This window comes from Nocardia sp. NPDC102475 (genome assembly GCF_055584605.1).
Genome location: NZ_JBVJLS010000008.1, coordinates 157,849 through 367,811 on the forward strand (window position 1 = coordinate 157,849; position 209,963 = coordinate 367,811).

A 209,963-nucleotide genomic window follows, 5' to 3' on the forward strand; every position below is an offset into this window, starting at 1 on the left:
AACCCCGCAGGGGCACCGCGAGCGCGAGACCCGGCGCAGTCAACGGCGCCGACAGTTCCTTGCCCTGTATCGCGACAGGCACGGCACACGAAGGAGCAACCTCAATCGTGGAAATCAATGGAAGTGCCGAACGCTCGATATTCAAAAACGCGAGGGGCGCGGTGAACTTCGCCCCTGGAATCGTCGGTGGAATCGAAAGTTCATTACTCGGAACCCCGAGGGGCACCTCGAGTTCCGCACCGGGAACCGCCGAAAATTCCTTCCCCGGAACTTCAGCTGGCGCGATTTCCGAAGGTGCGACGGAATCCGCTACCGCGGGAATCGGAGTGGGCAATGTCGGCCCATCCGCCGGAACCTCGATGCCCGGAATCGAAATCTGGTTCGGGACTTCAAATGTCCCGATACCCGGAATGGTCAGCGGTTGCGCTGACGCCTGACCTCCTGCGAGCAGTGTCGCGACGATGGCCGCGCCTGCGACGACTCCCGCGCCGACGGCCCATGGGAGCGCGCGCCGCAGGAAACGAGAATATCGACCCTCCGTAGTTGATGCCATGATCCGGTCCTCCGATGCTCGTATCGAAGTTCCTGGCTGTCCGTCGACGCCGAACTGCATTGGCGTTCAGGACTTCACCAAGACCTCGAATGAATTCGAAAACCATCACGGTGATCTTTAGTCCAGCGGATCCGTGCGCCATGTTTCGCGCAACCCGCGCCAATTATGCGACACGACACGCGCATTGACGATAACAAAAGCATAACTAAAATGAAATGCCCCGCAGCAGAATCTCTTCCGCAGCGGGACATTCCGGCATCGAAATGGCTCAGGCGATGATCTGTTCTTCGATCTGTTCGGCGAGAGTTCGCAGTTTCGCGGCGAATTCGCGCGCCGCCGCCGGATCATTGTTCGAGCCCTTGACAACTCGTCGCGTCAGCGCCGCGAACCGCGATTCCACCGCGGCGAACAGATCGACGGCCCGCTCACTCGATCGGTCCCGCAACTCCCCGCGCAGCCAGGCCTGCAGCAATTCGACCACCTCGGCCTTGTCGAACCGCTCGGGCAGCAGCGCGACGGCCTCGCGGAGTTTGCCCGCGGTGACCTTCACATCGTCGACACCGGCGATCGTGGTGTACACGGTGACCGCCGCATCTTCGCCGTGCTGGGCGGCGACCGGCAGCAGTTCGCGAACCTGTCCCTCGTTGATTGCGGGGGCGACCGGATGCAATTTGGCGGCGAGCGGCCAGGCCCGAATCAACTTGTGCGCGTACGACCGCTGCATATCCCAGCGCTGCTCCACGTAATCGTCGAAGCTCGCGTGCCGATCCCGGTAGAGCCGACCGTCGCGCACGATCTGCAGCGCGCGCCCGGCCGACCAGAAGGCGACCCGCAGGCCGTCGATCGAGGATTCGCAGGCCGTCAACTGGGCCTGTTCACGATCGTCGAGCGGCCCGTCCAATGCGGTTTCGTTCGGCGTGGGCAGCGGCATCGTCAATACATTCGCCTCGACTGCCGGCGCGATCACCTCCAGCGACGCCGCGCTCAGCGGACCCGTTCGCCACTCGGCATCCCGCAGCGGGGATACCGGCGGCGTGTGCTCGGCACTATCCGCCAACGGGTTCGCGCCGCCGATCGAGCCCTTACCGATGGAACCCTTTCTACGCTGCGGAGGCATCAGGCGGGCACCTCCACCGCGACCCGGTACGGACTCACCAACTCCTCGCCGACCTGCCGGTACTCACCGAGATCCATGATCGGATTCTCGGCGCCCTCCCCGACCTCCCCGTCGGCCGCCTCCCGGTACCACTTCCACGCGCTCAAATAGGATTCGAATACGTCGTAGCCGGCATCCTCCAGATTTCCGCGCTGCGTGCGGTATTCGGTCGAGACGTTCACGCCGTTCTTCATCGTCACCGGCACCTTGGTCATCAATACCCGCACCCGGATCTCGCGGCCGCTATCCACCGCGGCCTCCTCGGCGGCCTTATAGGTACTCGGCACCCGCTTGACCTCCGATGGGCTGACGCTGGTCAACAGAATCAGCTCATCGCTCTGCGGTATCGCGGCCTTGAATATCTCGGCCGACTCGCCACCGGCATCGACGATGATCACATCGAATTTCCCGGCATTGTCGGTAATGCAGTCGTCGACGTGCCGGGACGGGAAGGCGATCAGCTTGAACGGCACCTCGATCCCACCCCTGAGCAGCCGCCGATACCAGGAATATCCGGTCTGACTGAGCGGGTCGGCGTCGATGACGAGCACACGCAATTCGTGGACCTGCGCGAAATATGAAGCCAAGAAAAACGCTGATGTCGTCTTGCCGACGCCGCCTTTGAGATTTCCGAGCGTTATAACCAGCGGTTCGGGTATTTCCAGTGGCGCAACAGAATTCTTCATGGACAGTCCTCCGAGGGTGAGGATGGTCAGCTGTGGCGGGGCCAAGTTTCGCACAGCGGAGTTCAATTTCCACTGATTGCGGACCTGCCATTTCCTCGCGCGCGAGCGCTGTGCCCGATTTGGGCGGCAAAGCTGTGTCCAATTGGACACACCCGACCACCCTGTCGCCAACCGGGCGCATAGGTGAAATGTCGACCCGATGCCCCCATGCCGGGGCCTGCGACCTGAGCGAGCTCACTCGCGATATCGCCGACAAGGCGCTCGAGCCATGCGTGGTCGAATCCGAGAAGACCGGAACCTTTCCGCACGACGCGGATCGGGCGAAACCATCGGCGCATACAACATTTCCCGAAGCGAGTGCCGGATCCGATGCGGCCGCGCGGCGCTGTCGGGCCACCGGGGTCCTCAGGAAATATGATAGGCGTTGCGGGACAAGGACTTTCGATCGCATCCAGCGCTCCGAGCTCGCCAGGCGAGTATCGCGAAACTGATCGCTACCGATGCCGCTATGAAGGTCGCCACCGATGCGGTGCCGGTGTTCGGCGGCTACGGCTACACCCAGGACTTCCCGGTGGAGCGCCCGAGGTCGAAATCGTGCAGATCTTCGAGGGCACCAACCAGATCCGACGTCTGGTCATCGCCCGGCAGTCGCCGGACAATGGACACGGCGGGTCTCGGCCCGCCGCGAAGCTCAGCCGAGTCTCAGCAAGCCCCCAGTAAACTCGGGGCGACCTGGAACGATGACGAAAGGGGCGCGAGCGATGCTGTGGGTACTGATCGGCGTTGTCATCCTGCTCGCGGCGGCCTACGTCATCTATCAGACGCAACAGAGCAAACAGCGCGCGGCACGGGAGTTCGACGACGCGGCCGCCGACGCCAGGCAGATGATCGAGCGACTCGCAGGTCAGGTCTACAACCTCACCGGCAGCAACGAGGCGGCTGAGCAGGCACTCGCCGACGCCTCGGAGCGGCATATCGCGGCAGGCTCCCAGATCGAGCAAGCCCGCACGCCCGCCCAAGCACGGCTGGCGAAGCAGACCGCGGTCGAGGGCATGTACTACATCCGCGCGGCGCGCATCGCGATGTTGATGGATCCGGGCCCGGTGATTCCGGCGCTGGACGGTCAGGACACCGCCGGGCGGGTCACCGAGAAGCGGGTCGTCGAATACGAGGGCCGCAACGTCGCCGCTTCGCCGAATCCCTCCGCGGAAACGCCGAATTATTATCCGGGCGGACGCGTCGCCGGGCGGCCGGTACCCGCGGGCTGGTACTCCGAGCCGTGGTGGCGGCCCGCATTGATCGGCGGCGCTTGGGGTTTGGGGTCGGCGCTGCTGTTCTCCTCGCTGTTCTCCGGAATGTCCGGCGTCGGGTATGACGTGCAGGGGTTCGAAAGTGGTTACGGCGAGGGGTATCAGGACGCGCTCGATACGGCGGGTGGGGATCAGGGCTACGACTCGGGCGATCAGGGCGGGTACTCCGACGATCAAGGCGGGTACGACTCGGGTGGCGGTTTCGACGGTGGGGGGTTCGATGGGGGCGGGTTCGATGGGGGCGGGTTCGACGGCGGGTTCTGACGGCCCGGCCTGTGCGGCGGGGTCGGGTTCCGACGGTCTGCCTGAGCTGCGGGCCGATACGAGTGGAGTTGCCCACGTGAGCACAGGCCGATGCGGCTCAGCGCCCAGAGCGCACGTTGTTGCGACTGGGATAGCCCGTCCCGAGCACAGCCCTTGACCGCCAATTTCATTGCCTGAGACAGTCGAGGTTCTTGGCCCGGGTTTCTGGCACGGCAATGAGGCCTCGGTCGATGGATTGGAGCATGTTGGGGGCAATGACGATGACCACCGCGGATATCCCGGTCGAGAGCTTCCTGCATCGAACCCGGCGCACCCTGCACGAGCGGGAAACCCGACGGGTGGCAGAAGCCGACCTCACGCCAGGGGCCGACGCCTGGCGGAGGTCGGCTCCGCACCAGAGGCGACCGCGGGGTCGACATCTCCGGAGTCGAACGCTCAGCGCACTTCCCGAGCCGCGTCAGATCGACGGGGCCTCAGGAGCAGCTTGCGTCATTGCATGCCTGCCAACCCGACAGGACAGGACCGAGCGCAACAACAGTCTCAGACAGCTGTCCGGCCGTGGTCAACCCCCGAACCGATCTCGACCTATCACGCCCCCGACCAAATCAATGCAACCCACCCGCCCTCGACCCGGTAGACTCCCCTCGTCCCACCCGGTGCCCCCAGCACCACCAGTTCAGCCCTCGTAGCTCAGGGGATAGAGCACCGCTCTCCTAAAGCGGGTGTCGCAGGTTCGAATCCTGCCGAGGGCACAAGAAATCTCGAGGCCAGGGTGTGAGGACGAGTTTGCCTCGGATGCGGCCCGATTCGGCTAGTCGATGGGCGACGGCGACGTCGGCCAGCGACATGACGCGATCGACGTGCACGCGAATCCGGCCGTCGGCAGCAAACCGGGCGATCGCGGCCAGGTCAGTGGGCGATGGGCGTCCGGTTACCTGTCGGCTGCGGGGATCGCCTGTGGCGTCGGAGTCCTGGGCGGCGATGTATCGACCGCGGGGTCCGAGCACCTGCAGCGAGCGTGTGCCGTAATCGCCGCCGACCAAATCGAGCACAACGTCCACATCACGCATGGCGGTAGTGAAATCGACTGTCGTGTAATCGATTACCGCGTCTGCGCCGAGCGCGGCCACGAAGTCATGGTTGACGACACGAGCGGTGCCGATCACTCGGGCGCCACGCAACGCGGCGAACTGCACGGCCAGATGCCCGACTCCGCCAGCTGCGGCGTGGATCAGGATTCGCTCACCAGCGTGCAGTTCGGCCAATTCCAGTGCCTGCCAAGCAGTCAGCCCGGCGGTCGGTAAGGCAGCCGCCTGCACGACGTCGAGGCCGGATGGCAGCGGCGCCAGCGAGTCGGCGCGGGCAACGACGTATTCGCTATAGGCGCCGGTGCGGCTGAAGATCATGCCGAAAACCTCGTCGCCAGGCCGGAATCCGGTGACATCCGGGCCGATCTCGGTCACTGTGCCGGACACGTCGAATCCGAGCGTGAACGGCGGCGGACCCAAATGGGTCACCTGCCCGGACCGCAACTTCCAGTCCACTGGATTGACCGCGGTCGCCCGTAGGCGCACCACCACCTCCCCCGGCCGCGGCGACGGACGCGGCACCTCGATGGTTCGCAGCACCTCCGGACCACCCAGGCTGCGCTGAGCGATGGCCTTCATGAGCGTCACGGCTGCTCCGATCCGTTTTCTGGTGCGGTGCGGGGTTCGACTTCGTCGAGGAATCTCTCGACCAGCGCGATCGATTCGGCATGACCGGTGTAGGTGCCGAAGGTCTCCTCGAGATGCGCCATCCGCGGGATCGCGGACATCAGGAACAGCAGCGCCGCGGGTGGGATCTCGGTGCCGGACAGGCGATATCGCCACACCGTCCGCTCGAGGATCGCGAGCAGAGTCTGCCGGACGCGCTCACCACCCGCACCGATCACCGGACCGATGCCCTTGCGATGGTTGGCCAGCGCCATGAATTCCAGCAGCATTGCCGTGCCGCCCTTATCGTTCGCGTACTCCCAGATCTCCCGCAGGGGCCGGCCGGATTCGCCGACCGCGGCCAGACGATCCACCGTGTGGTCTGTCCACCGAGTCAGGACCGCGATGAACAACTCCTCCGGCGTCGGGAAGTAGTACTGCACCAGCCCCGGCGCCACAGTGGCCCGGCTCGCGACGCCCCGATAGGTCACGGCCACATAGCCGTGGTCGAGCATGAGCTCGCCGGCCGCCCGCACGATCTCCGTACGGGTCTGCGAGCTCCGCGAGCCCACTCCCCGCTGCGTAGCCATCACACCTCCACCGGCACCGAGCATCTCTACGAGAGAATCTACCTCTCATTTGTGAAATATTCTATTCTTGTACGACTGAACAACAAGGAAGGACCATCGTGACTGCCACCATCCACGCAGCGAAACCGTGCGGCGCCGAGATCATCGGAGGCGGATTGCCGCACCACGCCGTCACGATCGAGCCGACCTCGCGGCGACTCGTGCACCGCACCCTCGCCCGCATCGAAGCGGTCGTCTGACATGGGAGCGGAATCCGAGATCGCGGACCTGCGGCGGCGCATCCGCTACCTCGAAGACCGGACGGAAATCCTCGACTGCATCGCCCGCCACGCCCGCGGCTGCGATCGACACGACGCCGAGCTACTCGGCAGCACCTACCACCCCGACGCCATCGACGAACACGGCAACACCACCAACACCGGCATCGACTACGCGGGCTGGGCCAACGCCGTCCACGCCGCCACCTCACAGACGCACACCCACAACATCACCACCCACACCTGCGACATCGACGGCGACGTCGCACACTGCGAAAGTTATTCCGTCGTCGTCTTACTCGGCGTCGACGGCCGCACCGCGCAACTCGTCAGCGGCCGCTACCTCGACCGGCTAGAACGCCGAAACGGTCACTGGCGCATCGCATTACGACGCTCCACCGTCGAGGTCATGTGCACCGCCGACGCCAGGGTGCTGCAATCACCGTTCTTCACCGATCAGGGCTACCTCCAGGGCACCCGCGACACCACCGACCCCTCCTACCGAACCGTGTCTTGACAGCACGCAAACGGCGGCGGAGCATGGAAACTATGGAAACCGAAGTAGTTTCCTCAGTTTCCGACAGACGCCGTGCCGAGGCGATCGTCGACGCGGCCAGTCGACTGTTCCTCGCGCCGGGCACCGGGCGGGTGAGCATGGACGAGCTCGCCCGTGAGCTCGGGATGAGCAAGAAGACGATCTATCGCCACTTCCCGGACAAGCACAGCCTGATGACCGCGGTGCTGGACCGGCAGTTCGCGGCAGTGGAGCGCACGCTCGTAACGGCGGCCGAGGATACCGAAGGCAAGCCGTTCGGCGCGCAAGTGCAGCGGTTCCTGCTCGCGGCTTGCAGCGAGCTCGGGCGGATCGGCGCCTCCCAACTGGCCACCGGAAGGGGCGATGCGGTGCTGCGCCGACACGTGGAACAGCGGATCGACGCGGTGGTCTACCAGCGGCTCGACGAGCTGTTCCGGGATGGGCACCGGCGGGGACTGCTGTCGGCGCCGCCGGAACTGCTGGGCGAGATCACCCGCGGCGCGGTGGAGCGGCTGCTGAACTCGCAGTTACCACGCGAACTCGACTGCAGTGCGGCCGATCTGCTGCGGACGACCGTCGACACAGTGCTCTACGGGGCTATCCGCCCCGGGATCGAACAGGCGAAAGACTCGTGACAGAGGCCGACTTCTACTGGAAGGACATCTCATGAAAATCGCAGTCATCGGCACCGGACTCATCGGCTCCCAGGTGGTACAGAAGCTCACCGCGGCCGGACACGACGCAACCGGACACTCGCGCTCGACCGGGATCGACCTCCTCACCGGCGACGGACTCGATGAAGCGCTGCGCGGCGCCGAGGTCGTCGTCGACGTGGCCAATTCGCCGACCTTCGACGAGGCCTCCCTCGACTTCTTCCGCACCACGGTGCCCCATCTCTTGGCCGCCGCGCAGGCCGCAGGTGTCCGGCACATCGTGACGCTGTCGATCGTCGGCGTCGACCAGGTGCCCGACCTCGTCTACTACCGGGCCAAGACCCTGCAGGAGGACCTGGTCGAGGCCGGCCCGATCCCGTACTCGATCGTGCGCGCGACGCAGTTCATGGAATTCGTGGTGGCGTCGCTGGACTGGACCACCGACGGTGATATCGTGCGCCTGCCTGCCACTCCGATTCAGCCCATCAGCTCCGCCGAGGTCGCGGCCGCTGTCGCCGAGGTCGCCGCAGGTGCTCCGCTGCGGGGCACACGCAATATCGGCGGCCCCGAAGTCTTCCCGCTCGACGAACTGGGCCGCATCACACTGGAGGTGACCGGCGACGACCGCCGCGTCGTCACCGACGAGACGGCCGGCCTGTTCGCCGCGGTCAAAGGCGATGTGCTCACCGCACCCGAAGGTGCCCACCTCGCCCCCACGCACTTCCGGGACTGGCTGCGGTCACGCTGACCCGACGAACTCTTCGGAGGCAGACATGACGAACGTTCGCCGCATCGAACCAGCCGAGCAGTCCGCAGCGTAGCCGTCGGAGGGGCTGGCGAGGCACGAGCTCCGAATTGTCCTGCTCAACCCTGACCGATGTCGCGGGGGCTGGCGTCGAAGCGCTGACGGAAGGCTGTGCTGAAGGCGGTTCGACCGGTCGGCGTGCCATGTGAAGACCGGAATTCGTCCCCACCGGAAAACGGGTACCGGGCGCGCGCCCGGTACCCGTTATTTGTTCATCGGTTCAGTTGAAACGCGCCGAGAGGATCGGCACGTCGGCATTGCGGAGGTCGCCCGCGAGGCACGCCCCCGCCATTGCCATGGCATTGCCGATCGGACCTTGTTCGACCACCAGATGGCCACCCGCGCCGGGGCCATCGGTAATGGTCACCGTGTTGGACATCGACCTGGCGACACCGCCCGGCACATGCCACGGCCCGCTGATCCGGCTGACCGCGCCGTTGGACCAGTTGACCTTGCCGTCGACCTGACCGTCGGCACCGTTGCAGCTACCGGTTCCACTGAAGGTGCCGCTGACCGTCGCCTCGGACGCGGGTGCGCCCGTGCAACCGGTGAGATTGCCGTTCCAGGTGGCCGTGGTCGGCGCGACCGACATCCCGAGCGGGCTTGTGTTGTAACTGAATTGGCCGCCGGAGCAGCCGCCGGTAATCGGATCGGCCGCGGCCTGCTGGGCGCCGACCAATGCGGCGGCGAGTGCGGCGACTGCGATCGAAGCTGTGGCGATCTTCCGGGAAATTGCCATGACGAATACCTTCTCCTTTTGATCGAACTGATCTGATGGAGCAGCTGACGACAAGCAAACGCGAAGATAGTAGACGGCGCGTGCGACGCAGGCTAATCAGCCCACACGCATTCCCCGGGATATGCACGTCGGGCATAGGTATTGTTCGGGTTGACGGTGATAACGTCACACGCCCGCACAAGTTCTTCCGGTCGATCGTCCAAATGCGCGAGATTCGGCATGATCACCGCTTCCGCGTCCGTCTTGCGGATGACCTCGCGCAATGCCGCGAGAATATGCGTACCCGCGCCCTCCAGCCGCACGATCTCGGCGAGGTCATATCCGTATCGCGTTGCCAGCTTGCGGATCTGGGCAATGTCCCAGTCCATCGCATCGCCCGACACGTCTTGACGAAGGTATCCGATCGCGGTCGGCGTCGGCCTCATCGACTTGCCTCGTTCCGTCGTGTACCAGATCTTCTGATGCTCGATCCATACAGGTCGGGTGCAGCTACCGTCGTTGGCGCCCCGCCACCGCGCACTGTCGCAGCAAATACAACGCAACCGTAGCAATTTCCCCCGCCGAATACAACAGGAACGTATGTTCTCGACGCCGAAAGTCGTGCGGTCGAACCGATTCCACATAAGTTACAAGATCTGCCACTATGAACCGGTGGAGGTGAGGCGGTAGTGGCGACATCGCGAACCGCGTCGAACCGACCGAAGCGGCGCTATGCACCGCGCCTACCGCCCGAACAACGGCGCGTCCAGGTGCTCGATGCCGCCTTCGCAGTGCTGCACCACACCGAATTGCCGGAACTGAGCATGGAGGCGGTGGCCCAGGAGGCCGGCGTCGGAAAGCCAGTTCTATACACCGTTTTCCGCACGCGCGCGGAGTTGGTCGCCGCGCTGCTGGAACGCGAGCGCGAGCGCGGATTGGACCAGGTCGTCGCGGCCATGCCGACCGATCTGATCGGCTCCGATCCCGTCGTGGCCGCCTCGGCGACCGTGGAGGCATTCGTCGGTATGACCCTGGAGAATCCCACCCGGTGGCGGCTGATTCTCGCCACCCCGGGCGGGGCTCCCAGGGAATACCGTGAGGCACTACGCAATTCGCGCGCCATCATTCTCGACCACGCCGAGGCATTGGTGCGCATGGGCTTGGCGCTCGAACCCCGCTGGGCGGGTGTGGATGCCGCGCTGCTCGCCAATTCGCTGCTGACCGTTGCCAAGATGCTCGGCAGACTGGCGGTCAGCGATCCCGTGCACTATCCACCGGAACGCCTGCAGGGGCTTTCCGCGCACCCTCGTCCGTTTGGTGATGGGCTTGCCTCCCGAATAGTTCAGCGACCGGCGACCTTGGCCAGGTGTTCCGGATAGCGCGCACCGGCGAACGCGGTGGCGGGGGCAGCGGCATCGATGCGGGCGAGATCGTCTGCGGTCAGCGTGATCTCGGCGGCGGCGACATTCTCCTCGAGGTAGGCCCGACGCTTGGTGCCCGGAATCGGAACCACATCGTCGCCGCGGCTCTGCACCCAGGCGAGCGCCAATTGTCCTGCGGTAATGCCCTTTTCGGCGGCCAGCTCGCGCAGCGCCGCGACGATGGCGAGATTGCTGTCGAGGTTGTCCCCGGCGAATCGCGGTAGACGGCGGCGCAAATCGTCAGCGGGCAGATCGGCGGTGGAGGTGATCGCGCCGGTCAGGAAACCGCGGCCCAGCGGCGAGAAAGGCACGATGCCGATGCCGAGCTCACGACAGGTCGGCAGCACCTCGGCCTCGATATCCCTTGTCCACAGCGACCATTCACTCTGCAGGGCGGTCACCGGATGGACCGCGTGCGCGCCGCGGATGGTCGCCGCCGACGCCTCCGAAATGCCGAGGTAGCGCACCTTGCCTGCCTGCACCAGCTCGGACAGCGCGCCCCAGGTCTCCTCGATGGGGACATTCGGATCGACGCGATGCTGGTAGTAGAGGTCGATGTGGTCGACACCGAGCCGGGCCAGCGAAGCGTCACAGCTCTGCTTGACGTATGCGGCGTCGCCACGGGCGCCCATGCTCCCGTCCTCGCCCCACACGATGCCGAATTTGGTCGCCAGCACCACCCGATCGCGGCGGTCGGCGATGGCTTTGCCGACCAGGCGCTCGTTGGTCTCCGGGCCGTAAACATTTGCGGTGTCGAGCAGCGTCACGCCCAGATCCAGCGCACGGTGGATGGTGGCGATGGATTCGTCGTCGTTATCGCGCACGCCGTAGGCCTGGCTCATACCCATGCAGCCCAGACCCTGTGCACCAACGGTCAACTGGCCGAGTTTCCTGGTCGGAATCATGCGGGGCTCTCCTCCTTGGTCGACGATCTCGTCATCGACGCTACGACCTGGAGAGCGCTCCAAGTCAAGAGGTTCGGTCAGTTCGCGAATGCGCCCATGACGACCGGCGCGACGAACTGCTCCAGCATGACCCGCTCATCGGCCTCGTCACGACCGGGCGCGGTGAGCAGCGACATGATGATACGAGCCAACCAGCCGGCCAGCCGGGAGCGGTCCGGATCGGCCGTCGACGGCAGCAGCCCGGCCGCTATGGCCTCGATGACCTCGGAGGATTGACCGATTTCATTGGCAATGCCCGCGTCGCCCGCGGTGAACCACGCGATCAGAGTCGGGTCGGCACGGACCTCGCGCAGCGATGCGAGCATGACCGCGACGATGCGCTCACCCGGATCGGTGATCTCGCGAGTTCGCTCGGCGACCGCCGCGCCGACCCGACGAGCTTCGCGGTGCACGAACGCGATTCGCAACGCTTGGCGGTTCGGGAAATATCGATACAAGGTGGCGCGCGAGCAACCCGCAGCCTTCGCGACATCGCCCATCCCGGTATTCGTGACCCCGCGCTCGACGAACAACTGCGCGGCCGCATCGAGAATTTGCTCGGCCGCGATATCGGCGCGCTTGGGGCGCAACCAATCTCCGGTCATGCGGTCACCCGGAACGGCACACGATCCGGCCAGCGCACATAACTGCCGGGGGCATAACGCACACGGTCGATGTCCACGACGAAATCCGGGCAGCGCGCAAGCAGTTCCTCCAGCGCGACGCACGCGACCATGCGTGCCGCGGCCGCGCCGAGACAATGATGGTTGCCGTGGCTGAAGGTCAGGATCTGTTTGGGCCGCCGTCGTACATCGAGTTCGCTTGCATTGGATCCGAATTCGCGTTCGTCCCGGTTCGCCGAGGCATACAGCAGCAGCACGCGACGTCCGGCCGGGATGGTGGTGCCGTGAATCGCTACGTCGCGCAGCATGGTTCGCGCCAAACCCTGCACCGGCGAGGTGAGCCGCAAGAACTCCTCGACCGCATCCGGGATGAGCGCCGGATTCTCGATCAGCAGCCGCCGCTGATCCGGACGCTCGGTCAGCAATTGCACAGCACCGCCGAGATTGCCTGTGGTGGTGTCGTTTCCGCCGGTGATCATGGTGAAGGCGAAGCCGAGAATCGAGATTATGCCCGCATAGTCGCCATCAGCGCCGAGGCCGGAAGCCACCAGATGCGAGATCGTATCGTCGGCGGGTTCGGCGCGGCGGCGTTCGATCAAATGGGTGAAGTACTGCATCAATTCGCCGATGGCCTCCTGGGCATCGAGCGGACTGCCGCCCGCTGAGGCGGTCATGATGAGATCGGTCCACTCGTCGAATTTCGGCCGATCCGGTTCCGGCACACCGAGATAATGCGCGACCACCATGCTCGGCAGCGGCTTGAAGAGTTCGACGACGATATCGCCCTCCCCCGCCGCCCGCAGCCGCTCCAACCGCTCGACGACGAACGCGCGCACCTGCGGTTCGACCGAACGCACCTGCCGCGGTGTGAAGCCTTTCATGACCTGTCTGCGGAAGGTGGTGTGATCCGGCGGATCGGTGAAGACGAACGGTCGCGGTTCGGGCAGCCCGATCTCGCCGAGGTCGTGGTAGTCGACGGTCAGACCGCCCGCCGACGAGAAGGTCGCGACGTCCCGCGCCGCCGCATACACATCCGAATAGCGGGACAGGACGTAGTAGTCGGTCGCCGGATCATCCTGGGGCACAACGTGATGCACGGGGTCGTGCGCGCGCAGTTCGGCATACATCGGCCACGGGTCGCGCCAGGTCTCCGCGGATCTCAATTCGAAATGCGGTCGGTGAGACAACTCTGTCGTCATGATCCGAGCGTAAGACAAATTGCTACAACTGTCTAGAACGCGTTCTACATCGGATCAGCGGGAATCCTGCGCCACTTCGAACCACTTATAGGTCATCGTTCACTCGAAGATTGCCAGACTTCGGGGCAGTTCCCGGGCCGTTGCCCGGCGGTACCGTAGAAGCTGGGCCGAAACGCGGGGAGGCAACGATGGTGCAGTGGGACCGGCCGCCCAGGATGAAGACACCGGATGCGCAAGCGCCGTGGAACGAGATCGTGCCACAGCTGTGGATGGGTGGGCATCATTACGGAAACGTCGAAGGTGCGCGGGTGCCCGCGATCGTCGGGATCGAATTCGATGTGGTGATCAGCCTGTTCCAGGCCGAGGGGCACGGGCCGGGACCCGATGTCGAACACCATCACCTCGCGATTCCGGACGCAGAGTTGCACGCCGAGCAGTTGGCGGCGGCGCGCGAATTGGCCAGGATCGCCGCAGCGGCGGTTCGTGCCGAACGCAGCGTCATGGTGCGCTGCCAGTACGGATACAACCGTTCGGGTTTGGTTGTCGCGCAGACGCTGCTGGATCTCGGGTATTCGGTCGATGACGCCATCGACCTGATTCGGCAGCGGCGTTCCCGCTACGCGCTGAACAACGAGTTCTTCGTGAAGTATCTGATGATCGGCCTAGACCGAACCTGAAATACCAAGTGCCCCAACCTAACGGTCGGGGCACTGCGGTTTCCGCAACAGATGCGCATCAACGCGGCGCGTTGACCGGATCGGCAACGGTCGGGTGCATGCCTTCGCGATGCGCGCGGCGCGCATCCTCGAAGAACTCCCGCGAGAACATTGCCGACAGCACGGCGATACCCGCACGGTGCACCCGGAATTCGCTGCGGTTGCTGGTGCCGGTGAGCCGGATGACGCGACCCGCGGCATCCTGCGGCCGTGCGAAATCCTTCACCCGGCCGCGGCCGGTCCAGTGCAGTTCGGTCTGGTCGATGACGGCGTCGTCCGGGACGAGCAGTTTCACCATGGCGTGGTCGAGATCAGCGTGGACAACGATCTCCCCGCTGATCTGCGGCGAACGCAGGTCGATCACCACGCTGCCGTAGCGGGCGGTGATTTCGAAGGTGCTGGCATCGGTCCAGTTGCCGAGGCGCTTGGTGGTCTCGTGGTCGACATGAATGCGGGCGGCGGTCTTGGCGGTCATTTTTCGATCCTTTCGGGCGGCTTCTGCTGGTGAATCAATAGTGGCACACAAACTAGTTTCTTTGCAACTAGTTTGTGAGAACCTAGTTGTCGGGACACCACTAGAATGGTCGACATGACGGCATCGACGCAGTTCAAGCGCTCTCCCCTGGCGATGGCGCTGCTCGGCATCCTGCATCTGGAACCGATGCACCCCTATGCGATCCAGCGGCGGATCAAGGAGTGGGGCAAGGACAAGGTCGTCAATGTCGCCCAGCGCGCCGCGCTGTACAAGACGATCGGCAGGCTGCAGGAGGCCGGACTGGTCACGGTCCGCGAAACCGGCCGCGATCAGCAATATCCGGAGCGAACCGTCTACGAGATCACCGATGCGGGCCGCGCTGCCTGCGCGACTTGGCTCGCGGAGATGATCGGCGAACCTCGCAACGAATACCCGGAATTCCCTGCGGCGCTCTCGTTCCTGATGCTGCTCGGACCCGAAGGTGCTCGCACGGAATTGGAGCGGCGGGCAAAGTCGGTGCGCGCCAAGCTCGCCGAGATGGATGCCGATGCGAACCAGGCCGCCGCGATGCAGCTGCCCAGGGTGGTGATGCTGGAGGACGAGTACCAGCGCACGGTCACCGAGGCCGAATTGCGTTGGCTCGACGCCGTTATCGCCGATCTGGCCGCGGGCACCCTCACCTGGTCCAGGGAATCCCTTCTGCCGCACCAGTAGCCGTAACCCACATCATCGGACAACTTCGGCATATGACGCGCGAGATGGCGCGTTCGGGGCGACGATGTATTGCGTGGCAGGACAATTCGTTCCGGTCCCCGACTGGTTCGCATGGCAGAACCAGGATTGCGGGATCGCGATCGCGGATATCGATGGTGACGGCGCCCTGGATGTCGTCGCACTCATGGTGGACAATCCGGCTGGTCAGAACACCGCGTCATATCGGGTGGGCATGGGGCTGCCCCCGACGGCTCGGCGAAGAGTTGGGGACCGTGGCTGCCGGTGCCGGATTGGTACGGCTGGGAGAACCAAGGCGCGGGCATCGCGATCGGCGATCTGAGCGGCAACGGCCGACCCGATCTCGTGGTGTTCGTCGTGGACAATCCACCCGGCCAGAACCAGGGCTGCTACCGGATCGGGCGCGATCTGGCCGAGGACGGCACGGTGACCGGCGGCTGGACGCCATGGATCACAGTGCCGGATTGGTACGGCTGGGAGAACCAGGGTGCCGATATCTGCCTCACGTCCGTCGATGGGCAGCTCACCCTGGTCGTTTTGGCGGTCGACAATCCGCCGGGCCAGAACAGCGGACAGTTCCGGTTGGCCAAGGGACTGACCGCGGACGGCACGGTCGGCGAATGGACGCCATGGGTGGCGGTGCCCGACTGGTACGGCTGGGAGAACCAGGGCGCGGGCATCACGGCCGCGGATCTGGACGGCGACGGCAGGCCGGAACTGATCGTCTTCGCGGTGGACAACCCCGAAGGTGTGAATGCCGGTGTGTACACCATCGGCTGGGGCCTGGAAGGTTCCGGGCACGCGGTCGACGGCTGGAGCGGGTGGACCGAGACCGACTGGGGATTCGCCGAAAACCAAGGCGCGGCACTGGCTTTACTGCCGCACGACGGCACACCTCCGGAACTGGTGGTCTTCACCATCGACGCACCGGATGGCGTCAATGTCGGTTATGTGCGCGTGCTCGAACTGGAGACAGATCTGACGCACGCACCGCATATGGGCTTGTGGCGCATTCTCGATTTCGGCACCGAGATCAACCCCGTACATGCCGCCTTACTGCACACCGGTGACGTGCTGTTCTTCGCCGGTTCCGGTAACGATCCGGACCGCCACGACGCCCACGAATTCCGCACGCGCGTCTGGCATTACCCGCGCCCCGGTCTGAGCGCACCCGGAACCCCGATCGATATGTTCTGCGTCGGACACGCGGTCCTGCCGGACGGCAGGCTGCTCGCGGCGGGCGGCACCGAACGCTACGACCCGTTCTACGGACTGAAGGACGCACTGATCTTCGATCCGGCGACGCTGACCTGGAATACCAAGCCGAATATGGCTTTCGGCCGCTGGTACCCGTCGCTGGCACCGCTGCCGAACGGCAATATCGTCGCGGTGTCGGGTCTGGGTGCCGATAACTTCCTATCCGTTATTCCGGAACTATTCGACGCGGGCACCGAAACCTGGTCCCAGCTGCCATCTCCCGGTCCGATCCCGATGTACGGGCATCTCGTGCTACTCGCCGACGGCAGGTTGTTCTACACCGGCGGCCAGTACGGTGCGAACAACGGCATGCGGCCGTCGATTTGGGATCCAGCGACCGGCACAACTGTCGAGGTGCCCGGTCTCACCGATCCGGGTTCACGCAATCAGTCGGCGAGCGTGCTGCTGCCGCCCGCGCAGCAGCAGCGGGTCATGATTCTCGGCGGCGGCGGATACGATATGCACAGTCCCGCACCGGCTTTGGCCGATACCAGGATCGTCGAACTGACCTCGGCGACACCGGAATACCAACCGGCCCCGCCGATGGATCATGCCAGGATGCATCTGAGCGCGGTCCTGCTCCCGGATCGAACCGTGCTGGCCACCGGTGGTTCCGGTATGGAGGAGATGGCGCACGACGCGCCGCCGCACGCCGAGATCTTCGATCCGGCGATGGGCACCTGGATGCACACCGCGCCCTGCCGGGTGCCGCGGCTGTACCACTCCGTCGCACTGCTCACCCCCGACGGCAAGGTGATCACCGCCGGCTCGAATCCGGCGCGCAAGACCGAGGAATTGCGCATCGAAACCTATTGGCCGCCTTATCTTTTCCAAGGCGAGCGCCCGCAGCTCACGCTCACGACGGACACTGTCGCCCACGGCGCGACCGTTACCGCGACTACCACTGCGGCCGTGCGCGAGGTGAATCTCGTCCGACCAGGGGCGTGCACCCACTCCTCCGATAACGAGCAACGCCTGATCGATCTCGAATTCACCAGCGCCGCAGCAGATTCCGTGACGATCACACTGCCGTCGAATCCGGCACTCGCGCCGCCGGGCTGGTATCTGGTGTTCGTCGTGAACGACCAGGGCGTGCCGTCGATCGGACAGTGGCTGCACCTGGGCTGATTGTGACCGATCACAGTCCCGGACCGCCTGCCCGGCCCGTAAGGTACCGATCATGGTTCCCACCGAGATATCCGAGCTGGTCGAGTCGGTCGTGGAGTCGTATCTGCTCGACGGACGGCGCCGCTATAACCGGACCCAGGTCGCCGAAGAATCCGGGACGACCACCGACCTGACCAAGCGACTGTGGATGGCACTCGGCTTCCCGGCCGGTCTCGACGATGCCGCCGTCGACTACGCCGACGCCGATATCGCAGCGGTGCGCAATTTCCGCGCGCTCAATGTGCTCGCCTCGGCGGACTCCCGTCAGCAAGCCGCGTCCGCACGCACCCTCGGTCAGGGCATGGCACGACTGGCCGAATGGCAGGTCGATGTGGTGCTCGCCGAAATCAGCGCTCGGATGGCGGCGGCCGCGCCCGGCACCGATCCGGCCGAAATCGCGCGCGACGCCACCGAGGCGGCCATCTCCACGCTCGAACAGCTCAATACCTACGCGTGGCGCCGCCACCTCGCCGCAGCCCTGGCCCGTTCCCTCGATCCGGGCACCACGGCGGGCGAGTCGGTGCGCGAGCTGGCGGTCGGCTTCGCCGATATGGTCGGCTACACCCGGCTCACCAGGCATCTGCACCCCGACGAACTCTCCATGCTGCTGGAGGCATTCGAATCCACCACCACCGCCGCGATCACCGAGAACGGCGGCTGGGTGATCAAGAATGTCGGCGACGAGGTTATGTTCGCGGCCGAGGATCCAACGGATGCGGCCCGCATCGCGCTGGCCATCCAGGAGAGCACGATGATGGTCGGCGGCACGCCGGAACTGCGGGTCGCCGTGGCATACGGGCCGGTGCTGCAACGCTTCGGCGACCTGTACGGCTCGGTGGTCAATATCGCCTCCCGGCTCACCGGCGTCGCCCGCCCCGGCACCGTTCTCGTCGATGACGATGCCGCCGCGGCCCTGGACGGCAATCCGGAGTTCGATATCCGCAATCTGCGCAGCGTGCGCGTCCGTGGCTTCAACCGCCTGCGGCCCCACACCCTGCGGCGCAACGGCAAGTACAGATAGCGCACGCGACCTGAGCTCGCCGCCTGCGTCTCCGCCCGCTGCCCCGCAACGGCAAACACCGGTGGCGCACGACCTAGGCTCGCCGCCTGCGTCCCCACACGGCGCCAAAGGCGAATACCGGTAGCGCACGACCCGAACTCGCCACCTACGCCTCCACACGCTGCCCCGCAAAGGCAAACACCGGTAGCGCACGACCCGAGCTCACCACCTACGCCTCCACACGCTGCCCCGCAAAGGCAAACACCAGTAGCGCACGACCCGAGCTCACCACCTACGCCTCCACACGCTGCCCCGCAACGGCAAACACCAGTAGCGCACGACCTAAGCTCGCCACCTGCGCCTCCGCACGCTGCCCCGCAACGGCAAACACCGGTAGCGCACGACCTAGGCTCGCCACCTACGCCTCCGCCCGCTGCGCCGCAAAGGCAAACACCGGTGGCGAACGACCTAAGCTCGTCCGGTGGAGTTCGAGTGGGCCGAGTTGCGGAAGAGCTGCGTTATCGAGGAGGACGCGGCGGTGCTGGCGCTGAACAAGCCCGCCGGGATTTCGGTAACCGGGGAGCGGCACGACAGCGATATTGTCGAGGCGGCGGCCGCGGTGGGGGAAACGCTGTATCCGGTGCATCGGATCGACAAGGTGACCTCCGGGCTCGTGCTGCTGGCCAAGGAGCTGGGCGCGCACGGGCAGCTGACCAGGCAGTTCAACAAACAGACGGCCGAGAAGGCGTATCTGGCGATCGTCGAATCGACCGGCCTGCCCGATCACGGCGTCATCGAACTGCCGCTCAGTGTCGGCCGCAAGAACCGGGTGCGAATCGCCGCGCCCCGCGAATCCATTCGCGCGCAGGCCGGTCGCTGGTTCGTCGATGACGCGGATCTCTTGGCCACCAAGAACTATCCGTCGACAACCCAGTTCACCACGGTCCTGCGCACGGACACCCACACGGTGCTCGCAGTGCGCCCGATCACCGGCCGCCGCCACCAGATCCGCGTACACCTGGCCTGGATCGGACACCCCATCGTCGGCGACCCCCTATTCGACAGATCCGCCCGTTACGACCGCACCTACCTCCACTCCTGGCAACTCGCCCTCGCCGCCCCCTGGCGCACACCCCCAACCCTCACCCTCCAAGCAACCCCAACCCTCGACTTCTGGCACCCCCTCCACCCCACCCCCGACCCCGCCGCCCTCCTCCAACACGCCGACAACCTCCTGCGCACCGCCCAATCACCGCTCCCCCCAACCGATTAGCCCTCACCCGACCCAAACGCCGCACATGGAATGACCAGGCGATGCTGATGCAGCACCCCAAAATCGCGCGCGGCGACAACCAGAGCCGATGTGGCACAGCAGCCACGCGGACCAGCTCTCTCCGGGCCACCCCAACCCTGCTCACTTTCTCGCGCGCCGCGCACGGAATGACTGGCAATCCCAGGTACGGCACCAAAATCGCGCAAATTTCGGCGCTCGTCGACGGGGATACCGCACTCGAGATCGGGCACGCCTTGTGCCCGATGCGGATCGGGCCGTCGGCGAGGTCTCCGGCGTGGGCAAGGGCAAACACACCCGATTCCCGTGCGTGATTCAGCCTGCCGCGCATGGAATATTCCGTGCGCGTCGGGCTGGAACGTGCGCGGCGGTGTGGCCGCGTGGGTGGCGTCTTCTGCGCGCACTTCCCTCGGCATTTCCGCTCTGGGCGCCGCCGATGTGTCGCGGCTGTCGTGAGAAGGGATCTACGCGTGGCGGCATCACCAGGGCGGGCAGAGGAGACGTTGCCCACGGGCTCACCGCCGCACACTCCACGCACGGAATGACCAGAGAACTCCATGCGCGGCAAGATGATTAGTGCGCGGTGATCACGCTCGAGCGACACTACTCGGGCCAGCTCGGGGATCGCCCGAGGATGGCGACGATCTCGTCGAGCACGGAGCCACCGGCCCAGTTGATGACCGGTCCGAAGGCGGAGCCAGGGGCCAGCCGGGCCGGGCCGCCGGGGACGACTTCGGCCACCGATAGTGCAACGGCAAGCAGGTCGTCGTCGAAATGCACTGTGCGGCCGAGGGTTCGGGCGACGTCCCAGGAGTGCACGACGTAGTCGATGAAGTGGAAGCTGACCGCCTCGGCTCCGGAGAATTCGAAGGCGCTGGTGATCTCCGGCAGCGGGAAAGTCCGGTCGAGCACGCCATCCTCGGCGAAGGACGCCAGTACATGTTCGGCGGCGGCACGGTAGTCCGCGACCGGGTCATCGCCCAGCGGACGCAGCCGCCACAGCGACAAGTCGCCCTCGCCGCGGGAGGCGGCCGCGAAACCGTAGTGCTGGGTGATCATGTGCGCCAGCAACCCGTGCAGCGTCCAGCCCGCGCACGGCGTCGGCTTGGCCAGATCTGCGGCGGTCAGCTGGGAAACAACTTCGATGCTGGTGCGCACGGCCTGGGCATTGAGAGCAATCAAATCGACCTGCGTCCCCAGTGATTTGAGGGCCTGCAGCCCGGGGGCGGTGTCGGAATCGGTGGTCATCGCTGTCCTCTCGTCATAACCAAATTGATAAGCATTTGCTTATCGTAAGCTCATGCTTACCATAAGCCAAGCGGTATTTTCTACCCATGCCGGAGAAGCGCCCCGACCTCGCCGCGATGATCGCGCCGCTCGGCCGCGCCCTCGCCATGGCGGAACTGCCCATACTCGAGCGGCACGGCCTGACCATGTGGGGCTATGTGGTCCTGCTCGGACTCGGCGACGAACCCGTCTACACCCAGGCCGCGCTGGCCAAGAAGATCCGCGCGGACAAGACGCGCATCATCGGCACACTCGACGAACTCCAGCAGCGCGGCCTCATCCGGCGCGACCTCGATCCGGCCGACCGGCGCGCACGCCTGATTTCGCTCACCCCGGCCGGTCGGGCCACCCGCGACCAGGCACAACGCGATATCCAGGAGCAGGAGAACCGCCTGCTGGCCCAGCTCCCCGCCGCCGATCGCAAATCGTTCCTGCGGTCACTGCAGACACTGTGGGCATCGGTCGTCGACCCGTCGAGCTGACCCGGTGTGCGCGCGACCACTTCCGACCTCGCGGCCTTCTACCGGTGGTCAGCCTCATGGCGACGCGTAACTCGCAGGTCATCTAGCCTGTAGACGTGCCGGGACACGATGCCGGCACCCTCTGACGCAATGGAGCGATCCCCCAGAGAAAGCGAACGCCGATGATCCTGGTGGCTCAGGTCAGCGATACCCATTTCGATCTCGGCACCCGCAATGCCGAACGCGTCGAGCGGGTGATGGCCTATCTCGCCGAGCTGCGACGCAGGCCCGATGCCATTCTGGTGACCGGCGATATCACCGATTCGGGTCAGCCCGAGCAATACGCCGAGGCGCGCGTCGCACTCGATGCCGATATCCCCGTCTACGCCCTGCCCGGTAATCACGACGACCGCGCCGCCTTCCGCACGATCCTGCTCGGCGAATCCGCGTCGACCGCGCCGATCAACCACGCACACCGAATCGGCGAGTCAACCGTGGTCCTGCTGGATTCGAGCGTCCCCGGCGAATCCGGCGGCCAGCTCACCGAGGAAACCTACGACTGGCTGCGCGGCACACTCGCCGCCGCACCCGCCGACGCGCCCATTCTCCTTGCGCTGCACCATCCGCCCGCACATCTGTTCAGTCCGGTCATCGATGAGATCTCGCTGGCCGAGCCCGAGAAACTGGCCGAGGTGGTCGCCGCCGACGCACGCATTGTCGGCGTGATCACCGGACATGCGCATTCCGCCGCGACGACCACCTTCGCGGGCCGCCCGCTACTGATCTCCCCGAGCACCGCCTCTGTCCTCGGCGGGGAGTGGGAACTCGAACTCCCCCATCACGTGATGGACTACGCGCCGGATCCGGCTATCGCCCTGCACGTGATCGATGAAAATCAACGCATCACAACGCATTTCCGCAGCATTGCGATGGGCGGCCGGATCGGCGTGCAGCCGAATTAGCGGCGCACCGCCCGTTCGCGGCGGTAGGCCGCCGGTGTCGCGCCGGTCCAGCGCTTGAAGGCGTAGATGAAGGTGGAGGATTCGGCGTAGCCGAGCCGGATGGCCACATCGCTCACCGAAAGCGGTGTGGCGGTGAGCATTTCCTCGGCAAGTGCGCGGCGCACCTCGTCCAGCAGTGCACGGTAGCTGGTACCCGCGGCATCGAGGTGACGACGCAGGGTGCGAGTGCTCATATTGAGATCGCTTGCGACGGAGTCGATTCCGCGCGGGGCGGCGAATCCGTCGGCACCGCCGGGCACCAGGAGTTCGCGTACCTCGGCCGCGATACCGGTGCGGGCTCGGCGTCGATCCACCAGATCCCGGCATTGCGCGAGGCACATGGCCCAGGTGTGCTCATTCGCCTGCGGCAGTGGCTGCTCCAGCATTGCCGGATCGATAGTGAACAGATTGTGCGGCCGTCCGAAACGCGGCTGCACATGAGTGACCTCCATAATCCGATCGACGTATGTCGGCTCAGGAAAACGGAATTCGGCCCTGGTCAGCGGCAGCTGTTTACCGATCAGATCGCTCATGACCTGATGCATGGCGGTCACATCGCGCTCGACCAGGAACTGGCGCACATCGGCCGGAATCGATTCGTCGTGCACCCAGGCGATGAATTCGCCCTTTCCCCATTCCGCGACGGGCAGGCAGAAGGTGAAACTCAGCTCCAGATAGCGCAGCGCGAACGAGATCGCCTCACCGAGCGTCGGACTGCTGACGCAGGCGAAGCCGAAAATGCCGAAGGTGGTGATCCGATACCGGCGACCGATCTCGACACCGAGCGCGGGCGTATCGGCGAGTTCGCGGACGAGGTTGCGGATGACGGCGAGTTCGGTGCGCGCGTCGATCTGCGCGTCCGGATCGTGCAACACGGCCTCGGTCAGCCCGGTTCCGGCGAGCATGCGCGCGACGGGCACGCCCTGCTCACCGGCATAGCCGACCATGAGTGCCACGCTGGCGATGCCGCGCGGAAAGTTCCAGTCGCGGATGCCCGGATCCTGTACCCGCTCCACAGCGGACATTATGGCCGAAAATCTCGATAGGCCCACCCCGTACGCGACCTGCGGTCTTAGAGTGGAACTCATCTACAGCGCTGTGAGGAGTGCCACAAATGACAGCTGGCGAACGGCCCTCGGTCATCATCATCGGCGCCGGTTTCGGCGGCGTCGGGATGGCAATCGAATTGCGGCGCAACGGTTTCGACGATATCGCCATCCTGGAGCGCGGCACCGACATCGGCGGGGTCTGGCGGGAGAACACCTACCCCGGCGCAGCTTGTGATGTGCCGTCGCCGCTGTACTCGTTCTCCTACGAGCCCAAGCCGGACTGGCCGCAGCGGTATTCCGGACAGGCCGCGATCCACGACTACCTGCGCGGTGTCGCCCAGCGGCACGGCCTGCTGGAGGCGATCCATTTCGGCGCCGAGGTGACCGACGCCGAATTCGACGACGGCTCCGGCCGCTGGACCGTACGGACCAAGGACGGCACGGCCCGCACCGCCGACGTGCTCATCTCCGCGGTCGGTCAACTGTCTCGGCCCGCCCTCCCGAACATTCCCGGTATCGACACCTTCACCGGTCAGGCCTTCCACTCCGCCGAGTGGGATCACGGCGTCGAACTGGCCGGTAAACGCGTCGCCTGCATCGGCACCGGCGCCAGCGCCATCCAGTACATTCCGGAGATCCAGCCGCGGGTCGAACACCTCACCCTGTTCCAGCGCACAGCGGCCTGGGTGCTGCCTAAATTCGATACCGACTACACCCCGGTCCAGCACAAACTCTTCGCGCGGCTGCCCGGCGCCCTGCTCGTCGAACGCTTCGGCTGGTGGGCCATCGCCGAATTCATCGCCCTCGGCCTGGTCGAATTCCCGTGGATCGTGCGAATGGTCGCGAAAATCGCGTCGAAACATCTGGAAGTGCAGGTCCCGGATCCGGAACTGCGCGCCAAACTCACCCCCGACTATCCGATCGGCTGTAAGCGCGGCCTGTTCTCCAACGACTACTACCCGGCGCTGCTCGAACCGAACGTGCAGGTCGAGACCACCGCCATCACCGAAATCGTGCCGAACGGCGTGCGCACCGCCGACGGCAAGGTGCACGAGGCGGAGGTAATCGTCTACGGCACCGGGTTCAAGGGCACCGAATTCCTCTGGCCCATGAATATCTACGGCCGCGCAGGCCGCAAGCTCGCCGACGCCTGGCAGGGCGGCGCGCACGCCTACTGCGGCATTACCGTGCCCGACTTCCCGAATATGTTCCTGGTCTACGGACCGAATACCAATCTCGGCGTCGGCTCGATTATCTACATGATCGAATCGCAGGCCCGCTATATCCGCCAGGCCGTCCAACTGCTCGCCGAACGTCCCGGCCACGTGCTCGAGGTGCGTCCCGAGGCGGAGGCGCAATTCAATACCGCGGTTCAGCAGCGCCTCGCGCGCACACCGTGGAACTTCTGCTCCAGCTGGTATCGCACCGCTTCGGGCCGGATCACGAACAACTGGCCGGGTCCACAGCTCGCCTACCGCCGTCGCGTCCGCAAGTTGAAGGCCGCCGATTACGAGCTGACCCGGGTGGCCTGAAGCTCAAGGTCTCCACAGAAAGACCACACGAACTGTCCACAGGATCCTGGCAGACTTGACCCGTGAGTGATCTGCCAGCCCGCCCCACCGAGCGCGGCCCGCTGCGCCCGATCGAATTGGCGGTGGGGGCGGTACTCGGCGGCGCTACCGTCGGCCTGGTCACCGTCGGGGCGCTGATTCCGTTCGCCGCGGCGCTGCAACTGGTCGCGGCGGTGCCGCTGGCCATGATCGCGCACCGCTATCGGCTGCGCGCCCTGATCACCGCGACCGGTTCGGCCGTGCTGGTCTGCTTCGTCGCGGCGGGCATCGTGCCCGCATTCGGCATTCTCAGCTCGGCCACCATCGCGGGCATCATCGGCATCGTCAAACGCCGACGCGGCGGCTTGCCCGCGGTGCTCGGATTGTCGGTAATCGCCGGTCTCGGCTTCGCGGCCTTCGCCGTCGGATCACTGTTCGTATTGTCCCGGTCCCGGGATCTACTGTTCGACACCATCCGCAGCACCGCGGAGGGCCTGGAGCGGACGGCGGCGCGGCAGCCCCAGCTGGAACCCCTCGGACGCGGAGTCGCCGACGCCGCGGACGCCGCGATCCGCTGGTGGTGGGTCCTGATCGGCGGTGGTGTGCTGGCGGGCATCGTCGCGACGGCGGTGTTCTCCTGGTTCGTCCTCGGCTCGGTACTCGACCGGCTGTCCTGGCTGCCCAGCCGGGACCGGCTCGACGCACCACCCGACGACCGGCCCATCGTGCCGCTCCCGGTGCGACTGCGCGAGGTCGGCTTCCGCTATCCGGGCGCGCCGGTGGATGCGCTGTCCGGCATCGATCTCACGGTCGATATCGGCGAATTCGTGGCCATTGTCGGCCACAACGGATCGGGCAAATCGACACTGACCCGGCTGCTGGCCGGACATCCGCCCACCACCGGCGGCGTGGACCGTCCGGGCGCCGCAGGCCTCGGCCATCTGGGTGGCACCGCGCTGGTGCTGCAGCGGCCGGAGAGTCAAACGCTCGGTGTGCTCGTCGCCGACGATGTGGTGTGGGGTCTGTCCACCGAACTCGCCGCCGCGGTCGATATCGATGGCCTGCTGCGCGAGGTCGGCCTGGACGGTATGGGCAATCGCGAGACCGCGACGCTTTCGGGCGGTCAGCAGCAGCGGCTCGCGGTGGCCGCGGCATTGGCTCGCCGCCCCGCGCTGCTCATTGCCGACGAGGCCACCTCGATGATCGATCCGGACGGTCGTCGCGATCTCGTCGCACTCCTGGCCGAGCTGCCCAAACGCCATCCGATGGCGGTGGTGCTGGTGACCCATCACGAGGCCGATGCGGCCGCCGCCGACCGGGTCGTACACCTGGCCGGTGGCCGGACCGTCGAGCGACTGCCCGCATGGCCGCAACCGGGCGGCGAGATCCGCCGCCGCCCGATGGGCGAAACCATCCTGCAGCTGAGCCAGGTCCGCCACACCTATAACCACGGAACACCGTGGGCAGCACCGGCTTTGCACGGCGTCGACCTGACTGTGCGACGCGGCGAGGCGCTACTCGTGGTGGGCGGCAATGGCTCCGGCAAGTCGACGCTGGCCTGGATCATGGCGGGATTGATCGAACCCAGTTCCGGCCGTTGCGAATTGGGCGGTAAGCCGATCGCGAAGCAGATCGGCCGGGTGGAATTGGCCTTCCAGCACTCCCGGCTGCAGCTGCAGAAGCAGACGGTCGGCGACGAAATAGCGGACTGGGGCGGACGGGCCACCGGATCCGGTGCGGTCGGACGCGCACTGGATGCGGTCGGTTTGGATCGCGGACTGGCCGCACGCTCCATCGAAGAACTCAGCGGCGGCCAAGCCAAGCGCGTGGTGCTCGCGGCCATTGTGGCCAGCCACGCGCCGGTCGTCGTGCTCGACGAGCCGCTGGCCGGATTGGACCCGCACGGTCGCGCCGAAATCGTGGAACTGCTTGCCCGCCTGCGCGATTCCGGGCTCACCCTGATCGTCATCTCGCATGACGTGCACGATATGGCCGCGGTCTGCGACCGGGCCGTACACCTCGAGGCCGGACGCATTCTGGAGACCGATCCGATTCGCGATACCGCGAATGTGCCCGCGCACCAGCTGGATTCCCGCACGACAATGCCGGGAACACGCCAAGGCGACCCGGCCTGGCGACTCGGGAACGGAGGTCGGTAATGAGTGCGGTGCTGTTCCGCGAAGTGCCGGTTTCCAGCCCGGTGCACAGCCTCTGGGCCGGAACCAAGATCATCGGGGCGTTCCTGATCAGCGTGGTGCTGATGTTCCTGCCGTCCTGGCCGGTACTCGGCTTGATGGTCGTATTCCTGATCGCGATCGGGTTGGTGGCCCGACTGCCGCTGAGCACACTGCCGCGCCTGCCGTGGTGGTTCTGGGCGGCGATCGGCATCGGTGCCCTGCTCAATGTGCCGGTGGGCCGCGACGCCGTGCTGCGCTACACCAATGTCACCGTCTTCGGTCTTATCCTGCTGGCCTCCTCGTTCCTGATCGCCTGGACCACCCCGATGGGCGATATCGCCCCCGCGCTGGCCAAACTCGGCTCCCCACTGCGCAGATTCCGCGTGCCCGTGGACGAATGGGCCGTGGTCATCGCGCTCACATTGCGCGGATTGCCGCTGCTGATGGACGAGATCCGGGTGCTGCGAGCGGCGCGCCGACTGCGCCCGAAGGATGGCCTGCTCACTCGCGCCGCCGATAATCCGCTCGTCGATATCCTCACCGCCGCCATGGCGGTATCCAGCCGCCGGGCAACCGAACTGGGCGAGGCCATCACCGCGCGCGGCGGCACCGGCCAGCTCACCGCCCGCCCGAGCGCCCCCGGACGCAATGACGCGATCGCACTGACGATTGTCATCGCGGTCTGCCTCGGCGCGGTCGTCCTCGATCTGCTCACCTGATCGGCGATACTGGCCCCTGTGCCGGACCAAGACGACGATGTACCTGCCTGGCAACGTAAGACGGAGGGTGAATCGCGGTGGGCCGCGACGCTCGCCGTACTGGTGATCGTGGTGTTGCAGGTCGCGCCGCCGGAACTTCGGAAGCAGCCTGCCTGGTTTGTGCTACCCGTACTCGAGGTCCTGTTGCTCGGTGTGCTGGTGGTGGCGAATCCGTTCCGGCTCAACCGGGAAGAGCGTTGGCTGCGCAACGGCGGCCTCCTGTTGACCGGGCTGTTGAGTCTGGCCACAGCGGTTTCGGCGGGTTGGCTGGTGGTCCGGCTGATCGATCGTGCCCTCACCGATCCCGTGGAAATTCTGCTCTCGGGCGGTGCGGTCTGGTTGACCAATGTGGTGGTATTCGGGCTCTGGTACTGGGAGTTCGACCGCGGCGGCGCCGCCGCACGCGCGCATGCGCGAAAGCCGTTGCCGGACTTCCTGTTCGTGCAGATGCAGAGTCCGGAGCTGGCCGAACCCGAGTGGGAGCCACAGTTCCTGGACTATATGTATCTGGCGTTCACCAATGCGACGGCGTTCAGCCCGACCGATGTGATGCCGATGTCGCGGTGGGCGAAGGCGACGATGATGCTGGAATCGGCGATCTCTCTGGTGCTGGTGATCTTGGTGATCGCGCGCGCCATCAATGCCATGTAGCGGCGGAATAGCGGAGAGCTATAACAAGATTCATCATGTGAGCAAAATCGAATACCCCGAAAAGCATTCCTCTAAACCTTTTGTGCGCGGTAGATTGTCCTCGGAGTGCGTTCTTTAGATCACATCGTGGCTCTGCACGGCGTCGGGGGGAGGATTTTTCCTGTGCGGAGCGTTGCTACGGCTCGCAAGTACTGATGAAGATTGGACCACCGGAATGATTCTCCGCAAGATCACCGCGGCAGCCGTGCCGATCGTCGCCGCTGTCGCGGTCGGCGCGGGCACCTCCTATGCACAGGCGGATGCCGCGCCCGTACCCGACGTCGGGTACGAGGCAAAACTGGTGGGCGACAAGATCGTCACCACGCTGACCGACGGGTCCTTCCAGTTGTCCGCGAACACGGTGGACATCAAGGACATCGCGGGCAATACGGTGGTCACGCTGCCGTTGACGTTCCGGCAGGACGGGCTGGAGTTCGCCATGCCGCATGAGATCCGCGACGCGGGCCGGGTGCTGGAGTTGACCGCGGTCAAGGACTACACGCAGGCGCGGCAGGCGGCCACGCCGATCGCGTCGGCGCGGGAGAATCTGCGCGCACAGGACAACTTCCTGTCCCAGTTCGGCATTGCCACCGCCATCGGCGGCTTTCTCGGCACGGTGATCGGCGCGCTGGTCGGGCTCACCGGCATCATCGGCGGACCGACCGTCATCGCCAGCGTCATCGCGGGCGCGGGTATCGGCGGGATTATCGGCACACTCGTGGTCGGCGGTCCGGCACTGATCATCGCGGGCATCGATCTGCTCGACACGCTGTCCGCCCCGCCCGGCACCACCAAATGGCAGGACGGTCCGGTCAAGTAAGACCGCGCACTTCCATCGGCGACGCGGCGCGCAACGAATCATCTCAGCGCGCCGCATCTTTCGTTTATCGTCCGTGGCAACCGGGCGCTATCGGAACACCCGCGAAACGATCGGCGAGGAAGCCCATCGCACCGGCCGCCTCACCGATCGCGGTCGCATTGTGTCCGGGCAGCGCCGAATGCACCAAGGTGAGATCGGCACCCTGTGCGCAGTAGCGCCCGACCAGATCGGTGAAACCGGCGACTGGGATCACATCGTCAGTTGCACTGTGGTACAGGTACATCGGCATGATCGGAGCACTGCCGCCGAGCTCCTGCCGGTCGGTCGCCGCCCGCAATACCGGATGAGACAACACATCCGGCACCGCCGCGAAATCATCCACATGCGCGTTGAAGTACTTCGAAAGGAGATCCGGACCACAGGCCGAGGCGTCCTCGGCGAGGGCGATCCGACCGCGTTCGTTGAGTAGTTCCGCCACACCGGAATTCGGCTCGTTCTTCGCGATAGCGATCAATACCAGCATTGCCAGTCCCGCTTGCACGCCACCATCGACACCATGCGCCACGCCTGTCCAATCGGCGGGCACCCCGCCCGAGGTGATACCGGCGAATTGGATATCGGGCGCGTACTCCGGTTGTATCTGCGCCGCCCACAGCGTCGCGAAGGCACCGCCCGAATAACCCCACGCCCCAATGGGGCTCGCCGGACCGACGCCGTCCGGTGCGAACGCCCGAGCGGCCCGGATGCCGTCGAGCACCGCGCGGCCAGCGTTGACGCCGTCCAGGAATCTGGAGTCCGGCCCCTCGTAATCGCTTGTCACCACCGCCCATCCGCGGCGCAACGCCTCGGCGATGAACAGTGTGTCGATATAGGTGTTGGCGCCGCCGAGATCCCAGCCGCCTCGCAGCGCGTACGACGGCGCACACCGGGTATCGAGACTGTCCTCGGCAATCTGATACGACAGCAGCGGCCGCTGGCCGGGACCGAACCACGGCCAATTCGGCACCAGCATGGTGGCCATACCGGCGATCGGCGAGCCATTCCTATCGTTGGTCCGGTATTGCACCTGCCAGGCCGAAACCGGAAGCGGCAGACCGTATAGAGCGATCGAGCGGGTCCGCAGCACAGCACCATCGGGCTGCGAAGCCGGATCGACCGCTGCCACGTAGAAGAGGTCCTGATCCGGCGGCGGCACCGCCCTTGCAACCGGCACGCATGCGAACGCCGCGACGGCGAGAAGGGTAAAGGTCGATATCGCACCGAATCTCCGGTTACCGCCGACGAATGGTGCAGCCGAAATGTTCATCGCGGCCTCCAGTCTTCCGACGCGGCGCGACGCGGAGTGCGCCGGGAACACGTCGGCGCCGACTTCGCCCGGCCTCTTATGAAACCACCGTACTGCCTGATCAGAGGGCCCAGCAACGGTCATCGGCGGGCATCGGCAACGCCGTGCGTGTCCGATTTCCGACATGGTTACAGTTGGGGCGGGGCACGCCGCGGCGCGCTTCGAAAGTGGCTATCGCGCAACCGAATCACCGTCGGGCCGTACCCCGAATGTGATCGGTATCGAACAGGAGTGAGCTGACCATGCGGCATGGCAACGGACTGGACATTCCCGAAGGACTCGCCGATGTGTGTGCGCCGCACCGCATGGCGGTCATCGTGTACGACATGCAGGTCGGTGTGCTGTCCCAACTGCCGGACGGTCCGGAGATCATCGCGCGGGTGGCGCGCGTGGTCGAAGCCGCACGGCGCGGCGGTTATCCGATCATCTTCCTGCGGCATTTCTTCCTGCCGCGCCGCCTGAGTGGCACCTTCGCGCTGCGAATGGCCATGAGCTGGCAGCAAGTCGACAATGTCGACGACGTGAAGTTCATCCTGCAGCGCGACACCCCGGCCTTCGAACTGGTTCCGGAGCTGCGGCCGACGGCGGACGAGGTGATCTTCGACAAGACCTCGATGTCGGCATTCGAGGGCACGCCATTGGCCGCGGTGCTGCGCGATCTCGGCATCGGCGCATACGCGATCGCGGGTGTCGCGCTGGAGATCGGCATCGCGCCGACGGTCACCCATTCGACCGACCTCGGCTTCGTGCCGGTGATCATCAGCGATGCCGTCGGCGGCCGCGATAAGGAGGCAATGGCGCGCGCCTACGACGATTTCGAATTCCAAGGGCACGCGATGGTCACCGACAGCGCGACCATCATTCCGCTGCTCGCCCGCGAACAGAACTGACCGCGGGAATGGCGGATCGGTACGCCCGGTCCGCCATCGGCGACTCAGCTGTCCTTGCGGACGGCCTTCTTGGCGGCATCCTGCGCGGCGTCGACCTGGCTCGCGAATTTGCCGTCGGTCTGCTTGTCGACGAGATCGCCCACCTTATCGATGGCCGTATCCACCTTGTCCGCATTCTGCTGGGCCAGGTCCAGCGCCTTGTTCGCCAGGTTCTTGAAATCCACCGCGCACTCCTCGTTTTCGAGCCGACACAACCGCACACAAACGATACCGAGCGAACTCCCCGATGATCCGGCAAACCATCAGCGACCGCCGTCACATCTCGCCGAGCCAGGCCGGATGCCAGAGGCGGCCGGTCTCGGTCCAGTTCATGAAGCGGACGGTTCCGCTGAGCTTCGGGGTCACCCACACCGCGGCCTCGCGTTCCTCGGCGGTGAGGTCGTTGTCGAACGGGGTGGTCTTGCGCTCCAACTTGCCGAGCCTTTTTGCCAGATCCCGCATGACCGGCTCGCTGAACCCCGTGCCGACCCGCCCCACGTAATACAGCCTGCCCTCGTGCGGAATGCCGACCAGCAGCGATTTGAAGTTGCGGGCGTCACTGCGCCGCCAGCCGCCGATCAGGACACGCTGGGTGCGCCAGTTGCGCTGCTTGACCCACGAATGTCCGCGCTTACCGGGCAGATACACCGAATCCTTGCGCTTGGCGACCACACCCTCCAGGCCGTGTTCCTGGCTGTAGCGCAGCGCTTCGGCGCCGGAGCCGTCCAGCCGCGGCGGCACCCGCAGTGACGGCGCGTTGGCGGCGATCGCTTCCAGTACCCGACGCCGATCCGAATATCGTTTGCGGATAAGGGAAGTCCCGTCCAGATACAGCACATCGAAGGCGACGAAGACCGCGCGCGCCGCATCGGCCTGCAGCAGACCGACATTCGCGACGCCGTGATCGTCGAACACCACGGCCTCACCGTCGAGCACCACATTGTGCCCGGCCAGCTCCTCGGCCAGCACCGCCATACCCGGATAGCGTTTGGTCACCACATTGCCCGCGCGGCTGCGCAGAGTCAGTGTTCCGGAATCGATTTCGGCGATCAGCCGGAAGCCGTCCCATTTGGTTTCGAAGCACCACTCGACGTCATCGAGATCGGCGACCTCACCGTGGGTGGCGAGCATCGGTTGCAGGCCACGTGGGAAGGGCGCCGGCCCAGCCGGTCTCGGCACGATGAACGCAGCCTCGGGGCCGACCGGACCACTGGACACCCGGTCCGCCTCTTCCTCGGCCGGATTCTGATCGCGCATGAGATGCATCAGCCACTGGGTGCCATTGGTTCGGATCATCGCGTGCCGGCCGCGCAGTCGCTTGCCATGAAAGGTGACGATGACCTCGTCCTCGCGCCACTTCTCGGTGTCGTAGGTGCCGGAATCCCAGATCGTCATCTCCCCCGCGCCGTACTGCCCCTTCGGGATGGCACCGTGGAAGTCCAAGTACTCCAACGGATGATCCTCGGTATGCACGGCGAGCCGGTTCTGATCCGACGAGGTCGGCGGCCCCTTCGGCACGGCCCATGACACCAGTACGCCGTCGCGTTCGAGCCGCACGTCCCAATGCAGCCGCCGCGCGTGGTGTTCCTGGACGACGAACCGATCATTCGCCCCGGGCGTCGGCGTTTCGGACGGCACCGGTTCCGGGGTCGCCGAGGCATCGCGCATCGATCGATATTTCATCAGCGCATCGCTGTTCGAACCGGGCGGATCCAATTCGGCGAGCAGATCGCCGTCATCGCGCCAGCGCGCGAGCACCTCGTCGAAGCGCAAGTGCCGCAGCTTCTTCCGGCTCTCCAGCTCGGCCCAGGTGCGCGGTGCGGCCGCATTCGGCTCGGTGCGGCCACGCAGCGAATACGGTGCGATGGTGGTCTTGGCGGGATTGTTCTGGCTCCAGTCCAGGAAGACCTTTCCGCCGCGCGCCGATTTCGCCATCGTCGCGGTGACCAGATCCGGGTGCAGCTTTTCGAGATTCGTCGCCACCTGCTTGGCCACGGTGGACGCACCGCCCGGACTCAACTCCCGATCCAGCGGCACATAGATGTGAATTCCCTTGCTACCACTGGTAACAGGGAAGGCGTGCAGCCCGATCCCCTCGACCATCTCGCGCACCGCCAGCGCGACCCGCGCGCATTCGGCCAGTCCCGCACCAGGCCCCGGATCCAGATCGAAGACCAACCGAGTAGCGTAGCCGACCTTGTCACCGTCGAAACGCCATTGCGGCACATGGACTTCCAGCGCCGCCTGCTGTCCGATCCAGGCCAATCCGGCCTCGGAATCGATGACCGGATAGACGACCTTGCGGCCGGAATGTTCGATGGTGTGGCGCTCCAGCCACGACGGTGCGTGCTCGGCGAGATTCTTTTCGAAGAAGGACGATTCGTCGACGCCGTTGGGCCAGCGCTTCCGGGTGACCGGTCGCCCGGCGATATGCGGGAGCATTGCGGGCGCGATGGCCGAGTAGTAGGCGATGACCTCACCCTTGGTGGTTCCAGTCGCCGGATACAGCACCTTGTCGAGGTTGCTCAGCTCAACCTCGATGCCCGGCCGGCCCGGGCTGCCACCGAATTCCCGGCGGGTCACCATAAATGAAGTTTAGGGGCGGGGACCGACAGATATCGGTCCCCGCCACGGATCAGGCCTGCGGCTGTCCCGGCTCTTCGGGCTCGGGAGCCGGCTTGGGGGCCGGTGGCACGGGCGGCTCCTCAGCCGCGGCCGCGGGCGGCTTCGGTGCGGGCGGCTCCGATGCGGAGTGGTCCGTTGGGACCGCCTTCTTGGCGGCCTCCTGCACCTTGCCGATCTTGTCGGAATATTTGTGGCCGGTCTTCTCGTCGATGAACCCACCGGCCTTGTCGACCGCATCGTAAATTTTGTCGGCGTTCTCGGCTGCCGCGTCCCTACCCTTGCCGACCAGGCCTTTCAGGGTGTCCACGAGACTCATGCCTACATTCCTTCCTGTCGACGAACCTAGGTACTCACCCAATATCCTCCCACCAGGAATCCCGGCTCGGCAGGTCATTGGGGTCGATGCGCTGCCCGGGCATCGGCACCGCCACCGAGGTACCGGCCGCCCGTGCCGCCGCGACCATCCGGCGCACCGGCTCCGACCACCCATGGAAGGCCAGATTGAAGGTCGCCCAGTGGATGGGCACCAGCAGTCCGTGTCCCGGATCGCCGACGCCGAGGTCGGCATGTGCGCGAACCGCCTCCTCCGGGTTCATGTGGATGTCCGGCCAGGCCTCGTCGTAGGCGCCGATCGGCAGCAGCGTCAGATCGAACGGTCCGAGCGCGGCCCCTGCCTCCGCGAAAGCCTTTGTGTATCCGGTATCACCGCCGAAGTAGACCCGCCGCGTCGGACCGATGATGGACCAGGACGCCCACAGTGTGGTGTTGCGCATCAGGCCGCGTCCGGAGAAGTGCCGCGCCTCGGTGCAGGTGAGCACCAGATCCGTACCGTCGCGCTCACGCCCCAGCGAGGCGAGGGAAACCGAACCGCCCCAATCCAATTCGATGATCCGATGTTCGGGCACGCCCCAGTGCCGCAGATGGGCGCCGATGCCGATAGGCACCAGGAAGGGTGCGGCCTGCCCGGCCACCAGCTGACGGATCGTCGCCTTGTCCAGATGGTCGTAGTGATCGTGCGAGATCAGCACCGCGTCCACCTGCGGCAGTTCCGACAGCGGCGTCGGCACCGGATGCAGCCGGGCCGGACCGACCAGCGCGGACGGCGAAACCCGTTCGCTCCAAACCGGATCGGTGAGAATCCGGTAGCCGTCGACCTCGATGAGCGCCGATGCGTGCCCGTACCAGGTGACCGCGAGATCGGCGGCCTCGGTCGGCACGTCGGGGGTGGCGAGCGGAACCGCATTGCGCGGACGACCGGCATTACGCCGGGTCAGCGCCGAAATCAGCAGGGACGGAGCGGCTCCCGAGACGAACTGGGTGCTCGGCTCGGTGTTGTGGAACTGCCGATTGCGATAGCTCACCGCGCCGGTGGCGTAGGGCGCAATGGCATTGATGGAGGCGCCGATCGCCGACGGGATGTCCCAGACCGCGCGCACCACCCAGGTGACGCCGAGTGCACCGGCGGCAATGCCCACTATCTTCTTCGGATTCATTTATCGCCCCACGAATTTCGCCGCACGCTTCTCTGCCCTGGCCAGCCGCCCCTCCTGGGCATCCTGACTGGTCCACGCCGCCTCCAGCGCCGCACGCTGCTGTGTGCTCTCCGGATCTCGGGTGCCGTCATCGTTGAGCTCCAACTTCATATGCCGCAGCGACAGCGGAGCCAGCTGGGCGATCGATTTGGCCCAGGCCTGTGCGTCGGCCAGCGTGCCGAGCCGGTTGGCGAAGCCGAAGGAGTAGGCATCGGCGGCCGATACCGATTCCGCGCCGAGCAGAATGGTCCGGGCCGGGCCACCGCCGATCAGCGACGCCAGCCGCCGCACGGTCCAGCGGTCGACGGTGATGCCGAGCTTGGCGGCCGGAATGGCGATATAGGCGTCGGGTTCCATGACCCGCAGATCCGAGGCCAGCGCGATCTGCACGCCCGCGCCGAGCGCACCGCCGTTGATCGCCGCGATCACCGGGACCGGCACGGATTCGATGGTGTGCAGCATGTCGGGCAGGGCCGTCAGGAATTCCTCCGCGTAGACCCCGGACAGGTCCGCGCCCGCGCTGAAGAGCGATCCCCGACCGGTGATCACAATCACCCTGGCGTCGTCGGCCGCGGTCAACACTGCTTCGCGGAGCCGAGTGACGAGTTCGAAGTTAAGCGCGTTACGCCGCTCCTCGCGCTGTAGTTCGATAGTGACGACATCGCCATCGCGGCTAACGTCGAGCATGCATCCTCCCCAACTGACCGGTTCGAGTGGTTACATCAACTCTGCCACAGGTGGCGGAACATACCGACCAAGCCGATACGATCTCGGTTTGTGCCGACAGACTTCCCCATCCTGGTGATCGGTGCTGGTCAGGCCGGGCTGTCGGCCGGTTACCACCTGCAGCGCCTCGGATTGCGCCCGGAACGGGACTTCCTCATCCTCGATCACGCACCGGGACCCGGCGGGGCCTGGCAGTTTCGGTGGCCATCGCTCACCCTGACCACGGTCAATCGCGTACACGACCTCCCGGGCATGGCCTTCGCCGAGACATTGCCCCCCGATTCCGACGCCGTGCCCGCGGCCACCGCGGTGCCGCGCTATTACGAGCTGTACGAGAAGCGATTTGATCTGCGGGTGCGCAGACCGCTCTCGGTGACCGTGGTCTGCGATCGCAATACCGACGGAAGCCCTTGTGCCGCAGGGCCGGATCTCGCGGCGGGTCGGGGCACGACACTGAATGTCGAGACCGATACCGCGGGCACGATCCGGGTGCGCGGCCTGATCAATGGCACCGGCACCTGGGAACATCCCTTCATTCCGCACTATCCGGGTGCGGAGACCTTCGCCGGACGCCAGCTGCACACCCGCGACTACCGCAGCGCCGACGAGTTGGCGGGCAAGCATGTCGTGGTGGTCGGCGGCGGGGTGTCGGCCGTTCAGTTGTTGGACGAGATCTCGCAGGTCACGACCACCACCTGGGTGACTCGACGCGAGCCGGTATTCCGTGACGCACCGTTCGCCGAGGAGGACGGCCGCAACGCCGTCGCCATCGTGGAGGATCGGGTGCGGCATGGTTTGCCGCCGGGTTCTGTGGTTTCGGTCACCGGATTGCGGCTCGACGATCGATTGCGCGCCGCACAAGCTCGTGGGGCACTGCAGCGGCATCCGATATTCGCGAGCATCGAACCGGATGGGGTGCGCTGGCCCGACGGTTCGTTCCAGCATGCCGACGTGATCCTGTGGGCGACCGGATTCCGCAGTGCCCTGGACCATTTGGCCCCGCTACGCCTGCGCGGTCCAGGCGGCGGCATCACCATGACCGGCCGCCTCGCCACCCAGGTAGCCGTCGACCCGCGCATCCACTTGATCGGCTACGGCCCATCCGCGAGCACCATCGGCGCCAACCGAGCCGGGCGCGCCGCCGCCCAAGAGTTGACGGCGCACCTCGGCCTGCGCTGAAAGTTCTAGAGGAGTCCGGCTGTGAAGCTGGTCGGATCGGGGCCGATCCGGGCGCCCTTGTCGAGTGTGTTGATGGCGTTCATCTGGTCGCGGGTGAGTTCGAAACCGAAGACGTCGAAGTTGGCGGCGATGCGGGACGGGGTGACCGACTTCGGGATGACGACGATGCCCTGCTGGAGGTGCCAGCGGATGAGCACCTGGGCCGGGGTGCCGCCGACCTCTTCGGCGATGGCGACGATGGTGTGATCATCGAGCAGCGTGCCCTGTCCGAGCGGACTCCACGCCTCGGTGGCAATGGCGTTCGCATCGTGGAACGCGCGTAGCTCGCGCTGCGCGAGCCGGGGATGCAGTTCGACCTGGTTGACGGCCGGAATCTCGCCGGTCTCGCCGATGACCCGCTCCAGATCGGCGACGGTGAAGTTCGACACACCGATCGAACGCACCCGGCCCTGCGCCTTCAGTGTCTGCAAGGCCTTGAAGGTCTCGATGAAGCGATCGGCCTGCGCCACCGGCCAGTGGATGAGATAGAGATCGAGGTAGTCCAGGCCGAGCCGAGCCATGCTGGCGTCGAAGGCGCGCAGCGTGGAGTCGTAGCCCTGGTCGGAATTCCACAGCTTGGTGGTGACATAGACCTCGTCGCGCGGCAGCCCGAATTCCCGGACGGCGCGGCCGGTGCCCTCCTCGTTGCCGTAGATCGCGGCGGTATCGATGCTGCGATAGCCCGCCTCCAGCGCGGCGGTGACGACCGGCTGGACGTCCTCCGGCGGTACTTGGAACACACCGAAGCCGAGCTGCGGGATAACGTTCCCGTCGTTCAGCACGATCGAGGGAATGGCGCTGGTCTCGCTTCTGAAGGTCACATTCCGACCGTAGAAGTGCCGCGCCGCGTCGTCAACGAGAACCCCTGGCGTGTTGACCACCGGTTTTCCCAACGGGATCGCGTTTGTGCTGGATACCGGGGTCGTCATGGCCGCCCGAGGCGGCGATAGCGGGTATGGCGGGAGGCGCGAATCTCGTCGAGCGGACGGGCGCGCAGCCCGGTGAGCTCGTCGGCGATGGCGGTGACCATGCGGCGGGCGAAGTCGACCGGTTCGTCGGCGGCGTCGGGAAATTCCGGGACGATGCGGTCGACGACACCGTCGGCGAGCAGGTCGGTGGCGCGGATGCCCTGTGCGTCGGCCAGCTCTGGGGCGTGGTCGGTATCGCGGTAGACGATGGCGCTCGCCCCTTCCGGCGGCAGTGGCGCGAGCCAGCCGTGGGTGGCGGCCAGGACGCGGTCGGCGGGGAGCAGCGCCAATGCGCCGCCACCGGTGCCCTGACCGAGCAGGACCGAGACCGTCGGGGTGTCGAGCGTCACCAGATCGGCTATGCAGCGAGCGATTTCGGGGGCGAGCCCACGCTCCTCGGCCTCCTTCGACAGGGCCGCACCGACCGTGTCGATCACCAGCACCAGCGGCAGCCGCAATTCCTCGGCCAGCGCCATACTGCGCCGGGCCTCGCGCAATGCGGCGGGGCCCATGGTGTGTTCACCCTGCTGACCCGCACGATCGTGGCCGAACACAACGCACGGCTGGCCGCGAAAGCGGGCCAGGGCATGCACGATCGTGCGATCGGATTCGCCCTGGCCCGTGCCGCTGAGCGGAACCCGTTGCGTCACATGGCGCAATAGGTCACGGATACCGGGCCGACCTGGGTGGCGCGAGATCTGAACCGATTCCCAGGCCGGAACATCCGCATTCGCGGACTTACGCATCGGTGCGGCCCAGCCAGGTTCCGCCGCAACAGGATCCGGCACACCGCTGAGCACGCTCAACGCACGATGCGCGATCCGGCGGAACACCGAAACCGGCAGCACGCCGTCGATCACGCCGCTGCGGTACAGATTCTCCGCGACCTGCACGCCCTCCGGAAAAGCCCGGCCGTACAACGCTTTATACACGCGCGGACCGAGAAAGCCGATGAGTGCGCCGGGTTCGGCGAAGGTGATATGCCCCAGCGAACCCCAGGACGCGAAGACGCCGCCCATCGTGGGATTGCGCAGATAGACCAGATACGGATGCCCGGCCGCCTTGTGCGCCGCGACCGCACCCGCGATCTTCACCATCTGCACGAAAGCGACTGTGCCCTCCTGCATTCTGGTACCGCCGGAGGTCGGCGAAGCGATCAGGGGCAGGCCGAGTTCGGTGGCGCGCTCGACCGCCGAGACGATGCGCTCGGCCGCGGCGACCCCGATCGAACCCGCCAGAAATCCGAACTCGCAGGCGATTACGGCCACGCGTCGACCACGCAGCAGACCTTCGCCGGTCAGCACCGCCTCATCTGTGCCGGCCGCCAGCTCGGCCTTGCGCAGATCCTCGCGGTATCGCGGGGATGCGGCCACCGTCACCGGTGGCCGATCCCAGCTGATAAACGAGTCCGAGTCGAGCAGTTGCCCGAGCAACTCCCGCGCCGAAATCCTCATCGAGCGAGCTTAACCACTCGATTCGGGGCCGACGCGACAGGCGCGAACGCTCAGTAGCCCTGCATGACCTTGCGTAGGGCGTACTCGGTGAGCGAGACCAGCGCCTGCTTGGCGGGTTCGCGCCGGCGAGCGTCGATGGACAGGATCGGCACATCCGCAGGCACCGCGAGGGCCTGACGGATGTCCTCGATCGGATACCGCGGTGCGTCGTCGAATTCGTTGAGCGCAACCAGGAACGGTAGATTGCGCGCTTCGAAGTAGTCGACGGCCGCGAAGCTGTCCTCGAGCCTGCGGGTGTCGACCAGCACCACGGCGCCGATGGCGCCGCGGATCAGGTCGTCCCACATGAACCAGAAGCGGTACTGGCCGGGCGTACCGAACAGGTACAGAACCAGATCGTCGGCGAGGCTGATCCGGCCGAAGTCCATCGCCACCGTGGTGGTCGACTTCATCGGAATACCGGTCAGATTGTCGATTCCGGTACTGGCATTGGTCACCAATGCCTCGGTGCGCAGCGGAACGATCTCCGAGACGGCACCCACCAACGTGGTCTTACCGACACCGAAGCCGCCAGCGACCACGATCTTTGCCGAAGTCGGTTTGCTGGTGCGGGTATCGACCTGTGCCGTCGAATCAAATACGCCGGAGTCCACTGAGAACCCTTTCGATCAGCTCGCGACGTTCATCGTCGCTGGAATCGTCTTTCAAAGTCGCCGAAACTCGCACATGCCCGGCCTCGATGAGGTCGGCCACGAGCACGCGGGCCACCCCGATGGGTATACCCAAACGCGCTGCCACTTCAGCAACGGACGGCGATTCTCTGCACAACTCCACGATGGACGTCTCGATGTTGGTCAGTTCGAACTGCCGCTCCAGGGCGACCGGATGCGATGCGACAAGTGCCTCCAACGCCAACTCGACCGCGGGCCTGGTTCGGCCCGCAGTCAAGGAGTATGGGCGAACGAGACTCGGCTCGGCGCTCCCCATGCGGTGATCGTCTATGTCCATCCCACCATCAGGAACCCATCGTGACGCGTGGCGTGGCCTGCACCGTCTGGCCCACACGCTCGACCAACAGGGCCATTTCGTAGCCCACCTGGCCGATATCGCAGGAAGTATTCGTCAGCACCGCAAGATACGAGCCGTCGCCGACTGCCATGAGTAGCAGGTAGCCGTGCTCCATCTCGACCACCGACTGCAGCACGGTGCCGCCCTCGAATAGATTCGAGACGCCTACCGAGAGGCTGGCCAGTCCGGCGGTAACGGCCGAGAGCTGTTCGGCACGGTCCACCGGCAGCTGCGCGCTCGCCGCCATGAGTAGGCCGTCAGCCGAGACCAGGACGGCATGAGCTACGCCAGGAACCTCGTTGGCGAAGTTCGAAACCAGCCAATCCAGCTGACGATTCGTACCACCTAGATCGGGGTTCATCGGTCTCCTTTATCTCCGGTTAGGTTCATTGCCTTCATTGCGCGGCCATCCCGGACGCCCTGCTGGTGACGACTCAAGCTGGACCTGATCGTTTCTGGATCGCGACGCGGCGCGCGATCGGCGTTGCCGGTGACACCGCCGGGGACCAGCCTCCCGCCCGGATTGCGTTGAGGCAACCCGGCGGCCGTCTTTGTTTCGGCCTGGGCCTCGCTCGCGCGGCGGGCGGCCTGCCAACCCTCGTCGCCCGGTGCTTCGAAGGAGGCGGCTGTCTGGGACCGGTCCTGGTTGGGATCCGATAGCCACGCCGACATCATTTCGGCGAAGATCGGTGTCCCGCCCATCACCGAATCAGAGTCGACCGCGGGCTGCAACCTGGTCTGGAAGAACGACGCCGCCTTCTCCGGATCGGGCTTGAAGCTGTGCCGGCCCGGATCGCGCGGTGCGGTCGTCGCCCCGCTCTCGGACATCGCAGGTGCCTCACCGCTGGCCGCGGGCTGGGCCGCACCGCGATCCCGTCGCGGCAGACCGACGCCCGGCGGAACTTCCTTGCGCGGCAGCACGGTCGCTCCCGGATCGCGCTGCGGCAGACCGGTAGCAGCCGACTCCCGCTGCGGCAGGCTGTCGCGGGAAGGTAGCAGACCGTCGCGCTGGGGCAGGCCGCTCGGTGTCCCGCCCGACTGACGCTGCGGCAGGCCGTTCGGGGCCTCACGCTGCGGCAAACCGTTCGCGGGCGACTGACGCTGCGGCAGACCGGTGGCACCGGACTCCCGCTGTGGCAGACCGCCAGAAGCGGAATCCCGCTGCGGCAAGCCCGAACCGGTGTCCCGCTGCGGCAGGCCATTCGAGGCCGAATCGCGCTGCGGTAGACCGCCCGTGGTTTCCCGCTGCGGCAGACTGCTCAACGGATCACGCAACGGATCACGCTTCGGCAGACCACCGGTGCTCTCACGCTGCGGCAAACCGCCCGTGCTCTCACGCTGCGGCAAACCACCCAGAGCATCACGCTGCGGCAGACCACCGGAAGCGGAATCCCGTTGCGGCAAGCCCGAACCAGTGTCCCGCGGCGGGATACCAGTCACGCCGGACTCACGCTGCGGCAGACCATTCGATGCGGAATCCCGTTGCGGCAGACCGCCGGTGCTCTCACGCTGCGGCAGCCCACTGGCGCTTTCACGCTGCGGCAAACCGCCAGAGCTCTCACGCTGCGGTAGACCGCCCGTGCTTTCCCGCTGCGGCAGACTGCTCAACGGATCACGCAACGGATCACGCTTCGGCGGACCACCGGCGCTCTCACGCTGCGGCAAACCGGTCGCACCGGGTTCGCGCTGCGGCAATCCACCCGACGCATCACGCTGCGGCAGACCACTAGCGCTCTCACGCTGCGGCAAACCACCCGTGCTCTCACGCTGCGGCAAACCATTCGGCGTTTCCCGCTGCGGCAGACCGCTCGCAGGCGACTGACGCTGCGGCAGACCGGTCGCACCCGGCTCACGCCGCGGCAGCCCTCCGGCGGCCGAATCCCGCTGCGGCAGGCCACCGGCGGCCGAATCCCGCTGCGGCAGTCCGGTCGAACCAGGCTCACGCTGCGGCAGACCACCCGACGCATCACGCTGCGGCAGACCCGAACCGGTATCGCGCGGCGGCACACCACCGGCACCCGGTTCGCGCGGCGGCAGACCGTTCAGCCCCGACGCACGCTGCGGCAGACCGCCCGCGCCCTCGCGCGTCGGCGCACCGTTGCTGCCCGGCTGACGCTGCGGCAGACCACCACTCGGCTGACCGCCCTCCGGCACGCCATTCGTGCCCGGCTGACGCTGCGGCAGCCCACCCGAATTCAGATTCCGCGGCGGCAGACCACCACCGGAAACCGTCGGTTCGGCGCCCGGCCGACTCGGCGGCGGACCGCCCGGAGTGACATTGCGTCTCGGCAGATTCGCCGCGGCGAGCTTGCCGCGTTGCGGACCGCTCGGCGCCTGGCCGGCCGATGGGCGCAGGGTCGGATTCTGTTGCGCCGGTTCCTGACGCAGCCCCGAGGCGCCCGAGGACATGGTCGAGCCGGGCGAGCGCTGCGGTAGCCCGCCCGCCGTCGGGATCGGACCACTGCCCGCGGCCGGTGCCGGACTGCTCGTCGGAATCGGTCCGCTTACACCGGGATCGACGGTGACCATGACATTGCCACCCGGCGTCCTGGTGATCGCGCGCATCTGCATCGATGCGGCGGCGGACTGCCGTTGCGGACCGGCCGCGGCGACCTGCGGTGTCGCCTGCGGCATCGCCGTGGTCTGGCCCTGTCCGAGCACGATCAGACCGGCCGGGACCTGCACGGTGACCGTGACGCCAGGATCGCGTGCGGTATCGAAGGTCGGGCGCAGGCGCACGGTGAGTCCGTGGCGCTCGGCCAATCGGCCGACCACGAAAAGACCCATGTGGCGCGCGGTGTCCGGACCCGGTTCGGCGGTCTGCTCGAGCCGCCGGTTGATATCGGCCATTTCGCTGGGCGGCATACCGATGCCGCGGTCCGCGACCTCGATGAGCATGCCCTGGTCGTGTCCCTGCGCGAAGGTGAACTTCACGTCGGTCTCCGGCGGCGACGCGCGTAGCGCGTTGTCCAATAGCTCGGCGAACAGGTGCGCCATATCGGAGGCGGCGGGCTCGACCAGCGATCCACGCGGTGTCGCACCGAGCTTCACCCGTTCGTAGTCCTCGACCTCGGAGATCGCCGCACGCAGCACGTCCGCGATCTCGACCGGCGCGGACTTGCTGCGCCGCTGCCGGGTACCGGCGAGGATCAGCAGGTTGTCACCGTTACGGCGCATACGAGCCGCGAGATGGTCCAGCCGGAACAGGTTTTCCAGCAGGCGCGGATCCTTCTCGTCGTACTCCATCGCCTCGATCAAACTGAGCTGATGGTCGACGAGCGACTTGGAGCGCCGCGCCAGGGTTTCGAACATGTCGTTGACCTGGGCACGCATCTGCGCCTGGTCACTGGCCAAACGCAGCGCCTGGCCGTGGATATCGTCGACGGCGCGGGCCAGCTGACCGATTTCCTCGTGGCTGCGGATCGGCATCGGCTCCAGCGGCACATCCTCGGGGGACGCGCCGTTACGCAGCTGGGCGACCTCGTGCGGCAGATCGCTCTCGGCCACGCGCAGCGCGGCCAGACGCAGCCGGTGCAACGGCACGATCATCGAGCGCGCGACGAACACCGCGAGCAACAGCGCGGCGAGAATCGTCGCGATGACGACCGCGGTATAGGTCCACGCGCCGGTGTTGGCGTTGGACACCAGCGAACTCATCGCCGAGTCGATGTCCTTGGTGGACTTGGTGACCACGCGCTCGTAGACATCGAGGCTGCCGGTGAGCGAGTTCTTCAGATCACCGACCGGGATCTTGCCGGCCTGCGCCTCCGGGCTGGTCAGCAGTGAGATCCGGTTATCGATACCGGCCCGCAGATCGGCGATCGAGGTATCGCCATCGGAAAAGCGGTGGGCAAGCACGTTGAGCATCGCCCGCTCGGTATTGGCCGCGGTGATCGCGCTCTGCACGCCCGCCGCCGAACCGCGCAGCACCTCGGGGAATGCGGCGACCTCGGCGACCAGCGCGTAACGGGTGTTCAACGAGTCGACCAGCCGCAGCTTCGCCTGTTCGATGGCCTGATCACTGACCTGGCCGACCGTGGCTTCTACGATGTGCACACTGTCGTTGCGGACCCTGTCGATCGTCCCGATGACTTCGGCCGGGGTCTGCGTCGAGACGTTCTTGCCCTGGGCGCGCACCGCCTTGGCCTGGGTGATCATGTCTTCCAGCGCCGCGCGCGCGCCGGCAACACCGTCGACCTTGCCGACCGACTGCTCGGCATCGGCGATGACCTTGTCGAGGTCGGCCAGGTTCTTGTCCGACACGATCGACACGTTCGGCATGATCGAAATCATCTGCGAACCGGCGGTCGTCGCCGTCTGCGCACTCAGCGCGGTGACGGCAGGAATCGCCTCGATGTTCTTCGCGGCGGCGTCCAGTCGGTTCGCCTCGGCGAACTCGGTGGTAATCCTGGACACGCCGAGCCCAACCGCGACTGCCAGCGGAACGGCCAGGACCGCCGTAACCTTCCAGCGCAGGTCCCAGTTGCCGAGCGCCCAGCGTTTGCTGCCGGACCTTGCGGCGTCACGCATCTCCCACTCACTTTCCAAACTGGCCCCAACCACGTGCCATCAGCGAACCTAGACAATCGCATGCTGGCTCGACAGGCAGAGCTGGCCGAGGAACTGCGGCTGGCCGAGAAATTGCGTCTACGACGGCCCAAATAAGTGACATCAGATTCTAACGGATCAATAACAGCTTGGGTGACGTTGAGTATAGCTACAGGCCTTGACCTGCCGATAGCTGGCAAAACCAAAGGTCGCGGCACCCACCCGGGCGTCGCGTGAAGTCTGCCACAATCGTGCTGATCTATCGAGGCGGGCATCGAGGCGAGGCTAGGGAGTCACGGGATTGAGTGAGAACCAGGCGTACCGGCCGGTCTATCAGACCAGCTTGGTCGATCCCGCTGAGTTCTGGGCCGAGGCGGCCGAGGCGATCGATTGGGTGACCCCGCCGACCCACATCGTCGACACCACGGCTCGCTCGATGGCCAGGTGGTTTCCGGACGCTCGCCTCAACACCTCCTTCAACGCCCTCGATCGGCATGTGCACGGCGGCGACACTCCGGACGAGGCAAGCCGGGCCGATCAGCCCGCCCTAATATACGACTCGGCTATGACCGGCGCCAGAGGCGTTTTCACCTACGCCGAACTACTCGCCGAGGTCGCCGAGTTCGCCGGTGCGATGGCACGTTTGGGTGTTGCCGCGGGTGACCGCGTGGTCATCTACCTGCCGATGATCCCCGAGGCGGTGATCGCCATGCTGGCCTGCGCCCGCATCGGCGCGGTGCATTCGGTGGTCTTCGGCGGCTTCGCCGCACCCGAGCTGGCCGCCCGCATCGATGATGCCGAGCCTGTGTTGATCATCACTGCCTCGGGCGGGCTGGAGCCGGGCCGAACGATCGATTACCCGCCGATTGTGTTGCAGGCCCTCGACCTCGCCGAGACGAGCGCGCCGCGCCACGTGATCGTCAAGCAGCGACCGCAATTTCCGACCATCCACTTCCCCGCGCCGCAGCCCGCCACCGAATCACTGCCGAGTTCCACCCAGACCGTCGCGGCGCAGTGGCTCGATTGGGCAGACGCGGTGCGCGATGCGCAACCCGCCGATCCGGTTCCGGTCGCGGCGACCGATCCGCTCTACATCCTCTACACCTCCGGCACCACCGGGAAGCCCAAGGGCGTGGTCCGCGACAACGGCGGACATGCGGTCGCCCTGTCCTGGTCCATGCGCAATATCTACGACGTCGGGCCGGGCCAGGTGATGTGGGCCGCCTCGGATGTCGGCTGGGTCGTCGGACATTCGTACATCGTCTACGCGCCGCTGCTCGTCGGCGCGACAACGCTGCTCTACGAAGGCAAACCGGTCGGGACACCGGATGCGGGCGCGTTCTGGCGGGTGGTCGCCGAGCACAACGTGCGGGTGCTGTTCACCGCGCCGACCGCGCTGCGCGCCATCCGCAAGGCCGATCCGGACGCCGCACTCGCCCACCGCCACGACCTGTCCTCGCTGCGCGCATTGTTCTGCGCCGGTGAGCGTTTGGATCCGGCCACCTACCAGTGGGCCAGCGAAACACTGCTCGCCGATCGGCCCGACTGCCCGGTGGTCGACCACTGGTGGCAGACCGAGACCGGCTGGCCGATCTGCGCGAATCTGCTCGGCCTGCAGCAACTTCCGATCAAGGCGGGTTCGGCGTCGGTGCCGGTGCCGGGCTTCCGGCTGCGGGTGCTCGATGCCGAGGGCAATCCGGTCGCACCTGGCACCGAGGGCAATATCGTCATCGGCCTGCCACTACCGCCAGGGACACTAACCGGACTATGGCGCGACGAAGATCGCTTCCAACGCTCCTATATGTCGGCGTTTCCGGGCCACTACCTCACCGGCGACTCCGGATACTTCGATGACGACGGGTACCTCTACGTGCTCGGCCGCAGCGACGATGTGATCAATATGGCCGGACATCGGCTGTCGGCGGGCAGCATCGAGGCCGCCATCGCCGGACACGAAGCCGTCGCCGAATGCGCGGTTATCGGCCTACCCGACGAACTCAAGGGCCAGCGGCCGATCGCCTACGTGGTGCTCAAATCCGGCGTCGAGATCGATCCGGACCGCCTGCGCGACGAACTGATCGCCCGGGTGCGCGAGCAGATCGGCGCGATCGCCACACTGCACGACGCCGTCGTCGTCACCGCACTGCCCAAAACCAGGTCGGGCAAGATTCTGCGCAAGACGATCCGGCAGATCACCGCGGGCGATACCTACGAGGTGCCGTCCACCATCGAAGATGCCTCGGTACTCGCCGCACTGGAAGTCCAGATCCGGGCCAGCCGCCCGCAGGAGCCCGGCCCGGAAGTCGTTGCACCCAACGGCGATCCGATTGTGCCGTCATAACTTTGCGATTGCATTGCGTTTCACCCCTTAGAGATTCCTCAGGGATATTTCACACATGCGCCAGTACGGGGCAATAGCGTCTAGGGCGCTGGATCCACAGCACCCCCGAAGCAGCATGACCCCCGAAAATCTGGAGGCACTCCCCATGAAGCTCTTCCACAGCCGCCCGGCCGTCGCCGCTCTCGCCGCGGGCGGCATCGCCAGTGTGGCCGTGTTGCTTTCCCCGGCCATCGCGGCCGCGGATCCGATGACACTGGCCGGGCCGCTGCTGACCTCCGACTGCTCCTTCGCCCAGGTCGACGCGGCGCTGCACGCCAAGGCCCCGCAGCTGGCGGCGATGCTCGACTCGAACCCGACCCAGAAGGCCGAACTGCAGCGCAAGTTCGATCAGCCGGTCGAACAGCGTCGCGCCGAACTCCAGGCCGCGATCGACGAGAACCCCGGCGCCGCGCAGGACGCCGAGAACGACCCGCGTGCGTCCGGCCTGGCCGAGACCATCCGCACCGTGGCCGAAACCTGCCACAGCTACTGAGCTCCCCCGCCTCTTTTGCCGGTCGTCGGGCACCTGCCCAGCTTTCGTCGCGGGCCGACGGTTGTGGGCTTGGCAAAGTTCTGGGCGTGCCCGGCGAGTTACCCATGTTCTTACGAAATCAGTAGGCCCGTCGTCATCCGGGATGATCGGCAACACCTGGCGGTATGGACGGAAGATCTGGGAGTCCGGCGAGCACAATGAGTGATGTGACTGAGCGGAGCGCGAACCCGACCGTCCTCGTCGTCGACGATGACGAGGACGTGCTCGCGTCGGTCGAGCGGGGCCTGCGCCTGTCCGGCTTCCAGGTGCGGGTCGCCCGCGACGGCGGCGAGGCGCTGCGCAGCGTGACCGAGCAGGCGCCCGACGCGGTGGTGCTCGATATGAATATGCCGGTGCTCGACGGTGCGGGCGTGGTGACGGCACTTCGGGCCCTGGGCAATGAAGTCCCGATCTGTGTGCTCAGCGCCCGCGCCTCCGTCGACGACCGGATCTCCGGACTGGAGTCCGGCGCCGACGACTATCTGACCAAACCGTTCGTGCTCGCCGAATTGGTGGCGCGGATCAAGGCGCTGCTACGTCGCCGCTCGGACGTTCCGGCCCCCGCCACACCGGGCGCGATCACAGTCGGCCCGCTGGAGGTCGATGTCGCCGGATACCGCGCATTGCTGAACGGCCGCGAAATCGAGCTCACCAAGCGCGAATTCGAGCTGCTGTCCACCCTGGCCCGCAATGCGGGCGTGGTGCTGAGCCGCGAACGGCTACTGGAATTGGTGTGGGGCTACGACTTCGCCGCCGACACCAATGTGGTCGATGTCTTCGTCGGATACCTGCGGCGCAAGCTGGAGGTCGAGGGCACGCCACGGCTGCTGCACACGGTCCGCGGCGTCGGATTCGTGCTGCGAGCGCCCAAGTGAGTTGGCGATGACGCCGCAGCTCGCGGCGCCCCGGAAACGGCGGCAGCGCACGTTCTCCCTTCGCACCCGGGTGGCCGGTGCGGCCGCGGTCGGCGCGATCATCATCGTCACCATCATCGGCGTGCTCTCCTCACGGGCCATCGAGCGCAACAACGTGGCCCAGACCGACCAGCAATTGGCGATCGCGTCGCGACTGGTGCTCATCGACTCGGTCTTGGCCGTCGGCGTGCTCGGACTGGTCGGTCCGAGCTACGACATGGCGGTGACGGTCCGCGACAACAACACGATCGTGGCGAGCACACCCATCCGCCTGCCCGAACAGCCGATCGGATCGCATACCGTCACCGTGAACGGCACCCCGTTCCGCGTGCTCACCACCACCGAGAACCAACCTGCGGGACGCGTTGTCTCTCTGGGCATTCCATCCACCGCAGCGGCACGCACGACCGCGGAGCAACAACGGTGGGTGCTCGCCGGAGCCGGATTGGCGATCGCCACCGCCGCCGCACTCGGCTGGTTGCTCGCGGGCCGCGCCGTCCGCCCGATCGTCGATCTCACCCGGCAGGTCGGCGCACGCAGCGGCTACCGCGATCCGGACAATCCACAGCCACCGGTCGACGGCTCCGGAGTCCGGGAGGCAGAAAAACTCGCCGAGGCGGTGAACACCCTGCTGCAACGGGTGGATCAGGCACAGACCGAAACCGCCGCCGCACTGGAGACCGCGCGCGATTTCGCCGCCGTCTCCGCCCACGAACTGCGCACCCCGCTCACCGCCATGCGCACCGATCTCGAGGTGCTGCGCACCCTCGACCTGGACGAGGCCCAGCGCGCCGAAATCCTCGGCGATCTGCAACGCAGCCAGGGCCGCGTCGAAACCACCTTGGCCGCACTGGAACGTCTCGCCTCGGGCGACCTCACCCACGAGCGCGATCACGTCGACACCGACGTCGGCGACCTGTGCGACCAAGCCGCCCACGACGCCATGCGACACTTCCCCGGCGTGACCGTCCGCATCGATACCGACGCCGAACTGATCACCCGTGGCCTCCCCGCCGGACTGCGCCTCGCGGTCGACAACGCCTTGACCAACTCCGTCAAACACGGCCGCGCCACCGAGGCCGTGGTCTCCGCCCACCGAATCCCCAATGGACACATACTGATAACCGTCGACGACAACGGCCGCGGCATCCCCGTCGAAGAACGCGCCGCCGTCTTCGAACGCTTCTTCCGCGGCAGCGAAGCCAGCAAAGGCGGCTCCGGACTAGGCCTCGCCCTGGTCGCCCAACAGGCCCAATTACACGGTGGCCGAGCCTATTTCGATGACAGTCCGCTCGGTGGTGTGCGCCTGGTACTCGACCTTCCGGAGCGCCGGACTACCACCTGAAAGACCGCCCGGCCGACACAGCGGCCGGTTCCTCGTACAGGTACGGGCCGATATTGCGCATCGCGCGGGCCACATAGTCATCCTTCTCGCCGACCGGAGCGACGTAGTGCAGAGCACTTTCGGCCGCTTCGATACTTTCCAGGCGGGCGATCATCCAGGCCGCGAGGTAGTGCGACGCGAGGCAGCCACCCGCGGTCGCGAGATTCCCCTTGGCGAAGAAAGGCTGCTCGAGCACATCGACCCCGGCTGCCTGCACCCACGGTTTGGTCGTCAGATCGGTGCAGGCGGGAACACCGTCGAGCAGTCCGAGCTTGGCCAAAACCAATGTCCCTGAGCATTGTCCGGCCAGCAGTTGTCGCGACGGGTCGAGTCGCAACCGCGCCATCAGCTCCCGGTCGGCGACGACTTCGCGGGTCTGCGCACCGCTACCGACAATGACCGCGTCCGCGCTACCGGCTTCTTCCAGCGTCGCCATCGACTCGATGACCACACCGTTCATCGAACGGACTCGCGCCGTAGGACTGGCGATCGATACCCGCCAGTCGGTCTTCCGGACCCGGTTGAGAACGCCGAGCGCGATGAGGGAATCGAGTTCGTTGTAGCCCTCGAAGGTGAGGATGGCGATGTGCATAACGGTTGCCTTTCCCGGTCGTTACCAGGCACCGTATGACCGCGACCCAATACAATCAAGAAATTGTCATGCATACAATCTGAGCGTGGCCGTCTCTAGATACAAAGGCGTCGTGGACGCGCTGGCGTCCGACATCCGAGCGGGGCGGTTGCCCTCGGGGACTCGGCTGCCGACCCATCGCCAACTCGCGGCCGGCGAAGGGCTGGCGTTGGTGACCGCGTCGCGGGTCTATGCCGAGCTCGAAGCCATGGGTCTGGTGAGTGGGGAACCCGGCCGAGGCACCTTTGTTCGCGAAATCGCGCTGCCGCCCAGCCACGGCATCGACCTGCAGGCGGCCGCGTCGGACGTGGTGGATCTCAACTTCAACTACCCGGCACTACCTGGCCAGGCCGATATGCTGCGGCAGGCATTGCGTCAGCTGGCGTCCCGGGGTGACCTGGAGGCCCTGCTGCGCTACCAGCCGCACGGCGGACGACCTGATGAGCGGGCCACAGTCGCCCGCCATCTGCGGCGTAATGGTTTGCCGGTCGGCGCGGATCAGGTGCTGATCGTCAGTGGCGCTCAGCACGGATTGGCCACCACCGCCATGGCGACGCTGCGGCCGGGAGACGTCGTGGCGGCCGATGCCCTGACCTATCCGGGCTTCAAGGTGCTCGCCCGTGCGCTGCACCTGGAACTGGCACCGCTTCCCGCTGCGGGTGACGCACCGGATCTCGATGCCCTCGAACAGCTCTGCGCGACGCGGCGGGTCCGTGCCGTGTACACGATGCCGACACTGCACAACCCGTTGGGCTGGGTCACCGGGGAGCACCACCGTGAGCAGTTGGTCGAGATCGCGCGCCGATACGAACTGCTCATCATCGAGGACGCCGCGTACGCCTTCCTGGCCGAGCAGCCGCCACCCCCACTGTCGGCGCTCGCACCGGAACGGACCGTCTATGTCTCCGGGCTCTCCAAGAACGTAGCGACCGGTCTGCGATTCGGATTCGTGACTGCCCCAACCACATTGGTGCCCGCCATCGAACGCGCGATCCGCACCACCACCTGGAATACCCCCGCGGTGATGACAGCGATCGCGTGCCGGTGGCTCGACGACGGCACCGTCACCAGGCTGGAAGCGCAAAAGCGCGATGATGCGAGGATCAGGCAGTCGATCGCCCGTGCGGTTCTGGCGGGGCTCCCTCAGGTCAGCCATCCGTCGTCGTATTTCCTCTGGCTCCCCCTGCCCGAGGAGGTGCGGGCCGACCAGATAGCGGCCGCGCTGCTGCGCGAACAGGTACTGGTGTCCACGGCGGAACCGTTCGCCACGTCCGCGCATGTGCCACACGCGCTCCGGTTGGCTCTCGGCTCGACAAATACCGACACCCTGCGCGAAGCGCTGAACAAGGTGAAACGGGTTGTCGACGCATACACCTACCGCTGATGAAACGTGAAAACCGGTCCGGGAGTGCGGATGACGGCTGCTGCCACCGTCACGTACTCCCGGACCGGTTCGCGGTATCCGTGTCCTACTTCGGCGGTGCGGTGACCTTGACCGGCTTACCCCACGCCGACAGCGTCACCTTGATGGTGCCCGGATCCCGTTTGACCACAGCCTGAACCAGGTTCGGGCCGTTGCCCGGCGAGGCGGCGGTCGACGGAAGGGCCGATGCCGAACCCGACGGCGGCGCGACATCCGCGATCCACAGGGTGATCGGGAACGTGCCTGCCGGGTCACCCGACTTGGGCACGATGGGGTCGATGACCGTGGAGTCGATGGTTCCGGTCAACTTCACGGTGTCGGTGCCGTCGATCTTCTCGCGGCCCTCCACCTTCGGGTTCTTCACCTGGGCGATGAGGTTGGCCAGACCCTTGTCCTTGTCGAGGATGACGCCCGGGTCGTAGATCTGTTCCGCCGGACCGATTTTGGCGTAGGCGGCGGAGCTACCGGTCTGCGCGTACATCTCCTTGTCGACGACCAGGAACTTGGCCTGGATGAAGTCGGCCTCGGGCTTGGTACGGACCTTCGCCTCGCCGATCGCCTGACCGGCGCCCTGCGGCTGGTTGGTCACATCGGCCGAGACGCTCTCGACCGGAAGGTTGGTGAGGTTGTCCACCTTCAGATTCAGGTGCACGGCCTGCAGGGTCTGGGTGGTCCTGGCGGACTCCTGCACGATCTGCGCCGCATCGGGCAGCTGACCCGAGGGCGGCGCGGACGAGGTTGTCTTGGAGTCGGAGCTGGAGTCGCAGCCTGTCACCAGTGCAGCGAACATCGACGCCGCGACCACGGCGGGCACGAGACCCGGTCGGCGAAGACGGATTCGGTGCGAGGTGCGTGCTCGCGCTGTCAGATCACTCAATGTTCTGCCCCCAGAAGAGTGCGAGGTCGGGTACGACCCGGGTGGTTTGACGAGGACAGCTGGTGCTGCCGCCCGGTGTAGTGCAGCATTTCGCCCGTCAGATTAGCCTGTCGCGCAGAGTAACTCGACCCCGTTCGCAAGGCGAAGTCCGAGGCGAGCCGCGCATGCTGCGGGTGCCGACGTTACCCTTGGTTCGGTCTTCTCGCAGAGATCGGGGGGAATCCGACGCGAAAGTTACCGGGTTAAGGGATTGTTTAGTGAGATGTAAGGCGCTGCAAGCACGATGCTGTCACGAAGGCTCAGGCAGTATGTGTGACTTTGGGGGGACATCCGGTTCGCCGGATGAAGCGCCCCCGCGCCTGTCCGCGATACACGCCATAACCCCGGGGCCGACAACGGCCACCGAACCGCGGATCAGACACGGAGGAATGCGATGACGAACAGCCGATCGGAAGCGGAGGAGCGGGACTTCCGTAGACCGCCCGGCCCGCCTCCTGGTGGTGGCCCGCAACTCTCGAATGTGTGGGTTTACAACGGAAAAACCTACGATCTGAGCGACTGGATCTCCAAACACCCCGGCGGCGAGTTCTTCATCGGGCGAACGAAAAATCGCGATATCACCTCCATCATCGGGTCCTACCACCGCGATCCCGAGCGAATCGGACGAATGCTGGAGAGATATGCGTTGGGGCGCAACGCATTACCCGAGGACATCCATCCGAAGGCCAACGCACCCGACTTCCTCTTCAAAGAGGGCTTCGACAGTTGGCAGGACACTCCGAAGTACCGATTCGACAATAAAGACGATCTGCTGCACAAGGTCAAGGCGCGGCTGAAAGAGCCGGAGCTGGCCGCGCGATTGCGGCGCATGGACACGATCTTCAACATCGTGGTCGCCGTGCTGGCCGTCGCATACTTCGCGGTGCAGGGTCTGCGTCTGTTCGAGCGCAGCTGGATGCCGCTGCCCGTCTTCGTCATCCTGATGGTGCTGCTGCGCAGCTCGCTGGCCGGATTCGGCCACTACGCGATCCATCGCGCGCAAAAGGGCCTCAACAAGATCTATACGAATACCTTCGATTTCAATTACGTCGCACTGGCTTTCGTCACCGCGGACGGCCATGCGCTGCTGCACCACCCGCATACCCAGAGTGAAGTCGATATCAAGAAGAACGTCTTCACCATGATGATGCGGGTGCCACGGTTGTATCGGGTGCCGATTCACACCCTCCACAAATTCGGGCACACGGTGACCGGCATGACCATTCGACTCCTCGATGTCTGCCGCCTCACCCGCAAAGTCGGCATCAAAGATATGTACGGAACCTGGGGTGGTGCGCTGCCGCACTTCATCGGTTCGTTCGGCGTGCGCGCGCTATTGCTCGGCGAGTTGGTGGTATTCACGCTGGCGGGCGACTTCTGGGCCTGGGCACTGCAATTCGTGGTGACGCTGTGGATCAGTACCTTCCTGGTCGTCGCGAGCCATGATTTCGAGGTGGAGGCCGAGGAACTCCCGGCCGCCGATACCGAGGACTGGGCCGTCAATCAGGTTGAGCAGGCCTACGACCTGAAGGTGATCGGAAATCGTTATATCGACTGCTTTCTCGCGGCCGGTTTGAGTTCGCACCGCGTCCATCACGTACTGCCGTTCCAGCGCAGTGGTTTCGCGAATATCGCCACCGAGGACGTATTGCGTGAGGAGTCGGCGAAATTCGGCATCGAGTGGCTGCCGGCGAAGAGCTTCTTCACCGACCGTTTCCCGAAACTCTGCCGCACCTACCTCTTGTCGCCCTCGCGCGAAGCCGAGGAGCGGAATTGGGGCTTCATCCGCGAGCATTGCTCGCCCGGGGCGCTGAAAACCTGTGCGGTCTACACGGTGCAGGGATTCACCGGAATCGGCACGGTCTGAGCCGATTCCGGAGGTCGACCGATCGAACCGCTGGTCAACGGCGGCGCCGATCACCATTTTTCACAAGAACGGGGAGAATTTCGTGTCAATCACTATCGATGAGGGAACGTCGGCGGCTCGTCAGGGGGACGAGCGCGGCCACGGCCTCGTGCAGCACGGGCTGCCACCCGCGCCGCCGACCACGGTCGGGGTGATCGAGAGCATCGCGACCGGTGCGCCGAGTCAACTCGTCGACCAGGCCGGCGCCGCCGATCGGGTGGCCGAGCTGTTCACCGATCCGCAACAGCGGGCGCGGATTTCGCGGATCTACCAGAAGACGAAGATCGACAGCCGCCGACTCGTCGTCGATCCGCTCGATCCCGAATTCCTGCAATTCGGCCGGGAGCGCGGCACGATCCGGGACCGGATGAATCTGTTCTACCGCCACGCGGTGCCGCTGGCCGTCGATGTCGCTGGTCGTGCCCTCGCCGGTATCGACGATGCGGCGGCGGAGATCGGTTTGCTGGTCTTCGTGACCAGCACCGGTTTCATCGCGCCCGGCGTGGATGTCGCGGTGGTGAAGCAGCTCGGGCTTTCGCCGTCGGTCGGGCGGGTCGTGGTGAACTTCATGGGCTGCGCGGCCGCGATGAACGGCATTCGGACAGCCGTGGATTATGTTCGGGCGCATCCGGATAAGAAGGCGATGGTCGTCTGCATCGAGCTGAGCTCGGTGAACGCCGTCTTCGACGACAACATCAACGATGTGATCATCCACAGCCTGTTCGGCGACGGCTGCGGTGCGGTGGTCATCGGTGCCGGCCAGGTCCAGCAGCCGCTGGCGCCGGGCCGGGTGGTGATCCGGGACAGCTTCAGCCGGCTCTTCGACGGTGCCGAGGACGGCATCGTGCTCGGGGTCAATCAGAACGGCATCACCTGCGAGCTGTCGGAGAATCTGCCCCAGTACATCTACACCGGGGTCGATCCCGTGATCACCGAGGTCTTGGGCCGCAATGGATTACAGAAATCCGATGTCGATCTGTGGGCGATCCACCCGGGCGGGCCGAAGATCATCGAGGAGTCCGTGCATTCGCTCGGTATCGCTCCGGAGCGGGCGACGCTGAGCTGGGATGTGCTGGCCAGATTCGGCAATATGCTGAGCGTGTCGCTGATTTTCGTGCTGGAACAAATGATTCGGCAGGAGGCGGCGAAGCCGATCTCGACCGGAGTGGCGTTCTCCTTCGCGCCGGGGGTCACCCTCGAAGGCATGATCTTCGACATCATTCGCCGGTAGTAAGCACCGGTCTCAGGGAGCGCAGCAACCATGCAACTCATCCGATTCCTCATCTCGATCTCCTGGATGCGGATCGCGGCCGTCATTGCCGCGGGCCTCATCTGCGGTGCGGCCAATACCTATCTGGTGACCCTCATCAGGGGTGTGGTGTCGCCGGAACCGCATCCGCACGTCAATATCCAGAGCTTCGTCCTCACCGGGCTGGTCATCCTGATCAGTGGTGTGGTGTCGCAGGTGCTACTGATTCGCCTTGCCCAAGAGGCGATCTACCGGCTGCGCGCGGATCTGAGCTCCGGGATCGTCTCGGCGCCGCTCGAGCACCTGGAACGGCTCGGCATGCACCGTCTGATGGCGACGCTGACCGAGGATGTGCGTTCGCTGTCGCAGGCAGTGACCGCCATTCCCAGCATCTGCATCGATGTGGCCACCATCGTCGGCTGCTTCGTCTTCCTGCTCGTGGTGTCGGGTCCGCTGTTCGCGGTGACCGTTGCGGGCACACTGCTCGGAATCGCCTGTGTCGAGCTGATTCTCGAGCGGGTGCGCAATATCTATCGCGAGGCGCGGGAGAACGAGGACGCGCTGTTGCGGTCGTACCAGGCTGTGACGCTGGGCATCAAAGAATTGAAGCTGCATCGGGGGCGGCGCCGCGATTTCATGGAGCGGCATCTGCTCGGTTCAGCCGCGACGCTGCGGGCGCAGAATGTCGATGCCGGATCCAAATTCTCGCTGGCACAGGGCTTCGGGCAGGCGCTGCAGCTCGGCACCATGGCGCTGATCCTGTTCGTGCTGGTCGCACCGCTCGACCTGTCGCGCGATGTGATGGTGGGGTATGTCCTGGTGACGACGTTCCTGGCGATGCCGATGCAGAACTTCATGCACCGCATCCCGGATCTGCTGCGCGGTGATGTGGCGCTGGCGAAGATCCGCGCGATGAATCTGTCCATGGAGACCATGCACGACGAGGAGCGGTTGCCGTTCACGGACCGTCCCGCCGTCGATTCGGCGCGGCTGGAGCTGACGAATGTCACCTACAGCTACCGGATGGAGCCGCCACCACCGTTCCCCCCGGGTCCCGGCGGGCCGCCGCCTGGGCCGCGAGGCGGCGCGCATCCGCCCGGGCGGGGGCCCCGCCCCGGCGGGCCGCGACCGGACGTCAACGGCCATCGGTTCGTCGACCACAGCGGACACGACAACCGGCCGATGCCGCTCGGCCCGCCACTCGAGCAGAGCAACGACGAGTCCGGATTCCGGCTCGGCCCACTCGATCTGGTCTTCGAACCCGGGCAGATCACCTTCATCGTCGGCGGCAACGGCAGCGGCAAATCCACGCTGGCCAAACTGATCACGGGACTGTATGTGCCACAGACCGGCGCGCTGTCGCTCAATGGCGAGCCGATCGACCACGAGAATATCGAGTGGTACCGGCAGAACTCCTCGGCGATCTTCACCGACTTCCACCTGTTCGAGGAGTACCTGGGCTTCGATCGGCCCGGACTCGACGGTGAAGTGCGCCGCTATCTCGAGCAGTTGCAGATCGCGCACAAAGTGACGGTGCAGGACGGACGGCTGTCGACCATCGATCTGTCGCAGGGGCAACGCAAACGGCTCGCGCTGTTGACCGCGCTGCTCGAGGACCGGCAGATCTATGTCTTCGACGAGTGGGCCGCCGACCAGGAACCCAAATTCCGCGACATCTTCTATCAGGAGATCCTCACCGAGCTCAAACAGCGCGGGAAGACCGTCATCGTGATCACCCACGACGATCGCTACTTCCACCACGCGGACCAGCTGGTCAAACTCGATTTCGGCCGGGTGGTCGCGGCGACGCGAACCGAGGAGCCCACCGGCGCCGAACGCTCCTGATCAACTGCGGCCCTTACGGAATTCTCAGAGTTCGGCCAATTCGGAGTTCTAGGGTCGGCAGATGTGGCTGGAAATCGCGCCCGCTGGGCCCTGCTCGCCGTTGCCGTTGTCATCGCCGGGGCGCTCGGTGGCGCCGTCACCGCTTGCTCGAGATCATCCGGTTCACCCGGCGGTATCGCATTGGTGAATGCCGATGCCGGGCCGACGGGTGCGCGCATCGCGCAGGGACTGCAGCAGGACGGCGGTGGTTACGAGTGGACCGTCGGCAAGCCGGGTGAACTCGACGCCGATGACTACGCGGCCGTGATCACCCTGCCCGCCGATCTCACCGAATCCATGGGCACGCTGGCGAGCGCGCAGCCGAAACGAGCCAAGGTCACGGTGGATACGCATAAGGGCGCGGACGCGGATGTGGTGAACGGCGCGGTGAATACGGTGACGCACCGGATCGGCGCATCCGGTGTCGATGCCGCCCTGGCCGCCGTCGCGCAGGCGCGCACCCAGCTGACCTCGGTGCAGTTCACCACCCAACTGCTCAATGCCGGAGTGAATGCCGCGGCCGCTGGTGCCGATCAGTTCAGCTCGGGCGCGGATCAGCTGCTCGGCTTCTTGGCCTACGCCAAAGAGGGCTCGGCACAGCTGACTTCGGCCATCGCACTGCTGAACTCGACCGTATCCGGCGCGGCCGCGCAGGCGAATCAACTTGCCTCGGCGCTGGATTCGACCGGCATCACGATCGGACAGGTACAGCAGACCGCTGATACGGTGAGCGGCGGTCTGGATCAGATCCTGCCACTGATGCGCGCGCTGCCCTTCGCGGGTGATCCGCAGGTCGCCGATATCATCGCGAAACTCGAAGGGCTACGAAATGTTTCCGGGCAGGCCGGATCCCAGCTGACCGATCTCGGCGATCTGGTCGGCAGCGCGGTCGATCCGAGCACCGACCTGGGCACGCTCCTGCGCACAGTTGTGGACCGATTGACCGGCGCCAGTGCGCAATTGGCCGAGGGCGCGAAACTCGCCGCGGGCCTGCCGCAGCTCGCCGATCAGGGCGGTGCCCAATTGGTCAGCGCCATAAGTCAACTCACCGGCGGCGTTACCCAACTCCAGCAGATCGCGACCAACCTCAGCACCCAAACCGACAAGGCCGTCGCAGCGCTACCCCAGCGGAGCAGCGCCCAGCAGTCCGCACTGGCGCTCGCGTTGACGGACCCCGTCGAGGTGGTCCGCAACTGACTGAGCCGTCGATACGTGTTGCCACGCCTGGCATTGTTCGTGCTGGCCCGGGTGGAACGCACTGGGCATCCTCGCCGTCGCCCACGAGGCCCGGCGCGTGGAGTTCGGCCGCCGAGCCATCCTGGGACGACTGCGGCCCGTGCTCTACGAGAGCACGGGCCGCAGTTGGGTTTTCAGCTCAGCTGGCGTTGAGCAGGTCGATCACGAAGACCAGCGTCTTGCCGGAGAGTTGGTGGCCGGAGCCGGCGGGGCCGTAGGCGAGATGCGGCGGGATGGTCAGTTGGCGGCGGCCGCCGACCTTCATGCCGGGGATGCCGTCCTGCCAGCCCTGGATCAGGCCGCGCAGCGGGAAACTGATCGATTCGCCACGCTTCCAGGAGGAGTCGAACTCCTCGCCGGACTCGAATTCCACGCCGACATAGTGCACCTCGACGGTGCCGCCGGGCACGGCCTCGGCGCCCTCGCCCTCGACGATGTCCTTGATAACCAGCTCGGTGGGCGCTGGGCCCGCCTGGAATTCGATCTCCGGCTTGGTCATTCGGCTATCCCCTCTGATAGGTGATGGTGGATTCGGTTGAAATTAGCGGCCGTTGATTTCGTGGTACTCGCGGTGACCGTACCCGGTGTAGATCTGGCGCGGACGGCCGATCTTCAAAGGCTCGCTGTGCATTTCCCGCCAGTGTGCGATCCAGCCCGGCAGCCGGCCCATCGCGAACAGCACGGTGAACATGCGGGTCGGGAAGCCCATGGCCTTGTAGATGACACCGGTGTAGAAGTCGACGTTCGGGTACAGCTGGCGCGAGATGAAGTACTCGTCGGTGAGCGCGGCCTCTTCGAGAGACTTTGCGATATCGAACAATTCGTCGTCGCCGCCGAGCTTGGACAGGATCGCGTCGGCATGCTTCTTGGCGATCGAGGCGCGCGGGTCGTAGTTGCGGTAGACGCGGTGCCCGAAGCCCATGAGCTTCACGCCGTCTTCCTTGTTCTTGACCTTGCGGATGAAGTCCTTGACGTTGCCGCCCTCGGCCTTGATGCCGTCCAGCATCTCCAGCACGGCCTGGTTCGCGCCGCCGTGCAGCGGGCCCCACAGCGCGTTGATGCCACCGGAGACGGAGGTGAACAGGTTGGCGTCGGAGGAGCCGACGAGGCGCACGGTCGAGGTGGAGCAGTTCTGCTCGTGGTCGGCGTGCAGAATCAGCAGCATGTCGAGTGCGGCGGCGATCTCCGGATCGACCTCGTAGGGTTCGGCCGGGAAGCCGAAGGTCATCCGCAGGAAGTTCTCCACCAGGCTCAGCGAGTTGTCCGGGTAGAGGAAGGGCTGGCCGACCGACTTCTTGTACGAGTAGGCCGCGATGGTGGGCAGCTTCGCCAGTAGTCGGATGGTCGACAGCTCGACCTGTTCGGGATCCTTCGGGTCCAGCGAGTCCTGGTAGTACGCCGAAAGCGCGTTCACCGCGGAGGACAGCACCGGCATCGGGTGCGCGTTGCGCGGGAAGCCGTCGAAGAACCGCTTGAGGTCCTCGTGCAGCAGGGTGTGGCGGCGGATCCGGTCGGTGAACTCGTCCAGCTGCGCCTGGGTCGGCAGCTCGCCGTAGATCAGCAGGTAGCTGACCTCGATGAAGTTCGAGGACTCCGCGAGCTGGTCGATCGGGTAGCCGCGGTAACGAAGGATGCCCGCTTCGCCGTCGATGTAGGTGATCGCCGACTTGGTCGGCGCGGTGTTCATGAATCCGGGGTCGTAGGTCACATACCCGGTGCTGGCCAGCATTTTGCCGAGGTCGACGCCGTCGTTGCCTTCTTTGGCTTCGGCGATCGTCATGGCATATTCGCCGCCGGGGTAGCTCAAAATCGGCTTGGCGTCGTTGATGTGGTCTTTTTCGGGCACGGAAGGATCCCTCTCAGGCTAGGACCGTCGGCATCGGGGTGCGGTCGGCACGGCGGTGCACTCACCTAGACGCTAGTCGCTGCTCGCACGGCCCGAGAACGAGGGTGCCCACCGGTCGACCTCACAAACAACTTCGCCTCAGGTGAGGTTTGTCGCGCTGTCGGACACCGGCACCGAGTGCGACCTGGCGACGCGATAGCGCACGAAGGCCGGGAACACGAGCGCAGCCAGCGACACCCCGATAACGACCAGCACACCGCCGCCCGCCGCGGCAACCGCGGTACCCAGGGCCGCTGCGGCAAAACCGTGGGCAACATCACCGATGCGCGGGCCACCCGCGACGATCACTATGAACACCCCTTGCAGGCGGCCGCGCATCTCGTCGGTGGTGACCGCCTGCAGCATGGCGATGCGCAGCGCGGCCGAAACCATATCGACCGCGCCGCCGAAGGCCGAGCAGGCCAACGCGATCCACAATCCCGGCCCGATGCCCAGGCCGTGACCGGTCCAGCCGACGGCGACGCCGAAGCCGACCATGGCCACCCCCCAGAGCGCGATGCAGACCACCACCGCGAGACCCTGGCGTCGCACATGCGAGATCCAGCCGGAGAACACGCCGCCGAGCACCGCGCCGATCGAAATGGAAGCGAACAGCAGACCGAGCGCGACGCCGCCGCCGGCCGGATCACCGAAGGTCTCGTGCGCGATCTGCGGGTAGAGGGCGCGCGGCATGCCGAAGACCATGGCGATCACGTCGACAACGAAGGACGCGAGCAGGATGCGCTGCGTCGCCAGATAGGCGAAACCGTCCAGGACAGTGCGGAATCCGGCCTTGCGCGCGGTTCCGGTCGGCGGGATGGCGGGCAGCCGCCACACCGCCCAGATGGTCGCGAGCAGCGCGATCGCGTCGATCAGATACAGGGTGGACAGACCGACGACGGGGATCAGCACACCCGCGAGCACCGGCCCGGCAATGGCCCCGGTCTGCTGCACGGTCATGCTGAGCGCACTGGCCGCGGCCAGATGTTCGGTGGGCAGCAACCGCGGGATGGCCGCACTGCGGGTCGGCTGATTTACCGCGAAGAGCGCCTGCTGCACGGCGAAAAGTCCGAGCACGATCCAGACGTTGTCGAGTCCGGCCGCGGCCTGCACCCAGAAGGCGAGTGCGGTCACACCGGTACCGCAGTTGGTGATGAGCATGAGCTTGCGCCGGTCCATCACATCGGCCAGCGCACCGCCCCACAGACCGAACACGATCAGTGGGACCAGGCCGAACAGACCGGCCAGGCCGACATAGCCGGAGCTGCCGGTGATCTCGAATATCTGCTGCGGCACGGCCACCACGGCCAACTGCGAACCGATGACGGTGACGATGTTGCTGGTCCACAACCGTCGGAAATCGGGATAGCGCAGCGGGGTGGTGTCGGCGAGCAGTTTCACCGACCGCAGCGTAATCAGTCGGTCAGTAGCTCAACAATGTTGGGGTTTGACGATTCAGCATCGCGGAGCGATTCGATGAGGGGTGACGGGTGGGCTTTCTAGGGTTGTAGTCGGTCGACCGTCATGACATCGCCGCTGATCCGCACCCGGATCCGGTTGTGCAGCCGACCTCTGCGCCCCTGCCAGAACTCCACCTCGTCGGGTCGGATCAGGTAGCCGCCCCAGTGCGGCGGCACCGGGATCTCGTCGATGTCGGCGAAGCGGGCAGTGGTCTCGGCCAGCGTGCGATCGAGTTCGGCGCGTGAGGCGATCGGCCGGGACTGCCGCGAAGCCCAGGCGCCCAGCTGCGAATCGCGTGGCCGGGAGCGCCAGTAGACGGCGGTCGTCTCCGCGGAGACCAACTCGACCGGCCCACGCACGTGCACCTGTCGACCAAGCGCGGGCCAGACGAAGGTCGCGGCTGCGAATGGAACGCCAGCCAATTGGTTGCCCTTGGCCGAGTCGTAATTCGTGTAAAAAGTCACACCTTCCGGCGAGAGGCCTTTACACAGCACCGTCCGTGCGACCGGACGCGGCCCGACATCGGTGAGCGCGACGGTGGCGACCACCATTGCATTGGGCTCGGGAATGCCGACCGCGGTGGCCTGTTCGATCCAGTGCCGCAGCAGCGGCTCCCAGCCGCCTGCCAGCCAGGTTTCGTCCAGATCGGTGTCCTCACCGCTGCCGAATGGCATGCCGCCGTAGTCGACTCGCATGGCGGCCAAATCGCTCGCCGGGAAAAGAACCCGATCATTTGCGGCCATTTCCTGACCGAGAGATGAATTGTCCAGGTCACGCATGGGCCAGACGTTACTCCGCGGTAGCAGGGAGCTAAGGTTTTGTTGATCGGCATGTGCTCGGCGAGCCACACCCCTCATCGACGAGAACAGGCCTTTTCCAGCGACCTGCAAGCAGTCGCCAAGGAACGAACCGAAGTGCAAGGAGAGTCACAGAATGACTACCAGCCATGCGGTGCCCAGTGGGCAGACCGCCGTACCCCCTGATTTCGTCAGCGGCTTGGAAGGCGTGGTGGCATTCACCACAGATATCGCCGAACCCGATAAGGACGGCGGCGCGCTGCGCTACCGCGGCGTCGATATCCAGGACCTGGTCGGCTCGCGGGTGACCTTCGGCGATGTGTGGGCACTGCTGGTGGACGGTGAATTCGGCCGCGGCCTGCCGCCCGCGGAGCCGTTCCCGCTGCCGGTGCACACCGGTGACGTGCGCGTCGACGTGCAGGCCGGACTGGCCATGCTCGCCCCGATCTGGGGCTACCAGCCGCTGCTGGATATCGACGACGAGACCGCGCGGGAGAATCTGGCGCGCGCCTCGGTCATGGCGCTGTCCTATGTCGCGCAGTCCGCGCGCGGCATCTACCAGCCCGCGGTGCCGCAGAAGAAGATCGACGAGTGCACCACGGTGACCGAACGGTTCATGACCCGCTGGAAGGGCGACCCGGATCCGCGGCACACCGAGGCCATCGACGCCTACTGGGTTTCCGCGGCCGAGCACGGCATGAACGCCTCCACCTTCACCGCACGGGTCATCGCCTCGACCGGCGCCGATGTCGCGGCGGCGCTGTCCGGCGCGATCGGCGCGATGTCGGGTCCGCTGCACGGCGGCGCACCCGCGCGCGTGCTGCCGATGATCGAGGCCGTCGAAAAGTCAGGTGACGCACGCGCTTTGGTCAAGGGCATCCTGGACCGCAAGGAAAAGCTGATGGGCTTCGGCCACCGGGTGTACCGGGCCGAGGATCCGCGTGCCCGCGTACTGCGCGCCACCGCACAGCGCCTGAATGCCCCGCGTTTCGAGGTCGCCGCCGCGCTGGAGCAGGCCGCGCTCGCCGAACTGCGCGAGCGTCGTCCGGACCGCGCCATCGAGACCAATGTGGAATTCTGGGCGGCGGTCATCCTGGACTTCGCCGAGGTCCCCGCGCACATGATGCCCGCGATGTTCACCTGTGGCCGCACCGCCGGTTGGTGTGCCCATATCCTGGAGCAGAAGCAGCTGGGCAAGCTGGTCCGCCCGGCCGCCATCTACACCGGCCCCGGCCCGCGCCAGCCGCAGGACGTCGCAGGCTGGTCCGCCATCGCGCACGTGTAGCTGTGTTATTGGCCGCGTGGCCGCGGCGTGTTCGCGGCCCCCTGGTGTCTCGCGTCCGAGCCGTCGAGACTCGCGCCTTCGGCGCATGCGCTTCGACGACTCGGACGCGAGACGGGCCGCGAACGGTCGCTCGTAAGACTCGCTCCGTGGTGGTCGCATATGGCGGATCGTTCAGCACATGACGCACACACACCGGACAGTCGAGTCCTTGTGCCTACGGCGCATACGCTTCGACCACTCCAACGCGAGACAGGCCGCGAACGGATCGCCCGTAAGACTCGCTCCGTCGGGGTGGGGTGAGCGAGCAATCTCGCTGCCGACATTCCGCGTAGCATCTCGGGGGACGCTGTGAGAGAGAGTTAACGGGGAATGCTGGATAGGAACGTGTCGCGGCGGCGGCTGATCGGATTCGGTGCCGCGGCTGCGGCTTTCGTCGCTGGTTGCAGTACCGACAAGGGCAGAACGACTACCGCGCAATCGAGAACGACCACCGCCGCGAACGCCGTTGATGTGCAGGCCATTCCGAGATCCCCGTTGCAGCAGATGCCCGCGGCCACCTCCCCCGCGGCGGTGGCCGCCCGGCACGCGGGTGCGCAGCCGACGCGGTGGGGCATGGAGATGGACGGCATCACAAGCACTTTCGCGGCGACCGGTAAACAGATGGCGGTCACCTTCGACGCGTGCGGCGGGCCCGGAAATAATGATATCGATGAGACATTGCTGAATCTGCTCATCTCCCAGCAGATTCCGGCCACGCTCTTCCTCAACAAACGCTGGATCGACGCGAATCCCGGTCGCGCCGCGCAATTGGCCGCCAATCCGCTGTTCGAGCTGGCCAATCACGGTGTGGCACACAAGCCGCTCTCGGTGACCGGCCGGGCCGCCTACGAAATCCCGGGCACCGGCTCGCCACGGGAGGCCGCCGACGAAGTCTGGGCCAATCACGAACGGCTCACCACCCTGCTCGGCAAACCGCCGCGGTTCTTCCGCGCGGGTACCGCGCACTATGACGACGTCGCGGTCGCGATCGTCAACGAATTAGGTGAGCGGCCGGTCGGTTTCAGCATCAATGCCGACTACGGCGCCACCGCGAGCGCGGCGCACGTGCAGAATGCGATGAAAGCCGCCGCGCCCGGCGCGATCTCGCTGGCGCATATGCACCGGCCGAATTCCGGAACGGCCGCAGGCATGACGGCGGCGCTGCCCGCACTGCGATCAGCGGGGTTCACCTTTGTCCATCTCTGAGCACCGTTGCCGCCCGTAGCCGGGCTCGGTACGCCATCGTGCCGGTGAGCCGCGGGGTGCAATTATTACGGTATGGAGTGCACGCACCCGGGATCGCGCCAATAACGCGCAACCTCCGGCGGCGAGCCAGTATGGTACCGATGCTGACCGGTGTCCCGATGTCAGCCGACCGCCTGCCGGTCGCTCGAAAAAACAAAGGTGAGACGGATTGCGGCCGTGCACCGGGCATTTCGCCAGCGCGAAGTGACCGGATCGGCCCGATCCGAGCGGAAGGCGGTATGTAGGGTGGCGCAGGGAATCTTCGCGCACACTCGGTGGCGGAATCTCGAGCAATGGCGAGTCCGCTGGAAAGTCGGCGCGGCCGTTGCACTTCCGCTGGCCGCGGCCATTCTGCTCGGCGGTCTGCGCCTGACGGTCTTCTTCCGCGATTACTCCGAATACGACAGTGCGGCCGATCGCATCTCCGATATTCCGGCGATCACCGCACTCGAATCGGCGGCCTCGACCGTCGCCGGCGGGCAGGTCTACGGCACCACCACCGACCAGGACCTGGTCGAATTGTCAACGGCTATTACCGATGCCACGTTGCGCGCGAAACGCAAAGGCATCGACGCGACGGTCGCCAGGGCGCTGAAGCAGATGACCGCGACCAGCGAGGTCATCCGCTCGGGCGGTAAGGGCGGCAGCGATCCGGTCAAGGCCATCGAGCTCAACAACGCGATCGTCGTCGATGCCGTCGGCACCGTGGACAAATTGCTCACCCCGATCGGCGTCGGCTCGGTCGTGGCCGCGAAGGCGCAGCTCTCCGATGTGCTCGTCGGCAAGGTCGAGGGCTTCAACTGGCTGATGGCGGCCATGACGGCGATCCAACAGCCGACCCAGGCCGAGAATTTCCATATTGCGCAGGGACGCATCCTGGCCGCGGCCGATGCGATCGAACGGGTGTTGCCTGCGGCCAAGCCACAACTCGATCAGGTGGTGAGTCCCAATACCGCCGTGCTCAAGGACATGATCGAGGTCGCGATGCGCACGCACGTCGTCGACCTGGTCGAGTTGCGGCGGCTGGCCCTCGAATCCCGCGATGTCTTCACCGGATTGACGCGCGAGATCGTGCAAGGCGTCATCCGCGATGTCGACGACAAGGTCGCCGAGGCCCGATCCGCGGCCGTGCAGGCCTCCCTGGTCGTGCTCGGGACCGTGATCGCGGCGCTCGCACTCGCGCTGTGGGTCGCGCACTCGCTGCTGCAGCCGCTACGCAGGCTGCGGGCGGGTGCCAGCGAACTCGCCGAAAAGGACCTCCCGAGCGAGGTCGAACGGATCATGCGCGGCGCCCAACTCGAGGACATCGAGGTGAAACCGGTGCCGGTGCACACCGGTGAGGAAATCGGCGAAATCGCCCGCACCGTGGACGGTTTGCACACCCAGGCACTCAAACTCGCCGCACAGCAGCAACTGCTGCGCGACCAGGTCAACGACATGTTCGAGACCATGGCGCGGCGCAGCCAGACACTGGTCGATCGCCAGCTCAGCATGATCGAGGCGCTCGAATTCGAGGAGAAGGATCCCGAGCGGCTCGGCCAGCTCTTCCGGCTCGACCACCTGGCCGCGCGCATGCGGCGCAACAGCGCGAATCTGCTGGTGCTGGCCGGAACGCGGTCGCGCCACGATCGGTCCGGACCGGTCGAGGTGCGCGATATCCTGCGCGCCGCGGTCTCCGAGGTCGAGGACTATCAGCGGGTCAAATCCGGTGCCACACCGGACGGTTGGGTCGCGGGCATCGCGGCCACCGATGTGGTGCATCTGATCGCGGAGATGCTGGAGAACGCGCTGCGTGCCTCACCGCCCGACAGCGATGTCACCTTCGCATACAGCCGGACCTCCGAGGGCGGCTTGCTCATCGAGGTCATCGATGAGGGCATCGGCATCACGGCGAGCGAACTGAACGAGATCAACGAGCGGTTGGCGACGCCGACCGTGGTCACCGTCGCGACGACCCGGCAGATGGGCATGTTCGTGGTCGGCAAACTCGCCGAGCGGCACGGCATCACGGTTCGACTGCGCCGGACGCACGATCGCGCGCTCAGTCCGGGAATCACCGCGAGCCTGCACATTCCGCCCGCGCTGATCGAGGTGCCGTCGCAGGATGCGGAGAATCCGTCGACGCTGAAGCCGGTGATTCCGGTGCATCGGGACACGCTCGGTACCAAGGCGACGGCAGAGGCGGGCGCGGGTGTTGCCGAACCCGCGGCCAAGGCGGTCATACCTGTTGCCAAGGCAGAACCCCCGGCACGTCGGATCGGTGCGCCGCCGTCGGCCGCACCCAAGCCGGCCGAACCTGCGGCGGATGCGCCCGCCGCACCGCCGGTGATCACCAGTTATGGTCTCCCGAAACGGGTTCCGGGAGTCAACCGCAAGGGTCGGCGCAAAGCGGGCGGGGCTGCTGCGAAGCCGTCGAGCACCACCGCGGCGGCGGGCGCGCCACCGCAGTCCGCTAGCGTGGCCGATTCGGGTCCCCCGACCGGGCCGCAGGAGCGGGTGGCGAAGACGACCTCGTTCTTCCAATCCGAAGAGGGGGATTCGGCGGAGACCGTCGAATCCGCTTCGAACGGGTCTGCTTCGAACGGATCGACGCAGCCCACCGAGGGGGAAGCGGCAACGCCGATTTTCGCCGGCATGATGTCGGCGTGGTTGGCGGATCCGACTACGGGGGAGCTACCGATTTTGACGAATTGGCATTCGGCGGCGGATGAAGGCTGGTCGGCGGCAGAGCGGGCAGCGGATCCGACAATCACGGAAAGGACAACGTCCGGGCTACCGAAACGAGATCCAGGGAATCAGTTGGTGCCGGGTGGGGCCGAATCGGGGTCGGCGGCAACGGAATCTGCGGCGAGCACGCGCCGCGACCCGGAAACGATCCGCACAGGATTGAACCGGTATCAGCGGGGGGTACGTGACGGAAGAGCCACTGGTAAGTTGAAACCCCTTGCAGCCGAGGATGTTCGATGACCGCACCTGAACAAGCACCACCCGAGACCGCGTCCCGCGCGGTCTCGGCGAAAATCGTGATAGCCGGCGAGATGGGGGTCGGCAAAACTACGCTGGTCGGCGCGGTTTCGGATATCGTTCCGCTGAAAACCGAAGCGCTGATGACCGACCTGAGTTCCGAAATCGACGACACCTCGGCGGTCCCGGATAAGACGACCACCACGGTCGCCATGGATTTCGGCCGGATCACCCTGTCCGACGATCTGGTGCTGTACCTGTTCGGCACGCCCGGGCAGCACCGGTTCTGGTTCATGTGGGACGACCTCAGCCTCGGCGCGATCGGCGCGATCCTGCTGGTCGACACCCGTCGAGTGGACGAAAGTTTCGCCGCGGTCGACTATTTCGAAGAACTCGGACTACCGTTCCTGGTCGCGGTCAACGAATTCGAAGGCGCCCCCAAGTTTCCCGAGGAGGCCATCCGCGATGCCCTCTCGCTATCCGCCGATGTTCCGGTGATGATGATCGACGCCAGGGACCGGGAATCCGCCAAGACCGCGCTCATCGCACTGACCGGACATGCGCTGGCGCGGGTGAAAGCCAAGAGTTAGCGAAGCGGCGGCTCGATGCCGAGCCGCCGCCCTAATCCTCATCGAGGGAGGCAAGCCAGTCGACCGCGACGGATTCGCCGCGGTCGACGGTGAAGAAGGCGACCTCCAGATGTTGGCCCAGATCGACGAGGCCGATCGCGGCCAGCGGTACCGGTTGGATCAGACGCACGCGCCACGGTTTCGCCTCGTCCCAAGCGCGCAGTTCGAGGTCCAGGCGCAGCACCGGGTCGTCGCGACCGGCGTAGTCGGCGGCGACCGGCGCGGCGGCGAGCACGGTGGCATCGGCGCGGCGGCCGTCGGACAGGATCTTCGAAATGCTCGCCCGGCCGGTCTCGGCGATATCGGGCACATAGAGCACCAGTCGGTCGCGATCGCCCGGATCGACCCGGCAGCCGACCACATCTCCGGGCTGCATCCACTCCAGGTCGTCCTCGCGCATCCGCTGCCGCACCCGGGTTTCGTATGGCAGCGCGCCTTCTACCTGCACTCGAACCCAGAAAACGTGTCCGGGTTCACTGCGCTGCGGCCGCACGCCGAGAATGGTCGCCGAGCCGATCGCGCCGTGAATGAGCAACTCGCGCCGCTGCGCATCCGATAGCGCACCCGTGCGCAATCCGAAGTTTCGCGGCCCCCTGCTGCGCTCTCGCCACCCCGTGCTAGCCGACGCAAGGTTCATGGGCGATAACGTTAGCCGGAGTGTGGTCAGAGTCACAGCATTACCACCGTCTACCCTGTTGGCCATGACCGCTGAGTTCCCGATCATTCCCGACGATCTCAAGCCCGCCGACGGACGGTTCGGCTGTGGCCCCTCCAAGGTGCGCCCGGAGCAGTTGCAGTCTCTGGTATCCGTCGGCGCCTCGGTGTTCGGAACCAGTCACCGGCAGAAGCCGGTCAAGGATGTGGTCGCACGCGTGCGCAGCGGCCTGCGCGAACTGTTCGCGCTGCCCGACGGCTACGAGGTGGTGCTGGGTAACGGTGGCACCACGGCGTTCTGGGATGCCGCCGCCTTCGGTCTGATCCGCGAGCGCTCGCTGCACCTGACCAACGGTGAGTTCAGCTCGAAGTTCGCCGCGGTGGCCAAGGGCAACCCGTTCATCGGCGATCCGATCGTGGTCTCGGCGGAGCCGGGCAGTGCGCCCGAGCCGGTTTCGGACCCGTCGGCCGACCTCATCGGCTGGGCGCACAACGAAACCTCCACCGGTGTTTCGATCCCGGTGCAGCGTCCGGCGGGTTCGGAGAACGCGCTGATCGCCATCGACGCCACCTCCGGTGCAGGCGGTCTGCCGGTCAACATCACCGACGCCGATGTCTACTACTTCGCACCGCAGAAGTGCTTCGCCTCCGACGGTGGTCTGTGGGTCGCGCTGATGAGCCCGGCCGCACTGGCCCGGGTCGAGGAGATCAAGGCCTCGGGTCGCTGGACCCCGGAATTCCTTTCGCTGCCGATCGCGATCGACAACAGCAGCAAGGATCAGACCTACAACACCCCCGCACTCGGCACCCTGCTGCTGTTCGCCGACCAGATCGAGTGGATCAACGGCAACGGCGGGCTGGACTGGGCGGTCAAGCGGACGCTGGATTCGTCGTCGCGGCTGTATTCCTGGGCCGAGTCGAGCTCCTTCGCCACCCCGTACGTCACGGATCCGGCGCACCGCTCACAGGTCGTCGGCACCATCGACTTCGCCGACTCGGTCGACGCGGCCGCCGTCGCCAAGGTGCTGCGCGCCAACGGAATCGTGGACACCGAGCCCTACCGCAAGCTCGGCCGCAACCAGTTGCGCGTCGGCATGTTCCCCGCCATCGACCCCGAGGATGTTTCGCAGCTGACGCGTAGCATCGACTGGGTTGTCGAAAAGCTGGGGTAAATCGAGCTCGGTCATAGCGACACGCCCACTTTCGACACGCTATAACTTGTAGCGCAGCGAGTTGAATAGAGCAGATTAGCGGGGCGCGGAGGGTCTTTCGCAGATTTCCGCCCCGCGTGTCTTGCCTCGAGATCATCAGTAGTGCACTACTGTTTCGGAAAGTGGGCGGTGTCGCGAGCCGACGCGATAAGGAGGTAACGGTGCGTGAACTTCGAGTGATCGGGGTGACGCCCGACTCCACGCACATCGTGTGCATCGACACCGAGACCGGCACCAAGTACCGGCTGCCCGCCGACGACAAGCTTCGAGCCGCAGCACGCGGAGACCTTGCCCGATTCGGCCAGATTGAGATCGAGATGGAAGCAACTATGCGTCCCCGCGATATTCAAGCTCGTATCCGTGCCGGGGCATCCGTTGAACAGGTCACCGAAGAATCCGGTATGCCGCTGAGTCGCGTGGAGCGATTCGCCTATCCGGTGCTGCTGGAGCGGGCCCGCGCCGCCGAACTCGCGCAGAAGGCGCATCCGGTGCGCGCCGACGGTCCGGCCGTGGAAATCCTCATCGATATCGTCACCGCCGCGTTCACCGAGCGCGGGCACACACTCGATAATGCCGAGTGGGATGCCTGGAAGGACGAAAAGGGCTTCTGGGTCGCGCAATTGCAGTGGCAGAACGGCCGTTCCGAGATCGCCGCGCATTGGCGCTACCAGCCCGACGCGCACGGCGGCTCGGTTTCCCCGCTCGACGATCCGGCCTCGGACCTGATCGATCCAGACTTCGGCCGTGCCCTACGCGGGCTCGCCACCATCCTGCCGCCGCAGGCGGAAATCGAGGCGCCGCCGGCGCCCGAACCGCCGGTAGAGACCCGGCCGGTGGAACCGCGTCCGGCCGAGTCGCGTCCGGCGCGCGAGGCCGCGGCGGCACCGGCGCGTCCGGCGGCCCGGACCCAGCCGACGTTGGACGAGTACTACGAGCAGCGATCCGTCGCGGCCGGTGGTAGCAGTACGCCGGTCAGCGCGGGTGGTGCGGCAGCCGCGATTCCGGCCGCCGCGAGCACGAATGCCATTCCGGCCGCGAGCGGTTCCGCTGCGGTCACCGCCGGGACGAATACGGCTCCGGCCGCCGGTGGTGCTCCGGCTGGTGCGGGCACCGCCCCGGCCGCGCCCGCTGCTGCCCCGGCCAAGACCGCGAAGCCTGCCGCCAAGCCCGCTGCTTCGGAGGAAGCTGCGAAGAAGGCGCCTGCTAAGGCAGCTCGGAGCAAGCGGGGAAAGGCTCCGATGCCGTCCTGGGAGGACGTGTTGCTCGGGGTGCGCAGCTCGGGGCACTGAGTTTCGTTCCTGCGTAAGGGGTTTCGGACGCAGGCAGCGCCCCTCCGGGGAGCGATGCATTTCTCTCTCGCGTGCGGACAGCCGTGGCGTCCGGACGCGCTTCGGACACAGCCTGACTTTCGACCCAGTGGCGGGCGCTCACCCCCCCCGACCAAGATCAGGTGGACATGGTGGCGGGGACTTCTCGGGCGATGCCGCCATAGTTTCCACCTGATCTTGATTTGCTGCGAATTTCTGAGGCCTGTTGGCGTGTTCGAGTACGGAAGGGCCGACGTTGGCGCGGGAGTGCGGGTAGATTTTTCGGGGTGTCGTCGACTTGATAAGTCGACGTCGGGCGGTTCACGGTAGCGGGAGTTGCTAGAGGGCGCCGTGGGTTGCTCAAAGTTTGCGGAGCTGTTTGGTGCAACCATCGGGAGGTGCCGGAAATGCTGTCCAAGGCTTCGTCTCTCTGGTACGTCGACGCACAGGATCCGTTGGCGGTACTCCGCGCGAACCACGATCCGGACCCCGAAGCCGCGCTCGCGCTGGCGAAACAGCTGCACACGGACCACGATGTCATGCCGATCATGGTCGGCACGCTGGGCGGTTGCGCCGGACCGGATGCCGACGAGGTGTACATCGGCTGCTATCCCGGGGTCACGGTGGTGTGCTCGGCACAGGCCGCGCGTGCGCATCCGACGGCGCTGGCGGAATTGCTGGTTCGCCCGCTCGCCTCGGAGCACACCTATCTGATCTCGTTCGACGCGCATCGCGGCTGGGGCGCGTTCGCGCATTGGGAGCGTGGCGAATTCCGGCGCTCGTTCAGCTCGACGCGGGTGAACATCCTGGAGGACGAGGGCCTCCCGCTGGTGTGGGAGCGTTCGTATTGGGCCGGTGATCATCCGGTGCGGTGGCAGGCCGGGGAACTGCCCGACCCGCAAACCCTCCCCTTCGACCCGCCCGATTTCGCCGACGCCGCCAATAACGAATGGCTCGGCTTCCACTACCGCGCCCCGGCCCCCGCAGGCGCACTGGTACCAGGCGATATCGCGGTCTGCGGATTCACCCTCTACCCCAAGGGCCAAGCACCCGACCCCGCCGACCTGATCCCACTGGGAGAGCACAACGGCGACACGAAACCGAGACGAGGTCTGCTCGACTGGCTGCGCGGCAAGGATCGCGTCTCGTAAGGGGGCTACTAACCCGACAGGCCGCCGATGATCAGGACCAACCAGCCGAGCAACACACCGGCGGTGCCGCCACCGATGACCCACCGGGTCACCGGTGCCAGGCGCCAGCGCCAGGCGGTGGGTGCGGCGCCGCCGACCGCGACCAGATTGACCAGGATCGCGAGCAGCGGATGGACGTCCGCCAGCGCCGAGCCGAATGCGTACACCGCGACGGCCGTCAGCAGTGCGACCATGGTCGCGACGGTGAGTCCGGCGGCCCACGGTGTCGGATCCTGGTACGGCTGGTAGGGCCGGTACGCCCCGTTCGGGAAGTAACTCACGACGTCCTCACCCGTTCATAGAACGCCATGGCGGCCGCGGTCGCCACATTGAGCGAATCCGTGCCGGGTGACATCGGGATGCGGGCTCGAATGTCGGTGGCGCACATGGCTTCCTCGGTCAATCCGGGGCCCTCCGCGCCGAGCAGCAGCGCCACGCGCTCCCCCGTCATCGCCGTCGCCAAATTCACCGCGGCCGGGTTCGGGGTGAGCGCGATGATCTGGAATCCCTTGCTCCGCAACACATTCAGCCCCTCCGGCCACTTCGGCAGTTGCGCGAACGGCACCCGCAGCACATGCCCCATCGACACCCGCACCGCACGCCGATACAGCGGATCGGCGCACCGATCGCCGAACAGAATCGCCTCGACGCCCAGTCCGGCCGCATTCCGGAACATCGAGCCGAGATTCTCGTGATCGTTCACGCCCTCCAACACCGCGACCGTGCGGGCCCGCTCGATGACGTCGTCCACGGTCAACTCCGCGGGCCTGCGCGCCACCGCGAGCACCCCGCGATTGAGATGGAACCCGACCACCTCCGCCATCACCTCGGCACTCGCCCGGTAATACGGCACATCGATCCGCGACAGATCCTGCGCGAGTTCCACCCGCCGCTTCTCCACTCCGAGCAGCGCACTCGGCCGAAACCGCGAATCCAACATCCGCTGGACGACCACCACCCCCTCCGCGATCACCAACCCTTTGCGCCCCGGCAGATCCGGCCGCCGATCCGCCGACTTCAGATCGCGAAAGTCATCGACCCGCGGATCAGCGGGATCGTCGATATCGATCACATCAGCCACGACATCATCCTGCCGCGCCAACCCCGCCCGGCCACAATCGGATCCATCATCGGCCGACACCCGTCGCCGAGATCTCCGAGACCAGAATGACCTCCAGTGTCGACATCTCCGGCTGCGGGCGCGTGGTCAGAGCATGAACTGAAAGCGAGCCCCGGGTCGACTAGAGCTAGATCGGCTGATTTGCGAGTCCGGTCCGGACAGTGATGACCGCGCCGCGCGGAAAGCGTCGACGAAAGCCCCGGAAAACCAGGCGTCGCGGCTCCCCGGCGCATTCCGCGTGAATGTGCAGGTGGAAGCGCCGCGGCGATCCACGGTCCCGGTTCCAGGAATCCACCGGTTACGCGGGGAACCCGCACCACGGCCACCACCGACACGGCGAACGCGAGCAACTCGAGGTGCAAGGCGGGAAAGGGCGCGCTCCGCAAGCTCGGCGCGAGAAATTCGTCCTTCCGCGGTGATAGTCACGGTCGGTGGACCAGTGAATCGGCTCCGATCATGCAGCCCACTCAGACGATCGGGCCGGCTCGAGCAGCGGTCCACCACTTTTGTTCGGGTGCGGGTTTTGGGCGTCGATCCGAGCGAAGTGGCGGTAATTCGGGTGCGGGCGGGTCGGGGGGCGTGCGATGGTCGAGGGATGACGCTGATACCCGGCATCACCATTCGGTCGGCCACCGAGGATGACGTGGCGGCCATTCAGTTGCTCGGCGACACCTCGTTCGGGATGCGCAGCGAACCGGAGTATGCGGAATTGCGGGCGCAGGTCTTTCCGACCGAGGAAGCGATCGTCGCGATCGAAAACGGGCGCGTCGTCGGACATGCCAGGTCCACTCGGATGACGCTGACAGTGCCCGGGGAGCGCACGGTCGAGGCCTGTGGAATCGCCGGGGTCGGGGTCGCGCCGACACACCGGCGGCGCGGGATTCTGCGGGCCATCTACACCGAGCAGCATCAGCGCACCGAGGCGGCCGGGCTCCCGCTGACCATCTTCACCGCGAGTCAGGGCGCCATCTACGGCCGGTTCGGGTACGGGCCGACGATTCGGCAGAACGCGGTCTCGATCGACCGGCGGTTCGTCGACTTCCTGCCGTCCGCACCCGATCCGGGCGGCGTGGTGCTCAGCACCATGGCCGATGCGGGCGAGCAGCTCCGCGCGATCTACGACCGCTGGCGGCGTCTGGTTCCCGGTGCGCAGGCGCGTCCCGAGGCCCGCTGGCAGATGGACCTCTCCGATTCGCCCGCGTTCCGCGACGGCGGCACCGAGCTCTTCGCATTCCTGCACCCGGACGGTTATGTGCTGTATCGCTACCACCGTCGCGAACAAGGCAAGTCCGCGGTGGTAGAGGAGATGCGCGCGGTAACCCCGGAAGCGCAAATCGCGTTGTGGCGGGCACTATTCGGGCTGGAGCTGTGCACTCACGTCGAGGCGGCGATCACCGACAACGATCCGCTGCCGTATCTGCTCACCGATCTCCGACTGGTGCGCACGAAGGCGCGCTTCGACGATTTGTGGTTGCGGCTCATGGATGTTCCCGCGGCGCTGGCCGCTCGCTCATACCTGCTCGACCTCGATATCGTTCTCGCAGTGCAGGATCCGTTCCGCAACGCGGGCGGCACCTTCGCGCTCACGGTGCGCGACGGCATCGCCGAATGCACACCCACCACCCGCCCACCCGACTTCGAACTCGGCATCGACGTCCTGGCCTCCATGTACCTCGGCGCCTACCCGGCCCGCGTCTTCGCAGCCGCCAACCGCCTGCAGGCCAAGGACGCCGCACAGCTACGCGCCCTCGACGAAGCATTCGGCGCGGAACGAGACGCGGTACTCGGCTGGTTCTTCTGAGCTGGGCTGTCTCTGTCGGGCCAGCCCGGTCCCCGCTGGATCGGGTTGGTCGCGCAGCCGGTCTGCAGCCGCGGAGCTGGGTCGTCTTCGCCCGCACGACTGGCTCTCGGGTCGAGCTGAATCTGTGAGCCGGGCTCGGGTCCACCAGCCGCGATTTCGGGGCTTTTCTACGAGCCGGACTGCCTCGAGGCCTGAGACGGCCTGCGTTTGCCGAACCGAGCAATTCTGAGCGGCAGTGACCCGCGGTGCTGCGCCGAGGCGACCGGTCAGGGCGCTGGTTCCGCTGATCGGGGATATCCCTGAGCCGACCTCGTACTCCGGAGTGATGTCGGAGGCGAGGTGGGCTGGCATGCTGGATTTATGAAGCCGATTCAGCTGGTACTCAATATCCTGTGGCTCGTTATCGTGGGGTTCTGGATGGCGCTCGGCTACATTGTCGCGGGCGTCATCTGCTGCGTTCTGATCATCACGATCCCGTGGGGTATCGCTTCATTCCGGATCGCGACCTATGTGCTCTGGCCGTTCGGACGCACCACGGTCGAAAAGCCCTCCGCGGGTGTCGGATCGATGATCGGCAACATCATCTGGATCATCGTCGCCGGTTGGTGGCTGGCGCTCGGCCACCTGCTCACCAGCATCCCGCTGTTCATCTCGATCATCGGCATCCCCTTCGGCTGGGCGAACCTCAAACTGATCCCGATCTCCCTGTTCCCCCTCGGCCGCGAAATCGTGGACAGCGACCAGCCATTCGGTGCCCAATACGCCCGGGGTGGTTACGTACCTCGTTAGCAACCAGGACCTGGGATGGGTTCGGTTACTCCGACTCGTCGACGAGTTGCTTCATGATGCCGACGGCGCGCGTCAGCACGACCAGTTGTTCGTCGGTGAGGGTTGAGAGCTGTTCGGTCATCCAGGCCTCGCGGGCGCTGGTTTCGTCGGCGATCAGTGCGCGACCCGCATCCGAGAGCGACACGATGATCTGGCGGCCATCGGTCGGATGCGGCTTGCGCTCCACCAATTCCAGATCGGAGAGCGAGGCGATCACGCGCGTCATCGAAGGCGGCTGTACGCGCTCCTTGGCGGCCAACGCGCCCGGCGTCATCGCCCCTTCTCGATGCAGGGTGGCGAGTGCGGAGAGCTGCGTCAGCGAAATCTGCGCGTCGGCGCGCCGCCCCCGCAGATGTCGCGTCAAGCGCACCACCGCGAGCGACAGCTCGCCGGCGAGAGCTCGAACATCCGATGGCGTGGTCACAGTGCAGAACGATACGGGACACGCTGGCCGGTGACCGCCTCTTCCCGCAGCTACGCTGTGACTGTGCCTCAGAATGTCCCGCAGATCCCGCCGCGCTTCACCGATCCACGGCCGGTCCTCGCGGTCGGCAGCGCCCTCTGGCTGATCGCCACCGTCGTCGTGTGGACCAGCGACCGCTGGGAATCCGCCCGCCCGGTGTGTCTGATGGGTATGGCCGTCGGCCTGCTCGGCTACACGATCTTCGCGATCCAGCGCCGGGGCGCCCGCCGCGGCGACAAAGGCGCGCAAACCGGACTTTGACCGCCGGCCTCAGCTCACTTCGAACTCGTTGGTGATACCGGTGAAGGGGTGCAGGGTGCCGTCGGGGCTCAGACTGTCCGCGAAGTGTTGCATGCGGTAGGTGCCTGGGGTCGCGTCCGTCGGGATGTCCCAGGTGAAGCGGGCTACGGATGCGGCTGGTCCTCGCTTGCTCCAATAGAAGCGGACGGCCCATTCGCCCTCGTTGGCGACGCGGACCCAGTCGCCGGATGCGTTGCGGCGCTGCACTTCCAGGAAGGTGCCGTTGCGGCGGGGGTTGTGTTTCGGGTGGGCGGAAACGAATTCGGCGGCGGCCTGGGTACCGGACGCGTACGAGGCGGCGGGCTGGGTCAGGACATCACCGAATCCACGACCCGACGGTGTGGTGTCCGGGCCGGGTGCGGGTTGGAAGTTCGGCTGCAGGTTGGAAATGTCGTGCGGCGCCGGTCCGCGCGGGACCTGCCGACGGGCGACGAAAGCCGTTGCCAGACGGGTGAACTCCTGCTGGTAGGCGGGCAATGTATAGCGTCCGAACAGGGTTGAGCCGCCCTCGTACTGCTGGGAGTCGTATTCCTCCGGAGTGGTGACGTATTCGTGGTACGCGTTCGCGTAGCCCTGCATCAGCACCTGCTCCAGCGGAACGCCGAGCGCGGCGGCAACAGCTCGGCGGATGCGCAGTCCGGCGACGATGGTGAATTCCCCACCGCCGCAGGCCAAGTAGAGCTCACCGATCCGAACAATCTGGATCGGCACCACATTCGGCACCCACGGCACCGGCGGCAACAGTCCGAGCGGCACGATGATCGCCTTGGGCGCCTGCGCATCCGCCAGCCAGGACGGTGCGGGCTGACGCGGATCGCCGAGCGCATCGATGAACGGATTGCGCACACCCTCGGGGATCGGGATACCCGGCAGGCCGGGACCATCCTCGACGCTGCCCGCGATGAGCGAGACGCCCGCGGCGGCGGGCGCGGTGTGGCGCGGTTGGCCGTCGGGTGTGAATCTGCCGTCGACGGCGGTATCGGCCAGGTCGATATAACAGAGCATCGAATCGACCGGACCGCTGATGGACTGTGCGCCCGACAACGCGGTTTTCGACGCACGGTACTGACGCTCGCCGATGATGCGGGTGTTGTCGAACTCGTTCTCGGTCGGTCCCGAGCCGGGTTGCAGATCGAGATTCGGGGACATATCCCCCGCGTTGGTCTGCGCGAATGCGGCGACGAAATCGGCCGGGCCATCGAGATAGCGAACGCCGTGCTCGGTGTGTTCATACGAGAACGAGGCGTAACCCTTGTTATCCGCGCTGATCAGTCGGTTCTGGTTGGTCATCGACGTGTTGTGCGTGGCGAACCAGGTGATTGCGCCGACTTGTTTGCCACCCTTGACGAAAGACAGTGCGGTGACCGCCGGGTCGATGGCATTCGAGAAGTGCTGTTTATCCGCATCCGGATTGCGTTCGAAGGCAACTCGTGATCGGTTGACGCTCGCGTCGTGCAGTTCGGCGCGACCCAGCGAAAGTGTGCCCGGTCCGAGATCGGCGTGCGCGGCGGCGATCGCCTCCACAATGCCGTTCACCTCGGCGTCGTATACCTGTTGTTGAAAACCCAGAATCGACAGGTTGTACGCGTAATCGTTGCTGGAGCCGCCACAGGTCGCATGCGAATGCGTCGAGGTGAGCGTGACGTTCTGTTCGGTGTACAGATCACCGAAGCGGCGGGCGAGTTCGAGCATGACGCCGCGATGCACGGACTGGAAAATCATGCCGTTCTCCGCTACTGCGAACACGATTCGACGCGCACCACTGTCGATGATGAATGCGCGAGCGCGCGGGCGCAGATGGATGCCCGCCGTCTGCTGCTCGAACTGTGAATAGCCCATCATTCCGCATTCGGCCGCCGGGCCGGTGATATCGGAAAGCCCGAGTCCGATGAGGTAGCCGGCCGATTCGGGACTTGGTGCGCCGAGCGCCGCGGTCACACCTGGCACCGTGGCCGCCGCCAACGCGGCCGAACCCGCCGCGGTTCGGGCCAGCACCGTTCTGCGTGACACCGGCATACGCGTCTCCCTTCGATCCCGTGCTGAAGCGAACCACACAACTGGACAATCGTCCAGTCGAGATTTTCGGCCCTGCGAATTGACTGTGGCGGAGTTGCGGACTTAACTCCCTTGGGTGTCCTCCCGATTGAGCGTCGAAGAACGACGGGCCCACCTTATCGAGGCAGCCATCGGCCTTGCCGAGAAAAAGGGCGTCGCGGGCGTGACCACGCGCGATGTCGCTCAGGCAGCTGGTGTTTCGCTCGGTGTGGTGCATTACTGTTTCGAAAACAAGGACGCGCTGATGACCGAGCTGGTCAAGGCGTTGTCGATGGAATTACGCGATTCCGTCGATGCCAACGAAACAGTTTGGCAAGACGTCGGAAGTGGAAAAGAAGCGCTTCAAAAATTGGTGCGCGCCGGACTCGAACTGATGTGGCTCAACATTGAAGCCACACCGGAACGACAACTGCTCACATACGAAACCACGACATATGCGCTACGCGAAGGGGAATCGACTCCCGCGAAACTCGCGATAGCGCGCGAACAGTACGCATTCAACGACACCACGGTCGCCGACATCCTCGACCATGCCCGCGATGCCACCGGTTGCCGGTGGTCCGTGCCGGTGCCGACGCTGAGCCGCTTCACCTTGAATGTGATCGACGGTGTCGTGCTGCGCTGGTTGGTCGACAACGACAGCGAAAGTGTGCGCGGGCAACTGGATCTGCTCAGCGAGATGGTTACGAACTACGCGGTGTAAGTCGGCTGCGTAGCCGCAGTCAGGCCGGGTGGTGCGGGGTTCGGATGTGAGTGGTTGTGCCGTCGCGCCACCAGGGGACGCAGACGGTGGCTTCCAGGGCACCGCGTAGGCGGATCTGGAGATCGTCGTGGAGCACCAGGTCGCCTTGTTCATCGGGCAGGGTGAACAGTTGGCGGAGAACGATTCCCAGCGGTTCGGCGGACCAGGTGGTGTGGCGGCCCTGGCTCGTCACCTCGGCGGTGATCACATCGGAGACCATGGGGAGATCGAGCAAGGTCGCGAGGGCGGGTGCCGTGCCGGTATCGCCTGCTACCAGGTGATCCGCGGGAACGGCGAGGCCGAACCACGGCTGGTCGAGCACCCAGGCGTCGTTGGGGTCGACGACTGCCGAGGACAGGGCGCGCACGCGCTCGGGGAGCTCGAGTTCGGTCAGGTCGAGATGATCCACGTTGGCGGCGAGGCGGGCGTGGGTTCGGGAAACCACCTCGGGTGTAGGGGTTTTCGATGGGTCGGCGAGTGCGTCGAGCAGCGCGTCGGCCAGTTCTTGGGTGATGGCATTCGGGTTCGCCAAGACCGCGCGCACGGCGTCGGGGTCCAGGTCGGAAAGTTCGAATTCAGGGAGTAGACCGGCGAATTCGGTATCGGCCCGGTGGCGGAGCAAGCCGAGCGCAATGCCATTGATGTGCGCGTGTCTGCGTAACCACCAGGCCGTGTAGCCATCGGGATCGGTGAGCAGTTCGCGGGTGCGCGGAGTGGATGCCAACTGCCGCAACGCCTCTGGCCAGCAGGACTCGTCGACGAGGTCCAGGTCGCGCACGGCGGCCAGTTCCGGCGGATCCTCGGGCAGGCCCGACCACCAGCGCTCCTCATCGTCCAGGTGGTGGTCCGGGCCGGTGGGATCGGTTTCGACGACAATGCTGAAATCCCAGCCGACGCCCACCGCACGTAGCGCCTCGGCACCGTAGCGGTCCACCAGATCCGTTGCGACAGTGCCGAACGGCGAATCCGGCACCAGCAATGTGCTCAGCGGTGCGTCGGGTAGCAGCAATTCGTCGGCGGGGAGCAATTCCCCAGTAGTGTCGGGTAATTCGAGGAGGCCGAGCCAAGACGGGAGTCCCGACGGATCGGCATGTGCGGCGAGCCGCAGCACGGCATCGGCGGTGTCGGGATCGCCCGGCTGGTCCTCCAGTTCCGCGCGTAATCCGGGATCGCTCAACAGATCCTCGGCAGTGGCCGAACGTGCGCCGAGTCGCGCGAGTAGTGGATGTACTGCCTCGGGATGCACCAGACGCGCCCAGTGCACCGGTATGGCGACCTCGAGCTGGTCATCCAGAACTACTGTGCGCGGACCGGTTACCAGTCTGCCGTCCGCCAGCGGTACCGCGAGCGCGCCGAGCTCTTCAGCGGCCAACGGATCGACAACGTATGGCTCCAACGCGACGTACAACGAATGCCACCACTTCGGGGACCGCTCGAGCCCGGCCGAAAGTTCCGCCAGCCGAGCAAGTCCCAGTCTGTGCACATCCAGCACACCCAGAGCCTCGCTATGAGCGCGCCCTGACAACTCGGGTACTACCAGTGGTCCGACGATGTCATCGAGCAGGTCGGCCAATTCCGAACTCAGGCCGGTGAATACGCTCGCTCGCGTGGGTACTGCATGTCTTGTCCGGGGCGCGGACGATCGCGAGTCGCCGGGAAGGTCTGCAACGGTCCAGTCGTCAGTGCCGAGCGGACCATTGTGCTCGGCATCGCTCTCAACGGCCGTACGTACCGAAAAGGCTTGGTCCGCAACGGCTGATCGGGTACCGGCCGAGGCCGACTGCACGGTTGTTTCGCCAGAGGCTTCCGAACGGGTTGCGACGACCGGGAGCCAGGGGTGGGACTGCAGTTCGCGGATCAGGGCCTCGCGCAGGATGCCGTCGACCTCGCTGCGCGCGAAGCCCGGGGCGGGAACCAGGACGAGGCGATCGCGCGGCGGGAGTGCGCGGGCGAAATCGGCATAACCCTGCGCGAATTCGGCAAGGCGAGCACCCGGGAGAACGCGGCGGCGGTCCGGCTGCATCGGTACGTCGGCTATCAGGAGAGCTGGTAGCGACAGCTCCTCGTCGGATCGCGTGGGTGCGCGCAGCACGTCATGCGCAGCGGACACCGGCCTGCCATCCCGCAGCGGCAGCAACCAGCGCGCCCGGGCAGTCCGGTACTCCCACCAAACCCGTCGTTCCGATCCCGGGCCATCGATGCGCAGTTCCCTGAGCCCGAGCCCTGCGGATCGGCCGGTGCTCAGATCTACATCGGTGCCGCCGAATTCGGCGTCGTGGGTGTCGTGCGGCCCGATCAGGCCCGCGTGCGCGAGGTGGGAATCTTCGTGCTCGCGGTGCTGGTTGGGCAGATCGGTGACCGTGCTGGTGATCTCGTCGTCGCCGATTCCGATGCTCTGTAGGGCGGGCAGTTCCAGGAGGAGGTCGACGGCTTCGGCGCGCATTGCGGCGAGTAGGGATTGTGGGTCGATATCGGGGCGCAGGCGCAGAACGATCTCGGTGTCTGCGTCTGGTGGCGGGGTGGCGTCGGTCGGCCAGGCCAGGCGGAGGACGGGTGGGGTGAAGGTTTCGGCCGGGTCGGGGACGGTGATCGCGCTGTCGCGCAGGGCTTTCCAGGTGAGTTCGTGGGAGAACCGTATGGAGCCGGTGGTCGATCGGACCTCGATCTCTTCGCTTACCGTGCGTACGGCGGTGAAGCCGACACCGAAGCGGCCGACGCTCGCGGCCGGATCCGCCTTGCCGGATGCACGCAGCGCGGTCAGCGCGTGCACGCCCGAAAGATCCAGCGGTGCACCGGTATTCGAAATGTGCACGGCGCCGTCAACGAGACGCACCACCACCCGGCCCGCGACACCGGCCTTGGCCGCCGCATCCGCGGCATTCTGCGCCAATTCGGTCAGCAGCCGATCCCGATACCCCGCCCGCACCAGGTCCGCCTCGGTTGCCGCATCCTCCCGCAGCCGAGTAGGCGAATCACGCCAAGCCGCAAGAACCCCCGCCCGCAGCCCCGACGTCCCGAACGGATCCGCCGCCGATACCGCGCTCACCCCTGCAGCGATGACCCGAACTCCGGCCGAGCCGCAGCCCCGGGCCCACTCCCACCCTCACTGTCAGCAGCCTCGTCATCGGCACCCGCGACCCCGCCGTCAGCATCTGCGCGCCCACCGTCATCGTCGGCCACAGCGCCGTCAGCATCGGCCGCCTCGCCACCAACAGCAGAGGCCCCGCCATCAGTTCCGGTAGCCCCGCCATCGGAGTCTGCACTCGCACTGTCAGCGCCGGTGCCCTCGCGCTCAGCGCCGGCAGTCTCGCTGTCAGCGTGGGTAACGCCGCCGTCGATGTCCGCATCCCCACCGACAGAGTCGACAGCCGTGCCACCCGCAGACTCTCCGTCAGCGTGAGCAACGCCACCGCCGATGTCCGCACTCGCACTGCCAACATCGGCGTCCTCGTCATCAACGCCCCTGGTCTCACTGCGAGCGTCAGCAGCGCTGCCGTCGATGTCCGCATCCCCACCGACAGAGTCGACAGCCGTGCCATCAGCACCCGCAGACTCTCCGTCAGCGTGAGCAACGCCGCCATCGACGTCCGCACTCGCACTGCCTGCGCTGGCCGCCTCGTTGTCAGCGCCCGCTGCACCGGCGTCCGACTCGACCGCGCTGGGCGACTGGCTGCCGAAACGCGACGCAGCAGCGCCGTGCTCCAAGGAGATCGGCTCAGCAATCGCAGCAGTCCGAGTTGCGGCAGCCGCATCACCTGCCTCGGTGCCGACACTCGGTGCCGCAGCATCCTCGACGACCGCCGAATCGGACTCAGTCAGCGAGTCAGCTGTCAGATCTACAGCAGCGTCACTGGGCTCGCTGACCCCGCTCGGCGCGGAGGCATCGTGTGCGGCGGCCGTATTCGGCTCAACCGCAACATCATCCGACGCGGCGACAGCACTCGATTCGACAGCGCTGGGCGACTCGGCCGCAACATCACTCGACGCACCAACGCCTGGCTCGACGGTCGACTCAACGACATCGCCCGTCAGACTTTCAGCAGCCTCCGTACTGGGCTCGCTGTCCACACCACCCGCGGAGAAATCGACCGCAGCATTCGGCTCAGCCGCAACATCATCCGACGGGAGAGCAGTCGGCTCCGCCGCGCTGGGCGGCTCCGCCGCGACATCACTCGACGTACCAACGCCGGGCTCGGCCGAAGTCGGCTCAGCGGCCTCACTTGTCAGATCTTCGGCGGCCTCAGCATCGGCCTCGCTGTCCGCGCCAGGCATCGAGACATCGTGCGCAACCGACGCATTCGGCTCAGCCGCAACATCATCCGACGAGATGGCAGCCGACTCCACTGAGCTGGTCGCAACATCGCCGGCCCCCGCCTCGCTCGGCTGGGTCGCAGTATCGGATGCGGCACGATCGCTCGGCTCGACCGTGGCCGGTTCGGCCGCAATCCCAGCATCACTGATGCCCGGCGCGGTGGAAGACTCACCCTCGGTGGTCACCGCATCCGGAGCGGCTTCGGTCGCGGGCTTGCGCAACGCCTCCACCGGGATCACATCGAACGCCGCGTCGTCATACGCCTCGTACAGCGGCGATCCGCCGCCGGTAGGGCCTTCCACGTCGGAGTGCGCGCCGCAGCCGTATTCGGCGTGGACTACGTGGCCGTCGGCGCCCATGGCGTTGCCGCAGACGCCGAAGGCGGAGCGGAGGGCGCCGGCCAGGGGGAGGTAGAAGCCGCAGCGGCCGCAGGTGGAGGGGGCGGCCTTGGCCATATCGGTTTCGGGGCCGAATTCGGAGTACCAGCGTTCGGCGGCTTCTTCGCGGCCCTCCCGGCTGAGCACCTTGGTGCGGCCCAGGCCGATTTCCAGCGCGACTTCGTCGACGGCCGGATCGCCGCTCGCGACGTAGCCGGGCACCAGCCGGGGATCACCAGCGGGCGGGGCGAGCAAGTCGCCGGGCGCCAGATCGCCGGGGCGGATGCGCTGCTCCCACGGGACGAAATCGGGTGCGACCAGCGCGTCCGGACCGGGCAGCAGCGCCGATTCGCTCACCGTCGCGTACTGCGCGTCCGGCGGGGCCGCCACCACGACCGCCCACTGCCAGCCGCGGTAACCGGGCAGGGTGGCCTCGAACCGGTGCGTTGCCGCGGCCTCGTCCTCGCCGGTGACACCGATATGCGCGCCGACACCGGTCGGCTCCAGCTCCAGGAGCGCACGACGGGCCACGTCGACGGCACCGGCAAGGATCGGCCGCACGCCGGACTGCGAAACAGATACTGCGCTCACGGCCTACATTTTGCCGTATGGAACGCAATCGGCGTTCGTTGGCCGTCGTTGTCCTGGTCAGCCTGCTCGGAATCACCGGGTGTGGCGGCTCAGACGACGATCCGCCGCGACTGCATATCGAGGTGGTCGGCACCCGTCCGCACGATCCACGCGCGTTTACCGAGGGTCTGGAGGTCGACGGCACCGTGCTCTACGAAGCCACCGGCATGCCGGGCGCGTCGGGCGTGCGCACCACCGATCTGACGACCGGCGACGAACTGACCAGAGTCGAACTGCCCGTGCCCTACTTCGGCGAGGGTGTCACCAAAGCCGGTGACACCCTCTGGCAGCTCACCTGGAAGGACCGGGTCGCGATCGCCCGAGATCCGGCGACATTGGCCGAACGTGCCAGGGCGTCCTACGACGGCGAGGGCTGGGGGCTGTGCACCCGCGCGGGCAAATTGGTGATGAGCAACGGCACCGACACCCTCACCTTCCGCGATCCGCTCACCTTCGCCGCGACCGGCACGGTAACCCTCACCACCCGAAACCGTGCCCACCTCAACGAACTCGATTGCGCCGCCGACGGTTCCGTATACGCCAATTCCTATCCAACCGACGAGATCCTGCACATCGATCCCGAAACCGGGCGTGTCCTCGCGGTCATCGAGGCGAACGGACTGCTGCCCGCGACCGTGCGCGCGCGCACCGATGTGCTCAACGGCATCGCGCAACTGCCTGGCACGGACCGCTTTCTGATCACCGGCAAATACTGGCCGACCATCTTCGAGGTCCGATTCGTACCGGACTGAGCTCACTTTTCCGGACGGCTTGGAGCGGCAATTGAACCCAAGTCGCCGATGTACGACAGAATTGAGGTTGTGACTACTCCCCGCGATCCCTCCGGTTCCGACCGTGGTCCGTGGGATGGCGAGGAGTCCCCACCGATCCAGCGTCACCCCGGTTACGACCGCTACCCGCCACCCCACACCCCGCTCCGTCGGTCCCCGCTTCCGCCGCTGCCACCTGAACCACCACCGCAACGCCGCGAACCACCGCCGACCAAGCCGCTGCCCGGCGGATCCACGAAACCGGCAGATCCGCCGCCGGAACCCGAAATTCCGGCCGAGCCGCAGCGCGTTCCACGCAAGCTGACGGTCACCCGGGTCGCCGCAATGCGCGGCCGTGAGCTCACCTCCCGCGGCGTCGCCACCTTCCAGCGCGCCGCCAAAGCCGACGGCGCCGACAAATCCGGCCTCACCGCGCTGACCTACGCCACCATGGCGAACTTCGCCTTGGACGCCGCGATCGCGGTGGCCCTGGCCAACACACTGTTCTTCGCCAGCGCGACCGCGGAGAGCAAAACCAAAGTCGCGCTGTATCTATTGATCACCATTGCCCCGTTCGCGGTGATCGCCCCGCTCGTCGGACCGATGCTGGACCGACTACAGCGCGGCCGCCGCCTCGCACTCGCCACCTCCTTCGCCCTGCGCGTAGTGGTCGCGGTGGTGCTGATCATCGCCTTCGACAGCTGGGCGCTGTATCCACTCGCCCTGTGCATGATGATCGGCAGTAAATCGTTCTCGGTGCTCAAGAGCGCGGTGACGCCGCGCGTGCTGCCACCCGAAATCGACTTGGTGCGCACCAACTCTCGGCTCACCGTGTTCGGTCTGGTCGGCGGCACCATCGGCGCGGGCGCGGTCGCCGCACTCGCCGCCGCGATCGCCGGCTCCAATGGCGCACTGGTGCTGGCCACCGCGATCGCGATCGCCGGAACTTTTCTGAGCCTGCGCATCCCGCGTTGGGTCGAGGTTACCGAGGGCGAGGTTCCGGCGACCCTCAGTTATCACGCGAAAACCGAAGTGTTCAGTCCGGCAACCGAAGCCACGGTTCCGCCGCGCAAGCGCAGGCAGCCGCTGGGCCGCGCGGTCGTGACCGGACTGTGGGGCAATGGCGCCATTCGCATCTTGACCGGCTTCCTGACATTCTATGTGGCCTTCGTCGCCAAGGCGACCGAACACGGCGGCTGGCAGCAGGCCGCCATGCTCGGCGTGGTCGGCGTGGCCGCGGCGATCGGCAATTTCGTCGGCAACGCGACCGGCGCCCGGATCAAACTCGGCAAGCCGTCACTGATCGTGCTGGGCTGCACCGCGGCCTGCTGCGTGGTCGCCCTGCTCGCGGTCTTCCTCGACAATCTGCTCGGCGCCGCATTGGCCACCCTGGTCGCGGCAGGTGCGAGCGCGCTGGCGAAGGTATCGCTGGACGCCTCCATCCAGGACGATCTGCCGCCGGAATCGATCGCGTCCGGCTTCGGCCGGTCCGAGACCGTACTGCAGCTCAGCTGGGTCCTCGGCGGCGCGGCGGGCGTGCTGATGCCGACCACCTATTGGCAGGGTTTCGCGTTCATCTCCGCGGTCCTGCTGTTCGGGCTGCTGCAGACCTTCATCAGCGACCGCGGCCACTCCCTGCTGCCCGGCCTCGGTGGCCACCGCCCCGAACATGCCGAGCAGGCGGTCGCGACAAACCGACACGCCGACGCCGACCGAGCCGCTCAACGCGGCAAGGAGCGCGGTAGCGACACTAAGCACATGCAACGAGGCACAGGAGACCCGATCTGTGAGTGAGCGCAGCGAACGAACCAAAGACACAGCAGCTTTGCTCGCGATGGAGCCGAGCGCCAGCGAGGCGCAGTCGTGAGCAAGCTCAGTACCCGCACCGTCGTCGCGCTATGCGTGGCGGCCCTACTGGTGTTCACCGTCGCGTTCGTCGGCGTGTTGACGGTGTTCGTCCGCAACGCGGACCACCCCGACCCGACCGTCACCGCATACGCCCACGGCAAGACCGTCACGGTGTCCCCATTCCTGTACTGCACAGTGAAAATGGAGGACTGCAAGTACGGCGAGACCGTCACCCTGGACGTCCCCGCCGGATACCCGCTGCAGCTGTCACTGCCGAAGAAGATCGCCGACGCGCCCTGGCTGGCGCAGCTGGTCTACGCCATGCCCACCGGCGAGAAGGTGGACCGGGTGGTGAGTCGCAACGACTATCCCGAGGGCGCACTCGCCGTCACCATCGATTCGAAGCCGGAGCCCGAATTGCGGCTCGTCGGTATCGAATTGCAGCTGCCGATCCTCGCGCGCGATGAGACGGGCCGCGAGTTCTACGTCCCGCATGCGGCCTGGTCGATCAGCACCTCGTCGTAGCGACTGCTTGCAGGTCGCTCGAAAGGGTCGGCCTGAAAACGATTCGCGCGCTGCCCGGTAAGCCGGGCAGCGCGCGTAATTCGTTATCCGCGAACGTCAGTGATCGAGTTCGCGCGCGACCGCCCGCACCACTTCCGAAATGCGCTGCGCGGTCTTGCGATCCGGGTACCTACCTTTGCGCAGGTCCGGCTGCACCTTGGCCTCGAGCAAGGTGATCATGTCCTCGACCATCCCGTGCAGCTCGTCTGGGGTGTGCTTGCGCGCGACCGGTTCCTTGTGCGCACCGCGATCACGCTCGTGGCCCTGACGGACCGAGGGCGGCGATTCGAGCACCTTCAGACTCAGCGCCTGTGGGCCACGGCGACCGGCGGCCATGCCGAATTCGACACGCTGACCGGGCTTGAGCCCGTCGACGCCTTCGGGCAGCGCGGACGAACGGACATAGACATCCTCACCCTCGTCCTGGGAAAGGAAGCCGAAGCCCTTTTCGACGTCGTACCACTTCACCCTGCCGGTCGGCACTGCACTCACCCGTTCATCATCGAAACTCGGGCCCCACTGGCCCGAGCACATCCGTCTGCCCAGGTGCTCGTCCGGCATACCGCCTCGGACGGCTCCTGTCAGTTTGCGAAAAGAACGCGCCCCACAGCTGTGCAGGACGCGATTGACACAGAGTCTACCCCGGTGCGAATAACGCAAGCACATCAGTTTTACGGTCGAGCAGTGACGAATCCATCCGCGCCACCGCCTCCGAGCCGCTCACCGCGCCCCGCGGGCGACCGGTTGCTGTACGTGGCACTCGGTCTGTTCGCGATCGGCTTGCTTGCGATCGTCGCCATATTTCTGACGCCGGTCCTCAGTGATTCCGACCCGGGCCTGTGGCTGTATCTGCTGGCGATGTTGGCGCCGCTCGGCTTCCTCTGCGCGATCGTTTTCGCATTGTGGTCCGGCCGACGATCGCGGTAAACCGGTTACCCCTGCTGATCGTTACCGAACCGCCGGTGTGATCCTCGTCACATAACGGCGCGATAACGGAGCGGCAGCGGCCCGTGACCGGCCCGTCCGCACCATGTCTCAGCTGCGCGGAAGCTTGTCCGCCGCAACCGATACCGGTCCGAGATCCGCGCGGACCCGCCGGTTACCAAATAGTGATTTTTCGCGCCGATCGTCGTACGGTCTTACCCAGCCGGGACAACCGGCAACCACCGGCCCGCCGCATCAAACCTCACCCCGCGGGTACCGGACCCCGACGGAAGCAGGGGTGGGGGCGGGACGGACGACCTCTCAGTCCGGACCACGTGCAGATGCGTACGAGAGGCAGAAGAACCCGATATGAGTGGACGCCATCGCAAGCCAACCTCCACCGGGCGCACCGTAGCCAAGGTCGCCGTCACCGGCGCGATCATCGGCACCGCAGGTGTGGCTCTCGCTGGAAACGCCAGCGCGGCACCCGACCAGGATTGGGATCGCCTCGCGCAGTGCGAGGCCGGAGGCAACTGGGGCATCAACACCGGCAACGGTTTCCAGGGCGGACTGCAGTTCTCCCCCTCCACCTGGAATGCTCACGGCGGCGGCGAATACGCCGCGACCGCCAACCAGGCCACCCGCGAACAGCAGATCGCGGTCGCCGAGAAGGTCCTCGCCAGCCAGGGCTGGGGCGCTTGGCCCTCGTGCTCGTCCTCGCTCGGCTTGAGCAGCGGATCCTCTCCGCGCACCGCCCCCTCCTCCACCGAGACCCCGCGCTGGAACCCGGCCCCGGCAGCTCCGGAGCAGGCCGCCGCCGACCCCAGCCAGCAGGTGTACAACGCGATCGACCGCGCCGTCGCCGTCGTGCAGGGCCAGGGTGTGCAGATCCCGCAGGAAGCCCTCGATTTCTTCAATGCCGCCAAGGGCACTCAGCTCGACCCGGCAGTCGTGAGCTTCTACGAGGCGAACAAGGGCATGCTGCCCTCCTGAGTCGTCACAACGCAGACCATACGAAGAAGGTCCCCGCATCATTGATGCGGGGACCTTCTTCGTATCCGCGGGTTTTCCGTCCGGGTACCGAGCGGTGTGCCGCTCAGCGGTTGATCACCGTATTCGGGTGCATATACGGCAGCTGATCGGCCGGAACCGGAAACTCGGTGTCCTCACCGAACGGCGAGAGCCCACCGGAACGAGTCGACGACAGTTCGGTGACCGCATGGCCACCGTCCTCCACCGAGGGCCAGCCATGGTCGACATAGGGTTTCTTCGATTTGTTCACCACGTCCACATGCTAACGCGCTGCATACCGGCGCTCCTGCCCCGGCAGACAAATCCGCTGCATCGTAGGCTGGATGGGATGACTGCGACCGAATCCCTGGCCGGGTGGCTCGCGGCCCGCAGCGATGCGCAGCTGGTGGCCCTGCTCGAACTCCGGCCCGATCTGGCCGTGCCACTGCCCTCCTCCATGGCGGTGCTCGCGGCCCGCGCCGAGCAGCGCGCGTCGGTCCTGCGTGCCACCGATGACCTGGACACACTCGAGTTCGCGATCGTGGAAACCCTTGCGGTGCATCGGGCGACGGGTTCGGGCGGAACGCCGATGAGTCGCAAGGCATTGCGCGTGCAGTTGAAAGATCGGGTGAAGGTCGCGGCGATCGATGCCGCGCTGGCCCGCCTATCCGATCGCGCGCTGGTCTGGAACGTCGGTGACGACCTACATCTGATCCCGGCCACCGCCGAGGCGCTGCCGTGGCCGATCGGCAGCACCACCGAAATTCCGGACGCGCTGACCGAGCCCGAGGTGTTGGCGGCCCTGGCGGCCGTCTCTCCCGCCGAACGTGCGCTGCTGGACAAGCTGGCCACCACGGGCCCGCGCGGACGCACCAGGGACGCGGCTGCGGGCACACCGGCCGACCGCCCGATCCAGCAACTGCTCGGCCGCCGATTACTGCACTGGATCGACGAGGAGACGGTCGAACTCCCGGTCACCGTCGGCCAGCTGCTGCGCCGGGAGCCGGTGACCCATCCGCACGCGCTGAAACCGCCGGAGCCGACGCCGACGAAGCACAGCCCCACCGAAGTGAATGCGGTCGCGGCGGGCGAAGTGGGCGAGCTACTGCGGCACTGCGCCGACATTCTGGAGGCGCTCGGCCAGGCGCCCGCGCCCGCACTGCGCGCGGGTGGTCTGGGCGTGCGGGAGTTGCGCCGCATCGCCAAACAGACCGGTATCGACGAACCGCGCGCCGGACTGCTTGTCGAACTGCTCGCCGCGGCCAAACTCGTCGAAAAGGGTATGCCCGACCCGCCACCGGAATTCGACTCCACCGACGACTTCTGGGCCCCCACACCGGCCGCCGACGGCTGGCGCGACGCTCCGCCCGCGCGACGCTGGGTGGCGCTGGCACAGGCCTGGCTCGACCTGGACCGCATGCCATGGATGATCGGCATGCGCGACGCCAATGACAAACCGCTGGCGGCATTGGCGATCGAGCTGCGCACCCCGCACGCGCCGCGCGACCGTCACACCATGCTGAATCTGCTCGCCGAATATCCGACCGGCACCGCACTGGACCCCACCGATATCGGCCGACTGCTGGCTTGGCGGCAACCGCGATGGCGCAGGCACTTTCGCGCCGAGGCGGTCGAGCACACGCTGGATGAGGCCGCGACGCTCGGTTTCATCGGACGCGGTGCGCTCGCCTCACCGGCGCGAGCATTGCTGCACGGCTCGCCGACCAGTGCGTCCGATGCCGAAGCCGAGATGGAATCGGCGCTGCCCGAGCCCATCGATCATGTGCTGGTCCAGGCGGATCTGACCGTCATCGCGCCCGGTCCGCTGAAACCGGAGCTACAGAGCCGGGTGGCACTCGTGGCCGATATCGAATCCGCGGGTGCGGCAACGGTTTACCGGATCAGCGACACATCGGTGCGACGTGCGCTCGATGCCGGGATGACCGCGGCCGAATTGCATACGCTGTTCACCACGCATTCCCGCACACCGATCCCGCAGTCGCTGACCTATCTGATCGATGACGTCGCGCGCAGGCACGGCCAGTTGCGGGCCGGCATGGCGCAGTCGTTCGTCCGCAGTGACGATCCGGCACTGCTGGCTCAGGTGCTGAGCTCGCCGGTGGCGGGCGAACTCGCGCTGCGGGCCATCGCACCCACCGTCGCCATTGCCCAGGCCCCGCTCGGCGAATTGCTCGAACGGTTGCGCGCGGCCGGATTCGCCCCGGCCGGTGAGGATTCCGCCGGCACCATTGTCGATCTGCGCCCGCGCGGCGCCCGGATCGCGGTGCGTCCGCATGCCAGGCAGCCGTATCGCCCGACGCCGCCGAGCACCGAACAGCTGACACTGCTCGTCGCGGAGCTGCGTGCGGGTGATCGAGCCGCCAGCGCCCGCAACGGCCAGGCTGTGCGCCCGGACGGCACCAGAACGAGTACCGCCGCAACCCTGGCGCTGCTGCAATTGGCGGCGCGGGTGCGGCGGTCGGTCAATATCGGTTATGTCGACGCCCAGGGCGTCGCGTCACAGCGCGTGGTCGAACCGTTGAAGGTCGGCAACGGCCAGCTCGACGCACTGGACCCGGTGACCGGCGCGATCCGGCATTTCACCTTGCACCGGATCGCGTCGGTCGCACTACTCGAGTAATCAGCCCTTGGCTGCGCCGAGGCAGAAGGTGACTTTCGGGTCCGGGACGGTCACGAAGCTGGTCGCGTCGGCGCCACACTGCAATTCGTCGGCCTGACCGTCGATGCGCTGCACCACCTTGAAGGTGGCTTCGGAGGAGGAGCAGTCCACGTACTTGTACGGGTTGGTGCCGACGTCGGCGTAGCAGCTGCCCTGCTTGAAGTTCGGCGCGAGGCACATGTAGGCCTGGCCGCCACTGACCAGATCCTCGGTGTAGGTGGTGTATTCGGCCGCGCATTCGACCTTCTTGTCCGCGGTCTGGAATACCTTGTAAACCGCCTTCGGCGACGAGCAGTCGACCGGCTCGGACTTGGTGGCCGATGACGAACTGTCGGTGACATTGATGCAATCACCGACCTTCGCCTTGGCGGTGTCGGACTTGCTTGCATTGTCGAGCGCCGAACAACCGGTCACCACGGCCACCAATGCGCCCACCGCCAGGAGGGCGAGCACAATACGTGCCAGCAGCCTCATTCCTGGGAACTTCAACGTGAAACCCTCTCTCACCGAACGTGTTCACGACAGATGTGAACGCGGTGAGGATACCGTCACGGTCGTCCGAACCGCATCAGCAGTTCGGACAACCGACCAACACCGAGGCGCGGCTCAGTACTGCCCGTAGAGTCCGGTCAGCCCCATCAGCGCGAGGCCGACGAATTTCGGGATCAGGTTGACCAGGACCGTGATTCCTAAACTGTTCACTATCAATGCCTTTCGCATTACGAACACATGGACGTTTGTCCAGCATGTGCACTCTGTCGCTTCCGAAGACCCGGTCGTTACGCTTGGCAAGTATGAGGCTCGAAGAGGTCGCCGTCGACTTGTACGGATTAGACCCTGGTGAGTTCATCGCAGCCAGGGCGGCACGCGTCGCCGAGGCCAGGGATGCGGGCGATAAGGCGCTCGCGACCGCCGTCGGCAAACTGCGTAAGCCGACGGTGGTCGCCTGGACGGTGAACCTGCTGGCCCGCGCCGCACCCGACGATGTCGATGCGCTGCTGCAACTGGGGAACGCGCTGCGCACGGCGCAGCGGGAATTGTCCGGCGATCAGTTGCGCACACTGACCACGCAGCGGCAGCAAGTGGTCAATGCCCTTGCCAAGCGGGCCGGCGCACTGGCCGCAGATCGCGGGCATCCGGTCACCGAGGGGGTGCTGCGTGAAGTGGGACAGACGCTTACCGCGGCGCTGGCCGACGACGCGGTCGCCGAGCAGGTGCGCAGCGGGACACTGGTGACGTCGGCGAGTTATTCGGGTTTCGGACCGGGCGGTGCGGCACTCACCTCGGTAAGCGGCACGGGCACAAAGAAATCCGCCGAACCCGTCGCAGCAGACAATGCGGTACAGGAACTCGATGAGGCACTCGAAGCCTTCGAATCTGCGTGTGCAGCAAGGGATTCGGCACAGGAAGAAGTCGAAGAGGCGGCAAAACGATTGGCCGAGTGCGAATCCCGCATCGAGGCACTGCGCGAAGAGCTCGCACACGCCGAACAGCAGAAGCAATTCGCCCGCACCGCCGATCGCGGTGCGCAGGACCAACTACGCGCGGCCCAGAAACAACTCGATCGGGCAGAGGGCTGGGTGGAAAAAGCCCGCGAACGCGTCGACTGAACGTCAGCCGCGCAATGCGCCAGGGAAGAGGTACTCGTCCGGGGGCATTGTGGTGCGGTTCAGCCAGGCATCGAAGAAGCCGGTCAGATCGGTCGGGGATTTCGACTGCATGAAGGTACGAAACTCCGGCATCGAAGCATTCCCGTAAGCGTGGGCGGCGTTGAATTCCCGGACGGCCGCGAAGAATGCGTCGTCGCCGAGTTGTTTGCGCAGGGCGTGCAAGAACAGCGGGCCGCGATAGTAGACGGAGGTGAATTCATTTCCGACGCCCGGATTTTCCAGCGGGATATTCCAGAATTTCGGGTCGGAACGGTTCTTCTGAATGGTCCCGCGGTAGGCCGCGTCGACATCCTTTCCCTCCATCCGTTCCGGCCACAGGTAATCGGCGGTGTAGCTGGCGAAGCATTCGTTCAGGCATACATCGGACCATTGCCGCACCGACACCGAATTACCCCACCATTGGTGCGCGATTTCGTGCACCGCGGTCGGCAGGTCGGTCCACGGTGCGTAGATCGGACGGGTCTGGGTCTCCAGCGAGAACTCCAGATCCGCGTCGACGTAGATGCCACCCGCGGTATCGAACGGATAGGGACCGTAGAGCGCCTCTTCGAAGTCGATGATTTCGGGCAGGCGCTGCTCGGTTTCCCGATTGCGCTCCGCATTCTGGGCGAAGGCGCTGATCAGCGGGGTTCCGTTGGCACGGCGCTGTTCGAGGTAGCTGTAGTGATCGATCGCGACCGTGGTCAGGTAGCCGAGCACCGGTTGATGCGATTCCCAGGTGACGTTGCGCTGCGTACCGGCGACCGCGTTCTCGGTCCGCACACCGTTGGAAATCACCTCCCATTCCGCTGGAACCGATGCGTGCAGGGTGAAGGTGGCCTTGTCCAACGGGGTGTCGTTGAGCGGATACCAGGTGGTGGCCGAATGCGGTTCGCCCGCGACGAAGGCGCCGCCGCTGGGCGCGTAGGTCCAGCCCTCACCTTCGGTGTTCCTGGCTTGCCCTGCGTAGTCGACGGTCACCGTGAAGGGCAGGCCGGGCAACAGCGGCAGCAGTGGGGTCACGGTCAGTTCGTGGTCGCCATTGCGGTCGAAAGCGGCCGGCAGGTTGTTCACCGAGACCATGCGCACGTCCGGGCCGTTGAAGTCCAGATTGAACATCCGCAGGGGCTGGGTGGCGGTGGCGTCGATCGTGGTCGTGCCGGTGAGCTGATGGCTCGGCGGGTCATAGCCGATGGTGACCTCGTAGTGGCCGACGTCGTAGCCGCCATTGCCGTCCAGCGGGTAGTACGGATCGTCCAGACCCGGCGCGCCGACGAGCGGATCGGCGTTCGCCGGAACCGGGGCGGCGACCAGTGCGCCGACCACGGCCGCACACAACCAGCCGGACCACCTCATACGACCACCACCCCTTTCATGGCCCACCTGACCTCGGTGGATGGTAGTCGCTTCAGTCGGCGCTACCGCTGAGTGCCACCGACGCGCCGAGGCCGAAGATCATCGCACCACCCGCACCGCCGACCGCCTCCAGTCGTTGCGGCGAGCGCGCGAACCAGGTGCGGGCCGATGCGGCCAGCAGGCCCCAAGCGCTATCGGAGATCAATGCGATCGCCAGGAAGATGGAGCCGAGGATCAGGAATTGCAACTGCAGCGAACCCGCCGACGGTTCGGCGAAATGCGGCAGTACCGCCGAGAAGAAGACGATCGCCTTGGGATTGGTCAGCCCGACGAAGACGCTCTGCCGGAAGACCTTGGCATCGGCGGGGTCGAGCTGCGCGTTCAGCGCCGCCCGCAACGCCTTGCGCTCGCGGATCGCCTGGATGCCGAGGTACATCAGATAGAGCGCACCGGCGAACTTGACCACGGTGAGCGCGAGCGCCGAGGCCGCGAGCAGGGTGCCCAGGCCCACCGAGACCAGCAGTAGCGCGATGAAAACACCCGCGGAATGACCGAATACCGAGACCAAGGCGGCGCGGCGGCCGAGTGCGAGGGCCCGGCCGATGGTGAAGAGCACACCCGGTCCGGGGATGACGATGATGACAATCGATGCGGCGATGAAAGCCAGCAGGTTGGACGCCGGAACCATTTACCGAGTCTATTCTGCGGCGCAAGCGAATTCGGCTGATCAGGAACCCAGGTCACCGGGCAGCTGGTGCGGGTCGAGCAGCAACCGTTTGGCAGAGGTGCGCCGCACCTTGTCGGCGAGTTCCAGATTGTCGGTGAGCAATCGCCATTCGACCTCGCTGATGGCAGCCCGCGCCCGATCGATGACGGTGCCGTCACGGGTGCCCCAGGCGATCGGCATGGCGCTGACCGACTGCCAGCGCTCGCCGACCTGACGCGGCGCCCGATCGGTGCGCACCGCGACCGATGGCACCCGCTCACCCGCGCGCTTCTCGTGTCCCGGCAGATCCCTGACCTTCCTGATCACCAAGGCATAGCGCGGGTCGTGGGTCTCCGGTTTCGAGACATCGACCAGTGCGAGCAGCACCACCCCGCCCGGATGCGTTTCGGAGACGACCGCGGGGACCAGTTCACCGTCGGCATAGAGCTTGTCGATGCTGGAGCGGTGCGGTGTCCAGAACGCCACCCACAGCGCGACGACCGCGCCGAGTGCGAATGCGATCGCGAGCAGATAGGCCCACGGATGGTTGAGCCAGATCAGGAAAGCGGTGCCGAGTCCCAGCAGGACTGCGGCACCGATCGCCGCCGCTCGTTGTCGGCGCAAACCTGCGACGACTTCGTTGACCGCGCGGGCGTGCTTGCGGTCAACTATGAAATCGAAGCGTCGCACGTCACCATTCCTACAGCGTGTTGTACAGGTCGTCCAACACCACCCTTCTCGGGTGTTCCTACACCGTCGCCGATGCAGGTTCCTGTTTCACCGAGTCCGGTTTCGCCGTCCAACAGTGGTCGGCCAGAGCCAAACTCTCCACAGGCTTTGATAACCCGGCATCCCGCTTGGAGGTCCGGGGTGTCGTTGCGGACACGGGCGCTACTCTACCGAAGGGCACCGACAGGTTCCTCCGCTTATCCGATGGCCGGTCCCAGCAAGTCATCGGCATCCGTAATGCGATACGCGTAACCCTGTTCGGCGAGGAAACGCTGCCGGTGCGCGGCATATTCGGCGTCCAGGGTGTCACGTGCGACGACCGAATAGAAGTGGGCTTGGCCACCATCGTGTTTCGGCCGCAACAGTCGACCGAGCCGTTGCGCTTCTTCCTGACGCGAACCGAATGTTCCCGAAACCTGCACCGCGACAGATGCTTCGGGCAAATCGATGGAGAAGTTCGCGACCTTGCTCACCACCAGCACCGGAATCTCACCGCGCCGGAAGGCATCGAAAAGTTCTTCGCGCTCTTTGGTTTTCGTCGAACCTTGAATTACCGGCGCATTGAGATCCGCGCCGAGTTCGTCGAGTTGGTCCAGATACGCGCCGATCACCAAGGTCTGCGCATTCTTGTGCTGAGCCAGAATCGATTCCACCACAGGGATTTTCGTGCGCGCGGTCGAACAGAGCTTGTAGCGCTCCTCGGGCTCGGCGGTGGCGTAGGCCATCCGCTCGGCATCGGTGAGGGTGACCCGGACCTCGATGCAGTCGGCGGGCGCGATCCAGCCCTGCGCCTCGATGTCCTTCCACGGCGCGTCGTAGCGCTTGGGCCCGATCAGCGAGAACACATCGCCCTCGCGGCCGTCCTCGCGGACGAGGGTCGCGGTCAGACCGAGCCTGCGCCGCGATTGCAGATCGGCGGTCATCCGGAAGACCGGCGCGGGCAGCAGGTGCACCTCGTCGTAGATGACCAGGCCCCAATCGCGGCTGTCGAAGAGTTCGAGGTGCTTGTACTCGCCCTTGGTGCGGCGGGTGATCACCTGATAGGTGGCGATGGTGACCGGACGGATTTCCTTGCGCTCGCCGGAGTATTCGCCGATTTCTTCCTCGGTCAACGAGGTTCGGGCAAGCAGCTCACGCCGCCACTGCCGTCCGGCCACCGTATTGGTGACCAGGATCAGCGTCGTGGCCTGCGCCTTGGCCATCGCGGCCGCGCCGACCATCGTCTTGCCCGCACCACACGGCAGCACCACGACACCCGAACCACCGGCCCAGAACGAATCTGCCGCCATCTCCTGGTAATCGCGCAGATGCCACTTCCCGCCGGTGTAATCCAGCTCGATCGGATGTGCCTCGCCGTCGACGTAGCCCGCCAGATCCTCGGCCGGCCAGCCGATCTTCAGCAGCATCTGTTTGATCCGGCCGCGCTCGGACGGATGCACGACCACGGTGTCCTCATCGACGCGGGCGCCGAGCATCGGGGCGATCTTCTTGTGCCGCAGCACTTCCTCGAGCACCGCGCGATCCAGACTGACCAGCATCAACCCGTGCGCTGGATTCTTCACCAGCTGCAACCGGCCGTACCTGGCCATGGTGTCCACGATGTCGACCAGCAGCGGCTGCGGCACCGCATACCGCGAGTAGCTGACCAGGGCATCCACCACCTGCTCGGCATCATGACCCGCCGCCCGCGCATTCCACAGCGCCAGTGGCGTCACCCGATAGGTGTGCACATGCTCCGGCGCCCGCTCCAATTCCGCGAACGGCGCAATGGCCTGCCGCGCCACCCCGGCCAACTCGTGGTCGACCTCCAAGAGCAGCGTCTTGTCACTCTGAACGATCAGCGGACCGTCGGTCACAGTCTCTCCTCGTATACGGCGCGTCCGGCATTGTCGGATCGCTCGTGCGACTCCGGCCCATTCTCCCCGACACCACCGACAACCCATCGGATGCGGCATCGATCCTGCCTCCGACGGGCCTAGCTCGCGTCGGCTTCGCACATACAGCGTGCGAGCGGCCTGTTTTGTTCCGGGACGATGACGCCAGTCCACCACCGCCCAACTGGCCCGCGACGAATGCGGCGCATGTGCACGAGTATCGAGAGCATGATCGAGACTGCGGCGATTCTGGGAGTGGCGGCGGCCGCGTTGGGGATGGTGCTGACACCGGGACCGAACATGATGTATCTGGTATCGCGCAGTGTTTCGCAGGGACGGCGGGCCGGATTGGTGTCGCTCGGGGGCGTCGCGGCCGGATTCGGGGTCTACTTGGCGGCGGCCACAGCGGGGATCACCGCGGTGTTCGCAGTCGTGCCCGGGCTGTATCTGGCGGTGAAGCTGGCGGGCGCGGGATACCTGCTGTGGCTGGCCTGGCAGGCAGTGCGGCCCGGCGGGACCTCGGTCTTCGCACCCGCCGAGTTGCCCCCGGATCCGACGCGGCGATTGTTCACCATGGGCTTGGTCACCAATCTGCTGAATCCGAAGATCGCGATCATGTACATGGCCTTGATCCCGCAGTTCGTGACGCCCGAGCGCGGCCGGGTGTGGTTGCAGAGTCTGTGCCTCGGGTCGGTGCAGATCGCGGTGGCATTGACGGTGAACGGGCTGATCGTGCTGGGTGCGGGCGGGATCGCCGCCTTCCTGACCGGTCGGCCGCTGTGGTTGCGGATCCAGCGCTATTTCATGGGCACGATGCTCGGCGGGATCGCGGTACTGGTCGCGACCGACCGTGCGCGGCCGATGCCTGCCTGAGCCCGGGTGCCGCTGGATATGTGATCGTGTGCGCATGGCGCATTTCGATGCCGCGGTGAATACCGCGCAGCATATCGGGGAGCTGTTCGGCGTCTTCGCCTTCGCGACCTCGGGGGCGCTGCTCGCGGTGCGGCGCGGATTCGACGTATTCGGGATCGTGGTGCTGGCCTGCAGTACGGCGCTGGGTGGCGGTGTCATTCGGGATCTGGTAATCGGCCGCACACCTCCCGCGTCGTTCGTCGATCTCAGTTACCTGTGGACCGCGCTGCTCGCGGCCGCGGTCATCTTCTTCTGGCATCCGTCGCCGCGCGTGACCGGCGGCCCGCTGGGGGTGGCCGATGCCTTCGGGCTTGGGCTGTTCTGCGTGACCGGCACGGTGATCGCCTACAACCACGGTCTCGGCGCGCCCTCGGCCACACTGCTCGGATTGGTCACCGCGATCGGCGGCGGAGTGATCCGCGATCTGCTCGGCGGACAGACGCCGAGTGTGCTGATACCCGAGCAGATCTATGCGGTACCAGCACTTTTCGGTGCCACGGCGACCGCGACGCTACTGCATTTCAATGCCTACAACCCGATCACCGGCGCCTGCGCCGCGCTCGGCGCCATCGTATTTCGCCTGCTCGCGATGCGGTACGACTGGCACGCACCGCAGGCGCGACGGCGTCCACAGGACCGGGCCTAGCCCACCCGAACACCCGCGCGGAGTCGGCGCACGCCCTCGTCGAGGGTTTCGTCGCGTTTGCAGAATGTGAAGCGCACCAGGTGATTCCACGCATCGACGTGGTCGGCGAAGGCGAGGAGCGGCACGGCCGCGACACCCAGCCGAGCCGGTAGTTCCCGGCAAAAAGCCAAGCCGTCGGTTGCGCCGAGCGGTGTGATGTCCGCGCAGATGAAATAGCCGCCCGCACTCTCCTTCACCCCGAAGCCGGTGTCCTTCAGCGCGGCGGCGAGCCGGAGCCGCTTGTCCGACAGCGTGTCTCGCAGTGCGGCGACCCAGTCGAGTTCATTGTTCAGCGCGTGCGCGACGGCCGGCTGGAACGGCCCACCCGCCACGAAGGTCAGGAACTGTTTGGCCGCGAGCACGCCGTCGATGAGTTCGGCCGGACCGAGCGCCCAGCCGGTCTTCCAACCGGTGACGCTGAAAGTCTTTGCCGCGCTGGACACCACGACGGTGCGCTCGGCCATACCGGGCAGGGTGGCGAGGCTGATGTGCTCGTTGCCGTCGTAGACGAGATGTTCGTAGACCTCGTCGGTGAGCACCAATAGGTCGTGTTCGCAGGCGATTTCGGCGATCGCGGTCAAATCGGCGCGGTCGAGTACGGTGCCGGTCGGGTTGTGCGGTGAATTGACGATCAGCATCCTGGTCGCGGGCGTGATGGCGGCGCGCAGGCTGTCCAGGTCGAGTACGAAGCGGTCACCGTCGGCGACGAGATGGGCCGTGCGCCGTCGCGCTCCGGCCAGCGCGACCGCGGCCGCATAGGAGTCGTAGTAGGGCTCGATCAGCACGACCTCTCGGCCGGGCTCCACCAGGCCGAGCACGGCGGCACTGATCGCCTCCGTCGCACCGACCGTGACCAGGACCTGCGTGTCCGGGTCGTACTGGGTGCCGTAGCGGCGGGCCCGGTCGGCGGCGATCGCGCGCCGCAGGATCGGCATACCGCGGCCGGGCGGGTACTGGTTCAGCCCGTCGGCAATGGCCTGACGGGCGACCTCGAGCATGCCCGCGGGTCCGTCGGTATCCGGAAAGCCCTGACCCAGGTTGATCGCCTCGTGCCGGACGGCTAATTCGGTCATCTCCGCGAAGATCGTGGAGGCGAAGGGGCGCAAGCGGGTGACGGTCGCGGGTTGCGAGGACATATCCGGAGAGTAGCCCAGCGATCGCCATTGTTGCCAACAGATAGCGAAAGGCTATATTTCACTTTTGAATTGGCCCCTCTACCTGCATGGTTGTGCGGTGTCCCAACGGCGGCTAGCCTCGCCGTGTTCTACCTCACAAACCGCCGACCTGCGGCGGTAGCTCGAAAGGGGCGCTTATGGCCTCGTATCTGGACCTGGTACTGCAGCCGGCCGCGTCGGAGGTCGCCGGAACGGTACTGGGTTTCCTGCGAAATATCGCACACGACCTGATCGCCGGCTTCGGCTCGTCCACCGGCGATTGGTTCAACGGCTCGTCGACCGGCAATAGCGGCACCGGATCGTCGACCGGGGACTGGTTCCTGGGCTCGTCAACGCCGTAATCCGATGGCGGTGTCAGGCCTGGCGATGAGGGCCCGGCCTGGCACCGTCTCACCCCAGACGGACGTGGGACAGTTTCTCTGGATTCGCGAGATCGTAGGTACCCCAGACCAATCCGTCACGAACCGCGAATCCGATCACACGGGGCGGACCTTCGAGCCGACCGTAACCGGGGCCGACCCGATACACGACCAAACCCAATTGCCCATTGACCGTGGCGAATTCGAATTCCAGTGTCGGCTCCGAGGAGCCGTCCATACCATACCTGCGCATCAGTCCGACAAGGAAGCGGGCGACCTTGTCCGCACCGGCGATGACATTGATCGCGGTAGACGTGGTGCCGTTCGCATCGCCGATTATTACCGAATCCGGGTGTAGCGCAGCGGTTATGGCGGCGATATCACCTGCGGACAGCGCGGCGATGAAATTGCGCACCGCGGCCGCGTGCTCGACATCAGGGACCGGCGGCGGGGCCTGCGCGACGGACTTCCTGGCCCGCACGGCCAGCTGGCGCGCCGCCTCCACCGAAATGCCGAGGATTTCCGCGATCTCGTCGAACGGCACCGAAAGCCCGTCGTGCAGAACGAATGCCACGCGCTGCGGCGGCGTCAGACTCTCCAGCACCACCAAAGCGGCGAGACTGCATTCCTGTTTACGGACCACCGCCTCGAGCGGATCCGGCATGGTCGATGGCGTGGTACCGGTCACGACCGGCTCCGGAAGCCACTGCCCGACATAGGTTTCCCGGCGCACCGCGGCACTGCGCAGGCGGTCCAGGCAGATTCGGCTGACCACGGTGGTCAGCCACCCACGCAGATCCTCGATCTCGGATTGATGCGCACCGGCCAGCCGCAGCCAACTCTCCTGCACCGCGTCCTCGGCGTCGCCCGCACTGCCCGTCAGCCGGTAGGCGACCGAGAGCAGATGCGCCCGATGCGATTCGAACAAGTCGGCGAGAAGAGCGGCAACCATCGGGCTGATTCTACGTTCCGCGCTGATCGGCCCGACGAGCCGGTCATGACACCATGATCATATGGAGGATCATCCGCTATCCGACACAACCATCTGGTTGTCGCGGCCGACCGAGGCCGATATCGACGATATCGTCGCATGCTGCCAGGAGCCCAGCATTGCCGAGTGGGTGACGATTCCGATTCCGTATCACCGGAAGAATGCCGAATCCTTCCTCGACGATATGGTCGCGCCCGGCTGGGCCACCCGCAGTCCGATCTGGGCGCTGCGGACGCGGGCCGACGGTCCGGTGGTCGGCATGATCGATCTCAACGCGCGCGACGAATCGGCATCGGAAATCGGCTTCTGGCTGGTCTCCGCGGAACGCGGACGCGGGCTGATGTCTCGTGCGGTCGCCCTGGTGTGCGAATTCGGTCTCCAGCCGACAGGATTGGGGCTGAGCCGGATCAACTGGCGCGCCTTCGTCGGCAATCACGCCTCGGCCGCGGTGGTCCGCCGCAATGGTTTTCACTACGAGGGCATGGCGCGCCTCGGCAGTATGCAGCGCGGCAGCCGCCGAGACACCTGGCTGGGCGGACGGCTGGCGACGGACCCACCCGGCCCGGTCTCGGATTGGCCGCCCGGGATCTGACGGAACCGCCGACCGGGGCCGCGCAACAGTCGTAGATTGCCCATATGGCGGTCGATGCCCGGTTCGAGTGGATCGCCGAAACCATGCACCTGCGGCCCGACGACCGGATCCTGGAAATCGGTCCCGGCTCCAGCGACTCGATCGCGTACCTGGCCGCACAGCTGGACGGCGGTCGGATCGTCGGCGTGGACCGTTCGCCGACGGCCATCGCCCGCGCGGCGAAACGCCATGCCGCACTGATCAAATGCGGCAAGGTCCACCTGTTGCACGCCGGACTGGAACAGCTCGACCGAGCCCGGGTACTCGCCGAAATCGGATCGGCCCGCGGCTTCGACAAGGTTGTCGCCGTCAACGTGAATCTGTTCTGGACCAAGCGGCCGACCGCCGAACTCGCGCTGATCCGGCAGGTCCTCGCGCCCGGCGGCACGCTGTATCTGTTCTACGGATACGGACAACCGGACGGACCCCGCGGCACCGGTCCGAAACCCGCACCCGGACATCTCATCGATTATCTGGCCATCGCGGGCTTCGACGGCGCCACCGTCTGCTCCGGCGATATCCTCGGCGTCGTCGCGAAACCGCGGCGAAATCCGTAGCCGCGCCCCGGCTTTCACCGGGGCGACAGGCTCGGAGTATCAGTGATCGCGGCGCTGCTGCACCGCTTCGGCGAGGCGATCGAGCTGGGCGGCCGTGGTCTCCCAATCGATGCAGGCGTCGGTGATGGACTGCCCGTAGGTCAGCGCGTCGGCGTGCCCGAGGGTCAGATCCTGGCGGCCCGCGACGAGGAAGCTCTCCAGCATCACGCCGACCACGCCCGGCTCGCCCGCGGCCAACCGGCCTGCGATATCGGTGACCACATCGACCTGCTTGTTGTGATCCTTATTGCTGTTGCCGTGGCTGGCGTCCACCACGATCCGCTCGGGTAGCGATGCCTTCTCCAACCGGATACAGGCCTCGCGGACCGAGGCGGCGTCGTAGTTCGGGCCGGTGCTGCCGCCCCGCAGGATCACATGGCAGTCCGGATTGCCGGTGGTGCGGATCAGCGCCGAGCGGCCGTCCAAGTCGGTGCCTGGGAAAACGTGGCTGGCAGCGGCGGCCCGCACACCGTCGACGGCCACTTGCACATCGCCGTCGGTGCCGTTCTTGATGCCGACCGGCATGGACAGTGCGCTGCTGAGCTGGCGGTGCACCTGGCTGGCCGCGGTGCGCGCGCCGATGGCGCCGTAGGAGACCAGGTCCGCGATGTACTGCGGGGTGATCGGGTCGAGGAATTCACAAGCCACCGGCAGACCGAGGGCGGTGATATCGACCAGCAGCTTGCGGCCGATGCCAAGTCCGGTGTTCACGTCGAAGGAACCGTCCAGGTGCGGATCGTTGATCAGCCCCTTCCACCCAAGGGTGGTGCGCGGCTTCTCGAAGTACACCCGCATCACGACGTGTAGCCGATCGTCGAGTTCGGCCGCCTTGGCGGCCAGGCGGCGGGCGTAGTCCAGCGCGGCGGCCGGATCGTGGACCGAACACGGTCCGACGATCACCATCAGGCGATCGTCGGCACCGTTGAGCACATCGACGGTGGCTTTGCGACCGGCTCGGACCACGTCGGCCAGCACATCGGTGATTCGATGCACCTGGCGCACCTCGGCCGGTGAGCGCAACGGGCTCACGCTGAGGGTGCGTTGGTCGTCCAGATCGGAATGCCGCGCGTCGACGTCGGCTGCGGTAGTCATCGTATGTGGGTTCCTTTACTTCAAGGCCGACCCACGGACGTGAAACCCGTCGAGCCGGTCCATCATCCGGCTCGGGGTGGAAAATGAGGTCAGCGCAAATGGTTGCCGCAGACCGACCCACCCAGGGCCGGCTTGCTAAACCAGAAATAGACGCGCTGCACGACGGTGACTGTACCAGGGACTATCCCGAGGTAACCGCAAGGCCAACATTCGTGCCGAAGCTCACCCCAGCTGACCGGGGACGTAACCACCGGCCGGGGTGCGGACGATGACATTCATCCGGTTCCACGCGTTGATCGTCGCGATGGCCGCGATGAGGGCCGCGGTCTGATCGTCGTCGTAGTGCTTGCGCACCTGCTCCCAGGTCTCGTCACTGACGCCACGGCCGTCACCGATGCGGGTGGCCTCTTCGGTGAGGGCGAGGGCGGCGCGCTCGGCCTCGGTGAAGACGGTGGCCTCGTGCCAGGCGGCGATCAGGTTGATTCGCACGGCGGTCTCGCCCGCGTGCGCGGCATCCTTGGTGTGCATATCGACGCACATGCCGCAGCCGTTGATCTGGCTGGCGCGGATCTTGACCAGTTCGTAGGTGGCGGCGGGCAGGGAGGACCCGTCGACGACCTTGCCCGCGGTGACGAGCCGCTTGACGTAGCTACCGGCGACGGGGTTGGCGTAGAGGTTGAAGCGCTGTTCCATGATCTGTGCCTTCCATTCGGTTGGGTTCACAGAGAGGACGACGCGGCCCAGCCCAGTGTGACATCGACGGATATGACCTGGATCACGAGACCGCAGCCACTTGCAGGACGGCACCCCCGATCGAGCCGAGGCCCAACCGAGTTTGCTTGTGCCGCAACAGACTCGGCTACTTGCCGAAGGTGTAGGTGACGCCGGTCAGCTTCTCCGACAGCTCCCACAGGCCGCGCGCGACCTGCTCGTCCTTGGACGCGGCGGTGGAACCGGACAGCCCGGGATAGCCGCGCATGCCGCCCCATCCGTCCGGACCATAGAACGCGCCCGGCTCGACCTGCTCGGTCGCCGCATAGATCTCCGGCAGCGCACCCATTTCGGCGCCCTGCGCCAGCAGCCGGTTGCCCAGCGCCATGACCGTGTCCAGGATGGATTCGGTATGCGACTGCAGTTCCGTTGCGGCATAGCCGGGATGGGCGGCCACCGAAATCTTCGACGAACCCGCCGCGGTCAGCCTGCGCTGCAACTCGTAGGCGAACATCAGATTGGCCAACTTCGCCTGGCCATAGGCGGACCAGCGCTGGTACTTGCGGCGCTCCCAGTTCAGGTCGTCCAGATCGATCTTGCCGGCCCGGTGCGCAAAGCTGGAGACCGTGACCACCCGGTCCGAGATCTTTTCCAGCAGTAGCCCGGTCAGCGCGAAGTGACCGAGATGGTTTGTGCCGATCTGCATTTCGAAGCCGTCGGCGGTCCGCCGTTGCGGCACCGCCATCACACCCGCGTTATTGATCAGTACGTCGGCCCGGTCCACCGCATCGGCGAACGCACGCACCGAGGCCAGATCCGCGAGATCGAGTTCGCGCACCTCGGCCCGCGCACCGATCTCACCTGCCACTTTCTCGCCCTTGGCCAGATTCCGACAGGCCAGGACCACCTGCGCACCCGCCCCGGCCAGCGCACGCACCGTCGCCGCCCCCAGCCCGCTGTTCGCGCCGGTGACGATGATCGTGCGGCCACTCTGATCGGGAATGTTCGAGGTATCCCAATGGCTCATGACCCGGAAGTCTAGTGCGCGCGGCGACCGTTCTCAGGCAATGCGCACAGGTCACGCCTGGGCCAGGATCTCCTCGTCGGTCATCGCCACCACCTCCAGGTACAACTTGGCGACGGCGTCCAGGCGATCGGGCGTGCCACGACCGGTCTCCCGTTCGACCAGCCGCCCGGCCAACCCGGCCACCGTCCGGCCGACGAGCAGATCGGCGACCAGCGCGTGGTCGACCTCGAGCCATTCGCGGATCCTGGCGACGGCCGTGGTGGCCAGCACCGAGTCACCGCCCGCGCCGAAGAAATCGTCGTGCACGCCGATGCGCTCGGTACCGAGCACCTCGGCGACGATCGTGGCCAGTGCGGCCTCCAGCGGCGTGCGCGGGCGCGCGTCCACCGCTTCGGACGCGTCGGGTTCCAGCAGTGCCACCACCGCGCGACGATCCAGCTTGCCGTTATCGGTCAACGGCATCTGCTCGAAGATCTCGATGCGAGTGGGAATCATGTAGCCGGGCAAGAGATCTCGCACCGCCGCGACAATCTCCTCGGCGGAGCCGACCTCGCCCGAAACCGCCGCCACCAGCTTAGGCGCGCCCTTGCCGACCACGGCGGCCACCGCGTGCCGAACCCCCGGCGCGGTACGCAGTCCGCTTTCCACCTCGCCCAATTCCACCCGGTAGCCGCGGATCTGGACCTGATGGTCGGCGCGACCGAGGAATTCGATGGTGCCGTCGGGCCAGTAGCGCGCCATATCACCGGTGCGGTACCAGCGGAGATCGTCGTGGACGACGAACCGTTCCGCGGTGCGCTCCGGATCATTGCGATAGCCCGCCGCGACATTCGCCCCGCCGACCCAGAATTCGCCGGGCACCCAATCCGGGCAGTCGCGGCCCGCCGAATTCACCACGCGGCAGCGCACATTGCGCAGTGGCACGCCGAACGGGACGGTGGCCCAATGCGCGGGCGGGTCGGCGACCTCGCAAATGGTGTTGTGGATGGAGGTTTCGGTGGCGCCGCCCAACCCGGAGAACCGGCAGTCCGGCACCTGCCGGGCCAGCCGCCGCGCCAGATCCGCGCCGACCCAGTCACCGCCGAGGGTGACCGCGCGCAACGAATCGCCGAGGTGGTCACCGCCGATCTCCAGGATCATGTCGAGCATGCTCGGCACACAGTTGAGGATCGAAACCCGGTGGTGGGTCAGTAGTTCCACCCAACTGGTCGCCTCCTCGCGCTGCGTGGCCGACAGCGCGACCACCGAGCCGCCGACGGCGAACATGCCGAACATGTCGTAGACGGAGGCGTCGAATTCCAGCGCGGACAGTCCGAGCACCCGGTCGGCCGGGCCGACCTCGAACCACTCGTTCACCGCGTCGATGGTGTTCATAGCACCGCGGTGCGGCACGTCGACACCCTTCGGCACACCGGTGGAGCCGGAGGTGAACAGCACATAGGCGATCGACTCCCGATCCGGAATCACCGGCTCGGCCAACGGATTCGGATGAGTACGCGCCGCCGAAAGCGGCAGACACGTGATATCCGGGCGACCCATGTCGGCGCCGTCGACGGTGAGCGCGGCGACCACGTCACCGGTGCGCAGGATCTCCGCGCGCCGCGCGACCGGCTGATCGAAACCGATGGGCACATAGGCCGCACCCGCCGCGAGCACACCGAGTACGGCGAGGATCTGATCCGGGCCCTTCGGCAGCTGCACCGCGACGGTCGCACCCGGCCGCGCTCCGATTTCGCGCAGCGCCGCCGCCACCGAAAGCGCTTGTGCGGCAAGTTCGGCATAGCTCCAGCTGCCATCCACGCCGTCGCGGCGCCACAGCACCGCCAGTGCGTCGGGCGTGCTGCTGGCATGGTCGAAGAAGCCCTGGTGCAGCGCCCGTCCGGACACCGGACCGTCGGTCGCGTTCACCGCGGCGCGCACGGCGGCCTGGGCGACCGGCAGGTGCACCGCGGCCTCCGCGATCCAGCCCGCCTCGCCCGCGCCCAGCCTGCCGATGGCCTCGGTGTAGCTGGCGAACATGGCGTCGATCATTCCGGCGGGGAACGCGGATTCGCGCACGTCCCAGTTGAGCAGCAGCCCGCCACGCACCTCGGTGACCTGCGCGTCCAACAGCACCTGCGGGCCCTGCGAGATGATCCAGACCGGCTCGCCGAAGGTCTCGGTGACCGAGGTCGCGAACAGCTCGCCCAGGTTGAGCGCGCTGGTGTAGACGATCGGCGCGAGCACCGGCTCGCCGCGGTGCCTGCCCAGATCGCGCAGCACCTCCAGCCCGGAATACGCGGTGTGCGAGCCGCTTTCGTGCATCGCACGCTGTAGTGCTTTCGCCCGCTCGGTGACCGTCACGTTCTCGGTGACGTCCACCTCCAACATGATCGAGGAGGTGAAATCGCCGATCACCCGGTCGATAACCGGATGCACCGGCTCCCGGTGGAACAGCGGCACATTCAGCAGGAAGCGGCTCTGCGCCGACCAGCCGCCGATGGTCTCGGCGAATACCGCGGCCAACGCCATTGCCGGTGTGATGCCGCGGGCGTGCGCGGCGGCGAGCAGCCGCTCCTTGGCTTCCGGCTCCAACCAGTGGTCGTAACGGACGGTCCGATGCGGTTCGGCGCGCTCGCTGACCGGAATGGTCGGCAACTCCGGTGCGCCGGGCAGCTCCGGCAGCCGATCGCGCCACCACTGCTTATCGCGTTCCCTGGCAACGGCATCCACCGTGCGCTCGGTGCGATACCGGCGATAGCTGTAGCCCTGCGGCGGCACCGTGCGGCCGTGGTAGAGCTCGGCGAGGTCGGCGACGAGCACGCGGTAGCTCATCGCGTCACCCGCGATCATGTCGACATCGAGATGCAGCCGGGTACGACCGTCGGCGAGCAAGCTCAGCGTCACATCGAGCACCCGCCCCTCCTCGATGGCCAGCCGCTGATGAGTCTTGCTGTCGCGCAACCGCTCCAGCTCGGCCTCGGCCGCCGCGGGAGCGTGCGCGCGCAGATCGACGACCGAGAACACCGGCCGACCCGGATTGAGAATGGTCTGCTGGGTGCCGTCGGGGAGGAACCTGGTGCGCAGCATCGGATGCACGGCAACGAGATCCGTCACCGCCCGCGCCAATCGTTCGGCATCGACCTCGGCACCGTCGAATTCGACATACAGGTGCGCGGCGACACCGCCGAGATCCTGTTCCTCGGAGCGACCGATCCAGTAGGCGTGCTGCATCGACCCCAACGGGAACGGCGCGAATTCGTCCTCGGGATCAAGGTTTTCGACAGGTTCGACCTCCGGAACCGCCGCGACGGATTCGTCGACGCCGAGCAACCGCGACCACTCCGCGACCGACGGCGCCGCAGCCAACTGCGCGAAGTTGATCTCCAGCCCACGCTTGCGCCAGCCACCCGCCAACTTCATGGTGCGAATGGAGTCCAATCCGAGCTGGATCAGATCATCGCCGTCTGCGATCGTCTCGACCGGTACATCGAGCTGCTTCGCAATAGCCGCGCGGATTTCCTCCCGGCCGATCCCCGCCTCGTCCCCCGGTCGCTGTGCTGGCTCCATCTGGCGCTGTCACTCCTTGGTCGCCGCCGCATCCGGCGGATCGAGACTGCTCGGCGGTAGCCTATCGCATCGAGATAGGGTTGCCTAACCTATGTTATGAAGCCCTAATCATGCAGCAGATCTTCCAGTGAGGCAGACCGTGACTTCGACATCCACCTCGCCCACCCATCGCGACGGCTACGTCCCCTTCCCCACCGCCGACGCCGCGACCTATCGCGCGGCCGGCTACTGGACCGGCCGCCCACTCGGCGACCTGCTGCGCGCGAGCGCGACCCAGCACCCGCAACGCACGGCACTGCTCGATGCCGACAGCGCGCGCACCTACGCATGGGTGGATGCCGAGGCAGACCGGATGGCGCACGGTTTACTCGCACTCGGCATCGCGCCGGGTGATCGGGTGGTCGTGCAACTGCCGAATGTGCCTGAGTTCTTGACGGTCCTGTTCGGATTGCTGCGCGCCGGAATCATTCCGGTGCTGACCCTGCCCGCGCATCGCCGCGCCGAAATCGAACATCTGGCCGGACTTTCCGAAGCGGTCGGGTACATCGTGGCCGACCGGCTCGGCGACTTCGACTACCGCGAACTGGCCGAAACCGTCCGCTCGGCCGTACCCACCCTGCGTCACGTTCTCGTACTCGGCGATCCGGGAGCCTTCACCGATCTGAATTCGATTCCCCACGACGGCGGTTCACTTCCCGACATCGATCCGAGCGATATCGCCCTGATGCTGGTCTCCGGCGGTACCACCGGCCTGCCGAAGCTCATCGCGCGCACCCACGACGACTACGTCTACAACGCCACCGCGAGCGCCGAGGTCTGCGGACTGACCGAGGACGACGTCTACCTCGCGACACTGCCCGCCGCACACAACTTCCCGCTCGCCTGCCCCGGCATCCTCGGCACCGTATCGGTCGGCGCGGCCGTCACCTTCATCACCGATCCGAGCCCGGAGAGCGCCTTCGCCGCCATCGAACGTCATCGCGCCACCGTCACCGCGGTCGTGCCGCCACTGGCCCAACTCTGGTGTGCGGCAACCGAATGGGAAGACGCCGATCTCGGCTCACTGCGGCTGCTCCAGGTCGGCGGCGCGCGGCTGGCCGAGGTGAATGCCCGCGAGGTCGCACCCGCGCTGGGCGTCGAACTGCAACAGGTCTTCGGCATGGCCGAGGGCCTGCTCAACTACACCCGCCTCGACGACGCCGACGATATCGTCTGCACCACCCAGGGCCGTCCGCTCTCGCCTGCCGACGAAGTACGGGTCGTGGATGCCGATGGCAACGAGGTCGCCCCCGGCGAAGAGGGCGAACTGCTCACCAAGGGCCCTTACACAATCCGCGGATACTACCGCGCCCCCGAACACAATGCCCGCGCCTTCACCCCCGACGGCTACTACCGCTCCGGCGATCTCGTGCGCCGACTGCCGAGCGGCCATCTGATCGTCTCCGGCCGCATCAAGGACGTCATCAATCGGGGCGGCGAGAACATCTCCTGCGACGAACTCGAGGAACATCTGCTCGCCCACCCGTCCGTCCGGCATGCCGCCGCCGTCGGCCTCCCCGATGCGGCGCTGGGTGAAAAGGTCTGTGCCGTCTTGGTTGTCGACGGTCAAATGCCGACTTCGGCCCAGCTCAAGTCCTTCCTCACTGAACGCGGTCTGGCGACCTACAAACTCCCAGACCTGCTCCGCCAGGCCGACGAACTGCCCATCACCGCCGTCGGCAAGATCGATAAGAAGGCCCTGCGTGCCGACCACGGCTGACCGGAACGATCGGGGGTGGCGCGAGTCCGATCTCGCCACCCCCGATCCGAACCCCGGATAACCGGGTGCCCCAGCAGATGATTCGGAACGCGGGCCGACCTTGATGGGTATGAATTTGCTAGGCCTTGACTACATAGGGCGCGACACTGCCCAGTTTTTCGCAGGTCTCCTCGAATTCCCGCTCCGGCCGCGACTGCCCGACAATGCCCGCGCCCGCCCGCAGCCACGCGCCTTCGGTGGTCTGGTAGACCGCACGTAGTACCAGCGTCGCCTCCATCGCACCGCTCGGCGAAATCGTCACCACGGCACCGGAGTACAGGCCGCGCGGCGCACCGTCGAGACGGAACACCGAGTCGACACCCTCCCGTTTCGGGATACCGGACGCCGTGACCGACGGGAACAGGACCTCCAGCGCATCCCAGCTGGAACGGTCCGCAGCGAGCCGCCCGCGCACCGTGGAGGCCAGATGCTGCACGCTGCCACGTTCTCGAACCGCCATGAAATCGGAGACCGCGGGCGTGCCGGGATCGGCCACCTCGGTGATCTCGGCAAAGGAGGTCCGCACCGAAATCGCGTGCTCCACGATCTCTTTGGGATCGGTGATCAGGTCGGCCCGCGCCGCCATATCGATGGCTTCGCCGAGCCCGAAGGCGCGCGTCCCGGCGAGCGGCTCGGTGGTGACGACCCGATCCTCGTCGACGGAGGCGACCAACTCCGGACTGAATCCGGCCGCCTCGAGTCCACCGAGGCGAAGCAGGAACGACCGCGCCGGAGTGTTGTTGGCCCGGCCGAGCCGGTAACTGGCGGGGACATCCACCGCGAACGGCAGATCGACCTTCCTGGACAGAATGACCTTCTGATAACGACCGGAGCGGATTTCCGTGACCGCCTCGGCGACCCGATCGCGATATCCGGTCGGATCGAGACGCACATCGACCGGATGCGCCTGCGGCAGCTCGGTCTCCTGCGAGGCGGCGATGAGATCGTGAATGTCATTGACCTCGGCCGGTGTCGCGCCGGAAATCCGGACGCCGCACTCGCCGACCCGCACCTCGATGCGCGGAATCATCAGATGGGCAAGTGCGGTTCGCGGATCCAGATGCCGCGTCGCATCCAATGCCCATGCGCAGAACTCGAATCCGATCCAGCCGTAGGCCCGGCGCCCGCCGAGCGGCAGCATGGCGAGTGCGTTGTCGATGACCCGCGCCGGGCTGCCCTCCCAGGCACTCGTGGGGCCGCGCCCGTCCCAGGACACACGCAATTCGTTCGCGTCGAGTTCGACGCCGCCGAGCGGATCGGCCGCGAATACCCATTCGCCGGGCCGTTCGTACATCACGTATTCGCCGAAGCGCTCGGCCGCAGCCAGTCGGGACATCGCTGCCGCCGGATCGGTCACATACTCAACGCGCAAGCGCTCCGTGGTCGACAACGATCCTCCAAGGTTATGCTGACCTAACTTAGGAAAGTAAGGTTAGCATTACCTGTCTAGATCGGAGGTGTGCCGCAGACCACAGCAAACGGCTACTCCGCAGGCAGTGCGAGCGCCGACCGCTCGACGCTCAACAGACTCTCCGTGCTGTGCTCCGCGTGGTACGCGGCCCCGCCGCCGCGCACCCCGAACAACCGCTTGCTGTAGACCAGCCAGACCACCGCGGCGATATTGATCAGCAGCGCGCCGATACGCAGCACGGTGATCTTCTCGGTCAGCTCGTAGATCTCCAACGGCAGGAAGATGCTGGTCGCGACCACCGCGAAATACTCACCCCAGCGCTTCACCAACCAGAGCCCGACCGCCTCGATCGCCTGCAGCGTCGCATAGGCGAGGATGCCGATGGCCACCCACAGCAGGGTCGTATTCGACAGCGAGAACGCGTCATCGATCAGATGCACAATCTTGGATCGGTCGATATCCCAGCCGATCTGATCGGCCAGCGGCCGCAGCAGCGGCAGTTCCTCATCGAAGACCGCCCGCATATCCTCGCGCGAGGACCGGAATTTGAAGACGGCGAGCGCGGCGACCACCAAGAGCAAACCGCGCACCAACCGCTCGATCGCCAACGCCCGCATCAGCCAGCGGTCCCGCAGCAGTCGCCCGCGCGGCACCTCCGGAGCATGGTCGGCGGGCCCGGAGCCGACCGGTTCGCCGGGTACGAACGTGCCGCAGCGCAGACATCGCCACGCGACACCGGCCACCGTCTGAACATGCAGCCGTTCCGCCAGATCCTGCTCGTCCGGCGCATAGGTGTAGTGGCCGTGCCAGCCGCATGCGCGTAACGCCCAATCCATGCGCGCAGCCTAGTTCGCCATCGCGATCGGCCGCGATCGCAAACGCCGTATCGATATCCGAAGCCCAACTCGCCCGCCGGAGTTCCTGCGCGGAATCCACTGGCGGGCTTCAATAGGAGTCATGATCGATCACCGCGGGGATTCGCCCGCTCCAGCTCGAGCGGCAGCCCCCGGTTCGGTGGTGGCACTGATCGATGCGAGCTCCGGCGTGGAACGCGAACTCGTCGGCACCTGGCTGGCCGACGGCGGACTGAAGCACGAACTCGGCGTCGACGCACCGATCACCCAGTTGGATCTGGATGCGGACGCGATCGGCGATCGACTGGTCGGACGCCGCGACGATCCGCTGGTGGTGCCGATCCGGGTGCTGTGGCTCCCGGCCGAGCGCGACGGGGTCCGCCGCATCACCTTCGCCGACCTGGCCCTGCTGACCAATCCGCGCAAGCCGAACCGACTCGCGCAACGCCGCTTGGTCGGCAAATCGCCGGACCGTCACGTGGTGCTCACCGGGCAGCCCGCTCTGCTCAGCGAATTGCGCGCCAATAATCCGGAGGCCGCGGCGCTGCTCATAAAGGGCTCCGCCGAGCCGTTCGCGCGCGCCATCGTGCGCGCCGCGGTGGTCGCCCTGGAACGTGCCGAACGTTCCATCATCGGTGACCGGTACAAGGTGCCGCGGCTGGTGGCCGAGGAGATCCTCGACTCCCCCGACTTCCTGCGCAGGCTCGAACTCATCGCCGATCAGCTCGGTACGAGTCCGCACGAGGTGTACCGGCGGGCCGAGAAGGCGCTGAACGAACTCGTCGCCGCCCAGAGCAGACTGGTCTCGGATCTGTTCACCCAGGCGATGCGCCCGATCCACGCCTCCACCTGGAAGGTCGACTCCGACGACCCCGGCCTGGACGGGTTGCGCGCGTTGAACCGCAACCATCCGCTGGTCTTCCTGCCCTCGCACCGGTCCTATGTCGATGCGTTCGTACTCGGTGATGTGCTGGCCCGCAATGACTTTCCACCGAATCATGTGATCGGCGGCGCGAATCTGAGCTTCTGGCCGATGGGTCCGATCGCCCGGCGTACCGGCACGGTCTTCATCCGGCGCAGCTTCGGTGACGACGAGGTCTACAAGGCGGTGGTCGAGGAGTACTTCGCCTACCTGCTGGCCAAGCGATTCAATATGGAGTGGTACTTCGAGGGCGGCCGCACCCGCACCGGCAAGCTGCGCCCGCCGCGCTATGGATTGCTGAATTACCTTGCCGCCGCCGTCCGTTCGAATCGGATCGACGATGTGCTGCTCGTCCCGGTATCGATCACCTATGAGCGGCTGAACGAACTCGGCGCCATCGCCACCGAACAGGTAGGCGGGAAGAAGAAGCCGGAGGGTCTGGCCTGGATGGCGCGTTATATACGCAGCCAACAGCATTCGGCCGGACACGTCTATGTGCGATTCGGCGAACCGCTGTCTGCGCGCGATCGCCTTGCCGCATATGGGGATCCGCTCACCCCGGCACCGACGATCATTCCGCTGCACCGCACCGAACCGGCGGGAACCGAACCGAGCAATGTCACCGAGTCGGCGGAGGTCGCCGAGCTGGAGCGAAAGGCCGTGCAGCGGTTGGCCTTCGAGGTCGCCGTCGGTATCAATACGGTCACGCCGATCACGGTCAACGCGCTGGTCACCCTGGCGCTGCTCGGTGTGCACGAGCGTGCGCTCACCCTCGGCGAGGTGCGTGCCGTGCTGGCCCCGGTGCTGCGGTACATCGAGAAGCGCGAGCTGCCGCACGGTGAACTGGCGGCGCTGCGCGATGAGCAGAGTCTCGCGGTGGTGCTGGAGCAGCTGTCGCTGGCCAAGGTCGTGACCGTGTACCGCGGCGGGCTGGAACCGGTGTACTCGATCGAATCGGGTGCGCATCTGGAGGCCGCGTTCTATCGCAATAGCGCGGTGCATTGGTTCATCAACCGCGCCATTCTCGAATTGTCGATCCTGGGCGCCTTGGAGATGCAGGCACCGGATCAGCTGCGGGCAGGCTGGGACGAGGCCTTCCGACTGCGCGATCTGCTCAAGTTCGAATTCTTCTTCCCGGAGCGGGCCGAGTTCTCGGCGCAGATGACAGCGGAAATGCTGCTGGTGGACCCGGATTGGCACCAGCACACCGCGGCGGACACCCTCGGTGAGGAAGTTCTGCACAAACTCACCGCATCCGGATTCATGATGGCGCACCGCGCTCTTCGCGCATTCGTAGACGCGCAGCTGGTGGTGGCCGAACGGCTGGCGGCCCACGACAGCGCCGAAGAGATCGATCGCAAGGAGTTCATCGACGAATGCGTCGCGGTCGGTAAGCAGATGCTGCTGCAGCAGCGACTGCACAGTCCGGAATCGGTCTCCACCGAATTGTTCTCCAGCGCACTCAAACTCGCGGACAACCACGGGTTGTTGACCCGCGTCAGTCATGACTCGGCCAAGCCGAGGGCCGAATTGACCCGGCGCAGATACGAATTCGCCGACCAGCTGCGCATTATCGCGGCTCGGATCTCGCAGGCCGCCGCGCTGGATCCGTCCAATATCACCGCACGGGGGGCCTGATGGTCGAACAACACCCTGGGGTCCCAACGGATCTCGCGGCGGCCATCGCCGCGATCCGGTCCGGGCCGCAGGGGCCGGAAGTCGCCGCGATCTTCGACTTCGCCGCCGTTGTGGATGGTTTCGGGCCGCTGTCGCGGTGGACATTCCGGCGCGATAAGAGCCGGATTACCGCGGACACCCTGCTCGGCAGCATCCGCAATGGACTCACCGATGGCGAATACAGCCGGTTCCTCCAGCAGGCCATGCGGACACTCGCCGGACAGCCCGAAGACGAACTGGACGAGTTGGGCACGCTGCTGTTCCGGAAAAAGATCTACGGGCACCTGTATCCCGAAGCATGGCAGCTGATCCGGACGCACGAAGCCGCCGGGCATACCCTGGTGCTCGCCACTGCGCTGACCCGATTCCAGGTCGAACCCGCCGCAGCCGAACTCGGTATCGAGCATGTGCTGTACACCCGGATGGCGACCACCGATGGCGTGCTCACCGGTTACACCGACGGAAAAACCCTGTGGCGCAATGGCAAGGCCGATGCGGTTCGCGAATTCGCCGCCGCGCATGGACTGGATATCGGCCGCAGCTACGTCTACGCGGACAGCATCGCCGATCTGCCGCTGCTCTCGGTGGTCGAGCATCCGGTAGCGGTGAATCCCGAGCGAAAGCTCGGTACCGCTGCCGCCGAACAGAATTGGCCGATACTGACGTTCCGTCCGCGTCGACCACCGCGCCCGACCGACTATCTGCGCACCATAGCCGGATTCGCCGGGCTACTGGCCGGGGCGCTGCTCGGGGTGCTGAGCAAGTCCTACACGCGTCAGCACCGGAAGATGGCCGATGCGCTGATGGCCTACGGAGCCGGTGCCACGCTCGGCGCCACCGGTATCCGGCTGCGGGTCAGCGGTGCGGAAAACGCCCGCGCCCCGAGACCCGCCGTCTTCCTGTTCAACCATCAGAGCCAGTTCGACGTGATCATCGTGCCCAAGGTGCTCGAAGGCGGGGTCACCGGAATCGGCAAGAAGGAGCTGACGAAGAATCCGATCTTCGGTCCGCTGATGCGGTTCGTCGGGGTCACCTTCATCGATCGTGCCAACACCACGCAGGCCAAGGCGGCGCTGGCGCCGGTGGTGCAGACGCTGCGCGGCGGCCTGTCGATCGCGGTCTCACCCGAAGGCACCCGGTCGTATACACCGCGCATCGGCCCGTTCAAGAAGGGCGCCTTCCACATCGCGATCCAGGCCGGGGTACCGGTGATCCCGGTGGTGATCCGCAATGCGGGTGAAATCAACTGGCGCAACTCGATGGTCGCGCGCAAGGGCACCGTCGACGTGGCCATCCTCGACCCCATCGACGTCGGCAGTTGGGACGCGAACGATATGGACGACAACGTCGAAGCCGTCCGTCAGCTGTACACCCACACCCTGCTGAACTGGCCGTCGCCGGACCGGTGATGTCGCTTGGCGCCTTCACCTTGTACCCCGTACGCCGGGTGCTCCGTACTACCGGATACCTGGTTGGTGGACGGATGCCCGACCGGTGCACGGATCCCGACCGGTGGACGGATACCCGGTCGGCGGACAGGTGCCCGGTTGGTGCACGAATGCCCGGCCGGTGCACGGATACCTGGCTGGCGGTCGGATGCCCGACCGGTGCACGGATATACCCGGTCGGCGGACAGGTGCCCGGTTGGTGCACGAATATCCGACCGGTGCACGGATATACCCGGTCGGCGGACAGGTGCCCGGTTGGTGCACGAATATCCGACCGGTGCACGGATACCCGGTCGGCGGACAGGTGCCCGGTTGGTGCACGAATATCCGACCGGTGCACGGATACCCGGCCGGTGCACGGATGCCCGGCTGGGCGGCCGGATGCCCGGCTGGGCGGCCGGATGCCCGGTTGGTGGACAGATGATGCCCGGTTGGTGGACAGATGCCCGGTTGGTGGACGAATATCCAGCCGGTGCACGGATGCCCGGCTGGCAGCCGGATCCTCGGCTGGTGCACGGAGGATGCCCGGTCGGCAGCCAGATCCCGGCTGGTGCACGGATCCCCGGTCAGATGGCAGACGGGTGCCCGGCTGGCGACTGGATGCCCAGTTAGTTGGCGGGCGGGTGCCCGGCTCACAGACGGTGCCCGGTTGCTTGCCGGACGGGATGCCCGGCTGACTGACGAGTACCCCGTTACTTGGTGGACAGGGTGCCCGGTCGTCGCCAGGTGTCAGACCGAGCGCCCGAACAGCAGCTTCCACGGCATCAGCGCGGATTCCAGTTGCACCTTGAGGCTCATCTTGGAAGCGCCGAGGGTTCGCTCCTCGAACCGGATCGGTACCTCCGCGATCGTGATGCCTTTCTTGACGGTGCGGTAGTTCATCTCGACCTGGAACGAATACCCGTTGCTGCGAATCGAGGCCACGTCGATGGCGCGCAACGTATCGGCCTTCCATGCCTTGAACCCGGCAGTGGCGTCCTTGACGCTCAGACGCAGGATCAGGTTCACGTAGAAGTTGGCCCAGGCGGACAGCGCCTTGCGATACCACTTCCACTCCTCGGCGGTGGACCCGCCGGGCACGTAGCGGGACCCGAGCACGACACCGGCATCGGTGGTGTCCAGCTTCTCCAGCATCGCCGGAATCACCTCAGCGGGATGCGACAGGTCGGCGTCCATCTGGATCACCACATCGGCGCCCTCGTCCAGTGCCCGGGTGATCCCGGCCACGTAGGCGCGGCCCAATCCGTTCTTTTCGGTGCGGTGCAGTACGCCGACGACATTCGGCAGCTCGGCCGCCAGCTTGTCGGCGATCTCACCGGTCCCGTCCGGCGAATTGTCATCCACCACGAGCACATGCAGATCAGGCACCGGCAGCGCCGTCAGCCGCTCCACCGCAACCGGCAGATTCTCCCGCTCGTTGTAGGTCGGCACAACAACGGTAACCCTCAAGGGTCGCCCTCCCTGCTCACCTGTTCCAGCCCGCAGACCCACGACAGGACCCGGAGCACTCGTCTGATTGCCAAGAACCGTACTTGATCGAACTGAAGACCACCTGAGCGCCCGCACACTCCCGCCGCCACGCAAATACCCGCGACGTGCCGACTACCTCGCAAATCGCGTCCACCACCCCGCGGACCACCCCCGGATCCACATCGAAATCAGTTGCCGCACACCACCCCTGGCACGCCCTCACTTCTCCCCAGCGCGCCAATCCCGATCCCGGGCATCCTCACGAGCATTGCGCGCATGCACGATCTCCAACGCCCGCTCAGCAGTAGCCCGATCCGGATACGGCCCCATCCGATCCCGGAACCAACACTGCTTCCCACTCTCGGCCCGCTGATGCTTCAAGCAGTAATACCACTTCTCCGCCATCCCCCCAGCATCCCACCACCATGATCAACAGACCCCCGATTTCCACCCCGACCCTCGAGATCCGTCCCCTTGTGAGTACCAATGCGGCACGGTCGAAAACCGGTCGTCCTGGCTTGTGACAGCCAGGACGACCGGCGGAACCGATTACAGGCAACCATTCGCCCTGAGCTGGGCGGCAACCTCATCGGAGACAGTGATAGAGCGGCCGATATTGGCATCCGTCAGGTCGGATGCGCTGATCCCGGCCTGCATCGCGCAGCCAAGCAACTTGGCGTCCACGGTGATGCTTTCGTCGGCGTGCGCGATGCCGGCCCCGGTCATGAGGGCACCAGCCAGCGCTACAGCGAGAACACCGGTCTTGACGAATCGCATGAGATTTCCTCCTTCGAATCGCAGTCCTACGGTTCTGCTCGACACCTGCTTCACTTGCCTGATTTGTTCGGAGTACGCCCGTCCGCCGGAGCCGACGAAGCTCACCCCCTGAGTTGCAGGGTCCAACATACGCACCGGACACCGATGCGCGCCGGGACATTCGTCACTTCGGTCGAGTTCGATAACCGAGCCAAGACATAAAAAATCCCCCCGACCAGGTGATATGCCGAGGGGATTTGGTGGCCAGGGCCGGGATCGAACCGGCGACCTTCCGCTTTTCAGGCGGACGCTCGTACCAACTGAGCTACCTGGCCGCAGGCACCCGTGGTGAATGCCATACGCGAAACGCCGGATTGCTCCGGCGCTTACTTTGCGACCCTGACGGGACTCGAACCCGCGACCTCCGCCGTGACAGGGCGGCGCGCTAACCAACTGCGCCACAGGGCCTTGCGTGCTTCCAACGATCCGAAGACCGTACCCCCTACGGGATTCGAACCCGCGCTACCGCCTTGAAAGGGCGGCGTCCTAGGCCGCTAGACGAAGGGGGCTCGCCCCGGATTTCTCCGGACCGGCTTCAACGGCTGTCCGTTGGGAGCTGGGATAGCTTATGACAGATCGGCCGCGTTTCCCAAATCGGCTGTTCAGGCTCCCAAACCGAGCTCTTCGAGTCGAGCCTGTGCGCGCCAGCCGTCGTTGCGGAACTTCTCCGCCCACTCCGGGGTCGCCATCGCCTCGACGACGACCTCGAGCGCCTCCTGGAACCGAGTCCGCAGATCGATCCCGCTGCCGAGGATGTCGATCAGATAGCGCTGGCCGGCGAGGGCGGCAGAGACGGTGCGGGTGAAGCGGTCCGGGTCCGCATCGGCGCGCAGCTGGCCCTGATCGATGGCGCGAACCGCGAGAACTCTGGTGGCGCGGCCGAGTATTCGGCCACCGCCGGTCTGCACATCGCGATAGAAGTCCGGCTCGATGATCAACCGGAATTCGGCCTGCACGATGATGTCGTGCTCGAGTCGCAATGCCACCTCGTCGACCATCCCGTGCAGGACATCGAGTGGACCGAGATCCGTTCTGGCAAGCCAACGCTCGGCCGATGTGCGGTATCGGTCGACCGCGGTCTCGAGTACCGCGCGTGCGAGATCTTCCTTGGAATCGAAATGAAAGTACATGGCGCCCTTGGTGGCGCGCGAACCTTCCAAAATGCGGTTGAGCGATGCAGCGGCATAGCCGCTCTTCCCGAACTCAACGGCGGCGGACCTGATTATCGCCGCGCGTGTCCGGCGGGCCCGCTCTTGCTGCCGTGCCATGCTCGAAACGCCTCCGAAGCCTACTCGTCGCCAAATCGGTGCCCCCAAAAGAACGGACCCTTGGCGCGAAGTTATGAGTTTTATCAATACTTCAAACCGGGATTTCGCCCCGTTTCAAACTTTCGGTACGAAAACTTGCGAAAATCCTGAAACACACCAGCTGGTATAGTTTTCCTGCCCAGGTGCGCCGCAGGGGGTGCGCACCTGGGCATTACTTCGTCTCGGATCTGCCTCCCCCGGCGTCGACTCGTAGGAAGTCGCGATCGGTCGAACCGGCCACGACACGTTCGGGCACACCAACGATAAGCCGAATTCCGGATCGCCGGGTAAGTCGGCGATTCTTCCGTAATTCACCAAGTCGTCACCGTACCCGGAAACACCATCCGACACGCGGCAAACCGAAGACTCCAGCGGCCGAAACATCCGGATATCTGTTACAGCAAACTTCACGCAATCGAGCAAAGTGGTGCCTCGGATTTCCGAATTCGACAGCGTCGCAGCACTGTTCACCCGAGTCGACCAGCGGCCCGGTCACCGCGGTGCCAACCGCGCGACACCGGCCAGTCGCCTCGCTGCGTCCCCCCGCGCACTGGCCCTACACCCCCCGCAAATCCAAAGACATTGGTACGCAACATGATTGGATGGTAGCCCGGCTCGGCAGGAATGAACAAAGCTGGGTACCAATTGTTTACCGGCAGCATCGCTACCCACACGCATCGTGTTACCCGGTACGCGAGCACGACTCGGCACCGGCACCCGGCAACCCCGATCGAACCGATCCACGCCCCAGCCGACGCGCCCCGCCCCCGGTTACCCGATCCGCGCCCGGCCCACTACACTGTCCATCCGCGCCCCTATAGCTCAGTTGGTAGAGCTACGGACTTTTAATCCGCAGGTCGTAGGTTCGAGCCCTACTGGGGGCACCTTCTCAGGCGTCCGGTTTCCATATCGGACGCCTGAGTCATATTCCAGACCGCACGCACTCGCGACGCGTATCGGCCGCGGCCGTGAAACGGCACATTCCACAGCGGGCTTTCCATACTGTGGGCCGCGCCCGCACACTCGGAGGCAGGCCTCGGCAACGGCGGACTTCGCTCGACGATTCAGCTTTCTCGAGTTCCCATTGGACAGATCGCCGACAAGTCGACCAGGCCACCCACACGGAGGCGGTATTGCTCGGTTGATTGCCACCCGAGGGCGTGGCTTCGTTGGTCGGCGCGCTGGATCAGCCCTCGGCGCGCAGGAGGGCACCAGCGTCGCCGATGCCGCCTCCGACCGTGACGGCTATCCGCCCGAGCGCCTGGGCAGTGGCGCGCACCACAGACGCGGTCCGGCGACGGCATCGGACACATACTCTGCGGTCTGCTCGGCAGCAGCGGCAAGCGAGTCGGCATCGGCGGCGCGATCGGAGAAGCGTTGGCCGAGAACACAGGTGGTGCGCCGGGCGGACTTTTCGGCGGTGAACGCGGAGCGATCGCGGCGGCGACACCAGCGGCTTTGTGCGTTACAGCACGCTGGGCTAACGACTCTCGGCCCGTAGCGATAAACCCCTTGCTGCGCGCAGAGCCCCTACACTCGGTGTGGTTGTCGAACGCCGACGTCGGCATATGACCTCTATCACGAGGTCTCATTTGCCAGCCAGATGCGTTTCGCATCACACCTACGGTGCCGTAAGGTATGGCCGCATCGGCACACGGTCTACCCGGGGGACTGACCAGCAAGAGCGCACACACATGAAGGGCTTGTATATGGCAAGGGATCTGACTCAACTCGAGCTGCTCACGGAGTTGGAGCCGGTTGCCGAAGAAAACGTCAACCGGCACCTCTCCCTGGCAAAGGAATGGCATCCGCACGACTACGTCCCGTGGGATGAGGGCCGCAACTTCGCGGCACTCGGCGGGGTGGACTGGGACCCTGAGCAGTCCCGACTGAACGAAGTCGCGAAGGCGGCCATGATCACGAACCTGCTCACCGAAGACAATCTGCCCTCCTACCACCGCGAGATCGCCGAGAACTTCTCGCAGGACGGCGCCTGGGGCACCTGGGTGGGTCGCTGGACCGCCGAGGAGAACCGCCACGGCATCGTCATGCGCGACTACCTCGTGGTTACCCGTGGCGTCGATCCCGTGGCGCTCGAAGAGGCGCGCATGATCCACATGACCAACGGATTCGCTTCGCCGACCGAGGCCGATGCGGGCTTCCTGCACTCGGTCGCGTACGTGACCTTCCAGGAGCTGGCCACCCGGGTCAGCCACCGCAATACCGGCCGGGTCTGCGACGACCCCATCGCCGACCGCATGCTGCAGCGCGTCGCCGCCGACGAGAACCTGCACATGATCTTCTACCGCAACATGTGCGGCGCCGCCCTGGATCTGTCCCCCGACCAGGCGATCGAGGCGATCACGCTGATCCTGGAGAACTTCCAGATGCCCGGCGCCGGTATGCCCAACTTCCGCCGCAACGGCGTATTGATGGCCAAGCACGGCATCTACGATCTGCGCCAGCACCTCGAAGACGTGGTGCAGCCCGTGCTGAAGAAGTGGGACATCTTCGAACGCACCGATTTCACCGCACGCGGCGAGGCCGTGCGCGAACGGCTCGGCCTGTTTCTGGAGAAGCTGAGTCAGGACGTCGTCAAATTCGAAGAGCAGCGCGACCGCATGCTCGCCCGCGAGGCGAAGAAGCGCGACCTCGCCGGGGTCGCCGCAGGCTGATCTCGACCCGCAAACGTAAGCGCGCCGCCGCCGGATTTCTCCGGTGGCGGCGCGTTTATTTTCGGCAACGCCGATCTCAGTGGCGAACTTATAGCTTCAACCGCCGAAACTCCTTGCGACGCTACTTCACCGGCAGTGCGCCGTCGACGCCGCCCACATCGGTGATCTTCCAATCCGAGTTCTTATCGAGCGTGACGTTGTAGGTCACCGTTGTCTGCGCGCCTTCCGGACTCTGCGCATTCGTCGAACTCACATTTACGAACACATCGACTTTGTAGATACCGCCTTGCTCCGACATCACCTTCGCGGTAATCGGCGCGGCGGTGGAGGTCCACTTCAACGGAACCAGAATCTGTTCGAGCTTGGGCGCGGTCGCATCGAACTTATTCGCCAGCTGCGGAACGGTATTCGCCTTCAGCTCGGCCACCCATGCCGGGATGTCCTGGTAATTGACGGTGGCCGCGCCGACCGCGTATTCGGTGGCCACCTGCTCGGCCCTCTTATCCGCGGCTTCCCGATCGTTTCGATCGGCAAGATCACCGCGAGCCGAGACGAGAAAACCGCCCAGCACGGCGACCGCGATTACCAATGCGCCGATTACCGCGCCGACGACCACGGTGGATACGCGAATCGACAGGGTGCCCGGCTGCCGGTCCGACGGCTGCCCGGACGTGCCCGCCCGCGTATCGGACGCCTTCGCCTCGGTCGCCTTGCCCGGCTCCACGCCGGAGTCGCGGTCCGCACCCGATCCGGCGCCTTCGATCCGTTCCGTCATTGGCCTCTCCGATGAGTCTGGTGGTCACGGGTGATACCCGCGAGTAACAGGCTACGTATCGGCCCAAACCGCCGACGATTCGGCCAGGAACCTCGACACTGGGGATATCCGATACCCGCTCACAGGAGGCCCGGGACATGACGAATAAGGGCGAGGCCACGCTCGGCGGCAAGGTCGTCGCGATCACCGGCGGCGCACGCGGGATCGGACGGGCCACCGCGGAGGCATTCCTGGGGGCGGGCGCCGCGGTCGCGATCGGTGATATCGATGTCGAACTGGTCGCCAAGACGGCGGCGGAGTTGGGCGCCGATCCGGATGCCAAGATCGTCGGCCTGCCGCTGAACGTCACGGACAAGGCCTCCTTCGCCGCCTTCCTCGACAGCGTGGACAGCCAGCTCGGCCCGCTGGATGTGCTGGTCAACAACGCGGGCATCATGCCGACCGGGTTATTCGCCGACGAGGACGAGGCGATGACCCAGCGGATCATCGATATCAACCTCAACGGCGTGATCCACGGCTCGCGTCTGGCCGTCCAGCGATTCATGGACCGCGGCAGCGGGCATGTGATAAATATCGCGTCTTTGGCTGGGACACAGGGCTTTCCGGGCCTGGCCACCTATTGCGCGACCAAGCACGCGGTGGTCGGTTTCACCTCGGCGCTGCACCTGGAGATGAAGGAGCACGGCGTGCACGTCGGCGCGGTGCTGCCGGGCATCGTGCGCACCGAACTGTCCGCCGGCGCCAATATGCCGACCTGGATTACGCCGCTGACCACGGTGGATCCGGAGGATGTCGCGCAGGCGATCGTGAAATCGGTGCAGCAGGACAAACCACTGGTGACCGTGCCGCGCCGACTCGCGGCCATCATCAAATCAGCACAACTGCTGCCCTACCGCGCACAGCTGGGTGTCGCCAAATTCACCGGCGCCACAACGGCTTACGCACAACCCGACCCCGCCGTGCGGGAGATCTACCACCGCAGACTCCGCGGCGAATAGCAGGTGAATCAGCGCACGTCAGCACATACGGCTCGAGGGCCGCCCGGCCGGTGATGAGAGACTGGTGGGCGTGACGATTACTGCCGAAGCCAAGAGCACGCTGCGGATCGGGCCGTATCCGGTCGATCCGGCGGTAGTGCTCGCGCCGATGGCGGGCATCACCAACCTGGCGTTTCGGAAGCTTTGCCGGGAGTTCGGCAGCTCCACGTCGATCTATGTGTGCGAAATGATCACCGCGCGGGCAGTGGTCGAGCGCAATGAGAAGACGCTGCACATGATGTCCTTCGACGAGGACGAGCATCCGCGCTCGATGCAGCTCTACGGTGTGGATCCGGCCACACTCGGCGAGGCCGTGCGGATCATCGTCGGCGAGGGCTGGGCCGATCACATCGATCTCAACCTCGGCTGCCCCGTTCCGAAGGTCACTCGGCTGGGTGGCGGCGCGGCACTGCCGTACAAGCGCACGCTGTTCAGCAAGATCGTCAAGGCGATGGTTTCCGGCGCCGAACCGGCCGGTGTTCCGGTGACGGTGAAGTTCCGCATCGGCATCGATGACGACCACCTCACCTACTTGGACGCGGGTCGCATAGCCGAGGCCGAGGGCGCCAAGGCCGTCGCACTGCACGCCCGCACCGCCGCACAGCGGTATTCGGGCCAGGCCGACTGGACGAAGATCGCGCGGCTCAAGGAGGCCGTCACGACGATTCCAGTGCTCGGCAACGGCGATATCTTCTCCGCCGCCGACGCGGTGCGCATGATGGACGAAACCGGTTGCGACGGAGTCGTTGTCGGCCGCGGCTGCCTCGGTCGCCCGTGGCTGTTCGCCGAATTGCAGGCGGCACTGCGCGGCGAAGCACTGCCCGAGGCGCCGGACCTCGGCCGCGTCGGTGAGGTGCTGTACCGGCACGGGGCGCTGCTCGCCGAACACCTCGGCGAGGACAAGGCCATGCGCGATCTGCGCAAGCATATGGCCTGGTATCTGATGGGCTTTCCGGTCGGTGCGGACCTACGCCGCTCCTTCGCGACTGTGTCGAGTCTCACCCAATTGCGGGACCTCATCGGCGAACTCGACCCGACCGCGCCGTTCCCCCGCGATGCCGAGGGTCCGCGCGGCCGTCAGGGTTCGCCGGGCAAAGTGGCGCTGCCGCACGGCTGGCTCGACGATCCCGACGATCCGGCCGTCCCCGCGGGCGCGGATCTGATGCACAGCGGCGGCTGATCGTTTCGAGCGAACGGCAAGCAACTTGTACGTGCAATCGCACTGTCACCCGACCGTTGAAAACCCTCCGACCAGCACATATCAAAATGTGCAACACAACCTCGGCCCGTCGATTTCGCACTGGGCTGGCTCGCCGTGGCGGAATCGTTATCATTGGCGGAATCGGTCATGCGGGTCGAAAGCGGCCGAAACGGCAGCGGAGACGAAAAGCGAGGTTCGTTGGTGGGTGACGATCGGCACGGGCAGTCGCCACGGCCCGGAGGTCGCGCCCCGTGGGAGCGCTATCCCACGGCGGATTACACCGAACGCGACGGTGCACGGTCGTCCCGGAGAGCCCGACATAACGATCCCGATTCCGACTCGACACCGCTGACGGTTCAGGACCTGGTCCAGAAGGTCGACAACGAACGCAGCGGGCGCAGACGCCGGTCCACGACCCCGGATGCACCGCCCACGCACGCGAACCGGGCGGCCCCGAAGCCGCCGGAGTCCGCCGCCCGCCAAGCCGAGGCCCCGCCGCGCAAATCGAGCGCTCCCTCCGCGCGCCAAGCGGACGCCCCGCCCCGCACATCAGCCATGCCAGCCGGACGCAGTGCCGACGCACCCCGCACATCGGCTACCCCGGCGGCCGGGCGCAAGGCCGACGCACCGCCTCGCACATCTGCAATGCCAGCTGGACGCAAAGGCGACGCGCCTCGCACCTCTAGCACCCCAGCCGGGCGCAAGACCGACGCACCCCGCACCTCGGGCACCCCGGCTGCACGCAATGCCGACGCACCGCGCACCCCAGCCGGACGCAAGACCGACGCACCCCGTACGACGGCCACTCCAGCCGCCAAGGCCGACGCCGCCCGCCGTTCCGCGGGCTCCCCTGTCGTCGACGACATCGCGGGCACCCCGACGACCGCGCGCACCGGGAAACGCCGCGCATCGACGGTTTCCGGAAAAGAGCCGCCCGAGGTCGTCACAGACGTGATCCCCCCGGTCGAGGAGACCCCGCGACCGAAGAAGCGCACCATCGGCTGGCCGACCACCGATCCGGACGCCCCCAAGACCGCGGCCGCATCGACCCGTGTCGGCCTTTCCCGGCTCGCCGCGAGCCGACAGCGCCGCAATAAGCGGCTGCAGGTCGCGGGCCGGGCCACCCTGACAATTTGCGCGGTGGTCGCGCTGCTGGTCACCGGCGGCGGCTGGAGCTATCTACGTTCGACCGCCAATGGCTTCACCCAGGTCTCCGCGCTCGACGACCATCCGGAAGACGTTCTCGACTCCGGCGCACAGCTGGGCGACGAGAACTACCTGCTGGTCGGGACCGACACCCGCGCGGGCGTCAACGGCCAGGTCGGCGCCGGCACACTGGACGATGCCGAGGGCTCCCGCGCCGACACCGTGATGCTGGTGAACATCCCCAAGAACCGCTCGCGCGTCGTGGTGGTCTCGTTCCCCCGCGACCTCGATGTCAGCCGTCCGCAGTGCAACGGCTGGGACAACGACAAGGCCGAGTACACCAACGAGGTCTTCCCTGCGGCCATGGGCGACAAGCTCAATGCCGTGTACGCGCTCGCCGGACCGAAGTGTCTGGTCAATGTGATCCGCAAGATGACGGGTCTGAGCATCGGACACTTCATCGGTATCGACTTCGCCGGATTCGAGGCGATGGTCGATCAGGTCGGCGGCGTCGATGTCTGCACGCCCAAGCCGATCGTCGACGGCATTCTGGGCACCGTGCTGGAAAACTCGGGCCATCAGCACATCAACGGCGAGACCGCGCTCAACTACGTGCGCGCCAGGCACGTCTACGGCGAGGAACGCAGCGACTACGACCGGATCAACCGGCAGCAGCGCTTCCTGGCCTCGCTGCTGCGCGGCGCACTGTCGAGCCGGGTGCTCTTCGATCCCGGCAAGTTGAACGGCTTCATCTCCGCATTCACCAGCCACACCTTCGTCGACAAGGTGCAACCGACCGACCTGCTGACCCTGGGCCGCTCGCTGCAGAAGGTCGACGCGGGCGCGGTCACCTTCCTGACCATCCCGACCGCGGGCACCACCTCCTACGGCAACGAGATCCCGCGTGATTCGGATATCAAGGCGATCTTCCGCGCCGTCATCGATGACCAGCCGCTGCCCGGCGAGAAGAAGTCGACCCCGGCCCCCGGTTCGATCCCATCGGCCCAGCCGGCGCCGCCGAAGCTGACCGCGGTCGATCCGAGTTCGGTATCGCTGCTGGTCTCCAATGGATCGGAGACGGCAGGCGCGGCCAATAAGGCGGCGACCAAGCTCGGCAATCAGGGCTTCCAGATCTACAACACCGGCAATTACTCCGGCGGCAATTCCGAGGTCGCCACCAAGGTGCGCTTCGGGCCCGGCCACGAGGCCGAGGCGGCCACGGTGGCCAGTTCCCTGCCCGGGGCGACGATGGAGCAGTCGAACAGTCTCGGTGGCATTGTCGAGGTCGTGATCGGCGCCGATAACCCGACCATTCGTACTCCCACGCCGGTCGGCGATCCGATCTCGAACGTTTCGGTCACCGTGGCGAGTGCGGAACCGGTCACACTGCCCTCGGACCTGGAGCACGTCAACGCCGCCGACGAAACCTGCAAGTAGCTGTGGCCATGAGCTGGGGCAACGCCCTCGCTAACGTTCTGCACCGCCCATTAACCCTGTGTTGGTGACTAGGTCAGCACCTGGCATTAATGTCTCCCTTTATGCGTGTCATCTACAACGAGCAAATGGCCGACCTTGCCCACCTGCTGGGCGAGATGGCCGGTCTGGCAGGTTCGGCGATGGACCGGGCCACCCAGTCGCTGCTCCAGGCCGATCTCACCCTGGCTGAATCGGTGATCAGCGAGGGCGACCGGATCGCCGAAATGATCACCGACGCCGAGGAGAAGGCGTTTGCCCTGCTTGCGTTGCAGGCGCCGGTCGCGGGTGATCTGCGACAGGTAGTGAGCGCGATCCAGATCGTCCAGGACGTCAACCGGATGGGCGCACTCGCGCTGCACGTCGCCAAGGTGACCCGGCGGCGGCACCCCAACCACGCGCTGCCCGAGGCGGTGAACGGCTACTTCGCGGAAATGGGCCGAATCGCGGTGAATATGGGTGCCGGTGCCAGGGAGGTGCTCGAGTCGCGTGATCCGGAGCGCGCCGCGCAGCTCAACGAGGACGACGAGGCGATGGACGATCTGCACCGTCACCTGTTCACGTTGCTGATGGATCGCGACTGGAAGTACGGCGTCGCCGCAGCCGTCGATGTGACGCTGCTGGGCCGCTACTACGAGCGCTTCGCCGACCACGCCGTGGAGATCGGCCGCCGGGTGATCTTCCTGGTCACCGGTGAGCTGCCGCCGGATTCCGACGTCGAGCTGTAGTCGAGAACTCCTGCCGGACAACGAAACACGGCACGCACCGTCGCGCCGGGGCTCGGTCACGCGCCCCGGCGGTCACGAATAGCGGTGTCCGACATAGCAAAAAGGCCCGCACCGTAGTGCAGGCCCTTTGGTTTTGCCTCTTATCCGAAGCGACCGGAGATGTAATCCTCCGTCGCCTTCTGTCCCGGATTGGAGAAGATCTTCTCGGTATCGTCGATCTCGATCAGCTTGCCCGGCTTGCCCTGTGCCTCCAGGTTGAAGAAGCCGGTCTGGTCACTCACGCGCGCGGCCTGCTGCATATTGTGCGTGACGATGACGATGGTGAATTCCTTCTTCAGCTCGGTGATCAGGTCCTCGATCGCCAGGGTGGAGATCGGGTCCAGCGCCGAACACGGCTCGTCCATCAGCAGCACATCGGGTGACACCGCGATGGCGCGAGCGATGCACAGACGCTGCTGCTGACCACCGGAGAGGCCGCCGCCCGGCTTGTCCAGCCGGTCCTTGACCTCGTTCCACAGGTTGGCGCCGCGCAACGAACGCTCGGCGACCTCGTCGAGCTCCTTCTTGTTGCGCACACCCTGCAGCTTCAGTCCGGCCACCACATTGTCGCGAATCGACATGGTGGGGAACGGATTCGGGCGCTGGAACACCATGCCGATGGTGCGGCGCACGCCGACCGGGTCGACGGTGGAGCCGTAGATGTCCTCGCCGTCCAGCAGCACCGCGCCCTCGACGCGGGCATTCGGAGTCACCTCGTGCATCCGGTTGAGCGAACGCAGCACAGTGGACTTACCGCAACCCGACGGGCCGATGAAGGCGGTCACGCTGCGCGGCAGTACCGACAGCTTGACATCGGCAACCGCATGGAATTTGCCGTAGTAGATATTCAGGTCTTTTACGTCGATCCGCTTGGCCATTTTTCCGTTCGCTTCTATCGGTTCCGCGTGAGCAGCTTGTTGACGACCGCGGCCGCCGCGTACAAGAGGGCGATGAGCAGGATCAGCGTCAACGCCGCGCCCCACACCCGGGCTCGGCCGGCCGGTTCCGGGTTCGCCAACTCTTGGTAGATCAGCAGCGGCAACGACGCCATATTGCCGTCGAACAGGTTGGTATTGATCGACTTGCTGTAGCCGACCAGCACCAGCACCGGCGCCGTCTCACCCATGACGCGGGCCAGCGAGAGCAGGATGCCGCTGATCATGCCGGGCGCCGCGGTCGGCACCACGATCCGAACGATGGTCTTCCACTTGGGAATTCCGAGGGCGTAGGACGCCTCGCGCAGCTCGTCGGGAACCAGCTTCAGCATTTCCTCGGTGCTGCGAATCACCACCGGGAGCATGAGCAGTACGAGCGCCAGCGATACCGCCAGGGAACTCTGCGGGAAGCCGAAGGTCGCGATCCACAGCGCGAAGATGAACAGCGCCGCGACGATCGACGGGACACCCGCGAGGATGTCGACCATGAAGGTGGTGACCTTGGCCAGCACGCCACGCCCGTATTCGACCAGGTAAACCGCGGCCATGATGCCGAGCGGCACCGCCAGGATCGCGGCGACGACGGTCTGCACGATAGTGCCGTAGATCGCGTGGTACACACCGCCACCGGTCTGGTCCGGCAGGATGCCCTTCTGCGATTTCTGCCACCAGTCCGGTGAGACGACGGACTCGAGGCCCTTCGAAACCACCATGAACAGGACCCAGATCAGTGGCACGAGCGCGATGGCGAAGCAGGCCCAGACCACTCCGGTCGCGATGTTGTTCTTGAGGCGGCGGGCCGCGCTCACATGCCGGAAGGTGGGCGCCTTGAGCGGCTTGTCGAGAGTCGTCGTGGTGGTCATTACCCGTTCACCCTTCCACCGGACACGAGCCGCGCCAGCGCGTTGACGATGAAGGTCAGCGCGAACAGCACGAAGCCGGCCGCGATGTAGGCGCCGGTCGGCAGTGGCTGACTGAATTCCGATGCGGCGGCGGCGATTTTGGAGGCGAAGGTGTAGCCGCCGTCGAACAGCGACCAGTGACCGGCCTGTGCCGAGGTGCGCAGGATCACCAATACCGCGATCGTCTCACCGAGCGCGCGACCGAGGCCGAGCATGGAACCGGCGATCACACCGCTGCGGCCGTAGGGCAGCACCGTCATCCGGACCATCTCCCATTTGGTCGCGCCGAGCGCCTGCGCGGCCTCGATATGCGAGAGAGGTGTCAGGTTGAAGACTTCGCGCGAAACCGAGGTGATGATCGGCAGGATCATCACCGCCAGCACCACGCCCGCGGTGAAGATCGTGCCGCCGCCGGAGATCGACACATTGCCGTCGGAGAACAGGAAGAACCAGCCGAGGTTCTTGTTCAGGAAGGTCTCGACGGGTTCGAGCCGCGGTGCGAGCACCAGGAAGCCCCAGAGACCGAACACGATGGACGGCACCGCCGCGAGCAGATCGACGAGCATCGCGAACGGACGCGCCATCGGCTTCGGCGAATAGTGGGTCAGGAAAAGTGCGATGCCCACACCGATGGGCACCGCGATCACCAGCGCGAGCACCGAACTCAACACCGTGACCATGAGCAGGTCCCGGATGCCGAATCGCAGGTGATCGGCATTGGTGGTGTTGAACTCGCTACTGGTGAAGAAGTTCGCCTCGTTCGCCATGATCGAGGGCCACGCACGGATCAATAGGAATAGCGCGATCAGTGCGATGGCCGCCACGACCGTCGCACCGGCCGCGGTGGCAAGCGACCGGAAGATGACCTCGGCCCTCTGGCTGTGGCCGGGGCGGGCCTTCGGTGAGGCCGGTTCGGTGCTCGGTTCACTCGACATAGGGGCAGTATCTCCAGCCGCCCGCGGGCCAGTCGAGTCCGACTGGCCCGCGGCGGTCACCTCAGGGTGCACGGTCATGGCGTGGCAGCTATCAGGAAATGGCGTTGATCGCGGTGGTCAGCTTGGTCTTGAACTTGTCCGGGATCGCGACGTAACCCGCGGTGTCCAGACCCTTCTGACCGTTGTTGACGGCCGAGGTCAGGAATGCCTTGACCGCCTTGGACGTATCGGCGTCGGTGTACTTCGAGCAGACGATCTCGTAGGTCGGCAGGATGATCGGGTACGCGCCGGCCGCGGTCGGCTTGTAGAACGACGAGGTGTCGAGCACCAGGTCGTTGCCCTCGCCCTTGATCTTCACGCTGTCGACGGCCTTGGCCGCGGACTCCGGGGTCAGCTTGACCGGATCCTTGGAGGCCGAGGTGACGACCTGCGCGATGGACAGGTTTTGCGCCTTGGCGAAGGACCACTCGTTGTAGGTGATCGAGTTCTTGGTGCTCTTGATGGCGGCCGAGGTGCCCTCGTTGCCCTTGGCACCCTCACCGACACCGCCGTTGAAGGTCTTGCCCGCGCCCTTGCCCCACGCGCCGTCGGAGGCGGCGTCCAGATAGAGCTGGAAGTTGTCGGTGGTGCCCGACTCATCGCTGCGGAAGATCACCGAGATCTTGTCCGAGGGCAGCTTGGCGGTCGGGTTCAGCGCCTTGATCTCCGGGGCGTCCCAGGTGGCGACGGTGCCGTTGAACACCTTGGCGGCGGTCGGGCCGTCGAGCACCAGATCGCTCACACCGTCGATGTTGTAGGTGATGGCGATCGGGCCGAAGACGGTCGGCAGGTTCCACGCCGGGGCGCCGCAGCGCTCCTGCGCCTTGGCCGGCTCACCCTTCTTATCGCTCAGCGGCGAGTCGGAACCGGCGAAATCGGTCTGGCCGCCGAGGAATTCGTTCACGCCGGCACCGGAACCGCTGGAGGTGTAGTTCAGCGTGGAGCCGCTGCAGTTGGCCTCGTAGGCGGCGACGAAACGGTCCATGGCATTCTTCTGCGCCGAGGAACCACTGGCCTTGAGGGCCTTCTTACCGCCACAGGCGATATCGACCTTGGCGGCGGAATCGCCGGTGGCAGAGGTGTTGTCGTCACTGCCACAGGCGGCCAGGGGCATGGCGACCGCGGCCAGCACACCGATCAGGGCGCTGCTGCGCTTGAAGTTCACTTATTCCTCCGGGGAATCGCGTTCGACACGCCCGGTCCCTCACCGGCCCGGGCGGGTTTCGTGGTGCCGTTCGCGGGGAACTTGCGCACCAGGCGGCAACTGTGCCGCCCCTATGTAACGTAAGGTCACTCGGTTGACATTTGGACCAGGCTGAGTGAACGGAGGGTGAACAGCCCGGCGCTAATGGTCCCGTTATGTGTGACATTTGCCCCAGTGTTACTCGAGCAACCCCGGCGAGCCGTCTGTTATTCAGTCAGTGACCGAATACGCGACATCGATATGTGACGCGGCGAAGCCGAGCCGCGTATACGTGTGCACGGCCGCGGTGTTGTCGGCCTCGGTATAGAGCAGAACCTCTGGCAGATCGTGTTCGCGCAGGTAGCGCAGGCCCGCGAGGGTGAGCAGGCGGCCGAGTCCCCTGCCCTGCGCGGCCGGGTCGATGCCGACCACATAAACCTCGCCGACCGGCGGGTTCTCCTCGTAATGCACCTTGGTCCAGTGGAGTCCGAGGATGCGGTCCGGATCGGCCGGATCCACCGCGATGAACAGCCCCTTCGGGTCGAACCAGGACTCTTCGCGGCGGACGGCGATATCCCGCTCGGTCCAGCCGCCCTGTTCTGGATGCCGAGCGAAGGCCGCGTTATTGACACGCAACAGTTCGGCATCGTCGGCGGCGCCTTCGTAGGTCCGCAGCGCGTTACCTTCCGGAACGACCAACTCCGGTAGCTCCGGCGTTGCCAGTGACCGCCGCATCTGCCACAACTCCCGTGCGACGCGCAGTCCGAGCCGGGCCGCGAGCGCCTGGGCCGCGGGCCGATTTCCGTGCGCCCAGACCCGAGCACCCGATCCACCCTTTGTCAGCGCGGCCGAGACCAATTCCGCACCGATGCCATGGCCACGCGCAGCCGGATCGACGGCGACCTCGGCCATTGCGGGGTGTTCGCCATGTGCGGCAACGAGATTCGCGTAACCGGCGACGACACCGCCACGCAGCGCCACCAGATGTTCGGCCCCGGAATCGGTCGCGACGAGCGAGAGGACGGCCTGTTCGGAGACCGGCGCGACACCGTCTTCGGCACTCGTCCGCTCCAGCAGGTCACGCACCGCCCGCGCCACCTCGGCATCGAGTTCCGTGCTCCACCGCAGCGTCGTCTCGCCCATGAGCGTCTCCCTCGTCGATCCCGTCATCGCGACGAACGCGCGAATACCGCGCGCCATTCCATCGGCTACGGGACGGATCCGTTGACGGGGACGGGCGGGGAATCGTCGGTGCCCTCGGCGGATTCGTCGTCGTGGAAGGCGACGTGGTCGCCCTTGGCGCTGTTACGCGCGGGGCGGACGGCCTTGTAGCCGACATTGCGGACGGTGCCGATCAACGATTCGTATTCGCTGCCGAGCTTGGCGCGCAGGCGGCGCACGTGCACGTCGACCGTGCGGGTGCCACCGAAGAAGTCGTAACCCCAGACCTCCTGCAGCAGCTGGGCCCGGGTGAAGACCCGGCCCGCGTGCTGCGCGAGGTATTTGAGGAGTTCGAATTCCTTATAGGTGAGATCCAGCGGGCGACCGCGCAGCCGGGCGGTATAGGTGCCCTCATCGATCACCAGTTCGCCGAGGGTGATCTTGCCGGTGTTCTCCGGGCTCGCGACACCGCCGTTGCGGCCGACCAGCAGGCGCAGCCGGGCGTCCAGCTCGGCCGGTCCGGTACCGGGCAGCAGAATGTCGTCCAGCCCCCAGTCGGCATTGACGGCGACCAGCCCGCCCTCGGTCAGCACGGCGACCACCGGCACCGACGAGCCGGTGCTGCCGAGCAGTCGGCACAGGCCACGGGCCGCGGCCAGGTCGGTGCGCGCATCGACCAGCGCGACATCCGCAGTCCCCGCCTCGAGCAGGGACGCCACCTCGGTCGGCGCCGGGCGCACATTGTGCGCCAGCAGCGACAGCGAGGGCAGAACCGACTCGGGGTTGGGGTCGGAGGTCAGCAGGAGCAGCTCCACAAGCCCTCCTCCCATCTAGTAGCACCGGACATCAGCCACACCGCCGGGGCCACGTCGCTAATCACAGGTAATCGGATGCAAGATTAGCGCGTGAACACCGATGACCTCGCCATCCGGGGTTAGTGTGGCACCTCAGGACAGAGGTGCGATACCCGAAACGCACCGCCAAGTAGTGTTGCCCGCATGCGCAAGCTGATCATCGGGCTGCTGTGCCTCGCGGCATTGGCGGTAGTCATCGATTTCGGCGCCGCCGCCTACTCCGAGTATCGCGTGTCGCGTGCCCTACGTGTCGGCGCCGACCTCACCGCGGATCCCGACGTGATCATCTATGGGTTCCCCTTTCTCACCCAGGCGCTCGACGGCCGATACCAGACCGTCGATATCCGCGCGCGCGTCATGCGACCCGATATCCCCGGCGAAATCTCGGTCGGCGCGACGCTGACCGGAGCCCACCTCTCCATCGGCGATCTCACCGACGGGAACGTGCGCGCGATTCCGGTGGATCGGGTCGAGGGACAGATGCGGCTCGAGCCGACCGAACTCGGCAAGCTGTTCAAAATCCCGGACCTGCAAGTACATTCGGCGCCGGGTAATAAATCCGACGGAACGGGCGGATCGGGCGGGTCCGGTATGACCACCGGCGGGCAGCTCCTGCTCACCGGCACCATGCCGGGCAAGACGCCGAGCAAGCCGGGTGCACCGCTCGGCGGTGACAATGTGAGTGTGACGGCAGACCTCGTGGTCGACGGCGATCAGGTGAAGATCGTCGCGACCAGCATCTACCGTGGTACGGGTGATGCCACGACGACCGCGGTCGTCACCGATACCGAGCGCCCCAAGGTGCTCGAGCAGTTCACCCGGACAATCGATACGAACGAACTGCCGTTCGGGCTGCGGCCGACGAAGGTCTCCGCACAGGGCGGCCAGATCGTCATCGAGGCCAAGGCCGAGAACGTGACCATCGACCTGGACAGATTGCGGCGACCATGATTGAAATCACAATCCTGCTGTTGGTGGTGCTTGCCGCGGTTGCGGTCGGAGTGGTGCTGCAGCGCCGCAACGGCAAGCTGCGCGCCAGCGACACCGAGCCACAGGACGAATCGGCGCGCACCGATCTGCTGGCATCGGTCGGCGCCGACAACTCGGGCCCGGCGGTACTGCACTTCTCCGCCGACTGGTGCGGACCGTGCGACGCGGTGCGCCGCGTGGTCGCCGGGGTGACCGAGGAATTGTCCGGATCGCCGCGGCCGCCGCTGGATATCGAGGTCGATATCGACGCCGAGCCCGCGCTGGCCAAAGAACTGAACGTGCTCTCGCTACCGACCACCTTCGTATTCGATATCGAAGGGCGGGAACGATTCCGGATCTCCGGGGTCCCCAAGTCCGCGGACCTGCGTACCGCACTCGAGCCGCTGACCGTGGGATAACTCTTCCGGTGAATCACCCCTGACGATGGAAAAACCGGGCGTAACAAGGGTTGATAGCAACTGTGACGAACCCCGGGTCCAATTCTCCGGCAGAACCAGGTAAACTCCTCTGCGTGCAAGCCAACCACGAGCTGATGCTCACCCGACGCCGCACAGTTGATCTGTGTCGCCTCGGTGGTTGTTGCTGCCTGTGTGGCTGAGCGGTCGGCTCCGTCAGAATTCCTGATGCCGACCTGCGTCCGTCGTGCGAGTGATCTTTTGATCCCCCGGCGAACTGGCATTTTTCCCGCCAACAGCGAAATTCAGCGCAGGAGTACGCACAATGTCCACAAATTCCCGAAACACAGCCGTTGAGAACAGGATTCCCGGCGTCGTCGATGTGCGGGGGCCACGCTTCGCTGCGTGGGTCACCACCGGCGTCCTCGTTCTGATCCTGCTCGCAGCAGCCGTTTCGACGCCGGTCGCCGCGGTGCTCATCGCCGCACAGGCGGTGGTCTTCGCGATCGGTGCGGCCTACGGGCCGCGGCGGCATCCCTACGGCCGGATCTTCGCCGCGTTCGTCGCGCCGCGCGTGGGTCCGACCCTCGAAACCGAACCCGTGGCACCGCTGCGGTTCGCCCAATTACTCGGCCTGGTCTTCAGTGCCGTCAGCCTGCTGGGTTTCCTGGTCGGCTCCACCGTCGTCGGCGCGGTGTTCGCCGGCTTCGCCCTGTTCGCGGCGTTCTTGAATGCGGCGTTCGGGATCTGCCTGGGTTGCCAGATCTATCCGCTGGTCGCCCGACTCCGCCGGAACCCGTCCCCGGCGAACTGACACTGCAAGTCACCACCCCGAAAGGAACAACATGGCTCGCTCCGATGTCCTGGTCTCCGTTGACTGGGCCGAAGAGAACCTCAACGCCCCCGGCGTCGTCTTCGTCGAGGTCGATGAGGACACCTCCGCCTACGACGGCGGCCACATCGAGGGTGCCGTTCGGCTCGACTGGAAGAAGGACCTGCAGGATCAGGTTCGTCGCGACTTCGTGAACCAGGAGCAGTTCTCCGATCTGCTCTCGGCGCGCGGCATCGGGAACGACGACGAGGTCGTGCTCTACGGCGGCAACAACAACTGGTTCGCCGCATACGCCTACTGGTACTTCAAGCTGTACGGCCACAACAACGTCAAGCTGCTCGACGGCGGCCGCAAGAAGTGGGAGCTCGACGGTCGTCCGCTGTCCCGCGACGCCGTGAACCGTCCGGCCACCCAGTACAAGGCCGCCGCGCCCGACCTGACCATCCGCGCGTTCCGCGACGAGGTCATCGCCGCCATCGGCGCCAAGAACCTGGTCGACGTGCGCTCCCCTGACGAGTTCTCCGGCAAGATCCTGGCTCCGGCGCACCTGCCGCAGGAGCAGAGCCAGCGTCCCGGCCACATCCCGGGCGCCATCAACGTGCCGTGGAGCAAGGCCGCGAACGAGGACGGCACGTTCAAGTCCGATGCCGAGCTGACCGAGATCTACGGCGAGGCCGGGCTGGACGGATCCAAGGACACCATCGCCTACTGCCGCATCGGTGAGCGTTCCTCGCACACCTGGTTCGTGCTGCAGGAACTGCTGGGCCACCAGAATGTCAAGAACTACGACGGCAGCTGGACCGAATACGGCTCGCTCGTCGGTGCACCGATCGAATTGGGAGAGTAATCACATGTGCGCAGCACCTACCCAGGGACAGGCCATTCCGGCCGGAGTCGATGTCGAGAAGGAAACGGTCATCACCGGCCGTGTTCTGAGCACCGACGGTCAGCCGGTCGGCGGCGCGTTCGTGCGCCTGCTCGACGGCAACGGTGACTTCACCGCCGAGGTCGTGGCCTCGGGCACCGGTGATTTCCGCTTCTTCGCGGCGCCGGGCGCGTGGACCGTGCGGGCGTTGTCCTCCTCGGGCAACGGCTCGGCCGAGGTTCGTCCGGAGGGCGCGGGCATCCACGCCGTGGATGTGGCAGTCGCCAAGTAAGTAATTGCGCCGACGGCCCCGTCGTTTCCCGGTAGCTGGGAAGCAACGGGGCCGTTGTGCTGGGCGGGACGCAACTCGTTAGACTCCAGTTGTGGTCCTCTTCTTCGAGATTCTGCTGGTGGCCGTGGCCGTTCTGATCGGCTGGTTCGGCCTGTACGTCTTCTACCGGTTGTTCACCGAATCATGAGTGAACTCGCGAGCGAAGGTTCCAACCCGGCCGAGCGAGCGAGTGAACAACTGAACGGCAACGGCCCGGCCGAGTCCGCGCCGCGCCGCAGTGGCGACGAGGCCGTGGCCGAGGCTGCCGAGCGGGCGAAATGGACTGGTGCGCGCAATATTCCGGTGCTACCGGATCTGCCGCTGCCCGAGGACACCGCGAATCTGCGGCTCGGTCCGGATCTGAGTTCGTCGATGCTGGCGCTGCTGCCGATGGTCGGTGTATGGCGCGGTGAGGGCGAAGGCAACGATCCCGCTCGCGGCGACTACCGCTTCGGCCAGCAGATCATCGTCTCCCACGACGGTGGCGATTACCTGGCCTGGGACTCGCGTTCCTGGGTCATCGAATCCGACGGCTCCTACGGCGGACCCGATCTGCGCGAGAGCGGCTTCTGGCGGGTCGGCATCGACGGTGATGACGAGGTCATCGAACTGCTGCTGACCCACAGCACCGGCATCGTCGAACTTTTCTACGGCACCGCGCTGACCCAGTCCTCCTGGGAATTGGCCACCGATGTCGTCATCCGCAGCCAATCCGGCATCGTCGTCGGCGGAGCCAAACGCCTGTACGGCATTGTCGAGGGTGGTGACCTGGCCTACGTCGAGGAGCGCGTCGTGGCCGACGGCCCCCTCGAACCCCGCCTCTCGGCCCGTTTGCAGCGCTACATCGGTTAGCCGCGTCGCCCGATCGATGTCAGGTCGATGTCGATCGGGAAGGGGACGCTGAGCTTCAGGCGGTCGTGGAAGATGCCTACGGGCACATAGGAATGCACTACGGGGTCGAGTTCGTAGACGTAGACGACGGCCTCTTCTCTTCGGCTCGCCGCTCGATCCGCCAGTAATGCGGAATCCCAGCCTTGGCATATTTGCCCGGCTTGGTCTCGCGATCACGCTCCTCGGAGTCCGGGGACACAACCTCCACGGCAAGGACAAGGTCCTCGGCGAAGTAATACCTCGACGGGTCCTCGCTGGCGAATGCCTCTGCGGTAACGACAAGAACGTCCGTCTCCGGCATCTGACGCTTGCCGAGCTTCACCGCCATCCCCAGTGCGGCCCGCCAGTGCGGCGGAGCCTGTAGATCCAGGTCCCGCCAAAAAGTGAGACGACTCGGCTGTGCCACTTTTCCTGCGGACCTACGAAGACCAGGCCACCATCGATCAACTGGGTGCGTTTGGGAAGGCCGCGCAGCTCCAAGAAGTCCTCGACCGTGAAGCCACCCGCAGGCGGAATCACCCAGTCGGGCAACGGCTCAACGGCCATTGCCCCAGCGTAGTGCCTGCCCTCAGGTTGGGTGCCAGGTGACGAGGAGTTCGTCGGCGAGGGTTTCGACGGCGAGTTTGGAGCCGTTCACCTCGAGGACGGCGGCGCGGAGGCGGTCGTCGTGCAGGCGGGATTCGGAGACGGCGGCGATGTGGGAGCCGATCAGGCGTGAGTACGGGGGTTCGGAGCCGACGTCGAAGGCGGTGTATTTGCCGGATTCGGCAACGTAGTCGATGTATTCGGGTTCGGTGAGACCGGCGAACGGGTCGCGCCACGGGGTCGATGCGACGAGGAGTTCCTCGCCGTCGGTTCCGGCGTCCAGCAGCAGCACCGAACCGTCGTCGAAGGTCAATTCGATGGGGCCTTCGGTGCGGTCGACATCACTGCCCTGTACGTAGAACATGCGGCGAACCGCCCTGATGCGGCGTCCAACCACTGCCGCGAGACCCTCCGATGGCATCGGCTACCCCTCGTGTCGAACCCGGTCGCCGGACTCTACCGTCCGAGAGAATTGTGCCGAAAAAGGAACGACCCCCGAGCCATACCCCGCAGGCGGTGAAGCCTACATGGGTCCCGGTCGGACTAGACCGGTAGCTCGGGGGCCGGGTGGCTGCCTGGAATTCGCTCAGCGCTCGCGCGAACGGAAATCCGTTGCAGCGGTGGCGCTAGCGGACAGCCACCTCACGAGTCCTATGAACATACATTCTTCGAACCACCTCCTTCCTTGTGTACAAACGAATCTAGTCAGCGGTCAGTGAGTCGGCAACGGAATTTCGCGGGGCGCTGAACCGGTGCGCTCCTCGACTCCTCCAACGGTCGTGACCTGGCCTGATGCATCGACTTGCAGCACAACTCCGGCGCGGTGATCGGATGGCAGCTGATGTGTGACGACGACCACAGTTCGGTCGGGTTCGACGAGGCCGCTGCCTATATCGAGTAGCTCGCACAGCAGTCGGGCGCCCGCCTCGGCCTCGAGATGTTCGGTCGGCTCATCGAGCAGCAGCACCCGTGCGGGCGAAATAAGCGCTCGGGCGAGCAGAATCCGCCGCCGCTGCCCGCCCGAAACCGCAGCCGCGCCTCCGGCCAGATCCGTGTGCACACCATCCGGCAGCGAATCCAGCCAATCCCCGAGACCGACCGCGCACAAGGCCTTCTCGGCCGCTTCGGCGCTGAGGTCACCCCGCGCGACCCGCAGGTTCTCGAGCAGGGAGGTGCCGAAGATGTGCGCATCCTCGGCAAAGAACGTCACACCGGGCACGGGCGTTCCGAACAGCCCCGCCCACGCCATGAGCAACGTGGTCTTGCCCGCGCCGCTCGGTCCGACGACGGCAATCCGCTTACCTGCCGGACGCTCGGGGAGGTTGCCCGGCAATCGATTTCGTGCGTCGCCGATGTCCGCATCGGTACCCCTGCGGTCGGGTGCCGCTGGTGCGCCCCCTGTCGACGAGCCGTGCCCGCTGCCCACGGCTCGTCCGGTGGCATTGCGCAGCGGATGATCTCGTGCCGAGTCACTGTGCCGGTTCGTGGCGGAGCCGGCGGCGGACCGTTGCTGCGTTATCGGGTTTCGAGTGGTGGTTTCGAGCAGAGGGAGGCGGTGCAGAGCCGCGCGGGCGGTGGTGAGGGCCTGGGCGGCGGCGGGGAGTGGGGCGACTGCCTCGAAGGCCGAGAGGGGGAGCAGGACAAGGATGGTGAGGGCCATGGGGGTCATGGCGGGCGGGTTGGTGCCGTAGATCGCGATGCCGATCAGAAGGGCGCCGAGGACGCTGGCGCCGATCGAGAGTGGCGTCGCCGCGGCAGCCCAGGCGCTGCGTGCGGCCGCGGAATCCTCGGCGGCGACCGCACGTTGTCCGGCGCGGTCGGCGGCCGCCAGCGCGGCATCCAGCTTGCCCGCGACGCGGAGTTCGGCCGCGTGGTCGAGGACCGTGAGCGCCTGCGCGGTGAATTCGGCACGGTCGGCGCGTACCGCACGTTCGGCCGCACGGGCGGCCCACCCCGAGAGCCACGGTGCGACGATCCCGGCAATGCCGAGCGATACCGCCAGAATGGCCGCCGCCCCAACCGAAATGGTGGCCATGAGTCCGATCGCGGCCAGCGCCAGCACAATCGCGACCGCGATCGGCACGAACACCCGGACGACAACGGCACCGAGATCGTCGATATCGCTGCCGATTCGGACCAGCAGGTCCCCGCGTCGCAGCGATGTAGCACCATCCGCGCCTGCCGAATCCGTTGCGGCGATCGAGACATCCCGGTCGGGCCTACGACTGAAGCCGGCCGCGCCATCGTGGCCGGGCCGACGAACCGCCCCGTCGAGCTTCTCGGCACGCAATCCGTCACCGCCGCTGGCCGGCCCCGCTGAAGTGCCACCGCGCATATCCCGCCGCATCCAGACGTCGGATTGAGCGAGGGTCCGGTAAACGGTTGTCCGAGCGGTCGTCATCGCACGCAGCGCAACATCGTGGGTGGCAAGGCGTTCCAGATATCGGCACAGCCCACGGGATATACCGAGCGCCCGTACCGCGACAACGGCAACGCTCAGATCGAGCACCGGAGGCATCTCCCAGGCACGCGCGATCAACCACGCCGCCAGAGCCGCCAGCCCGAGCCCACTGCCCAGCGCCGACACACCCCACCCGATCGCCACGGCAACTCGCCACGGCGACAACTCGAGCAGCCCCCACATGCGCCGCAGATCCGCTACTACGCCACGACGAGGCGTTGCCCCTGGCACCGAAGTTTCTCCCGCGCGGTTCATGAGACGACTGCCTGAGGTGCGGTGGAGTGGATGGGGATTACGTGATCCGCGACAGCGACGACGGTTGGGCGGTGGGCTATGACGATTACCGTTGCGCCGGTGCGGGCTCGCTGCTGTAGGGCGGTGAGGACTGCGGCTTCCGCGGCGGGGTCCAGGTGGGCGGTTGGTTCGTCGAGAAGGAGGATGGGGCGGTCGGCGGCGAGCACTCTGGTGAGCGCAAGGCGTTGGCGCTGGCCGAGGGAGAGGCCGATGCCGCCTGTGCCGACGATCGTGTTCCAGCCGTCGGGAAGTTCGCCGAGTACCGTATCGAATCCGGTTGCGATGCAGGCGGCTTCGAGTTCGCCGAGCACGCGGGCCGCCCCCTTGGCGGTGGTGTCGGGTGTGTGTGCGCCGAACAGCTCGAGATTCTCGCGCAGTGTTCCCGGGACCAACACCGGACGCTGCGGCAACCAGGCAACACGGGACCACCAAGACTGCTGATCCAGCTCACGTACGTCGGTGCCATCGACCTTCACCGAGCCGTGCTCCGGTGAGAGCAAACCCAGAATTGCTTGCAGTGCGGTCGATTTACCGCTTCCGTTCGGTCCGATCAACACCGTCACCAACCCCGGCCGAAACTCCGCCGTCAGCCCGGCGGGCGCAAATCCGTCCCGTGCGCGTACCGAGAGATCAGATATCTCGATGAGGCCCTGGCCATCTCTGCCCACTTCGGACTTCGTGTCGGGACGGTTGCCAGGCAGTGCCGCTGAACCGAGTTCGCTGATATCTCTTCCGCCGTCCTCACTCAGCACAGCCTCCTCGCCGCCGGCATCTCCACGACGGAAGCCGACAGCGGCCACAGCACCAACGGCATTCGTGCTCGGAATCGGGCCGACAGCACCTGCGCTCCCGCCAACCACGGCCCCAGCCGCAGTGGTGCCCGAGGCCGACCGACCAGCACCCGCGTCCCCGCCAGCCGCCTGACCATCGGCACCCGATTCGGCCTGAACCTGCGCAGACGGCTCGAGCACAGCAAAGGCCTTGTCCGCGGCCGCCATTCCGTCCTGCGCCGCATGGAACCGCTCCCCCACCATCCGCAGTGGCAGATACACCTCCGGCGCGAGAATCAACGCCACCAGCCCGGCATAGAGACTCATCTCGCCGTATACCAGCCGCAGACCGATGGACACCGCGATCAACGCAACGCTGAGCGTGGCAAGCATCTCGAGCACCATCGATGACAGGAACGCGATCCGAAGCGCACGCATAGTGCGCTGCCGCAACGCATCCCCGAGCGCACGCACCCGGTGTTCCATCGAACCCGTCCGCCCCGCGATTCCCTCCCGCCCCAACGCCCGCAACGTCGGCATCCCGGCAAAGAGATCGAGCAGTTGATCCGACAGCCGGGTGGTCGCGACGAGCGTGGCCTGCGCCCGGCCCTGCGTGAGCAGTCCGATGAGCACCATGAACACCGGAATCAACGGCAGCGTGACCACGGCGATGAGGCCGGAGACCGGATCATGAAACCCGATGACCACCAACACAATCGGCGGCACCAGGCAAGCAAGGAGCAGCGCAGGCAGATACCCGGTGAGATACGCCCGCAGCCCGGTCAGCCCGGTACTCACGACAACCGCCAATTCGGTTCGCCGAGTTTCGAGTTCGCGCGGCGGCAACTGAGCCCCGGCGGCGAGCACCGCGGTTTCCAGTTCCGCGACCACCGCGGCCCCCGCCCGATGCGCGATCCGCGACTGCACCCAGGTGGCGAGCACCCGACAGCCGATGGCGGCCACGAGCACCACCAACTCGAAGGTCCACGCCCCGAAGCTGCGCCGACCGGGATCGGTGACGACCCCGGCCAGCACCGTCGCCAGTGCGAGCGCCGTGACCACGATCGAACCCGTGATCAGCACGGACAGTGCCACACTCAGCACCAGATAGCGGCGGGCCGAGCGCGCGTACTTCCACAACCGGGGGTCGACGGGCGGGCGAGCCATGATCAGTCCTTGACAGCTTCCAACGGCAGGCCGATCGGCGCGGGAATGTGCTCGACCGTAATCCGTTTGCGGAACACCCAATACGTCCAGCCCTGGTAGCCGATCACCACGGGCGTGACGACCACGGCCGCCCAGCTCATCACCTTCAGCGTGTACGGCGTCGAGGAGGCATTGTCGATGGTCAGGTTGAACATGTCGCTGATGGTGGACGGCAGCACATTCGGATACAGCGACCCGAACAGCAGCACCGTCGCCGCCGCGGTGGTGACGGCGGTACCGACGAAAGCCCACCCGTCGCGGTCGGCGAAACTCGCCGCGCCCGCGAGCAGCAGCCCGATTACCGCCAGCGCCAACGGAATCCAGGTCCATCCGGTTCCGTAGGCCAACTGCGTCCACACCCCGAACACACCGACCACGATCGCGGTCGGCGCCAGCAACAATCGCACCGTCTTCACCGCATCGTCGCGCACCTCGCCGCCGGTCTTCAGCACCAGGAAGACCGCACCGTGCAGCGCGAACAGCAATCCGGTCGCGAGCCCGCCGAGCAATGCGTACGGGCTCAACAGATCCCACACCGAGCCGACCATGTGCTTCTTCTCGTTCAGCGGCACCCCGCGCACCACATTGGCGAATATCCAGCCCCATGCCAATGCCGGTACCCAGGAACCGATTCCGATCGCGGCATCGCACCAGGCCCGCCACCGCGCATCGTCGATCTTGCTGCGATATTCGATGGCGCAGACCCGCACGATCAGCGCGACCAGCACCAGTAGCAGCGCGAGGTAGAAGCCGGAGAAAAGGCTCGCGTACCACTCCGGAAAGGCCGCGAACATCGCACCGCCCGCGGTCAGCAACCAGACCTCGTTGCCGTCCCACACCGGCCCGATCGTATTGAGTACGACCCGCCTTCGGGTATCGCTGCCCTTGCCGAGGATGGGCATCAGCATGCCGACACCGAAGTCGAAGCCCTCCAGCACGAAGTAGCCGGTGAACAAGACGCCGATCAGCAGAAACCAGAACTGTTGCAGATTCATCGTCGGCTCCTAATAGGCGAAGGAAAGCTGTTCGACGGCAGGTTCTTCGGCCTGATGACGACCGCCCGTATCGTCTGGTCCGCCGGTCGGAATCTTCGCGGGCTCGGGTCCGGCGACCGTGTAGCGCCGCATCAGGTAGAACCACACCGCCGCGAGCGCGCCGTACAGCAGGGTGAACACCACGAGCGAGGTGATCACGGTGCCCGCGACGTGGTCGGAGACGCCCTGCTGCACCATCAGCCGCAGGCTCTGGTCACCGGTCGGATTCGGCGCGACAACCCATGGCTGCCTACCCATTTCGGTGAAGACCCAGCCCGCGCTATTGGCCAGGAACGGAGTCGGGATGGCGATCAGGCACAGCCACGAGTACCAGCGCTTATCGGTGATCCGGCCGCCGCGGGTCAGCCAGAGGCCGACCAACCAGAGCAGGATCGCACCGGCCGACAGGCCGATCATGGCCCGGAAGGACCAGTAGGTGACGAACAGATTGGGCCGGTAGTCGCCGGGCCCGAACTTCGCGTTGTACGCGTGCTGCAGATCGGAGACACCGTCCAAGGTGACGTCACTGAACTTGCCTTTGGCCAAATACGGCAATACGTACGGCACCTCGAGCACGTGCGTCACGCTGTCGCAGTTGTTGTGCGTGCCGATGGTCAACACCGAGAAGTCCGGATCGGTTGCGGTATTGCACAGCGATTCCGCCGAAGCCATTTTCATCGGCTGCTGTTCGAACATCAGCTTGCCTTGCACATCACCGGTGAAGAACAGCGCGACACCGGCAATGACGATCACCCACAGGCCGCCGCGTCCGCCGGAGCGCCACATCGTTCGCGCCTCAGCGACTTTGGTCTCGTCACCGCTGCGCGCATTGCGCACCATCCACCAGCCACAGATGCCGACCACAAAAGTCCCCGAGGTCAGGAATGCTCCGGCTACCACGTGCGGAAAGGCCGCCAGCGTCGTGTTGTTGGTGAGCACCGTCCAGATGCTGGTGAGTTCGGCGCGTCCGCGCTCCGGGTTGTATTTGGCGCCGACCGGATGCTGCATGAACGAATTGGCCGCGACGATGAAGTACGCGGAGGCATTCACCCCGATCGCGACGAACCAAATCGTCGCCAGGTGCACCATTTTCGGCAGCCGGGTCCAACCGAAGATCCAGAGGCCGAGGAAGGTCGATTCCAGGAAGAATGCGACGAGCGCCTCCAGCGCGAGCGGTGCGCCGAAGACGTCACCGACGAAGCGGGAGTATTCGCTCCAGTTCATGCCGAACTGGAATTCCTGCACGATGCCGGTCGCGACACCGAGGGCGAAATTGATCAGGAACAGCTTCCCGAAGAATTTGGTCAGCCGGTACCAGTGCTCTTTGCCGGTAATCACCCAAGCGGTCTGCATACCCGCCACCAGCGGGGCCAGACCGATCGTCAACGGTACGAAAACGAAGTGATAGACGGTCGTGATGCCGAACTGCCAACGCGATAAGTCCAGGACGCTCAAAACCGACCTCCCGCCGATCTACGACATTACGTAGTAAGAGTACGCCCGGGAATGGGTCCATCAAGGAGTCGTACGCCACGACACACCGGCGCAACCGCCCCTCAACGACCCGTTTTCCGAGCTCGCCGAGCACTCCTACACGTTGTAGTAGGACGAAGATCACGGCCCGGCGAACTCACCAATCGCCGATGGCCCCGGCCCGCTCCACTCCTCGGTCCACCAATCCGATGATTTCGGCCGCATTGTCCGGCGCCATCATGCGCAATCCGTCCAGTGAATTCACTCTCGCGGCGAGCGTGATGCTCGACACCAGCCAAATGCTGTCGCAGGTCAACAGGTCGGCGGTGAACAACGAGTCGTAGCTGCACTTCCACCCGGCCTTCTCGGCCTCGGCGAACAGCGCGCGCTGGGTAACCCCCGGCAGTACGCCGTTCTTCGCGGGCGGGGTGATCAACTGTTTGTCGCGCACGATCACCACCGACGAGCGCGGCCCCTCCAGCACCCGGTTCTCGGTACTGGTGAAGATCACGTCATCGGCGCCCATCCGCTGCGCGAACCGCAGCGCCGCCATATTGGTGGCGTAGGAGAGCGTCTTCGCACCCAGCAGCTGCCACGGCGCGGCCTGCGCCAGATCGACCGAGATCCCACGCGATAGCGACACCACCGCGACGCCATCGGTGCGCGCCTTCTGCACCCGCTCCGGCACCGGCAGCACCAGCACATAGGAAGTCGGCACCGGCACCGCGGCCGCGAGATCACCCGAGGTGACGCTGGACGGGGCCGACAGCTCGGTATCGCGCCCACGGGTGAGGACCAGCCGCATCAGGCCCTCGCGGTCGGTCCCCCATTCCTTCGTCGCCGTCTCGACCGCGTCTCGCCATTTCCCCAGCTCGGGCTCGGGTAGATCGAGTGCCTGCGCCGAACGACGCAGTCGGCCTAGATGAAATTCGATCGCGCACGCGTCACCGGCACGAACCAAAACCGACTCGAAGACACCGTCACCGCGCAGTACGCCGATGTCGTCGGCAAACAACAACGGCGCGTCCGGATCCTGGACGGCGCCGTCGAGTGTTACAAGAACTCGATCCACCATGGGACGAGAGTAGGCGCTGTTCGTTGACCGCGCCTAGGACTGTGTAGGATTCGCGGCGCCTGCGACGCCGCGTGTTCGCGGCCCCGTCTGTCTCGTGGCCGACCCTTTCGAGCTACCTGCAAGCAGTCGCTAGCGGCGCGGCCGAGACTCGCGCCTACGGCGCATGCGCTTCGGCCACGAGACGGGCCGCGAACCTCGCTCGTAAGACTCGCTCCGTGGTGGTTGCTGAGCAGCGCACGTTTCGTCTACTCAATGGGCCGCTGACAGCAACCAATCCAGTTCGCGCTTAGAGTGGTTTACGTGTCCGTGGTCGTCGCACCCAGTCCCATCCTCGCTGTCCCGGGCGCCGTCGCGGGCGCGGCCGGTACGCCGGACGCCGCCGTCGCCTGGCATTACGGGGATCCCTTCCGAGAACAGCGCGCCGCCGCGGAGCGGGTGGCGATCGTCGACCGGTCGCATCGCTTCGTCCTGAAAATCACCGGGGCCGAGCGGCTGACCTGGTTGCACACCATCAGCAGCCAGCACATCGCGAGCCTCGGTGACGGTCGGTCCGCCGAGAACCTGGACCTCGATCTCAACGGCCGGGTGCTGCACCACTTCGTGCTGACCGAACTCGACAGCACCGTGTGGATCGACACCGAAGGCGAGCACGGACCGGCGCTGCTGGAGTTCCTCGCGAAGATGGTCTTCTGGGCCGATGCCAAACCGGTCGAGGCCACCGATCACGCGGTGCTGAGCCTGCTCGGGCCACGCATAACCGAGTTGACCGAAGCGCTCGGCATTTCCACCCTCCCGGACACCTACGAGGCAGTGCCGCTGCCCGACGGCGGTTTCCTGCGCCGCATGCCGTGGCCCACCGCGGACTCCTTCGACCTGCTCATCCCTCGCGACCAACTCGCCGACCGCTGGGCCCGCCTCACCGCCGCGGGCGCCGAACCGGCGGGCATGTGGGCCTTCGAGGCATTGCGCGTCGCGGCACTGCGCCCCCGGATCGGACTCGACACCGACGAACGGACCATCCCGCACGAGGCCCGCTGGATCGGCGGCATCGCCGAACACGGTGCGGTGCACCTGGACAAGGGCTGCTATCGCGGCCAGGAAACGGTGGCCCGGGTGCACAACCTCGGCAAGCCGCCGCGCCGCCTGGTGCTGCTGCATCTCGACGGCTCGGCCGACGAACGTCCGGCCACCGGCGAGGATGTCACCGCGGGCGGTCGTGCTGTCGGCCGACTCGGCACCGTCATCGACCATTACGAATTCGGTCCCATCGCACTGGCTTTGATCAAGCGCGCCATCCCGGCCGATACCGAACTGGTCGCGGGCCCGACCGCCGCCGCCATCGATCCGGATTCGGTCCCCGCCGAGGACGCACCCCAGGCGGGTCGGATCGCCGTCGACCGGTTGCGTGGCCGTTGATGCAGCCCGATAGCGCTCGGGTGCTTGCCGTGTGCGTCGTCCATGCCGAACTGGAGGTGCCGACCCGCGTCGGCCGGACGGCCATCGACAAGCGACCTGTTCCCCATCGCGTCGCCGCGCGTGCCTACGGCCTCGACGGCGACTACGTATGCGATACCAAGAATCACGGCGGCGTACATCAGGCCGTCTACGCCTACGGCGAGGAAGACGCGCGGCGCTGGGGCCAGGAACTCGGCCGCGAACTGCCCGCGGGTTGGTTCGGCGAGAATCTGCGCATCGCCGGACTCCCGGTCAGCGATGCGGTGATCGGTGCGCACTGGACCATCGGGGACACCCTGCTCGAAGTGAGCGCGCCCCGCGTGCCGTGCTCGACCTTCCAGCACTGGTCCGGCGAGTCGCACTGGGTCAAGCGTTTCACATTGCAGAGCGATACCGGCGCCTACCTGCGCGTACTCACCGAGGGCACGATCGGTGCGGGCGATGAGGTCCGCATCGTGCACACGCCCGAGCACGGCATCACCGTCCGCGACCTGTTCTCCGGCCACGATCCCGATCTTCTCGCGATTCTGCTCGCGGCCGAACCGACCATCTCCGATGATGTGCGGATGCAGATCGAGCGTCACGGCCGCCGCCACGCCAATGCCGCCCGTGCCCGCGAGCAGCGGGCCGATGTGGCAGGAGCCGAGCTATGACCGTCGAACTGGTCGAGGTCGTCCGCTCCGGCTTCCGCGAATGCGTGCACAGCGGTTCGGTGGTGATCCTCGGCGCCGACGGCGAACCGACCCTCGCGCTCGGCGAGGTGCACGTCCCGATCTTCCCGCGTTCCACCAACAAGCCCATGCAGGCGATCACCTTGCTGCGCAACGGCTTCGAACCGCTCGACGATGCCGAGCTCGCGATCGCGACCGCATCGCACTACGGCGAACCGGATCACGTCGCGCTGGTCGAGCGCCTGCTCGACCGTTTCGGCTTCGACGAGAAGTCCCTCGAATGCCCGCCCGACCTACCGCAGGAGGAGCGCGCACGGGCCGAGGCGCTACCCGAACCCCGCCGGGTGTACATGAACTGCTCCGGTAAGCACGCGGCCATGCTCGCCACCTGCGCCGTCAACGGCTGGCCCACGGAGGGCTATCTGGACCAGGCGCATCCGTTGCAACAGGCGGTGATCGCCACCATCACCGACCTCACCGGCGAGCCCGAAACCGACCTCGGCATCGATGGCTGCGGCCTACCGATCATTCCGGTCTCACTGGTGAATCTGGCCCGTGCGTTCGCGGCCATGGCTACCGCCGCGCCCGGTTCGCCGGAGCGGCGCGTCGCCGACGCGATTCGCGCCAATCCGCGAGTGATTTCCGGCACGAACGCACCCGATTTACTGACCATGCAGGCCACCCCCGGCCTGGTCTGCAAGATCGGCGCGGACGGTGTGCACGCGGGTGCGCTACCGGACGGAACGGCCTTCGCATACAAGATCGCCGATGGTCACGACCGTGCGCGAATCCCCCTGACGCTGGCCATTCTGCATCGCATGGGCGTCGAATGGACCGCCGCGCATGCCGAACTCGCGGCGCCGCCGGTGCTCGGCGGCGGTGCCAGGGTCGGTGTCATCCGAGCGATTCCCGGGGTCGTCTGAGGGGGCGGCCCGACGGCGACAACCGGGCAAACGGCGCCACTTCCGGAGTTCTTCCCCCACTCCTGGAAGCGCGACCGCCTGACACACGCTAAAGTGTCTGTCAGGAAGAGTATTAATTCGAACGGGGCCGCCAACAAACCCCAGGCCGCCCCGCAGTGACGCGAGGGGGTCAGCCATGGGCCGTGGCCGGGCTAAGGCAAAGCAGACCAAAGTCGCACGCGAGCTGAAGTACAGCTCCGCGCCGACTGACTTCGCGAGCCTTCAGCGCGAGCTTTCGGGTAGTCCCACCTCCCAGCTGAGTGGTGGTGTGCTGTCCGATGAGCACGATGCGGACGAATCCTCATCCCGCTGGGACGAGGACAACGACTACAACGACTGGCGCCGCTGACTCGGTAGACGACGAAGGGGGAGGCCGACGGGCCTCCCCCTTCACCCGTTGACGCCGCGTGACCGGACTAACCATTCGAGGCTTGCACAACAACAGCGTCCCGCATCCGACGATGCGGGACGCTGTTGTGAATTTCCATGCGCGACAAGCGAAACCACGACGCGCGAGTCTTACGAGCGACCGTTCGCGGCCCGTCTCGCGTCCGCGCCGAAGGCGCGGCCATCGAACACAGCCGAGTCGTCGAAGCGCATACGACGCAGTCGTATGTCTCGACGGCGCCGCTAGCGACTGCTTGCAGGTCGCTCGAAAGGGTCGGACGCGAGACACCAAGGGGCCGCGAACACGCCGCGCCGAAGGCGCTGCAAATCAGACTCAGAAGCGCGGGTGCTCGCCGACCAGTACGGCGCGGACCGCGTCGGCGTCCTTGGCCTTCTTGACGGTGCCGAGGGTCCAGCAGGCGATGTGCCGTGCCGTCAGCACGGCTAGTGCCCGGTCGACGTCCTCGGGCGCCACTACGGCAACCATGCCGACACCCATATTGAAGGTCTTCTCCATCTCGACCCGATCGATCCGGCCGCGCTGGGCGATCATCTTGAAGACCGGCGCCGGGTTCCAGGTGCCGCGATCCAGTTCGGCGACCATGCCGGCGGGAATCACCCGGCCCAGATTCGCGGCCAAGCCACCGCCGGTGACGTGTGCGAAGGTGCGCACATCGGTTTCGGCGATCAGCGCGAGGCAGTCCTTGGCGTAGATGACCGTCGGCTCGAGCAGCTCCTCACCGAGGGTGCGGCCGAACTCCTCGACGTGGCCGGTCAGCGACATCCGGTCGATATCGAGCAGCACCTTGCGGGCCAGGCTGTAGCCGTTGGAGTGCAGACCCGAGGAGCCCATGGCGATCACCACATCGCCGGGACGCACCCGGTCCGGTCCGAGCACCGAATCGGCCTCGACCACGCCGACACCGGTCGCGGACAGGTCGTAGTCGTCGGGATCCATCAGGCCGGGATGTTCGGCGGTCTCGCCGCCGAGCAGTGCGCAGCCCGCCCGCACGCAGCCCTCCGCGATACCGGAGACCAATTCGGCCACCTTCTCCGGGACGACCTTGCCGATGGCGATGTAGTCCTGCAGGAACAGCGGCTCGGCGCCGCAGACCACCAGATCGTCCACGACCATGGCGACCAGGTCGAGGCCCACCGTGTCGTGCTTGTCCATCGCCTGGGCGACCGCGATCTTGGTGCCGACCCCGTCGGTGGAGGCCGCGAGCAACGGCTCGCGGTAGCCACCCTTCAGTGCGAACAGCCCGGCGAATCCGCCGAGCCCACCCTGCACCTCGGGTCGGCTGGCCTTCTTCGCCAATGGCCCGAACAACTCGACTGCGCGGTCACCTGCCTCGATGTCCACGCCGGCCGCGGCGTAGGAAGCACCGGCACCACTGGGGGTCTGTTCAGTCATTTTCGGGGAGAGCTCCAAACCGAATCGGCGGATAGATGCCAGCTCACGCTACCGGAGCCGGATAACAAGCATGCACCGGACGTAGTGCTGGATGGCCACCACCAGGACAAAAGCGACGACTGATTTCGCAAGTACACGGGTAACTCAGCGCGCACGCCCAGTAGGTGCCGCCGCACCCAACCGTCGGCCCAGTGCTCGAGCCCTCCGGCACTCACGACCGGCCGAAGTCCCGGGGAGGCGGGGCAGCCTGCTCTGTCGCGAATAGGGCGGCTGTTTGCGCACGCCTGCGTCGCTGCTCCACCGGATCGGGCACCGGCACCGCGGCGACCAGTCGCCGGGTGTACTCCTGCTCTGGACGGCGCAGAATGCGATCACGATCACCCTGCTCGACCACCGCCCCGTTGCGCAGTACCACGATCCGATCGGCCAGCTGGTCGACGACCGCCAGATCGTGGCTGATGAACAGGCAGGCCCAGCCGCACTCCTGCTGCAGCTGACCGAACAGCTCCAGCACCGCCGCCTGCACCGAGACGTCCAGCGCGCTGGTCGGCTCGTCGGCCACCAGCAGGTCCGGATCGAGGACCAGCGCTCTGGCCAGGCTGGCGCGCTGCCGTTGGCCGCCGGAGAGTTCGTGCGGATAGCGGCGTTCGGTGCCCGCGGGCAACTGCACGTCATCGAGGAGTTTGCGGACTCGTGCCCGGATCTCCGTGGAACTGCCCGCCTTGTGCACGATCAGCGGTTCCGCCACGCAGTCGCCGACGGTGAGCCGCGGATTCAGCGAGCTGGCCGGATCCTGGAAGACGAATCCGAAGCGGCGGCGAATCGGTCGCAGCTGCCGCTGCGACAGCTCCGCGATGTTCTGTCCGCGCACCTTCACGACCCCGGAGGTCGGGCGCTGCAAGGCCGCGACGCAGCGGCCGATGGTCGACTTCCCGGAACCGGATTCGCCGACCAGGCCGAGGGTTTCGCCGGGCCGAATGGACAAAATCACGTTGTCCACGGCGCGGAACGGCGGTCGGCCGAATGGTCCGGGAAACTGCACCACCAGATCGGACACCTCGAGCACCGGCTCGCCGGCGGCGACCTCCTCGACCGCACCGTGCTCCAACTGCTCGGTACCCAAATGCGGTACGGCCGCGAGGAGTTTGCGGGTGTACTCCTGCTTCGGCGCCGCGAACAGTTCGTCCACCGGCGCCTGTTCGACCACCTTGCCGTCGCGCATGACCACCACCCGGTCGGCGATATCGGCGACCACGCCCATATTGTGCGTGATCAGCACGATGGCGCTGCCGATGCGATCGCGCAGATCGCGCAGCAGTTCCAGGATTTCGGCCTGCACGGTGACATCGAGTGCGGTGGTCGGTTCGTCGGCGATGATCACCTTCGGCTCGCAGGAAATCGCGATCGCGATCATCACGCGCTGTTTCTGGCCACCGGAGAGCTGATGCGGGTAGTAGTCCACCCGATGCTCCGGATCGGGCAGGCCGACCATGCGCAGCAGTTCGATCGCCCTGGCCTTGGCGGCCTTGCGGCTCATATCGCTGTGCGCCCGCAGTGCCTCGGCGATCTGATAGCCCACCGTGAACAGCGGGTCGAGTGCGCGACCCGGCTCCTGGAAGATCATCGAGATCGCGCCGCCACGCAGGGCGGTGAGCTGCCGCTCGCTCATCGAGGTGACCTTGTCCGCGCCGAGGGTGACCAGGCCATCGACCCGCGCGGTATTCGGCAGCAGTCCGATCGCGGTGCGCGAGCTCACCGATTTACCGGAGCCGGATTCCCCGACGATGGCGAGCACTTCGCCGGGGTACACCTCGTAGGAGACATTGCTGACCGCGTAGACCGGACCCGCATCAGTGGCGAAGGTGACCGACAGCGATTCGATGGACAGCGCCGGGCGTTTGGTCTCGGCGACCGCTTCCGTCATTGCGATACTCCTTCCCCTGCTGAACTGTCTTTATCTGCGACGCTGCCGCTTTCGCGCAGATCCAGTTCAGCGGCGGTGAGTTCCGTTGCGGGAACATCTTTTTCGAGGGCGGTGTCGCTGGCGACCGTGGCCGGGGCGAGGGCACGACGGGTGCGCAGCAACGGATTCAGCACCTCGTTGAGACTTTCGCCGACCAATGTCAGCCCGAGAACGACCAGAACGATGGCCGTGCCGGGGAAGATGCCCGTCCACCAAATGCCATTGGAGACATCGGAAAGCGCCTTGTTGAGGTCGTAACCCCATTCGGCGGCCTGGGTCGGTTCGATACCGAAGCCGAGGAAGCCGAGCGCGGCCAGCGTCAGGATGGCATCGCCCGCGTTGAGGGTGACGATCACCGGCAGCGACTGGGTGACGTTGGCGAGGATGTGCCGGAACATGATTCGAGTGGTAGACGCACCGGTGACTCTGGCCGCGTCCACATACGGTTCGTTCTTCACCGCGACGGTCGCATTGCGAACCACCCGAAAGTATTGCGGCACATAGATCGCCGTGATCGCGACGGCGGCCGACAGGACGCCGCCGAAGCTGCTCGACTGCCCACCCGCGACCACGATGGACACGACGATCGCGAGCAGCAGGGTCGGGAACGCGTAGATGGCGTCCATGAACAGCACCAGCACCCGGTCGAGGGCACGTCCGATGTACCCGGACACCAGTCCCAGCGGTACCCCGACAACCAATGACATCACCAGCGAGATCGCGATCACGAACAGCGCGGTACGGGCGCCGAAGATCACCCGGGACAGCACATCCTCGCTGCGCACCGACGTACCGAACCAATGCTGACCCGACGGCGGTTGCTGTGCGACGAAAGCGACACCGTCCGAAGAGTTCTGGGCGAGTCCGTACGGTGCGATCAGCGGCGCGAAGATCGCCACGAATACGAATACCGCGACGAGGCCGAGTCCGACGATCAGCGTCACCCGCTGCAATCCGGCGGTCATCGTGAACAGCCGCAATCCGGGGATCCGCCTGCGCTTCGCCGTCGGCACCGGCGGCATCACCAGTGGTTCGTTCGCCAATTCCGGAGCGGTCATCAGAACCTCACTCTCGGGTCGATCAGCGCGACGATGACATCCACCAGGAAGCTGATGACCGCGACGGCCAGCGCCAGGAACGCGACAATCCCCTGCACCGCGATGAAATCGCGTTGATGCAGGTATTCCGCGAGCTGATAACCCAGCCCCTTCCATTCGAAGGTGGTCTCGGTGAGCACCGCGCCGCCGAGCAGCGTCGCGATATACATGCCCATCACCGTGATGATCGGAATCATCGCGTTGCGCACGGCATGTCGCCCCGTCACCACCCGCGCCGAAAGTCCGCGTGCGCGTGCGGCATCCACGAATTCGCTGTGCAGCGTCTGGATCAGATTGACGCGCACCAGGCGCAGGAAAATGCCCGCTGTCAACAGACCGAGTGCGACCGCGGGCAATATCGCATGCTTCAACACATCGATCAGATAGCTGTTGTCCCCGTAGAGGATCGCGTCGACCACCATGATGTTGGTCTTCGGCGAGACATGCTGCAGTTGCAACTCGACGGGGGTGCTCGCCCGACCGGCGACCGGCAGCCACTCCAGCTTCACCGCGAAGATCAGCTTCAGCAGCAGACCAACGAAGAACACCGGCGCCGCGTAGGCCAGGATGGCGAATAACCGCAGCCCCGCGTCGGCCGTCGAATCACGGTGTGTCGCAGCGTATCTGCCGAGCGGAACGCCGACCGCAAAGGCGACGAGCAGCGCCCAGAACACCAGTTCCAGGGTGGCCGCCCCGTAGGTTGTCACCACCTCGCTGATCTGCCGATTGTCCTGGGAGTGACCGAAATCCCCGTGCATAAGCCCGGAGATGTACTCCCAATACTGGGTCAGGATCGGCCGGTTCAAACCGGCGGCCTCCTTACGCACTTCGATCTGTTCCTGGGTCATCCGTCCGCCCATTGCGGCGCTGATCGGATCGCCGATCACCCGCATCAGGAAGAACACGACAGTGACCAGGATCCACGCCGTCGGCAGGATCAATAACAGTCGAATCACCAAGTACCGCAACAACGCCAGCTGCCGGGAATCCCCACTCGGCTTCCCGGCCCATGGCAGCCCGAAGCGCCGGGCCCGAACCGGTGCCTGCTTTTCAGCGGTGGCAACAGCTTCGGGCCCGGCTTCGCCCGATGTCACTTGCTCAGCACCGTGTACCGGAACTTGAAGGACGCGTCGAGTGTGTCCGACACACCCTTGACGCTCGGATTCGACACTGCGATCTGCTTACCGGACAGCAGCGGCAGGGTCGGCAGGTAGTTCTGCGCGAGATCCTTCTGCACGTCCTCGATCAGCTTGATGCGCTTGGTCTTGTCCTGCTCGGTGGTCTCCGCGGTGAGCTGCGAGTTGATCTTCGGGTCCTCGAAGTGCGACTGTAGGAAGTTGTTGGGGCCGAAGAACGGGGTCAGGTAGTCGTCGGCGTCCGGGTAGTCCGGGAACCAGCCGAAGTGATAGAGCGGGTAACCGTCCCGGGCCCGTTCCTTCTGGTAGGTAACCCATTCGGTGGATTGCAGATTCACCTTGAACAGCCCGGTCGACTCCAGTTGCGATTTGATCGCCGCATACTCCTCAGAGCTGCTCGAACCGTAGTGATCGGGGTTGTACTGCAGGTTCAGCTCCACCGGTGTCGCGACGCCCGCACCGGAGAGGAACTTCGCCGCCGCATCCTTATTGGGCTTGGCCCCGTAGAGGTCCTTCAGCGGCTCGGCCGCACCCGGCATGCCTTGCGGCACAAAGCCGTACGCGGGCTGATATGTGTTCTTGTAGACGCCCTCGGCCAGCGCGGGTCGGTCGATCGATGAGGCGATGGCCTTGCGCACCGCCAGCTTCTGCTCCGGGGTGCCGCCCGGCATGGTGTTCAGATTGAAGACGATGTAGCGCAGCTCGCCGCCGGGCCCGTCCGCCACCTTGACCTTGCTGTCCTTGCGCAGCGATTCGATATCGGTCGGCGTGAAGGATCGGTAGGCGACATCGAGCGCACCGCTCTGCAGATCGAGCTTCATATTGTCGGAGGTCGCGTAGTACTTGGTGGAGACCTGCGATGTCTTAGGTGTGCCGAGGATGCCCTTGTAGTCCGGGAACGCCTGGTACTCGACCAGCTTGTTCTTGTCGTAGCTGGCGATCGTGTACGGGCCCGAGTAGCCCTTGGTCTTCACCACGTCCTCATCCGGCAGCACCTTGTCGGCCGGGAAGACCTTCTCGTCCACGATCGGACCGGCCTGGGTCGGCAGGATGGCGGGGAAGGTCTGATCGTTGGCGACCTTCAACGTGAAGTTCACCGTCAGATCGTCGGCGATCTCGGTCTTCTCGAGATTGCCCAGCAGCGAGGCGGGACCGTTCGGGTCGTTGATGCCCAGCATGCGATCGAAGGAGAACTTGACGCTCTTGGCGGTCAACGGATTCCCATTGGCGAACTTGAGTCCCGACTTCAGCTTGCAGGTGTAAACCGTCGGGGAGCTGAAGTCGCACTTCTCCGCGGCGTCCGGCTTCGGGGTGGCATCGCCGGGCGCGAAATTCAGCAGATACGAATAGATCTGGGTTTCGACCAGCAGCGAACCGTTGTCGTAGGCGGCCGCGGGGTCGAGCGAGAAGATCTTGTCGGTGGTGCCCGCCACCAAACCGGCCCCGTCACCACCCCCGCCGGTGCGCCCTGAACCGCATCCCGCGATCGCGGACACGGCCAGCGCCGCCATCCCGACCGCCGCGATTCGTCGCGTCCGGTTGCCTCGCCCAGGCTTCTTCGAAACCCTCATCATCAGGCCCCACTTCTCGAGCGCGCCACGCCGCGTGTGCTGGATCACAGGACAGCGGCGGGCACGGTGAACTTCCGATATGTCGGGCACCGTACCCAGGATCCATTTCTGGGATGTTGCGTTTTCAAAGAAAAAATCACGGGCGGGTTAGCGGAGGTTACGAATGGTGCGCGGGTAACGCCGGATCACCGGACGAATGACCAGGTTCGCCTCGAGAGCGTCGCCGCCGCGTCTCGAGTAGGCCACGGCACAGCCGCGGACAGCTCGCGTCGGAAGCGGCCGAACAAGATCGAACCCCCCGGCTTTCGCCGAGGGGTTCGTGATCATCGAATTCTGTCAGGGGCGGCTCAGTGCGCTCGCATTCGCGTTCTCGCTCAACAACATTGCCTCGGACTGGCCGGTGAGCATGCCCTCGAGCACGTTCTTGCCGATGGCCGCCTCGGTGGGCAGCGGGATCGGGTATTCACCGTCGAAGCAGGCCGAGCACAGCCGCGAGCGCGGCTGCTCGGTGGCGGCGATCATGCCCTCGGTGGATATGTAGCCGAGCGTGTCCGCGCCGATCGAACGGCGCACGGCCTCCACCATGTCGTCGTAGCTGTCATCGGCGCCCGCGCCATTGGCGATCAGCTCCGCGCGCGAGGCGAAGTCGATGCCATAGAAGCACGGCCACTTCACCGGCGGCGAGGCGATCCGCACGTGGATCTCCACCGCCCCCGCCTCGCGCAGCATCCGGATCAACGCGCGCTGGGTGTTGCCACGCACGATGGAGTCGTCCACCACGATCAGCCGCTTACCGCGGATCACCTCACGCAGCGGATTCAGCTTGAGTCGGATGCCGAGCTGGCGGATGGTCTGACTCGGCTGGATGAAGGTGCGCCCGACGTAGGCGTTCTTCATCAGGCCCTGCCCGTACGGCACACCCGAGCCCTGCGCATAACCGACCGCGGCAGGGGTGCCGGACTCCGGCACCGGAATCACCAGATCGGCCTCGACCGGATGTTCCTTGGCCAGGCGACGACCGATCTCCACCCGGGTGGCGTGCACCGAGCGACCGGAGATAGTGCTGTCGGGCCGGGCCAGGTAGACGAATTCGAAGACGCAGCCCTTGGGTTCGGGATTGGCGAAGCGCATGGACCGCACACCGTCGGCATCGATCGCCAGCAGTTCGCCCGGCTCGATCTCCCGGACGAAGGCGGCACCGACGATATCCAGCGCGGCGGTCTCACTGGCTACGACCCAGCCACGCTCGAGCCGGCCGAGGCACAGCGGACGAACGCCGTGCGGGTCCCGCGCGGCATAGAGGGTGTGCTCGTCCATGAAGGTCAGACAGAACGCGCCCTTCAGTGTCGGCAGCAGCTTCATCGCGGCCTGCTCGATGCTCGAATCCGCGGCGGCGTGCGCGAGCAGCGCGGTCATCACATCCGAGTCGGAGGTGGCGGTGATCGGCGCGGGGCGACCACCGGAGACCGGCGGCACGCCGATCAGCCCGAGTTCGCGTGCGCGCGCGCTCAATTCGGCGGTGTTGACCAGATTTCCGTTGTGGCCCAGCGCAAGTCCGGAACCGACCGAGGTGGTGCGGAAGATCGGCTGCGCATTCTCCCAGGTGGTGGAGCCGGTGGTGGAGTAGCGACAGTGACCGATGGCGATATGACCTGGCATCGCGGCCAGTGTCTGCTCATCGAATACCTGGCTGACCAGGCCCAGATCCTTGAAGACCAGAATTTGTGAGCCGTCGGAGACGGCGATGCCCGCGGCTTCCTGGCCGCGGTGTTGCAGCGCATACAAGCCGTAGTACGTGAGCTTGGCCACGTCCTCGCTCGGCGCCCAGACTCCGAACACACCACACTCTTCGCGTGGTTCGTTCTCGACCTGATCGGGGGTAGTTTCGACCGGCATCTCGGCGTTGGTCACCGTTTGCTCCCTGTTCGGGCGGGCTGGGGGCAATGGCCATTCTACGGGTGAACGATGCGCCGCGATCACCGCCACCGGGTAGGCACAGCAATCGCCGAGCGACGCTGCCGTTTTTCCGCACGGCACGGTGCTACCGTGCCAAGCCGTGACGACTTCGGACAGTGCGCGCACCCGGGGGTCGGCGACCCGGTTGACCGCGCGCATGTGGCTGGTCCCGATCGCGGTACTGACGCTGTTCATGGCGCTGCTGGCCACGATGTATCTGGATTACGTCGTCGATCCGGAAAAGAACCTGCACGACTTCCCGATCGCCCTGGTGAACCAGGATGTCGGCGATACGGTCGGCGGGCAGCAGGTGAATTTCGGCACACAGATCACCGATGCGCTGCGGCAGGGCATTCCGGCGGACAAAGTCGATCTACAGGTGCTCGGCATCAACGACGCCGAACTGAAGATGCAGTCCGGTGCGGTCTACGGCACGATCCTCATCCCCAGCGATTTCAGTAAGCGCCTCGGAATTCTCGGTGTGGGCAGTGTGGTGCCCGGTGATATCCAGCGCCCGACGCTCACGCTGCAGACGAATCCGCGCAGTGGAGCGTTCGTCACCAATATCGTCACGACCATCGGCACCCAGGCGCTGGCCCAGGTGAACGAGCAGGTCGGTAAGAAGCTGACCGATCAGGTGAATGCGCAGTTGACGCCGCCGAGCGGCGGGGCAGCGCCCGAGTTGACGGGTGCGACGCGGGTGGCGCTCGCGGATCCGGTGCACATCGTCATCTCACCGTTCCGTCCGCTGCCGTCCGGCACCGGACAGGGTTTGACGGCGTTCTTCTACGCGCTGCTACTTCTGCTCGCCGGACTGGTCGGCTCGATGACCATCCACACCATGATCGATGCCGCACTCGGATTCGTGCCCACCGAATACGGGCCCTGGTATGTGCATTTTCCGGCCACTCCGATCTCCCGGTTCAATACGCTGCTGATCAAATGGGGTGTGATGGTAATCACCGCGAATATCGTCGCGGGCGTATTCCTGGGTGTGGCCGGCCTGCTCGATATGCCGATCGATCATCCGCTCACGCTGTTTCTCTATAGCGTGCTGGCCATCATGGCGGTCGGGATCACCGGGTTGTCCATCCTCGCAGCGGTCGGTTCGGCGGGTTTGCTGATCAACCTGATCCTGTTCATCATTCTCGGGCTGCCCTCCTCGGGCGGCACCGTGCCGATCGAGGCGACGCCGAAATATCTGGGCTGGCTGGCGAAATTCGAGCCGATGCACCAGGTGTTCGTCGGTGTGCGCGCAATTCTCTATTTCGACGCGAACTTCCCGGCGGGGTTGTCCCGCGGGGTGTGGATGGCGGCGTTCGGGCTCGCGATCGGGCTGGTGCTCGGCACCTTCATCACCCGGTACTACGACTACAGGGGCCTGCATCGGCGCGATCTGTCCCGCGGCTGAGGCGAGCCCCGTGGCGGGTGCGACCGAGTTCGCGGCATGCACCAAGATGAGTGGTGTGAATTCGTGGATCGAACACGCGCGCTATCTGGCCGACGAGATATTCGCACCACAGGCCGACGCGGTCGACCGCACCGGCGAAATTCCCGGCACCCATTTCGACCTGCTCGCCGAGTACGGGTTCTACGGCGCGACCATGGCCGACGATATGGATATCGCCACTTTCACCCAGGCCGGTGAGATCCTGGTCGCCGGATGTCTGACGACCACCTTCGTCTGGGCGCAGCATCTCGGGGTCGCGCGACGGATCGCCACCTCACCGAATCTCGAACTGCGCGAACGACTTACCGAGGACCTGCGGCACGGCCGGGTACGCGCGGGTGTGAGTTACGCGGGCGCGAACGACCAACCCGGCTTGATCGCGCGTCGCGTCGACGGTGGGTATGTGCTCGACGGCACCGCGCCGTTCGTCACCGGGTGGGGTCTGGTGGACGTCCTCGGCGTGATGGCGCGCGATGCGGACGACGGGGGATCGCTGATCAGCGTGCTGGTGCCCGCCGAACCGGGCCCCACGATGCACGCCACCCCGCTCCCGCTCATCGCCGCCGACGCGAGCAAGACCGTGACGCTCACCTTCGACGGCGTCCAGGTGCCCGATTCCGCTGTGGACAACCGGATTTCGCTGCGCAGCTTCAACGCCTCCTTCATCTTGGCCGCCTGGCGCAACGGCGCGATCGCTCTCGGCATCGTGCGGCGCTGCCTCGGCGAACTCGCGCGGCTCGGCATCGACACCACCGCTTCGGCCGCCGAAGCCGCCCGCATCCGAACCGAACTCGATGATGCGCTCACCGGCCAGTCGGATGTCTACCTGGCCCGCGCCCGCGCCTCCGAACTCGCGGTCCGCGCGGCGACGGCTCTGGTGACGGCCACCGGTAGCGCGGCCGTCACGCGGGGCAATCTCGCCGAGCGCTCACTGCGTGAGGCGACCTTCACGCTGGTCTTCGGCTCCCGCCCGGCCATCAGGACCGCGCTGCTGGACCGCCTGACCCAGGCCGCCGACACTGTCTACCCTTAGACCGTGTCTCATGTCGTTGATTTCACCAGTTTCTTGTAGCAGGTCAGTGCGGCAGCGGGGGTGAGGAAACCGAGGAAGTGTGTGGCCTTGCGGTCGTAGCGGATGTTGAGCCGGTGGTAGCCGGTCAGCCAGGAGATCGTCCGCTCGATGACCCACCGGTGCCGACCGAGGCGTTCGGAGGATTCGATGCCTTTGCGGGCGATGCGGACGCCGATGCCTCGCGCATGCACCCATCGACGCAGTTCAGCGGTGTCGTATGCCTTGTCCGCGTGCAGCTTCGCGGGCTTGCGCCGACGCGGGCCACATGGAGATCGAACCGCGGGAATCGCCTTCACGAGTGGTTTGAGCGCCTCGGCGTCGTTGGTGTTGGCCGCCGATATGCCCACGGACAGAGGCAGTCCGGCACGGTCGGACAGTACGTGGATCTTCGAGCCGGTCTTGCCGCGGTCGACCGGGCTCGGCCCGGTCATGGATCCCCTTTTTTGGCTCGCACCGACGCCGCATCGATCACCGTGCGGACCAATCGATCAAGGCTCGGCTTCCCAGCTCGTCCAGCACAGCATGGTGTAAACGCCGCCACAAGCCGGCTCGGTCCACACGCTGAACCGCCGCTGCGCCGTCGGCACGGTGACACCGAATAATGGCGGCAGCAGCCGCCACGCACAACCGCTGGTCAACACGTACACCACCGCTGCGAATACCGCCCGCTGGTCGACCGGCGCGGTCCCACCCCATTGTGTACGAGGGCTGAAATTCGGCAATAGTGGCTCGACGAGCTCCCACAGCTCGTCGGGCACCAACCGGCTGGAGAACGCGGCTGTCACGACAAAACATCATGCAGCACAACAATTCTCATGCACATCCACGAATCACTTCAACGTCAAGAGGCGGTTCTTTGAGAACGCGCGTGGGAGGTGGCCTTCGGCAAACGACATCTATACGCTTGCCCCCGAAATATCGGCCTGGCCTGACCCATATCAATGGCGGCGACCACCTCCTGGTCGCGTACGCCGAAGCAGTCTGCCCGACCAGCACCCATGCTATCAACTGGCTCCAACTGTGTACCCCCGACAGTGGTGAGTACAACTGGCTACTGCCTGCGTACTTCCCGACTCTTGTGTCGACACCTGCGACATGAGACACGCTCTTAGCGCTTGCGAATCCTCGTATCCCTCACCGGGATTCACGTCTCCTCTGGGCACAATGTGGGAACAGTGGGATGGTTGGACCGCGGAACCTGTTGTGAGAATGGCTGTCCCGGGCATCCACTCACCCCTGCCGAATGCCTCTCGTGAAAACCGCCGCCACCATCGAGGGGAGTCAAATGGTGGTTCGAGCTCATCGGCGGTAGTCAAATGGTTGCTCCAACCCCACCCACAACCACCATTTGACTACCCTCGACAAACGCTCGAGAGCGCAGCCACAGCCAGCTGACCACTGGGGGGTGTATCTGACTGCGGAAGGTAAGCCGGGTACGGCACACTACGCGCCCAGCACCGCAATGGCAGTGCGGCTGATCGTTAGTCTGTGGTGGCGCGCGTGATGGGCAGCCAGTGGGCGACTTCGCCAGTTCGGCTGCCGGAAGCGGTGACCGTGCCCGATGCCACCGCGACGTCGAAGTCGAGGAGGCCGGTCGCGAGCAGAAGCCAAGTGCGCGGGTCGGTTTCGATGACATTCGGTGGTGTGCCCCTGGTGTGCCGTGGACCCTCGATGCACTGCACCGCCACGAAAGGTGGGACGCGGACCTCGACGGAGTGGCCGGGTGCGGAAGCGGCGAGGGTACGGACGGTGGTGCGGACCGCGGCCGCGAGTTCAGGCCTGGCGGGGGCGGGCGTCGAATCGTCGCGCAGCCAAGTACTGACCGCCGCGACTGCTGTTCGTAGTTCCGCCGGATCAACCTTTGCTCGTCCTACCACGATGCCGAGAATACTGGGGGCCGACCGGCCTCAGCGCCTTGCTCATGCCCGAATCCGGGGGATTCCCGCCGGATCGAGCGAGAATGGGGTGGTGTGGGCGAGGCCCATCAGCTGGTGGCGGACCAGACGGTCACCACTGCCGTGTAGGCGTGGATGGCGTCGCTGAGCGAAAGTTCGGTAATAAAGGCGACCCGATTGGCCGCGGTCTCGACACAGTAGCTGCTGTTCTTGCTGATGGGTAGGATTCGACGCCCTGGGTGGCGATGAGGTCTGCGCACTGTTGCCGGGTCGGCTTGGTCGTATTGCTCCAGGACGCGATGGTGGGCTGCACGGTAAGGAAGTCGCCTCGCCGACCGTACAGCGTGGCTTCGGAGAATTTTTTGGACGAAGTGTAGTTGTAGCTGGCCCACGTGCTGGCGCCGTTGTTCCCGGATACCACCCTGGGTGGGACGGAGTCCAGGTCGAGGTAGGTCAGGTTGACCGTGCCGGACCACCGAACGTCCTCCGACGAGGTCGATGTCGCGGGCGCGGAGACAGTGGTCGGTCGGTCGGCGGGCTCGGTCCGGGAGGCCTGCTGGGTCGGTGGCGGGGATTGCGCGGAAGAGTTTCCGTCCTGCTTGGCATCGAAGAACTTGTCCGGTACGAGGATGATCAAGCCGACGATCAAACCGGGAATGACCGGCAAGAGTATCGCGGCGAGAACGGGGTGGCGACTGCCCCAGCTGCGCCGCCCGGGAGGGACTTCCTGCTCGGGTCGGCTCGCGTTTCGAGTGTCCTCGTCGTGCTGGTCGTCCCCCATGATTTCCCTGGTCTCCTTTGCCGTGGCTGACGAAAACCTCGCGTCTGTGAGTGTGTCCCGAGCACTGAGTACCGCAGCCATGCTCATAGAACACCTTTCAATTGTCAATGGCGGCAAAGAGTTCGGTCGTCACGGTCAGGTGTGCACGTTCGGGCTCTTTCGCGCCAGGATGGACGATTCGGCCACCAGCAGGGAGCCGCAACGTGGCAGCGGCCGAAGCCGTCAACTGCTCGGCGGACCGGCGAGGTGCGGCACAAGTGCACCACCGGCGTTCACGGCGAAGTGCAGCAGAGCGGGGGCGGTGGCGCTGTGGGTGCGGCGGTACAGCAGATCGAATACGAGGCCACCCGCTGCGGTCGCGGCAATCGATGCGAGCACATTGTCGCCTGCGGCGCGTGCCGGATGGATGTGCCAGAGTCCAAAGGTGCTCGCTCCGATCAACGCGCCGAAGCGTGGCCCGAACTCCTTGTCCAGCAACAGGTTAAGCGACGCGCGAAAGATGAGCTCCTCGCTGTAGACGGTGCCGATCGGGATATGTACCGCGACCCACTCATCGAGCGGGACATCCGGAGCCCGGTCGGCGAACCCACCGAGGCGATCGCGCAGCGCCGGAATGGCAACGGCCACACCATAACCGGCGGCGACCAGGCCCGCCGAGACGAGTCCGTAACCGAGCCCCCGCGCGGACAACCAGTTCGGACGGCCGCGAAATGCCAGTGCGTAACCGGTCGCGAATCCGGCATTGGCAGCGGTGCGACCGCGCAGATCCAGTTTCAAGCGCGGCAACAGCCAATTGCTCCATGCCAACGGAACACCAACAGCGACAGCAGTTTTCGCAATACGCCCGATAAACGTCATTTGATCTCGCGCTCGTAGTCCTCGGCGACCTCGATCTGGGCCCGGATCCTGTCGGACTGTTCCACGGTCCAATCCGGCGGTGCCGCAACGGCGATCCAGCCGTCCAATACCAGACTCCCGTACCGGTGCCCGTGCCCGTCTGTGACGCCCTGCGCATTGGACAGGTCACAGGTGACCTGCCAGAACGTGACGAACGGCCACCAGCGCATCTGCGAGGACACATCGGAGCCGCGCGGTTCGGAGAGCCAATCCGGTTGGGAGAAGATCAGATCCGAGGACCACCAGACGATCGGGTCGGAGGCGTGCTGCAGATAGGCGATGCGCGGGGCTCGCCATTCGGTGGTCGGACGCGCGAGATCGGCACTGTCGGAGGCGAATCGGACCACCAGGCCGTCGGCGTACACCGGCTCGACCTCGCGCGATCCGGGATCGCGTCGCGATACGAACTGCTCCCACAGTCGATTCGAATTCGGCGGTCCGACCCACAGCGCACCATCGACCTTGGAGCGCAGATCGGCGAGTCCGTCGAAGGCCGCCTCCGAGCCCTGCGAGCCCAGGCTCTCGCCGTACACGAGCAGCTTCGGCCGCGCCCCCTCTGGCCGCGCCGACCAATGCTGGTAGACCGCGTCGAACAGCTGCTTACCCGCATCCGATGCCTTGCCGCGGTCCGCGAGGAAGGACAGCACGCTGGGCAGATACGAATACTGCGAGGCCACGATGGCGGAATCGCCGCCGTACATGTACTCGATGGCGCCGGCCGCCATGGAATTCACCCATCCGGTGCCGGTCGTGGTGACCACCACCAGCACCTTCCGGTCGAAGGCGCCGGTGCGCTCCAGTTCGGAGACCGCGAGTTCGGCTCGCGCGTCACCGCGCGGCGCCGACTCCAGACCCACATACGCGCGGATCGGCTCGCGCGCGGGCTTTCCGGTGATCGAGGTGATCCGGGCCGCGGAGGGACCGTGCGAGACGAACCAGCGGCCCTCGAATCCGAGCGAATCCCATTTCGCCAGCGAGGCCGGACTGCCCGACCGCTCGGGCTGCACCGGTTGGACCGCATTCGGCGAAGTGTGATCGTTCTGCACGCTGAATGCGGAGTTGGCCACCGCGAAGAAGGCGCGCGAGGCGACGCCGTTGAACAGCGTGACGGTCAGCACCACCAGAACCAGGAATCCGGCCGATGGCGCCAGCTCGCGCGGCACCCGCACCCAGCGGTTGAGCTGGCGAGCCAGGAATCGAATGATCTCGCGCAGCGTCCGATACACCGCGACCACCCCGGTCCCCACCGCGATACTGAGCAATCCCGTGCGCAGATACGCGGGGGTTGTGGTGCCCTCCATACCCATCAGCGCGGTGATCTCACGTTGCCAGCGGGCCGACTGCACCAGCATTAAGGCCGCGGTGACGGCGGCAGTGAGCAGGATCGCCGATTTCACCGCATAGCGCACCCAAGTCGGCGGCGGTGCGATCCGGTCGCGCAGCAGCTTGCCCAGCCGCGGCCGGACCCAGAGCCGGAACAACCACTCCAACAGGCAGCCGAGACCGTAGCCGAGCGCGGCATTGATGCCGCTGATCAGGCCCTGGAACAGCCAGTCGCGCGGCACCAGCGACGGCGTCACCGATAGTGCGAAGAAGATCGTCGCGAAGACCAGCCCGACATAGTTCAGATCGATGATGTCCTCGGCACGGCGCACCACCACGACGCCGCGCGTACGCAGCTTCGTCAGGGTGGTCGTGGTTTCGAGCATCGGTCAGCGCGACGGCGCGATGCCCGGGTTGTCGGTGGGATCGGGCACGGGCGGCGACGTCAACGGGTCCGTAGCGATCATCACTCGAACAGTATGCGGGTGCGCTCGGGTCAGCGGGTGCGTGCCCGGAGCGTCACGCGATATTGCCGACACAGATCACAGCGCCCGCTCGGCCGACCGAGCGACACGATTCGCGAATCATCCAGCGGCAGTGCCACTACCGCGTCGTCCGGCAACTACCCAACGCGCTCGAGTAGTTGTACGCGGTTGCGCAGCGCGCCGAATCAGCAGACTTCATATCCATGAGTGAGCGAAGCGAACGAATAATGTGCCAGCGCGCCTTGCGCATGCCGGAGCCGAGCGTCAGCGAGGCGCAGGCATGAGCAATCCCAACGCCCGGCCGAAAACCTCTTCGGCCTTCCTCGCGCAAGCCGCGATCGCGTTCGGCGTCAGCTTCTTCGGGACCGGCGTCGGCATCTTCTACCTGCCACTCGATATCGCACAGCGCGGCTTCCTCGGCATGTCCGTGCTGTTCCTGGTGTCGAGCGCGTTCACCCTGGCGAAGGTCGTTCGCGACCAACAGGAATCGGCGAGCATCGGCCGCCGCTTGGACGAGGCGCGGATGGAAAAGCTGATGGCGGAACACGATCCGTTCAAATCCGTCGCCTGATGGCGCGCGCCTGGGCGAGTCCGGCAACGAGGGGTTCGGGCCCGCCCAGGTGTGTGCTTTATTTCAGCTGGTGCTCACGGGCCGAGGAGATCGCCAGATAACCCTGGATCCGATCCGCCAGATCAGCCGACCAATCCGGCGGCTGCGCGATCGCGGCCCACGCATCCAAAACCAGGTTTCCGTAGTTGTGCCCGTGTCCGTCGCTGACGCTCTGCGCTCTGGGCAGATCCGCGGCGACCTGCCAGAACGTGACGATCGGATACCACGCCATCCGCGAGGAAACATCGGGCCCGCGGGGTTCGCGCAGCCAATCCGGTTCGCTGAAGAGCAGATCCGGCGACCACCAGACCACCGGATCGGAGGCGTGCTGCAGATAGGCGATACGGGGTGGCAGCCAGTTGTCCCCAGGCTTCCACAGGTCGGCGCGGCTGTCGGAGAAGCGCACCACCAGTCCGTCGGCATAGGTCGGCAGGATCTCCGGTGTGCCCGGATCGCGGCGGGCGGTGAATTCACTCCACAGCCGGTTGGAATTCGGCGGTCCGACCCACAGCACGCCGTCGGTCTTCGATCGGATATCGGCCAGACCGGTGAAAGCACCTTCGGAGCCCTGGGATCCGAGACTCTCGCCGTAGACGAGCAGCTTGGGCCGCGCCTCCTTCGGCCGGGCCGACCAATGTTCGTAGACCTTGTCGAAGACCAGCTTTCCCATCTGGGTGGCCTTGTCCTTATCGGACAGGAACGACAGCACACTCGGCAGATAGGAATACTGGGTCGCGGCAATCGCGGTGTCGCCGTTGTACATCAGCTCGATGGATTCGGCGCTGGACGAATCGACCCAGCCGGTGCCCGTCGTCGTCACGACCACCAGCACCTTGCGCTCGAATGCCTTGGTGCGCTCCAACTCCGCCGCGACCAATTCGGCCTGCGCCTGCGGGCCGTCGGCCGATTCCAATCCGGCGTAGACCCGAATCGGTTCACGCGCGGGCCTACCGGTGACCTGGCTGATATCGGCGGCGGTCGGCACGAAGGAGACGAACCAGCGGCCCTCGGAACCGAGCGTATCCCAGGCCGCCAATGAGTTCGGACTGCCGGAGCGCTCCGGCAGTAGCGGCTGTACGGCATTCGGCGAGGTGTGGCTGTTGCGTACGCTGAAGGCCGAATTCGCCACGTCGAAAAAGACTTTGGTTAGCACGCCATTGAACAGCAGCACCATCGCGACCACCACGACGAGCACACCGGTCGGCACGGCCAATTGGCGCGGAAAGTGGGCGCGCCTGATCAGCTCGAATGCGATCGAACGGACGAGCCGCCGCAGTATCCGGAACACCGCGATGACGATCGCGCCGACCAGCGCGCTCATTGCGCCGGTGCGCAGGAATCCGGAGGTCGTGATGGGTTCCATGCCCATGAGCGCGGTGATTTCGCGCTGCCAGCGGGCCGATTCGATCAGCAGGAAAACGGCGACGCCGAGACAGGCGAGCACAATCGTGGTCTTGACCGCACCGGACAGCCATTTCGGCCGTCGCGCCCACACCCGCGTGACCGCAGGCGGCAACTGAGCGACCTTGCGGCGCAACGGTTTCCGCAACCACTTGCGGTAAATCCATTCGAACAGACAGCCGATGCCGTAGCCGATGGCCGCATTGATCCCGCTGACCAGCCCCTCGAACAGCCAATCCCGTGGCAGCAGTGAGGGTGTCAGCGACCAGCCGAAGAACACCGTGGCCACGATGAGGCCGACGTAGTTCGGGTGGAAGAAACGCTCGACGGCGCCGACAAGCTTGCCGACGCCGTCGCGGAGCGAGCTCAGGCCCCGGAGGCGGTAGCGGAGCGTGACCACGGAGGGGACAGCGAACGCCGCAAATCCAGCCCTGCGTAGGACTGCCGAGACTTCACCAGCCTCCGGCGCGTTCAAACGGCACTGGCCCCGAACAGCTTCGGCAGCGTGCCCTCGTGCGCCTCGCGCAGATCGTCCAGGGTGATCGAGAGCTGGCCCTGCACCTCGACGGAATCCGAGCCCTGATCGACCACACCGATGCGCATCCACGGCAATTCGCGCGCGGTGCACATCTTGGTGAAGCGAGTCTCCTCCGAGCGCGGTACCGCGACGAGCACCCGGCCCGCCGATTCGGAGAACAGCTGCACGAACGGATCCGAACCCTCGGGGAGCAGAATGCGGCAACCGGTTTCGCCGGCCAGCGCGGCCTCGATCACGGTCTGGATCAGGCCGCCCTCGGAAAGGTCGTGCGCCGCACTGATCATGCCGTCGCGCGAACCCGAGGTCAGCACCTCGGCGAGCAGCTGTTCGCGGGCGAAGTCGACCTTGGGTGGCACGCCGCCGAGATGGTCGTGCGCGACCTGCGACCAGATCGAGCCGCCGAATTCGTCGGCGGTCTCGCCGAGCAGGATCAGCGTCTCGCCCGGCTCCAGGCCGAGTCCGGTCGGGATGCGCCGGTGCACATCGTCGATGACGCCGAGCACGCCGACCACCGGGGTCGGCAGGATGGCGTCCTGACCGGTCTGGTTGTAAAAGCTGACATTGCCGCCGGTGACCGGAATGCCGAGGGCCACACAGCCGTCCGCGAGACCGCGCACCGCCTGCTGGAACTGCCACATGACGCCCGGGTCCTCCGGAGAACCGAAGTTGAGGCAGTTGGTGACGGCCTTCGGCGTCGCGCCGGTGGTGGCCACATTGCGGTAGGCCTCGGCCAGTGCGAGCTGTGCGCCGGTGTAGGGGTCGAGCTTGGTGTAGCGGCCGGACGCGTCGGTGGCCAGCGCGATGCCGCGGCCGGTCTCCTCGTCGATCCTGATGACACCCGCATCGGCGTGTTCGGCGAGCACGGTATTGCCGCGGACGTAGCGGTCGTACTGCTCGGTGATCCACCGGCGGCTGCACAGCTGCGGGCTGGCGACCATCTGCAATACGGTGGCGCGCAGTTCCTCCGGTGTCTTCGGCCGGGGCAGCGTATCCGGGGTGTCGGCGATGAGCGCGTCCTGGAAATCCGGTCGCTGGACCGGGCGCTCGTATACCGGGCCCTGATGTGCGACCGTGCGCGGCGGCACATCGACGACGGTCTCGCCGTGCCAGCTGATCACCAGCCGGTCGCCCTCGGTGACCTCACCGATGACCGTGGCCAGCACATCCCACTTGTGGCAGACGGCCATGAACGCGTCCACGTTCTCCGGCGTGACCACCGCGCACATGCGCTCCTGCGATTCGCTGGAGAGCACCTCGGCCGGTGTCATGCCCTTGGCGCGCAGCGGCACCTTGGTCAAGTCGATATGCATGCCGCCGTCGCCCGCCGCCGCGAGTTCGGAAGTGGCACAGGACAATCCGGCACCGCCGAGGTCCTGGATGCCGACCACCAGCTTGGCCGCGTACAGCTCGAGACAGCACTCGATGAGCACCTTCTCGGCGAACGGGTCGCCGACCTGGACGCTCGGCAGCTTCTTGCGGCCGGTACCGGATTCGTCACCGGAGAAGGTATCCGAGGCGAGCACCGAAACACCGCCGATGCCGTCGAGGCCGGTGCGCGCACCGAACAGAATGATCTTGTTGCCAGCGCCGGAGGCGAAGGCCAGATGCAGATCCTCGACCCGCATGACACCGGCGCACAGCGCGTTGACCAACGGGTTGCCTTGGTAGGAGGCATCGAAAACGGTCTCGCCGCCGACATTCGGCAGGCCGAGCGAGTTGCCGTAGCCGCCGACACCGCGCACCACACCGTCGACCACGCGCCGGGTATCGACCGCGTCCGCCGCACCGAAGCGCAGCTGATCCATCACCGCGATGGGCCGCGCGCCCATGGCCATGATGTCGCGCACGATGCCGCCGACGCCGGTGGCCGCACCCTGATACGGCTCCACATAGGACGGGTGGTTGTGGCTCTCCACCTTGAAAGTGACCGCCCAGCCCTCGCCGATATCGACGACGCCCGCGTTCTCACCGATGCCCGCGAGCATCGCGGACTTCATCTCGTCGGTGGTGGTCTCGCCGAAGTAGCGCAGATGCACCTTCGAGGACTTGTAGGAGCAGTGCTCGCTCCACATCACCGAATACATCGCCAATTCGGCGTCGGTCGGCCGACGGCCGAGGATTTCCTTGATCCGCGCGTACTCGTCGTCCTTGAGACCGAGCTCCTTGTACGGCTGCGGGGCGTCGGGAGTTGCTGCGGCTGCGCTGACGGTGTCGACCTGCGGAGTCACGGAGTACCAGGGTCCTTTCGGGCCGGAGCGCGAAGCTGGGGATTCGCCATGAAGTTTAGCCGTGGCCCTCGATGGACAGCCGCTCGCATCGACCGGTCGTCCGGATCGCCGGTTTTCGGGCGCGGATGCCTCGGGTCGGCACACATTGCGGGAGTTCGCAACCGCTACTCTTTGGCGGTGAACGATCGATCGGGGGTTGCGGATCCGGCCGAGCAGCCCGTCACCACGCAGGACATCCGGCTCGAAGCCGACTCGGACATCTCGCCACGATTCTCATTGTCGAATCCGCAGGTGCGCTGGCTGCTGATCGCCGTGGCGATGTTCGCCGTGTCGGCCATCGTCTCGCTGGTGGCGCACTGGTGGAACGGATACATCGATCTGCAGGTCTATCGCAACGGTGCGCGCGTCTGGCTCGACGACGGCGAGTTGTACGGACCGATGCCCCCGGTCGAGGGGATCGGACTGCCGTTCACCTATCCCCCGCTGGCCGCCCTGTTCTTCGCACCGCTCGCGCTGATGCCGCTGCCGCTGGCCGAGGTGCTGGTGACCGCCACCTCGGTGCTCAGCCTCGGCATCACGCTCTGGCTGGTGCTCGCGCGGCTGCGCCCGAGCCTCGAGCGGCGGACCGTGCTGGCGCTGGTCATCGGTATGGTCGCGGTGGCGCAAACGTCCGAACCGATCCGGGCGACCTTCGGCTTCGGCCAGATCAATCTGGTGCTGATGGCCGCGATCACCATGGATTGCCTTGTCCGCAAACCGTTCTGGCCGCGCGGCATGCTGATCGGCATCGCGGTCTCGGTGAAATTGATTCCGGCCGGATATCTGCTGTACTTCCTGCTGCGCCGGGATTGGAAGGCGGCGGGCACGCTGATCGTCTCCGCGATCGTCGCGGTCGGACTCGGATTCCTGCTGTTCCCGAGCGATTCGGCCGAATACTGGTTCCACACCCTGGCCGATACCGGCCGCATCGGCCCGCCGTACTTCGCGGGCAATCAGTCGATCAAGGGCATGGCCTTCCGCCTCGGTGTCTCCGATTCCCTGGCCACCCTGATCTGGATCACCCTGTCGCTCATCGCGCTTGCCCTCGCCGCGGTGTGGATGCACCGCCTGCTCGAAGCGGGACAGCAGGTCGCCGCACTGATGGTGAACGCTGCCGCGGTACTGCTGGTGTCCCCGGTTTCCTGGTCGCACCACTGGGTTTGGATCGCCCCCGCCATCCTGGTCGCCGCCGACGCCATCGCCCGCGGCACCCGCAACCGCTGGTTCATCGGCTCCGTCGCCGCCTTCACCGTCCTGTTCATGATCGGCCCGCAATGGCTCCTGCCGCATTCGAAGGACCTCGAACTCGGCTGGGCCTGGTGGCAACAAATCATCGGCAGCAGCTACGTCCTCGCGACTCTTGCGGTGTTCGTGGTCGCCGTCGTCACCTACCACCCGCCCGCCACAACAGCGCCGGACAAATCCGCCACACCAACCTAGGCACCCGCCCATCGAGCGCAGTCAAATGGTCGCGAGCCTCGTCGAGGGCAGTCGAATGGTCGCTCAACACCCCGAACCCAACCACCATTTGACTACCCTCGACAAAGCACGCAACCACAGCCGGTGGACCGGGCCGGAAGCCACCTGACTGCGGGAGGTAAGCCGGGTACGGCACGCGACGCGCCCAGCGCGGCCCGGAAAAGTCGCGGAACGGCACATCATCCAGGACGGCTCAAACTCCGAGTTGTCGTTGCAGGACAACAGAACCCACCGCAGCCCACCCAGCAATCGACCGTAGTCAAATGGCGGCTCGCCCCTCGACCCCGACCACCATATGACTACCGTCGACGGTAATCCGACGGGGCGGGGGTCAGGAAGGCGGCCAGGGCCGCGGCGTAGGCCGAAACGTCTTCGGCGCCCATCATTTCGCGGGCGGAGTGCATTGCCAGCTGGGGTGCGCCGACGTCGACGGTGGGCATGCCGGTGCGGGCGGCGGTCATCGGGCCGATGGTGGAGCCGCAGGGGAGATCGGCGCGGTGCACGTAACGCTGCAGCGGGACCTCGGCTTGGGCGCAGGCCAGGGCGAAGGCACCCGCACCTGCGGCGTCGGTTGCGTAGCGGAGATTTTGGTTGACCTTGAGCACCGGGCCGCCATTGACCTCGATGCGGTGGGCGGGCTCGTGCCGGTCCGGGTAATTGGGATGGGTCGCGTGCGCCATATCGCCGGAGGCGCAGACGGATCCGGCCAGGGCGGCCAAATACTCGGCGCGGCCACCGCCGCGTGCGAGCACGATGCGCTCCAGCACCGTCGGCAGCAGATCGGACTGTGCGCCGCGATCGGACTGACTGCCGACCTCCTCGTGATCGAACATCGCCAAAACCGGAATGGCCGCACCGGGTTCCGCGACCGCCGCGAGGAAGGCGTTCAATCCGGCATAGCAGGTGCCCTGGTTGTCCAGGCGCGGCGCGCTCACCAGATCGCGATCGCGGCCCACCAAGCGGCTCGGTGCCAGATCGTGGGTCATCAGCTCCCAGCCGAGCACCGCCTGCGGATCGACCTCGGCATATTCGGCGACGAAATCGAGGAACGAGCGCGGCTGCGCACCCAGACCCCAGATCGCATTGACGTGTCGCTGCGGATCGAGCGTGACACCCCGGCGGTCCTCCGAAAGGTGGATGGCCAACTGCGGCACCCGCAGAATCGGTTCATCGATGCGAACCAGCTTGTCGCGCACCGCAGTTCCGTCGCGCAAGCTGAGCCGTCCGGAGATGCCGAGTTCCCGGTCCAGCCATGAATTCAGCCAGGCGCCGCCGTAGGGCTCCAACCCGACCAGCTGCCAGCCCACCGCGGCCAGATCCGGATACTGCTTCACCCGCAGATTCGGACTGTCGGTATGCGCACCGACCACCCGGAACGGCGTCACACCGGCGGAATCGGCTGTCGCCCACGCGACCAGCGAACCGCCGCGCACGACGTAATGGCGGCTCGGACCATCCGATGGCCACGGCGCCGACTCCGCGAGCGGGGTGAAGCCGTGGGCGTCCAGTTCCCGCGCGACCGTCCGGCACACGTGGAACGGCGACGGTGAATCGTCGATGAAGGCGCACAATCCGGCGGCCGTGGCAGCGGTAGTGGAAACGGGCATGCCTGCGATCCTATGCAGAACGTCGCGCAGACCTCGAGATCCGTCTCGATCAGACCCCGCACGTGCACCTGCGCTTCGAGCGGTGGTTTGTCCGGGCTCGATAGAGATCGAGCAGGCAGTCCGTTAGCCCCCGGGCAGATGGTCGACAGCCCGGTTCAACAATCCGTACGGATTGAACTGATCGCGGTCGAAGTGCCCTCACCGACAACCCGCCGTCGTTGCGGTGGCACGCCTCGGCGAACGGTTACGTCGCCGGGAATCACCGCCGCGGCGGCGGAGTACAACTCGGTCCAGTCGTACTACCTCGAATACCGGGGGCACCATAACGCGGTCTATTCGGAACATAACCGAAGGAATGGAAATTACTGGCCCGCACCGGCACAACCGGACATTCATAGGATTAATTCATCCGACGACTGAGGCTGTACCGATTTGAACTACTCCGCGGAAACGAGTTCGAGCAAACGCATCAGCTCGGCATAACGCCGCACACCGATACGCGAACGCAACTCCTGCTCCGCACGCTCCTCCTCGACGCGCACCGCGTCGACCAGATCCGAACCGAGCCTGCTCAGCCCGATCAGGATGCGGCGGCGGTCGTCCTCGGCGGCCAACCGGAAGATCAGGCCGCGTTCGGCGAGTGCGTCGGCGTGCCTGGTCGCCGAGGACGGCGGTAGCTGCGACCTGGCCGCGAGCTCACTCATGGTGACCCCGAACTCGGTGGACAGATTCGACAGCATCGACCATTGATCGGCTGTCAGTTGCCTGGCGCACAGGGCGGCGTCGAGGTGATCCAGCCAACGCCGTTCCGCGGCACGCAGCGCACCATGCAGCGTGGAATATCCGCTTACAATGGTCGTCATTATTTCCTGCCTGCCATGAATTTCGCTCGAACGAGAAGAAGAGTACCGAATGTCAGCGTTCGGCGAGAGCCCAGACGGCACGATCGAGATCCTGAACATAGTCCCGATGCAGGGACCGGGCGGTATCGTCGCGGCGTCGTGCGATGCGGCGATTTCCCTCGCGGTCGACGAAATCAATGCTGGGGCCGGTTTTCTCGGCCGCGAAATTCGTACTACGAATATCGATGGCGGCCGGAATCCGCGTGAGGTCGCCGATGAGGTTTCCGCGCTGCTCGCCACCGGAATGGTGCACGCGATCACCGGCTGGCACACCTCGGCGGTGCGATTGGCCGTCGCGCGGGCCAATGCCAGTCGGGTGCCCTATCTTTTCGCCACCGGACACGAGGGCCTCACCAATGAGCTACCCGGGGTGCTGATGCTCGGGGAACATCCGGCGGGTCAGACCCTGCCCGCCGTGCACTGGCTGGAGCGCGAACACGGTGTGCGCCGCTGGGCGATCATCGGCAACGACTACATCTGGCCGCGCGAATCGGCCAAGGCGGTGCGCCGCAGTCTGGCCGATCCGAGCGCCATCGTGCTGGAGCGATTCGTACCGCTCGGCGCACCGGACTTCGGCGAATTCCTCAGCGATCCCGCATTGGACCAGGCCGATGCCGTCATCATTCTGATGGTCGGGGCGGATGTCTCTCACTTCAACCAGCAGTTCGCCGCCACCGGACGCACCGACACCCTGCTGCGCATCAGCCCGGCCGCCGACGAGAACGTCCTGCTGACCGGTGGTCCCGACGCCAACCACAACTTCTATGTGGCATCGAGCTTCTTCGTGGACCCGCACACCGACGACGGCCGCGACCGATTGGCTCGCTACCGCCGGCTACACGGCACCTTCGCACCCGCACTGACCAGCTTCAGCAATATGAGCTACGAGGCGATCCACACCCTGCGCGCGATCGGCGAGACGGTCGGATCACTGACCGTACCCGACGTGCACGCGGCCCTCGATCAGGGCGTGCAACTCGAAACACCCGGCGGTTCCCGAAGATTCATCGGAAACCAGGCCCAACAGCACGGCTATATCGCCCTGGCCGACGGCGTCGATTTCGACATCATCGCCCGGATCACTTGACGCTGTTTACGAGGCAGCGACCAGAGAGTCCAGTACCGAGAGGAACAGGCCGAGGCCGTCGTCACTCGGGCCGGTCAGCGGCTCGGTGGCGTGTTCGGGATGCGGCATCAGGCCGACGATCCGGCCATCGGCCGAGGAAATGCCCGCGATATCGCGCTGGGAGCCGTTCGGATTGTCGCCCGCGTAACGGAAGACCACCCGGCCCTCGCCCTCGAGTTCATCGAGCACGCTCTCCGACGCCTGGTAGCGACCCTCGGCGTTCTTGACCGGGATGAGGATCTGGGCGCCGGGCTCGAAGCGCGAGGTCCATGCGGTATTCGCGGTTTCGACGCGCAGCCATTCGTCACGGCAGACGAAGTGCAGACCTTCGTTGCGGGTCAGCGCACCGGGCAGCAGACCCGCCTCGCACAGCACCTGGAAACCGTTGCAGATGCCCAGGATCGGCAAACCCTTACCCGCGGCCTTGACGACCTCACCCATCACCGGGGCGAACCGGGCGATGGCACCTGCACGCAGATAGTCACCGTAGGAGAAGCCACCCGGCACGACCACCGCGTCGACCTGCTTGAGATCGGCATCGGCATGCCACAGGCTGACCGCCTCGGCGCCCGCCAGTTTCACCGCCCGAGCGGCGTCGACATCATCGAGCGTGCCGGGAAAAGTAATGACCCCGATCCGTGCGGTCATGACTGCGCCTCGCTAGCGCTCGGCTCCGTCATGCCCGCAACGGCGGCTGTGTTTTCGATTCGCTCGCTGCGCTCGCTCATGCCGAAACCCGCACGACCTTCCAGTCCTCGATAACGGTGTTGGCGAGCAGCGCCTCGGCGATCTGTTCGAGCTCAGCGTCGCTGACACTGTCGTCGACATCGAGTTCGAATCGCTTGCCCTGCCGCACATCCGACACTCCGGCGAATCCCAGGCGCGGGAGCGCGCCGGCGATGGCCTGACCCTGCGGATCCAGGATCTCGGCCTTCGGCATCACCTCGACCACGACTCGTGCCACGCGTTGCTCCTCAGGTGGTGTTGGGGTTACCTGAGCAGCGTAGTTGTCCAGCTTGTCCGAGCTACGGTCGGGGTCGAGTCAAATAGCATGGCCCCATGCGCATAGCCCACTTCGGCCACTCCTGCATCCTCGTCGAATTGCACGGCAAGAAGGTGCTGTTCGATCCGGGCACCTTCTCGCACGGCTTCGAGGGCATTACCGGCCTGGACGCCATCGCCGTCACCCACCAGCATCCCGACCATATCGATCCGAGCCGGATCGAGGCGCTGCTCGACAACAACCCGGACGCGCGCCTGTTCAGTGATCCACAGACCGCACAGCAGCGCGGCGAACCGTGGGAGCCGGTGCACGCGGGCAATGTGATCACCCTCGGCGATCTCCAGATCACCGGAGGCGGCGGCAGGCACGCCGTGATCCACCCCGAGATCCCGGTGATCGACAACACCGTCTTCCAACTCGGCACCCCGGACGATCCGGCCCAACTCGTGCACCCCGGCGACTCACTCTGGGTGCCACCGGTGCCGGTCGGCGTCCTCGCGATTCCAGCATCCGCACCGTGGATGCGAATCAGCGAGGCCGTCGACTACCTGCGCGCAGTCGCCCCCCGCACTGCCTTCCCCATCCACTTCGGCATCATCCAACCCGAAGCCCAGGGCATCTACTTCGGCCGCCTGGCCGAAATGGGCCCCACCGCCACAGAATTCACCGTCATCTCCCCCGAGACCCAGCGCGACCTCTAACTCCTGAACTGTTGATCACCATGTATCCCTGGCGGCAAATGTCGAGAGGGTCCGCCAAGGATGCATGGTGATCAGGTGTCCAACGCCTCTCAGCGGCCCTGTTCGGCGTAGGTGAGGAGGAAGAGGGCCTCGGCGAGGGCCATGTGTTCGATTTCGGAGGGGTCGACGCTTTCGTTGGGGGCGTGGATGAGGCATTTGGGCTCTTCGACGCCCAGCAGCATGATCTCGGCGTGCGGGTAGGTGTCGGCGAAGACGTTGCACAGCGGGATCGAGCCGCCCTGGCCCTGCGTGGTGGTCGTGCGGCCGTATGAGGCCGTGAGTGCGGCTTCCATGGCGGTGCGCGCGGGTCCGCCGCTGGCCGAGCGGAACGGTGCGCCGGTCGACTCGGTTTCCACCGTGAGCTTGGCGCGCCACGGCGTATGCGCACGCAGGTGGGCGGTCAGCAGTTCCAACGCCTGGTCGGGATCGGTCCCCGGTGGAATGCGCAGATTGAGCCGGGCTCGCGCGGCGGGCTGGATGGCCGCCGCTGAGCCGACCACCTTCGGCGCGTCGATGCCGAGCACCGTCAAAGCCGGTCGCGCCCAGAGCATATCGGCGACGGTGCCGTCGCCGATGAGTTCGACGCCGCCGAGTACGCCTGCGTCCGCACGGAATTGGTCCTCCGAGTACTGCACACCGGTCCAGCGCTGATAATTGGGCAGTCCGGCCACCGTGGTGTTGCCGTGTTCGTCGCGTAAGGCGGCGAGCAGGTGGATGAGCGCTGCGAGCGCATCGGGTGCGGGACCGCCGAACATGCCGGAATGCATTGGCCCGGCGAGGGTCTCGATGGTGACGACAACGTTCACACTGCCGCGCAGGGTCTCGGTCAAGGTCGGCACCCCGATTGCGAAATTGCCGCAGTCACCGATCAGAATCGCATCCGCGCGCAGAAAATCCGGATTGGCCTCGACGAATTGTTCGAGTCCGCCGGTGCCCTGCTCCTCGGAACCCTCCGCGACCAGCGTCACCCCGAGCGGCAGTTCCGCGCCGAGGGCCCGCAGCGCGGTCAGGTGCATCACGATATTGCCCTTGCAGTCCGCACTGCCGCGCCCGTACCAGCGGCCGTCCTTCTCGGTCAGCTCCCAGACCGGGGTGCGCCAGGCATCGTCATCGAGCGGCGGCTGCACGTCGTAGTGGCAGTAGAGCAATACCGTCGGCGCACCGTTCGGCGCGGGACGCGAGGCGATGACGGCCTTACTGCCATCGGGAGTTTCGTGCAGACCCACCTTCGTCAGACCCGCCCCGGCGAATGCGTCGGCCACCCACTGCGCGGTCCGGTCGCATTCCTCCAGCGGGAACTGTCGGGGATCGGCGACCGACTTGAACGAAACCAGTTGGGTGAGATCGGTTTTCGCCTGCGGCATCAGCGCGGCCACCCGCTGGCGCAGCGCCGCGGTGCGGGAGTCGTCGATCATCTGCGAAACCTCATTTCAGATCCGATCCGGCACAGAAGCGGCCGACCGCGCGCCGCCCGCCCACTCTGGCATGAACCGCTCGGTGCATACGGAGAACTCAGCCGACCGATCGGTCTGTGTCGTCCGGTTCGGAACATCGAAAATCCGGTCGCCGCTGTGACATGCTGAAACGTCGACGCTGGTTGCCACTGTTTTCGCAAACATCACGCGATCCATATTCGGAGGCGGTTCGATGACAGAAGGACTGGAGCCCGACGACCTATTCGCCCTGCCGGGCCTGCGCCGGTCGGCGCCGAAGGCCGGATTTCCGATCAACGAGTTGTTCCCGCAGGTGGCCTACGAGATCGTGCACGACGAGCTGATGCTCGACGGCGTCTCCCGGATGAATCTGGCGACGTTCTGCACCACCTGGGTGGACGATCAGTCGCGCAGGCTGATGAACGAATCTCTGGACAAGAACATCGTCGACAAGGACGAATACCCGCAGACCGCCGAATTGGAGCGCCGGTGCGTGCGGATGGTCGCCGATCTGTGGCATGCGCCGGATCCGGCAGGCACGCACGGCACCTCCACCACCGGCTCGAGTGAGGCCGCGATGCTCGGCGGTCTGGCCGCCAAATTCCGCTGGCGCAAGCGTGGCGGCACCGGTACCCCGAATTTCGTCTGCGGCCCGGTGCAGGTGTGCTGGGAAAAGTTCGCGCGCTATTTCGATGTGGAGATACGGCAGATTCCGCTGCGCGGGGACCGGCTGACCATGCATCCCGACGACGTAGCCGCCTACTGCGATGCGCGCACCATCATGGTGGTGCCGACCTTCGGGCAGACCTACACCGGCCTGTTCGAGGATGTCGCCGAGATAAGCAAGGCGCTGGACCGGCTGCAGGAGGTCAGCGGCCTGGATATTCCCATCCATGTCGACGCCGCCAGCGGCGGCTTCCTCGCGCCGTTCACCGCACCGGATCTGATCTGGGATTTCCGGCTGCCGCGGGTCAAATCGATCAACGCCTCCGGCCACAAGACCGGGCTCGCGCCGCTCGGCTCGGGTTGGGCGATCTGGCGTGAGGCCGCCGATCTGCCCGACGAGCTGATCTTCAATGTGGATTACCTCGGCGGCAGCATGGCCACCTTCAATCTCAACTTCTCCCGCCCCGGCGGGCAGGTGATCACCTCGTACTACGAATTCATCCGGCTCGGCCGCACCGGATACGCCCGACTCCAGTCCCAGCTCTACCACGTCGCCCAGCATCTGGCCGATGGCCTGCTGAAACTCGGGCCGTTCGAGATGATCCACGGCGGCGATCCACATCGGGGCATCGCGGCGGTGTCATGGCGGCTGACCGAGAATGTCGGCTTCAATCTCTACGAACTGTCGGATCGGCTGCGGACCAGGGGGTGGCTGATCGCCGCGTATCCGCTGCCCGCCGACCGCGAGAACGAGACGATCATGCGCGCACTGGTCCGGCACGGGTTCAGCATCGATATGGCCGACCTGCTGCTCGCCGATATCGCGCGCAGTATGGCGCAACTGGAAAAGCATCCACAAGCCAAACCGCTCACCCGAGAGGAAGCGGGCGGATTCACGCATAACGCGACCGCGGCCGTCCCGAGCGAGAAGGCCAAACCTGTTCGACCGAGCCGCGAATAGCGCTGGCGGAGTGTCGATTACGCCGCGCGCCGCCGCCCGGTCACGCCATTACGGGCGGCGGCGCCTCGTGCGGGCGGTGCCGACCACACCCCTGCACGGCTTCCGGCGGACCCGATCAGGCCGCCTTGACGGCGGCGAACGGCTCCCAGCGGTACACGTCGCCGGCCGCGCCGTGGAACAAAGCGAGATCGACCGCGTCGAGCATCGCCTGCCGCGGTCCGGAACGGCCGAGCTGCGCGGCGGAAACGGCCAGCCGCAGCACACCGCCGCGACGCGCGGTCCTGGCCGCACCGAGCACCAGCGCGCGACACCACCACGGCTCGGCGCGGAAACCCTCGCCCATGCCGTAAACCCGCGCCTTCTGGGCGATATTGCGCTCGAGATCGAGAATCGAGGTCAGCCCGAGCGCAAGCCGGAAACCGGCCTCGGGCAGCGCCTCGATGGCGCCCGCCGAGGCATCCCAGCGCGGGGCCGCGAACAACCTGGTGCGCAGTTCCACCTGCTCGAGCACCCGATCCGCCGCGGTCAGCCGCAGGCGCGCCTCGTGCCGGGGCAGCGTGGCGAATTCGGCACGGCGGCGCTTGGTCGCCGCCTGGTCGTAGCCGTGCAGCACGATCGCATCACCGCGGGCCCGCCGACCGCGCAACCACGACTGCGTCGCCGGATCTTCCACCAGCCGGTAGCCACCCTTCAACCGGGGCGCGACCAGCAGCGAAAGCCGCACATCGCGGCGATCCATTTCGGCCGCGAATTCGATAGCCGCATCCCGCGTAGTGTCCCGGATCCCGGAAATCGACACGATCAGCTCAGCGTTCATGACCTTACGGTCCCAGCCGCAGATGTACTCGGCGTGCAGGGCGGATGACCCGCCGACGAACACTGTGTTCCACCCGCGGCGCATCTCCCCTAGGATCTCCGGCTGTGAAGACAGCCCTGCTCAGCGCTCTGTCAGTTCCACTCCTTCTCATCGCACCGGCTACGGCCCTAGCCGATCCGGGCGACCCCCAGATCTTCAGTCAAGACGAAACATGCACCGCCACACAAGGATTCGTCAACCAGGTGCGCAACAAGACCCCGGACGCAACGCCGGATCAGATTGCCGACGCCTACATCGCGATCATGGATGCGAACGGCGCATACCAGGGGATCGAGCAATTCCGCGACAGCGATCGTGCGACGTTCCTGGACAACATGCGCACCTGCGGCCTCTGATTTACCACCGCTCCCAGTGCAGTACCTGCGCCCTCGGCACCCGGACGGCGGGTTTGAAGTCGGTGCCGAGGGTGTAGGCCAGCGGAATGAATGCCGCCAGCATCACCTTGTCGTACGGAATCCCGAGTGCCGCAGCGAGTTCGCGCTCCAGCGGACCCTGCGCACTGGTCCAGGTGGTGCCCAGGCCGCGGGCGCGAGCGGCGAGCATGAAGCTCCACACCGCGGGCAGAATGGAACCCCAAGCGCCCGACTGGATCTCGACCGAGGCGCGATCGGTTCGGCCCTCGATGGCCGGGATCACCATCGCCGGAACACGATGGATGTTCTCGGCGAGATAGCGCAGCCCGTCGAAGACCCGCTCGGTCGAACGCGGTGAATAGTTCATGCGCCACACGTCATCGGCGGTCAGCGGCTGTCCGGTCCCGACGGTGAGCGCGCGACGGAAGATATCGCCGACCACTCGACGCTTGGCCCGATCGGTGACGACGATGAAATGCCAGCGCTGCCGATTGCGTCCGGTCGGCGCCTGGGTTGCGAGATCGATGCACTCCTCGATCAGCTCACGCGGCACCGGACGGTCGAAATCCAGGCGTTTACGCACGGCACGGGTCGTGGACAGCAACTCGTCCGGGGTCAGATCCAGCGTTGTCATCGGGTACTCCTCGGGCCGATTCGTGCAGACGATCAGACCGTACGACCACAAATCATCTGCTGTCAAACAATTGGACAGCAGACGATTAATGGTAGGCTGACGCCACCGACAGTGAGGCACCATGACCAAACCGACTTACTTTCCACAGCTTGCCGCCGAGCGGCCGGATATCGCGCTCTGCCGCGCATCGACCGCAGTGGCCAGAGCAGGCGAAATCCACGCCACGACACAGGGTTTGGGTGTTGGCCAGCAATTGGTATTGAAGATGCTCGATGCCATCGGCGCGTGCTCGCAGCAGACGCTGAGCGAGGAACTGCGGATCGACCGCAGCGTCATGGTCAGCGTCTGCGATGACCTGGAGACGTCGGATTACATACGGCGCGAACGCAATCCGCGCGACCGGCGCTCCTACGCCGTGACCATCACCGATGCGGGCCGCGAACGGTTGCACGAGGCGGAGGCCGCGATTCCGGCCTATCTCGATGAGACATTCGCAGCGCTGACCGCCACCGAGCGCCGTCAGCTCACGGCGCTGCTCGGCAAACTACTGGCTGGGTGAGCGGCCGGAGTAGACCGGCCGCTCGTCCGGCCTACGCGTCGGCGAGGCCGAGGGTGTCGAGCACCCAGGCGTATTCGAAGGCGACTTCCTTCCACTTCTCGTAGCGGCCGCTGACGCCGCCGTGGCCCGCGCTCATTTCGGTCTTGAGCAGCAGCGGTGTGTCGCCGGTCTTGGTGGCGCGCAGTTTGGCGACCCACTTGGCGGGTTCGACATAGAGCACGCGGGTGTCGTTGATGCTGGTGATGGCCAGAATGGCCGGGTAGTCCTTGGCTTCGATGTTCTCGTAGGGCGCGTAGGACTTCATGTAGTCGTAGACGTCCTTGTCCGCCAATGGATTTCCCCACTCGTCCCATTCGATGACGGTGAGCGGCAGCGACGGGTCGAGGATCGAGGTGAGCGGGTCGACGAACGGCACGTTGGCCAGGATGCCCTTGAACAGCTCGGGTGCCAGGTTCGCTACCGCACCCACCAGCAGGCCGCCCGCACTGCCGCCGTCGGCGATCACCCGGTCCGCGGAAGTCACGCCGGTATCGATGAGATGCCTTGCGCAGGAGACGAAATCGGTGAAGGTGTTCTTCTTGGTGAGCGTCTTGCCGTTCTCGTACCAGAGCCGCCCCATTTCACCGCCGCCGCGCACATGCGCCACCGCGAACACCATGCCGCGGTCGAGCAGCGAAAGCCGCGATACCGAGAAGGATGGATCCATACTGGCCTCGTAAGAGCCGTATCCGTACAGCAGCAGCGGTTTCGGCCCCGCAGGCAGGCCCTTCTTCCGCACCAGCGAGATCGGAATCCGGGTGCCGTCCGCGGCGATCGCCCAATCCCGGTGCTGCTCATAGTCGTTCGCGTCGTAGCCGCCGAGTACCGGCTGCTCCTTGCGCAGCAGCAGCTCGCCGGTGGCGGGCACATAGTCGAAGACCTGCATCGGCGTGATGAACGAGGTCAGGCCGATTCGCAGCGTCGGCTGCTCCCACTCGGGATTGGCGCCGGAACCGACGGCGAAGAGTTCCAGATCGAATTCGAGTTCGCGCCGCTCGCCGTAGCCGGATTCGGTCAGCGGCCAAATGGCGACGCGGGTCAGGGCTTCGCGCCGGTAGCTCAGCACCAGATGGTTGGCGAACGGATCGACATCCTCGAGCCGCACATCGTCGCGATGGCCGATCAGCAGCGTCATATTCGACGGATCCGATACCGGCGCCTCGGCGAGTACGAAGTTCTCGGCCTTCACCCCGTCCACTACATCGTTGTGCAGGATCAGGAAACGGTCCTCGCCGCCGACCACCGCATGCTCCGCGGAGTACTCGACGCCATCGCGGCGCGGAATGATGACCCGGAAATCTCCTTCCGGATTATCGGATTCGAGCACCCAGCCCTCGGTGGTGATCTTGGAGCCGACCCAGATCATCAGGTACTTCTCCGAGCGCGTCGCGCCGATGCTCACCCAGTAGCGCTCATCGGGCTCGTGGAAGACCTTGACGTCGTCGTCCTTGCCGGTACCGAGCCGGTGCCGCCACACGGTGTCGGGCCGCCAGGATTCGTCGACCGTCTGATAGAAGACGTGCGTGCCGTCCAGCGACCAGGTCGCACCGGGTGCGGTGCCCGCGATCTCGTCGGCGAGCACCTCGCCGGTGCGCAGATCCTTGAAGCGCAGCAGATAGCGCTCGTCACCGCTGGTGTCGACCGAGTACGCGAGCAGGTTGCCGTCATGGCTGACCGAGAACGCGCCGAGCGCGAAGAAGTCGTGGCCCTCGGCGACCTGGTTGCTGTCGAGCAGCACCTGCTCCCCGGGAATCTCGGTATCGACCTCGAGTTGCGGCGGGGTCCAGGCATCGATCCCCTCGGCTGTACCTATTGCGGCGGTCGCGGGGCGCTCCGTGGTTACGCGAGCTGCCTCCTCCGCGCCCGTCGCTCCCGCCGGGGCAACGATGGGACAGCGGCAGTGCACGCCGTACTGCTTGCCCTCGAAGCTGCGCGAGTAGTACCAGTACTCGCCCATCCGTGTCGGCACCGACAGATCGGTCTCCTGGGTGCGCGATTTGATCTCGTCGAAGATCCTGTTCCGCAGTCCGCCGAGGTGGGCGGTCTGCGCCTCGGTGTAGGCGTTCTCGGCCTCGAGGTAGGCGATGACCTCGGAGTTTTCCTTATCGCGCAGCCATTCGTACTCATCGATGAAGACGTCGCCGTGGTGCACCCGCTCGGTGCGCACCGTCTTGGCGACCGGGGCCGTCACATCACCCGGACCGGCGAGCGTTCCGATTCCACTGTCGAGAGCCATGGGCTCCACCCTACTGTTCGGGCTGCGCACCGCCCGCCGCTCGGAGGATCTCGTCGAGTACCGCGCCCGCCCGGTGCAGATCGGTCACGGCTTGGTCGATGCGGCGGCGCTCCTCGGCCAGCTTGTCCACCAGGAACGGTGTCGCCAGCTCGTTCGGTGTGCCGTCTTCGTCGTGGATACACGGCAGCAGCTGGCTGACGGTGTCGCTGCCGATGCCCGCGGCGAACATTTCGCGTATGCGCAGCACCCGCGCGACCGCCGACTCCGGATATTCGCGCTGACCACCAGAGGTGCGCTCGGATCCGAGCATGCCCTTGGCCTCGTAGTACCGCAGCGACCGGACACTCACCCCGGTCCGCTCGGCCAGCTCACCGATGCGCATATTTGCTCCTTGACCTGACATTGATGTCAGGTTTTATGGTACGGCCATGCAGCTATTGAGCGAATACCGCAACCATGGTCTGGCCCTGCCCAATCGCATCGTCATGTCACCGATGACCCGGTTGCGCTCGCATCCGGACGGCTCGCCCACCGCCGATGTCGTCGAGTACTACGCGCAGCGGGCCACGGCCGGACTGATCGTGACCGAGGGCATCTGGCCGCATTCGACCGGCCAGAGCGAGGCCTGGGTGCCGGGCCTGCAGACGGGTGGCCATGTCGATGCCTGGCGGAAGGTCACCGATGCGGTGCACGCGGAGGGCGGGCGGATCGTCGCACAACTGATGCACGGCGGTCGCAAGGGACATCCGTTGGCGCGAGTCGACGGCTCATGGCCCACCGGACCGTCGTCCGTGGTGGATGACGATCAGCCGCACCTGCTCGACGGCACCAAGGGCGATCCGATCACGCCGGGTGCGTACAGCCGTGCCGAAATCGCAGCCGTAGTCGAGCATTTCGCGGCAGCTGCGGCCAATGCGATCGCGGCGGGCTTCGACGGTGTCGAGATCCACGGCGCCAATAGCTATCTGCCGCACCAGTTCCTGGCCGATAACACCAACCTGCGCACCGATGAATTCGGCGGCTCGATCGAGAACCGCATGCGCGCACCGCTGGCCATCGTCGACGCGGTAGTCGGGTCCGTCGGATCGCACCGGACCGCTATTCGCCTGTCACCGGGCAACCCGCAGTTCAATATGTACGAGGCCGATCCGGCACCGCTGTACCGCACGCTGGTGGCCGAGTTGGATCGCCGCGACCTGGCCTATCTGCATCTGACCGACAATGACGACTATCCGGCCCTGGCCGATCTGCGGCCGCGCTGGCACGGCACGCTCATCGCGAATATCGGTGAGAACCGCAAGCCGACCAGCGCGATCGAGGCCGAGGCGGTGCTCCGGCAAGGGCTCGCCGACCTGGTGTCGTTCGGACGCGCGTTCATTTCCAATCCCGATCTGGTGGAACGGATTACGCACGATCTGCCGCTGGCTTCGATCCGCGAGGAGCTGCTGTACGGGCGCGATGCGGCGGGGTACAGCGACTATCCGAGCTGGGATTTGCGCGAAACGCGGTGCGCCTGATGGTGCGGCGGCATGGCCGCGCAGCCCATTAGGCTCGCGGCCATGCGTGCTGTTCACCTGCTGGCCGTCATGGGAATGCTGTTCGCCACAGCTGGAATCGGCGCGCTTGCACCGGCTTCCGCATGCGCGTGCGGCGGGGTCGCAAATCCGCCGGGTCACCTGGCGTCGGTGCGCGAGGAGACGGCGCTGGTCAGCTGGGACGGTCAGCGGGAGACGGTGCTCATGCGGCTCGCGCTGAAATCCGGCACCGATCGGGCGGCGCTGATCGTGCCGACGCCGAAACCGGCGACCGTCGCGGGCGGTTCCGCCGCGACCTTTACCGAACTGGCGAACTTGACCGCACCCAAGGTTGTCACCCAGCGCCGATGGTTCGGCTCGGGTTCCAGCGACTCCGCGGGCGATGGCGCCATGAGCGCTGCCGGTGGCGGCCCGACCGTCCTCGACCGCGTGCAACTCGGCCCGCTGGAGGCGACCACCCTGTCCGGCGGCAACCTGGATGGCATTCGAAAGTGGCTGAGCGACAACGGCTACGAGATGCGCCCCGAGGTCGTCAGTACCCTCGAACCGTATCTGCGCGAGGGCTGGTCCTTCGTCGCCATGCGCCTCACCAGCGCCCAACCGCTCGACGGCGCAATAGATCCGGTGCGGCTGACCTTCGATTCGGATCGGTTCGTGTATCCGATGCGCATGTCAAGTGCCGCCGAACAGGCCCAGTACGTGCACCTTTACGCGCTGAGCGAGCATCGCGTGCGACGCTCCGATCCCGATGCCAGCGCCCAGAGTGTGCACGTCGATTTCGCAGGCCGGGTTGCGTCATCGGATCCAGAACTCGCGCCGGTGACGACGAACGGCCGCAACTACCTGACCGAACTGCGGATTTCGATCGATAGGCCCGCGGATATCCGCTCCGACTTCGCCTTCGAGGCCGATGCCGGCGACGCGGAGGTCTACCGGACGATTCACCGAACCGAGAACGTCGAACTATTCGGCGCGCCCGCGGGCATCGTCATCCTTGGCACGGTCTTCCTGGCCGCGATCGTCGTTGTATTCGCCATCGTCCGCGTGCTGCGGGCCTGACCTCAGGCTCCGATCGCCGGACCGATGGTCGGCCAGGAGGCGTGCAGGGTGTCCTGCCAGTAGGACCAGGAGTGGGTTCCGGTCGGGCTGTAATCGACCTCGGCGGGAATACCGAGGGAACGCAGCCGCTGTTCGAACGAGATGACGCAGGTGTTCACACCGACCTCGACCGGGCCACCGAGGACGATGTTCTCGCCCAGTTGGGGTTTGACCTCGGCCTCGTGCGGACCGGGTATACCGGTGCCGGTGGAGAGGTAGATCGTCTTGCCGCGCAAGCGATCCGCGAGCGCCGCCGCATCGTGTTCGGCCCAGGCCGGGCTGCCGGGACCGCCCCACATATTCACCGGGTCGCCGCCGCGGTTGGCGATGGAGAACATCACCGCGCCCATGGCGAGAGTTGTGTCGGGACAGGCGCTGTAGCCCGCGATCGCCCGGTACAACTCGGGATGTCGGGCGGCGAGGATGAAGGCCGCATTGCCGCCCATGGACAGACCGCCGATGGCATTGACGCCATTGCCGTATCGGGCGTCGATGATCGGCGGCAACTCCTCGGTCAGGAAGGTTTCCCACTGGTAGCGGCCGAATTTGGGATCGTCGCGCTGCCAGTCGGTGTAGTAGCTGGCCTGGCCGCCGACCGGCAGCACCACATTGACGTTCTTGCCCCGGAAGAAGGATTCCGCGTCGGTGGCATTGGTCCAGGTGCTCTGGTTGATGCCCGGATCGAGGCCGTCCAACAGGTAGAAGGACGGATGCGAGCCGCCGCCCGCCGGGTGCAGAACATCGACTTGGATGATCCGTCCCATCGATGGCGATTCGATGAACAGAGCCGAGCGCGTCGTGCTCAGTTCATCGATCCGGTCGATCTGTCCGGCCGATGCCGTGGCCGGCTCGACAAGCATGGGCCCCATCAGCGCGGTCGCAAAGGCCAGCACCGCAACAGCAATTTTTGTTCGCCGCACGAACCTACCTCCGTCACCGCATGACAATGGCCTTCAACGTAACTCACGTCGAGACGTTGGAGAAGAGATTCTTTATCCGGCGTTTCCGCGGCAAACTTTCCGGTAGGTAATAACTTTCACGGCAGACGGAGCCCGGCTCAGCGATCGAGCGCGCCGCGGATCGAACTCGCCAGATAGTCCAGGTCAGCGCGGTGCGGACTGGTCGGCCGCCCACGTAATCCGAACCCGTCACCCGGCGTCCGCGGAATGACATGCAGGTGCACATGGAATACTTCCTGACCCGCGGTCACCCCGTCGGCCAAGAACAAGTTGACTCCATCACACCCCACCTCGCTGTCCCGCAGCGCCCCCGCCAATTTCTGCGCCACCTGGAACAACTTCCCCCCGACCGCCGGATCCAATTCCGCCAGACTCCGTGCCGCCACCTTCGGCACCACGAGTAAATGCCCCGGCGTCATGGGCCGAATATCCATGAACGCCACCACATCATCGTCCTCATACACCCGGCTGGCCTCGGCCCGCCCAGCCACAATGTCGGCAAAAATCGTGTACGGATTCACGCCGATCACTATGGCCGGTCGGCTAGAGGATCGGCGACGCGGTGTAGCGAGCGGCGTCGGGGTACTGGTCCACCAGCTTTTGGACGGCGGCGACCACATCGGAAACCTGGGCTTCGGCCGCACCGATGAAGGCGGACTTGTCGGCCAAGGCGACATCCAATTCGGCGCGGTCCAAGGGGAAGCGGGAGTCGGCGGCCAGGCGGTCCAGCAGGTCGGGTTCGCGACCCTGTTCGCGCATGGCGAGTGCGACCGCCACAGCGTGTTCCTTGATTACCTCATGGGCGGTTTCGCGGCCCACACCGGCGCGCACGGCCGCGATGAGCATGCGGGTGGTGGCGAGGAAGGGCAGGTAGCGGTCTAGTTCGCGGGAGATGACGGCCGGATAGGCACCGAATTCGGTGAGTACGGTGAGGAAGGTTTCGATCATGCCGTCGATGGCGAAGAACGCGTCCGGCAGCGCGACGCGGCGCACCACCGAGCAGAAGACATCGCCCTCATTCCATTGCGCGCCAGCGAGTTCGGCGGCCATCGAGGCATAACCGCGCAGCACCACCTGCAGCCCGTTCACGCGCTCGCACGAGCGGGTGTTCATCTTGTGCGGCATCGCGGAGCTGCCGACCTGGCCGGGCTGGAAGCCCTCGGTGACCAACTCGTGGCCCGCCATCAACCGGATGGTGTGCGCGAACGACGACGGACCCGCACCGACCTGAACAAGCGCCGACAGCACATCGTGATCGAGCGAGCGCGGATACACCTGGCCGACACTGGTCAGCACATTCGCGAAACCGAGGTGCCGCGCGACCTGCTGCTCCAACGTCGCGAGCTTGGCCGAATCGCCGCCGAGCAGATCGAGCATGTCCTGCGCGGTGCCCATCGGGCCCTTGATACCGCGCAGCGGGTAGCGATCGATGAGCTCACGCAGGCGGGTCAGCGCGATCAGCAGCTCGTCGGCGGCGGAGGCGAACCGTTTGCCGAGCGTAGTGGCCTGGGCGGCGACATTGTGCGAACGGCCCGCCATCACCCGTGTGTGGTACTCGGCGGCCCGCTCCGCCAACCGCGCCGCCACCGCGACACCGTGCGCATGCACATGCTCGAGCGAGAGCCGGATCTGCAGCTGCTCCACATTCTCGGTCAGATCGCGGCTGGTCATGCCCTTGTGCACATGCTCATGCCCGGCCAGTGCATTGAATTCCTCGATGCGCGCCTTTACGTCGTGGCGGGTGACCCGCTCACGCTCGGCGATGGAGGCGAGATCCACCTGATCGATGACCCGCTCGTAGTCGTCGATGACGCCCGCGGGCAGATCGATGCCGAGTTCGGACTGCGCCCGCAACACCTCCAGCCACAGCCGCCGCTCGAGCACGATCTTGTTCTCGGGCGACCAGAGATGCACCAACTCGGGGCTGGCGTATCGGGTGGCAAGGACGTTCGGGACGAGGCTCACGACTGCGCCTCGCTAGCGCTCGGCTCCGTCGTACGCCTGGGCGCTGTGCCTTTGGTTCGCTCGCTGCGCTCTCTCACGTCTTGTCAGTCTAGTGTCCGGAACCTGTCGACCTGCTGCGGCGTCGCGGGCGCGACGATATCGATGACCTCGAGCAACGCACCGCGCGCCATTCGCCTTGGCTCCGGGTCCATTTCGCTCAGCGCCGCCACCACAGCCCCGTCGACCACCGCGACCATCCTGCGCAACTGCTCCGCCCGAACCGCCCGATCGGAGCGGCGCAGCACATCGGCGAGCAGCTCGTCCAGCTGCGCCCTTAGTCGGAGCTGCACTTCCCGCAGTTCCGGATGCCGCGCCGAGGCCACCGAACGCTCATAGCGTGCGATGAGCTGCCCGCGTGCGCCCTCGTCGTTTCCGTCCGACCCCACCAGCAGGTCCAACACCAGGTCGACGGTCGCCTCCGCGCCGCGTCTGCGGTGGCTCACCTCGCCGACCCGGCGCCGCATCGCGTCCAGCTCCACATTGCCGCTGAATTCGACCGCTCGCGCGATCAGATCATCGAGCGACTCGAAGTAGTACGTCGTCGACGCCAGCGGAAGGTCGGCGCGCGTTGCGACCGAGCGATGCCGCACCGCATCGAATCCGCCTTCGAGTAACAACTCGGCGGCGGCCGCTACCAAAGCCTGGCGACGCCGTTCGCCTTTCGGGGTCGTCGCGGTTATCACCGTGCCATCGTGCCAGTCATCATCAGCTCATCCGTGCGAAATCAGAGGAAACCCAAAGAGTGAAAGCCCAGCCATCGTTGTTTTACCGCATCTGCTCGTTCATGGTGCCGAACTGTGCAAACTTGTTGTCGGACAGCATGATCAACCACGCAGATAATGACCCAGCCGAACGAGTGCCGCCTCGATGTCCGCGGTAGCTCCGGCGAAGGAGAACCGTACCGTCCGGTGCCCCGCCGCGGTATCGAAGTCGATTCCGGGGGCCAAGGCGACTCCGGTGTGGTCGAGCACCTCGGCACACCACTTCCTGGAATCGTCGGTGAGATGGCCGATATCGGCGTAAGCGTAGAAGGCGCCGTCGGCCGGGGCCAGCTCGGTGATGCCCAGCTTGGGCAGCCCCTCCAGCAGCAGTTGCCGATTCACCGCGTAGCGCCGGACGTGACCATCGAGTTCCTCCTTGGCCTCGGCGCCGAACGCGTGCAGCGCCGCGAACTGCGAGACCGCGGGTGGACACACGGTCATATTGGATGCGAGCCGCTGCAGTGCGGGCCGCAATCCGCTCGGCGCGAGCATCCAGCCGAGCCGCCAGCCGGTCATCGAGAAGTACTTCGAGACCGAACCGATGACCACGGATTCGCGCGAAGTCTCCCAGGCCGATGACGTCCGGCCGCCGCTGAGGCCCTGGTAGGTGATGCCGTGGTAGATCTCGTCGGAGATCAGCAGGGTGCCGTGCGCATCGCACCAGCGGGCCAGTGCGGCGAGCTCATCCGGATCGATCATGGTGCCGGTCGGGTTGGCCGGACTGGCCACGATCAGGCCCGCGGGCGGCTCCGGGAGCGCCTCAAGCATCGCGACCGTCGGCTGGAATCGGGTCTCCGCACCGCAATCGAGTTCGATGACGCGACAGCCCAGCGCGGTGAGGGAGTTTCGATAGGCCGGATATCCGGGCCTGGCGACCACGACGGTGTCCCCGGCGTCGAATGCGGCCAGGAAGATCAGGGTGAACGCGCCGGAGGAGCCGGTCGTCACCACGACGTCATCGGGTTCGACGGCGTATCCGTAGGTATCGCGGTGGTGTTCGGCGATCGCCTCGCGCAGCGGCAGAATGCCGAATGTCTCTGTGTAACCGAGTAATTCGGAATCGATCGCCGTCTTCGTCGCACGCAGCACCGGGGCGGGTGCGGGCGTCGAAGGCTGCCCGGCCGCCAGCACCAGCACATCGCCGTGCGTCCTGGCCCGTTCCGCGGCAGCTTTCCAGACATCCATCACGTAGAAAGGTGGAATGGTCGACCGTCGAGATTCTCTGGACACCCGACGTACGGTAGACGGTCCCGCACGTCGGGTGTGCGCCGATGCTCGGCTTTTGCCAGACCGAAATCCGACCGACCCGTGGTTCGTCATGTGCGCGGCAGGCGGCGCGGGTTATGGTCGGCGTTAATGCTTGACAAGGCTCGCCGTGCGCGGCTGGACCGAGTACACGGGGTGGGTGGCATCGGTGTCATACCCCCCGATTGGCGTGCCAAGTTGCGGGAACGGCACGAATCCGAGTTGCGGGGGCGGGCGCGCGAGGTGCTCGGCGAGTGCAAGGACGGCCTGGTCTGGCTGCGTCGGCAACCACTGCCCGACCTGCACGCACTGTGGGAGGACCGACCCAAACCCGACTATCACGCGCTATTGCGCAAGCACCGGATCCTGATCGCGGGAGTCTGCGTCACGGCCGTATTCGCGGCCGCCGATTCCTCATCCACCTGGGGCGTCACCGATCGCACGCCCGGCCCGGACGAAGCGCAACGCGTCGCCTTCGCCTATCCACAGCAGATGCAGTCGACACCGCCGTCGGTGAAGCGCTATCTGAATGCCATCGCCGACGGTGAGCGCATCCGTGAGCAGGAAGTGGTCGCGGCGGCGGCCCGCACAACACTGGAACGCGCCAAGGCCGAGGCGGCGGCGGCCGTGTCCGGTGAGTATCAGCCGTGGATGGCGGGCAGCGCGCCGGTCACGACGGGTTCGGTGCTGCCCGGCATCACCGGCATGGTTTTGCCGACGCGCGGCACCTTCACCTCCGGATTCGGTTCGCGCTGGGGCACTTTCCACAACGGCATCGATATCGCGGGGCCGATCGGCACCCCGATCTATGCCGTCGCCAGCGGCACCGTCATCGATGCGGGACCCGCGCAGGGGTTCGGACTATGGGTCCGGATCCGGCACGATGACGGCAGCATCACCGTCTACGGCCATATGTACGACTTCTTCGTCTCGGTCGGCGAGCGTGTTCCGGCGGGTATGCAGATTGCTCGCATGGGAAACCGCGGTGACTCCACGGGACCGCATCTGCACTTCGAGGTCATCATCAACGGGCAGCACGTCGATCCGCAGCAATGGTTGGCGGTGCACGGGCTCAGCTTCGGCTGAATCTTTGGCCGCGCCTGCGGCGCGGCGTGTTCGCGGCCCCTTGGTGTCTCGCGTCCGACCCTTTCGAGCGACCTGCAAGCAGTCGCTAGCGGCGCCGTCGAGACATACGACTGCGTCGTATGCGCTTCGACGACTCGGCTGTGTTCGATGGCCGCGCCTTCGGCGCGGACGCGAGACGGGCCGCGAACTCCTCGCTCGTAAGACTCGCTCCGTGGGGTCAGTAGTGCGAGTCGTATCCGTCAAACAGAAATGCGGTCCTCGACCGCCGCGAGACCGATGTCGGTGCGAAAGTGGCTGCCCGGCAACTTGATCGAGGCAATTCGGTCATAGGCGTGCGCGCGCGCCTCGGCCAGATCCGCGCCGATGCCGACGACACTCAGCACACGACCGCCCGCGGAGACCAGGGCTCCGTCCTCGCGCAATGCGGTTCCCGCGTGCAGCACGGCGGACGAGTCGTCGGTATTGCCCTCGCCCGCTCCGGTGATCACATCACCGACGCGGGGACGACCCGGATAGTTCTCGGCGGCGATCACGACAGTGACGGCCGAACCGTCGCGCCAACGCGGCGCGGCGACCTCGGCGAGCGTGCCGGTCGCGGTGGCGTTCAGCAATTCGCCGAGCGGGCTCTCCAGCAGCGCGAGCACCGCCTGGGTCTCCGGATCACCGAAGCGACAATTGAATTCGACGACGGCGGGTCCGTCCGCACCGATCGCCAGACCCGCGTAGAGCAGTCCGGAGAAGCCGCAGCCACGCCGCACCAACTCCGCCGCAACGGGCTTCACGACATCCTCGACGATCGCGGTGACCGCCTCCTCCGGCAACCACGGCAGCGGCGTGTACGCACCCATACCACCGGTATTCGGCCCGGTGTCGCCGTCGCCGACGCGCTTGTGATCCTGCGCGGGCAGCAGCGGCACCACGGTCTCGCCGTCGACCAGGCAGAACAGCGAAACCTCTGGTCCGTCCAGGAAAGATTCCAGCAGCACCGGATGGCCCTGCTCGAGCAGTTCGGCACCATGATCGCGGGCCGCGAGCCGGTCGGCGGTCACCACCACGCCCTTGCCCGCGGCCAGACCGTCGTCCTTGACCACCCAGGTCGGGCCGAACCGATCCAGCGCGGCATCGAGTTCAGCGGGGTTGTCCACAATCTCGCTGTGCGCGGTGCGGACCCCGGCGGCGGTCATGACGTCCTTCGCGAACGCCTTCGAACCCTCGATGCGCGCGGCCGCAGCGGACGGACCGAAGCACGCGATACCCGCGGCCCGGATCGCATCGGCGACGCCGAGTACCAGCGGCACCTCGGGGCCGATCACCACCAGGTCCGCGTCCAGGTCGGTAGCCAGGGCGACAACTGCCTCCGCGGAGGACTGATCGACCGCTCTGACCTGCGCGTACTGGGCGATCCCGGCATTGCCCGGCGCCGCGAACAGCGCGGTCACCGCGGGGTCCCGGCGCAGGGCCAGGACGAGGGCATGTTCACGGGCTCCGGAACCGATGACGAGTACGCGCACGGGCAACAGCTTAGGTTGTTGCCAATGGTGGCTGACCAGCAGTCCGACGACCCGCCACTAGTGGTTCATCACCTGTACATCGACCCGCGCCGAATTTCCGTTCACAGCTCCCCCCGCGGCGCCGACCGGTGTGGATGATTGATGGGAGGGGGCGCGACAGCCGACCTCCACCGCGCAAAGGACGTGCTGACTATGGGTCTGATCGACGGGCTGATGGGCAATGCCGGGCGGATCGATCCCGGTAAGGCGCAAGAGGAATACGCGAGACTGATGGGCGGCGGTGAGCAGGTCTACGCCGCGTATCTTCTTGTCCGCGACGCGATTCTGTTCACCAACAAGCGTCTCATCCTGGTCGACAAGCAGGGGGTCACCGGCCGCAAGGTGAGCTATCACAGCATCCCCTACCGCGCCATCACCCACTTCTCGGTGGAGACCGCGGGCACCTTCGACCTGGATGCCGAACTCTGCATCTGGATCTCCGGCACCCACGAACCGGTGCAGAAGCGGTTCAACCGCCAGGTCGACATCTACGAAGTGCAGAGCATCCTTTCGCACTACGTCGCCTGAGCACATGGCCTGAGCCCGCCGGTGACCACCGGCCGGACCCGGGTCAGCAGCAGTTCGAGGAATTGCTCGGGCTGCCAGAACGCCGCGAAATGGTTGGCGTCCGCGATCAGCGCGAACTCCTTGTGCGGCGCCTCGACATCGTCGAAGTAGCGGCGCGCCCTGGCCACGGGCATCAGGCTGTCGTGTTCGCCCTGAAAGATGAAGAACGGCAACTCGAATCGCGTGCCGTCGCGCCAGGCGTCGAAATGCACGGATTCGACGCCGACCCGTTCGGAGAACTTCATGCCGTCCGCACCCGCCTTCAGATCGCGCAGCCGATGCCGCGGCGAGAACCACATCGACGGCACGATCAGCTTCTTCAGGATTCCGGTGAGCATGGGATCCGAGCTGGTCGCCAGTTTTGCGTGCAGACCCCACTGCTCGGCGGTCCACCGCGTGGCATCGGGCCCCATCGCCTCCAATTTCGCTGCGGCGGTGCGCTTTCCGGCTTTGCGTAACCGTTGCACAATCGCGAAGAAGGCGCTGTGGTCGGGTTCGCCGCCGGTGATGTTCTGGTCGGTGCCAACGTATGCCGAGTACAGCTCGGGGTGGTTGCGGGCCAGGCGAAGTCCGAGCACCGAGCCGAATGAGGCGGCCAGCAATACCACCTTGTCGGCGCGCAGCCGGTCGCGCACATGGCGGGTGACCTCGAGTGCGTCGGTATATAGCCGGTCGAACGTCATCTCGCCCTGTGCGCCGCGACCGAAAGTCTTTCCCGCGCCGCGCATATCCCACCGAACGATCGTGAAGTGCTTTTCCCACGCCCGAGTTCGGTTGGCGAAGTAGGTGTTCGAGGCGCCGGGGCCGCCGTGCAATTCCAGCAGCACCGGGTTGGCCCGATCCGCACCGCGGATTTCGATCCACTGCTCGATACCCCCGATGGTGACGAAGCCCGCCTCCGAGATGCCGTTCGGCGTATCGATCCGGAGCGCCTGAGCATTGCTGCGGCGACGCAGCTGACGGTGGGTGAGCAAGCCCGCGGGGGCGGCGGCTGTCGCGGCAAGGGCAATGGTGATCATGTCGTTCCTAAATTGTGTCTGATGGAAACTGATATGTGTACGATAGACACAGTTTGATGGCGAGGTCAATACCCGAACCACCGATCGGGAACTCTCGGCGTAGCCTGCGGTGCATGGCTTCTGTTTTCAGCGCGATCATCGAAGGCCAGCTGCCGGGCCGTTTCGTCTGGGAGGACGACGAATTCGTCGCATTCCTCACCATCGCCCCGGTGACGCAAGGGCACACGCTGGTGGTCCCCCGCAAGGAGATCGATCAGTGGCAGGACCTCGACGCCGACACCTTCGCGCGGCTCAACAGCGTCGCGCAGAAAATCGGCCAAGCGGTCCGCCACGCCTGGGACGCCCCCCGCGCCGGCCTGCTCATCGCCGGCCTCGAAGTCCCCCACCTGCACGTCCACGTCTTCCCAGCCTTCACCATGGGCAACTTCGACATCTCCGGCGCCAACCCCCACCCCACCCCCGAATCCCTCGACGAAGCCCAAACCAAAATCAAATCCGCCCTCCGCGCCCTCGGCTACGCCCCCAACGTCCCCGCCTAAAGCGCCCTCGAGAATGTATTGGCGGAGAGGTGTTCTCGGGGTTCGCCTCAACCAGTACATGGTGATCACGCGTCCAAGAGTGCACTCATGAGATTCGGGGCGGCGTGGTCTGAATTAGCCGCCGGTGCGGCCGAATACGAGGAACGGGCGCGCCGTCACCGACGCGCCCGACTGGAGCCCTCTGTCAGGATTGAACTGACGACCTTTCGCTTACACAAACGGCAGGGCCTCTATCACGTGAACGAGCGCGCCGTCACCGACGCGCCCGACTGGAGCCTCCTGTCAGGATTGAACTGACGACCTTTCGCTTACAAGGCGAGTGCTCTACCACTGAGCTAAGGAGGCGGACGGTGTCTTACTCAACAAAACGGTGCCAATCATAACCGGGCACGCCAGCTGCGTGACACCGGCTTTACGGTGTCACGCAGTGACGGTTCAGCAGTGGCCCGGCGCAGTATCGGATACCGCGGGTCAGGACTGGGCGCCCTGACGGGCCGCGTCATCGGCGGCCATTGCATCACGCAGGCTCTTCGGACGCATATCGGTCCAGTTCTTCTCGACGTACTCCACGCACGCGGCGCGGCTGTCCTCGCCGAAAACGACTCGCCATCCGGCCGGAACCTCCGCAAAGGCCGGCCACAGCGAATGTTGTTCCTCATCGTTGACCAGAACGAAGAAGCGGCCGTCTTCGTCATCGAAGGGGTTGGTGCTCAATTTCACCTCACTGGATACTGGCGCATGTACGGGATCGCCCTTGGCTCGTCCAACGCTGTCGAGCGCCGGAAGCTCCCCGAGCGTTGTGTCGACCCTAGCAAGGCAGACGTTACGCGTAGGCAGTTACCTCAGGCCGCGAAGAAATCGAGCAGGATCTTGTTCACCGCTTCTGGACGCTCGAGATAGCCGTAGTGCCCCGCATCAGGAACTTCCAGGTAACGCGCACCCGGAATGGCCTCGGCAACCTCCCTGGACAGATACGGCGGAATCATCCGATCGTCGGCGAATCCGATGGCCAGGCACGGCACCTTGATGCCGCGGTAGGCCTGCACCCGGTCGAAATCGTGGTCCATCCGGCGCTGGGCGCGGATACCGGGCGTCACCGCACCGCCGGTGAATTCGAACAGATCGAGCCAGTCGCGGGCGGCGTTCGGATCGGCCATGGTCGCGGGCGACATATTCATCACCGCGGTGACGGCGGCCTCGTACTTCGCGGGCAAGCTGACCCCGCTGGCGTCGAGTTCGTGTTCGCCGAGCGAGAGCGTCTTCTGGAACTGGTCGAGGCGGCCGTGTCCGGCCATGAATACGGCCTTGCGCACCAGTTCCGGACGCGCCAGCGCGAGTTCCTGCGCCACCCGCGCACCCATCGAGGTGCCGACCACCAGTGCGGGACCCTCATCGAGCAGTTCGATGAGTCCGGCGGTATCGCCGACCAGCTGATCGACGGTCATACCTTCGGCCGCCTCATAGGACGGTTTGATGCCGCGATTGTCGAATGTGCAGACCCGATATCCGGCCTTGACCAGCGCCGGGACCTGATGCAACTCCCAGACCCGGCCCGGGCTGCCGGTGCCCATGATCATGACGACCAGCGGACCCGCGCCCTTCGCATCCGTGCCCTTGGTTCGGTCGCCCTTGACCTGGTAGTTGAGTGAAATTCCGTTCACCGTGGCCAGCGGCATATCGACCCTTTCGTGGAGTTGGTGCTGCGTTCCCACGGTATAGGGCTTCGGTTTTCGGCGAGCAGGCGAAGGGTATGACGCCGAACGTGTCGGAGGTCACCCGGATCCGGGTGCGGCATACCGCCGTGGTGGCCAGATACCATTGACTATTCGCACGTACGAGCGTACTGAGCCGGGAGGACAAGAAGATGGCCGCGAAGAGCAGCGCGAACGACATCGCGGACGACGATCTGGAACCACTCGCCGACGAGACCGCCCGTCAGGCGCAGCGAGTTGTCGCGGCCTACGCGGAGGATGCGGACGAATGCCGGATGCTGCTGTCCATGCTGGGCATCGGGCCTAACTCTCGGGGCGAGTAACCACCTCGACGTCAACGGGGCCGTCGACTATTCACAACTTCAAACGCCGAAAAGCGAAGCGCAAAGGATGCGTGAGTGGACCAGATGACCCAACAGCCGTCCGAGGACTCCGAACACGCCTTTCTAGAGCCCCCATCCGAACCCGACACGACGGTGGTCCCCTCCGCCCTCGCCGAGATGAGCGGAGCCGGTTCCGGCTTCGTCGTCGTCGCCAACCGGCTGCCGGTCGACCTGGAGAAACTGCCCGACGGTTCCACCCGTTGGAAGCGCAGTCCGGGCGGTTTGGTGACCGCACTGGAACCGGTGCTCCGCAATAACAAGGGGGCGTGGGTCGGCTGGGCCGGCGTTCCCGATGTCGATATCGATCCGATCATCCAGGACGGTCTGGAACTGCATCCGGTGCCGCTGTCCGCGGAGGAGGTCTCCGAGTACTACGAGGGCTTCTCCAATGGCACGCTGTGGCCGCTGTACCACGATGTGATCGTGCGCCCGGTCTACGACCGGGCCTGGTGGGCCGCCTATGTCACGGTGAACCGGCGCTTCGCCGAGGCCACCGCGAAGGTCGCCGCCGAGGGCGCGACCGTCTGGGTGCAGGACTACCAACTGCAGTTGGTGCCGAAGATGCTGCGGATGCTGCGTCCCGATCTCACCATCGGATTCTTCCTGCACATTCCGTTCCCGCCGGTCGAACTGTTCATGCAGATGCCGTGGCGGACCGAAATCATCGAGGGTCTACTCGGCGCCGACCTGATCGGCTTCCACCTGCCGGGCGGCGCGCAGAACTTCCTCTACCTGGCCCGCAGGTTGGCAGGGCAACCCACCTCGCGCGGCACCGTCGGTGTGCGGTCCAAGCTCGGCGTGGTGCAGGTGGGCTTCCGCACGGTCCGGGTCGGCGCGTTCCCGATTTCGATCGCCTCGGCCGAACTCGATGAACATTCGCGCCGCCGCTCGGTCCGCGAACGGGCCGCGAAAATCCGAGCCGAACTCGGCAATCCGAAAAATATCCTGCTCGGCGTCGACCGCTTGGACTACACCAAGGGCATCGATATCCGCCTGGCCGCGCTGGAGGAATTGCTGCTGGAGAACAGGCTGGATCCGGCCGATACCGTCATGGTGCAGCTGGCCACCCCGAGCCGTGAGCGGGTGGAGAGCTATATCCAGATGCGCGGCGATATCGAGCGCCAGGTCGGCCGGATCAACGGTGAATTCGCCAGGGTCGGCTATCCGGTCGTGCATTATCTGCACCGCCCGATTGCGCGTGACGAACTCGTCGCCTTCTTCGTTGCCGCCGACGTCATGCTGGTGACGCCGCTGCGTGATGGGATGAACCTGGTCGCCAAGGAGTACGTCGCCTGTCACAGCGGCCTCAACGGAGCGTTGGTGTTGAGCGAATTCACCGGTGCCGCAGCGGAATTGCGTCAGGCATATCTGTGCAACCCGCACGACCTGAACAGTGTGAAGGATGCCGTCATCTCCGCACTGGAGGACGACCGCGATACCCGTCGCCGCCGAATGCGCTCCCTGCGCCGCCAGGTGCTCGCCCACGATGTGGACCGCTGGGCGCGGTCATTCCTGGAGGCGCTGGCGCAGGATCAGGTCGCAGGCAGCGCGCTGCTCACCGACGATGATGTATACCCGGAGGCCCGAGCTCCCCGTCGCTGACGCAACCCCGACGGAGCGAGTCTTACGAGCGACCGTTCGCGGCCCGTCTCGCGTCCGAGTCGTCGAAGCGCATGCGACGAAGTCGCGAGTCTCGACGGCTCGGACGCGAGACACCAGGGGGCCGCGAA

General features: G+C 65.9%; 187 protein-coding genes, 6 tRNA genes and 3 pseudogenes. 90 read left to right on the forward strand and 106 right to left on the reverse strand.

Annotation, left to right across the window (positions count from 1 at the left end; genetic code table 11):
* From ACZ60G_RS16735 to ACZ60G_RS16745, 3 genes and pseudogenes are all read right to left on the reverse strand, one after another.
* Window positions 1–553: pseudogene (locus tag ACZ60G_RS16735) on the reverse strand (hypothetical protein); the annotation flags it as partial.
* A 268-nt stretch (window positions 554–821) separates the two neighbouring features.
* The gene (locus ACZ60G_RS16740) at window positions 822–1,670 is read right to left on the reverse strand and encodes a hypothetical protein (RefSeq protein WP_465810995.1); all 849 of its coding nucleotides are present in this window, start codon (window positions 1,668–1,670) and stop codon (window positions 822–824) included.
* Window positions 1,670–2,395: a ParA family protein gene (locus ACZ60G_RS16745; RefSeq protein WP_465810996.1), complete on the reverse strand. Its 726-nt coding sequence runs from the start codon at window positions 2,393–2,395 to the stop codon at window positions 1,670–1,672. Before ACZ60G_RS16745 ends, ACZ60G_RS16740 begins: the two co-directional genes overlap by 1 nt.
* 463 nt (window positions 2,396–2,858) lie before the next feature.
* Between ACZ60G_RS16745 and ACZ60G_RS16750 the strand changes: the two are divergent.
* The 3 genes and pseudogenes from ACZ60G_RS16750 to ACZ60G_RS16760 form a co-directional block, all read left to right on the forward strand.
* Window positions 2,859–3,040, forward strand: a pseudogene (locus ACZ60G_RS16750) (acyl-CoA dehydrogenase family protein); the annotation flags it as partial.
* A gap of 116 nt (window positions 3,041–3,156) precedes the next feature.
* Entirely contained in the window at window positions 3,157–3,969 is an 813-nt protein-coding gene (locus tag ACZ60G_RS16755) for a DUF1542 domain-containing protein (protein ID WP_465810997.1), read from the forward strand.
* A gap of 679 nt (window positions 3,970–4,648) precedes the next feature.
* A tRNA-Arg gene (locus ACZ60G_RS16760) sits at window positions 4,649–4,721 on the forward strand.
* On the opposite strand, the gene ACZ60G_RS16765 is transcribed toward ACZ60G_RS16760, so the two are convergent.
* Window positions 4,683–5,501, reverse strand: a complete 819-nt coding sequence (locus ACZ60G_RS16765) for an NADP-dependent oxidoreductase (RefSeq protein ID WP_465811152.1) — start codon at window positions 5,499–5,501, stop codon at window positions 4,683–4,685. The genes ACZ60G_RS16760 and ACZ60G_RS16765 overlap by 39 nt on opposite strands.
* Here ACZ60G_RS16765 and ACZ60G_RS16770 point away from each other — a divergent pair.
* Complete coding sequence (locus ACZ60G_RS16770; RefSeq protein WP_465810998.1) at window positions 5,407–5,622, forward strand: hypothetical protein; 216 nt, start codon at window positions 5,407–5,409, stop codon at window positions 5,620–5,622. The two genes, ACZ60G_RS16765 and ACZ60G_RS16770, sit on opposite strands and share 95 nt — an antisense overlap.
* Before the next feature lie 19 nt (window positions 5,623–5,641).
* Here ACZ60G_RS16770 and ACZ60G_RS16775 read toward each other — a convergent pair whose 3' ends face one another.
* Complete coding sequence (locus ACZ60G_RS16775) at window positions 5,642–6,253, reverse strand: TetR/AcrR family transcriptional regulator (protein WP_465810999.1); 612 nt, start codon at window positions 6,251–6,253, stop codon at window positions 5,642–5,644.
* 98 nt (window positions 6,254–6,351) lie between these two features.
* On the opposite strand from ACZ60G_RS16775, the gene ACZ60G_RS16780 reads away from it, so the two are divergent.
* The 4 genes from ACZ60G_RS16780 to ACZ60G_RS16795 are packed head-to-tail and all read left to right on the forward strand — an operon-like array spanning window position 6,352 to window position 8,446.
* Window positions 6,352–6,492 carry a hypothetical protein gene (locus ACZ60G_RS16780; protein ID WP_465811000.1) on the forward strand — a complete coding sequence of 47 codons (141 nt, stop codon included), beginning with the start codon at window positions 6,352–6,354 and terminating at the stop codon, window positions 6,490–6,492.
* 1 nt (window position 6,493) lies between these two features.
* Window positions 6,494–7,027 (forward strand): nuclear transport factor 2 family protein, encoded by a 534-nt coding sequence (locus ACZ60G_RS16785; protein ID WP_465811001.1) that lies wholly within the window; start codon window positions 6,494–6,496, stop codon window positions 7,025–7,027.
* 32 nt (window positions 7,028–7,059) lie between these two features.
* Complete coding sequence (locus tag ACZ60G_RS16790; RefSeq protein ID WP_465811002.1) at window positions 7,060–7,680, forward strand: TetR/AcrR family transcriptional regulator; 621 nt, start codon at window positions 7,060–7,062, stop codon at window positions 7,678–7,680.
* A gap of 31 nt (window positions 7,681–7,711) precedes the next feature.
* Window positions 7,712–8,446 (forward strand): SDR family oxidoreductase, encoded by a 735-nt coding sequence (locus ACZ60G_RS16795; protein ID WP_465811003.1) that lies wholly within the window; start codon window positions 7,712–7,714, stop codon window positions 8,444–8,446.
* A 277-nt stretch (window positions 8,447–8,723) separates the two neighbouring features.
* Here the strand turns inward: ACZ60G_RS16795 and ACZ60G_RS16800 are convergent, their stop codons facing one another.
* Together ACZ60G_RS16800 and ACZ60G_RS16805 are read right to left on the reverse strand one after the other, a co-directional pair.
* Window positions 8,724–9,242 carry a hypothetical protein gene (locus ACZ60G_RS16800; protein ID WP_465811004.1) on the reverse strand — a complete coding sequence of 173 codons (519 nt, stop codon included), beginning with the start codon at window positions 9,240–9,242 and terminating at the stop codon, window positions 8,724–8,726.
* 92 nt (window positions 9,243–9,334) lie between these two features.
* A complete protein-coding gene (locus tag ACZ60G_RS16805; protein ID WP_465811005.1) occupies window positions 9,335–9,667 on the reverse strand; it encodes a hypothetical protein in 333 nt (110 codons plus the stop codon).
* Window positions 9,668–9,910: 243 nt separating this feature from the next.
* Between ACZ60G_RS16805 and ACZ60G_RS16810 the strand changes: the two genes are divergently transcribed.
* Window positions 9,911–10,600 carry a TetR/AcrR family transcriptional regulator gene (locus tag ACZ60G_RS16810; protein ID WP_465811006.1) on the forward strand — a complete coding sequence of 230 codons (690 nt, stop codon included), beginning with the start codon at window positions 9,911–9,913 and terminating at the stop codon, window positions 10,598–10,600.
* Here the strand turns inward: ACZ60G_RS16810 and ACZ60G_RS16815 are convergent.
* The 3 genes from ACZ60G_RS16815 to ACZ60G_RS16825 all read right to left on the reverse strand — a co-directional run bounded on the left by ACZ60G_RS16815 (window position 10,564) and on the right by ACZ60G_RS16825 (window position 13,408).
* Window positions 10,564–11,547: an aldo/keto reductase gene (locus tag ACZ60G_RS16815; protein ID WP_465811007.1), complete on the reverse strand. Its 984-nt coding sequence runs from the start codon at window positions 11,545–11,547 to the stop codon at window positions 10,564–10,566. The two genes, ACZ60G_RS16810 and ACZ60G_RS16815, sit on opposite strands and share 37 nt — an antisense overlap.
* Window positions 11,548–11,624: 77 nt before the next feature.
* On the reverse strand, window positions 11,625–12,191 hold the full coding sequence (locus ACZ60G_RS16820) for a TetR/AcrR family transcriptional regulator (protein ID WP_465811008.1): 567 nt from the start codon (window positions 12,189–12,191) through the stop codon (window positions 11,625–11,627).
* A complete protein-coding gene (locus tag ACZ60G_RS16825) occupies window positions 12,188–13,408 on the reverse strand; it encodes a cytochrome P450 (RefSeq protein WP_465811009.1) in 1,221 nt (406 codons plus the stop codon). The genes ACZ60G_RS16820 and ACZ60G_RS16825 overlap by 4 nt, the downstream gene beginning before the upstream one ends.
* Window positions 13,409–13,596: 188 nt before the next feature.
* Here ACZ60G_RS16825 and ACZ60G_RS16830 point away from each other — a divergent pair, with 188 nt between their 5' ends.
* A complete protein-coding gene (locus tag ACZ60G_RS16830) occupies window positions 13,597–14,085 on the forward strand; it encodes a protein-tyrosine phosphatase family protein (protein WP_465811010.1) in 489 nt (162 codons plus the stop codon).
* Between the two features lie 58 nt (window positions 14,086–14,143).
* Here the strand turns inward: ACZ60G_RS16830 and ACZ60G_RS16835 are convergent, their stop codons facing one another.
* Window positions 14,144–14,599, reverse strand: coding sequence for a hypothetical protein (locus ACZ60G_RS16835; RefSeq protein WP_465811011.1), 456 nt, complete (start codon window positions 14,597–14,599; stop codon window positions 14,144–14,146).
* 114 nt (window positions 14,600–14,713) lie between these two features.
* Here ACZ60G_RS16835 and ACZ60G_RS16840 point away from each other — a divergent pair, with 114 nt between their 5' ends.
* The 4 genes from ACZ60G_RS16840 to ACZ60G_RS16855 all read left to right on the forward strand — a co-directional run bounded on the left by ACZ60G_RS16840 (window position 14,714) and on the right by ACZ60G_RS16855 (window position 20,028).
* Complete coding sequence (locus ACZ60G_RS16840) at window positions 14,714–15,313, forward strand: PadR family transcriptional regulator (protein WP_433624831.1); 600 nt, start codon at window positions 14,714–14,716, stop codon at window positions 15,311–15,313.
* 282 nt (window positions 15,314–15,595) lie between these two features.
* Window positions 15,596–17,716 carry a galactose oxidase-like domain-containing protein gene (locus tag ACZ60G_RS16845; RefSeq protein WP_465811012.1) on the forward strand — a complete coding sequence of 707 codons (2,121 nt, stop codon included), beginning with the start codon at window positions 15,596–15,598 and terminating at the stop codon, window positions 17,714–17,716.
* Window positions 17,717–17,768: 52 nt separating this feature from the next.
* Complete coding sequence (locus ACZ60G_RS16850; RefSeq protein WP_465811013.1) at window positions 17,769–18,776, forward strand: adenylate/guanylate cyclase domain-containing protein; 1,008 nt, start codon at window positions 17,769–17,771, stop codon at window positions 18,774–18,776.
* A gap of 460 nt (window positions 18,777–19,236) precedes the next feature.
* Window positions 19,237–20,028, forward strand: coding sequence for an RluA family pseudouridine synthase (locus ACZ60G_RS16855; RefSeq protein WP_465811014.1), 792 nt, complete (start codon window positions 19,237–19,239; stop codon window positions 20,026–20,028).
* A gap of 621 nt (window positions 20,029–20,649) precedes the next feature.
* Here ACZ60G_RS16855 and ACZ60G_RS16860 read toward each other — a convergent pair.
* Window positions 20,650–21,294, reverse strand: coding sequence for a TIGR03086 family metal-binding protein (locus tag ACZ60G_RS16860; RefSeq protein WP_465811015.1), 645 nt, complete (start codon window positions 21,292–21,294; stop codon window positions 20,650–20,652).
* Window positions 21,295–21,380: 86 nt separating this feature from the next.
* On the opposite strand from ACZ60G_RS16860, the gene ACZ60G_RS16865 reads away from it, so the two are divergent.
* Both ACZ60G_RS16865 and ACZ60G_RS16870 read left to right on the forward strand, forming a co-directional pair.
* On the forward strand, window positions 21,381–21,815 hold the full coding sequence (locus ACZ60G_RS16865; RefSeq protein WP_465811016.1) for a MarR family winged helix-turn-helix transcriptional regulator: 435 nt from the start codon (window positions 21,381–21,383) through the stop codon (window positions 21,813–21,815).
* Window positions 21,816–21,976: 161 nt separating this feature from the next.
* Window positions 21,977–22,756 carry a metallophosphoesterase gene (locus tag ACZ60G_RS16870; protein ID WP_465811017.1) on the forward strand — a complete coding sequence of 260 codons (780 nt, stop codon included), beginning with the start codon at window positions 21,977–21,979 and terminating at the stop codon, window positions 22,754–22,756.
* On the opposite strand, the gene ACZ60G_RS16875 is transcribed toward ACZ60G_RS16870, so the two are convergent.
* Window positions 22,753–23,811, reverse strand: coding sequence for an AraC family transcriptional regulator (locus ACZ60G_RS16875; protein ID WP_465811018.1), 1,059 nt, complete (start codon window positions 23,809–23,811; stop codon window positions 22,753–22,755). The two genes, ACZ60G_RS16870 and ACZ60G_RS16875, sit on opposite strands and share 4 nt — an antisense overlap.
* Before the next feature lie 98 nt (window positions 23,812–23,909).
* On the opposite strand from ACZ60G_RS16875, the gene ACZ60G_RS16880 reads away from it, so the two are divergent.
* The 5 genes from ACZ60G_RS16880 (at window position 23,910) to ACZ60G_RS16900 (ending at window position 29,839) form a co-directional block, all read left to right on the forward strand.
* Window positions 23,910–25,376 carry a flavin-containing monooxygenase gene (locus ACZ60G_RS16880; RefSeq protein ID WP_465811019.1) on the forward strand — a complete coding sequence of 489 codons (1,467 nt, stop codon included), beginning with the start codon at window positions 23,910–23,912 and terminating at the stop codon, window positions 25,374–25,376.
* 62 nt (window positions 25,377–25,438) lie between these two features.
* Window positions 25,439–27,553, forward strand: a complete 2,115-nt coding sequence (locus tag ACZ60G_RS16885) for an ABC transporter ATP-binding protein (RefSeq protein WP_465811020.1) — start codon at window positions 25,439–25,441, stop codon at window positions 27,551–27,553.
* Window positions 27,553–28,290, forward strand: coding sequence for an energy-coupling factor transporter transmembrane component T family protein (locus ACZ60G_RS16890; protein WP_465811021.1), 738 nt, complete (start codon window positions 27,553–27,555; stop codon window positions 28,288–28,290). Before ACZ60G_RS16885 ends, ACZ60G_RS16890 begins: the two co-directional genes overlap by 1 nt.
* Before the next feature lie 18 nt (window positions 28,291–28,308).
* Window positions 28,309–28,980, forward strand: a complete 672-nt coding sequence (locus tag ACZ60G_RS16895) for a hypothetical protein (RefSeq protein ID WP_465811022.1) — start codon at window positions 28,309–28,311, stop codon at window positions 28,978–28,980.
* 214 nt (window positions 28,981–29,194) lie between these two features.
* Window positions 29,195–29,839, forward strand: coding sequence for a DUF8020 domain-containing protein (locus tag ACZ60G_RS16900; protein ID WP_465811023.1), 645 nt, complete (start codon window positions 29,195–29,197; stop codon window positions 29,837–29,839).
* 64 nt (window positions 29,840–29,903) lie between these two features.
* Here the strand turns inward: ACZ60G_RS16900 and ACZ60G_RS16905 are convergent, their stop codons facing one another.
* On the reverse strand, window positions 29,904–31,145 hold the full coding sequence (locus ACZ60G_RS16905; RefSeq protein WP_465811024.1) for a lipase family protein: 1,242 nt from the start codon (window positions 31,143–31,145) through the stop codon (window positions 29,904–29,906).
* A gap of 281 nt (window positions 31,146–31,426) precedes the next feature.
* Here ACZ60G_RS16905 and ACZ60G_RS16910 point away from each other — a divergent pair, with 281 nt between their 5' ends.
* Window positions 31,427–32,074 carry a cysteine hydrolase family protein gene (locus ACZ60G_RS16910; RefSeq protein WP_465811025.1) on the forward strand — a complete coding sequence of 216 codons (648 nt, stop codon included), beginning with the start codon at window positions 31,427–31,429 and terminating at the stop codon, window positions 32,072–32,074.
* Window positions 32,075–32,118: 44 nt separating this feature from the next.
* Here ACZ60G_RS16910 and ACZ60G_RS16915 read toward each other — a convergent pair whose 3' ends face one another.
* The 5 genes from ACZ60G_RS16915 to ACZ60G_RS16935 all read right to left on the reverse strand — a co-directional run bounded on the left by ACZ60G_RS16915 (window position 32,119) and on the right by ACZ60G_RS16935 (window position 36,957).
* Window positions 32,119–32,298 carry an antitoxin gene (locus tag ACZ60G_RS16915; RefSeq protein ID WP_040686491.1) on the reverse strand — a complete coding sequence of 60 codons (180 nt, stop codon included), beginning with the start codon at window positions 32,296–32,298 and terminating at the stop codon, window positions 32,119–32,121.
* 91 nt (window positions 32,299–32,389) lie between these two features.
* Window positions 32,390–34,699, reverse strand: a complete 2,310-nt coding sequence (locus ACZ60G_RS16920; RefSeq protein WP_465811026.1) for an ATP-dependent DNA ligase — start codon at window positions 34,697–34,699, stop codon at window positions 32,390–32,392.
* A 49-nt stretch (window positions 34,700–34,748) separates the two neighbouring features.
* Window positions 34,749–35,054: an antitoxin gene (locus ACZ60G_RS16925; RefSeq protein WP_465811027.1), complete on the reverse strand. Its 306-nt coding sequence runs from the start codon at window positions 35,052–35,054 to the stop codon at window positions 34,749–34,751.
* 34 nt (window positions 35,055–35,088) lie between these two features.
* Entirely contained in the window at window positions 35,089–36,231 is a 1,143-nt protein-coding gene (locus ACZ60G_RS16930) for an MBL fold metallo-hydrolase (RefSeq protein WP_465811028.1), read from the reverse strand.
* Window positions 36,232–36,957 (reverse strand): enoyl-CoA hydratase, encoded by a 726-nt coding sequence (locus ACZ60G_RS16935; RefSeq protein ID WP_465811029.1) that lies wholly within the window; start codon window positions 36,955–36,957, stop codon window positions 36,232–36,234.
* Between the two features lie 90 nt (window positions 36,958–37,047).
* Between ACZ60G_RS16935 and ACZ60G_RS16940 the strand changes: the two genes are divergently transcribed.
* On the forward strand, window positions 37,048–38,175 hold the full coding sequence (locus ACZ60G_RS16940) for an NAD(P)-binding domain-containing protein (RefSeq protein ID WP_465811030.1): 1,128 nt from the start codon (window positions 37,048–37,050) through the stop codon (window positions 38,173–38,175).
* Window positions 38,176–38,180: 5 nt separating this feature from the next.
* On the opposite strand, the gene ACZ60G_RS16945 is transcribed toward ACZ60G_RS16940, so the two are convergent.
* From ACZ60G_RS16945 to ACZ60G_RS16970, 6 genes are all read right to left on the reverse strand, one after another.
* A complete protein-coding gene (locus ACZ60G_RS16945) occupies window positions 38,181–39,035 on the reverse strand; it encodes an aldo/keto reductase (RefSeq protein ID WP_465811031.1) in 855 nt (284 codons plus the stop codon).
* A gap of 104 nt (window positions 39,036–39,139) precedes the next feature.
* Window positions 39,140–40,636, reverse strand: coding sequence for a carboxyl transferase domain-containing protein (locus ACZ60G_RS16950; RefSeq protein WP_465811032.1), 1,497 nt, complete (start codon window positions 40,634–40,636; stop codon window positions 39,140–39,142).
* A 50-nt stretch (window positions 40,637–40,686) separates the two neighbouring features.
* On the reverse strand, window positions 40,687–41,289 hold the full coding sequence (locus ACZ60G_RS16955; protein WP_174414979.1) for a GTP-binding protein: 603 nt from the start codon (window positions 41,287–41,289) through the stop codon (window positions 40,687–40,689).
* Window positions 41,270–41,644: a DUF742 domain-containing protein gene (locus ACZ60G_RS16960; protein ID WP_040686485.1), complete on the reverse strand. Its 375-nt coding sequence runs from the start codon at window positions 41,642–41,644 to the stop codon at window positions 41,270–41,272. The genes ACZ60G_RS16955 and ACZ60G_RS16960 overlap by 20 nt, the downstream gene beginning before the upstream one ends.
* Window positions 41,645–41,651: 7 nt before the next feature.
* Complete coding sequence (locus tag ACZ60G_RS16965) at window positions 41,652–42,065, reverse strand: roadblock/LC7 domain-containing protein (protein WP_011207200.1); 414 nt, start codon at window positions 42,063–42,065, stop codon at window positions 41,652–41,654.
* Window positions 42,062–46,234 carry a sensor histidine kinase gene (locus ACZ60G_RS16970; RefSeq protein ID WP_465811033.1) on the reverse strand — a complete coding sequence of 1,391 codons (4,173 nt, stop codon included), beginning with the start codon at window positions 46,232–46,234 and terminating at the stop codon, window positions 42,062–42,064. Before ACZ60G_RS16970 ends, ACZ60G_RS16965 begins: the two co-directional genes overlap by 4 nt.
* Before the next feature lie 319 nt (window positions 46,235–46,553).
* Here ACZ60G_RS16970 and ACZ60G_RS16975 point away from each other — a divergent pair, with 319 nt between their 5' ends.
* The 4 genes from ACZ60G_RS16975 to ACZ60G_RS16990 all read left to right on the forward strand — a co-directional run bounded on the left by ACZ60G_RS16975 (window position 46,554) and on the right by ACZ60G_RS16990 (window position 51,423).
* A complete protein-coding gene (locus tag ACZ60G_RS16975; protein ID WP_465811034.1) occupies window positions 46,554–48,593 on the forward strand; it encodes an AMP-binding protein in 2,040 nt (679 codons plus the stop codon).
* A 145-nt stretch (window positions 48,594–48,738) separates the two neighbouring features.
* Window positions 48,739–49,125 carry a hemophore-related protein gene (locus ACZ60G_RS16980; protein ID WP_465811035.1) on the forward strand — a complete coding sequence of 129 codons (387 nt, stop codon included), beginning with the start codon at window positions 48,739–48,741 and terminating at the stop codon, window positions 49,123–49,125.
* Window positions 49,126–49,322: 197 nt separating this feature from the next.
* Window positions 49,323–50,039: a response regulator transcription factor gene (locus tag ACZ60G_RS16985; protein ID WP_465811036.1), complete on the forward strand. Its 717-nt coding sequence runs from the start codon at window positions 49,323–49,325 to the stop codon at window positions 50,037–50,039.
* Between the two features lie 7 nt (window positions 50,040–50,046).
* Entirely contained in the window at window positions 50,047–51,423 is a 1,377-nt protein-coding gene (locus tag ACZ60G_RS16990) for a sensor histidine kinase (RefSeq protein ID WP_465811037.1), read from the forward strand.
* Here the strand turns inward: ACZ60G_RS16990 and ACZ60G_RS16995 are convergent.
* Window positions 51,413–52,054, reverse strand: a complete 642-nt coding sequence (locus tag ACZ60G_RS16995; RefSeq protein ID WP_387286199.1) for a DJ-1/PfpI family protein — start codon at window positions 52,052–52,054, stop codon at window positions 51,413–51,415. The two genes, ACZ60G_RS16990 and ACZ60G_RS16995, sit on opposite strands and share 11 nt — an antisense overlap.
* 85 nt (window positions 52,055–52,139) lie before the next feature.
* Here ACZ60G_RS16995 and ACZ60G_RS17000 point away from each other — a divergent pair, with 85 nt between their 5' ends.
* On the forward strand, window positions 52,140–53,477 hold the full coding sequence (locus tag ACZ60G_RS17000; RefSeq protein WP_465811038.1) for an aminotransferase-like domain-containing protein: 1,338 nt from the start codon (window positions 52,140–52,142) through the stop codon (window positions 53,475–53,477).
* A gap of 85 nt (window positions 53,478–53,562) precedes the next feature.
* Here the strand turns inward: ACZ60G_RS17000 and ACZ60G_RS17005 are convergent, their stop codons facing one another.
* On the reverse strand, window positions 53,563–54,393 hold the full coding sequence (locus ACZ60G_RS17005; protein ID WP_465811039.1) for an LppX_LprAFG lipoprotein: 831 nt from the start codon (window positions 54,391–54,393) through the stop codon (window positions 53,563–53,565).
* 433 nt (window positions 54,394–54,826) lie between these two features.
* Here ACZ60G_RS17005 and ACZ60G_RS17010 point away from each other — a divergent pair, with 433 nt between their 5' ends.
* The 4 genes from ACZ60G_RS17010 (at window position 54,827) to ACZ60G_RS17025 (ending at window position 60,668) form a co-directional block, all read left to right on the forward strand.
* Window positions 54,827–56,299, forward strand: coding sequence for a cytochrome b5 domain-containing protein (locus tag ACZ60G_RS17010; protein WP_465811040.1), 1,473 nt, complete (start codon window positions 54,827–54,829; stop codon window positions 56,297–56,299).
* An 88-nt stretch (window positions 56,300–56,387) separates the two neighbouring features.
* Window positions 56,388–57,569, forward strand: coding sequence for a type III polyketide synthase (locus ACZ60G_RS17015; protein WP_465811153.1), 1,182 nt, complete (start codon window positions 56,388–56,390; stop codon window positions 57,567–57,569).
* Window positions 57,570–57,599: 30 nt separating this feature from the next.
* Window positions 57,600–59,432, forward strand: coding sequence for an ATP-binding cassette domain-containing protein (locus ACZ60G_RS17020; protein WP_465811041.1), 1,833 nt, complete (start codon window positions 57,600–57,602; stop codon window positions 59,430–59,432).
* A gap of 63 nt (window positions 59,433–59,495) precedes the next feature.
* Window positions 59,496–60,668, forward strand: coding sequence for a YhgE/Pip domain-containing protein (locus tag ACZ60G_RS17025; protein WP_465811042.1), 1,173 nt, complete (start codon window positions 59,496–59,498; stop codon window positions 60,666–60,668).
* 178 nt (window positions 60,669–60,846) lie between these two features.
* Here the strand turns inward: ACZ60G_RS17025 and ACZ60G_RS17030 are convergent, their stop codons facing one another.
* The 4 genes from ACZ60G_RS17030 to pdxH all read right to left on the reverse strand — a co-directional run bounded on the left by ACZ60G_RS17030 (window position 60,847) and on the right by pdxH (window position 64,796).
* Window positions 60,847–61,206: an FKBP-type peptidyl-prolyl cis-trans isomerase gene (locus ACZ60G_RS17030; protein ID WP_063047562.1), complete on the reverse strand. Its 360-nt coding sequence runs from the start codon at window positions 61,204–61,206 to the stop codon at window positions 60,847–60,849.
* Between the two features lie 42 nt (window positions 61,207–61,248).
* The gene (locus ACZ60G_RS17035; RefSeq protein ID WP_465811043.1) at window positions 61,249–62,553 is read right to left on the reverse strand and encodes a citrate synthase; all 1,305 of its coding nucleotides are present in this window, start codon (window positions 62,551–62,553) and stop codon (window positions 61,249–61,251) included.
* Window positions 62,554–62,691: 138 nt separating this feature from the next.
* Window positions 62,692–63,993, reverse strand: coding sequence for an MFS transporter (locus ACZ60G_RS17040; protein ID WP_465811044.1), 1,302 nt, complete (start codon window positions 63,991–63,993; stop codon window positions 62,692–62,694).
* A 98-nt stretch (window positions 63,994–64,091) separates the two neighbouring features.
* Complete coding sequence (pdxH, locus tag ACZ60G_RS17045) at window positions 64,092–64,796, reverse strand: pyridoxamine 5'-phosphate oxidase (protein ID WP_465811154.1); 705 nt, start codon at window positions 64,794–64,796, stop codon at window positions 64,092–64,094.
* 190 nt (window positions 64,797–64,986) lie between these two features.
* Here pdxH and ACZ60G_RS17050 point away from each other — a divergent pair, with 190 nt between their 5' ends.
* The 4 genes from ACZ60G_RS17050 to ACZ60G_RS17065 all read left to right on the forward strand — a co-directional run bounded on the left by ACZ60G_RS17050 (window position 64,987) and on the right by ACZ60G_RS17065 (window position 70,973).
* On the forward strand, window positions 64,987–66,135 hold the full coding sequence (locus tag ACZ60G_RS17050) for a citrate synthase 2 (protein ID WP_063047564.1): 1,149 nt from the start codon (window positions 64,987–64,989) through the stop codon (window positions 66,133–66,135).
* A 369-nt stretch (window positions 66,136–66,504) separates the two neighbouring features.
* Complete coding sequence (locus ACZ60G_RS17055; protein WP_465811045.1) at window positions 66,505–67,380, forward strand: polysaccharide deacetylase family protein; 876 nt, start codon at window positions 66,505–66,507, stop codon at window positions 67,378–67,380.
* Window positions 67,381–67,596: 216 nt separating this feature from the next.
* The gene (locus ACZ60G_RS17060) at window positions 67,597–70,386 is read left to right on the forward strand and encodes a HAMP domain-containing sensor histidine kinase (protein ID WP_465811046.1); all 2,790 of its coding nucleotides are present in this window, start codon (window positions 67,597–67,599) and stop codon (window positions 70,384–70,386) included.
* Window positions 70,383–70,973: a GTP-binding protein gene (locus ACZ60G_RS17065; RefSeq protein WP_051181491.1), complete on the forward strand. Its 591-nt coding sequence runs from the start codon at window positions 70,383–70,385 to the stop codon at window positions 70,971–70,973. Before ACZ60G_RS17060 ends, ACZ60G_RS17065 begins: the two co-directional genes overlap by 4 nt.
* A 31-nt stretch (window positions 70,974–71,004) precedes the next feature.
* Here ACZ60G_RS17065 and ACZ60G_RS17070 read toward each other — a convergent pair whose 3' ends face one another.
* Window positions 71,005–71,649 carry a hypothetical protein gene (locus ACZ60G_RS17070; protein ID WP_465811047.1) on the reverse strand — a complete coding sequence of 215 codons (645 nt, stop codon included), beginning with the start codon at window positions 71,647–71,649 and terminating at the stop codon, window positions 71,005–71,007.
* Between the two features lie 64 nt (window positions 71,650–71,713).
* On the opposite strand from ACZ60G_RS17070, the gene serC reads away from it, so the two are divergent.
* From serC to ACZ60G_RS17085, 3 genes are all read left to right on the forward strand, one after another.
* The gene (serC, locus tag ACZ60G_RS17075; RefSeq protein ID WP_465811048.1) at window positions 71,714–72,838 is read left to right on the forward strand and encodes a phosphoserine transaminase; all 1,125 of its coding nucleotides are present in this window, start codon (window positions 71,714–71,716) and stop codon (window positions 72,836–72,838) included.
* 200 nt (window positions 72,839–73,038) lie between these two features.
* Window positions 73,039–74,166, forward strand: coding sequence for a septation protein SepH (sepH, locus tag ACZ60G_RS17080; RefSeq protein ID WP_465811049.1), 1,128 nt, complete (start codon window positions 73,039–73,041; stop codon window positions 74,164–74,166).
* Window positions 74,167–74,591: 425 nt separating this feature from the next.
* The gene (locus ACZ60G_RS17085) at window positions 74,592–75,335 is read left to right on the forward strand and encodes a DUF6928 family protein (RefSeq protein WP_465811050.1); all 744 of its coding nucleotides are present in this window, start codon (window positions 74,592–74,594) and stop codon (window positions 75,333–75,335) included.
* Between the two features lie 8 nt (window positions 75,336–75,343).
* On the opposite strand, the gene ACZ60G_RS17090 is transcribed toward ACZ60G_RS17085, so the two are convergent.
* Both ACZ60G_RS17090 and ACZ60G_RS17095 read right to left on the reverse strand, forming a co-directional pair.
* The gene (locus tag ACZ60G_RS17090) at window positions 75,344–75,655 is read right to left on the reverse strand and encodes a DUF2537 domain-containing protein (protein WP_465811051.1); all 312 of its coding nucleotides are present in this window, start codon (window positions 75,653–75,655) and stop codon (window positions 75,344–75,346) included.
* Window positions 75,652–76,455 (reverse strand): TrmH family RNA methyltransferase, encoded by an 804-nt coding sequence (locus ACZ60G_RS17095; protein WP_465811052.1) that lies wholly within the window; start codon window positions 76,453–76,455, stop codon window positions 75,652–75,654. Before ACZ60G_RS17095 ends, ACZ60G_RS17090 begins: the two co-directional genes overlap by 4 nt.
* A 634-nt stretch (window positions 76,456–77,089) precedes the next feature.
* Between ACZ60G_RS17095 and ACZ60G_RS17100 the strand changes: the two genes are divergently transcribed.
* Window positions 77,090–78,295, forward strand: coding sequence for a GNAT family N-acetyltransferase (locus ACZ60G_RS17100; protein ID WP_465811053.1), 1,206 nt, complete (start codon window positions 77,090–77,092; stop codon window positions 78,293–78,295).
* A 360-nt stretch (window positions 78,296–78,655) separates the two neighbouring features.
* Entirely contained in the window at window positions 78,656–79,084 is a 429-nt protein-coding gene (locus ACZ60G_RS17105) for a YccF domain-containing protein (RefSeq protein ID WP_465811054.1), read from the forward strand.
* Between the two features lie 25 nt (window positions 79,085–79,109).
* Here ACZ60G_RS17105 and ACZ60G_RS17110 read toward each other — a convergent pair whose 3' ends face one another.
* Window positions 79,110–79,547, reverse strand: coding sequence for a MarR family winged helix-turn-helix transcriptional regulator (locus ACZ60G_RS17110; protein WP_465811055.1), 438 nt, complete (start codon window positions 79,545–79,547; stop codon window positions 79,110–79,112).
* 63 nt (window positions 79,548–79,610) lie between these two features.
* On the opposite strand from ACZ60G_RS17110, the gene ACZ60G_RS17115 reads away from it, so the two are divergent.
* Entirely contained in the window at window positions 79,611–79,847 is a 237-nt protein-coding gene (locus ACZ60G_RS17115) for a DUF2530 domain-containing protein (protein ID WP_245721380.1), read from the forward strand.
* A 9-nt stretch (window positions 79,848–79,856) separates the two neighbouring features.
* Here the strand turns inward: ACZ60G_RS17115 and ACZ60G_RS17120 are convergent, their stop codons facing one another.
* A complete protein-coding gene (locus ACZ60G_RS17120; protein WP_465811056.1) occupies window positions 79,857–81,902 on the reverse strand; it encodes a neutral/alkaline ceramidase in 2,046 nt (681 codons plus the stop codon).
* 127 nt (window positions 81,903–82,029) lie between these two features.
* Between ACZ60G_RS17120 and ACZ60G_RS17125 the strand changes: the two genes are divergently transcribed.
* On the forward strand, window positions 82,030–82,644 hold the full coding sequence (locus tag ACZ60G_RS17125; RefSeq protein WP_465811057.1) for a TetR/AcrR family transcriptional regulator: 615 nt from the start codon (window positions 82,030–82,032) through the stop codon (window positions 82,642–82,644).
* Window positions 82,645–82,663: 19 nt separating this feature from the next.
* Here the strand turns inward: ACZ60G_RS17125 and ACZ60G_RS17130 are convergent, their stop codons facing one another.
* Entirely contained in the window at window positions 82,664–85,729 is a 3,066-nt protein-coding gene (locus ACZ60G_RS17130; RefSeq protein WP_465811058.1) for a sacsin N-terminal ATP-binding-like domain-containing protein, read from the reverse strand.
* Window positions 85,726–87,963 carry a DUF3027 domain-containing protein gene (locus ACZ60G_RS17135; protein ID WP_465811059.1) on the reverse strand — a complete coding sequence of 746 codons (2,238 nt, stop codon included), beginning with the start codon at window positions 87,961–87,963 and terminating at the stop codon, window positions 85,726–85,728. Before ACZ60G_RS17135 ends, ACZ60G_RS17130 begins: the two co-directional genes overlap by 4 nt.
* Before the next feature lie 17 nt (window positions 87,964–87,980).
* On the opposite strand from ACZ60G_RS17135, the gene ACZ60G_RS17140 reads away from it, so the two are divergent.
* The 3 genes from ACZ60G_RS17140 (at window position 87,981) to ACZ60G_RS17150 (ending at window position 91,145) form a co-directional block, all read left to right on the forward strand.
* Complete coding sequence (locus ACZ60G_RS17140; RefSeq protein ID WP_465811060.1) at window positions 87,981–88,754, forward strand: glutaminyl-peptide cyclotransferase; 774 nt, start codon at window positions 87,981–87,983, stop codon at window positions 88,752–88,754.
* 69 nt (window positions 88,755–88,823) lie between these two features.
* Window positions 88,824–90,566, forward strand: coding sequence for an MFS transporter (locus ACZ60G_RS17145; protein ID WP_465811061.1), 1,743 nt, complete (start codon window positions 88,824–88,826; stop codon window positions 90,564–90,566).
* A 69-nt stretch (window positions 90,567–90,635) separates the two neighbouring features.
* Window positions 90,636–91,145: a DUF2771 domain-containing protein gene (locus ACZ60G_RS17150; RefSeq protein ID WP_465811062.1), complete on the forward strand. Its 510-nt coding sequence runs from the start codon at window positions 90,636–90,638 to the stop codon at window positions 91,143–91,145.
* A gap of 96 nt (window positions 91,146–91,241) precedes the next feature.
* On the opposite strand, the gene ACZ60G_RS17155 is transcribed toward ACZ60G_RS17150, so the two are convergent.
* Window positions 91,242–91,667 (reverse strand): cold-shock protein, encoded by a 426-nt coding sequence (locus tag ACZ60G_RS17155; RefSeq protein WP_465811155.1) that lies wholly within the window; start codon window positions 91,665–91,667, stop codon window positions 91,242–91,244.
* A gap of 201 nt (window positions 91,668–91,868) precedes the next feature.
* On the opposite strand from ACZ60G_RS17155, the gene ACZ60G_RS17160 reads away from it, so the two are divergent.
* Both ACZ60G_RS17160 and ACZ60G_RS17165 read left to right on the forward strand, forming a co-directional pair.
* The gene (locus ACZ60G_RS17160) at window positions 91,869–92,111 is read left to right on the forward strand and encodes a hypothetical protein (protein WP_465811063.1); all 243 of its coding nucleotides are present in this window, start codon (window positions 91,869–91,871) and stop codon (window positions 92,109–92,111) included.
* A gap of 366 nt (window positions 92,112–92,477) precedes the next feature.
* On the forward strand, window positions 92,478–93,101 hold the full coding sequence (locus ACZ60G_RS17165) for a transglycosylase family protein (RefSeq protein ID WP_465811064.1): 624 nt from the start codon (window positions 92,478–92,480) through the stop codon (window positions 93,099–93,101).
* 103 nt (window positions 93,102–93,204) lie between these two features.
* On the opposite strand, the gene ACZ60G_RS17170 is transcribed toward ACZ60G_RS17165, so the two are convergent.
* Window positions 93,205–93,393 carry a hypothetical protein gene (locus ACZ60G_RS17170; RefSeq protein WP_040686441.1) on the reverse strand — a complete coding sequence of 63 codons (189 nt, stop codon included), beginning with the start codon at window positions 93,391–93,393 and terminating at the stop codon, window positions 93,205–93,207.
* A gap of 75 nt (window positions 93,394–93,468) precedes the next feature.
* On the opposite strand from ACZ60G_RS17170, the gene ACZ60G_RS17175 reads away from it, so the two are divergent.
* Entirely contained in the window at window positions 93,469–95,760 is a 2,292-nt protein-coding gene (locus tag ACZ60G_RS17175; protein ID WP_465811065.1) for a helicase-associated domain-containing protein, read from the forward strand.
* Here ACZ60G_RS17175 and ACZ60G_RS17180 read toward each other — a convergent pair whose 3' ends face one another.
* Window positions 95,761–96,273 carry an LppU/SCO3897 family protein gene (locus tag ACZ60G_RS17180; protein ID WP_465811066.1) on the reverse strand — a complete coding sequence of 171 codons (513 nt, stop codon included), beginning with the start codon at window positions 96,271–96,273 and terminating at the stop codon, window positions 95,761–95,763. It abuts the gene before it with no gap.
* 320 nt (window positions 96,274–96,593) lie between these two features.
* Here ACZ60G_RS17180 and ACZ60G_RS17185 point away from each other — a divergent pair, with 320 nt between their 5' ends.
* Window positions 96,594–97,409 carry a hypothetical protein gene (locus ACZ60G_RS17185; protein ID WP_465811067.1) on the forward strand — a complete coding sequence of 272 codons (816 nt, stop codon included), beginning with the start codon at window positions 96,594–96,596 and terminating at the stop codon, window positions 97,407–97,409.
* Window positions 97,410–97,412: 3 nt separating this feature from the next.
* Here ACZ60G_RS17185 and ACZ60G_RS17190 read toward each other — a convergent pair whose 3' ends face one another.
* The 4 genes from ACZ60G_RS17190 to ACZ60G_RS17205 form a co-directional block, all read right to left on the reverse strand.
* On the reverse strand, window positions 97,413–98,804 hold the full coding sequence (locus tag ACZ60G_RS17190; protein ID WP_465811068.1) for a M1 family metallopeptidase: 1,392 nt from the start codon (window positions 98,802–98,804) through the stop codon (window positions 97,413–97,415).
* 52 nt (window positions 98,805–98,856) lie between these two features.
* A complete protein-coding gene (locus ACZ60G_RS17195) occupies window positions 98,857–99,492 on the reverse strand; it encodes a LysE family translocator (RefSeq protein WP_063044420.1) in 636 nt (211 codons plus the stop codon).
* A 39-nt stretch (window positions 99,493–99,531) separates the two neighbouring features.
* A complete protein-coding gene (locus ACZ60G_RS17200; RefSeq protein WP_465811069.1) occupies window positions 99,532–100,200 on the reverse strand; it encodes a DUF3239 domain-containing protein in 669 nt (222 codons plus the stop codon).
* 236 nt (window positions 100,201–100,436) lie between these two features.
* Window positions 100,437–102,095, reverse strand: a complete 1,659-nt coding sequence (locus tag ACZ60G_RS17205; RefSeq protein WP_465811070.1) for a DNA repair helicase XPB — start codon at window positions 102,093–102,095, stop codon at window positions 100,437–100,439.
* 246 nt (window positions 102,096–102,341) lie between these two features.
* On the opposite strand from ACZ60G_RS17205, the gene ACZ60G_RS17210 reads away from it, so the two are divergent.
* Window positions 102,342–102,986, forward strand: coding sequence for a LysE family translocator (locus ACZ60G_RS17210; RefSeq protein WP_465811071.1), 645 nt, complete (start codon window positions 102,342–102,344; stop codon window positions 102,984–102,986).
* 34 nt (window positions 102,987–103,020) lie between these two features.
* Window positions 103,021–103,671 (forward strand): trimeric intracellular cation channel family protein, encoded by a 651-nt coding sequence (locus tag ACZ60G_RS17215; RefSeq protein ID WP_465811072.1) that lies wholly within the window; start codon window positions 103,021–103,023, stop codon window positions 103,669–103,671.
* On the opposite strand, the gene ACZ60G_RS17220 is transcribed toward ACZ60G_RS17215, so the two are convergent.
* Entirely contained in the window at window positions 103,668–104,846 is a 1,179-nt protein-coding gene (locus tag ACZ60G_RS17220; RefSeq protein ID WP_465811073.1) for a pyridoxal phosphate-dependent aminotransferase, read from the reverse strand. The two genes, ACZ60G_RS17215 and ACZ60G_RS17220, sit on opposite strands and share 4 nt — an antisense overlap.
* Before the next feature lie 176 nt (window positions 104,847–105,022).
* Between ACZ60G_RS17220 and ACZ60G_RS17225 the strand changes: the two genes are divergently transcribed.
* The gene (locus tag ACZ60G_RS17225) at window positions 105,023–105,226 is read left to right on the forward strand and encodes a hypothetical protein (protein ID WP_040686425.1); all 204 of its coding nucleotides are present in this window, start codon (window positions 105,023–105,025) and stop codon (window positions 105,224–105,226) included.
* A 49-nt stretch (window positions 105,227–105,275) separates the two neighbouring features.
* On the opposite strand, the gene ACZ60G_RS17230 is transcribed toward ACZ60G_RS17225, so the two are convergent.
* A complete protein-coding gene (locus ACZ60G_RS17230; RefSeq protein ID WP_465811074.1) occupies window positions 105,276–106,196 on the reverse strand; it encodes a sigma-70 family RNA polymerase sigma factor in 921 nt (306 codons plus the stop codon).
* A 61-nt stretch (window positions 106,197–106,257) separates the two neighbouring features.
* Between ACZ60G_RS17230 and ACZ60G_RS17235 the strand changes: the two genes are divergently transcribed.
* Window positions 106,258–106,827: a GNAT family N-acetyltransferase gene (locus ACZ60G_RS17235; protein WP_465811075.1), complete on the forward strand. Its 570-nt coding sequence runs from the start codon at window positions 106,258–106,260 to the stop codon at window positions 106,825–106,827.
* 44 nt (window positions 106,828–106,871) lie between these two features.
* On the forward strand, window positions 106,872–107,423 hold the full coding sequence (locus tag ACZ60G_RS17240; RefSeq protein ID WP_465811076.1) for a class I SAM-dependent methyltransferase: 552 nt from the start codon (window positions 106,872–106,874) through the stop codon (window positions 107,421–107,423).
* Between the two features lie 39 nt (window positions 107,424–107,462).
* Here the strand turns inward: ACZ60G_RS17240 and ACZ60G_RS17245 are convergent, their stop codons facing one another.
* The 4 genes from ACZ60G_RS17245 to ACZ60G_RS17260 form a co-directional block, all read right to left on the reverse strand.
* Window positions 107,463–108,554, reverse strand: coding sequence for a 3-deoxy-7-phosphoheptulonate synthase (locus ACZ60G_RS17245; RefSeq protein WP_465811077.1), 1,092 nt, complete (start codon window positions 108,552–108,554; stop codon window positions 107,463–107,465).
* A gap of 222 nt (window positions 108,555–108,776) precedes the next feature.
* The gene (locus tag ACZ60G_RS17250) at window positions 108,777–109,247 is read right to left on the reverse strand and encodes a carboxymuconolactone decarboxylase family protein (protein ID WP_465811078.1); all 471 of its coding nucleotides are present in this window, start codon (window positions 109,245–109,247) and stop codon (window positions 108,777–108,779) included.
* 166 nt (window positions 109,248–109,413) lie between these two features.
* The gene (locus ACZ60G_RS17255) at window positions 109,414–110,292 is read right to left on the reverse strand and encodes an oxidoreductase (RefSeq protein ID WP_465811079.1); all 879 of its coding nucleotides are present in this window, start codon (window positions 110,290–110,292) and stop codon (window positions 109,414–109,416) included.
* A gap of 51 nt (window positions 110,293–110,343) precedes the next feature.
* Window positions 110,344–113,841, reverse strand: a complete 3,498-nt coding sequence (locus ACZ60G_RS17260; protein WP_465811080.1) for a non-ribosomal peptide synthetase — start codon at window positions 113,839–113,841, stop codon at window positions 110,344–110,346.
* Window positions 113,842–113,980: 139 nt separating this feature from the next.
* Here ACZ60G_RS17260 and ACZ60G_RS17265 point away from each other — a divergent pair, with 139 nt between their 5' ends.
* The gene (locus tag ACZ60G_RS17265; protein WP_465811081.1) at window positions 113,981–115,600 is read left to right on the forward strand and encodes a (2,3-dihydroxybenzoyl)adenylate synthase; all 1,620 of its coding nucleotides are present in this window, start codon (window positions 113,981–113,983) and stop codon (window positions 115,598–115,600) included.
* Window positions 115,601–115,718: 118 nt separating this feature from the next.
* On the opposite strand, the gene nbtS is transcribed toward ACZ60G_RS17265, so the two are convergent.
* Together nbtS and ACZ60G_RS17275 are read right to left on the reverse strand one after the other, a co-directional pair.
* A complete protein-coding gene (nbtS, locus tag ACZ60G_RS17270; protein ID WP_465811082.1) occupies window positions 115,719–117,029 on the reverse strand; it encodes a nocobactin biosynthesis salicylate synthase NbtS in 1,311 nt (436 codons plus the stop codon).
* 92 nt (window positions 117,030–117,121) lie between these two features.
* A complete protein-coding gene (locus ACZ60G_RS17275; RefSeq protein ID WP_465811083.1) occupies window positions 117,122–117,886 on the reverse strand; it encodes a DUF2127 domain-containing protein in 765 nt (254 codons plus the stop codon).
* A 121-nt stretch (window positions 117,887–118,007) separates the two neighbouring features.
* Here ACZ60G_RS17275 and ACZ60G_RS17280 point away from each other — a divergent pair, with 121 nt between their 5' ends.
* Window positions 118,008–120,464 (forward strand): glycerol-3-phosphate 1-O-acyltransferase, encoded by a 2,457-nt coding sequence (locus tag ACZ60G_RS17280; RefSeq protein WP_465811084.1) that lies wholly within the window; start codon window positions 118,008–118,010, stop codon window positions 120,462–120,464.
* Window positions 120,464–121,912 carry an HAD-IB family hydrolase gene (locus ACZ60G_RS17285; RefSeq protein WP_465811085.1) on the forward strand — a complete coding sequence of 483 codons (1,449 nt, stop codon included), beginning with the start codon at window positions 120,464–120,466 and terminating at the stop codon, window positions 121,910–121,912. Before ACZ60G_RS17280 ends, ACZ60G_RS17285 begins: the two co-directional genes overlap by 1 nt.
* A 768-nt stretch (window positions 121,913–122,680) precedes the next feature.
* Here the strand turns inward: ACZ60G_RS17285 and ACZ60G_RS17290 are convergent.
* From ACZ60G_RS17290 to ACZ60G_RS17320, 7 genes are all read right to left on the reverse strand, one after another.
* Window positions 122,681–123,400, reverse strand: coding sequence for a polyprenol monophosphomannose synthase (locus ACZ60G_RS17290; protein WP_281197528.1), 720 nt, complete (start codon window positions 123,398–123,400; stop codon window positions 122,681–122,683).
* A gap of 240 nt (window positions 123,401–123,640) precedes the next feature.
* Window positions 123,641–123,826, reverse strand: coding sequence for a hypothetical protein (locus ACZ60G_RS17295; RefSeq protein WP_465811086.1), 186 nt, complete (start codon window positions 123,824–123,826; stop codon window positions 123,641–123,643).
* A 144-nt stretch (window positions 123,827–123,970) separates the two neighbouring features.
* The gene (locus ACZ60G_RS17300; protein WP_465811087.1) at window positions 123,971–124,198 is read right to left on the reverse strand and encodes a hypothetical protein; all 228 of its coding nucleotides are present in this window, start codon (window positions 124,196–124,198) and stop codon (window positions 123,971–123,973) included.
* Between the two features lie 237 nt (window positions 124,199–124,435).
* Window positions 124,436–124,512, reverse strand: a tRNA-Phe gene (locus ACZ60G_RS17305).
* A gap of 59 nt (window positions 124,513–124,571) precedes the next feature.
* Window positions 124,572–124,645: transfer RNA gene (locus tag ACZ60G_RS17310), tRNA-Asp, on the reverse strand.
* 28 nt (window positions 124,646–124,673) lie between these two features.
* Window positions 124,674–124,746: transfer RNA gene (locus tag ACZ60G_RS17315), tRNA-Glu, on the reverse strand.
* Window positions 124,747–124,839: 93 nt separating this feature from the next.
* Window positions 124,840–125,505, reverse strand: coding sequence for a TetR family transcriptional regulator (locus ACZ60G_RS17320; protein ID WP_465811088.1), 666 nt, complete (start codon window positions 125,503–125,505; stop codon window positions 124,840–124,842).
* Window positions 125,506–126,355: 850 nt separating this feature from the next.
* Between ACZ60G_RS17320 and ACZ60G_RS17325 the strand changes: the two genes are divergently transcribed.
* Both ACZ60G_RS17325 and ACZ60G_RS17330 read left to right on the forward strand, forming a co-directional pair.
* A tRNA-Lys gene (locus tag ACZ60G_RS17325) sits at window positions 126,356–126,428 on the forward strand.
* 825 nt (window positions 126,429–127,253) lie between these two features.
* On the forward strand, window positions 127,254–128,219 hold the full coding sequence (locus ACZ60G_RS17330) for an acyl-ACP desaturase (RefSeq protein WP_465811089.1): 966 nt from the start codon (window positions 127,254–127,256) through the stop codon (window positions 128,217–128,219).
* Between the two features lie 121 nt (window positions 128,220–128,340).
* Here the strand turns inward: ACZ60G_RS17330 and ACZ60G_RS17335 are convergent, their stop codons facing one another.
* On the reverse strand, window positions 128,341–128,994 hold the full coding sequence (locus ACZ60G_RS17335; protein WP_465811090.1) for a hypothetical protein: 654 nt from the start codon (window positions 128,992–128,994) through the stop codon (window positions 128,341–128,343).
* A 137-nt stretch (window positions 128,995–129,131) separates the two neighbouring features.
* Between ACZ60G_RS17335 and ACZ60G_RS17340 the strand changes: the two genes are divergently transcribed.
* From ACZ60G_RS17340 to phoU, 4 genes are all read left to right on the forward strand, one after another.
* Window positions 129,132–129,992, forward strand: coding sequence for an SDR family oxidoreductase (locus ACZ60G_RS17340; protein WP_465811091.1), 861 nt, complete (start codon window positions 129,132–129,134; stop codon window positions 129,990–129,992).
* Window positions 129,993–130,062: 70 nt separating this feature from the next.
* A complete protein-coding gene (gene dusB / locus ACZ60G_RS17345) occupies window positions 130,063–131,211 on the forward strand; it encodes a tRNA dihydrouridine synthase DusB (RefSeq protein ID WP_465811092.1) in 1,149 nt (382 codons plus the stop codon).
* 666 nt (window positions 131,212–131,877) lie between these two features.
* Window positions 131,878–133,815, forward strand: coding sequence for an LCP family protein (locus ACZ60G_RS17350; RefSeq protein WP_465811093.1), 1,938 nt, complete (start codon window positions 131,878–131,880; stop codon window positions 133,813–133,815).
* Between the two features lie 101 nt (window positions 133,816–133,916).
* Window positions 133,917–134,579, forward strand: coding sequence for a phosphate signaling complex protein PhoU (gene phoU, locus ACZ60G_RS17355; protein ID WP_465811094.1), 663 nt, complete (start codon window positions 133,917–133,919; stop codon window positions 134,577–134,579).
* 140 nt (window positions 134,580–134,719) lie between these two features.
* Here the strand turns inward: phoU and pstB are convergent, their stop codons facing one another.
* From pstB to ACZ60G_RS17385, 6 genes are all read right to left on the reverse strand, one after another.
* Window positions 134,720–135,496: a phosphate ABC transporter ATP-binding protein PstB gene (gene pstB / locus ACZ60G_RS17360; RefSeq protein ID WP_040686399.1), complete on the reverse strand. Its 777-nt coding sequence runs from the start codon at window positions 135,494–135,496 to the stop codon at window positions 134,720–134,722.
* Window positions 135,497–135,510: 14 nt separating this feature from the next.
* Window positions 135,511–136,416, reverse strand: a complete 906-nt coding sequence (pstA, locus tag ACZ60G_RS17365) for a phosphate ABC transporter permease PstA (RefSeq protein WP_465811095.1) — start codon at window positions 136,414–136,416, stop codon at window positions 135,511–135,513.
* The gene (pstC, locus tag ACZ60G_RS17370) at window positions 136,416–137,390 is read right to left on the reverse strand and encodes a phosphate ABC transporter permease subunit PstC (protein ID WP_465811096.1); all 975 of its coding nucleotides are present in this window, start codon (window positions 137,388–137,390) and stop codon (window positions 136,416–136,418) included. Before pstC ends, pstA begins: the two co-directional genes overlap by 1 nt.
* A gap of 91 nt (window positions 137,391–137,481) precedes the next feature.
* On the reverse strand, window positions 137,482–138,594 hold the full coding sequence (pstS, locus tag ACZ60G_RS17375; RefSeq protein WP_465811097.1) for a phosphate ABC transporter substrate-binding protein PstS: 1,113 nt from the start codon (window positions 138,592–138,594) through the stop codon (window positions 137,482–137,484).
* 249 nt (window positions 138,595–138,843) lie between these two features.
* Window positions 138,844–139,755 carry a mycothiol synthase gene (gene mshD, locus ACZ60G_RS17380; protein WP_465811098.1) on the reverse strand — a complete coding sequence of 304 codons (912 nt, stop codon included), beginning with the start codon at window positions 139,753–139,755 and terminating at the stop codon, window positions 138,844–138,846.
* A 65-nt stretch (window positions 139,756–139,820) separates the two neighbouring features.
* Window positions 139,821–140,588: a winged helix-turn-helix transcriptional regulator gene (locus tag ACZ60G_RS17385; protein ID WP_465811099.1), complete on the reverse strand. Its 768-nt coding sequence runs from the start codon at window positions 140,586–140,588 to the stop codon at window positions 139,821–139,823.
* A gap of 183 nt (window positions 140,589–140,771) precedes the next feature.
* Here ACZ60G_RS17385 and ACZ60G_RS17390 point away from each other — a divergent pair, with 183 nt between their 5' ends.
* From ACZ60G_RS17390 to ACZ60G_RS17415, 6 genes are all read left to right on the forward strand, one after another.
* Window positions 140,772–141,578, forward strand: coding sequence for an LmeA family phospholipid-binding protein (locus ACZ60G_RS17390; RefSeq protein WP_465811100.1), 807 nt, complete (start codon window positions 140,772–140,774; stop codon window positions 141,576–141,578).
* The gene (locus ACZ60G_RS17395; RefSeq protein ID WP_465811101.1) at window positions 141,575–142,015 is read left to right on the forward strand and encodes a thioredoxin family protein; all 441 of its coding nucleotides are present in this window, start codon (window positions 141,575–141,577) and stop codon (window positions 142,013–142,015) included. The genes ACZ60G_RS17390 and ACZ60G_RS17395 overlap by 4 nt, the downstream gene beginning before the upstream one ends.
* 322 nt (window positions 142,016–142,337) lie before the next feature.
* Window positions 142,338–142,826: a DUF4395 domain-containing protein gene (locus ACZ60G_RS17400; protein ID WP_465811102.1), complete on the forward strand. Its 489-nt coding sequence runs from the start codon at window positions 142,338–142,340 to the stop codon at window positions 142,824–142,826.
* A gap of 31 nt (window positions 142,827–142,857) precedes the next feature.
* Window positions 142,858–143,691, forward strand: a complete 834-nt coding sequence (locus ACZ60G_RS17405) for a sulfurtransferase (protein WP_040686391.1) — start codon at window positions 142,858–142,860, stop codon at window positions 143,689–143,691.
* 4 nt (window positions 143,692–143,695) lie between these two features.
* A complete protein-coding gene (locus tag ACZ60G_RS17410) occupies window positions 143,696–144,001 on the forward strand; it encodes a DUF1416 domain-containing protein (RefSeq protein WP_062988334.1) in 306 nt (101 codons plus the stop codon).
* Window positions 144,002–144,184: 183 nt separating this feature from the next.
* A complete protein-coding gene (locus ACZ60G_RS17415) occupies window positions 144,185–144,892 on the forward strand; it encodes a heme-binding beta-barrel domain-containing protein (RefSeq protein ID WP_063044459.1) in 708 nt (235 codons plus the stop codon).
* Between the two features lie 97 nt (window positions 144,893–144,989).
* Here ACZ60G_RS17415 and ACZ60G_RS17420 read toward each other — a convergent pair whose 3' ends face one another.
* The 8 genes from ACZ60G_RS17420 to ACZ60G_RS17455 form a co-directional block, all read right to left on the reverse strand.
* Window positions 144,990–145,253 carry a Uma2 family endonuclease gene (locus ACZ60G_RS17420; RefSeq protein WP_465811103.1) on the reverse strand — a complete coding sequence of 88 codons (264 nt, stop codon included), beginning with the start codon at window positions 145,251–145,253 and terminating at the stop codon, window positions 144,990–144,992.
* The gene (locus ACZ60G_RS17425; RefSeq protein ID WP_465811104.1) at window positions 145,250–145,477 is read right to left on the reverse strand and encodes a hypothetical protein; all 228 of its coding nucleotides are present in this window, start codon (window positions 145,475–145,477) and stop codon (window positions 145,250–145,252) included. The genes ACZ60G_RS17420 and ACZ60G_RS17425 overlap by 4 nt, the downstream gene beginning before the upstream one ends.
* 22 nt (window positions 145,478–145,499) lie before the next feature.
* Window positions 145,500–145,937: a hypothetical protein gene (locus ACZ60G_RS17430; RefSeq protein ID WP_465811105.1), complete on the reverse strand. Its 438-nt coding sequence runs from the start codon at window positions 145,935–145,937 to the stop codon at window positions 145,500–145,502.
* Window positions 145,938–146,228: 291 nt separating this feature from the next.
* The gene (locus ACZ60G_RS17435) at window positions 146,229–148,160 is read right to left on the reverse strand and encodes an ATP-binding cassette domain-containing protein (protein ID WP_465811156.1); all 1,932 of its coding nucleotides are present in this window, start codon (window positions 148,158–148,160) and stop codon (window positions 146,229–146,231) included.
* 68 nt (window positions 148,161–148,228) lie between these two features.
* Entirely contained in the window at window positions 148,229–150,208 is a 1,980-nt protein-coding gene (locus tag ACZ60G_RS17440; protein ID WP_465811106.1) for an ABC transporter ATP-binding protein/permease, read from the reverse strand.
* Between the two features lie 2 nt (window positions 150,209–150,210).
* The gene (gene cydB, locus ACZ60G_RS17445; protein ID WP_465811107.1) at window positions 150,211–151,242 is read right to left on the reverse strand and encodes a cytochrome d ubiquinol oxidase subunit II; all 1,032 of its coding nucleotides are present in this window, start codon (window positions 151,240–151,242) and stop codon (window positions 150,211–150,213) included.
* Between the two features lie 9 nt (window positions 151,243–151,251).
* On the reverse strand, window positions 151,252–152,736 hold the full coding sequence (locus ACZ60G_RS17450) for a cytochrome ubiquinol oxidase subunit I (RefSeq protein ID WP_465811108.1): 1,485 nt from the start codon (window positions 152,734–152,736) through the stop codon (window positions 151,252–151,254).
* A 175-nt stretch (window positions 152,737–152,911) separates the two neighbouring features.
* A complete protein-coding gene (locus tag ACZ60G_RS17455; RefSeq protein WP_465811109.1) occupies window positions 152,912–153,829 on the reverse strand; it encodes an aminodeoxychorismate lyase in 918 nt (305 codons plus the stop codon).
* A 300-nt stretch (window positions 153,830–154,129) separates the two neighbouring features.
* On the opposite strand from ACZ60G_RS17455, the gene ygfZ reads away from it, so the two are divergent.
* From ygfZ to ACZ60G_RS17475, 4 genes are all read left to right on the forward strand, one after another.
* On the forward strand, window positions 154,130–155,245 hold the full coding sequence (gene ygfZ / locus ACZ60G_RS17460) for a CAF17-like 4Fe-4S cluster assembly/insertion protein YgfZ (protein WP_465811110.1): 1,116 nt from the start codon (window positions 154,130–154,132) through the stop codon (window positions 155,243–155,245).
* The gene (locus ACZ60G_RS17465; RefSeq protein ID WP_465811111.1) at window positions 155,245–155,937 is read left to right on the forward strand and encodes an MOSC domain-containing protein; all 693 of its coding nucleotides are present in this window, start codon (window positions 155,245–155,247) and stop codon (window positions 155,935–155,937) included. Before ygfZ ends, ACZ60G_RS17465 begins: the two co-directional genes overlap by 1 nt.
* On the forward strand, window positions 155,934–156,878 hold the full coding sequence (locus tag ACZ60G_RS17470) for an asparaginase (RefSeq protein ID WP_040686371.1): 945 nt from the start codon (window positions 155,934–155,936) through the stop codon (window positions 156,876–156,878). Before ACZ60G_RS17465 ends, ACZ60G_RS17470 begins: the two co-directional genes overlap by 4 nt.
* Window positions 156,879–157,053: 175 nt before the next feature.
* Complete coding sequence (locus ACZ60G_RS17475) at window positions 157,054–157,266, forward strand: DUF3073 domain-containing protein (protein WP_465811112.1); 213 nt, start codon at window positions 157,054–157,056, stop codon at window positions 157,264–157,266.
* Window positions 157,267–157,638: 372 nt separating this feature from the next.
* On the opposite strand, the gene purM is transcribed toward ACZ60G_RS17475, so the two are convergent.
* The 6 genes from purM to purF all read right to left on the reverse strand — a co-directional run bounded on the left by purM (window position 157,639) and on the right by purF (window position 166,381).
* Window positions 157,639–158,718 carry a phosphoribosylformylglycinamidine cyclo-ligase gene (gene purM / locus ACZ60G_RS17480; RefSeq protein WP_465811113.1) on the reverse strand — a complete coding sequence of 360 codons (1,080 nt, stop codon included), beginning with the start codon at window positions 158,716–158,718 and terminating at the stop codon, window positions 157,639–157,641.
* 211 nt (window positions 158,719–158,929) lie between these two features.
* A complete protein-coding gene (locus ACZ60G_RS17485; RefSeq protein ID WP_465811114.1) occupies window positions 158,930–160,642 on the reverse strand; it encodes an ABC transporter ATP-binding protein in 1,713 nt (570 codons plus the stop codon).
* Window positions 160,639–161,703 (reverse strand): ABC transporter permease, encoded by a 1,065-nt coding sequence (locus tag ACZ60G_RS17490; protein WP_465811157.1) that lies wholly within the window; start codon window positions 161,701–161,703, stop codon window positions 160,639–160,641. Before ACZ60G_RS17490 ends, ACZ60G_RS17485 begins: the two co-directional genes overlap by 4 nt.
* Window positions 161,704–161,738: 35 nt before the next feature.
* A complete protein-coding gene (locus tag ACZ60G_RS17495; RefSeq protein ID WP_465811158.1) occupies window positions 161,739–162,749 on the reverse strand; it encodes an ABC transporter permease in 1,011 nt (336 codons plus the stop codon).
* A 119-nt stretch (window positions 162,750–162,868) separates the two neighbouring features.
* Window positions 162,869–164,425, reverse strand: a complete 1,557-nt coding sequence (locus ACZ60G_RS17500) for an ABC transporter substrate-binding protein (RefSeq protein WP_465811159.1) — start codon at window positions 164,423–164,425, stop codon at window positions 162,869–162,871.
* Window positions 164,426–164,821: 396 nt separating this feature from the next.
* The gene (gene purF / locus ACZ60G_RS17505) at window positions 164,822–166,381 is read right to left on the reverse strand and encodes an amidophosphoribosyltransferase (RefSeq protein WP_465811160.1); all 1,560 of its coding nucleotides are present in this window, start codon (window positions 166,379–166,381) and stop codon (window positions 164,822–164,824) included.
* Window positions 166,382–166,598: 217 nt separating this feature from the next.
* On the opposite strand from purF, the gene ACZ60G_RS17510 reads away from it, so the two are divergent.
* Window positions 166,599–167,852, forward strand: coding sequence for a YhgE/Pip domain-containing protein (locus ACZ60G_RS17510; RefSeq protein WP_465811161.1), 1,254 nt, complete (start codon window positions 166,599–166,601; stop codon window positions 167,850–167,852).
* 10 nt (window positions 167,853–167,862) lie between these two features.
* Entirely contained in the window at window positions 167,863–168,924 is a 1,062-nt protein-coding gene (locus ACZ60G_RS17515; protein ID WP_465811115.1) for an acyl-CoA dehydrogenase family protein, read from the forward strand.
* An 8-nt stretch (window positions 168,925–168,932) separates the two neighbouring features.
* Here ACZ60G_RS17515 and ACZ60G_RS17520 read toward each other — a convergent pair.
* From ACZ60G_RS17520 to ACZ60G_RS17535, 4 genes and pseudogenes are all read right to left on the reverse strand, one after another.
* Window positions 168,933–169,721: pseudogene (locus ACZ60G_RS17520) on the reverse strand (IS5 family transposase).
* A gap of 723 nt (window positions 169,722–170,444) precedes the next feature.
* On the reverse strand, window positions 170,445–170,840 hold the full coding sequence (locus tag ACZ60G_RS17525; protein WP_465811116.1) for a sterol carrier family protein: 396 nt from the start codon (window positions 170,838–170,840) through the stop codon (window positions 170,445–170,447).
* 1,021 nt (window positions 170,841–171,861) lie between these two features.
* On the reverse strand, window positions 171,862–172,446 hold the full coding sequence (locus ACZ60G_RS17530; RefSeq protein WP_465811117.1) for a lysostaphin resistance A-like protein: 585 nt from the start codon (window positions 172,444–172,446) through the stop codon (window positions 171,862–171,864).
* Window positions 172,447–172,493: 47 nt separating this feature from the next.
* A complete protein-coding gene (locus ACZ60G_RS17535; protein WP_465811118.1) occupies window positions 172,494–174,245 on the reverse strand; it encodes an alpha/beta hydrolase in 1,752 nt (583 codons plus the stop codon).
* A 379-nt stretch (window positions 174,246–174,624) separates the two neighbouring features.
* Between ACZ60G_RS17535 and ACZ60G_RS17540 the strand changes: the two genes are divergently transcribed.
* On the forward strand, window positions 174,625–174,915 hold the full coding sequence (locus ACZ60G_RS17540) for a YiaA/YiaB family inner membrane protein (RefSeq protein ID WP_465811119.1): 291 nt from the start codon (window positions 174,625–174,627) through the stop codon (window positions 174,913–174,915).
* A gap of 58 nt (window positions 174,916–174,973) precedes the next feature.
* Here the strand turns inward: ACZ60G_RS17540 and ACZ60G_RS17545 are convergent, their stop codons facing one another.
* Both ACZ60G_RS17545 and purL read right to left on the reverse strand, forming a co-directional pair.
* On the reverse strand, window positions 174,974–176,755 hold the full coding sequence (locus tag ACZ60G_RS17545) for an alpha/beta hydrolase (protein ID WP_465811120.1): 1,782 nt from the start codon (window positions 176,753–176,755) through the stop codon (window positions 174,974–174,976).
* Between the two features lie 71 nt (window positions 176,756–176,826).
* Window positions 176,827–179,121 carry a phosphoribosylformylglycinamidine synthase subunit PurL gene (gene purL / locus ACZ60G_RS17550; RefSeq protein ID WP_465811121.1) on the reverse strand — a complete coding sequence of 765 codons (2,295 nt, stop codon included), beginning with the start codon at window positions 179,119–179,121 and terminating at the stop codon, window positions 176,827–176,829.
* Window positions 179,122–179,298: 177 nt separating this feature from the next.
* On the opposite strand from purL, the gene ACZ60G_RS17555 reads away from it, so the two are divergent.
* A complete protein-coding gene (locus tag ACZ60G_RS17555) occupies window positions 179,299–180,600 on the forward strand; it encodes a glycosyltransferase 87 family protein (protein ID WP_465811122.1) in 1,302 nt (433 codons plus the stop codon).
* Between the two features lie 338 nt (window positions 180,601–180,938).
* Here the strand turns inward: ACZ60G_RS17555 and ACZ60G_RS17560 are convergent, their stop codons facing one another.
* Together ACZ60G_RS17560 and ACZ60G_RS17565 are read right to left on the reverse strand one after the other, a co-directional pair.
* Entirely contained in the window at window positions 180,939–182,246 is a 1,308-nt protein-coding gene (locus ACZ60G_RS17560) for a M18 family aminopeptidase (protein WP_465811123.1), read from the reverse strand.
* 437 nt (window positions 182,247–182,683) lie between these two features.
* The gene (locus ACZ60G_RS17565) at window positions 182,684–183,109 is read right to left on the reverse strand and encodes a MarR family winged helix-turn-helix transcriptional regulator (RefSeq protein WP_465811124.1); all 426 of its coding nucleotides are present in this window, start codon (window positions 183,107–183,109) and stop codon (window positions 182,684–182,686) included.
* A 49-nt stretch (window positions 183,110–183,158) separates the two neighbouring features.
* On the opposite strand from ACZ60G_RS17565, the gene ACZ60G_RS17570 reads away from it, so the two are divergent.
* Window positions 183,159–184,235: a substrate-binding domain-containing protein gene (locus ACZ60G_RS17570; protein ID WP_465811125.1), complete on the forward strand. Its 1,077-nt coding sequence runs from the start codon at window positions 183,159–183,161 to the stop codon at window positions 184,233–184,235.
* Window positions 184,236–184,241: 6 nt separating this feature from the next.
* Here the strand turns inward: ACZ60G_RS17570 and purQ are convergent, their stop codons facing one another.
* The gene (gene purQ / locus ACZ60G_RS17575; protein ID WP_465811126.1) at window positions 184,242–184,922 is read right to left on the reverse strand and encodes a phosphoribosylformylglycinamidine synthase subunit PurQ; all 681 of its coding nucleotides are present in this window, start codon (window positions 184,920–184,922) and stop codon (window positions 184,242–184,244) included.
* 76 nt (window positions 184,923–184,998) lie between these two features.
* A complete protein-coding gene (gene purS / locus ACZ60G_RS17580; RefSeq protein ID WP_040686358.1) occupies window positions 184,999–185,238 on the reverse strand; it encodes a phosphoribosylformylglycinamidine synthase subunit PurS in 240 nt (79 codons plus the stop codon).
* Between the two features lie 95 nt (window positions 185,239–185,333).
* Between purS and ACZ60G_RS17585 the strand changes: the two genes are divergently transcribed.
* On the forward strand, window positions 185,334–185,978 hold the full coding sequence (locus ACZ60G_RS17585) for an MBL fold metallo-hydrolase (protein ID WP_465811127.1): 645 nt from the start codon (window positions 185,334–185,336) through the stop codon (window positions 185,976–185,978).
* An 89-nt stretch (window positions 185,979–186,067) separates the two neighbouring features.
* Here ACZ60G_RS17585 and ACZ60G_RS17590 read toward each other — a convergent pair whose 3' ends face one another.
* Complete coding sequence (locus ACZ60G_RS17590) at window positions 186,068–187,432, reverse strand: M20/M25/M40 family metallo-hydrolase (RefSeq protein WP_465811128.1); 1,365 nt, start codon at window positions 187,430–187,432, stop codon at window positions 186,068–186,070.
* Between the two features lie 232 nt (window positions 187,433–187,664).
* Between ACZ60G_RS17590 and ACZ60G_RS17595 the strand changes: the two genes are divergently transcribed.
* A complete protein-coding gene (locus ACZ60G_RS17595) occupies window positions 187,665–189,077 on the forward strand; it encodes a glutamate decarboxylase (protein ID WP_465811129.1) in 1,413 nt (470 codons plus the stop codon).
* Window positions 189,078–189,192: 115 nt separating this feature from the next.
* Here the strand turns inward: ACZ60G_RS17595 and ACZ60G_RS17600 are convergent, their stop codons facing one another.
* Window positions 189,193–189,894, reverse strand: coding sequence for a DUF2334 domain-containing protein (locus ACZ60G_RS17600; RefSeq protein WP_465811130.1), 702 nt, complete (start codon window positions 189,892–189,894; stop codon window positions 189,193–189,195).
* A gap of 104 nt (window positions 189,895–189,998) precedes the next feature.
* Here ACZ60G_RS17600 and ACZ60G_RS17605 point away from each other — a divergent pair, with 104 nt between their 5' ends.
* Complete coding sequence (locus tag ACZ60G_RS17605; RefSeq protein WP_465811131.1) at window positions 189,999–190,289, forward strand: hypothetical protein; 291 nt, start codon at window positions 189,999–190,001, stop codon at window positions 190,287–190,289.
* A gap of 1 nt (window position 190,290) precedes the next feature.
* Here ACZ60G_RS17605 and ACZ60G_RS17610 read toward each other — a convergent pair whose 3' ends face one another.
* Complete coding sequence (locus ACZ60G_RS17610) at window positions 190,291–190,941, reverse strand: nitroreductase family protein (RefSeq protein ID WP_465811132.1); 651 nt, start codon at window positions 190,939–190,941, stop codon at window positions 190,291–190,293.
* A gap of 121 nt (window positions 190,942–191,062) precedes the next feature.
* Here ACZ60G_RS17610 and ACZ60G_RS17615 point away from each other — a divergent pair, with 121 nt between their 5' ends.
* On the forward strand, window positions 191,063–191,500 hold the full coding sequence (locus ACZ60G_RS17615) for a MarR family winged helix-turn-helix transcriptional regulator (RefSeq protein ID WP_465811133.1): 438 nt from the start codon (window positions 191,063–191,065) through the stop codon (window positions 191,498–191,500).
* Window positions 191,501–191,531: 31 nt separating this feature from the next.
* Here the strand turns inward: ACZ60G_RS17615 and ACZ60G_RS17620 are convergent, their stop codons facing one another.
* On the reverse strand, window positions 191,532–193,775 hold the full coding sequence (locus ACZ60G_RS17620) for a S9 family peptidase (RefSeq protein WP_465811134.1): 2,244 nt from the start codon (window positions 193,773–193,775) through the stop codon (window positions 191,532–191,534).
* Between the two features lie 10 nt (window positions 193,776–193,785).
* Window positions 193,786–194,157 (reverse strand): MerR family transcriptional regulator, encoded by a 372-nt coding sequence (locus tag ACZ60G_RS17625; RefSeq protein ID WP_465811135.1) that lies wholly within the window; start codon window positions 194,155–194,157, stop codon window positions 193,786–193,788.
* A 46-nt stretch (window positions 194,158–194,203) separates the two neighbouring features.
* Between ACZ60G_RS17625 and ACZ60G_RS17630 the strand changes: the two genes are divergently transcribed.
* Window positions 194,204–195,292 (forward strand): alkene reductase, encoded by a 1,089-nt coding sequence (locus ACZ60G_RS17630; protein WP_465811136.1) that lies wholly within the window; start codon window positions 194,204–194,206, stop codon window positions 195,290–195,292.
* Between the two features lie 42 nt (window positions 195,293–195,334).
* The gene (locus ACZ60G_RS17635) at window positions 195,335–196,369 is read left to right on the forward strand and encodes a DUF2330 domain-containing protein (RefSeq protein WP_465811137.1); all 1,035 of its coding nucleotides are present in this window, start codon (window positions 195,335–195,337) and stop codon (window positions 196,367–196,369) included.
* Between the two features lie 2 nt (window positions 196,370–196,371).
* Here ACZ60G_RS17635 and ACZ60G_RS17640 read toward each other — a convergent pair whose 3' ends face one another.
* The 5 genes from ACZ60G_RS17640 to ACZ60G_RS17660 form a co-directional block, all read right to left on the reverse strand.
* Window positions 196,372–197,328, reverse strand: a complete 957-nt coding sequence (locus tag ACZ60G_RS17640; protein ID WP_465811138.1) for an alpha/beta hydrolase — start codon at window positions 197,326–197,328, stop codon at window positions 196,372–196,374.
* A 137-nt stretch (window positions 197,329–197,465) separates the two neighbouring features.
* Window positions 197,466–197,888 (reverse strand): HIT family protein, encoded by a 423-nt coding sequence (locus ACZ60G_RS17645; protein ID WP_465811139.1) that lies wholly within the window; start codon window positions 197,886–197,888, stop codon window positions 197,466–197,468.
* A gap of 22 nt (window positions 197,889–197,910) precedes the next feature.
* Window positions 197,911–199,332, reverse strand: coding sequence for an adenylosuccinate lyase (purB, locus tag ACZ60G_RS17650; RefSeq protein WP_465811140.1), 1,422 nt, complete (start codon window positions 199,330–199,332; stop codon window positions 197,911–197,913).
* Between the two features lie 83 nt (window positions 199,333–199,415).
* The gene (locus tag ACZ60G_RS17655; protein ID WP_465811141.1) at window positions 199,416–200,054 is read right to left on the reverse strand and encodes a TetR/AcrR family transcriptional regulator; all 639 of its coding nucleotides are present in this window, start codon (window positions 200,052–200,054) and stop codon (window positions 199,416–199,418) included.
* Between the two features lie 141 nt (window positions 200,055–200,195).
* Complete coding sequence (locus tag ACZ60G_RS17660; RefSeq protein ID WP_465811142.1) at window positions 200,196–201,362, reverse strand: pyridoxal phosphate-dependent aminotransferase; 1,167 nt, start codon at window positions 201,360–201,362, stop codon at window positions 200,196–200,198.
* Between the two features lie 126 nt (window positions 201,363–201,488).
* Here ACZ60G_RS17660 and ACZ60G_RS17665 point away from each other — a divergent pair, with 126 nt between their 5' ends.
* Entirely contained in the window at window positions 201,489–202,463 is a 975-nt protein-coding gene (locus ACZ60G_RS17665; RefSeq protein WP_465811143.1) for a M23 family metallopeptidase, read from the forward strand.
* Window positions 202,464–202,702: 239 nt separating this feature from the next.
* Here ACZ60G_RS17665 and purD read toward each other — a convergent pair whose 3' ends face one another.
* Window positions 202,703–203,974, reverse strand: coding sequence for a phosphoribosylamine--glycine ligase (gene purD / locus ACZ60G_RS17670; protein WP_465811144.1), 1,272 nt, complete (start codon window positions 203,972–203,974; stop codon window positions 202,703–202,705).
* Window positions 203,975–204,166: 192 nt separating this feature from the next.
* Between purD and ACZ60G_RS17675 the strand changes: the two genes are divergently transcribed.
* Window positions 204,167–204,541 (forward strand): PH domain-containing protein, encoded by a 375-nt coding sequence (locus tag ACZ60G_RS17675; protein WP_063046650.1) that lies wholly within the window; start codon window positions 204,167–204,169, stop codon window positions 204,539–204,541.
* On the opposite strand, the gene ACZ60G_RS17680 is transcribed toward ACZ60G_RS17675, so the two are convergent.
* Window positions 204,529–205,599: an alpha/beta fold hydrolase gene (locus tag ACZ60G_RS17680; protein WP_465811145.1), complete on the reverse strand. Its 1,071-nt coding sequence runs from the start codon at window positions 205,597–205,599 to the stop codon at window positions 204,529–204,531. The two genes, ACZ60G_RS17675 and ACZ60G_RS17680, sit on opposite strands and share 13 nt — an antisense overlap.
* A 113-nt stretch (window positions 205,600–205,712) precedes the next feature.
* Here ACZ60G_RS17680 and ACZ60G_RS17685 point away from each other — a divergent pair, with 113 nt between their 5' ends.
* A complete protein-coding gene (locus tag ACZ60G_RS17685) occupies window positions 205,713–206,138 on the forward strand; it encodes an HIT family protein (RefSeq protein WP_465811146.1) in 426 nt (141 codons plus the stop codon).
* 270 nt (window positions 206,139–206,408) lie between these two features.
* On the opposite strand, the gene ACZ60G_RS17690 is transcribed toward ACZ60G_RS17685, so the two are convergent.
* From ACZ60G_RS17690 to ACZ60G_RS17700, 3 genes are all read right to left on the reverse strand, one after another.
* Window positions 206,409–206,483, reverse strand: a tRNA-Thr gene (locus ACZ60G_RS17690).
* Between the two features lie 126 nt (window positions 206,484–206,609).
* The gene (locus tag ACZ60G_RS17695; protein ID WP_011207082.1) at window positions 206,610–206,852 is read right to left on the reverse strand and encodes an MbtH family protein; all 243 of its coding nucleotides are present in this window, start codon (window positions 206,850–206,852) and stop codon (window positions 206,610–206,612) included.
* A gap of 128 nt (window positions 206,853–206,980) precedes the next feature.
* Window positions 206,981–207,814: an alpha/beta fold hydrolase gene (locus tag ACZ60G_RS17700; RefSeq protein ID WP_465811162.1), complete on the reverse strand. Its 834-nt coding sequence runs from the start codon at window positions 207,812–207,814 to the stop codon at window positions 206,981–206,983.
* A 188-nt stretch (window positions 207,815–208,002) separates the two neighbouring features.
* Between ACZ60G_RS17700 and ACZ60G_RS17705 the strand changes: the two genes are divergently transcribed.
* Together ACZ60G_RS17705 and ACZ60G_RS17710 are read left to right on the forward strand one after the other, a co-directional pair.
* A complete protein-coding gene (locus ACZ60G_RS17705) occupies window positions 208,003–208,173 on the forward strand; it encodes a hypothetical protein (protein WP_169338030.1) in 171 nt (56 codons plus the stop codon).
* Window positions 208,174–208,350: 177 nt separating this feature from the next.
* Window positions 208,351–209,835, forward strand: a complete 1,485-nt coding sequence (locus tag ACZ60G_RS17710; RefSeq protein WP_465811163.1) for an alpha,alpha-trehalose-phosphate synthase (UDP-forming) — start codon at window positions 208,351–208,353, stop codon at window positions 209,833–209,835.
* Window positions 209,836–209,963: the final 128 nt, after the last annotated feature.

Bases quoted from the DNA above. Each gene is read 5' to 3' on its own strand.
- ACZ60G_RS16740 (WP_465810995.1), bottom strand. From the start codon at position 1,670: ATGCCTCCGCAGCGTAGAAAGGGTTCCATCGGTAAGGGCTCGATCGGC.
- ACZ60G_RS16745 (WP_465810996.1), bottom strand. From the start codon at position 2,395: ATGAAGAATTCTGTTGCGCCACTGGAAATACCCGAACCGCTGGTTATA.
- ACZ60G_RS16755 (WP_465810997.1), top strand. From the start codon at position 3,157: ATGCTGTGGGTACTGATCGGCGTTGTCATCCTGCTCGCGGCGGCCTAC.
- ACZ60G_RS16775 (WP_465810999.1), bottom strand. From the start codon at position 6,253: ATGGCTACGCAGCGGGGAGTGGGCTCGCGGAGCTCGCAGACCCGTACG.
- ACZ60G_RS16785 (WP_465811001.1), top strand. From the start codon at position 6,494: ATGGGAGCGGAATCCGAGATCGCGGACCTGCGGCGGCGCATCCGCTAC.
- ACZ60G_RS16790 (WP_465811002.1), top strand. From the start codon at position 7,060: ATGGAAACCGAAGTAGTTTCCTCAGTTTCCGACAGACGCCGTGCCGAG.
- ACZ60G_RS16795 (WP_465811003.1), top strand. From the start codon at position 7,712: ATGAAAATCGCAGTCATCGGCACCGGACTCATCGGCTCCCAGGTGGTA.
- ACZ60G_RS16800 (WP_465811004.1), bottom strand. From the start codon at position 9,242: ATGGCAATTTCCCGGAAGATCGCCACAGCTTCGATCGCAGTCGCCGCA.
- ACZ60G_RS16805 (WP_465811005.1), bottom strand. From the start codon at position 9,667: ATGAGGCCGACGCCGACCGCGATCGGATACCTTCGTCAAGACGTGTCG.
- ACZ60G_RS16815 (WP_465811007.1), bottom strand. From the start codon at position 11,547: ATGATTCCGACCAGGAAACTCGGCCAGTTGACCGTTGGTGCACAGGGT.
- ACZ60G_RS16820 (WP_465811008.1), bottom strand. From the start codon at position 12,191: ATGACCGGAGATTGGTTGCGCCCCAAGCGCGCCGATATCGCGGCCGAG.
- ACZ60G_RS16825 (WP_465811009.1), bottom strand. From the start codon at position 13,408: ATGACGACAGAGTTGTCTCACCGACCGCATTTCGAATTGAGATCCGCG.
- ACZ60G_RS16830 (WP_465811010.1), top strand. From the start codon at position 13,597: ATGGTGCAGTGGGACCGGCCGCCCAGGATGAAGACACCGGATGCGCAA.
- ACZ60G_RS16835 (WP_465811011.1), bottom strand. From the start codon at position 14,599: ATGACCGCCAAGACCGCCGCCCGCATTCATGTCGACCACGAGACCACC.
- ACZ60G_RS16840 (WP_433624831.1), top strand. From the start codon at position 14,714: ATGACGGCATCGACGCAGTTCAAGCGCTCTCCCCTGGCGATGGCGCTG.
- ACZ60G_RS16850 (WP_465811013.1), top strand. From the start codon at position 17,769: ATGGTTCCCACCGAGATATCCGAGCTGGTCGAGTCGGTCGTGGAGTCG.
- ACZ60G_RS16860 (WP_465811015.1), bottom strand. From the start codon at position 21,294: ATGACCACCGATTCCGACACCGCCCCCGGGCTGCAGGCCCTCAAATCA.
- ACZ60G_RS16865 (WP_465811016.1), top strand. From the start codon at position 21,381: ATGCCGGAGAAGCGCCCCGACCTCGCCGCGATGATCGCGCCGCTCGGC.
- ACZ60G_RS16870 (WP_465811017.1), top strand. From the start codon at position 21,977: ATGATCCTGGTGGCTCAGGTCAGCGATACCCATTTCGATCTCGGCACC.
- ACZ60G_RS16880 (WP_465811019.1), top strand. From the start codon at position 23,910: ATGACAGCTGGCGAACGGCCCTCGGTCATCATCATCGGCGCCGGTTTC.
- ACZ60G_RS16890 (WP_465811021.1), top strand. From the start codon at position 27,553: ATGAGTGCGGTGCTGTTCCGCGAAGTGCCGGTTTCCAGCCCGGTGCAC.
- ACZ60G_RS16900 (WP_465811023.1), top strand. From the start codon at position 29,195: ATGATTCTCCGCAAGATCACCGCGGCAGCCGTGCCGATCGTCGCCGCT.
- ACZ60G_RS16905 (WP_465811024.1), bottom strand. From the start codon at position 31,145: ATGAACATTTCGGCTGCACCATTCGTCGGCGGTAACCGGAGATTCGGT.
- ACZ60G_RS16910 (WP_465811025.1), top strand. From the start codon at position 31,427: ATGCGGCATGGCAACGGACTGGACATTCCCGAAGGACTCGCCGATGTG.
- ACZ60G_RS16920 (WP_465811026.1), bottom strand. From the start codon at position 34,699: ATGGTGACCCGCCGGGAATTCGGTGGCAGCCCGGGCCGGCCGGGCATC.
- ACZ60G_RS16925 (WP_465811027.1), bottom strand. From the start codon at position 35,054: ATGAGTCTCGTGGACACCCTGAAAGGCCTGGTCGGCAAGGGTAGGGAC.
- ACZ60G_RS16930 (WP_465811028.1), bottom strand. From the start codon at position 36,231: ATGAATCCGAAGAAGATAGTGGGCATTGCCGCCGGTGCACTCGGCGTC.
- ACZ60G_RS16935 (WP_465811029.1), bottom strand. From the start codon at position 36,957: ATGCTCGACGTTAGCCGCGATGGCGATGTCGTCACTATCGAACTACAG.
- ACZ60G_RS16950 (WP_465811032.1), bottom strand. From the start codon at position 40,636: ATGAGGATTTCGGCGCGGGAGTTGCTCGGGCAACTGCTCGACTCGGAC.
- ACZ60G_RS16960 (WP_040686485.1), bottom strand. From the start codon at position 41,644: ATGGACATAGACGATCACCGCATGGGGAGCGCCGAGCCGAGTCTCGTT.
- ACZ60G_RS16965 (WP_011207200.1), bottom strand. From the start codon at position 42,065: ATGAACCCCGATCTAGGTGGTACGAATCGTCAGCTGGATTGGCTGGTT.
- ACZ60G_RS16970 (WP_465811033.1), bottom strand. From the start codon at position 46,234: ATGCGTGACGCCGCAAGGTCCGGCAGCAAACGCTGGGCGCTCGGCAAC.
- ACZ60G_RS16980 (WP_465811035.1), top strand. From the start codon at position 48,739: ATGAAGCTCTTCCACAGCCGCCCGGCCGTCGCCGCTCTCGCCGCGGGC.
- ACZ60G_RS16985 (WP_465811036.1), top strand. From the start codon at position 49,323: ATGAGTGATGTGACTGAGCGGAGCGCGAACCCGACCGTCCTCGTCGTC.
- ACZ60G_RS16990 (WP_465811037.1), top strand. From the start codon at position 50,047: ATGACGCCGCAGCTCGCGGCGCCCCGGAAACGGCGGCAGCGCACGTTC.
- ACZ60G_RS16995 (WP_387286199.1), bottom strand. From the start codon at position 52,054: ATGCACATCGCCATCCTCACCTTCGAGGGCTACAACGAACTCGATTCC.
- ACZ60G_RS17010 (WP_465811040.1), top strand. From the start codon at position 54,827: ATGACGAACAGCCGATCGGAAGCGGAGGAGCGGGACTTCCGTAGACCG.
- ACZ60G_RS17020 (WP_465811041.1), top strand. From the start codon at position 57,600: ATGCAACTCATCCGATTCCTCATCTCGATCTCCTGGATGCGGATCGCG.
- ACZ60G_RS17030 (WP_063047562.1), bottom strand. From the start codon at position 61,206: ATGACCAAGCCGGAGATCGAATTCCAGGCGGGCCCAGCGCCCACCGAG.
- pdxH (WP_465811154.1), bottom strand. From the start codon at position 64,796: ATGGCCGCAAATGATCGGGTTCTTTTCCCGGCGAGCGATTTGGCCGCC.
- ACZ60G_RS17050 (WP_063047564.1), top strand. From the start codon at position 64,987: ATGACTACCAGCCATGCGGTGCCCAGTGGGCAGACCGCCGTACCCCCT.
- ACZ60G_RS17055 (WP_465811045.1), top strand. From the start codon at position 66,505: ATGCTGGATAGGAACGTGTCGCGGCGGCGGCTGATCGGATTCGGTGCC.
- ACZ60G_RS17065 (WP_051181491.1), top strand. From the start codon at position 70,383: ATGACCGCACCTGAACAAGCACCACCCGAGACCGCGTCCCGCGCGGTC.
- ACZ60G_RS17070 (WP_465811047.1), bottom strand. From the start codon at position 71,649: ATGAACCTTGCGTCGGCTAGCACGGGGTGGCGAGAGCGCAGCAGGGGG.
- serC (WP_465811048.1), top strand. From the start codon at position 71,714: ATGACCGCTGAGTTCCCGATCATTCCCGACGATCTCAAGCCCGCCGAC.
- ACZ60G_RS17085 (WP_465811050.1), top strand. From the start codon at position 74,592: ATGCTGTCCAAGGCTTCGTCTCTCTGGTACGTCGACGCACAGGATCCG.
- ACZ60G_RS17100 (WP_465811053.1), top strand. From the start codon at position 77,090: ATGACGCTGATACCCGGCATCACCATTCGGTCGGCCACCGAGGATGAC.
- ACZ60G_RS17105 (WP_465811054.1), top strand. From the start codon at position 78,656: ATGAAGCCGATTCAGCTGGTACTCAATATCCTGTGGCTCGTTATCGTG.
- ACZ60G_RS17120 (WP_465811056.1), bottom strand. From the start codon at position 81,902: ATGCCGGTGTCACGCAGAACGGTGCTGGCCCGAACCGCGGCGGGTTCG.
- ACZ60G_RS17140 (WP_465811060.1), top strand. From the start codon at position 87,981: ATGGAACGCAATCGGCGTTCGTTGGCCGTCGTTGTCCTGGTCAGCCTG.
- ACZ60G_RS17165 (WP_465811064.1), top strand. From the start codon at position 92,478: ATGAGTGGACGCCATCGCAAGCCAACCTCCACCGGGCGCACCGTAGCC.
- ACZ60G_RS17175 (WP_465811065.1), top strand. From the start codon at position 93,469: ATGACTGCGACCGAATCCCTGGCCGGGTGGCTCGCGGCCCGCAGCGAT.
- ACZ60G_RS17180 (WP_465811066.1), bottom strand. From the start codon at position 96,273: ATGAGGCTGCTGGCACGTATTGTGCTCGCCCTCCTGGCGGTGGGCGCA.
- ACZ60G_RS17185 (WP_465811067.1), top strand. From the start codon at position 96,594: ATGAGGCTCGAAGAGGTCGCCGTCGACTTGTACGGATTAGACCCTGGT.
- ACZ60G_RS17190 (WP_465811068.1), bottom strand. From the start codon at position 98,804: ATGAGGTGGTCCGGCTGGTTGTGTGCGGCCGTGGTCGGCGCACTGGTC.
- ACZ60G_RS17195 (WP_063044420.1), bottom strand. From the start codon at position 99,492: ATGGTTCCGGCGTCCAACCTGCTGGCTTTCATCGCCGCATCGATTGTC.
- ACZ60G_RS17210 (WP_465811071.1), top strand. From the start codon at position 102,342: ATGATCGAGACTGCGGCGATTCTGGGAGTGGCGGCGGCCGCGTTGGGG.
- ACZ60G_RS17215 (WP_465811072.1), top strand. From the start codon at position 103,021: ATGGCGCATTTCGATGCCGCGGTGAATACCGCGCAGCATATCGGGGAG.
- ACZ60G_RS17220 (WP_465811073.1), bottom strand. From the start codon at position 104,846: ATGTCCTCGCAACCCGCGACCGTCACCCGCTTGCGCCCCTTCGCCTCC.
- ACZ60G_RS17225 (WP_040686425.1), top strand. From the start codon at position 105,023: ATGGCCTCGTATCTGGACCTGGTACTGCAGCCGGCCGCGTCGGAGGTC.
- ACZ60G_RS17230 (WP_465811074.1), bottom strand. From the start codon at position 106,196: ATGGTTGCCGCTCTTCTCGCCGACTTGTTCGAATCGCATCGGGCGCAT.
- ACZ60G_RS17235 (WP_465811075.1), top strand. From the start codon at position 106,258: ATGGAGGATCATCCGCTATCCGACACAACCATCTGGTTGTCGCGGCCG.
- ACZ60G_RS17240 (WP_465811076.1), top strand. From the start codon at position 106,872: ATGGCGGTCGATGCCCGGTTCGAGTGGATCGCCGAAACCATGCACCTG.
- ACZ60G_RS17245 (WP_465811077.1), bottom strand. From the start codon at position 108,554: ATGACTACCGCAGCCGACGTCGACGCGCGGCATTCCGATCTGGACGAC.
- ACZ60G_RS17250 (WP_465811078.1), bottom strand. From the start codon at position 109,247: ATGGAACAGCGCTTCAACCTCTACGCCAACCCCGTCGCCGGTAGCTAC.
- ACZ60G_RS17255 (WP_465811079.1), bottom strand. From the start codon at position 110,292: ATGAGCCATTGGGATACCTCGAACATTCCCGATCAGAGTGGCCGCACG.
- ACZ60G_RS17260 (WP_465811080.1), bottom strand. From the start codon at position 113,841: ATGGAGCCAGCACAGCGACCGGGGGACGAGGCGGGGATCGGCCGGGAG.
- ACZ60G_RS17275 (WP_465811083.1), bottom strand. From the start codon at position 117,886: ATGGATTGGGCGTTACGCGCATGCGGCTGGCACGGCCACTACACCTAT.
- ACZ60G_RS17280 (WP_465811084.1), top strand. From the start codon at position 118,008: ATGATCGATCACCGCGGGGATTCGCCCGCTCCAGCTCGAGCGGCAGCC.
- ACZ60G_RS17285 (WP_465811085.1), top strand. From the start codon at position 120,464: ATGGTCGAACAACACCCTGGGGTCCCAACGGATCTCGCGGCGGCCATC.
- ACZ60G_RS17295 (WP_465811086.1), bottom strand. From the start codon at position 123,826: ATGGCGGAGAAGTGGTATTACTGCTTGAAGCATCAGCGGGCCGAGAGT.
- ACZ60G_RS17300 (WP_465811087.1), bottom strand. From the start codon at position 124,198: ATGCGATTCGTCAAGACCGGTGTTCTCGCTGTAGCGCTGGCTGGTGCC.
- ACZ60G_RS17320 (WP_465811088.1), bottom strand. From the start codon at position 125,505: ATGGCACGGCAGCAAGAGCGGGCCCGCCGGACACGCGCGGCGATAATC.
- ACZ60G_RS17330 (WP_465811089.1), top strand. From the start codon at position 127,254: ATGGCAAGGGATCTGACTCAACTCGAGCTGCTCACGGAGTTGGAGCCG.
- ACZ60G_RS17335 (WP_465811090.1), bottom strand. From the start codon at position 128,994: ATGACGGAACGGATCGAAGGCGCCGGATCGGGTGCGGACCGCGACTCC.
- ACZ60G_RS17340 (WP_465811091.1), top strand. From the start codon at position 129,132: ATGACGAATAAGGGCGAGGCCACGCTCGGCGGCAAGGTCGTCGCGATC.
- ACZ60G_RS17350 (WP_465811093.1), top strand. From the start codon at position 131,878: ATGCCAGCTGGACGCAAAGGCGACGCGCCTCGCACCTCTAGCACCCCA.
- phoU (WP_465811094.1), top strand. From the start codon at position 133,917: ATGCGTGTCATCTACAACGAGCAAATGGCCGACCTTGCCCACCTGCTG.
- pstB (WP_040686399.1), bottom strand. From the start codon at position 135,496: ATGGCCAAGCGGATCGACGTAAAAGACCTGAATATCTACTACGGCAAA.
- pstA (WP_465811095.1), bottom strand. From the start codon at position 136,416: ATGACCACCACGACGACTCTCGACAAGCCGCTCAAGGCGCCCACCTTC.
- pstC (WP_465811096.1), bottom strand. From the start codon at position 137,390: ATGTCGAGTGAACCGAGCACCGAACCGGCCTCACCGAAGGCCCGCCCC.
- mshD (WP_465811098.1), bottom strand. From the start codon at position 139,755: ATGGGCGAGACGACGCTGCGGTGGAGCACGGAACTCGATGCCGAGGTG.
- ACZ60G_RS17390 (WP_465811100.1), top strand. From the start codon at position 140,772: ATGCGCAAGCTGATCATCGGGCTGCTGTGCCTCGCGGCATTGGCGGTA.
- ACZ60G_RS17395 (WP_465811101.1), top strand. From the start codon at position 141,575: ATGATTGAAATCACAATCCTGCTGTTGGTGGTGCTTGCCGCGGTTGCG.
- ACZ60G_RS17400 (WP_465811102.1), top strand. From the start codon at position 142,338: ATGTCCACAAATTCCCGAAACACAGCCGTTGAGAACAGGATTCCCGGC.
- ACZ60G_RS17405 (WP_040686391.1), top strand. From the start codon at position 142,858: ATGGCTCGCTCCGATGTCCTGGTCTCCGTTGACTGGGCCGAAGAGAAC.
- ACZ60G_RS17410 (WP_062988334.1), top strand. From the start codon at position 143,696: ATGTGCGCAGCACCTACCCAGGGACAGGCCATTCCGGCCGGAGTCGAT.
- ACZ60G_RS17415 (WP_063044459.1), top strand. From the start codon at position 144,185: ATGAGTGAACTCGCGAGCGAAGGTTCCAACCCGGCCGAGCGAGCGAGT.
- ACZ60G_RS17425 (WP_465811104.1), bottom strand. From the start codon at position 145,477: ATGGCCGTTGAGCCGTTGCCCGACTGGGTGATTCCGCCTGCGGGTGGC.
- ACZ60G_RS17430 (WP_465811105.1), bottom strand. From the start codon at position 145,937: ATGCCATCGGAGGGTCTCGCGGCAGTGGTTGGACGCCGCATCAGGGCG.
- ACZ60G_RS17435 (WP_465811156.1), bottom strand. From the start codon at position 148,160: ATGTGGGGGCTGCTCGAGTTGTCGCCGTGGCGAGTTGCCGTGGCGATC.
- ACZ60G_RS17440 (WP_465811106.1), bottom strand. From the start codon at position 150,208: ATGGCTCGCCCGCCCGTCGACCCCCGGTTGTGGAAGTACGCGCGCTCG.
- cydB (WP_465811107.1), bottom strand. From the start codon at position 151,242: ATGAATCTGCAACAGTTCTGGTTTCTGCTGATCGGCGTCTTGTTCACC.
- ACZ60G_RS17455 (WP_465811109.1), bottom strand. From the start codon at position 153,829: ATGGTGGATCGAGTTCTTGTAACACTCGACGGCGCCGTCCAGGATCCG.
- ACZ60G_RS17465 (WP_465811111.1), top strand. From the start codon at position 155,245: ATGCAGCCCGATAGCGCTCGGGTGCTTGCCGTGTGCGTCGTCCATGCC.
- ACZ60G_RS17470 (WP_040686371.1), top strand. From the start codon at position 155,934: ATGACCGTCGAACTGGTCGAGGTCGTCCGCTCCGGCTTCCGCGAATGC.
- ACZ60G_RS17475 (WP_465811112.1), top strand. From the start codon at position 157,054: ATGGGCCGTGGCCGGGCTAAGGCAAAGCAGACCAAAGTCGCACGCGAG.
- purM (WP_465811113.1), bottom strand. From the start codon at position 158,718: ATGACTGAACAGACCCCCAGTGGTGCCGGTGCTTCCTACGCCGCGGCC.
- ACZ60G_RS17485 (WP_465811114.1), bottom strand. From the start codon at position 160,642: ATGACGGAAGCGGTCGCCGAGACCAAACGCCCGGCGCTGTCCATCGAA.
- ACZ60G_RS17490 (WP_465811157.1), bottom strand. From the start codon at position 161,703: ATGCCGCCGGTGCCGACGGCGAAGCGCAGGCGGATCCCCGGATTGCGG.
- ACZ60G_RS17500 (WP_465811159.1), bottom strand. From the start codon at position 164,425: ATGGCGGCGCTGGCCGTGTCCGCGATCGCGGGATGCGGTTCAGGGCGC.
- purF (WP_465811160.1), bottom strand. From the start codon at position 166,381: ATGCCGGTCGAAACTACCCCCGATCAGGTCGAGAACGAACCACGCGAA.
- ACZ60G_RS17510 (WP_465811161.1), top strand. From the start codon at position 166,599: ATGTGGCTGGTCCCGATCGCGGTACTGACGCTGTTCATGGCGCTGCTG.
- ACZ60G_RS17535 (WP_465811118.1), bottom strand. From the start codon at position 174,245: ATGCTCGAAACCACGACCACCCTGACGAAGCTGCGTACGCGCGGCGTC.
- ACZ60G_RS17540 (WP_465811119.1), top strand. From the start codon at position 174,625: ATGAGCAATCCCAACGCCCGGCCGAAAACCTCTTCGGCCTTCCTCGCG.
- ACZ60G_RS17560 (WP_465811123.1), bottom strand. From the start codon at position 182,246: ATGCCCGTTTCCACTACCGCTGCCACGGCCGCCGGATTGTGCGCCTTC.
- ACZ60G_RS17565 (WP_465811124.1), bottom strand. From the start codon at position 183,109: ATGACGACCATTGTAAGCGGATATTCCACGCTGCATGGTGCGCTGCGT.
- ACZ60G_RS17570 (WP_465811125.1), top strand. From the start codon at position 183,159: ATGTCAGCGTTCGGCGAGAGCCCAGACGGCACGATCGAGATCCTGAAC.
- purQ (WP_465811126.1), bottom strand. From the start codon at position 184,922: ATGACCGCACGGATCGGGGTCATTACTTTTCCCGGCACGCTCGATGAT.
- ACZ60G_RS17585 (WP_465811127.1), top strand. From the start codon at position 185,334: ATGCGCATAGCCCACTTCGGCCACTCCTGCATCCTCGTCGAATTGCAC.
- ACZ60G_RS17590 (WP_465811128.1), bottom strand. From the start codon at position 187,432: ATGATCGACGACTCCCGCACCGCGGCGCTGCGCCAGCGGGTGGCCGCG.
- ACZ60G_RS17595 (WP_465811129.1), top strand. From the start codon at position 187,665: ATGACAGAAGGACTGGAGCCCGACGACCTATTCGCCCTGCCGGGCCTG.
- ACZ60G_RS17600 (WP_465811130.1), bottom strand. From the start codon at position 189,894: ATGAACGCTGAGCTGATCGTGTCGATTTCCGGGATCCGGGACACTACG.
- ACZ60G_RS17610 (WP_465811132.1), bottom strand. From the start codon at position 190,941: ATGACAACGCTGGATCTGACCCCGGACGAGTTGCTGTCCACGACCCGT.
- ACZ60G_RS17615 (WP_465811133.1), top strand. From the start codon at position 191,063: ATGACCAAACCGACTTACTTTCCACAGCTTGCCGCCGAGCGGCCGGAT.
- ACZ60G_RS17620 (WP_465811134.1), bottom strand. From the start codon at position 193,775: ATGGCTCTCGACAGTGGAATCGGAACGCTCGCCGGTCCGGGTGATGTG.
- ACZ60G_RS17625 (WP_465811135.1), bottom strand. From the start codon at position 194,157: ATGCGCATCGGTGAGCTGGCCGAGCGGACCGGGGTGAGTGTCCGGTCG.
- ACZ60G_RS17630 (WP_465811136.1), top strand. From the start codon at position 194,204: ATGCAGCTATTGAGCGAATACCGCAACCATGGTCTGGCCCTGCCCAAT.
- ACZ60G_RS17635 (WP_465811137.1), top strand. From the start codon at position 195,335: ATGCGTGCTGTTCACCTGCTGGCCGTCATGGGAATGCTGTTCGCCACA.
- ACZ60G_RS17665 (WP_465811143.1), top strand. From the start codon at position 201,489: ATGCTTGACAAGGCTCGCCGTGCGCGGCTGGACCGAGTACACGGGGTG.
- ACZ60G_RS17675 (WP_063046650.1), top strand. From the start codon at position 204,167: ATGGGTCTGATCGACGGGCTGATGGGCAATGCCGGGCGGATCGATCCC.
- ACZ60G_RS17680 (WP_465811145.1), bottom strand. From the start codon at position 205,599: ATGATCACCATTGCCCTTGCCGCGACAGCCGCCGCCCCCGCGGGCTTG.
- ACZ60G_RS17685 (WP_465811146.1), top strand. From the start codon at position 205,713: ATGGCTTCTGTTTTCAGCGCGATCATCGAAGGCCAGCTGCCGGGCCGT.
- ACZ60G_RS17700 (WP_465811162.1), bottom strand. From the start codon at position 207,814: ATGCCGCTGGCCACGGTGAACGGAATTTCACTCAACTACCAGGTCAAG.
- ACZ60G_RS17705 (WP_169338030.1), top strand. From the start codon at position 208,003: ATGGCCGCGAAGAGCAGCGCGAACGACATCGCGGACGACGATCTGGAA.
- ACZ60G_RS17710 (WP_465811163.1), top strand. From the start codon at position 208,351: ATGAGCGGAGCCGGTTCCGGCTTCGTCGTCGTCGCCAACCGGCTGCCG.